Consider the following 230686-nt stretch of genomic DNA (forward strand, 5'->3'; position numbering starts at 1 on the left):
CCTCCTGACCCAGCCAGCAGGTTGAATCAGATTTGCTCGCCTTTGGGAATCCCCTTTCGATTCAGACTCAATTCATCCCGCTCTAAGGTCGCGATCCCACCCAATTGCTGACTTTCGTGAGCCATTTGCATTAGCATCCGGCGAACCGCCAATCACCCTTTACGCCCCGGGGATGCTTGCATTTTTTCAAAGCATTCAGGCGGATAATTGGACGGGGGCCGGCTCAGGCTGATGCCCACGACTCTACAACCTCAAGAGCCAGGCCTCTACTTTCCCTTTGCCCTTGACTTCTATAGCGCCGCGCGGCTCGAAAACGAACTGGTCCTTAAGTCGCTCGTAGACGGCCCGCGTCACCTGAACCGCGTCGGGAATGCTACCTGATTCCATGCGGCTCGCGAGATTCACCGTGTCACCCCACAGGTCGTAGATGTACTTGCTTTTGCCGATGACGCCGGCCACCACCGGCCCGCTGTTGACGCCAACCCTGAGCTTCATCGGGACGTTGTGCTCCATGGCGTGCTCGCGGGTAATGTGGACCATGCGGATGGCCATGCGCACCATGCGCTCGGCGTGGTTGGCGACCGGCACGGGCAGGCCGCACACCGCCATATAGGCGTCGCCCACAGTCTTGATCTTCTCGATGCCGAGATCGTTGGCCGCGGCATCGAAGCGCGTGAACAGCCCGTTGAGAAACGTCACGACCTCCTGCGGCGGCATTTCCGATGTGAGAGCTGTGAAACCGACAAGATCGGCGAAGGCCACCGTGACCTCCGCGAAGCCGTCGGCGATCTTGTCCTCGCCGGCCCGCAGCCGGTTGGCGATCGGCGCCGGCAGGACGTTCAGCAGCAGCTCCTCATTCTCGCGGTTCTTGTTCTCGATGACGACATTCTTTTCACGCAGTTCCTCGACCATTCCGTTGAAAGCTGCGCACAGCTGGCCGATCTCGTCGCGCGTGCGCACTGGCACGCTGGCCCCGTAGTCGCCGGCAGCGAAGCGTTTTACTCCGGCAGTGAGCTCGCGCAGCGGTCCGAGCAGCGCGCGCGACAGCCACGCGGCGGTGGCGGCCACCACCAGCAGCGCCAGTCCCCCTACGAGCAGCAGATCCTGGCGGAGCCGGGCGATCGGCGCGAAGGCCTCGGCGCTGTCGATCTTGGCGACGAGGGCCCACTTGACGCCGGGAATCGCCAGCGGCCCCCACGAAGCGAGCGTCGGGACGCCACGGTATCCGATGATCTCGCCGGTACCCTCGACACCGGCCAGTGCCGCCTGGGTAGCCTTGGTGTCGATGCGCTGATGCAGCACCGGAGTCCCGTAACGCTGAATTGCGTCGAGCTCCTCGTCGTCGGCGCCGACGGACTTTAGTTCGGCGAAGTAGCCGTCTCGATTCTCGTAAAACGCCCGCGGGCCGGAGCGCACCAGATAATCGGGACCGACGAGATAGGCCTCACCCGTGTGGCCGAATCCTTCCTGCCGCCAGCGGCGACCGCCGGTCACGACGTCGTCGATCTCCTCGTTCGACAATTGCGCGATCAGCACGCCGATGACGATCCCCTGGTCGATCACCGGTGCTCCCATGAAGGCAATCGGCGCGCCGCCAGAGGGCGCATAAGGAGCGAAATCCTCGAGACAGACGGCCGATCGGTCGGCGCTCTCCGCGCAGCGGGCGACGACGGCGGCGGCGTTGGAGCGGCGGTACGGACCGAACTGGAGGGACGTGGTGAAGTCGGCCTCCTTCTGGACGGTGTAGATCAGGCGACCGGATTTGGGATCGGCGATCATGAAATCGAAAAAGCCGACGGTCGTAGCCGCGGCGCGCATCAATGGATGATACACGGCGTGCAGCCTGCTGTAGTCGCTCCCGTCGCCGGCATCGTCCAGAAGCTTGCGCCGCTCCGCCGGGTTCGGATTTTCCACAATGTAGTGATACTGCAGATGGTAGGGGGCGCCACCGACTGGCAGGTAGTCCGACAGGGCTGGTTCCCTGCCCAGGATGCGCGTCATTTGGGGAATGAAGTTCGCGACGTACCAGTCGCCGACCTTCTTCTGCAGTTCGGGCGGCACACCCGCCCGGTCGAGCTGGTCGACTGCGATCCGGAACTCGCGCGTCGCATCGACCACCATCTTGGAGGTGGCGAGCAGGCGCAGATCGGCCTGTATCGTGCGGAAGTAGGTTTCAACCTGGCGCGTCTTGGTCTGGCGGGCGGCCGTGAGCTGGTCGAAGACTGCCTTTTCGAGAGCATTCTGTGCGCGGAAGTAACCGAGCACCCCGGTCACCAGCACCGCGATAGCGCCGAGCAGGACGAGGGTTGTAAACAGCTTCGCGGCCAAGCCCCAGCGTGCGGGTCGAGATGAGCCGGTCACATCTGTAGAAGACATGACTCAACTCTGACTCGCAGAAGACCGCTGCCGCCTGGACCGATCACGCATGTGTTCATGCCTCCCTCATAGAAACATCGCGTCCAGCCGCTCGATGCTCCAGAACGCCGCGACGGTTCCGATCACATAGGCCGAAGCGACGATAGCTCGCCGCGGTATCGTGATGATGCGCCGTATCGAATGAACGGCGAGCAGGATCGCCGCGATGAATAGGAGCTGCCCGATTTCAACGCCGATATTGAACGACAGCAAAGCGAGCGGAATATCGCCGCGCGGCAGCCCAAGATCAACCAGGGCGCCGGCGAAGCCGAAGCCGTGCAGCAGGCCGAAAGCGAAGGCGACGACCCAAGGCCATTGGATGGTCAGGCTCGACTGCCCGCGCTCCATCCTAACGATTTCGGTCGCGACAAGCAGGATGCTGAGGGCGATCATTGCCTCCACCGGCGCCGACGGCAAAGTGACCCAGCCGATGGTGGCGAGAGTCAGCGTGATCGAATGGGCGACGGTGAACGCAGTGATCGACTCGACTATCTGTCGCCAGCCGCGCACGATCAACATCAGCGCGGCGACGAACAGGAGGTGGTCGATGCCGGAGGCGATGTGCTCGATGCCGTGGCGAAAATAGGTCGCGGCCACCTCCCAAGGGTTCTGCGTCGCGGGGAGCGCCACGTCGGGCGCGCTAGGGGTGAGCCGCTCGACCCATGTGCCGCCATCGGCGAACTCGATGCGCACCAGCGCGTCGGTCATGGTCTGCGATAGGCCCTCGATGCTCACTTTCTGGCCGGCGAGCGGTTCGATCGCTGCAATCCGCCACGTCTGAACCATGGCGTCGCCCGTCGCGCGCGACACCACCGGCGTCAGATTCTCGACCGCGCCAGAAAAGCGCGGCGAAAGTGCGAGCCTGAAGTCGCCCTGCATCGGTGTCTTGAAGGTTACGCTGAACTCACCCGGTTTTTCCTCTCGAAGGTCTAGAAACGCCGGGCGCATCTCGTGTGTCAGGGCCGGGGAGGCCCCAACGCATGCCGCAACCAAAAGCAATGCAGCGCGCCCGAACCGCAGGAGTAAGGCTAGGAAACGGACCGGACTCATCGCGACGCCACATCGGCTTTCGGGCCAGGAGAAAGCAGCTTCGCCACCTCGTCACCATAGACGACACCGTATTTCTCGCGCAGCCGTGCAATGTAGTCGCGGCTGACTTCGTCCTGGCGATCTCTGAGCCATTCGGCTGACACGGCCTCACGTGCCTCTTCGAAAGGACGCGAACCCTGTTCGTTCCGCTCGGAAACATTGATCAGGTGGTAGCCATAGCCGGACTTGAACGGGCCGGCCCAGCTTCCCGTTCTCGCGGCGTAGATCTCGCGCGAAAGCTCCTCGCCGAGCATCCCGGTCGCCTCCTGTTCCCCGAGGTTCTTGAACTCGGTGCCGAGCAGAAATCTGTCGCCGAATTCCGCCACGTCGCCGGCATTGCCGGCCTGGAGCCGTTCGAGCATATCGGCCGCATCGGCGGCAGCGTCCTTGCGGCCGTCCGGATTGAAATAGACCTGTCGGAAACTTGCCTTGCTTGCGACGCGGAACAGGTCGAGATTGGCTTCATAGTATTTTCTAAGATCGGCTACCGTCGGCTCGACGACCTTGGCAGTGTCCTTGAGCAGGAACTCCAGTTTCTGGGCCAGCCGGCGCCTGACAATCGTGTCGTGCTCTTCGAGACCCATTTCCCGCGCCTCGCGAGCGAATAGTTCCTCTTTTATCAGTTCAGCAATCAAGGCTTGCAGCTCCTGGCCATCCGGGGGACGCTGCCACTGGCCCTTGAAAGTTTCGGTGAGCCACTTCAGCTCGCCGTCGCCGACACGCACCGGCTCGATGCTTTTCGTCTGCTCTTCGCTGTCGCCAAGCCATGCAAAGGCAGCGAACAGCACGGTGCCCGCCACGACAAAATGCAGCAAGGGTTCATGAAAAAGTTTCATTGGGCGGCGTCCTTGCTAGCTAGGCGGTGTCGATGAGTTGGTGCCGCCTTGGCGAGCGGTAGGCAGACGCCTCTGGGCGTCTGCCTTGTCTTGATGCGTCGCTTCCTTCTTCAAGTGCCTGGCGTGCACCAGATCGGCGAGGTGTAGGCCCGTTCGGTGATGGTCATCGCCGTGCCTGGCAAGGCCTTTACGCCGAACCGCTTGACGTCGTAGGCGGTCCAGCGCGGGGTCGGGATCTCGATCACCCGTCCATAGTAGAAGGCCGGCTGGCTCGCGTCGAAATCCGGGTCCTCCCACACCGCGCTGAGCTCCGGGGAGCCGATCGTATTGGTCCAGCCGGCGTTCGCGGCATCCACAGTGTCGCCGACCGATGGCAGCTTGCCGGTACCCGCGTCGGGCTTCCGGTCGCCGGACCACGCCACGTCATAGACCTTCTCGTTCAGTTTGCCGTCCGCCTCCAGCCAGCCCTTGACGATCTGGTAGCGGTCGAGGTTGGCGCCGAGCGGATCTTTCAAGGCGGCGACCAGGAAGGTCGGTTTCTTGCCTTCAGGGGCTGCGCGAAGATCGCCGCCCATCGGCACGCCTTTGGTGTAGCCGATCTGCCCCGGCAGCCGACTTTGCGCATCCTCACTTGCAAACTCCCAACCGCCGAAGAACCGAACCGCCATGCGCGGGCCGGTGGTGGCGTAAGTTTCCTTGCGCTGCATGGCATCCCAGATCGATTCGCGGGTGTTGTCCTTGGCCCAGACGGCTGCGTAGCCGGAGGCGCCGACCTCCCAGTCCATGATTTTGACACCGGTCTGGGCATTGTTGACAAAGGTTGCGCCGATGCGTTCCGGGCTCGGCTCCTGCGGTGTGGTCTTGCCGAAGAAATTGTCCTCTTCCATCGCGGTCAGACCGGTGTGCGCATCGCTGCTGGCGACGAGGCCGAACTTGTAGGGGTTGGTGCCGAGCTCCCGCTCGAGCTTCAGTCCGTTCTTATAGGCCGAGCGGGCATACTCGAACTCGAGCATCTCCTTGGTCTTGGGAACGCTGCCGTCCAGATTGCCCTTGTCCCAGATCTCGAAACTGGCGAATTCGTCGTTCGGTGAGAGGAACGGATGCGACTCGCCGGTGCCCTTGGTCTGCGAGGTCTCGTAGAGCCGCTCCCATTTCGCCCGCTGCTCGACATATTCGCGGTCGACCGGCTTGCCGAACTGCTCGACGGTGGGGAACATCAGGCCGCTGCTGAGATTGCCGTTATGCGCGATCGCGAGCACATCGCCGCCGGTCTTCACTTCGTAGGCGCCCATCCATTTCCACAAATCGACCGGGTTGTCGCTGCCGTACGGCGGATAGACGGTGAACGGCTCGACCTGGCTCGCCCTGTCGCCATTGTCGCGGAATATGACGTTGCGGTGCAGATTGTTTCCGCCGGTGTTCGACGTCCACTCGAAGCCGATGAAGGCGGTGAAAAGGCCGGGATTGTTGTAATCCTCGGCGGCGGCGATCGTTTCCTGCCACGCGCCCTTGTAGGCGGGCGTGCCCGGGAAATACATGATATCCTTCGGGAACGTCCCGTGCGAGAAGGCGACGATGATCTCGATCGCCGCATCCGCGCCTTTGCCGGACTGTATCATGTCGTACCATTTCTTGCCGGTAGGGTCAGCCAGCACCTCAGGCTTGCCGGCGAACAGATCCGGGAAGAAGCCCATATTGTCGGAGTGATCGGCGACCACGAGAAAGTCGAGCGGGCGGGAAAGCTTCACCGGCTGGCCGGTGGACGAGGTAACCTCCTCGCCCCTGGCGAAGCGGTAAGCGTCCCGCGGTGTCAGCTTGGCGCCGAATGCGCCTGCGTCCATAGAAAACGCGGTGTGCAGATGCGTATCGCCGAAGAATGGGCGCGTCGGGAAGTCGCGCTCCGCGTATGGCGAGTAGGCCGGCGGGTGATGGTGCGCGGCGTCGGCTTTTCCCTTGTCCAGGGCCCCGGCGTCCTGCGCAATCGCCGGAAGCGCGAAGCCCATCAGGCTTGCTAGTGCCGTCCCGTACAGCAATGTCTTCGTCATGGATTCCCTCCTGAAGGTTGAACTGCGTCAATGATGAGCTGGGCGGCAGGCGGCATCGCCGCATGGCTCGCTCCCCACTTGGCAATAGGTTGGCCTCCGGCGTGTCGATAGGTGCCGATGAAGTCCGACTTCTGCTTCTCGGATCCGTAGAAGCGAATGAGGCCGCGCTCGCCGGCCTCGCCGACAGCCAGCCGGCCGAGCGCGATCTCGCTGATGACAGCCTCGCCGGTTACTAGAACCAGATCGCCCGGTTCGGCGGAGGCAACATGGACCTTGGCATGCAAGCCATCGGCGCTCGGCTCGAAGCGGGTCCAAAGCACCGGCTCGACAAGGACAAGGGAAAAGGCTGGCTGCGATGGCTCGGATGAAGCGGCGCGGAGCAATTCGGCGAACCCGGTGAGCGCCGTCCGGGTCACGCGAAATCGCTGCCCGAACAAATCTGTTCCGGCCCGATTGAAATTCGCCAAGGGCAGCCGCCGCGCCGCGACCTCCCGCGATATGGCACCGATGACATGAAGCGAATCCGGATAGGCCCAGTTCAAAACGCCGCGCGAAACCGACTGCGGGCTGTCGTAGCCGCACGCGACCGCTTCCGAAGAGGGAGCCATCACCCCCGCCATCAGGGTTAGCCAGACAACGCCGGACTTTCTCAACGCTAGAACTCTCATAGTGCTCCCACCTAATAGGAAGGTCGCGTCGTCCAGCCGGGCTGGCCGTTCCGAGGGGCTTTGCCTGCCCTTGGTGATGCTCGCGCATTGTTCGGCGGCACGGAACGTAATTAACTGTATCCTACAGGCGGAATTCGTTGGGGTGGGATCTCATGGGCCACACCCTCAGAATTTCCGAAGTGATCCAGGTTGGAAGGAAAACCAGGCGTGAACAAAATGCAGGCCCAGTGCGGCATGGAGAACAACCGTCGGCCACAATAGTTTCCGACCTGGGCACCTTCCGTCCTGAGATAGGCGAGATAGATGGCGGCAAGGACGTTGTAGGTCAGCATTCCCGCCAGCGGCGAGCTCCTTCCCTGATCCTGCCGGCCCATCCAACTACTTACTGCCAGCGCGAGCAGCGCGACGCCGGTGACGCGGGCGACTGTCACTCCAGTTGTCCGCAGACAACTAGAACGCTTTTCTCTCAGTCGGCCACGATCTGCCAGGTGTCATCCGGGTTGAAGCGATCGATGTATTTGACGATCTGCTCGGTGGTTGGGCCGAGGTCGGTCTCGTAGACGACGCCGTGCTGGTTGACGGCGAAGGTTTTTGCGCCTGTCTCGCCGTATTTGGCAGGCCAGGCGATGAGGCCGAAGCCGGCGATCATGTTGCCGTTGATGACGTAGTCGTAGGCGCCGCCGGCGATATGGTCGCCCTGGCCGGTCAGAAGCTTGTACTTGTAGCCGAAATAGCCTTCGCCCTTGGCCGCATCCTCAAGCTCGGCCTGATCGATATTGCCACCGGCCGGGCTCTCGCCGTTGATGTCGTCGGTCGGCCAGTAGAGACCGTCGGTCGCGCCTTCCGAGCTGATCAGTTTCTGCGCGAACTCCTCCACGCCATCCTCGTCGCGGTCCTGCGACGCATAGTCCTCCTGCGCGTCGACATAGGCGCGCATCGTCTCGATCGCGGTGAGCTCGTTCTCGCCGACATACCGGTTCACGATCTCCTCGAGCCCGGCATAGGTGTCGAAAGCCCACTTACCGTCCTCACCCTTGACGATCGGAAAAGGCAGCGGCCACAGCTTGTCGCCGATCTGCAGCGTGCGGCGGTCGTCCTCGCCATCGACGACAAGCTGCTTGGCCACACCCTCCTTGATCGCCGCCAGCGTCTCGTCCGAGTTCTCGTCGGCCTTCAGCTTTTCCGCATCGAGGCCGAGAAGGGCCGCAACCGCACCGTTGCCGGCGTCGCCCAGTGCCTTCTTGAACGCCTCGACAGCCGCTTCCGGCGTGTCGAAGACGGGCGGCTCGGCGGCGGCCGCAAACGCGGTGATCTCCGGCGCCTCCGGCGCATCCTGTGCGGCGGCTGACTGCGGGACAGCGATGCCCACTGCAAGCGCCACGGCGCAGACAGAGCGGAGAAGGATTGTACGCAAAACTCCCCTGTGACGGGTGGTGCTGAACATCTGTGTCATGACCCTGTCCTCGCGTTCCGTTAACGCTGGCGTCCGCCACTGGGGCGCTTGATCTGCTTGTGGCCGCCGCCACGGCTGCCGCCACCCATCGATTGGTGGCCGCGGTTGGAGCTGACCTTGGTCGCCTTGCCGCGATCGACGTTGCCAACCCCCGACGGTTTGTTCGGCCGGTTGTCGACCTTGGCCGCGGGTTTCGGCTTGCCAGCCGGGCGGTCCACCTTGGCCGGCTTCGCCGCCGGGCGATTGGCGGTAGGCTTGGCCGCAGGTTTCTGGATGTTGGCGGGCTTGGCGGGGCGGGTCACGTTGGCGGGCTTGGCCTTCAGCCCGTCCAGCGTGCTCTTGCGGATGTCTCTCGTTGCAGCCGTCTTGCCAGGCACCCTGTTGGCGAGTTTGTCGTTCTTCTTGACGTCGCGGGCGCGGTCGCGGATGGCGTTGTCGCCGTCCTTCTCGATGCGGTTCTTGATGTTGTTCTGGTCGAACTTGTTGAACTGGTTGCGGTCGATGTTGATCTTGTCGCGGTCGATGTTTTTCCAATCCACGTCGTTGAAATTGATCTTGCCGTTGAAGTCGCGGTTGTTGAAGCAGTTGTTGCAGTCGATATCGATGTCGTTGCCGTCCCAGCCACCGCCCCATACGCCCCAGTCGTCCCAGTCGACGGCGGCGGCCCAGATGGCGCCGGTCACCGCCCCGGCGAAAAAGGTCGCTCCCGGATACCAATAATTGGGGTAAGGATCGGGATAATAGCGGATCGGTTCCCACACGTAATCCGGCTCATAAAACATCTGCGGCGGATACTGCGGGACGTAGATCACGTCGGGGCTCGCCGACTTGATGACGAAATTGTCGTTCTCCTTGACCACCTGGATCTTGTCGTCGGTCTTGATGACGCCTTTGGCGACCGCCTCGTCGCGCAGCTGCTGGATGGCAACCAGCACGTCCTTCTGCTGGTAGGCAATGGCGTCGCCGAGCGCCTGCGTCCATTCGAGGTCGTCGCTCATCATCTTGACGATGTCCGGATAGTTGAGCAGTGACACCACGGAGCCGTCCCAACTCTCCTTCGGCTTCAAACTCTTGTCCTTCTCGTACCGCTCGAGGAAGCGCGCCGCCTCGACGATCTCCAGCGGATAAAGCGCAGCCGCCGTAATCACCGCGACCAGCTCGTCCGGATAGAGCGCGATGCGCGCGACCAGCACCTCCATCTCGTCGGCGCTCAACGGCTCCGGCGAGGCCGCCGCATCGCCGGATGGGTCAGCCGCCGCGACCTGTTCTTGTGCAAAGACAGGATGCGCCGAACCAAACCCGGCAAGCAGTAGCGCCAGCGCCGCAGCGCCGACCTTCAACATATCATTGCCCGTCATGCTTCGATCCTCCCTGTCTGTCTCGGCAAAGCCTTAAGGCCGGGCTTTTTGCAATATTGTCACGTTCTGCGTGCAATGCAGCGGAACCCCAGATGGCACGTTGAGGTGTCGACGGGCTGCGCCATTCGGGCGGCCGGACGGTAGCGCCGGCAATAGCTGGGCGCGCAAAGATGCGATCCGCCTTTCATCACCTTGCGTGGGATTCTGATCTGCGGCTGCCGTGGATCGAGGCTGTCGTCCCGTTTGGCACCGCGGGGGTTGTCAACCGTGCAGCACGGGCTGTCGATCTTGCCGTGTTCCTGGTACCAGTCCGTGGTCCACTGCCAGACATTGCCAGCCATGTCGTAGAGGCCGTAGCCGTTGGCGGCAAAGGAGGCGACGGGTGACGTCCCCTCGTAGCCGTCCTCGCAGAGATTCTGCCACGGGAACTCGCCTTGCCAGATATTGGCCATGTGTCGGCCATCGGGCGCCATTTCATCGCCCCAGACAAATTCGGCCGCGTCGAGCCCGCCACGCGCCGCGAATTCCCACTCGGCCTCGGTGGGTAATTCCTTGCCTGCCCACGATGCGTAGGCTTCGGCATCCTCAAAGTTCACATGCACGACCGGATGGTCGGCCAGCCGCTTGATCGAACTCGCCGGCCCGCGCGGATGGCGCCAATTGGCGCCGCGAACGTACACCCACCAATTGTAATGATCGCGAAGATCGACACGCTGTTTGGCCTTGCTGAACACCACCGACGATGGCGCCAGCATATCCGGCTTCGCTCCGGGATAATCGTCGGGATTTACGGGACGTTCGGCCGAGGTGACGTAACCAGTTGCGTCGACGAAGCGAGCGAACTCGCTGTTAGTGACGGTGCAGACGTCCATCCAGAAGCCGCCCACTGTCACCCTATGCGCCGGGGCTTCTTCGGGATAGTGCTTGTCCGATCCCATGAGGAATGTACCGCCAGGAATCCAGACCATGTTCAGGGACGGCTCTTCGACCTGTGTAGATTGGGCCTGGCGTTCCACAACTCGACTCATCGTCTTGCTCCGAATCCTTACTTCTCGAAGGCGAACACCCGGTTCCAATCCTTCTTCATATCGACAACCGTCCAACCAGAATCGGCTGCGGCGTCGAGACCCTTGTCCAGACGGCCGATGCTCGACAGCCGGTCGTAGGCCCATTCGCGCTCCGCGTCTGTATGATGGACATAGAGGCAGAAGCGCGGGGCTGGTCCGGCGCAGGTCCATTGCAGCATCTGCAGATCGCCGTCGGAATTGCCGAAGGCCGCGATCGGCCGCCGCCCAATATGCTTTTGGATGGCCACCGGCTTGCCCGCCTTGTCGTCAATGAAATCGACTTCCGGTAGTTTGTTGAGAACCATCTGGTCCCCTTTCAACTCGAATTTCATTTTGCCGCTGCTGCCGATCACCTGCTCGGGGGGAATGCCGTAAACCCGCTCGCTGAATACTCGCACGAACTCGATACCGCCGCCCGAGGCTATGAATGTCTTGAAACCGTTGGCGCGCAAATAGTCCAGCAGCTCCAACATCGGCTGGTAGATCATCTCCGTGTAGGGTTTGCCTGTCTTCGGATGCTTGGCGCTCGCAAACCAGTCGCGGACGATCTGTTCGAACTCGTCGGTGGTCATGCCCGAATGCGCGGCCATCACGATCTCCAGGATCGCGTGTTCTCCGCCAGCTAGCGCCGCTTTCACATCGCCCTTCAACAGCGAGGCAAAGGGCTCCTGCGTGCTCCATTCGGGATGTTGGGGAGCGAGCACCTTGACCCGGTCGAGCGCGAACAGAAGCTGAAAATACATAGGCTGTTCGCCCCACAGCGTCCCGTCATTGTCGAACACCGCGATGCGTTCGGGGACAGGCACGAAATCCGCCGACTCTCCCTTGGTCACGCTTTCGACGAACCGCACGATGGATTGCTTCGCCTCGCCTTCGTTCCATGACGCGAGTACTTCCGCGCCTTGCGCGGAAGGCGCAATCGCCATCAACAGAACAAGGGGCAGCAAATAGCGCCTGGCGGCGCGAGCGAGAACGGTCATGGCTTGACACCTTTGCTTTCTGTAATTTGAGCGGGACGGTGTTCGATCAGCAGCGTCCAAAGCCTGCCTTCCCCAAGCGCGACGTTGAGTTCCCTGGATGCCAGGTATGGGATCAATATCAGCAGCATGATCAGGCTTGTCGCGAGCGTCTGCGGCAGCTTGTCTCCTCCGAAATCAGCGAGCGAAGCGGCGATCGTTCGCCCGTGAACCAGCCCGACGACGACCTCCTCGACGACCGAGAGAACGAGAAGCAGGATCAGATAGAGTGAGGCCTTGTAGGCTATGACGTAGACTACCCTGCTTCGACGCCGGTCGCCCAATCGGATCATGTGTCCGAGCATTATGAACTTCGCCAGGATCAGTGCCTTGATGGCCGCCAGCCCTGATGGCAGATAGCTGATGCCCTCGTCGCCAAGGATCGCTGTCTTGTAGAGAATGAGCGCACCAAAGCAGACGAATAGATATACTGATAGCAGCGCATACTCTCGCAGCTCCTGTTTCGCCCTCTGGGCAATGGTCTCGGTCGAAGGATTGTTGTTCGCTGTTGCCATCGGCATGTTACTACTGCCTTCAAAGGAACCGGCCGCCTCGTGAGAGGGCCGCAAGCGGAGTGTCGCGGCCTTTCCAATACTCGCGGACAGCATGCTCCGGCCTGCGCTGGTTCGAGCGGCGGGGGGGCGGGGGGCCCCCCCCGCCGCCGCTGACGAGAGCGCCTATTGCCCTGCGCGTTGCTTCATGGCGTCCTCGATCTGTACTTTCACCGCTTCGAGGTTGAAGCTCGCGCCCGCCTGCAGGGGTGGATATTCGATTGCCGTCTTGGCGAGCTTGGCCACTTCCTGCTGGACGAACACGAAACGCCAGAACTCGTACACGAACCAGCCCATGAAACTTCCTTGAGCGCCCTCCAATGTTCCGTTTTCCGGATCGCCAAAACGCTCGAACGGATCGAGGCGCAGGTTTGTCAGGGCCGGCGCGTTAAGCTTGTTCTTGACGCCAATCCAGCCGCTGGGCTGATCGATGAAGCGATACTTGTAGTCATCGATGCGCACCGCGCCGAGCGTGCTTTCGCCGAAATAGAATATTTCGTGACGGGCCGAGGGTCCCTTGCCGGTAATCAGGTCCAACTGGTTGTAACCGTCGAGATGGTTCTTGTAGGTCCGCTCGCCGATCTGCTTTCCTTTCAGTAATTCATCCTTGATGTTCGGATTGCCTGCTGCGGCAACGAAAGTGGGTAGCCAGTCGAGGCCTGAGACGATGCCGTTCTCCACCTTTCCGGCAGGGATTTGGCCGGGCCATCGCATTATTGCCGGCGCGCGGAAGCCACCTTCATAGATGGTGCCCTTCTGACCTTTGAAGGGTGTGTTGCCGCCGTCGGGCCAGGTGAACGTCTCGGTGCCGTTGTCGGTCGTGAACAGGAAGATGGTGTTGTCGCCGACGCCCAGATCCTCGAGCTTCTGCATGGTCGCGCCCACGATGTCATCGAGTTGGGCCATGCCCGCTTCTTGCAATGACCACCCATTCTCCGAATTGCGCATCGCCTCGTACTTCGGGGATAGGTGCGTGACGATGTGCATGCGGGTCGGGTTGAGCCACAGCAGGAACGGCTTGTTTTCGGTCTTGGCGTTGTCCAGGAACTTGAAGGCGAGGTCGCGAATTTCGTCGTCCACGGTTTCCATCCGGTCGGGATAGAGCGTCCCGACGTCCTCGATCCTCTGCTTGCCGACCTTGCCCCAGCGCGTATCCACAGTCGCATCGTCTGTGTCGGTCGCCCAGCTGTGAACCATGTTGCGGGGGCCGACCGTATTCAGCAGCTCCTGCGGATAGCCGGGGTGAGCCGGGTCCTCCATCGCATCGAGATGATAGAGGTAGCCGAAGAATTCGTCGAAACCGTGCACCGTCGGCAGGAACTCGTTGAGGTCACCGAGGTGGTTCTTGCCGAACTGACCCGTGGCATAGCCCATTTGCTTTAGGGCCGTCGCGATCGTCATTGCTGCGGCTGGCAGGCCGACCGGGGAACCGGCTTGGCCGACCGTGGTCATGCCGGTACGGATCGGAAGCTGGCCCGTAACAAAGGCCGCCCGGCCCGCCGTGCAGCTCGCTTCGGCATAATAGTCGGTGAAGAGCATGCCTTCGGCGGCAAGCTTGTCCAGGTTCGGCGTGCGTCCTGCCATCATGCCGCGATGATAGGCGCCGATGTTCCAGATGCCGATGTCATCCCCCATGATGACGACGATGTTGGGCTTCGCGCCGGCTGCTTGAGCTTTCGCGCTAGTGGATATTCCGGATGCGACCGCCGAAATGGCGAGCACAGATCCTCCGGTCAGCAAAATGTCGCGCCGGTTCGGTTGTCGGTCTGGATTCGCTTGCTTGTCACTCACCTGACGTCCTCCTTTGATTGTACCGCTTTTCCAGGATGAGCCGAGTTTTCGGTTCCCCGGCATGCTCCGCGTTCTGTCGACGAGACGAACTCGGAGCAGGACGCTTCAGCCATGCCTTCGACAAAATCGTCCTTCGTGAGGTTTGCCTATTGCCGCTCGGGGCGGAAGGTAATTAACAGTAACCTACAGGCAGAATCCGCCCGGTTCCATCGAAAGCGGGGCTATCCAGGATACGGTCTAGCTCGACGGGACAAATGACCGTAGGGAGATCCAATTCCCGGCGCCGATATATCGCGCAATAGCCTTGGCTTGGATCGGCAAGACATTGCGGGTTCTTTGAGGACCGCTGCCACAAGCGTGTCAATCTCGGCCATCGCCGGATACAAGCTGCACCGAGCAACAGTCCGACTACGTAACTTACATACTGATACTGGCACCATCAAAAAGACTATGCGCATTCTCGCGCATAAGGGAGGGCGGTATGGCAGCAAACGGCAAACCTCCTGGCGGGGAGCAGTGATATTCGGCGGCAAGCGACGCCTGCCGCATGCCGAATTTGCGATCCGCAAATTAGCGGCAGCCTTCTCAACGGTTGTCTCGCGAAGCGACGGCAACCTGGGTGGATGCCAGGCCGGTCTTCGCGGAAACCATTCAGTCACGCCCAAGGTCTATCTGACCTATGGGGCTCGTCGGCGCCGGCGAAGCCGACATCGACTGGGATGTCGCCGGGGCGATCGGCTACCGTTTCAACGACCGCATCTCATCGGTCATCCGGTACCGGGCACTGGGCGTCGACTACAGCAACGACGACGGTTATCGATGTCCTGCAGCAGGTCCGATTCTGGGACTCGTGGTCCGGTTTCAACGGCACAAGGAATCCGATGGATTTTGACTGCGCCCTTACCTTGCAGCCACGCTCCCCGGAGACGTAGCATGCGGGCAGAACAGTTGCCCATAAAAGGGCGAGGAGCCAACATGTGCAGTTGCGGCATTCAAAACTCGAGGCACTCATGAAGAACAAGCTACGGCTCAGGTTCTTGCCGGTTGTCGTCGTGCTCTTGCTAGCGCTCTTGCAGGGAACTTCGCTAGCGCAACAGCCTTCCCCCGATCTTCCGCCCGAAAAGGCAAAGCAGTTCCTCGAGCTTTTGTCCGATCCGCAACTAAAGGCATGGCTCGAGAGAAAGATTCCAGCGGCCACGGACAAGCCCGGCCTGTCCATTTCCGAGGACATCTTGAGCCTGGAGGCGGGTATTCGTGCCCGTATCGGTGCGCTCGGCGCCGCGGTCCCGCGCCTTCCGGAAGAACTGTCGCGCGCCGCCGAAATTGTCTCGCGTGACGTGAACTCCGGCAGGCCAGGGCTGGTTATGGGCATCTTGGCGGCCTTGATCGCGGTCGGATTCGGAGCCGAGTGGGCGGTCCGACGAGCGCTCGCCAAGACGAGGAGCGCGGTTGCTCAGGAAGACGCCGGACAAGCGATCCTCTTCGAGACTGTCGCCCTGCTGACTTTTGCGCTCGCCAGCGCCGGTTCGTTCTTGGCATTCGGATGGCCACCTTTACTCCGCAGGATCATTCTGACCCTGCTTCTTGCGTTCATCGCGTTCCGTATCGTTCGCGCGGCAGCCCGATTGCTGTTTGCGTTCGGCGGTCCGACGAGCGACCCCTCGGACAGGCCGGTTCCGCTTTTCGAAAGCGAAGCTTCGACCCGTTTCTGGCGGTGGCGAGTCAGCCTTGTGGCCGGGTTCCTGTTGTTCGGCTGGGCGATCGCCAGCCTCATGCCTGGCCTGGGCTTCCCTCAAGAGGTCGCGGAGCTCGCCGCCTTCCTGTTCGGGCTTGGCATTCTGGCGACCGCAATCGAGGTCGTCTGGCAACGGCCCGACGGGCGAGGCTCTCTGGTCAAGCAATCGTTTCTCACCTTGTTCCTGATCGTGCTCTGGGTGGCTTGGGTCGCCGGCTTGCTCGGCGTCCTGTGGCTTGGAATTTTCGCCCTGGTGCTGCCGACAGCCTTGCGCGGCGTCGGCGCCGCGGCACAGGCATTCGCCGGCAGGTCGAAGCGCAGCGGCGCGATGGGCGTCGTACTCAACGTGCTCATTGTCAGGGGCGCCAGGGCGGCGGTCATTGCCGCGGCGGTCGCATGGCTCGCCCATATCTGGCGGATCAGGGCCGCGAGCCTCACCTTCAGCGAAACCGACGGCTTCCTGATAACCGGGCTGCTCCACGGCATCATCATTTTGCTGATCGCCGACCTGCTCTGGCAACTGTCGAGGGCGTTGATCGAATATCACACGAACCTCGCGCCGGCGGATGGGAGCAGCGCCGACCAACTGGCCCGCAGCGGCCGGCTGCGCACGCTGTTGCCGATATTCCGCAACGCCCTTGCCGTGTTCATAGCCGCGGTCACCGTGCTGACGATCCTCGCTGGGCTCGGCGTGCATATACTCCCGCTGATTGCCGGCGCCGGCATCTTCGGCATCGCCATCGGCTTCGGCTCGCAGACCCTGGTCAAGGACGTGCTGAGCGGCGTGTTCTACATGATGGACGACGCCTTCCGGGTCGGTGAATACATCCAGAGCGGCAGCTACAAAGGCACGGTCGAATCCTTCAGCCTGCGTTCGGTGCGTCTGCGGCATCATCGCGGCCCCATATATACCGTCCCGTTCGGTGAGCTCGGGGCGGTCCAGAACATGAGCAGGGATTGGGTGATCGACAAGATCACGATTGGCGTGACCTATGATTCCGACGTGGACCTGGCGCGCAAGCTGATCAAGAAGATCGGCCAGGAACTGGCAGCCGATCCTGAATTTGCGGCTGACACGATCGAGCCGCTCAAGATGCAGGGCATCGACAATTTCGGGGACTATGCGATCGTTCTGAGGATAAAGTTGACGACAAAACCCGGGGCCCAATTCGGCATCAAGCGGCGGGCATACATGATGATCAAATCGGCATTCGCGGAAAACGGTATCAAGATCGCGGTTCCCACCGTTCACGTCGAGAGTGGCGGGGAGACTGCGGCCGCTGCTCATCAGGCAAACCAAACCCTGAAAAAGAGCAAGGCCCTCTTGGAGGCGGTGAGCGACTCGCCATAGAGCTGCGCGCTCGAAGGTCCAATTGCGAAAGCAAAACCAAAGGAAGCCGAATTTGGGGCCAATCGATTATGGTTGGTGATGACAAGGGCAGGCATGACTTCTGAAATTCGCCGATCATGACCTGCGGCACAGAGCATGGACCAGTTCCTGCGTAACGGCGCTACCTGCTCAGGTACTTTAGCAGCTTGCCGGCGCTCAGCGTGCGGTGGTCGCCCTCGCCATCGAGGACTAGCTGCTTGGCCACACGGGAAGGCGCAAAAATCTGCCTGTAGGATACTGTAAGTTACGTTTCACGTCGTAAGCCAAATGCGCATAACTTCTCTCAAGAAGGGCGGGTTCATCCCGTGCTCCGGATGTACCGAAGGGAAGTCTCATCAACGACGGAAGCTGGACTGTGCCGCCCGTCAAGAAGGTGAGCTGACCCGGCACGGGCCGTCCCGCACGGATTTCATTTGCCCATCCTAGATGCGCTGTAGTCTGCGACGCCGCTTGCTCTCATCTCTAAGGAGGATTTTCAGTATGAACGCCAATCGCATAACGAGTATGATATTTTTTGCTGGAGGCCTTGCCCTCGCGACTGCGGGTGCAATGGCGCAAGAAGCCGCCAAGAAGCCTCACGTGCCGCTGGAAAAGACCATCGGCCAGGTCAAAGCGACAGGCGCCGTCCCATCCCTCGCCGTCATAAATTCGCAGAGCGCCAAGCTTGACGGCGGCAAGCTCGTCCTGACCGGCGTTTCGAAAAACTCGATCGTATTTGCCGATCGGCCGGTGCGGGCCGCCGGCCATGTCACCACCGAGCAATTCATCATGCAATGGGATGAAGGCAAGGACAGTTTCGCTATCGATCCCCCGAACGCAACGCTCTCAGTCCTTGGGGGAGACGGTTCAGAGGTGAACGATGCCGTGGTTACCCTCAAGGCTCCGAAGCTTGAGGGAACCACGCTCACATTCGACGTTGCCGTCTTGGAAGGTAGTCTGAACAACGCGAGCGGTCCGGCAGCACTTTTCATTGATGCCTTTGCGTTTCGCGGACCGGGCGGCGGCGGCTTCGCCCATGTGGGCGGCTACGGTGGTGCGGTCTGGCATGGTGGTGGATACGGCGGCGGCGCCTACTGGCATGCTCCCGTCTATCATGGAGCTTGGTATGGTGCTGGCGCTGTCGCGGGAGCCGCAGTTGCCGGGGCTGCTATTGGCGCAGCCGCTGCTGCTGCGCCCTATTACCCGCCCCCGGCGTGCGGCTACTATCCCTACCCGCCCTGCTACTGATGCAATTGAAAGCGGTCCAACTCATAAAACCCTGCGCCGTCGCCATCCGTGTCGCCTTCGACACGGATGTCGAACCGATCCGCAAGCTGTTCAAGAAGATCGGTGAGGAGATTGCCGCCGACCCCGAACTGGCGCCCGATCTCATCGCCCGTTCAAGAGCCAGGATCGGGGACGTCGAGTACGGGACGCTGATCATCCAGACGAAATTCACAGCCGAGCCAGGCAAGCAATCGATGATCCGCCTCGCGGCGCTGAAGCCGGTGTCACAAGGCATTCCGCGAAACGGAATTCGGGCCGTGCCCAAGCCCCCTGACCGGCGATGCGGCGGCTCCAGCATGATCGCACAGCAATTGCCAGGAGATGGTTCGCGTGAAAAGTCGCTTTGAACTGCTCGCAGTGATCGCCCTTTGCGCGATGGCGCTGACGGCGTGCGTCGGCGTGTCATCGAAAGAATTGCAGGCGCTGGGATCGACGGTGACGCCCGCCGATGTCGATTTCACAGAGCTTTTCGCTTATGCCGGCAGAGCGAAAACGGCCTATGCGACGGAAGCAGTCATCCGCGCCAAGTATCCGGCCACGGTGCGCGTCGGCTCGCCCGGCGCCACCGATGCCCAGTATTTCGTGGAGCGGGACGACAAGACGCGGACCCAATATATCGCGGTCCGGGGGACAGCCAACAGGAAGAATATTTTCGAAGACATCGAGATCAGGATTCGCCCGGACCTCGAACTCGGCCTGCCGATCCACTCAGGCTTCGACGCCACCTCGCACGCCCTCTACCTCGACATGAAGCCCTCCCTCAAACAGAACTACAAAACGTTCGTGACAGGACACTCGCTTGGCGGCGCGATCGCAGCGATCCTTGCGATATACCTTGCTCGGGATGGCTACGACGTTGCTCGGGTCGTCACCTTTGGCCAGCCGAAATTCACCACGGCGGTCGGCGTCGAGCGAATAGGGTCCCTTTCGATCACACGTGTCGTCGACGAAAACGATATGGTGCCGATGTTGCCGCCTGTGACAGCGCTAATCAACCGCCTCCAAGGATCCTACGAGCATGTCGGGCCGGAAGTGATCTTGCTGGACGGCCCTCATTATGTGTTCCTGCCAAGCCATAATGCCGACCGCATTTCCGTTGGAGAGTTCTGGCGTTCGATCAGCTTTGCTGACCTCGCCGATCACCATATGGACAACTATCTGAACAGGCTCTCGACAAAGGCCACTGGCGCCGTCGCGGTCTCCTACAACGATCGCGAACGGTACATAACGCCAAAGAAGAAGCACGCTTCGAACTGAAGGAGCCCCGTGAATTACTTTCAGCGGTTGCCACGAAGCGGGGGCGAGCATCCACCATGGGTGAGCCTTCGCGTGGGTCGCTGCTCGGATTCCATAGTACCCTTGGGTCCCTCCACGCCCGCTACATGAACATTGAATCAAAGCGCTCAATGGTCCAGAACGCTGCGATCGTCCCGATGACGTAGGCTGAGGCGACAACCGCCTGCCGCGGCAATTCATAAACGCGCCGGACCAGATGGATGGCGAGCAGCGCGACGGCAATGAACATCAGCTGGCCAAGTTCGACGCCGACGTTGAAGCAAAACAGCGCCAGCGGAATGTTCCCTTGGGGCAGGCCGAGATCGACCAAAGCACCGGCGAACCCGAAGCCGTGCGGCAATCCGAACACGAATGCCACGGCCCACGGCCACGCTATCGTGAGACTGGTTCGGCCGCTCCATCCGGATGATCTCGGCGCCGATCAAAACGATGCTTAAGGCGATCATAATCTCGACTGGCCCCGAAGGCAGGGCGACCCACCCGAGCGTGGCGAACGTGAGTGTGATCGAGTGCGCGACGGTGAACGCGGTGATGGTTTTCATCAGGGTTCGCCAGTTGCGCACGATAAGCATCAACGCAGCGACGAACAATCTGAATTGCCGGTTTTGAGCGGCAATCGCTTACCGAAGTCATTGAACCTTCGCCTGAAGATCGAGCGAGCGGATGGAGGACCCGCTCGATTCGACTGTTTTCCCTATTGCGCCAGTTCGAACTCGCCCGGCTTCCAGGTCTTGTCGAACCATGATTCCAGCGGGCCATAGAGGCGAAGAAGAACGTTCCAGCCCTTGCCGGGAACTGTCTGGATCCAGTTGGCCTCATGGCCTTCCGGCGCTGTCGGGCCGAACCAGACATCGACCGAGGAGTCGGCGTTGATCACAATGTTTTTCTTGTCGCTGCCGATGCTGGGGAATTGCTGGTCCGTCTGCAGCATCGAACGCGTCTGGTTGTCATACACAACGAACGACCAGAATTCTTTTGCCGGAATGTTTGGCGGCAGGTGGATCTTATAGGTCTTGCCGCCATCGAACGGCTTGCCGTCCTTGTCGGTCGTGGCGCCGGCGTATTGCGAACCGATGCCGACGCGCTTTATCGCCATGGCCGGCGTGATGCCCGTCGCATATTAGTGGAACAGGACGCGGGCATCCAGGTAGCAAACGCCAGGCTGCAGAAGAAACTCATAGCTGCCGCCGACAAAGCCGGTGAACCAAGCACTGTCCGGATAATAATAGGCGTCCTTCATACGGGTCTTGAAGGTGATGGTGCGCGCTGTCGCGTTGCCGACGGCCACTGCCTCAGTGAGGATCTTCTTCATCCTCTCGTCGGGTGCGAAGGGTTTGCCTTTTACAATGCCGATGGCGGCGAGCTGTCCCAGCACTTCCGGGTGGTAGGCCTCGTTCGGCTCATACTGGACGATGTTGTTCACTTCCTCGTAGAAATGGAAATCATTGGCATGGATGGTGTTGTACTCCTTGTCAGACGTATTGATGATTTTCATTGGCGGCGGATTGCCGACGTCCGAAAGAGGATACACCTTGGCGAATTTCTTGGTGTTTTCGACCGCAATTGCGGTGCTGCCATTTTCGAGGAAGCCACGCCAGAAGAACAGATTTCCGTAGGTCGACGTCCGCAATACGAAATAACCTTCGGGGACCTCGCCCTCGTAGCCCGGCGGCAAGAGCAGGTATTTTCCACCCTTGCCCTTGTCCGGACCGGCATTGCCGACATCGCCGACATATTGGAACCAGTGATTGTCGATCATGCCCAGGATATTGGGCGGCGTCTCGATGACCAGCGGACCGGCCTTGGTGTCCAGCCACATCAGGTTGTAGATGCTTTCGGTGTTGCCGGTCAGGTACAACGAATGCGAGTCCATGAGGTTTTCGAAGATCAGAATGGTCTGGTTGTTGTCGGCGCCCTGACTGGCCAGTCCAACCCGCAGGGCTTCAACCGATGCGCCGGGCATGGCGTTGAGGAAGGCATCGACGCCGCGCATGAAGTCGAGGTTGTCGTAAAGCTTCTCCGAAGTGGCGTCATCCGGGAAGCCGTCGAAAAAGTTCAGCTTGCCAAGCCTGGTGTCCAAACTCTCCGGCGTGATGATCGAATCCGGTATCGGCGTCGTCATCTTCATCTTGGGCGCTTCGGCGGACGCAGTGCCCAAGCCCATCAGTACCACCGCGGCTGTGGCGCAAAGCAGTCTCATCGTACGTATCATTGCTCTCTCCTCGTTGACGGCGCCCTCATCGGCACCACGCGTCAGCCTGGTCGGGATAACTATTGCGCCACTTCGATACCGGGCGGCTGCCACGTCCCTTTGCCAGCCGGCAGAATCGAAGGCGCTTCCGTCTTCGGCCAGTACAGGCGCATCACGAGATAGATCGTGTCGTTGGGTGCAGGCAGCCAGTTAGCTTCCTTGTCCGCGCCGGGGCTGTCTTTCTGGATCAAGAGGGTCAGCGAGCCATCCTCGTTCTTCTTCATGCCGGGCAACATCGGCGAGTTGATGAGGTAGCGGTTGATCGGGTTCTTGATCAGGAGCTGGCTCTTGCCGTCATACATCGTCACCGACCAGAAGGAGTTCACCGGCGGGAGTTGTCCGACGGGAAAGGTGATGGTGTAGTTGTGCTTGCTGGCGTCGAGTGTTTCGCCTTTCGCATCCGTGCGGGTAAGGGGATACATGGCTTCCACGGCATCGTTTCCGTAGAGACCCGCCTTGGCACCGGCGGCGCGTTTTAGCCAATCACCCTTGTAAAAATTGCGGTCGCCAAAGAACGAACCGACGCTCCAGCCGTTGATGATTTCATTCCCGCTGGCTGCAAACTTGGCGACCTTGTCATCGCCATCCTTCATGCCAAGGCCGATTTCCAGCTTGTGAGCGATCGGAAGGTCCTTGAAATCGAATGATTTACCCGGGCCCACACCAATACGTACGAGCTCGGCACGAATGGCCTCGTCCTCTTTCGTGGACGGCACGAACTCGAGGGCAGCATCGAGATAGTCGAAGAAATTCTCTTTGATGCCCTGCTTTGTGGCCGGCAGGAAATCGATCTTCGGGGCGGCTGGGGGTGCAGGCTGCTTGAGGAAGGTCGACAGCGGCTCCGCCTTGTAGCCGGCCTGCACCTTTTCCACGTTCGGCATATCTTCGACGTTGATAAGCTGGGTGCGAAAGTTGGCGAATACGAACGGGGTGGTCGAGGAAAAGACCTGGTTGATGCCGGCGGGCTTCTCGCCTTTCCAGTCGGGTCCGACAACGAGATAGGAGCCCGGATCGTTCCCCGTCGCCCGGCTGCCGATGTAGCCAAAGTTGTAGGTATTGCCGTCAATCAGCTGCACCGAATAATAGCGCTCCTTCTCCACCGCCGGCACCGAGATCACCATCGGCTCGGCGCGCAAATCCAGCCACAGTATGGAGTATGGCGCGTCGCTGTTCGGCGTGACGATCGCCGTGTCTTCTAGGTCGCGACGTGGTGCATGTTGTCGATTTCGTTGAACGGCGCCTTGAACTGGCTGGACTTCGGATCGACTGCGAACTCGTTCATGACTGCATAATTCATCACGAGCGGTAAGCCGTAGATGAAGCCTTCCTCGGCGATGCCCTTGGCCTCAATGATGCCGGGGTAGCTCTGCGCCATCAGCAGGCTTGGGTTCGCAATCGCGGCGCAAGCGGCAATCGCCGCGGCTGAGCGAAGTAGATCTCGCTTTGTCAACATTTGCCGTACTCCTTTATTGTTCGATGAGTTATCGAATTCGTTCGTTTCATAAGTTTCGCGCCGGCAGGCTGCGCCGGTCTTCTCATTTTTTCGGGAACAGAAGTGTAATTCCGGTGCGAAAGCCCCACCCGTCCGGGCCGCTGTCGGGGCTTTCAGCCCAGTAGCGGACGCCGGCGAAGAGGCTGATCGGCTGCTTATCGACGACGACGAGCTTCGAGACCTGGAAATTGACCGGAACGGACCATGTCTCGGCCTCCCAATTGTAGCTGCTCTCGGTGTTCAGCGTGAACGTCCAGGCGTCCTTCGTCGTGTAGGAAACGAAAGGCTGCAGGAAGGTCGAGCTAATGTCGCTGCGGTCGTTGTCGCCGGCGAACGACCAGATGTGGTTGGCCAGCATTCCGACCGTCCATCCGTGGCTCTGCTTCAGCACGACCGCGGTCGGGCCGGCGCCCCATTTTTCGCCGCCGAGAAAATCGTCGGTTGCGGTGGGGAACAGAAAGACCGGACCGGCTCCCCAGATGATGCCGCCTTCGGTCGGGGCCTTCGGCGAGAAAAAAAGGCTCTGGGTGATGTCGCCAAGGCCGAACTGATCACCTGACGGGCCCGCTATGTCCTCCTGCCAGACAATCGGCAGGATGGTGCGGGATATCAGGTTCCAGTCGTCGTTGAGCGTGATCGGGATGACCGGCTGCACATTGACGAAGGCCTTTTCGCCATCGTTCGGCCCGTAGCCGCTGTCGTAATTGAACTGGAACGGCACGCTGATCAGTGACGCGATCGGGTTCGACAGCTTCTTGGCGAGTTCCTGCGTGTCGTCCTGGGCAGACGCCGCGCCTGCAAAGAGCAAGGCTGGGACCAGAAAGGATGACGCTCGCAGGCACCGACTAATCAGCGGTCCGGGCGCGGCTTCACGAGCCGGTCGGTGTCCCGCAATGCGGTTCCGACTTCCTCGCTCAACCTGCTTATCAATTCTTGCCATTCGGCTCCCCTCGTCTCGTGCAATTTCACCGCAACGGTGTAGACCTTCGACAATGCGTCTTCCGTTTCGCAAGTTCTTCGCACATCTCACTAACGGTCTCGTTTCGGTCCATCCAACAGCGGATTGAGAATTCCGACTGCGGAACCGACGCGCTGCCGCTGAAACTGCCTTTTTGTGCCTTTTGCCCGATACTCGCCAGCATTGCGCCACGTTATCAAAGCAACCTAGGCTCGGCATTCGTGACGTGCCAGCCGCAGCATGTAAGTTACGTGGACCAACCCGTAATTGACGAGGAAACCAGGCGCGGCGGCGGGTCGAAAACCTCAACACGAGAGGGTACGGTGATCCGGGCGGATGCCTCCGCAGGAAGGAAGTTCAATCCCCCCTGCGGAATAATGTCGTGCCCAACTCCACCGGATCGCCAGCGGTATACCGGGGGGCCCTCGCTCCCCAGCCAGCGCTGGAGCGTACGTTTGCCTTGGGCTGCGCGGCCAGAGTCTCCGGGGCCTGGGAAGATGTTAGGTGGGAACGCGGGATGCGTCAGCCGCTGAGATCACTCTGCCCGCCATCTCCGACTTCACCAACCGGCAGCGTTTACTGGTGGCCAACCATCGTGCAGAAGTCGCCATGCCCCTGGTCATCAGTGGCTATGTCGCCGCATTCCTGCGTTATCGCGGTGCGATCCTCGTCTTTCAACGCCGTCCACGAGGCCTTGAAGTCGGCTTCCGACTTTAAGGTCTTCATATCGGCAGCAGTGTAGAAGGGCGCCATTTTAGTCGGTTCGTCGAGGGCGCCGCCGTGCTCGGCAAGTGCGGCGCCGGTCATCATCGAAAGCGCCATCGCGCTCGTGCAAAGCATCTTGAGGTTCATGGTCATTTCTCCCGTTTGATTTTTAAGATCGTCCAAGCAGCGATCCATGCAGGAACGCGTCACCCTGGCCGATTGATTTGCTTTAGGGAACGTAACTAACTGTATCCTACAGATAGAATTACAGACTATAGCGATGTCAGGGTTGTTCATATTCGGCTGGACGCGAGCGTCCTGGTAAGCCTCATGACCGATTTCGGCAACTCGAGAATTGCGGGCCGCGTGATCCTTCCATCCGCTATCGGAGAGACGCCGATTGCTGACTTCGTGGGCCTGCCGCGCTTAATTCTCCGAGTAGAATACAGTTAGTTACGTTCCGCCACGTCAATTGATCCGCCAAAGTTCACGGGAGGTGAAGCAAACCCTCGCTGGGACTGCAGGCAAAGGATCGGAAAATGACCAACAGGACGGAGCCCCACCGGCGGCCTCCGATCTCGCTGCGGGCGACACAAGCACCTCCTCGTCCGGCTTACGGGCGCTCACTTTAGCCGCCTGCTATTGAGCTGATCGAAGACCGTTGCGCATTGAAGGATGGAATTGCCCATGCCGCGTCGAACCAAAACACGGACTGCCACAACGGTCGTACTAGCTCTCGCCATCATCTATTTGCTCCTCGCCTATTTTGTCGTGCCGGAAATCTGGGTGTTTCGAGATGCCTCACGCGTAGCGGACTTCGGCAGCATGCTCACGCATACCGAGCAGGATATCCCGGGCGATCCGATCAACGTCGGGCTCGTCGGAACAAAGGAAGAGGTCATTCGTGCATTCGTGGCAGCCGACTGGGACCCCGCCGACCCCATCACGCTCCGTTCTTCCATCGATATCGGTCTCAGCGTCGTGCTCCGTCGACCCGATCTGGATGCCCCTGTCAGTGCCTTGCTTTTTGAGGGGCGGAAGCAAGACCTGGCTTTCGAAAAACCGGTCGGAGACAGCGCGGACCAGCGCAATCATGTGCGTTTCTGGCTGACTAAGAAATTGGGCAGCGATGGCCGTCCGCTTTGGCTGGGTTCGGCCAGTTTCGATCGCGGCGTCGGACTTAGCCATGACACCGGCCAGATCACTCACCACATAGGCCCCGATGTCGACGCGGAACGCAATATGGTTATCGGCGACCTGACGGCGGCCGGACAGCTTTCCTCCAGTTACGAGATCCCTGGTGCCGGCGCCACCAAGGACGGCCGCAACGGCGGTGGCGATCCGTATTACACGGACGGGAAGGCCCTCGTTGGTGTGCTGAACGGAGCTTCGCCTAATTAGCCCGCCAGAGCGGATGCGCAGTCCGCGTTTATGTACATGCTTTTCGCAAGAGCAATGGTCGCAGCCGCGATCGCACCATGATGGCGCAGCGGCTTCGGCTCCGGTCAGATCATCAAACGCTTGGGGATCAAGCTTCGCGTGACATTACCGCGTCAATCGGCTGTTCGCGGATACAGCTTCGCCAGCAACAGCCCCGACTACGTAACTTACATACTGATACTGGCACCATCAACAAGACTATGCGCACTCTAGCGCATAAGGGGCGGCGCTATGGCAGCAAACGGCAAACCTCCTGGCAGGGAGCAGGCCTATCCGGCGACGCCCTTCTGCATGCCGAATTTGCCGAAAATTGCTGAGCCGTAGAGAACTGGCCAAGAACCGGTCGAATCGATCGCCTCAACTTTACGGCGTCGATGATTGTAACCACCGATAGGCCTACGCTGTTGGGCTGAAGTGAATGGATTTTGCTTGAGCACCCGGATCACGCTGCTGTTTCCGAATAAGAATCGCCGGATGCTGGATTGGAGATGAAACATGAGCCAAGTAATAAAGTCCCACGGTAGATCGCGACCGCGATTTATCGGAATAGCGGCAGTCTCAATCGGGCTAGCGCTTTCCGTTTCGCCGTCGTGGAGTCAGAACGTGATCGACGCCGACGCTGACGCTATCCTTGTGGCCATGACGAACCAGCTCAAAGGCTTGCAGGCGTTCACGGTAGACTATGACACCGATCATGAGATCGTCGACCTGGCTGGCCAGAAGTTGCAGTACAGCGCTTCCGGCTCCGTCCAGGCGTCCCGCGGCGACGGCTTTCACATGACCCGCAAAGGCCCTTTTGCCGAAGTAGAACTCACCTTTGACGGCAAGGTAATCTCTGTCCACGGCAAGGGCATGAACGTCTATGCACAGTTGGACAGTCCTGGAGCGTCGATTGATGAGGCGGTCGAGGAATTCAGGGTGTCGACCGGGCTCGACGTCGCGGGCGCCGATTTTCTGGTCACCGATCCTTATGCCGTTTTGACCGAAGGCGTTACGTCGGGGAGATTGGTCGGCGACGCTTTTGTCGGTGGCGTCGAGTGCGATCAACTGGCTTTTCGCAATGACGACGTGGACTGGCAGATCTGGATCAGCAAAGGCGACCAGAAACTGCCTGTCAAATATGTGGTCACGACGAAATGGGTGACGGGCGCGCCGCAATATTCGTTGCGGTTCAGCAACTGGAAAGCCGGTGGGCTCGACGCCAAGCTGTTTTCGTTCAAGCCTCCGGCCAACGCGAAAAAGCTGGAACGGATAGACTCCGATGAGGTCGGCGAACTTGTACTGGAGGGCAGCAAATGAACGCGCAGCGCATGTTCCGCAAACATCTCTTGGTCGCCGCTGTTATGACCGCGTTTCTTGCAACCGATGGCCTGGTGGGCGGTTACTTCATTTCGGCAGGTTCAATCATCTCCAGCGCGGAAGCGCGCGTCGGCAGGCCGCTTACGCCCGGTAGCGTCGCCGGCGTTGCACGGCGCACAACGCGCCGGGTCGTCCGCCGCTCGACGATCTATGTGGCGGCGCTCCCCCCCGCCTGCGTCAGGACTAGCATCAACGGCGCTACGGTTTGGCAGTGCGGCGGGACATACTACCAGCCCTATGGCGGCCGTTACGTCGTCATCTACGTGGATTGACCGTAGCCGCCCAAAGCGAGGAGGGTCTCGAATAGCGCTACGACGAGTGGGGCTGCAGCGACGGTCGGCGGCGTTGCCGGAATGTTGACGACCGCCCCATTGCCGCAGTCGACCTGAACACGCGCGAAACGACGCCGACTATCCGCTTCAACCGAAGAGCGGAAACGAGACGACCGTTCGCAAGGGGCTACACCAGAATTGGCGTTGGGCAGCAAATGGAACGACCATTGTGAGCGACAATCCAATGGCGGACGCGGATATGACATCGCTCACGACAGGTCTCGAGCAACTTGCGGGACACTTTGTAGACGGCTTGCACTTGCGGTTATCTCTCAGAAACGGTCGCCATGGGGTCAAACCGGACATCATGCCCTCGTTGCGGATGTTCTGACGAACATAGTCGCACGGCAAGACGTTGGGCGGCGTTCGTATGTGTGCGTAGGTTACAGTTATTTACGTTCCCGGATGTGAGCCGATCGGCCAAGGTCACTACAGCGCGCAATAGCGTTGCCCCGCAGGATGACAGCTGCCTCTGGAGCATTCGACTAGGTACCATAACCAACGAAAAATTAGCCTGACACAAGGGGAATACCAATGCAGAAATTCATGACACTCATCGCGGCAACGTCAGTAGCACTTTTGTCTACGATGGCAGCCTACGCACAAGATCAAAACCCCCTTCCCAAAGCCAGCGATGTGCTTGTCCGGTACGGGGACGACGTCGAGGGCTGGACCGTCTATGCCAATCAAACGCGCGGAGATTGCTTGATCGTGCACTCAGATGGCCCAAATTCAGTGCAAATGGGCGTTACCGCAAATCACGAGGTCGGGTATCTTGGCGTGTTCACGAAGGAGGATATCGGCCTTCAGAACGGGAACAAGTCGGAAATCTTCGTCTCCATCGGCGGCCGTCTCTACGAGGGTGTGGCCACCAGCACGAGCGGCGAACTCAAGGGCGGATATTCTGGCGGCTACATCTTGACCGACGACCCGAATTTTAAGCGCGACGTAGCGAAAAAATATGAAATGATCGTGTTTCCGGAAACCGAGGGGACCTTTGTCGTCGATCTGAAGGGGACTTTCAAGGCAATGGCAATGGGCCGCAAGTGCCTCACGCAATGACCTCCGCTCTGACCACTCATTTGCCTTTCATGGGTCCGGAACGCGAGGTTGGCGGGTGGAACAGAATTGGCAATTCTGTTCCACCCGACGCCTAGTCGGGCGCCGGGCGCGGTGTTTTCTTGGGTGGCGCGGAGCACCATGGTCCGCCGGGCGCGGTCGGCGCAAGCGTCCTACTTGGCTTAGTCGCGGACTTGTTCGCAATGTGCAGATGGAATACTATTGCATCGCAGCGAAACCGCACGATATCCCACAAGCAACGTGACGTTGTCCTTTTTCCAGGAGCCTTATTGTCACCGATTTGTCGGCGGAGTTCGCTCGGAACGCCACGTAGAAGCAGACAACTCCAGACGGCAAGAAGCGAGTGAACTGCAACCGCGGGCCAAAGCATGACGCCGATCGTCGTTAGGACTGCACCCGCGTAGACGAAGAGAATTGAGACGGCCGTGTTGTAAATCAGAATGCCAATAAAATAAGCGCTCCACCCACGAGGACGCGCGGGACATGGTCAGAGACATCGCCACCGCCACGCGCGCCAGTGCCGCGCGAGCGGCTTCGTTCTAGGGGCGCCCAGCGGAAGTTTCGGGGGCCGATCTGAAAGCGTCGTTTAGTCAGCCGCAATGTCACCCGGATGAACGCTCCCGCCAGTAATCTCATGAGCGCTGAGGGAAAAGGTCCGGTCACGGAAAAATGGCAGGCAACTCTGCCCGCCATCTCCGACTTCACCAAACCGGCAGCGTTTACTGGTGGCCAACCATCGTGCAGAAGTCGCCATGCCCCTGGTCATCAGTGGCTATGTCGCCGCATTCCTGCGTTATCGCGGCGCGATCCTCGTCTTTCAACGCCGTCCACGAGGCCTTGAAGTCGGCTTCCGACTTTAAGGTCTTCATGTCAGCAGCGGTGTAGAAGGGCGCCATTTTCGTCGGCTCGTCGAGGGCGCCGCCGTGCTCGGCAAGTGCGGCGCCGGTCATCATCGAAAGCGCCATCGCGCCCGTGCAAAGCATCTTGAGATTCATGATCATTTCTCCTGGTTGCTTTTAACTTCGTCCAAGCACCGATCCATGCAGGAACGCGTCACCTTGGCCGATTGCTTTGCTTTAAGGAACGTAACTAACTGTATCCTACAGGTGGAATTGCAGGCGGGACAAAGACAGTCAGCCTTGATGACAGTCAGTTCGATGTCCGCGAGATCTTCGAGGCCTCAATCTGCAAGGCGTGTACGATCTTGTAGCGACTACGATCCGGTCAAGCATCGATCCATGCAGGAGCGCGCCAGGGGCGGGTTTACTTAGCTTCTGTCACTTGAGCTGCTTGATCTGGTATCAGAACCACCCGGTAGGTCACGCCCTCGCACTTCAGCAGGTAGACGGTGTGATTGGGGGCGGACTCCGCTTCGATACGCTCAGCCGAGCTTGGATTGTCGCAAGGAAAGGCCTGGCTTCGGACCTGGTCGCCAACGATCCTTACGTCAGCGCTCTGGTCTTGGGCTGTGGCGGTCGCAATAAGACCTCCGAGACTGACCGATAAAAGAACGCGCGTGGCGAGGGATCGAATCCACAACGATCTTGGACGGCTATTCATTGCGCTCTCCTTGGCACGCGGCACGCAGTTTCCCGAAGCGCCGCTGCTCCGTGCCCCCAAACTGATTCAAAAGGCGGCGAAAGCCTAAACTGGCGCACTGCAGCCGAGACTGCTCTTCCTCTATCAGGCGGTTCGTCTTCCATCCTCATGGCGCAATTCGTGTTTTCCCGGGACAGCAGTAGCCTAATAGTATGGAGGCGGTAGCGGAATGTAAGTTACGTGGGTGACAGGGTATTTGCTGAACATCCCGCAGCGAGCGCGGTCGGCATGAACGCCCATAAAAGGCGCACAAGGCAGGGTACACGGCCTTAGGCAAGGCAATCCACGAATGGACGGCAGTAACCGCGACCCACGACAGAGCCAGCCGGACTGAGGAAAGGGCGCTGCTGGCTGTATGCGGTATCCTACGGTCAGGGAAGGTGATCGCCGGCCCAAGGCCCGATATCTTCTAAGATCGGAGGCGCGCGGTGAGCACGATCTGGCAGAGCATATGTGGAAAGGATTGGACCGGCTTCCGCGTCATGTAACTTGGACGGCCGCGCTTAACTCGGTGTCCATGTTTGAGAGGTTCGCATTAAACACCGCTAACGGAGAACAAACGCTGATTTGTTGGGCGATCATTATGATCGCCGCCCGGGTCACTCGCAGTCTACTTTGCCGGCTATGGAACGAGCAGGGAGCGCTTCCCGGCTTTGGCGGTCTTGTGTCGCCCGCCGAAGCCAGGATCGGGCGGCCGCTCACGCCGTTCAGCGTGACTGGCGTAGCGCGGCGCACGGTACGGCGCTGCGCGGTTAGTATGTACTATTGCTAGGCAGAAGCGCGGGTGGACGCAATTCTGGCGTGCGCCCGCCTCGCCCTTGCCGAAGTACTGCAATTCTGCCCGTAGCATACAGTTAGTTACGTTCCGTCGGCTCAAGCAATGGGGCAACGTCATTGGAATGCGCCAACCGGCGCCGTGAAACTGGCGATCGCCGGGTAGGCGAAGTTTTTGAACGACAGCAAGCAAGTGAGATGGGAGTGCCGCATGGCCAACAGACTGAGCGTTCTTAGCGGAACAGTCCTGATTGCCGTTCTTGTCCAAACCGGGGCCGGGCAGACGCAAACCATCAGCTATGCCGACGCCGCAACATTGCTTGCCAAGGAGTGCGGCGCCGACGTCAAGAAATTCTGCAAAGGCCTCAATCTCGGCAACGGGCGAATCAAGAACTGCCTTGAGGAGCATCAGGCGAAGGTCTCACCGGCCTGCACCTCGACCATGGCCGGCGTAATCGCCTCGATCCAGCTACGACTGGCGGCGCAGGCAAGCGTCGACAAGATCTGTGCTCGTGATGCGGCCCGGGCCTGCAGAGGCGTGGTCCCGGGGAAGGCGCACATTCTTGGATGTCTCCTGAAGGCGACGCGTATCGTCGGCGCGAAATGCAGTCAGGCCATCACCGATGCCGGATGGCGGTGACCCATGTTGAGACCGGGAGAAAAGAAAATGTCCATTCGTCGATTTCGCAATACCTTGGCGCTGACCGTTCTACTGGCCGCCGCCGGCGACGCCGGGGCTCAGCAGTTGAGTGAACATCAACTCGTCAACACGTTAGGACAGGTCGCCGAAGCCGCAACAGCGATCGACGTCGCGATGCTTGCGCAAGAATTGGCTGCCAATCCGGGCAAGGGGATTGCCAGTCTGCCCCACTGGAGCCAGTTGGCGACCCTCCCGCAGTTCTTTGTCGAGATCAACTTCGAGAACAACTCCGTCGCAATCGAACCCGGGTCTTATAGGACGCTTGGCTTGATCGCTGACGCGCTCCACCATCCGCTGCTGCTCCGCTACAAATTTCTTGTCGTTGGGCACACCAATGCCACAGGCGATGCCAAGCACAACCTTGACCTCAGCGCACGGCGCGCTGGAGCCATTGCGGAAGCTCTGGGGACGACCTTTTCGGTGGCACCGAATCGCTTGTTCTCAATCGGAGTGGGATCAGAGATGCCGGTCGACCCCGCCAATCCGAAGGCAGCGGACAACCGTCGGGTTCAATTGCTCAATATTGGGTTGGTCAAGTAGCTCCGCGGGGGATCGGGAGGTGCTGTGCTTCCTTCAAGCAATCGAACTCGCATTCATTAGGCTAGAAAGACAACTCGATGGACGAAGGATCAACTCCCAAGCCGGTATTGGAAATTGTTTTCGGCACATTGATAATGATTGTCATTATATTCGTCCATGGCGCGGGAATTCGGACAATCCATCAGCGCTTCAGCGAGTCTTGGGTTCAGGTGAATGACACCACGGCATATTGGCGCCTCAATCTGTTGCTCGCCATCACGATAGGGTCTCTGGCAGCCTTGCATTTCGCCGAAACGCTCCTCTGGGCCATCCCTATATTTTTGGCCGAATCAATCCCGTCAATGCGTGATAGCTATTACTACGTCCTGGAGAGCTATACGACGCTCGGCGAGGGCAGCATTAGTTTGCCTGATCGATGGCGTCTGGTCGGACCGATCATAGCGATGTCTGGGTTGTTCACATTCGGTTGGACGGGGAGCGCCCTGGTAAGCATCATGACCGATTTTGGCAAACTCGACAAAGTGCGGGCCAAGGACTTGAGGGATCGCGGGCTTCCTAAAGGGACTGAGCCAGAACCATGACCACAGGTCAGTGGACGGCATTGTCTCCCTTCCCGAGGCGACGACAAACGGGTTCCACCACTGAACGGATCAATGTTCGGCAGGCGCAAGGGGACGTAGTGTGCTAAGATTTTCAATGAGGAGCGCACCCCGAGCAGACGCGGTGTCGATAACCCATGGAATCCCGCTTTTGATCGCCCTAGCTATGGTGGCTGTGACTTCTGACGCGATGGCCGACAGCAGTTCCATCGGTGTATCGCTTACGTCTGATCGCGATCAGCAAAACCTGGGCGAACCGCAGAGCACCCAATTTGAAGTCAGTGCCTCACACACCTTCGATACCGGAGTCATTTTGGGTGCCTCGGCCCAATATTCCAATAAGGCCTTTAGCGACTCGGCAACCGCCAACCTCGAAGCCACGGTGGGCTACCGTCTTGGCTTCAACGACTTCCTCTCGGTGATCGGCAGCGTGGGAATTGGCGATCGTTTGCAGGTATCCGGCGATGGCAGTGACATTGCCTACTACGTGCTGCGCGCAGCAGCGGACCTGAAGCTCAGTGAGAAAGTAACCTGGAATGCGGTTGCCTTTCGATACCGTGATGCGTTCGAATCCAGTGACGACTATTTGACGCCGCAACTTGCGACCGGCGTTACCTTCAAGGTGGATGATCACAATTCGATCTCGAGCAAGATCCAATACAATTGGAAGGACTGGCATCCCGACACCGTCGGCTTCGCTCTCGGATACTCGCGCTCTTTCTAGAGCGCACACGTGCCAGCTCAAACTGCTTCTGCGTGATCCCTCCATCCGCTATCGGAGACGCCGATTGCTGACTTCGTGGACCTGCCGCGCTTAATTCTCCGAGTAGAATACAGTTAGTTACGTTCCGCCACGTCAATTGATCCGCAAAGTTCACGGAGGTGAAGCAAACCCTCGCTGGGAATGCAAGTTGTGTGTGTGTCAAGTTCTGCAAAAATGGCGTGGCATTCAGCGGGTGACGTTGGCGTGTCCACCGCGCAGCCCCCGTGTTTAGCGGAGCGGCGGACATGGCGGGCCGCGTCTCAGGCGGCCAGTGCCCTCAGGTTCTCCTTCTTGTGCTCGCGCAGGTGATCCATGTTGAGGTAGCGGGTCGCCTCGAGCCAGTTCTCGTGGATCTCCACCGCCAATGCCCGAACCAGCCGCAAACAGCTCTGCGGGTTGGGGAAGATGCGAACGACCAGGGTGCGCCGCTTGATCTCCTGGTTTAGCCGCTCGAGCATGTTCGTCGACTTCATGTGCTTGTGATGCGGCAGCCCCAGCCGGTAGAAGCTCAGCGTCTCCTCGATGTTGGTCTCCACCCAATCCACCAGCTTCGGGTATTTGGCCTGCCATTTGGCGATCCACTGCGCCAGGTCGCGCTTGACCTCGGCTAGGTCGCGCCGGTCATAGAACCATCTGAGCTCCATCAGACAGTCGTCATCGACCTTGCGCGGCACATAATCGAGCGGGTTTCTGAGGAAGTGCACGTAACAGCGCTGCCAGACTGCCTCGGGCAGGACTTCGCGGATCGCCGCCCTGAGCCCCGGATGGTCGTCGGAGACGACGAACTCGACGCCGGCGAGCCCGCGCTGCTTGAGCCCTGTCACGAACGCGCGCCAGCTCGAATGGCTCTCCCGGTTGGCCAGCTCGACACCGAGCACCTGGCGCCGGCCCTCCCAGTCGACGCCGATCGCCACCAAGACCGCCTGGCTGGCGATCACGCCGGCTTCGCGCGCCCGCTCATAGCGCGCGTCCAGAATGAGGTACGGGTAAGGTTCGGCAAGCCGCTGCTCAAACGCCTTAAGAGCTTCATCCAGCCGCGCCGTCGCCTCGCTCACCGTCGAGGCCGAGAAGGAATGGCCACAGTCTGCAAAACTCTGCGGGAAGCCGTCCTCATCCGACAACAGCAACTCTTTCAACTCGCCTCTGCTCAGTCTAACTTCTCGCTTGGTCATAGAACTCCCCTTCCACGGGAATCGGTGATCGAACGTCACCAGCGTGCCATGGCCGCCACTCGCGTCAGAGCAAGGCCGTTCCCTCTCCAAAGCTTTTTGCAGAACCTTCAGGACACTATCTGCCGGGATCATCCACGGCGGCGGTAACTGCGAGCACGGTGAGATGGCCGACGCCGGGGATCGTCATCAGTCGGCCGCAGGTCGCGGAACTTGGCCATTTTCTGGGCATTGATCGCTGCGACGGCCGAGAGCACCGCGGCACGCGCTGCAATGAGGCCCCCTCCATGTCGGCAGACAACCCGGTTATTCCTCGCGGGCCCACAGCATTAGCGGGCAGTTCGAAGCGACATCATTGGGCCACCGGCATTCGCGCCGGTGTCCAGGACTCCTCCGTGACGATTCGCACGCGTTCGCCGGACATGATGCAGATCAATGCGCATTTGGGATGGGAGACGGTACGCCAACACGGATCAATCGCGAAAAATCGGGCGAAAGGCCCGACTCCCGCGCACGGCCGTCAATGTGTGCTGCCTCCCTCAAAACCGACATCGGCAAGCTGACATCGAGCGCACCCCGTGCATACGCATATTCGGGAAGATAGCCGTTAACGATGAGGCGCCAGTCAAGAGGCACCACGTCACCGACCGCTCGCATCATCTTGACGATCGTGGTCGTGCAGTTCGTCGTGATGGAATTATAGAACTCTGGAGTCGTGGAAAGTGCATTTGCGTCCAAGACGTATTCCAGCAAGAGCGCCCGGGCAGCGTCCGGTGACGCTTTTAGCCGATAGATTTGGACATCCTCTCCCCGAATGTTTGACCTGACACCGACGACGTCTCGCTCGTCAGCCGCGATGATGACCAGGGGATTGCTCTTGAACAGGTCTGCCATGGGAGAAAACTTGCCGCCTCCCTGGCGTCGCACCTCAATCGACCAGGCAAGATAGTCACCGCCTGCAAAGCCGAAGCTTATGATGACATGGGCGATTTTGGTCCCGGACCAATAAGACATGAAGAGGTCGACCGTCTGAACGTTGGAGAGGTGGTAGGTCCGCGTTGTCCAGCGTTCGGTGAAATCAGTAGCGCTACGCCATTCGAAGTCGCGCACATCGGTCAGCGTCAACAGGTTCCCGTCGCGGGTGCCGGTCACCTGACGGGCGACCTCGGGCGCCCAGTCCGCGTGATCGAAAGGCCTGATGGTGCTCCACCAAACCAGAACCACAGCAAAAGCAGCTGCAAACAGGACAAACGCCCTGATGCGAAACCGGCTGAAGAGCGCGATGACGGTGGCGAGGCCGAACAAGATGAAAAGGACGCCGGCCAGAGCCCGTCCAAGCTCAGCCATGGGCAGGCGATACCACATGGCAAGTCCGGCCCAGGCAGTCAGGATTGCGACGGCTAGCGAAAGGATAATGGCAAGCGAGATCCGAGCGATGCGACGCATTCATTCCCCTTTTCAGCCCAGACGGGACCGCGGCAACATTCCTGCGGATAGGTTGGCTCTCCCCGTCATCGGCTTCAGTGCTGCCGCTTGGCTTCGACGAATGATTATTTCTTGCAGTCTTTCATACTCGGAGACGAGACAGCGCAATCATTGCCAGCACTCGATTTCCGGCTGGTCTGGGAACCCGTCAAGGCGCCGATGTGATTGCCTAAATTTTCTCTGCTGTTTTGATCGACCGCTGCAACAGGTGCCGCAATCACCAACCCTGCCGCGCTGCCCGCCGCTGCCGCCACGCCGGTCGTTGCGTGGATGATCGTGTCGCCCAGGCCTATTCGGTTGTCGGTCAACGTCTGGCCGCCGGCCATTCGCGCCCCGATCAGTTGCACGACCTGCGGTGACGAGGCGAACTTGCCGTGATGCAAAGGATCGCCGGATTTGACTTTCGTCAGATCGATGACGGTTATATTGTTGCTGGCGAGGTCTTCCTTGTATGGAGCTTGTTCCGGATCAATCGATCCGAGCCGGGGGATATCGCCCCAGACCCGTCGCGAAACTTTGAGCGCGCGATCGTCCTGCGAAACAAAGAGGGTGAACTGCGGGTGCTGTTTGCCCATGTCGGCAATCTGAGTGCGAAAAACATCGACGTCGACGTCAGGCGCGGCCAGCATGACGTTTTTAAACTTCGCCGGAAGGCCGCCATTGCGGATGGCCATCTGGCGCAAGCCTTCCAACGCAAGCCAGTTGCCCATCGAATGGGCGAGGATCGAAACTTCCTTGATTTCGGGATCGCGTGCAAGATACTGGAACAGCAGTTCAAGCGCATTTCGCGTGTAGTTGGTGCTTTCACGATCGTAGCCATACGCCAACGCACTGCCTCGGGAGGGCCATGTGACCAGGATCGGGACGCTCTGCGTGTCCGTATCCTTCGCGATCTGCGCAAAGCGATAGACCGCGTCTTCAAAGCGATTGTTGAATCCGTGGATAAAGACGAGGACACTGTGATCCGGGCTCTTCCTGACAGAGGCGCTAAGCCACCCCTTCGCTGTCTGGAGCGTCAATTCCTGGGCCTGCACGACGGCGAAATCAGTCGCCGGGTTTGATGGCAGCTTCTTGGGCCATGCGACCTCTCCAACCTTGCGGACCGATGGCGGAGGGATCGAAACCGTAATTTCCGCGAACGAGGGGGCCAGTCCGCGCTCGCCCGTATACATTTGTGCCGGATTGGAGGAACGACTGCGTGTCGTTGTGACCAGCATCTTCACCTTGCTGGAGGAAGGGGAGGTATCGGCCACGGGCAGCAGCACATTCGTCGGACGGGACGCGCACCCCCACAGCAGGCCAACCAACGCCGATGCCAACAAAACGTTGCTGATACGCCTGACTTTGGACGGGCTCACGAAACAATTTCCCAAACTCTTCTCCCGTTTCGAAGTCGTCCCAAAGCGATCTCGGGTCGCGAAAGGCGCCCCCCTACCGGGAGCGAAAACGATCGGCACTGCACTGCTGGCGCGAACCTCAGACACGCGGCCGTGATCTATCTAGAATCCCCGGCTCAGATCCGATCAGAACCGAAATCTGGCGCCGATGATTGGTCCCTGCATTGCTATGTCAAACACAAATCCGTCGTCGTCGTAGTCGACGGCAAGGTAGCGATAGCCCGCTTCCAGCGTGACCGAATCACTGTACCGATACTGAAGCGTGCCCTGCACTTGCCAATCGATGTCGGCGCCAAGGCCGAAGCCACCGATATCCGCCTCGCCATGGAGTCCGAATCCGTTACCGAGAGCGACATCGCCGGCCACGCCAATAATGGGGTCGACCCAAGTCTTGCTGCCGCTGGCCTCCCTTACGGCTAGAGGGCCAGTAACGGTCAGATCCGCATCGAGGTACCAAAGCCGTCCGCCGGCCAGAACGTCCAGGGTCGCGGTGCCATTGTCGACGACCCGATAGGAGCCGCCGAAGGTCCACACCACCGTGTTCATGTTCGCTTCGGCCGAAAAAAGAGCCAACGGGCCAGGCGACGTGCCATCGGCCTCGAGTCCCAGATAGATGAAGTCGGTGAACAGCGCGTAACGGCCATTGCGAGCCTCACCGGCAAGCATGACCGGCGGGGGAGACCAATCGATGTGGTCGAAAATCTGGCCGAAATCGACGTCGATATCGACCGGCGACAGGCCCCTGACGCCGACCCTCCCCTTCATGCCTGCCATCCAGAAATAGGGGTCTGCGGTGAAGGTCCAGGCCGGCGCGGCTTCAGCAGGCACGGGTGCGGCTTCAGGAAGTTGCGTCGCAGCGTCCGCAGCGATCGCCGGCACCGCAAACAGCGCTGCCGCTGTTCCCGCCGAAGCCAACACGAGAGCTCGGATGATTCCCATATCGAAGTCCCCTCTAAGTCTGTCTTTACTTCATGTCCGATGCGATCGTCTCGCGCCCGCAGTGACAACAACATATCTGTATTCGCGCCGCTCAGCTAATGGATATCGGATTCCGATCGTTTTTCATATCGACAGCGGTTTATTTCTTCGTTGCCTACTTCTGGGAACCGCAGGCTAATTCCCGTGCGCAATCGAGCCCGTGGGGTCCGCTATCGGGGCTTAGCGTGACGACAAGCAGGGCCGGGAGCATGGCTGCTATAGTTTGGAGAGGTCGATTGCATGACAGAAATTCCAAGCAGCCTCCGCTTAGTTCTGGCGTGGCGGCCAAGGAATGACACGCGATTTGCGGGCAGCGTCCGTGTGCAGAACGGCTCCGACTTCCCCAACCAACCGGTCCACCAGTTCCTGCCATTCGGCTCGTCTGGACTCGCGCAATGCCGGCGGGACCTTATCGATCCTCGACAGTGCGAGCTCCGCTTCTGCAAGTTCCTCGCACATATCCTGAAAGCCCTCACTTCGGTCCATCAGCCGATGGATCGTCAATTCGAATTGCGGGAACCGACGCACCGCCGCTAAGACCGCTCTTTGTCTATCAGCCGGTTCGCCGTCCATCCTCATGGCGCAATTCGTATCCCGAGACCACCGTAGCCTATCCCATGGAGGCGGCTGCGGAATGTAAGTTACGTGGGCAACAGGGTAATTTCTTTGCATCCATAGCGAGTGCGGTCGGGACCAAGCCTACAAAATCGCAAATTCAAATTGCGGTTGCCGGTGAGGCCCGCCTAACAGTTGATCCGTTGTCGTCCGCCGCTGCATTGCACAAATCGTCGCTGTCATCCGAGTGTTATCCGTTCAGATTACCAAGAGTATTGCAAGAATTGGCTCGCGCGTATAAATTGCGCAGCGAGAGGTGACCGGCAAAAATGAAATATAACTGGGAGTAGTCACCCCAAAACGTCAGGAGAGGGAACCAAGGTGATTCGGCCGGAACCAGCCGCAGGGCGGGGGTATAGGCTCGCCCCAGAGGACTGTCGTACCCAGCTTGCCCTGATCCTCAACAGTGCGGACTTCGATGCAACCGGTCGCGAGCGCCGCTTCCTCAGCCATGTGGTGGAGGAGACGCTGGCGGGTCGCGGTGATCGTATCAAGGCCTATTCGATCGCAGTCGAAGTGTTCGGCCGTGACATGTCCTTCGACCCGCAGACGGATCCGATTGTCCGCATCGAGGCTGGCCACCTCCGGCGCGGGCTCGAGCGATACTACCTGACTGCCGGACACGACGATCCTATTCTCATCACGATCCCGAAAGGCGGTTACGTTCCAACGTTCGCGGTGCGATCGCCCCCCGAGACCATTGAGCCGGCCTTGCCGGTCAACCGGGCAGAGGAAGTCCCGACCCCTGCTAGATGGATGAAGGCATCATGGCTGACGGTGGCTCTTGCGGCATTCGTCGCGGCATTGGCTGTTCTGGCAGTGGGATTGGCGAGGAGCGGCGTTCGCCCGACTTCGCCTGAGATCCCGCGACTGCTGGTCGAGACGTTTGACGATCTTTCAGGAACGGAAGCCTCCAGTGCGATTGCGAGTGGATTGACACAGGAAATTGTCGGGCAACTCTCAAAGTTCAAGGACGTCATCGTCGTCCAGTCTCCCGAAGATTCGGTCGTGCCATCGCGCTTTGTTCTTGCGGGAAGCGTTCACCTGTCGGCAGATGCCTTCCGGCTTCGGGTCAGGTTTATCAACCGCGCCGACGGCTCCTGCTGTGGGCGGACAGTTATGATGGAGAGATGAAAGTCGCCGCGCTTCTTGAGACCGAGGCCAACATCGCTCAGAAGGTGGCGACGAGCCTCGCCCAGACATACGGCGTGATTTTTCAGGCTGACTCCTCGCTCAACGTCTCGAATCCTCCCGACGATTGGGCTGCCTATTCCTGCACGCTTTCCTTCTACGCATACCGGGCAAAGCTCGATCAAAGGGCACTTCCAGCAGTGCGTGTCTGCCTGGAGAAGGCCGTTGAGCGTTTCCCGGGCTACGCCACGGCCTGGGGTCTGCTGTCGCAGGCCTATATCGACGAGATTCGGTTCCTCTATCCTTCAGACGAAGGCGCGACGTCGGCCTCGATCACTCGCGCTCTTGCCGCGGCCAAGCGGGCCGTGGAACTAGACCCGCTCAACATCCGCGGCCTGCAGGCGGAAATGTTCGCGCTCTATTTCAGCCAAGAGATCGAGGCGGCGCTGTCCGTGGGCAAACGTGCCTTGACCATCAACCCCAACGATACCGAACTGATGGGCGAGTACGGATATCGGCTGGCGCTTTCAGGAGGCTGGGACGACGGTTGCCCGCTGGTCGAGGAAGCCCGCACACGCAATCCGGGTCCCTTAGCCTATTACGAGACCGCGCTTGCCCTTTGCGCCTATTTTCGCGGCGATTATCCGCAGGCGGCCATGTGGATCAGGAAAGCAACGGTTCCCGGCAATGCCAACTATCATACGATCGCGGCCGCCATTTTTGCCGAGGGCGGATATGAAGCGGAGGCCCGGCGCGAACGTGTTTGGCTTGAAGAAAACGCGCCAGGCTTGATCAAGAACCTCCGGCAGGAGGTAGCGATGCGGATCCATCGACCAGAGGACGTCGATTTCTTCCTCGGTTCGCTCAAAAAGGCCGGGCTCGCATTCAAGGACTTAGGCGGGCAAACGTAACTGCATGAGCAGAATTGCCGAACGAAATTTCACGGCCTCTCCGACAGGCGTAAGAGCAGCCAACATCGAAAGGAGACCAAGTGGGCGCCCCCTCACTCCCACTCGATTGTGCCGGGCGGCTTGCTCGTCACGTCGTAGACGACGCGATTGATGCCGCGCACTTCGTTGATGATGCGGGTGGCAGCGGCGCCTAGGAAGGCCATGTCGTAGTGGTAGAAATCCGCGGTCATGCCGTCTACCGAGGTGACGGCGCGCAGCGCGCAGACAAATTCATAGGTGCGGCCATCGCCCATCACACCAACGGTCTGCACCGGCAGCAGCACGGCGAAGGCCTGCCAGATGGCGTCGTAGAGGCCGGCCTTGCGGATCTCGTCGAGATAGATGGCGTCGGCCTCGCGCAGGATCTCCAGCTTTTCGCGAGAGATGCCGCCCGGGCAGCGGATGGCAAGACCAGGGCCGGGAAACGGATGCCGGCCGATGAAGCTGTCGGGCAGGCCGAGTTCCTTGCCGAGCGCCCTCACCTCGTCCTTGAACAGTTCGCGCAGCGGCTCGACCAGTTGCATGTTCATGCGCTCGGGCAGGCCGCCGACATTGTGGTGAGACTTGATGGTAACCGACGGGCCGCCGGTGAATGACACACTTTCGATGACGTCGGGATAGAGCGTGCCCTGTGCCAGGAAATCGGCGCCGCCGAGTTTCTCGGCCTCTTCCTCGAACACCTCGATGAACAGCCGGCCGATGGTCTTGCGCTTCTTTTCCGGATCCGACTCGCCCTCGAGCGCGCCGATAAAACGGTCCGAGGCGTCGACCAGGATGAGCGGCAGATTGTAGTGCTGGCGAAACATCTCCACCACGCCTGATGCCTCGTCCTTGCGCATCAGCCCGTGGTCGACAAGGATGCAGGTGAGCTGGTCGCCGACCGCCTCGTGGATCAGCAGCGCCGCGACCGAGGAATCGACGCCGCCCGAAAGCGCGCAGATGACCTTGCCCTTGCCGACCTGCTTGCGGATCGTCTCGACCGCGTGCTCGCGGTAGGCGCGCATGGTCCAGTCGCCCTCGATGCCGGCGATCTTGTGGACGAAGTTTTGCAGCAGCCGGGCGCCGTCCGGCGTGTGCACCACTTCGGGGTGGAACATGATGCCGTACATCTTGCGCTCGACATTGCCGAAGATGGCGAAGGGCGAGCCTTCCGATTTTCCGAACACCTCAAATCCCTTGGGCAGGGAGATGACGCGGTCACCATGGCTCATCCACACCTGGTGGCGCTGGCCTGGCGCCCAGAGGCCCTCGAACAGCGGGCTGTCCTTCTGGATCTCGACGAAGGCACGGCCGAATTCGCGATGGTCGGAGCTTTCGGCGACGCCGCCCATCTGTACGCACATGGCCATCTGGCCATAGCAGATGCCGAGCACCGGCACACCGGCATCAAAGACGATCTGCGGCGCGCGCGGGCTGCCGATGTCGCCGGTCGAGGCCGGGCCTCCGGAGAGGATCACCGCCTTCGGATTGATGCGCTTGAACGCCGCCTCGGCCGACTGGAACGGCACGATCTCGGAAAACACGCCGGCCTCGCGGATGCGCCTGGCGATGAGCTGCGTGAACTGGCTGCCGAAATCGACAATCAGGACGGTGTCGGGATGATTGGCTATCTTCATGGCGAGCGTTTAGAGAAAGAAACGAGTCGGCGCAATGGGTTGCGAGGTGTCTCCGTCAATCCGATTTCGCGTCTTGATGCGACGGTCCAAACTGCAGGGCGCCGGACCCGATCGCCTGTTCGAGCCGCATCACGGCATCCGCCAACTTCTCGTCGATGACGTGGAGATACTCCTTCCAGTCGCCGACATGCCGGAGATCGGCGGCTCCGTCGGAAATGCCGCGCAGGCCGACAAGCGGCACGCCGAACAATTGGCAGGCTCGCAGGCAGGCGAAAGTCTCCATGTCGACCATGTCCTCGACAATCGCATCATAGGCACTGCCGGAAATGATCGCCGCGCCGGTCGACAGCGTCGCCTCTCTTATGTCGGGAATCCTGAATGGCAGCGGCACGGTCACCGGCAAATCGAGAAACGGCGTCGCGCCCTTCTCGAAGCCCAATGGCGAGGCGTCGATGTCGCGGTAGGCGACCGAAACCGCCTGGTAGATTTCCGTCTGTTCCAATGCCCGGCTGCCGGCCGAGCCGAGCGACACGACGAGGTCCGGCAGCGCCTTTTCAGACTTCAGCCATGACAGTTCCGCGCCCAATCTGACACCCGACTCGACCGGCCCCACCCCTGTCATGACAGGGGTGAACAGCCGCTGCAGATGAGGGCCGTATTCGGCCTGCGCCGCCATCACGAAGAGGACGTCCCTGCCCGCAATTCTGACGGCCTTGCGCATCGGATCAGCCTTCAATGCCATCGCGACCGACCACCGTCATCATCGTTCCAGTCATGGTGGCTATCAGCTTGGCCTCGCCGTCGACAGCGAAAGCATAGGCCTGGCCGTCGGCGACGATGATGGTGCGGCCGGGCTTCGTCACCGAGCCGCGGAACAGGAAGCGTTCGCCCCGGCCCGGCGCCAGCAGATTGACCTTGAACTCGATGGTCAGCACACTGGAGCTTTCCGGCACCAACGAGAACGCCGCATAGCCGCAGGCCGAGTCCAGCGCCGTCGAGATGACCCCAGCATGAAGAAAGCCATGCTGCTGGGTCAGCGCCTCCGAATAGGGCATCTCGATCTCGATGATGCCGGGCGTCACCAGCGTCAACTCGGCGCCGATGGTCGTCATGGCGGCCTGGCGCGCGAAGGACGTCCTGATGCGATCCTCATAGTTGGGGGCGGGTACGATCTCTGCTGCCATGGCTTGTCACGCTCCTGTCAATAAATCTTATTGCAGAGGCATGAGCGGCAGGCAATCGCTATTGCTGCACTGCAGCAATCAGGCCCGCCGGCAAGGTTCAGCCTCCCTTGCGTAGTGCGCAGACATAAAACCCATCGGTACCGCTCAGCGCCGGTGACAGCGAAATGCCGCCTGCTGCGCCGATACGCGCGGCCGTCTCGTGGCCCGGAAAGCGGCTGTCCCAGAGCTGGCGATGATCGACCGGGGCAAAGCCGCTGCTACGATCCAGGAAGGCAGCGACCTGCTCGCCATTCTCCTCGTCGAACACCGAGCAGGTGATGTAGACCAGCAACCCGCCCGGTTTGACGAAGGCTTGGGCCGCGTCGAGGATCGCCGATTGCTCGCCCTTGCGTGCATCGAGCTGCTTCTGGGTCAGCCGCCATTTGGCATCGGGCCGGCGCCGCCAGGTGCCGCTGCCGGTGCACGGCGCGTCGACCAGGACGATGTCCATGTGGCCCGAGAGGGTGCTGAGCTCCGTCGGTTTGGTGACGATTTGCACGTTGCGGTTTTCCGAGCGGCGGATGCGGTCGAAGATCGGCGCCAGCCGCGCCTTTTCGGCATCATGGGCAAACACCTGGCCGCGATTGTCCATCGCCGCCGACAGTGCCAGCGTCTTGCCGCCGGCTCCGGCGCAAAAGTCGAGAACCTGCATTCCGGCCTCCGCGCCAGCCAGCATGGCGGCGATCTGCGAACCTTCGTCCTGAACCTCGAACCAGCCTTTCTGGAAGGCCGGTTCCGCCTGCACGTTCGGGTGCCTGCCGTCGCCAGCGATCGGCGGGATGCGGATGCCGTGCGGTGCGATCCGTGCGGCCCTGGCGCCGATCTCGGCCAACTCGGCGAGCACCTTGCCGCGATCGGCCTGCAGCGTGTTGACCCTGAGGTCGAGCGGCGGGCGGGTCGCGAGAGCGGCACCTTCATCGACCCAGCTGGCACCGCTGGCCTGCTCGAAAAGCGGTTCGCACCAATCCGGAATATCGGCCCGTACAGCGGGCGGCGCATCGTGGAGCTGGCGATCGGCGATCGCCTTCAACTCATCGTCGCTCAGCAGCGGCGGCGCGAACTTGTCGCCGTCGAGCACTTCGTTCAGCGACTGCGCCGTCTGGTCCCATTCGAGCAGCAGCGCGCCGAAAGCGATGGCGCGCGGCGTATCTTCGCCCAGCAAAAAACCAGCCGAGCGCTTCCGGCGCAGCGCGTCGTAGACGATGTTGCCGATCGCGGCGCGATCGCCGCCGCCGGCGAAGCGGTGCGACAGGCCCCAATCCTTCAGCGCATCGGCCACCGGCCGGTGACGCCGGCCGATATCCTCCAGCACTTCGATGGCCGCTGCCAGCCGTCCTCCCAGTCTCATATTTGTCTTCCGTTACTCAGCAAATTATTTCCGGCCCTGCTCTAAAGCGCGCGACTGGCGCACACAAGCGGGGAGAGTCTTGGATATCAGATCGAACGCCTTGTCGGCATCCGAGACTTCAATCGCGCATTGCTTGTGCTTTCAAACTTTTGAAGTTGCGGTAGTCTTCCGCTGCGTGATTCGCCAAGAACAGCAAGCGGATCGGCAGAAAATTACGAGGAGAGGGCAATGAAGACTTATCTGGCGGAAGTTCTAGGCACATTTCTACTGGTGTTCATCGGCACGGCCTCGGTGGTGACGGGCGGCTTCGGCGGCGCGCTGCCGCTCGGCCAGGAAGGCATCGGTCTTGCATTCGGCATCGGCCTGATTGCGGCGGCCTATGCGATCGGCCCGATCTCGGGCGCCCATCTCAACCCGGCGGTGACGCTCGGCGTGTTCCTCGCCGGCCGAATGCAGGCCAAGGACGTCATCCCGTACTGGATCGCACAGGTCATCGGCGCCATCATTGCGTCGCTGGCGCTGTGGATCATCGTCTCCGGACAAGTCGGCGGACACACCGGCGGCTTCGGCGCCAATGGCTGGGATACGACGAAATGGGGCGTCAGCTCGGCGCTCCTGTGGGAGCTGATCGGAACTTTCACCTTTGTCACGGTGATCCTTGGCGTCACCAGCGGCAGCCACGCGACGGCCTTTGCCGGCCTCGTCATCGGCCTGACGCTGGCGGGACTGCACTTCGCCATCATTCCGGTCACCGGCACGTCGCTCAACCCGGCCCGCTCGATCGGCCCGGCGCTGTTTTCGGGCAGTACCGCAATCGGCCAGCTCTGGCTGTTCATCGTCGCACCGCTGATCGGCGGCGCCATTGCCGGCGTGGTTGCCAAGACCCGCATCTTCGAGAAGGACTGAAAGTCGAAGCTTCAATACAAAAAAGGCGCGGGTCAAGGCCCGCGCCTTTTTTGTTAAATTAGAGAATCACTTGCCGCCTCAGCCCCGGGCAAGATCGAAGCGGTCGGCGTTCATCACCTTGGTCCAGGCCGCGACGAAATCCCTAACGAACTTCTGCCCGGCGTCCGCCGACCCGTAGACCTCGGCAAGCGCACGCAACTGCGCGTGCGAGCCGAAGATCAGATCTGCGCGGGTGCCGGTCCACTTGACCGCCTTGGTCTTGCGGTCGCGCGCTTCGTAGACTTCATCGGAGCCGGCGGCCGGATCCCAGACCGTGTTCATGCTGAGCAGGTTGACGAAGAAATCGTTGGTCAACGTGCCCGGCCTGTCGGTGAACACCCCGTGCTTCGACTTGCCGGTGTTGGCGCCAAGCACACGCAACCCGCCGACGAGCACCGTCATCTCCGGCGCCGTCAAGGTCAGCAGCTGCGCCCGATCGACCAGCATCGCTTCGACTGACATCGGCTGCTTGCCCCTGACATAATTGCGGAAGCCATCGACTTTTGGCTCGATCGCGGCAAAGGACTGGACGTCCGTCTGTTCTTGCGAGGCGTCCATGCGGCCTGGCGTGAAAGGCACCTCCACGTCATGGCCGCCGTCCTTGGCGGCCTTCTCGATCGCGGCGACGCCGCCGAGAACGATCAGGTCGGCAAGCGAGACCTTCTTGTCGCCTGTCTGCCCGGCGTTGAACTCGCTCTGGACGCCTTCGAGCTGCGCAAGCACCTTCGATAGTTCGGTAGGCTGATTGACGTCCCAGTCCTTCTGCGGCGCCAGGCGGATGCGTGCGCCGTTGGCGCCGCCGCGCTTGTCAGAGCCGCGGAACGTCGAAGCCGAGGCCCAGGCGGTCGAGACCAGTTCGGAAACGGACAGGCCAGAGGCCAGTATCTTCGCCTTCAGCGAGGCGATGTCCTGCTCGCTGATCAGTTCGTGATCGACGGCCGGGATAGGGTCCTGCCAGATCAGCTCTTCCTTCGGCACGAGCGGGCCGAGATAGCGGACAACCGGCCCCATGTCGCGATGGGTCAGCTTGAACCAGGCGCGCGCGAAGGCATCGGCGAAGTGATCCGGATTCTCATGGAAACGCCGCGAGATTTTCTCATAGGCCGGATCGACTCGCAGCGCGAGGTCGGTGGTCAGCATCGCCGGCGCGCGGCGCTTCGACGGATCGTGCGCGTCCGGAACCGAGCCTGCGCCGGCGCCGCCCTTCGGGGTCCACTGATGGGCGCCGGCCGGGCTCTTGGTCAGCTCCCATTCGTAGTTGAACAGATTATCGAAGAAGTTGTTGCTCCACTTGGTCGGCGTCGTGGTCCAGGTCACTTCGAGGCCCGATGTGATGGCGTCGCCGGCAATGCCGGTGGCATGCTTGCTCGACCAGCCGAGGCCCTGCGCCTCGATGCCGGCGCCTTCCGGCTCCGCCCCCACCAGCGATGCGTCACCAGCGCCGTGGGTCTTGCCGAAGGTGTGACCGCCGGCGATGAGCGCCACGGTTTCCTCGTCGTTCATGGCCATACGTGCGAAGGTTTCACGGATGTCGCGTGCCGAGACCAACGGATCGGGCGTGCCATTCGGTCCTTCCGGGTTGACGTAGATCAGCCCCATCTGCACGGCGCCGAGATGGCCCCGAAGTTCGCGGTCGCCGGAATAACGCTCGTCGCCGAGCCACTTGGTTTCCGACCCCCAGTCCACGTCCTGCTCGGGCTCCCAGACATCGGCGCGCCCGCCGGCGAAGCCGAACGTCTTGAAGCCCATCGATTCCAGCGCGACGTTGCCGGTGAGGATCAACAGATCGGCCCAGGAGATCTTCCTGCCGTATTTCTGCTTGATCGGCCACAGCAGCCGGCGTGCCTTGTCGAGATTGGCGTTGTCCGGCCAGCTGTTGAGCGGTGCGAAACGCTGCTGGCCGGCGCCGGCGCCGCCACGGCCATCGCCGATGCGATAGGTGCCGGCGCTGTGCCAGGCCATGCGGATGAAGAGCGGGCCGTAATGGCCGAAATCGGCCGGCCACCAATCTTGCGAATCGGTCATCACCTGGTGCAGGTCCTTGATCACCGCATCGAGATCGAGGCTCTTGAATTCCTCGGCGTAGTCGAAGTTCTCGCCCATCGGATTCGAGAGGCTCGACTGCTGGTGGAGAACGGCAAGGTCAAGCTGGTTTGGCCACCAGTCACGGTTGGTCCTGCCGGCCGATCCATGCGCGACCGGGCATTTTCCCACGCTATTGTCATCGGTCTTTGCGTCCATCGTTCTCTCCGATTTGTTGATTTTTTCGGGATTTGTTGATTTTCCCGACGGGCCTTGAGCCACGTCATTCTGGAATGGTTCCAGACTAGGCCGCATTGCCGATAAAAACAAATTGCCTTTCCTGTTTGTTGCGATAGGCTTTCCTTATGATTGGTCTGACCGTCCGGCAGATGCAATATTTCGAGGCACTGGCGCAGACGCTGCATTTCGGCCGCGCCGCGAAGCTGGCCGGCGTCAGCCAGCCGGCGCTGTCCTCGCAGATCGCGGAGATGGAGCTACGGCTCAACTGCCGGCTATTCGAGCGCGGCGGCAAATCGGTGCGGATGACCGACGAGGCACTGGCCATGCTGCCGCGGATCGAGCGCATTCTTGCCGACATCCGCGAGATCGAGACCACGGCCCGGCGCGGCCGCCCGGCCATGGAGGGACGCTTCCGGCTCGGCATCATTCCGACGGTGGCGCCCTACCTTCTGCCGCATGTACTGCCAGAGCTGAAACGGCATTTTCCGGCCTTGCAGCTCGAATTGCGCGAAGCGGTAACCGCGTCGCTGGTCGAGGACACCGCCCTGGGAAAGCTCGACGCCTTCATCGCGGCCCTTCCCCTCGACCAGCCCGGGCTGATCACCGAGGCGCTTTTCTCCGACCGGTTCTTCCTTGCCGTGCCGGCCGGCGATCCCGCCTTCGCCTCGCCGCCGGTTCCGCCGGAAAGCCCGGCGCTGGAAAGGCTGATGCTGCTGGAGGAAGGCCATTGCCTGCGCGAACAGGCGCTTGCCGTCTGCGGCAGCGTGCGGCCGGTGGCAATGGCGAGTTATGGCGCGACCAGCCTGACGACGCTGCTGCAGATGGTGGCGCACGGGCTCGGCGTCACGCTCATCCCGGAAATGGCGGCTGGACCGGCCAGCGCCATGCGCGATCTGAAGATCGTGCCGTTCCAGGAGCCGATGCCGCAGCGCACGATCTGCCTCGCCTGGCGACGCAACAAGGTCCGGCATGACGAATGCGTTGAACTGGCGAAGATCATCCGGGGCCTGGATGAGGCGGTGCTGGCGGCGTGAGGTCGAGGATGTTGGTCAGAGGGTCTGAATGTGACCTCAATCTCGTTTCCAAGCTGCGAGCAAGGGCCAATGCCACCACAAACAGGGGTCTGCCGCGGCCTGCCAACCCCGGGGATCGTTACGACCGCCTTGGCATGCTGCGCAGCAGTCCTACATTCGTCATGTGAGCCAGATGAACGATTTGCGCCGACTGCTAAAAAGTCGGATGCGGAAACAGTGGCGAGGTCAGATGTCACCGGCAGCGAAACTGGTTGCGTGAAGGGCGAGTTCGCATATTCTGGTTGTGGCAGAAGAGTTTACAACAGTGGGAGGAGTAAATGTCCGACAGCAAAATCTCGCGTCGCGGGTTCCTGGAAAAATCAACCGCCATCACGGCCGGTGCGGCTGCAGCAACGACGCTCTCGGCCCCGGCCGTACTGGCGCAGGCGCCGGTGACCATCAAGATGCAGACCTCCTGGCCTGCGTCGGACATCTGGATGGATTTCGCGCGGCTATACATAGAGCGCGTCGAAAAGATGTCGGGCGGCCGGCTGAAGTTCGAGCTCCTGCCCGCGGGTGCGGTCGTGGGCGCGTTCCAGGTGCTGGATGGCGTCAATGACGGCGTCATCGACGCCGCGCATACCGTCCCCGTCTACTGGTACGGCAAGCACAAGGCCGCATCGCTTTTCGGAACCGGCCCTGTGTTTGGCGGCAGCGCCACAACCATGCTCGCCTGGTTCCACCAGGGCGGCGGCAAGGATCTCTACCGCGAGCTGACGCAGGACATCATGGGCCTCAACGTCGTCGGCTTCTACGGCTTCCCAATGCCGGCGCAGCCGTTCGGCTGGTTCAAGAATCCTGTCACGACCCCCGCCGAACTGCAGGGATTCAAGTATCGGACGGTGGGTCTTGCCGCCGATCTCATGCAGAACCTCGGCCTCAGCGTGGCGCAGCTGCCCGGCGGTGAAATCGTGCCGGCCATGGAGCGCGGGGTTATCGACGCCTTCGAATTCAACAATCCGTCGTCCGACCTTCGCTTCGGTTCGCAGGACGTCGCCAAGAACTATATCTTGTCGTCCTACCATCAGGCGAGCGAGTCGTTCGAATACCTGTTCAACAAGGACGTATTCGACGATCTCGACGACGATCTGAAGGCCATTCTCGAATATGGCGTGGAGGCGGCCAGCACCGCGACCACCGCAGTCGCCCTCGACAACTATTCGGCCGACCTGCAGAAACTGCAGAGCGAGCACGGTGTCACCGTGCACCGCACCTCCAAGGAGATTCTCGACGCACAACTCCAGGCCTGGGACAAGATCATCCCGACGCTGGAGGCGGATGCGTTCATGAAGCGGGTGCTCGATAGCCAGCGCCAATGGGTCGAACGCGTTGTCTACTACGAGCTTATGAATTCAGCCGACCTGACACTGGCATACGAACATTACTTCCCCGGCAAGCTGAAGCTCTAATTCGCGCCTCCGCTTCGGCAAATCCGGCGGTCTTGCGGACCGCCGGATTGTATCTGACGGAACCCAGTAGATGCTCCGTTACATTGCGTTCGCCGATGAACTTTCGGCATGGTTTGGAAAGGTGTTCGCCTGGAGCGTCGTCGTCATGACGCTCGGCGTGAGCTATGAGGTTGTCGTGCGATACCTGTTCAGCGCGCCGACTGCGTGGGCATTCGACCTCAGCTACATGCTCTACGGCACAATGTTCATGATGGCCGGCGCTTACACCTTGTCGCGAGACGGGCATGTGCGCGGCGATTTCATCTACCGTCTGTGGAGGCCGCGCGTGCAAGCGGCGGTCGAACTTGTCCTCTACTTCATTTTCTTCTTCCCAGGCGTCACGGCGCTGATTCTGGCCGGCTGGAAGTATGCCGCACGCAGCTTTGGCTATCTCGAAGTAAGCTCGAACAGCCCAGCCGGGATTCCGATCTTTCAGTTCAAGGCCGTCATCGTGGCGGCAGGCATCCTGCTCTTCGTGCAGGGGATTGCTCAGGTGTTCCGCTGCGTCGTCTGTCTACGAATCGGAACATGGCCGCGCGCAGCTGAAGATGTGGAAGAGACCGAAAAGGTGCTGATGGAAGCCAAGACGCTCGATGTTCTGCATCACGGTTCGGAAGCAGTCGACCTCCCATTCCTCCACCCCGACAATGAACCCGACCGCGACGGAGAAGACAGATGAGCGATCCTCAGGTCGCCGTCGCGATGCTGCTCATTCTGGTTCTGGCGATCTTCCTTGGCTTCCCGGTTGCGTTCACTTTGATGGCGCTCGGGGTCGCCTTTGGCTACTACGCTTATTTAAATCCGGGACGGATGTGGCGCGCCTACGAACGGGCGGTTGAGGATGGCGCCGACGGCTGGACGCTTACGGAGCATTGGATCGGCGGCTTCTTCAACAACCGCATTTTCGATCTGTTCGTGAATCAGACCTATTCTGTGATCTCGAACGACGTGCTGACCGCCATCCCGCTGTTCCTGTTCATGGGCTACATCGTCGAGCGGTCCAATATCATCGAGCGTCTTTTCGGCACCCTCTATATCGCCACCCGGCGCGTTCCCGGCTCCATGGCAGTCGCCGCCCTCATCACCTGCACCCTTTTCGCAACGGCTACAGGCATTGTCGGCGCGGTCGTCACACTCATGGGCCTGCTGGCGTTTCCCGCCATGCTGAAGGCGCGGTACGACATCAGCTATGCCTCGGGAGTGATCTGCGCGGGCGGAACCCTCGGCATCCTCATTCCGCCGTCCATTCTGCTCATCGTCTATGGCGCGACGGCGGGTGTTTCGGTGGTCCGCATGTATGCGGCGGCCCTGCTTCCAGGACTGCTGCTTGCCGGCCTCTATCTGATCTATGTGGTGGCGAAGGCGGTGCTGCAGCCGCAGTTGGCGCCGAAGCCGACCCGAGACGAGGTAGGGCACTATTCGGTCCTGCAAATCAGCTGGATGCTGCTGACTTCCTTCGTCCCCCTGGCGGTCCTGATCCTCGCGGTGCTCGGCGCTATTCTCTTCGGCCTCGCCACGCCTTCGGAGGCTGCCGCCATCGGCGCGCTCGGCGGCGTCGTGCTGGCCGCCGCCTACCGGGCCCTGACGTGGCAACGCCTGAAGGAATCCGTCTATCTGACAGCGCGCACGACCGCGATGGTGTGCTGGCTGTTCGTCGGCTCCGCGACCTTCGCCTCGGTCTTTGCCTATCTGGGAGGCCAGCAACTGATCAGCGATTTCGTCACCGGCCTCGACATGTCGCCGCTGATGTTTCTGATCGTCGCCCAGATCATCATCTTCATCCTGGGCTGGCCGCTGGAATGGACGGAGATTATCGTGATCTTCGTTCCGATCTTCCTGCCGCTGTTGGCTCATTTCGAGATCGATCCGCTGTTTTTCGGCGTGCTCGTCGCGGTCAACCTTCAGACGGCCTTTCTGTCGCCGCCCATGGCGATGTCGGCCTACTACCTCAAGGGCATTGCGCCGCCGCATGTTCAGCTTTCGGATATTTTCCGCGGAATGATGCCTTATATGCTGATCGTCATCCTGTGCATGGTCATCATCTACATCTTCCCGCAGATCGTGTACGGGCTGCCCAACCTGATCTACGGGGGCTGAGGACGGGGATGCCGCGGCGAATGGAGGACAATAGATGAATTTGAGCCGCTTCCTGGCCGTATTGGCGTTTGTTGTCTTTCTGGCGTTTTTCGGCGTCGTAATCCGGTTCGTCCCGCATCCCGATCTAGGCGTTGCGGTCGGCATCGGCGTCCTCCTTGCGGGCTACGATCTATGGAGCCAACTGAGGTCTCGCGCGAGGTAATCGCCGGATTGGGCGGTCGCGGGGAAGCTGCTTGGCTGCAGCGTCGATGCGGGCAAAGGGCCGAACCGTCCGCTCGGCCTGAGAACCATCAATTTCAATCAAATCCTCGTGAATTGCACCGAATGCCCGGAACCGCCGACGCCTTCCCGGCTTTGATTTTCCGGAGGAATCTGCGTCCAGAATAGGGAGCAGTGTTATGGCTTACCGTGATTACATCCATACGCCAGTGACGCCGCGCGACATCCGATGGGGACTCCAGCAGGGTGCCGTTGCGGGTATTGTCGCAGGCCTCGTCTTTGCGGCGTTCGAAATGACGGCGAGTGCGTTCATGATGGGGGCGGAAGCTTTCTTCATGCCCCTGCGCATGATCGGCGCCATCGCGCTTGGACCGGAAGCTCTCGATCCCGGCTACCCGCTCCTGACGGCCAGCATCGCTGGCGTGATCGTGCATTTGATCCTGGCCATCGCCTATGGGATCGTGTTCGGAGAGATTGCCGCAATGCTGCGTGGGCGAGCAGCCTTCATTGGTCTCGGCAGCGTCTTTGGCCTCGTCTTGTGGCTCGTCAATTTCTATGTGATCGCGCCGATCGCATTCCCCTGGTTCCTGCAAGCAAGCCCGGTCGTGCAGTTCATTGCCCATACATTCTTCTTCGGTACCGTCCTCGGCTGGTACCTGTGGAAATCGCACGAGAGAAGCGGGCTCGAAGGACCGGCGGTTTAGCCTTGCCAGCACCGACCTGGCGCAGTCGGATTGAAGCGGAAAAGACAGAGGTGATCAGCGGCGCTTCTGCTGGCATCGGGCGTGCGCTCCGCACAAGTGTACGAAGGTCGCTTTGATCGCCCGCGACCCGACGCTGCTGCGGATGGTGGCGCACGGGCTCGGCGTCACGCTCATCCCGGAAATAGCGGCAAGACCAGCCAGCGCCATTGCGCGATCTGGAGCATCGAAGTGGCAAAGATCATCCGCGCATTGGCTGAGGCGGTGTGCAATTAATCCGGTAGGGTCGAAGAAAAACTGAGCAATCAATCGACAATACGTCGCGGGCCGTCCGCGAGCAGACGCTCGGCTTGTCCCACCATGTCCTCGATCACGCGTCCAGCCGACTCCACGCTTTGGATAACTCCGGCCACTTCCCCCATCAACACGCCGGTGTTCTCAGCATCGCCAGCGTAAAAAGCGTCCCAATAGTCGCTGCTCTGGATGGCCAGCGTCGGCGCTTCAGCCAACTGACCTTCGCGGCCATGCCAGGCGGCGACAAATCGAGTCCTCAGCACGCGCGCGACGAATTCGTCTGTCGGCCAACGATAGTTGCGGGCAATGTCGACGGTTGTGGTCTTGATCGTCTTATCGCCATCGGCGGCGATGATAGCCTCCTGGATCCCGCGTGGCGCAGCGGATTCTGCAGTCGCAATGAACCGCGTGCCGACAAGCACGCCGTCGGCGCCGAGCAGCAATGCCGCGGCAAGCGCTCGACCGTCGCCAACGCCACCCGCCGCCACGAGAAGCGTCTCCGGCGCCTGTTTCGCCAGAAGATCGGCAACCTCGGGAACGAGCGTGAACGTCGAGCGGTGACCGCTGTGGCCGCCGGCTTCTTTGCCCTGCGCCACAATGACATCTGCGCCGACGTCGAGCGCCTCACGGGCGTGCAACATCGACTGAACCTGGCAGATGATAGGCACTCGCGCTTCTCTGATATGCGCGGCGAAGGGTGCAGGCGAGCCGAATGAAAGCATGAGCGCCGCGGGTTGCCGCTCCAACACGCGATCGAGCAGATGCGGCCTGGTTGCCAGCGACCAAGTGATAAAGCCGCATCCGACACGGGCGTTGCCTGCGGCGGCAAATTCCTTGTCCAGCCAAGCTTCATCGCCATAGCCGCCGCCGATCAGACCAAGCCCGCCAGCATGCGACACCGCAGCAGCAAGCCGCCCGCCTGCCATCACGCCCATCGGAGCAAGGAGGATGGGATGCCTGATCGCAAAACGCTCGGTCAGTCGGGTTTTGAGGGGCACGGCTCGCGCTCGTCAAATCATCGAAGGGATACCGAAGATGCAGCATACGCGATGCACAATAGCAGGATAGTGGTCCCGCTTGAGCCTCGAACCGAGAAATCAGACCTTTTTTAGTCGTAAGCGACTAATGGTCGCCGCAACGCAAAGCTGGCGGCTGGACGGAGCACTTGGGTGGCGAGCGACACGCTCTGGCAGCAATTTGGCCGCAAGACCCGATGGAGCGTCAACCGCGCCGCGCCGCCTCGATCGCGGCGACGTCGATTTTCACCATGGTCATCATGGCGTCAAACGCGCGCTTTGCCTCGTCGCCGCCAGCCGCCATGGCGTCAGTCAGTACGCGTGGAATGATTTGCCAGGAAATCCCCCATTTGTCTTTGCACCAGCCGCACACGCTCTCCTGGCCGCCGTTGCCGATGATGGCATTCCAGTAGCGGTCGGTCTCCTCCTGATCGTCGGTGGCGATCTGGAACGAGAAGGCTTCGTTGTGCTTGAACTCGGGACCCCCGTTGAGGCCGATACAAGGAAGGCCCGCAACTGTGAATTCGACCGTCAACACATCGCCCTCTTTGCCGGCTGGGTAGTCACTGGGTGCACGGTGCACGGCACTCACCACGCTGTCAGGAAAGATCTCGGAATAGAAGCGGGCGGCAGCCTCGGCGTCCTTATCGTACCAGAGGCAAATCGTGTTCTTTGCCATTGCGGGTTCCTTTCGCTTTGGGGCCGAGATTTCGGCCTTGTTTCCCCATCCGCTCTCTTCCGAAATAGTTAGCCAACCGCTTTTCTCCACCCCGGAAGCGTCCGTCTCGCCCGGGCGAACGCAAAGAGCAGCTTACCCTAACGTCGCTGTCGCTTTGGCCCGGGTTCCGGACGATAAGCGAAGGCCCCCCCCTGAAATACGTCGGGAATGTCTGGAAAATCCGCAAAGCAGACCAACTTTCCGACCCCTAACCAGACGACAGGCCACGATCCGGCGCCCGCAGACCTCGCCCACCGGCGCTCCAGTCCGACACGTCATGTTCATCTGCGGCTCGGAAAGGCACAGTGGTGCTATCCAGGCGTGTTCGCCTTGACGACCTTTTGGCATTCGGGCGTCAGCTCGCTCATGTGATCGGCCAGGCATTTGATGACGTGGCCGCCGCCCGGCAACACGCCCTTGCAGAACTTCTGGTAATCTGCCTGGCAGGCCTCACGCTCGGCTGCCGTCTGCGCCAGCGCCACGGTGGTTGCCATCTGAGTTGCCAAGAAAAGCACGCGCAACGCAATCCGCATGACAAACTCCCCTCAAACATGTAGATTAGCTCACTTTTATATAATGCGATATACACCTGGAAGTATATAGAGGGGGGAAATGCTTTTCCTATCGGGTAGAATCGCGCAGGCGGCAGGCTTGTTCGCCGTTACACTACTATTGTCCGCTTGCAGCGAGGAAAACACATACGTACCGCCACCTCCGCCCAAGGTCGACGTGGCGCTCCCGATGAAGCAGAGCGTGACCCCTTATCTCGAGGCCACCGGCGTTGCCGCGGCGGTGAACACGACGCCCCTGGTTGCGCGCGTCTCGGGCTTCATCCAGGAAATCGATTACAAGGACGGCGACGAGGTCAAGGCCGGCGCCCGGCTGTTCCTGATCGAGCCCGATTCCTACCAGCTGGCGCTCGAGCAAGCCGAGGCTGGCCAAGGTTCAGCCGATGCCGCCGCGAAGCAGTCCGGTGCCGACCTGAAACGGCAGCAGGAGCTGCTGTCCCAGAAAATCATCTCGCAATCGACTTTGGACCAGTCCTCCGCGGCGGCCCAAGTCGACATCGCCAAGCAGAAGCAGAGCGCGGTCGACGTCAAGCAGGCTCAACTCAATCTGAGCTACACCGAGGTCAAAGCGCCGTTCGCGGGCACCGTCACGTCCCGGGAGGTTTCGATGGGGCAGCTGGTCGGCACCGGCAGCGCCACCACGCTGGCGACCATCGTTCAGATCGCCCCCATCTACGTCAATTTCAACATCTCGGAGCAGGATGTGCTGCGCATTCGCGCCGCCATGGCGAAGCGTGGAATAACCGCGCAGGATCTCAAGAAAATCCCGGTCGAGGTTGGCTTGCAGAGCGAGACGGGTTACCCCCACGTGGGAACGCTGGACTACGCCGCGCCAGAGGTTACCGCTGCCACCGGCACGCTAGCGGTCCGCGCAGTGCTCCCCAATGAAGGCCGGGAACTGCTGCCTGGCTATTTCGTGCGTGTGCGCGTGCCGTTGGGCGTAGAGCCGGACATGCTGCTCATTCCCGACCGGGCGATCGGTAGCGACCAGAAGGGTCGCTACGTGCTCGTCGCCGGAAAGGACGACGTGGTCGAACAGCGTCCGGTTGAGATCGGCCAACTCGTCGGCGCGCTGCGAGTGATCACCAAAGGCGTCGCACCGGATGACCGTGTCCTTGTCTCCGGCCTGCTGACGGCCGTGCCCGGCCAGAAGATCGAACCGCAAGAGAAGAAACTGGAAGCGGCTGCCACGGATGGCGCGGCAAAATGATCTCCAAATTCTTCATCGAGCGGCCGGTTCTGGCCAATGCCATCGCCATCCTCATGGTCGTCATCGGCGTCATCTCGCTCTTTGCGCTGCCGGTGGCGCAGTATCCCGACGTGGTGCCGCCTACCGTTTCGGTGACGACGCGCTATCCGGGAGCGAGCGCGCGTGCGGTGATCGACACGGTGGCGTTGCCGATCGAGCAGCAGGTCAACGGCGTCGAGGGCATGATCTACATGCAGTCATTTGCTGCATCGGATGGCACCTATAACCTGACCGTCACGTTCGCGATCGGCACCGATCTCGACCAGGCGCAAGTGCGTGTGCAGAACCGTGCGTCCTCAGCCCTGGCAGCGCTGCCGCAAGCGGTGCAGGTGCAAGGCGTCACCGTTCAGCAGAAGTCGACCTCGATCCTCGAGATCGTCACGCTGACTTCGCCTGATAGGCAATATGACAGCCTTTATCTCGCCAATTACGCGACCATCCGGCTGAAGGATGAGCTCTCCCGAATACCGGGGGTCGGCAATGTCAATGTGTTCGGCGCCGGCCAGTATTCCATGCGTGTCTGGCTTGATCCCGAGAAGATGCAGGCGCGCGGCCTTACCACGCAGGACGTCGTCCAGGCGCTGGGGCAGCAGAGCGAACAGGTCACCGCAGGCCAGATTGGCGCGCCGCCGACGCCCGCGAGCCAGTCCTTCCAGTACACGATCGAGGTGTCCAGCCGCCTTGACGATCCCGATCAGTTCGGCGCCGTGATCGTCAAGACCGGAGCGAACGGCGACATGACGCGCGTGCGCGACGTCGGCCGGGTCGAGCTCGGCGCCCAGACCTATGGGCAGCTCTTCAATCTCGATGGCCAGGAGGCGGCGGGTCTGGCTGTTTTCCTGTCGCCGGGCGCCAACGCGCTCGATGTGGCCGGCAAGGTCGAGACAAGGATGAAGGAGCTGTCGCGCGAGTTCCCGCAAGACCTGGCATACTCGATCCCCTTCGACACCACGATTTTCGTCAGCCAGGCGATCCACGAGGTCTACAAGACGCTGATCGAAGCTGCCGTCCTGGTGCTCATCGTCATCCTCCTCTTCCTGCAGGATTGGCGGGCGATGCTGGTGCCGGCCACGACTGTGCCGGTGACGATCATCGGGGCGTTTGCGGCGATGGCGGCGCTCGGCTTCACGGTGAATCTGTCGACCCTGTTTGCTATCGTGCTCGCCATTGGCATCGTCGTCGACGACGCCATCGTCGTGGTCGAGGGAGCCGCTCACAATATGGAGCGCGGCATGTCGGGCCACGATGCGGCGATAGCCGCCATGAACGCGCTGTTCGGGCCTATGATCGGCATCACGCTGGTGCTGATGGCGGTGTTCCTGCCGGCTGCGTTTCTGCCCGGCCTCACAGGGAAAATGTATGCGCAATTCGCTCTGGTGATTGCAGCAACTGCCGTTATCAGCGCCATCAACGCGGCAACGCTCAAGCCAACGCAGTGTGCGACCTGGCTGAGGCGCCCGGTGCCGCCAGACCAGCGCAATGTCTTCTTCCGCGGCTTCAACACGATCTACCAGCGCATGGAGAACCGTTATGCCGGCCTGATCGGCTCCATGGTGCGTCACAGTGCGGTGATGGGCGTCATTGCGCTGCTGATCATCGGTGCGGCGGGCTATGGCATATCGCGCGTGGCCACCGGCTTCATTCCAATCGAGGATCAGGGCTACCTGCTCGCTTCGGTCCAACTGCCCGACGGCGCCGCACTTGGCCGCACGCAGGAGACGCTGCAACAGGTTTCGAAGATCGCCAAGGCCACGCCTGGCGTCGATCAGGTCGTGACCATCGCGGGCGTCTCGGCACTCGACAATAACTCGACGCTGGCGAACGCCGGCGTTGCCTACATCATCCTCAAGGACTGGGGTCTGCGCGGCAAGGACGAGGATCTTGCCTCGCTTTACGCAACGCTCAACAAAAACCTGTCCGACATGGATGACGGACGTGTGCTGGTGCTGCCGCCGCCGCCGATCCAGGGCATCGGCAACGCCGCCGGCTTCACCATGCAGGTCGGGCTGCGTGACGGCAGTTTCGACCTCGCCAAGCTGCAAGGAGCAGTCGAGGCGATAACTAGGACCGCTCAGACGCAGTCGGGCATCCAGCGCGTGGCGGCGCCGTTCCGCGCCAATGTCCCGCAATACACGGTCGAGCTCGACCGGGAGAAGGTGCAAACCCTGGGGCTGACCACGGACGAGGTCTTTCAGACGCTCGCCGGTTATCTCGGCTCGACTTATGTCAGTCAGTTCAACAAGTTCGGGCGGGTGTTCCAGATCTATGTGCAGGGCGATGCGCAATTCCGCCTGACGCCCGAGAATATCGCCCGCCTGAGCGTGCGCAACCAGAGCGGCGACATGATCCCGCTCGGCACGTTGCTGACGATCACACCAAGCGTCGGCCCCTCGCTGATCAGCCTCTATAACCTCTATCCCTCGGCATCGATTATCGGCGTGCAGGCACAAGGCTTCTCGTCCGGCGACGCGATCAAGCTGATGGAAGGGGTCGCGGCCGACACATTGCCGCCCGGCACCGGCTACGACTGGACGGCGCTGTCCTTCCAGGAAAAGCTCGTCGGCAGCCAGATCTATCTGGTGTTCGGCCTGGCGCTGCTCTTGGTCTATCTGGTGCTGGCAGGCCAATATGAGAGCTGGCTGGCCCCGATCTCGATCTTGCTGGCCGCGCCGCTGTCGCTGGTGGGTCCGGTCCTGGTCCTCAACGGCCTCGGCATCGACAATAATCTCTACGTGCAGATCGGCCTGATCCTGCTGATCGCGCTGTCCGCCAAGAACGCGATCCTGATCGTCGAGGTCGCGCGCGAGCTACGCGCCGCCGGCAGACCGATCGTCGAAGCGGCGATCGAGGCGGCGCGAGCGCGCTTCCGGCCCATCCTGATGACGTCCTTCGCCTTTATCCTTGGTGTCGCGCCGCTGGTGTTGGCGACAGGCGCCGGGGCCAGCGCGCGCAAGTCGATCGGCATCACGGTCTTTTCCGGTATGATCGCCTCGACCTGTCTCGCCGTTCTCTTCGTACCGTCCTTCTTCGTCATCCTGCAACGGTTCGAGGAATGGCGCGCCGCGCGCAAGACGAAGCGGGAGGTCACGTCCACGCTTCCCGGGTAGCAGTACGATCTTATCGCGGTCTGTCACTGGTGCAGGCTCGGATCCGTTGTCGCAGATCTCAGCGGGGAGGCCGCGTTCGACCGGGTCATTGTCGCCCGACATTGAAACAACGCCTCTGTTCTTCAAACGCGTAAGTACGAACGGGAGCCCGTTGCCCGCTCAGGCGGTCTTCGGCGCCACCAGCCCCAGTTCGTCCATCATCGCCTCGCGCATGAGAAACTTCTGCGGCTTACCGGTCACCGTCATCGGCAATTCCGTGCGAAAGCGGATGTGGCGCGGGATCTTGTAATGGGCGATCTGGCCGGCGCAAAAGGCCTTGATCTCCTGCTCGGTGGCGATCTGGTTGGGCTTGAGCACGATCCAGGCGCAAAGCTCCTCGCCGTATTTCGGGTCGGGAATGCCGAACACCTGCACTTCCCTGACCTTGGGATGGCGATAGAGGAACTCCTCGACCTCGCGCGGATAGACGTTCTCGCCGCCGCGGATGACCATATCCTTGACCCGGCCGACGATGTTGCAATAGCCCTCCGCATCGAGGGTGGCGAGATCGCCGGTGTGCATCCAGCCGTCGAGATCGATCGCCTCGCGGGTCTTTTCCTCGTCGCCCCAATAGCCCTCCATCACCGAATAGCCGCGCGTGCAGAGCTCGCCCGGCGTGCCGACCGCAACGGTCGCGCCATCGGCGTCGATGGCCTTGACCTCGACATGGGGGTGGACACGGCCGACGGTCGAGACGCGCTTTTCCAGCGGGTCGTCGACGCTGCTCTGGAACGAGACCGGGCTGGTCTCGGTCATGCCATAGGCGATGGTCACCTCCGCCATATGCATCAGCGACACCACCTTCTTCATCACCTCGATCGGGCACGGCGAGCCGGCCATGATGCCGGTACGCAGACTGGTGAGATCGAAGGACTGGAAATCTGGATGGTCGAGCAGGCCGACGAACATGGTCGGCACACCGTAGAGAGCGGTGCAGCGCTCTGCTGCCACCGCTTTCAGCGTAGCGCCGGCATCGAACCCCTCGCCCGGGAAAACCATGGTCGCGCCCTTGGTGACGCAGCCGATCGTGCCCATCGACATGCCGAAGCAGTGATAGAGCGGCACCGGGATGCACAACCGGTCGTCGACGGTCAGCCTGATCGCCGAGGTGACGAAATTGCCGTTGTTGACGATGTTGTTGTGGGTCAGCGTCGCGCCCTTTGGCGCGCCTGTCGTACCTGAGGTGAACTGGATGTTGATGGCGTCGCCGGGCTTCAGCCCTTCGGAGATCCGGTCGAGGCTGTCATGCTCGTCGCGCCCGGCCATCGCCAGCACGTCGGCGAAATTGAACATGCCGGGCGAGTTCTCCTCGCCCATGCGGATGACGATCTTCAGCGCCGGCAATTTTCTCGCCTCAAGTTTGCCCGGCGTCGCAGTCACGATCTCCGGCGCCAGCGTCTCGATCATCCCGAGATAGTCGGAGCTCTTGAATCTGACCGCCGTGACCAGCGCTCGGCAGCCGACCTTGTTCAGCGCATAGTCCAGCTCGGTCAGCCGGTAGGCCGGGTTGATGTTGACCAGGATCAGGCCGATGCGCGCGGTGGCGAATTGCGTCACCAGCCATTCCCAGCGGTTCGGCGACCAGATGCCGACGCGGTCGCCTTTTGCCAGGCCAAGCGCCAGGAAGCCTGCGGCCAGGGCATCCGCCGTGTCTGAAAGTTCGCTCCAGGTGAAGCGCTTGTCCTGTTCGAGGAAGACGGCGGCATCGAGCGTACCGTATTTGCTGACGGTGTCCGAAAGCAGCGCCGGGATGGTCTGCTGCAGCAATGGAATGGTGCGCTCGCCCGACACATGCGCCCGGCCGTCGACCGGCGCGATAAACGTGGCGCCATTGCGCGGGCGGCGGCCGCGCAGGTTGGTGGCATTCTTCAACTCGTCGAGATTGATCGGCATCGCCGTCTCCTCCGCAGACGAGGCCGAGTCTATCAGCCTGCCGGGGTGGTGGAAATCCCGTTGATGGTACTGGAGCGCGGCGATCCTCCCCCTTGAAGGGACGGTGGACAGCCGCCGAAGGCGGATGGACGGGTGGGGTCGTTGCGGCAGAGCTCGACGTGAGACGACCCCACCCGCCTCGCTCCGCGAGGCACCCTCCCCTCAAGGGGGAGGGATTGCGCCTGCCATCTTCGCCGCAATCTCGCGCAAGATTACCTCGTCGGCCGCCGCACGCGTCTTCCTCGATGCAACCAGGCAGGCCTGCGAGCGCAGGATGACGCCGTCGGCCAGCACCTTCAGGTGATTGGCCCGGAGGGTCGAGCCTGACGTGGTAATGTCGACGACGACATCGGCCAATCCCGCCGCCGGCGCGCCTTCGGTGGCGCCCAAGCTCTCGACGATCCGATAGACCTGGATACCGTGCTTTTGCGAAAAGAACTGCTGGGTCAGCCGCCAGTATTTTGTGGCGATCCTGAGCCGCCTGCCGTGGCGCTGGCGGAAATCGGCGGCGACATCGTCGAGATCGGCCATCGTATCGACATCGAGCCAGATGTCGGGCACCGCCACCACCACATCGGCGTTGCCGAAACCGAGACGGGCGACGATCTCCGCGCGCGCCTCCCAGTCGGCGAGGCTTTCGCGCAACAGATCCTCACCGGTGATGCCGAGGTCGACCGAGCCCTGGCCGATCTCGCCTGATATTTCGGACGCCGACAGGAACGCCACCTCGACGCTCTCCATGCCTTCGATGCGGGCGCGGTATTTGCGCTCGTCGCCGGGCAGGCTGACGGCAAGCCCGGCCTTGGCCAGAACCTCCAGCGCCTGCTCCTTGAGCCGGCCTTTTGAAGGGATCGCCAGCGTGATCATTGCGCCTTCTCCCGCAACGCCTCGATGCGGTCGAGCCAGACGGAGAAGCCGACGCCGGGGATCGGCGTTTTCGCGCCGAGCAGCGTCAGCAGCCGGTCATAGCGGCCGCCGCCGGCCAGCGGCCGATCGCTGTTTTGCGCCGCGATCTCGAAGACCAGGCCGGTGTAGTAATCGAGGGGACGGCCGAAGGCGGCATCGTAGCGAATTTTTTTGACTGGCAGGCCATGCCCTTCGATCGCCTTGGCACGGGCCGCGAAACTGTCCAGCGCGGTGCCCAGCGAGAGGCCAGAACCGGCGGCGAAGGTTTCGAGCGCTTTTGCTGCGCCGTCGAGCGGCACGTCGATCGCCAGAAAAGTCTTCAGCGCCGAAAACGCCTCGTTCGACAGCCGCACGCTGCGCAGCTCGGCCTTTTCGATCAAGCGCCGCGCAATGTCGGACGGCGAACGTCCGGCCGACGCCGACAGACCCGCCTGCTCCATGCCGCCGGCGATGTGCGACGAAAGCCCTTCCAGATCGCCATCGAGGACAAGGGCAGCGACCGGGCCGGAGAGCTGGCCATTGCGCGGCGGGTTGGCGAGGTCGGCAAGCGCTGCCTCCAGCATCGCCGCCGAACCGAAGGCCCGCGCCAGCCGCATCCGCCAGCCGCGCGGCAGGCCGAGCGCGGGCAGCACCGCTTCGAATATCGTCTGGTCGCCGAGCGTGACCGTTAGTGCCTGGCCCGGCAGCACCAGCGAAAGCAGCGCATGCGCATCGGCCAGCGAACGGGCATCGGCGGCGGCCGTGTCGCCGTCGCCGAGATCCTCGATGCCGGCCTGGAAGAACTCATTGCCGCCCTCGCGGCGCTGGCGAAACACCTCGCCGAGATAGGAATAACGGCGCGGCGTGCCGGCCTGACTGGCGATGTGGTCGAGACAGACCGGAATGGTGAACTCGGGCCGCAGGCAAAGTGTGAGGCCGGTCTCGCTTTCGGTGAGGAAAATGCGACGGCGCAGATCCTCGCCGGCCATGTCGAGGAACGGGTCGGCCGGCTGCAGCACCGCAACCTCGACCGCATGCGTGTTTCGCGCGGCGAAGAGATTTGCGATATCTGCGGCGATGGCCGGATAGCGGGAGGTCATGGGAACGCGAGGCGCGAGGCACCCCCCTCTGGCCTGCCGGCCATCTCCCCCTCAAGGGGGGAGATTACTTTCGTCACTGCTTTCACCCTATTTTCAAGGTTGAAAGCTAGGTGCCGGCGGTGCGGCTGCCAATCTCCCCCCTTGAGGGGGAGATGGCCGGCAGGCCAGAGGGGGGTGTTCACGCGCCACCTTTTGCTCGGTCGGCCGCCTGCGCCGCCAAAATCTTCTTCACCTCGCCAACCAGCTCGCTTTCCGCCACTGTCACCTGCGCCGGCCGGGCCGCGCGCCATTCGGCGTTGTCGGCGATCTCCGCCGACAAACGCGCGCCTTCGATCAGGTCCTTGATCTGCACCTCGCCCTTGGCGCGCTCGTCGCCGCCCTGGATGATGGCGACCGGGCTGCCGCGGCGGTCGGCATATTTGAGCTGCGCCTTCATGCCGGCGCCGCCGAGATACATTTCGGAGCGGATGCCGGCGGCGCGCAGCTCGGCCACCATCTTTTGGTAGCGGCCGAGGCTTTCCGTGTCCTTGTCCATGGTGAGCACGACGACCGGCGCGATCACGTCAGATGTGTCGAGCTTGCCGAGGTTCTTCAGCGCCGTCATCAGCCTGGAGACGCCGATGGAAAAGCCGGTCGCCGGCACCGGCTCGCCACGAAAGCGCGAGACGAGCCCGTCATAGCGACCACCGCCGCCGACCGAGCCGAAGCGCACGATCTGGCCGTCCTCATTGGGGATTTCGGCCAGAAGCTCGGCTTCGTAGACCGGGCCGGTGTAATATTCGAGCCCGCGGACAACGGATCCGTCTATTCTTATCCGGTTCGGGCCATAACCTGCCGCATCCACGAGAGCCGCAATTTCATTCAATTCATAAATCCCGGCGACCGACATTCCGTTCTCTTCCGCAGCAGCCATCATGTCGCGGCAAAGTTGCCTATTGGAGTAATAGTTCGCACTGCCTGGAAATGGCCCAGCTTCTAACTCAGCGGGAGAGGCCTCATCTTTTGAGATGAGTATCCCCGCGTTTCCACTCTGGAGCATCAGAGCACGGAGCTTGTCTGTCTGTTGTACGCTCAGGCCCGCGCCTCTAGTGAAGTCGCCCTCGCCTTCCTTGCCGCCATCCCAACGACCCGATCCCAGGAGCTGGTCGATCTCTTCTCGTGGAAACTTGTCGGCCTTATCGATCGCCCTCAGCACCTGCAGACGGCGGCCAGCATTTTCATGGCCACCAAGGCCGATCGCCTCCAGCACGCCGTCGAGCACCTTCCGGTTGTTCACCCTAATGACGTAGTCCCCGCGCTTGATGCCCAGCGCTTCCATGACGTCGGCCATCATCATCGCCATCTCGGCGTCCGCCGCCACACCCGGCGTGCCGACCGTGTCGGCGTCGAATTGCATGAACTGGCGGAAGCGGCCTGGGCCGGGCTTCTCGTTACGAAACACCCAGCCGGAGCGGTAGCTGCGATATGGTTTCGGCAGGCGCTCAAAGTTCTCGGCGACGAAGCGCGCCATCGGCGCAGTCAAGTCGTAGCGCAGCGACAGCCACTGGTCGTCGTCGTCCTGGAACGAAAACACGCCTTCGTTCGGCCGGTCCTGGTCGGGCAGGAATTTGCCCAGCGCATCGGTGTATTCGATCAGCGGCTGGTCGACCGGCTCGAAGCCGTAAAGCTCATAGACCGACCGGATCGTCGCCATCATCTTCTCGACGGCGCGGATATCATCGGCGCCGCGGTCAACAAGCCCGCGCGGCAGCCGCGCTTTCATCTTTTCCGATCTGTCGGCCATGGCATGGGTCTTTTTTTGCTAAGTAATCGATGACTTATTTCAAGTGGGCGTGTCCTAACCGAACCTGTCCGGACCGGCAAGGGTTTGCACCTTTCCTGAAACAAACCACGCGATAAACGAAACAATTCCGCCATAAGCGCGGCATCGTGCCGACACAATCGCAGCCGATAAACCCCGCCGAAACAAGGGGTTCGGGCCATGACCACGGCACGGCAATTCGACATCATCGACAGCGGCGCCCGCGATCTGCCCCGGCTGCGGCGGGCCGATAGTCATGCACCGAGGCCGGCAGGCCAAACGGCGGGACCATTCGAGGTCGCCGCGGACGAGCGCAAAGGACCGACCATGCGCGATGCGCTGATGACCGGCCTGCTGGTGATCTATCCGGCTTTTGCCACTGTGGCGGCCATCGTTGCCGCGCTTTTTCTGGCCGGCGCCGGCGCTTGAGTTTATCGCCCGTTTCGGCGGTGAGGGAGCTCACTTCGGCCGCTTGAACGCCTTGCGCTCCGCCTCGACCTGCCCGCGGCAGACACATCCCTCGAGATGGTCATTGACCAGCCCCATGGCCTGCATGAAGGCGTAGACGGTGGTCGGGCCGACAAAGCTCCAGCCGCGCTTCTTCAGCTCCTTGGAAATCCGCACCGAGACCGCCGTGGTCGGGTTGGCGCGCAGATGGGCGAGATCGACGATCTCGGGCCGTTCGTCCGGGCCGGGTTCGAACTTCCAGAACCAGGCCGCCAGCGAGCCGGCCTCGTCCGCCAATTCACGCGCGCGCTTGGCGTTGTTGATGGTCGAGACGATCTTGCCGCGGTGGCGAATGATGCCGGCATTGCCGAGCAGGCGCTCGACATCCTCGTCGGTGAAGGCGGCGATCTTATCGACATCGAAGCCGGCGAACGCCTCGCGGAAATTCTCGCGCTTGCGCAAGATGGTCAGCCAGGACAGGCCCGACTGAAAGCCTTCGAGGCAGATCTTTTCGAACAGCCTGCGATCGTCGGTGATCGGCCGGCCCCATTCATAATCGTGGTAGTGCAGATAATCCGGAAGATTGCCGTGCCAGACGCAGCGCGCGTTACCATCGGGGCCGGCGAGCAGGCCTGTCTTCTCATCCATGGCAGAATTCCATTCGTTAACGCGCCTCAGCGCTGCCTTTACCGTGGCTTTACCAGATTCCTGAACCGGCCGGTAACCACACCGAAAGGTTTACTGACAATGGAGCATTTTACGCATTCCGATTCATGTTTCGGTTGCTGCTCCGCGCCCAATGTCCGCAAACCGGGGACGTTTTGCGCCCGGCGTGTTCGACGATCAAGGTGCGTTCCGATGAAGACATTTTTGTTCCCGCTGCTCGGCGCCGCGGCCGTACTGGCCGCTGCCGCTACATCTTCCAGCGCCAATGACCGCTATGCCGACAGGCCGCCGGTGATGGTGAGCCCCGACCTTTCGGCGCCCTGGGTGCTGCAGCTTGGCCGTGCGCCGGGCATCGTCCGCCAGAACGGGCAAGAGATGCAAAAGCCGCAGCGCCGTTCTCAACGGCAGGCGCAACCGGCTCAACTGCACACGGCGGCGATGCAGGCGCCGGCAAAGAAGCGCCTGCTCGCACGCCCGCAGATCAACCCGATCTACCTGCCGCAGCAAGTCGCCTATGACGGTCCGGAGAAGCCGAGCACGATCGTCATCGATACAAGGGAGAATTTTCTCTATCTGGTCGAGAACAACGGCAAGGCGCGGCGCTATGGCGTCGGCACCGGCAAGCCGGGCTTCGAATGGGCCGGCAAGCACAAGATCTCGCAGAAGAAGATCTGGCCCGAATGGCGACCGCCGGCGCAGATGATCTCGCGCGAGGCCGCTAACGGCCGTTATCTGCCGAACTATGTCGCCGGCGGCGTCGAGAATCCGCTCGGCGCGCGCGCGCTTTATCTCGGCTCGACGCTCTACCGCATCCACGGCACCAACCAGCCCTGGACGATCGGCGGTGCCGTATCGTCGGGCTGCATCCGCATGCGCAACGAGGACGTCGTCGACCTCTATGAGCGGGTCGATGTTGGCACGACGGTTGTAGTGATGTAATCTGCAGTTGATTTTGTTGCCGATTCTGTCCAGAAGACTCTGGATCATCGGAATACGGGGGACGGGCCGTGTTGGGATACGGTCAGTCACGAAAGGGCAGCGCGATTTGCCGCGCTGCCCTTTTTGTTTCTGGGACACGATAGATTTGGCAGGGTCGGGTTTGACCGGTGCGTCGCGCCAGAGGTATGGCGGTTCGCATTCTCGCTGCCATTCTTCTCGTTATTTTGCTACGTCGGCTGCAACGCTTCCAGACAAAGGCCTATCTCCATGTCCCTGTCCGATGACAGCCGCTATCTCAAAGGCGGTCCGGTCGCCCAGCGCATCATCGCCTCGGTGCGCGAGGATGCAGCGATCGCCACCGCAGAAGGTTTTCCGCCCAAACTGATATCGATCACCGTCGGCGACACCGCTGCAGTCGATGTCTATGTCCGCAACCAGCGCGCCAAGGCGGCATTGGCCGGTATCGGCTTCGAGGAAAGGCGGTTTGCCGCCGACATCACCGCCGGCGAACTCGAAGCAGCGATCCACGGTCTTAATGCCGATCCGCGCGTCACCGGTATCATCATCCAGCGGCCGGTGCCGGTGCATATCCCGATCAAGACGCTTCAGGCGGCGGTGCATCCGCTCAAGGATGTCGAGGGCATGCATCCGGCTTCGATCGGCAACATCGTTTACAATCAGCTAGACCTTGCACCGTGCACGGCCGCCGCTTCGGTCGAACTGCTCAAGGAGACCGGTCTCGATCTCAAGGGGCTTGAGGTCGTCATCGTCGGTCACTCCGAGATCGTCGGCAAGCCGATCGCCTTCCTGCTGATGAGCGAGGGCGCGACAGTGACGGTCTGCCATCACATGACGCGTTCGGTGGCAGCACACGCGCGGCGTGCCGATGCGCTGTTCGTCGCCGTCGGCAAGCCGCGGCTGATCAAGGCCGACATGGTAAAGCCGGGTGCGGCCGTCATCGACATCGGTATCAATGCCGAGATCGGACCGGACGGGGAGAGCCGCATCGTCGGCGACGTCGACGCCGAGAGCGTCAAGGAAGTGGCGTCCTGGATCACGCCGGTGCCGGGCGGCGTCGGCCCGATCACCGTGGCGATTCTTTTGCGCAACACGATGGTGGCGCTGAGCCGCCAGCGCGCACGTTATCAGGCGACCTACGGGGCTGCGGACAAGTTGGCGGCGGAATAGGCACGTAGCGGACGGCCCACTCACCCAGCCTCCGCTTCGCTCGCCTGACCTCTCCCCGAGGGGAGAGGAGGTTTGCCAGCGCCAACCTCTTCTCCCCAGCGGGGAGAAGGTGGCCGCGAAGCGGCCGGATGAGGGGGCTCGCCTCAGAACTGTCCCATCACTCCGCTGCCACGACCGACCTGTCTATCGGAACGCCCTCGGGCTTCGGTCCGCCATAGGCCCAGTCGAGCAGTTTTATCGTATGCATCACCGGCAGCTTGGCGACAGAGGCGAGCTGGGTGATGCAGCCGATGTTGCCGGTGGCGACGATTTCAGCATCCGTCGCCTCGATATTCCTGACTTTGCGGTCACGCAGCTGAGCCGAAATCTCCGATTGCAGGATATTGTAGGTCCCGGCCGAGCCGCAGCACAGATGCCCTTCGCGCGGCTCGCGCACGACGAAGCCGGCTCTGGCGAGAAGCTCCTTGGGCTGACGGGTGATTTTTTGGCCGTGCTGCATCGAGCAGGCGGAGTGATAGGCGACGATGGTGCCGGGCTTGCGCACCGGCTCGGGCAGATCGAGGCTTGCCAGATATTCGGTGATGTCCTTGGCCAGCGCCGACACGCGCGCTGCCTTTTCGGCATAGTCCGGATCGAGGCGTAGCATGAAACCGTAGTCCTTGATCGTGGTGCCGCAGCCGGACGCGGTGATGACGATGGCATCCAGCCCGCCCTGGTCGATCGCGCGTGTCCAGGCATCGACATTGCGCCTGGCCGAGGCAAGGGCTGCCTCCTCGCGGCCCATGTGATGCACCAGCGCGCCGCAGCAGCCCTCACCCTCGGGAACCACGACCTCGACGCCCAACCGCGTCAGCAGCGCGATCGTCGTGTCGTTGATGCCGGGATCGAGCACGGACTGTGCGCAGCCGGTGAGAATGGCGACGCGGCCGTTTTTTGCTGCGCCCTGCCCGGCATGGATGCCCGGCGAAGCCATTGGCGAGGCCGCAGAAACCGACGCGGGGGCGAGCTTGAGCATCGCGCCCAGCGGCTTCAGCGCCGGGATCTTTTCGAACAGACCGGCGAATGGCTGCGCGAGCCTCGCCAGCTTGAGCGCAGCGCGAAAGCGCGAGGGGTAAGGCAGGACGAAGGCCAGCATGGTGCGCGTCAGGCGATCGGGCAGCGGGCGCTTGTAGGTTTCCTCGATATGGGCACGGGCGTGGTCGACCAGATGCATGTAGTTGACGCCCGACGGGCAGGTGGTCATGCAGGCGAGGCAGGACAGGCAGCGGTCGATATGGGTGACGATCTCCTTGTCGGCGGGACGACCGTTCTCCAGCATGTCCTTGATCAGGTAAATCCGCCCACGCGGCGAATCCAGCTCGTTGCCGAGCGTCACGTAGGTCGGGCAGGTGGCCGTGCAGAAGCCGCAATGCACGCATTTGCGCAGGATCTTCTCCGATTCCGCGACATGCGGATCGGCAAGCTGAGCAAGTGAAAAATTGGTCTGCACGCAAAAATCCTATAATCCCAAGAACCAGCTTTCCGGGTCTTTGACCGGCTCGCCGCGCTGCAGCGCCTGCAGGCCGAGAATGCAGCGGGCAATGAACCAGACGGCGACGGCGAACATCAGCACGACGCCTATCGCCACCATCATCAGCACAACCGAAATCAGGGCATAAAGCAGGCCGATCCAGAAGGTACGGATCAGGAAGGTGTAGTGGCTCTCGACGAAGCCGCCAGCCTTGCCGCGATTGATATAGGCCAGAACGATGCCGACAATTCCGGTGACGCCGATGACGAGGCTGGCGAGATAAAGGATGTAGATGACCAGTGCGTTGGTCGAACCCGGCTTCAGCCAGCGGTCGGTCTGGCGCGGTGCGGGCTTATTGGACTCAGCCGGGCCTGAATCAGTGGGGCCTGGATTGATGTCGCTCATGATGCTGCTCCCTCGGTTGCCGGGCCAAGAGTAGCAGAGCCTGCAGCCGGCGCCATACGGCCAGGATTGAGTATATTCTTGGGATCGAATTCGGCTTTGAGCCTGGCCGACAACGCTGCCAGTTGCGGCGCCTGTGGCTCGAACACCGGCAAAGCGGCGCGATGCGAAGGCGCGGCGCGCACCAGCGTCGCGTGGCCGCCGCCATACTGTCTCACCAGTCCGCGCAGAAGATCGGCTTCGGGATCGCCATGCTCCATGCGCAGCCAGATCAGTCCGCCCTGCCAGTCATAGAAGGCATCGACGGCCGCCTGCATGCGCAGCGCCAGCACCATCTGGTGGCCTTGCGCCGGCGCCATCGACACGCGCCACACCGGCTTTTCCAGGCCGTCGAAAGGCGCGCAGTCTCTGATGTCGCGCCAGACGGAATGCGAGATCTCGCCCGAGATTTCCTCGAGCGGGCCGGCATTTCGGAGCAGGTCTTTCAGCGCGGCAATGCGGTAGGCGACCGACGGCCCGAACCCCTCGACGCGCAGCAATGTCGCCGCGTCGCTGCCGAGACTGCCGCCCGCGACCCGCGCGGCGACGCGTTCGGGAAGATGGGCGGCGCTCGATACTTCCGCACTGGAGCCGAGCGCCAGCGCCATGGCGGCTGCGGCACGGTCGTCGAGCAGGCCGCGCACAGCCAGCGTGACTTCGGTCTCGGCCGATGGCAGCACCTTGAAGGTGACATCGGTGAGGACGGCAAGCGTGCCCCAGCTGTTGGCCATGAGCTTGGAGAGGTCATAGCCGGTGACGTTCTTGACCACGCGGCCGCCGGACTTGAAGGCTTCGCCGCGACCGGAAACCGCTGCTATGCCGAGAATATGGTCGCGCGCCGCCCCGGCCTTCAGCCGGCGCGGGCCGCAAAGGTTCGCGGCCAGCACGCCGCCGATCGTGCCTTTTCCCCATTCGCCGCCGAGCAGCGGGCCATAGTCCAGCGGCTCGAAGGCAAGCTGCTGGCCGTTTTCGGCAAGCAGGCTTTCGATGTCGGCGAGCGGCGTGCCGGCTTTGGCCGACAGCACCAGTTCGGCCGGCTCATAGAGCGTCACGCCGGACAGCTTCGACAAGTCGAGCGTGTGCTCGGTCTGCAGCGGACGGCCGATACCGCGCTTGGAACCGTGGCCGAGGATTTCCAGCGGCGAGTCTTCGGCGGCGGCCCAGGCAACGGTGGAGAGGACTTCTGCGGCGGTGGCGGGGGTGAAGGTGGTCATGGCTATTTCCTCGCCGCCGCCAAGCGGGGGAGAGCAGATCGGCCGAGTTCCTTCGCGCCCCCCTCTGTCCTGCCGGACATCTCCCCCACAAGGGGAGAGATTGGCAGCTTCGTGGACGGCACTCTTCCTGCAACGTTGGCGATTGCCGAAAGCGAAAATGACGGCCAATCTCCCTCCCTGTGGGGGAGATGTCCGGCAGGACAGAGGGGGGCGCGAAGGAACGCCGACATGGCGAGGCGAGACCCCATCACTTCAAAACCTCGGAATGTCCGGAAACGCCGTCTGGCCGCGATGCACGTGCATGCGTCCGAGCTCGGCGCAGCGGCGCAGCTGCGGAAACACCTTGCCCGGGTTGAGCAGATGGTTGGGGTCGAAAGCGCATTTGACCCGCATCTGCTGGTCGAGGTCGATCTGGTTGAACATTTCCGGCATCAGGTCGCGCTTCTCCACCCCTACCCCGTGCTCGCCGGTCAGCACGCCGCCGACCTTGACGCAGAGCCGCAGGATGTCGGCGCCGAAGCTTTCCGCCTTGTCGAGCTCGCCCGGCATATTGGCGTCATAGAGGATGAGCGGATGCAGATTGCCGTCGCCGGCATGGAAGACATTGGCGACGCCGAGCCCGTATTTCTCGGAGAGCTCGCGCATGCCGGCGAGCACGCGCGGCAGTTCCTTGCGCGGGATGGTGCCGTCCATGCAGTAATAGTCGGGTGAGATGCGGCCGACCGCCGGGAAGGCTGCCTTGCGGCCGGCCCAGAAGCTCAGCCGCTCCTGCTCCGACTGCGAAATGCGGCAGGTGGTCGAGCCATTCCTGTAGGCGATGGCTTCGACAAGGCCGATCAAATGATCGACCTCGACCCCCGGCCCGTCGAGCTCGACGATCAACAGCGCCTCGACGTCGAGGGGATAGCCGGCATGGACGAAATCCTCGGCCGCGTGGATCGCCGGACGGTCCATCATCTCCATGCCACCCGGGATGATGCCGGCGCCAATGATGTCGGCGACGCATTGGCCGCCCTGCTCGCTGGTCGGGAAGCCGATCAAAAGCGCGCGCGCCGTTTCCGGCTTCTTCAGGATGCGCACGGTGACCTCGGTGACGACGCCGAGAAGGCCCTCGGAACCGGTCATGACCCCGAGCAGGTCATAACCTTCCGCGTCGAGATGCTTGCCGCCGAGCCGTACCACCTCGCCATTCATCAGCACCATCTCGATGCCGAGCACGTTGTTGGCGGTGAGGCCGTATTTCAGGCAATGCACGCCGCCTGAATTCTCCGCGACATTGCCGCCGATCGAGCAGGCGATCTGGGAGGATGGATCGGGGGCGTAGTAAAAGCCGTCCTGCTCGACGGCGGTGGTGATGCCGAGATTGGTGACGCCCGGCTGAGCGACGACGATGCGGTTGGGAAAATCGATCTCGAGAATGCGGCTGAAGCGGCTCATGACCAGCAACACGGCATCTTCGAGCGGCAGCGCCCCGCCGGACAAAGACGTGCCTGAACCGCGCGGCACGACGCGGATGTTGCGGTCGTTGCAATATTTCAGGACGCGCGAGACCTGCGCCACCGTTTCGGGCAGCACCACGACCAGCGGCAATTGCCGATAGGCGGTGAGGCCATCGCTCTCGAAGGCGCGCATTGAATTGGCAGCGTCGACGACGCCTTCGCCCGGCACGATGATGCGCATATCGGCGACGATCTCGTCGCGCCGGCGCATCGTGGCGTCGTCTGGCTTCGGCATCAGCAGGCCGGACATCAGCAGCCTCCTTCGATTGACTGGTAAAAATGTTTTACCAGCGGCGGGTGCGTGTTGCAAATCCTGCTTTGGCCGAAAATCGAGCGCCGACACCTGCACCGCCTTCCGTTGGCATCTGCCGCTGCAGTTTACCCTCTCCCTTGTTTGGACCAGGACATCGCGAACAGGTGTGCGAGGACATCGCGAACAGTTTGCGCGCTTTGCACCGGGAGGTTCGAGATGCCATTCGAGGACGCGAGCGCGATGTCCCCGGTCCAAACACCCCCTTGTAGGGAGGGTCGCGAACGAAGTGAGCGGGTGGGGGTCGGCGAGAGGGACGCGCTTTATGAGCACCCCCACCCCGTTTCGCAAACTTCGCTTCGCTCAGCTTGCTCGCCGACCCTCCCCACAAGGGGGAGGATAAGGCTTTTACTCCGCCGCCTGCTTGGCGGGTTCGGAGTGCAGGCGGCGGACACGGCGCACGCCCCACCAGACGAGCAGGATGGCAAGCGGCACCGAGGCAGCGGTGACGACCTCCGGCGCGAAGGCATGGCCGAAGATCGAGGCGCCCTTGGCGACGTAGCCGATGAGACCGACGACGTAGTAGGAGACGGCGGCCACCGAGAGCCCTTCCACCGTCTGCTGCAGGCGCAGTTGCAGGCGGGCGCGGTTGTTCATCGACGCCAGCAGATCGCGGTTCTGCTTCTCGACTTCGACGTCGACCCAGGTGCGCAGCAGCGTGGTGGCGCGGGTGAGCTTCGTCGACAGATTGGCCTGACGCTCCTCGACCGAACGGCAGGTGCGCATGGCGGGGGCGACGCGACGCTGCAGGAACCCGCCCCAGGTGTCGTAGCCGGGCACCGCCTCCTCCTCCAGCGCCTCCAGCCGTTCGCGGACGATGCCGTCATAAGCGCGGCTGGCGCCGAAGCGATAGAGGCTGGAGGCTGCATCGGCCTCCAGCTCGGCGGCAAGCTCGGTGAGGTCGGCAAGCAGCGTCTGGCTGTCGCGGGTTTCGGCGACTTTCATTTCCAGTGTGGTCTGCGCCAGTCTGTCCTCAATGCGGCGCGCGCGACCGGACAGCATTAGCGCCAGCGGCAGGCCAAGCATCGCCAGCGTGCGGTAGGTTTCGATATCGATCAGCCGCTGCGCCAGCGCGCCGGTGCGTGCCGGCGTCAGGCCGCGGTCGAGCACCAGCATGCGGGTCATGCCGTCACCGTCCTGGCGGAAATCGGTGACGATGGCGGCGTTGCCGCGCTCGACCAGCGAATAGCACAGGCTGGTCGGGTCGAAGCTGGCGATCAGCTTTTCGCTCGCCTGCGTCCATTTGCGGATTTCGAGCCTGATGCCGGAAATCACCGTTCCCGGCGGCGAAAAGCCGTGGCCGAAAGGCGAATCTTCCTGGCGCTGGCCCCTCTCGGATAGCGGTCCTTCCCACAGATAGGTGGAGAATTCCGTGTGCCGTTCCCAGCGCAGCGAGCCCTTGCCCCACTTCATCGCGTGGTGGCGGGCATGAGGGTCGGGCGCGGCGATGCCGAGGCGCCGCGACAGTTCGGAAAGCGCGGCGTGATCGACGCTAGACCCAGCTTCGGTCATGAAGGAAAGCTGCACCAGAACGCGCGGTTTTTCGACCAGCGGATGCGGACGGGCGTGAACCTCGCCGAGCGCGCCAGGCCGTCCCTCATGCGCGGGAAAGCCCATGACGCTGCCCTCAACGCGGGGCTGAAATTTGAGATTGGACGGATCATTTGCCACGGCTGGTCCCCCGGGCCTGGTGCTATCGCGTCCCTCTAGAGCCAATTGCCAAGGGACGCAAACGACAAGTTAGCCGAAAGCGATATGCCGCGGCGACGTTAAACCCGGCCAAACCGACGAATTGGATAAATAATTTGACCAGTTGGTGACACTGGCTTTATCCTGCGCGACACCGGTTCAATCCCCAGGCCATCCCCGTTGAGCGACATTTTCTCCAGGATCGAGCATTCCCGCACCGCCCACGAGGTGGTGCAGCAGATCGAGAGCCTGATCCTCGAAGGCGTTCTGCGCACCAGCGACAGGCTGCCGGGCGAGCGCGAGCTGGCACGCCGGTTCGAGGTGTCGCGGCCGATCCTGCGCGACGCGCTAAAGGCGCTGGAAGGACGCGGACTTTTGACGACGCGGCCCGGCGGCGGCACCCATGTCGCCGACGTCATCGGCCAGCTGTTCACCAAGCCGGTGACGGACCTGATCTCGATGCACCCCAAGGCGGCGACCGACTATCTGGAATACCGCCGCGAGATCGAAGCGGTGGCGGCCGAATACGCGGCGCGGCGAGCCACATCCGACGATCTGGCGTTGCTCGACCGCATCATGGCGCGTATGGACGAGGCGCATCGGACCGGCAACTTCGACGACGAGGCGGAAATCGACGTCGAGTTCCACCACGCGATCTGCGAATGCGCGCACAACATCATCCTCCTGCACACGCTGCGCTCGTGCTACCGGCTGCTGTCGGAGGGCGTCTTCCAGAACCGGCTCTTGGTGTTCAACGTGCCGGGCGCGCGCGAAGCGCTGCTTTCGCAGCACCGGGCGATCTACGCGGCGGTCAAGGCCGGCGATCCGGCGGCCGCACGGCAGGCGGCGATGGACCACATCACCCATGTCGAACGCACCATGGCCGAGGCCGAGCGTAGCGGCGACTGGCAGCGTGTGTCGCGGCTGAGACTGATGCAGCGCTCAGAGGCCGGCGACAGCGAGCCGGCAAGAAAACGCTCGTGAGCGCTGGCTAAGAAAAATCAACAACGACGAATTAGCGAACAACCAGCGGGAAGCCCATGAGCATGATCCTCACCATCGCCGATCTCAAGGACTTGGCGCGCCGCCGCGTGCCGAAGATGTTCTTCGACTATGTCGATTCCGGTGGATGGACCGAAAGCACCTACCGGGCCAATGAGGAGGATTTCCAAAAGTTCAAATTCCGCCAGCGCGTGCTGGTCGACATGAGTAACCGCTCGCTGGAATCGACCATGATCGGCGAGAAGGTGGCGATGCCGGTGGCGCTGGCGCCGACCGGCATGACCGGCATGCAGCACCCCGACGGCGAGATGCTGGCGGCGCAGGCGGCGGAGGAATTCGGCGTTCCGTTCACGCTGTCGACGATGAGCATCTGCTCGATCGAGGATGTCGCATCGGTGACCAAGAAGCCGTTCTGGTTCCAGCTCTATGTGCTCCGCGATAAGGATTTCGTCCTGAATCTCATCGACAGAGCGAAGGCGGCGAAATGCTCGGCGCTGGTGCTGACGCTCGATCTGCAGATCCTCGGCCAGCGCCATAAGGATATCCGCAACGGGCTGTCGGCGCCGCCGCGCTTCACGCCGAAACACATCTGGCAGATGGCGACCAGGCCGGGCTGGTGCGTCGGCATGGCCGGTACCCAGCGCCGGACGTTCCGCAACATCGTCGGCCACGCCAAGGGCGTCGGCGACCTCACCTCGCTGTCCTCATGGACGACGGAGCAATTCGATCCGCATCTGTCGTGGAAGGACGTTGCCTGGATCAAGGAACGCTGGGGCGGCAAGCTGATCCTGAAGGGCATCCTCGACAAGGAAGACGCGCTGATGGCGGCCAAGACCGGCGCCGACGCGATCATCGTCTCCAATCATGGCGGACGCCAGCTCGACGGTGCGCCGTCGTCGATCGAGGTGTTGGAAGAGATCGCCGACGCGGTCGGCGACACGATCGAAGTGCATATGGATGGCGGCATCCGCTCGGGCCAGGACGTTCTGAAGGCGCTGTGCCTCGGCGCCAAGGGCACCTATATCGGCCGGCCTTTCCTTTACGGCCTCGGCGCACTCGGCAAGGATGGCGTTACCAAAACCTTGGAAATCATTCGCAAAGAGATGGACATAACGCTGGCACTGTGCGGAAAGCGTCTGGTAACCGACATGGGCAAGGATCAGCTTCGGCGTTAGACTCCCGTGACGGCATGATCACGGAGATGGACGCATTGACTGCCCCCGGCATCCACTTTCTCGACGCGCGCGGACCGGAAGGCATGCGCATCTATGCGGTCGGCGACGTGCATGGCCGGCTCGACCTGCTCGCCGCCATGTACCGCCGGATTGCGGCCGAGATCAGCGAGGCGCGGCCGGCCGACTGGCGCGTCGTCCATCTCGGCGACTATGTCGACCGCGGCCCGGACTCCAAGGGCGTCCTCGATTTCCTGATCGAAGTGCGAAAGCGCGACCCGCGCCACCTGATGCTCACCGGCAACCACGACATCGGCTTTCTCGACTTTCTCGATAGCCCTGATCCGGACGGGCTTTTCATACGCTATGGCGGTATCCAGACCGCGCAATCCTATGGCGTGGCGATCAATGAAGGCGGCGGCGCGTGGTTTGGCAGATCCGAGGCGGCGCTGCGGCAAGGCCATGCGGCGCTGGTCGAGGCCGTGCCGAAAAGCCATGTCGACTTCCTGCAGTCGCTGCCGTTTTCACTGACGTTCGGTGACTTCTTCTTCTGCCATGCCGGCATCCGGCCAGGCATTGCGCTGGAAAGTCAGAGCACCCAGGACCTGATCTGGATCCGCGATGTCTTCCACAACCATTCCGGCCTCCATCCGAAGATCGTGGTGCATGGCCACACGCCGGTGCCGGAGGCGGAGGTGATGGTCAACCGCGTCAATATCGACACGCTCGCCTACCAGACTGGGAATCTCAGCGCGCTCGTCGTCGACGGCGCCGACAAGCGTATCCTGGTCGTGTCAGGTGAGAAGGCTTAAAGCGCGTCGCGCTTCAAGTCTTTGTTTTAGCGAAGCGCGGCGGTGACGCCGTAGCCGTCGACAGCGTTGTGGTTGTTGGCTGCGTCGCCGGCGTAGGTGCCGAAGCCGCACAACACGATGGCCGACAACATGACAAAGGACAGAAGCGCTGCTTTCACGGACGTCATCTCTTGTTGAGCTTTCTGCATCTGTGCACGAGGCGGGTTACGAATGGGTTGAAACGGAAAATGCGTCTCAAGGTTTCGACGATTTCGCGCTTCTAGGCGGTTTCTGTATCGGCGGTGTGTCGCGCGAGTGACACAAAAGGTTCATCGCGTTGCACGGACGATGCAGAGCGCGTGCCTTCTAGGGTGGCGGGCGGTCACAAGCCAAGGAGGAAACATGCCGTCCACAGCGGATTTTTACCGGCGTGCCAAAAATGCAACGTCGGGTACTGACAAGCCGTCAGATCGTCCCCACCCAGGCGCGGGCGATGGCCAGCCCGGCGGCATCGGCATCCGCTCCGTGATCGGCCATTTCGTCGTCCAGCCGGTCGCTCCAGTCAGGGTGTCGTTCGGCAATGAGCGATGCGAAGGATGTGCTCCAGTCGCGGACCATCGGCCGGTCCGCCTCGAAATGGAACTGAAAGCCATACACGGCGCGGCCGATGCGAAACGCCTGGTTCTCGGCGATTTCGTTGCCGGCGAGCCGCACGGCATGTTCAGGCAAGACAAAGGTGTCGTCGTGCCATTCGAAGATGGGAAAATTTTCGGGCAGCGCGGCGAGCACCGGATCGGCCTTCGCCGCCGGGGTAAGCGAGACCTTGTGCCAGCCGAATTCGGAGGCGCCGCCAATCCGGTTCTCGCCGCCGAAGGCACGCGCGACCAGTTGGCTGCCAAGGCAGATACCGAGCACGGCGCGATCCTTGTTCGCAAAATCGCGCGTCAGGTCGAGCAGTTCAGGGAAATACGGGCAAATCTCGTCGTCCAGCGCATTCTGGGCGCCGCCGAGCACGACCATGGCGTCGTGCGCATCGCTGTCCTGCGGCAGCGTCTCGCCACAATAGGGCCGGCGCAGGTCGATATCGGCGCCCGCCTCGACCAGCGCTGCGCCGATCTGGCCAAGGCCCTCACTGTCGAAATTCTGGACCACCAGCACCCGCATCGAAAAACCTGCTGACACGAAAATGATGTGACGAGCGATATCATGCCATCATCATTCCAGCCAAGATGCGCATTCGAGGAGAAACCTATGCCACTGCAGAATCGGGTCGACCCGTTCGGCGTCCTCCACGCCGTGCCGGAGCGCGGCCTGTTCATGGGCAATCGCGGCATCATCCATGACCCCGAAACGAAGACGCTGCTGAGAAAGCGTTGGGCGCTGCATGCCTGGATCATCTGCGTCTGCGAATTCCGCGACGTGCGGCGCGAGCCGATGGGCCGAAACAGGCAAAGCGACGACCAGTTCGGTGGCAAGGCTGGCTGGACCGAATTGTTTTTCCTGGACGAAGTGACCGCGCTCTCGGCCGGGCATCGGCCTTGCTTCTTCTGCCGGCGCGAGCGGGCGAGCGAATTCGTCCAGCGCTTCGGCGTGGCCTTCGGCATTGCCGAGCCGCGCGCACCGCAGGTCGACAAGCGGCTGCATAAGGAGCGGCTGGCGTCGGGTGGGCGGGCACCGGTCATATCCGCAGAAGATCTTGCCCGGCTGCCGGACGGCGCCATGGTGGCGGACGGCGGCAACGCCTATGCGATGCGCGGCGGCCAGGTATTGCGCTGGTCGTTCGCCGGCTATGGCGAGCCGGTGGGGTTCGGCGGTTTTGCCGACCGTCCAATCCGCCTGCTCACGCCGGCAACCACTGTTTCCGTGCTGAGGCAAGGCTACAAACCGGTCTGGCATCCCTCGGCCGAGGCTTGACGCCAAGAGCCGGCTCGCCCATTCCTCGGCGATGCGCTCCAATTACAAGATGCAGCGGCTGTTCGTGCCGGACGACCTCGGACCGGATGCCGAGTTCGAGGCGAGACTGCAGCAGGGCCACTACCTGATGCATGTGCTGCGGCTCGGCGAAGGGGCCGAAGTCCTGTTGTTCAACGGCCGCGACGGCGAATGGTCGGCGGCAATCGCCGCGAAATCCAAAAAGACGGTACGCCTGAAGGTGCTGGCCTTACAGCGGCCGCAGCCGCCGCTGCCCGATCTCGTCTACTGCTTTGCGCCGATAAAGCAGGGTCGGCTCGATTATCTGGTGCAGAAGGCGGTCGAGATGGGCGCCGGCATCCTGCAACCGGTCATCACCCAGCACACGCAAGTGGCAAAGCCCGGCATCGAACGCCTGCGCGCCAATGTCGTCGAGGCCGCCGAACAATGCGGCATCCTGGCGGTGCCGGACCTGCGCGAAGCGGAAAAATTCGAACCCCTGCTGGCCGGCTGGGACAAGGAGCGGCGGTTGATCTTCTGCGACGAGGATGCCTCCACCAACAATCCCCTGCCCGCGCTGCAAGCGGTACGGGAGAAGAAGTTCGGGCTGCTGGTCGGGCCCGAGGGTGGATTTTCCGACGAGGAACGAAGGATACTGAGGGCGCTGCCTTTCGTAACCGCCATTCCGCTCGGGCCGCGCATCCTGCGCGCCGACACGGCTGCGGTGGCGGCACTGGCGGTGATGCAGGCGACAATCGGGGATTGGTGATCAATCCGGTTGACCTGTGGCTCAGGATTTTTCGCTTGATCGCCTACTGACATTTCGTCCATCTAGCGCCGGCGGTCGTCCGACCGCTACAGAGGACTTGTAATGGCGCGCGACACAACCGATTTCCGGCCGATCGAAGGCGTCGACGAGCTTGTCGAGCATCTGGCTGAAGGCAACAAGCCGCGCGACAAATGGCGCATCGGCACCGAACACGAGAAATTCCCGTTCTATGTCGACGGCAACGCGCCGGTGCCCTATGGCGGTGATCACGGCATCCGCGCCATTCTCGAAGGGATGCAGGAAAAACTCGGTTGGGATCCGATCATGGATGCCGGTCGCATCATCGGCCTGGTCGAGCCGACCGGCCAGGGCGCGATTTCGCTGGAGCCCGGCGGCCAGTTCGAACTGTCCGGCGCGCCGCTGGAGACGATCCACCAGACCTGCCGCGAAGGCAATGCGCATCTGGCGCAGGTGCGCGAGATCGCCGAGCCGATGGGCATACGCTTCCTCGGCCTCGGCGGCAGCCCGAAATGGTTATTGGCCGAGACGCCGAAAATGCCTAAGTCGCGCTACGAGATCATGACGCGCTACATGCCCAAGGTCGGCACCAAGGGCCTCGACATGATGTACCGCACCTGCACCATCCAGGTGAATCTCGATTTTGAGAGCGAGGCCGACATGCGCCGCAAGATGCAGGTGTCGCTGAAGCTGCAGCCGCTGTCGACGGCGCTGTTCGCCAACTCGCCCTTCACCGAGGGCCGGCCCAACGGATTTCAGAGTTGGCGCGGCGACATCTGGCGCGACACCGACAACCAGCGCTCGGGCCTGCTCGAATTCTGCTTCTCGCCCGACTTCGGCTTCGCCGACTATGTCGAATGGGCGCTCGACGTGCCGATGTACTTCGTCATCCGCGACGGCCAATACCACGACATGACACACGTCACCTTCCGCCAGTTCATGGCAGGTGCGGCCCGCAATGAGATACCCGACGGGCTGCCGACGATGGGCGATTGGGCGAACCATCTGTCGACGCTGTTCCCCGACGTGCGATTGAAGCGTTTCCTTGAAATGCGCGGCGCCGATGGCGGACCGTGGCGGCGCATCTGCGCGCTGCCGGCCTTCTGGGTCGGCCTTCTCTATGACGCGACGGCGCTCGACGCGGCCGAGGCGCTGACCTCGAGCTGGAGCTATGAAGAGGTGCTGGCGATGCGCAACGCCGTGCCGGAACAGGGCATTTCGGCGCCGTTCCGCAACACGACACTGCGCGAGATCGCCCGCGACGTGCTCGTCGTCTCGCGCATGGGCCTAAAGAACCGCGGCCGCAAGAACCGCGACGGCTACGACGAAACGTCGTTCCTCAGCACGCTGGACGAAGTCGTCGCGCGCGGCACGACAAGCGCCGAGGAGCTGCTCTCAGCCTATCATACGCGCTGGGGCGGCTCGATCGAGCCGGTGTTCATGGAGTATGCGTATTAACCATTTGCTATCCGCTTGGCCGACAGCTCCGGAAATGGCGCTTCAATCAGTGATGGAAACGAATAGAGCGCCGCGCATCCTATTGGACGCGCAAAGGACGCTCTAACTCCCTTTAACCTACCGCTTCGTGCTTTCCGAAAATCGATTCCGATTTCCGGGCCGATGCGGTAGGCTCTCCTACGAGGATTTTCCCGAGGAGAGAACCAATGCCTTCCTTGTTCGACATTCTGACGCAGGCTCAGAACGGCAACGGCATGCAGGTCCTGGCCCAACAGTTCGGGCTTTCGCAGCAGCAAACGCAATCGGCAGTCGAGGCGCTGCTGCCGGCTTTTTCACAGGGGCTGAAGCGCAGCACGTCCGACCCTTACGGGCTCGGCGCGTTCATGACGGCAATGGCCAGCGGCCAGCACGCCAAATATTTCGAGGACGCAAGCCGGGCTTTCTCGCCGCAGGGCGTCGATGAAGGCAACGGCATTCTTGACCATCTGTTCGGCTCAAAAGACCTGTCCCGCGCCGTTGCCAGCCAGGCTGCGCAGGCGAGCGGCGTCAGCCAGCAGGTCCTGCAGCAGATGCTGCCGGTCGTGGCTTCGATGGTGATGGGCGGCCTGTTCAAGCAGACTACAAATCAGATGCAGGCAGCAGGCGGATTCGGCGGCGGCAGCAATCCGCTCGGCGAGATTATCGAGCAGATGATGCGGCAGGCCGGTGGAGGCGCACAGGCGCCGGCACCACAGCAGCGCCAGGCGCCGCAGCCCGGCCCGAAGGACAATCCATTCGGCAAGGTGCTGCAGGACATGTTCGGCGGCGCGCAGCATCCGCGAAACCAGCCGCAGCAGGCGCCCAATCCCTACGGCGACAATCCGCTCGGCAAGGTGCTGCAGGATATGTTCGGCGGCGGCGCGCAACAGCCGCAGCGCGAAGCGCCGCAGCAGCGCGAAGCGCCGCAGCCACAGGCCAATCCGAGCGGCAGGCCACGCAATCCGTTCGATGATTTGTTCGGCAAGATGTTCGAGGCGGGCGCGCAGCAGCGTGACGATTACCAGAAGGGCGTGGAATCGATTTTCGATCAGTTCAAGCGAGGCATGGATCGACAGTAGAGTGGCAAGCACCCGAGTCGAGATCCTGTGAGCAGAAGATTGGAGCAGATGCGCCGCAACCCTCGCGGTGACTGGTCAATATCGGATGTAAAGGCAGTTTGTGACGAGGCAGGCGTCCATTGTGTGCCGCCAAGATCCGGTGGTTCGCATTACAAGGTCTATCATTCAGCAATGCCCGACATTCTGACCGTGCCTTTCAAACGCCCCATCAAACCCGTATATATTCGAAAACTCGTGGCATTCATCGACGAGGCAAAGAGACATGACAGGCAAACTTGAATATCCGGTCGTCATCGCACCGCTGGCTACAGAAGACGGGGGCGGATTTTCGGCGCTGGTACCTGACCTGCCCGGCTGTATGAGCGATGGCGATACTCCTGAAGAGGCCATCGCGAACGTCCAGGACGCCATATCATCCTGGATAGAAGCCGCGCACGAAGTTGGTAGATCGATACCGCGGCCGTCGCGAAAGCTGGCCTTCGCCTGATTTCAAAAAGAAAAATGCCCGGTCCTTGTGAGAACCGGGCAGTGTGCAGGCGGGCCGGCGGGGAACCGGCAGGGAGTGGGAGCCTGCGAAGTCCTTTGACGCCGTGCCCCAAAGGGCAGGCAAACCGACGCGATCAGGCCACCTTGCGGGCGACATCCTCGATCGTTTCTGTGCGATCGGCTGCGATGATGCGAAGCCTCTCGGTTGGATCGCGGCCGAACGGAACCTCGATGGCGACGTGGAGATCGGCGCGCGTCAAGCCGATGTCGGCAAGTTCGGCGTCCGACATCTCGCCAAGGCGATAGAAGGCGCGGCGGTTTTTCCAGGCGCGATAGACGTTGGAGATGGTGTTGACCACGCGCGTCGCAATAGCCGGACGCGACGTGATGCGCGAAGTCTCGGTGGCGAAATCAAACGTAGCCATGTCAGTCTCCTTCATTCGAACGGACGAAGACGGGCATCGGCGCTGGCAACAGCAGCCGTTCCGGTCCCGATTCACATGCCGTCATGTGGACAGTCGTAAATTTGCCATCGTTCGATTGATTAATCCAACGAATGTTTCTAATCTTTAGCATCAACAGCAGTGATGGATTGGACCGATGAAAGCGCCACTCGATCTCGATCAGTTGCAGACCTTCGTCACGATTGTCGACACCGGCAGCTTCACCCGCGCGGCGGAAGCGGTGCATCGGACCCAGTCGGCGGTATCCATGCAGATGCGCCGGCTGGAGGAACGGATCGGCAAGCCGCTGTTCGAAAAGGACGGCCGCACCAATAGGCTGACCGAGGAGGGCGACAGGCTGCTTTCCTACGCAAGACGGCTCCTGTTCCTCAATCGGGAAACGCTGGCCGCCTTCGACGACCGGCGGCTTGAAGGCACGATCCGCATCGGCACGCCGGACGACTATGCCGATCGCTTCCTGCCCGAGATCATGGCCCGCTTCGCCCGTTCCAATCCACGTGTCGAGCTGACCGTCATCTGCGAGCCGACGCCAGGGCTGGTCGAGCATATCAAGCGCGGCAATCTCGATCTGGCGCTGGTGACGCACAATGACGCGCACGGCCAGTCGGAAGTGGTGCGGCGCGAACCGCTGCTGTGGGTCACTTCGGCCAACCACGCGACACATGAGCAGGACACGTTGCCGATGGCTTTCGGCCGGCCGAACTGCATCTGGCGGCGGGCTGCCGTCGACGTGCTCGACCGGCAGAACCGCGACTACCGCATCCTGTTCACCAGCTTCTCGGCAACCGTCATCACCGCCGCGGTGCTTTCCGGCCTGGCCATCTCGGTGCTGCCGGAATGCGCGCTGCGGCCCGGCATGCGGGTGCTGGGCGATGCCGACGGGTTCGGCGCCCTGCCCGATTGCCGCATCGGCATCATGCGCGGCCAGACGTCGCGGCCGGAGATAGTCGACGCGCTGGCCCGCCACATTTCGGAAAGCCTCGACAATATTTCCGTGCCGCTCGGCGAAGAGACGGGGAGCTTCGACTTCGCAGCACTCGCTTTTTCGAAGATGAAGCGGACCAAGCCGAACCAGATCTCGCCTGGCTGGTGAAAAACCTCCGCAATTGGCGGGCACCGGACACAGTCGTCTTGACGCGGACGGACAACCGCCCCCCAATCGGCCAATGAGCGACGCAGTGTCCGAATCACGCACCAACGCCACCGAATACACGGTGAGCGAGATTTCCGGCGCGCTGAAGCGCACGGTCGAGGACGTCTTCGGCAATGTGCGGGTGCGTGGCGAAATATCGGGCTATCGTGGGCCGCATTCCTCCGGCCATGCCTATTTCTGCCTGAAGGACGATCGCGCGCGGCTCGACGCCGTGGTCTGGAAGACCACGATGAGCCGGCTGAAGTTCCGCCCCGAAGAAGGAATGGAGGTGATCGCCACCGGCCGGCTCACTACCTATCCCGGAAAGTCCACATACCAGATCGTCATCGACAATCTGGAGCCGGCTGGCGCCGGGGCGCTAATGGCGCTGCTGGACGAGCGCAAGCGCCGGCTGCAGGCCGAAGGCCTGTTCGATGCCGGCCGCAAGCGCCTGCTGCCGTTCATGCCGCGCGTCATCGGCGTCGTCACCTCGCCGACAGGTTCCGTCATTCGCGACATCATCCACCGGATCAAGGACCGGTTTCCGCTGCATGTGCTTGTCTGGCCGGTGCGGGTGCAGGGCGAGACGGCAGGCGCGGAAGTGACCGCCGCCGTCAACGGCTTCAACGCACTGGCGCAGGATGGCATTATCCCGCACCCCGACCTGTTGATCGTGGCGCGCGGCGGCGGCAGCCTCGAGGACCTTTGGGGGTTCAATGACGAGGCGCTGGCCCGCGCCGTCGCCGCCTCACGCATTCCGGTGATCTCCGCTGTCGGCCATGAAACGGACTGGACGCTGATCGACCTGGCGGCGGATGTGCGGGCGCCGACGCCGACGGGTGCCGCCGAAATCGCCGTGCCCGTGCGCGCCGACCTCGAAGTGACGCTTGCCGGCCTTGGTGCGCGGCTCAAGACCGCAGTATCGCGCAATTTCGAGCGCAAGCGCCAGGCGGTCCGTGCCGCCGCCCGGGCTCTGCCCTCGCCCGACCAGTTGCTGGCACTGCCGCGCCGGCGTTTCGACGAGGCGACGAGCCGGCTTGGCCGGGCGCTGTCCGTCAGCGTCCAACGCAAGCGGGCCAGGCTTCAGGCGCAGCGACTGACGCCGGCCACCCTGTCGCGGCGCATGAACGAAGCCCGCACGCTGGCCGGCCGCGACCTCGCCCGCGCGCAAGCGGCGTTCTTCGCCATCGTGCGCGAGCGGCGAACCCGGTTTTCGCGCACCGCCGCGCGGCTGTCGCCCGCGCCGATCGCAAGGCGGCAGAAATCGCAGGCAGATACCCTGGCGGCTTTGTCACGATGGCAGGACCGGGTGATTTCGGTGCGGCTCGAACGGTTGCGCGGGAAACTGACCCAGGCCGACCGGCTGCTGGCGACGCTGTCGCACAAGGCGGTGCTGGCGCGGGGCTTTGCCTTGGTGAAAGACGCCGACGGCGCAGTGGTCAAGCAAGCGGCAGAAGTGGTGTCGGGGATGGCACTTTCGCTGGAGTTCGCCGACGGAACCGCCGATGCGGTTGCGACCAGCGGTCCCGTAAGACCGAAAACAGTTGCAAAATCGGCCGCCAAAGCCAAGGAGCCTGGCAATCAAGGCTCCCTGTTTTGAGCAGACATGATTTCCGAGTGCCTATGAGTTCTGAGCCCGCATGACTTCTAAATGCCCATGACTTCTGAATGCCCACGACTTCTGAATGGCAATGACCGGCAATCCCCATCACCAGACGCCTTCCGGCAAGCCGCGCGCGAGAGCCTTCGGCATAAGTTTTGACGGCACGCCCGGACCGTTCAACGCCATCACCGATGTGGCTGGCGTTGCGGTTGGTTATTCGACGCTGATTTCGGGCGAAGGTGCGCCGGTGGTCGGCAAAGGGCCCATACGCACCGGCGTGACCGCTATCCTGCCCAGACCGCGCGCCGATCTGGCTACGCCGATTTTTTGCCGGCATCTTCAGCCAGAACGGCAACGGCGAATTGACCGGCTCGCACATCATTCAGGAGACCGGTGCCTTCAATTTGCCGATCACCATCACCAACAAGCATTCCTGCGGCGTTTCACGCGACGGGACGCTGCGCTGGATGCGGCGCGTGCTGCCGGCCGCGCTGGACAGCGGCTGGGGCCTGCCGGTTGCGGCGGAAACGTATGACGGCTTCCTGAACGACATCAACGGCCACCATCTCAGATCAGAGCATGTCGCCGCGGCGCTCGACGGCGCGACCAGCGGATCGATCGAGGAAGGCAGCATCGGTGGCGGCACCGGCATGATCGCCTTCGGTTTCAAGGCAGGCTCCGGCACGGCATCGCGCATCGTCGAATGGCACGGCCGGCGCTACACAGTCGGCGCGTTCGTCCAGGCGAATTTCGGCAAGCGAAGCAATTTCACCATTCGCGGCTTGCGTGCCGGGCCCGATCTCGTGGAACCGGCGATCCGCGAAAGCACGTCGCGCGCCGAAAAGGGCTCGATCATCGGGATCGTCGCCACCGACGCGCCGTTCCTGCCGCATCAGATGAAGCGGCTGGCTCGGCGGGTGCCGCTCGGCGTCGCCATGACCGGTGGGGTCGGCTATCATAGCTCGGGCGATATTTTTCTGGCCTTTTCAATCGCCAATAGCGAGGCGGCACTGGCGCCGCCAGGGCGCATCGCCAGCGCCGATTTTATCCCGGATACCGACATCGATCCGTTCTTCGACGCCGTGATCGGAATCGGTCCTCAATGCGCTGGTCGCCAATGACGACATGACCGGGCGCGACGGCAATTTCGTGCCGGCGCTGCCGAAGGCTTGGCTCCAGGGCAAATTCGGTACGAATCAGCGGACGTAAGGCTGGGTGGCGCGTCTCACGCGTCGCATAGGTCTTGCAAATGCCTGGTAAACAGGTGCCTCCCGGCCGTCGGCCGGGTTCGGCATATCACTGGGCAGACTTGCCCGAATTCGTTTCTTCCTCAGCCGCCTCTTCCAGCCTCGACGCGATAAGTTCCTGAATGTCGCCGACCTCTTCCTGGATATCCTCCAGCGGTATGCCGGCCTCAGCCGCCTTCGCCGCGCATTCCTTGGCGAGGGTCTCGGCCTGCTCCTCGATCCTGTCCAGCGGGGACTGGCAGTGGACCTTTTCGCCGATCCACTCCTGCAAGAACTCGATCGCGTGTTCGCTCATGCTGCTGTTCCCTGGCGCCTGCGCCGGTTAGTAATCATAAACGCCGGTATCCCCGGAAAGATGCACGCTCCCATTCCAACCGAGTCGTCGTCATCCGGCAAGCCGACCTTGCCCAAGCTCCACAGAGCTGACGTGAATCGAAGGTTCAAGGAGCGCATTTCTAATTCTTGAGGAGATTCTATTTTCTTGAGGAGACTGGCACCGTTGGCTGGAATCATGTCCCGGATCGCACCATTGTTTCTACTTGCTTTTTTCCGGTATTCCAGTCAATTTGTATGACAATTGGTGTCATAATACGTGGCACATTTGCGGCGCACCCCCTGGGGCACGCGGCCAAGCCGCCGTTATATAGTGACATCGTCAGGCAATGTCGACTCTGCTCGCCATCCTGCTTCTTCCGCTGCGCCGAGCGTATCTGGATGGCGTACGCTCATCATCGGGGCGAGCATACTTCGCCGGGAATCGACCGAGCGCATTGAGGTGCTGAGCAGCGGCTGAGCTGTGCCAGCAATCCTGTCGCGGTCGCTCCTCGCCGGAGAATTGCCGTGGCGGCCCACTTTGCCGGCTCGCCACGCGGGAGGCTGATTTCCTCGGCAAGTGCGTTGTTTCAATAATCGAAAAGCTCGGCCTATCCGCCAACCATGAGCTTGACGACTTCGTCATGGTTGGTCTCTGAGATCTTGCGCTCGCCGGCCTGAATGCCTCGGCGCAGCACGACGATGCGGTCGGAAACGGCGAAAATATCCTGCAGATTGTGCGAGATGAAGATCACGCCCCGCCCTTGTGCCTTGAGTTGGTGGATGAGCGAAATGACCTTGCGCTGCTCCGGTACGCCGAGGGCCGCGGTCGGTTCGTCCATGATCAGGATCTGCGCGTCCCAATAGACGGCCCGGCCGATTGCGACAGCCTGCCGTTGACCGCCGGAGAAATTGCTGACCGGGGCGTCGAGCCGGCTGACATGGAAGTCTAGCCGTCCCATGGTCTGCTTGGCGGCGACGGCCATGGCCTTGCGATCGAGCACCGGCAAAAAGCCGAAGGCCTTGCGCATGGGTTCACGGCCGAGGAAGATATTGGCGCCGATGGACAAATTGTCGGCGAGGGCGAGATCCTGGTAAATGGTCTCGATGCCTTTTTCGCGCGCCTCCTGCGGCGTCGCGAACGTCACCGGCTGCCCTCTCAGGTGAATTTCACCGCCGGTCGGCTGAAAGACGCCCGATATTGCCTTGATCAGCGTCGTCTTGCCGGCGCCGTTGTCGCCCGCCAGGGCCACCACTTCGCCCGGCCGCACGGCCATGGAGAAATCATTCAGCGCCTGCACCGCACCGAAATGCTTGGAAAGGTGTCGGACTTCGAGAAGGGGGGTGGTTTGTTCGGAACTATTCATCCTGGCGAGCTCCACTGAACCGGCGCTGCGCCTGGTCGATAAGGACGGAGATAATGATGACGAGGCCGACGGCGATGAACTGCCAGAACGGCTCGACATTGACGAAAACCAGCCCGTATTGAATGACCGCGATCACTAAGGCGCCGGCGACCGTCCCGAAGATGGTGCCGGAGCCACCGAACAGGCTGGCGCCGCCGATCACCACGGCTGCGACGCTGTCGAGCAGCAAGGGTTCGCCGGCCTGGGCGGCGCCCGCGGTGAAGCGCGCTGCATAGAGCGCGCCACCGAGGCCCGCGCACATCGCCGAAAGCACGTAGAGGCGCAGGATATGGCCTTTGATGTCGATGCCGGCGCGACGCGCCGCCTGCACATTGGCGCCGATAGCGTAGTTGTGCTGACCGAATCGGGTCTGGCTCAAGATGTAGTGCATCACGACGACGAAAACGGCGGCGATGATGACGAGATAAGGCACACCGTAGAGCCTGCCGTTGCCGAGCAGCGCGAACCAGGAATTCTGGACCGGCACCGTCGTGCCGCCGGCCAGCAGGAAAGCAACGCCACGCGCAACGCCGAACATGCCAAGCGTGCCGATAAAAGGCGGAACTCTCAGGCGCGAGATCAGCAAGCCGTTGATGACGCCAGGCACCCCTGCGACAATCACGGCGGCTAAAATACCCGCCAGCATGGCCAGTGGCAGTGGGATTGCGGCTCCCGCCATATTCGTGGCGTGTGCCGCCACGACAGCCGCGAGCCCCATGATGAAGCCCAGCGAGAGGTCGATGCCTCCCGAAATGATGACGAAAGTCTGCCCGGTCGCCAGCAGCAACGGCGCCACGGCAAATATCGCAATGGACTGCACGTTGAACGGGTTGAGCACGAAGGTCGCGCCGAAGGAGAGCCTCGACCAGACCTCGAAACAGATGATCAGGCCCGCGAGGAACAGCCAGGCGCGTCCTTCTGCGATGCGTGCGAGCCAGCTCCTGGCCGGGTCACCGTGATCCGCCTGAGGAGCGACATGCGTTTCGATTGGTGATGTTGAGGTCATGAATGGTTCCGATCCGCCGCGCGGCCTCCGTCAAACAGGGTCAAAGGGACCCGGCGCAGTCTCCTTCCGGCAGGCCGGAAGGAGACTGCCTGGACTTATTCGGAATAGAGGTACTTCGAGATGTTGGGGTCGGCGATGTTGGACTTGTCCATGATCGTAAAGCCGGTGCCGATCGCAACCGGGATCGACTGGCCGGTCAGATGGGCATAGGCCGACATGACACCGAAATAGCCGATTTCCGCGGGATGCTGGGCAATCGCTACGTCGACAAGGCCAGTGTTGATGTTGTCGACAATGCTGGTCGGCGCGTCGAACGCCACGACCTTGACGGTGCCGGTCTGCCCAGCCTGCTGGACGCCATTCGCCGCGCCAAGCGCGGAGAAAAGGTTTGCGCCGAACACGCCAACGAGATCGGGATTGCGCGCGAACACAGCCTGCAGCTGCGAGGCGGCCTTGTTGGCGTCGTTGTCGTTGAACTGGGTTTCGAGAACGGTGATGCCGGGATGGTTGGCTGCCATCTCCTTCTTGAAGCCCTCTTCACGCTGGTCGGTGGTCGAAATGCCAGGCTTGACGTTCGAAACGTAAACCTTGCCCTTGTCGCCTATGGCCTTGGCCAATGCTCGCGCGGCGATCTCGCCGCCCAGAATGTTGTCCGAGGCAATATAGGACAGTGGGAAATCCGCCTCGCCGGCGCCGGTCTGATAGACTCCGCTGCCGATGAAAGTGTCGACCGTGATCACCGGAATGCCGGCATCATTGGCCTTGCGCAGCGGCTCGACCAATTGAACCTTGTCGGCCGGCGCGATCAGGATGGCGTCCGGCTTCTTGGCGATGACCGCATCGAGCACGGGGACTTGCGTGACCGGATTGAAATCCGGGGCACCCTGGAAAACCAGGGTCACACCAAGGGCATCGGCTGCCGCCTGGGCTCCCTTGCGCATGGTGATATAAAAGCCGTCGGTGGTAAGACCCGGAATGAGCGCAATGGTGAACTTCTTGTCCTGCGCCAACGCCGGCGTGACCAGCGCCGTTGCGCAGATGGCGAGAGCCGCCAGGGCGGCAACAATCTTCTTCATAACATCCTCCTCATAATGTTGGCAGATTTGCCGTTGCGATCGACATTGAAATGGCTGTCAATTTGTTCCGGCTATGTGAAGTGCTGGCGGCGAGAGACGGGTTCGCCTGCTTGCTGTTATGGGCAGCTTTCCTCCCGAGCGCCCCCCCAGTCGTTAGATCAGCCAGTCGAAACCAACCAGCCTGATGCGCAGTCCGTTCCTAGCCTCCGCAAGGTGCGGGGAACAGCGCCGCTAGGCGCGCGGTGCCTAGCCGCAAGGTTGTAACACTTTGCTGAAAGAAATTGCAACTTGGTATTTCCGGGATCGAAACGCTTTCAAACCGGACAACATTTGTCTGCTCCGCAGAACCCCCTCACGCGCAGACTATTGCCCCAACTCTTTGACGACACAACTGATGATTTCGCGGCGGCAGGCTCGCGAGCCGGGTTTGGTGTCGATCAGTTTGGGATCGATCAGGCGTGCCGATGTCACGCATCGGCACGCGCCCGCCACTATCGGGGCAAGAGAGCCTCGAGGATGGCCTGGGCCGTCTTCGTGTCCGTTACCAGGGCATTGATAAGCTTGGCGCGGACGGCACCGATGATGGCCGTCGCCTTCTCCGGCGAGGCGGCAACACCGATCACCAAGGGGACGGCTCGAAGCTGGGCCGGCGACATTGCGATCATCCGGCCCTCCCCTTCCCATGGAATGAGATTACCTTCGGCGTCGAAATAATGGCGAATGACGTCTCCAGCCGCATGAAACAGGGCCTGTTCGCTCAGCGTGGCCGCGCTCGCCTCGGGCGGATTGATGGCATGGGGCAGACCGATGCCGACGATCGCAACGTCGGTCCGGTCCCAAAGCGCGACGCTGTCACGGATGGCTGCATCGCCGAGGAAGACCTCACGCAACTCGGTGGACGGAAGATAGGGCGCATGGATGAAATGCGGCGTCCCGCCGAACTCTTCGGCGGCGAGCCGCACAAACTCGTTGATCTGAAAATGCGGCGCCTGCTGCTGCATGCCGCCGGTGGCAGCGACGGTAAGAACGCCGGGAATGCGCGGCAGGCCTGCCTGGATCACCTCGCGAACGGCTCGCCCCCAGCCAATGGCGACCACCGAGCCGGCCGTCAGTTCCGCTTGCTTAAGCAAGGCGCCGAGCGGCGCAGCGAGGGCCGTCAGCGCACCGGCTGCCGGCGTTTCGATGACCGCCGCGTCGCGAAGTCCGAGTCCCTCGACCAACTGCGTGGTGATGCCTTCGGGGGTTGCAAGATCGAGAACCTCAATCCGCACGATGCCCTCTGCTCTCGCCCGCTGAAGGAGACGCGATATGGTCGCGGTGGAGACGCCAAGCCGCCGCGCGATATCGACCTGCGACATGTCAGCCTCATAGTGCAGTTTGGCGACCGTGTGCAGCATCGTCCGCGATGCGGCTGCATCTTGTGCGGGAGGGACAGGCAGCTTGCAATTCCTTTCAGCAATGTGTTACAGACCCAGCGACCGATGGGAGTTATCGCGCAAATTCGGCTGACTCGCAACGTGGGCTCGTTTCCACGACAGATTGCGGGCCAAGGCCAAATTTCTCGGTTCGATAGCGCATCAAAGCGGCAAAACCTCCTGCCGACAGGCAGGTAAAAACTAAACCTTTCTTGTTCCACGGAGCAGCGCCCCGGTGAATGGGCGCCAACATCGGACAGAAGACCATGACAAAGATGACAACCGCAGAGTTGCGCGGCTACCAGCAGATATGCGGCACGGACGGGGCCATCATGGCCATCGCCTGTGACCAGCGCGGCGGCATGCGGACCTTGCTTGCGGCGGACCCTGCAGAACAGGCCAAGATCACCAACGACATGCTCGGCGACACCAAGTCGGACATCACGCGATACCTGGCCAGCCAGGCGTCCTGCGTGCTGCTCGACCCGCTCTGCGCGGTGCCGCGGGTTGTCGATGAAGGGGTGCTGAGCCGCGATACAGCTCTGCTCATCGGCCTCGATGCCTCGGGCTTCGACGTCTCGCCCGCCGGCTACCGCCTGTCGCGCCTCGTTCCCGGCATCGGCGCGCGCCGCGTCCGCGAGCTCGGCGGCACCGGCGGCAAGATCATGGTGTATCTCAGGGCTGATAGGCCTGAGGCGAATGAGCACAATGTCGCCATTCTGCGCCAATGCATCGCCGACTTCGCGCAAGAGGACCTCCTGCTGGTCGTCGAGTTCCTGACCTACCAGGTCAAAGGGGAAAGCCTTGAAGACTATACGGCCATGATCCCCTGGCTTGTCGAAGAAGGCACCCGGATTTCGCTGGAATGCGGGGCAAAGGTGCTCAAGCTTCCTTATCCCGGAACGCCGGAAGCCTGCGCCAGGATCAGCAGCATGGCTGGCGAGGTGCCATGGGCGGTCCTCTCCGCCGGCGTCAATCACGCAACGTTCCTGGGCCAGGTCGAGATCGCGATGAGGAACGGCGCGTCAGGCGTCATCGCCGGCCGGTCGCTGTGGAAGGACTGCATCTCGCTTGACCGTGACATTCAGCGGGAAAGGCTTAAGTCCATCGCAGTGTCGAGATTGCGCGAGCTTCAGGCGGTGATCGGAAACTACAGGCAGAAAGCCGCTTAGCCATTCGGCGTTCACACCAGGCACTTATGGGACGTCATGCCTCTTAGTTCGATCGCCATAGGAATCGATATCGGCGGCACCAATCTGCGCGCCGCCCGTATTTCCGGTACAGGTGAAATCCTCGACCGCATTTCCGAGAAGAGCGCGCCTGACCCGGCGCTCGTGCTCTCCCGGATCGCCGAAATGGTGCGCCGGCTCGATTCTCCCGAAGTTGCGGCCATCGGTATCGGCATTCCCGGACGCGTCGATGCGCGGCTTGGCGCGGTCTTGTCCGGAGGCTATGTCAACCTCGCTTCGATCTCCCTGGCGCAACGACTGGAAAGCCTGGCGGGCAAGCCCGTGGTGATCGACAATGATTGCAACATGGCACTGATGGCGGAGATGGCTCTCGGCGCCGCCAGAGACCATGAAAGCATCGTCATGTTCACGATCGGGACCGGCATTGGCGGTGCCGTGGCCCAAGACCGGCGAATCGTCCGCGGCAAGGGGACGGCGGGGCAGCTCGGCCACATCACCGTCGACATATCAGGCGAAGCGTGCGTCTGCGGCCGGCGCGGCTGCGTTGAAACCACCAGCTCAGGCACAGCGCTTGGCCGTCACGTCGCGCGGGCAGGCCTCGGTCCGGATGTTTCGGTCGATCAGCTTTTTGCCCGGGATGCGGGCGGCGATCCGTTGGCGCGCGGCATACTGGAAGCCTGGGCCGGGCCGCTGCGTGCGGCAATCGATACGACCGTGGCCATGTTCGACCCTGACCTGGTCCTGCTCGGCGGCGGACTCGGCTTGGCGGCCCACCGGGCGCTTGCCAGGGCTCCCGCCCCGGCTCCGTGGTACCAATGCCCGGTGGAACCGGCGCAACTGGGCGACGACGCCGGCGTCATAGGCGCCGGTCTGAAAGCGCTCGCGAGGAAGGCTGCAGTCGCGCCCGTGTCCTTACCATCTGCCCGGCTCAACCCCGGCCGGCGTGCTGTGCCCAGCCGGCGCGCCGTGCTCGTCAACGGCATTCCCGCGAGCGGCAAAAGCACGGTCTCGCGCGGTATCGCCGAGCGAATGGGTTGGCCATTGCTCGCGCTCGATACGATCAAGAACCCGTTCCTCGAAGTGCTCGGCGGCGGCGATCGCGAATTCAACCGCACGCTCGGCCGCGCCAGCTACGAAGCCATCTGGTCGGTCGTCGGCGAGGCTCCGGCGGGCACCATATTTGTCGTCGACGCCTGGTTCGGTTTCCAGCCGCGCCAGGTGCTCGAGGACCACTTGCGAAGGGCCGGCGTCGAGCAGACCGCCGAAATCTGGTGCCATGCTCCCGGCGAGATCCTGGCCGAGCGCTATCGCGCACGGCTCGACCGGCGTCCCGCCGGCCATCCCGGCGCGGCCTACATCCCCGAACTGATCGAACTGGCCAAGCGCGCCGAGCCGCTGCGGCGCGGACCGCTGTTTGACGTCGACACGACCAAAGCGATCGCTTTCGATGCCATCACACAATGGTTGCAGGCGACGATTGCGGCTGACACATAGGCAGCGCGGCCGGCGAATAAATTCAGTGCAAATAAACCAGTGGCACCGTTGGCTAACCAGCGACCTCCGGATCCTCAATCCGAGTCCAGCCAGTGATTATATTGGCTTTTTTGCCATCATGTTGCGACGCGCGCCCTGCCCGTCCACAGTGTCCGATAGTGGTCGGCAAGCAGGTTCAACATGCCGATCGAGATTCGCGTTTCGGCCTGTTTGGCGATCAGCACTGCGACGATAGCCTCCCCGCGGGAAAATCGCCTATGGACTTCGGTGCCACCAGTCAGGATAGCTCGCCGCCTTGAGCGGGCGCGTTTTGTAAACGGATTCGCTCACTCCACTGGAACAAGAATGGCTCCGCACCGTTCAAGTTAAGCAAACCCGTCGCGGCAGCAATGAAGCGCTGCAGGGGAGTTTGCTTGGAGGTAATATGAGAAAGCAATTTTCCTCGGCCGCGGCAGGAGTCCTTCTGCTCGTCGGTGTGAGCGCCGCCGCCGCCCAGGACGTCGTCGTTATTCAACCCGAGCAGGACACTGTGATCCGGGAATACGTGAAAAAGAAACCGATGGCATCCGTCAGCCTTCTCGGCGTGGAGCTCAACATCGGCACAGCTCTGCCCGATACAGTCGAGCTTTACGAGGTGCCGGACGTTCAGTACCGCTATGTAGTCGTCGATGGCCGAACCGTTCTGGTCGACCCATCTACCCGCAAGATCGTGAAGGTCTACGACTGACACGAACGCTTCAGACTGACGCCCGCCGTGCCGAAAGGTGCGGCGGGCATGTTTTGTTTGGAACAAAGGCTTTAGACGACAGTCTGGACTCGCAGCATGTTCTCGCAGACCGATGCTGTGCGATCGGATTGCCCGATCAGCCCGCGCCCTCCGGAGGTCGCGGACTTTCATTTTCGGCCTGGCGCTAAGTGCGACCAGCTCCTGGTATCTGGTCGAGGAGATCTGGACTGTTGCTCACAGGCATCTGGCCGTCGGGAGTGAGCTTGTCCACCGCGTCGGGCAGTTCTCTTGTGAGCCGGTCGATAAGTTCGTCGCGGGACAATCCGGTTTGCTCCGCGAGATCGCTCAATGTTTGCGGGTCGATCGCTTTCTCAACCTGGTCACGCTGAACGGGGCGATTTGATCCTGTACCGACCCAAGAATCAACCTGATCGCCCGCACCCGCATTCCTGAGACGGTCCAGGATATCGCCGAGACCGCCGGGGGAGCCAGCGCTTTTGGGACCCGTCGAGTTCCTACCGGCGATTAGCTCGCCGATCTTGTCCCTATTCTTGTAGGCAAGCAGGCCAAGCAAGGCTATGGCGACCTTTCCTATGTCAAGGCTCATTTCGCGTCTCCTTCCATGAAGAAGGGACAAGCCATGCGGCTTTGAAAGGTTCCACGGCAGTCGCTGCTGGTCTGTTGTCGAGAGCGTCTGGCGTCATCGGGGGCTGGACTCAAGTGTCCAATGGTCTCATTCTGCCCTGGGGAAAGGGGTAGCGGTACAAAACAGCTGGCCGCGGCAACGCCGCGTGGCAACGCTAATGTTCCGCTTGGTAACTTAACGTGGGAGAAGTAGAGAGACTGTGACACAGGGGCGAAAAAGCAACGCAAATACAGCTGATTAGTTACGACGTAGATACTCTCGCAGATATGGTGTTGGCCGTTACGGGATTCCTGTACACGGTCCCGTGGTGAAACTATGCGGCAAGTAAGGGTAACCACCATCTACCCTGAACCGCACCGAGGACCGCGGCAATCAGAACCACTGCAACACTTAAATTTTCGTGTGCGGTCAATCTTGTCTTCGTACCAATCGTGGGCGTTAGCGGCTGTTGCGGTGGCGAGACACATTGCCATGAAGATCAATCTTCGCATCGCAGTCCTCGAGTATTTGGCAGGCGCTGCTCGATCAGGCGGCCGGCTCGCATCTTGCGGAGGGTGACGCGCCAACATTTGCGGTCGAGCGTTCGCAGTCGTTCGCCGGCGCCGGGACCCGCTTAACCGCGCGTTTTGGCTTTCGGGTCTGGCGCGCTTTCCGCCGGATTAGCGGCCAATTTGGCGGATCGCCGATCCGTTCCCAACAGGGATTTCTTTTTTCTCGCCGGCAACTCATCGCGATCGCCTTCAGAATCTGCCCGGCCATGCTTTGCGGCAATCGCATAGTCGGCTCTGTTTGTTCGATAGTCTTTTTTCTGCACAGTTATCTCCCGATTCAGAAGATTAACGCGGCATAGCGCCAGGCAGTTCCGGAGGTTGCTAATATGCGAGACAGCGCGCTTCGCTCTAGCGGGGGCGGCTCAGCGGCTTGGTTGCGTTGGGGGGACTGGCAGCTAGAGGCCGCTGGGCCTGACCAGCGAGCGTTGGGGGTGGTCGCCTGGCTAGCAAATACATGTGCTCAAGCTAATGGAATCGAAACATGCAAACGAAGTACGTGGCGGAGTGCTTCGGCCGATGTCACAACGACGACGCGCTTTTCCCCATCAAAGGCTTCAAGCAACAACTCGAACTCCCCACCGGTTCCCTCTTTGCCAGTCCCCATGTTGCTTCCGTGTCGCATGGACCCTAGCGGTAGTCGCCGGAACCCTTGGAAATCAACGGCGGTCAGTTGCAACATGACCCGACATGAAATCCTCAGACGCGCACATTGCGTTTGCATAAGGAATTGACTTTACTTGGAAAACCGATGGTACCGTTGGCTGGGATCGAACCAGCGACCTCCGGATCCACAATCCGGCGCTCTAACCATCTGAGCTACAACGGCACGTTTGCCCGAGCGGGAGCGAGATGGAACGTTCATTCTCCGGGCCCGCTGTGTCGTTCGGCGATGCGTCCATACGGGCTATCGGAGTTTAATTCAAGGCTTTTGGCCGCGCATGACCCCGAAAATCAGAATCGATTTTCGGAAAGGATCATGCGCAAAATCCAAAGTTCTACAGCGTCCTTTGCGCGTCCAAGAGGACGCGCGGCGCTGTAAGCAAAGAGCGCTCCGGCATCGACATCAGATTTCGCCGGGCAAAGAAAAAGGCCGGCGGGAGGAGGTGCCGGCCTTTTCCTGTTACGAGCCAGCGGGAGGAGGTGCTGGCTGGTCACCCCGGAGAGCAGAGGGAGGAGGTTCCACCCGCCGGGTATTCGCTTGACCACTATATCTCACATGATCCTGTTCGAAGAAATGCGACCTTTTGTTGCATCTTCGAGATATGCGCAAATATTAGGCGGCCTTGATTTCGCTCATCGCCTTCTCGAAGGCGGTCTTGATCGGCTTGGAGACATCCTCGGCCGCCTTCGAGGCGACGGTCTGGAAATCCTTTGCCTGCTCGACGGTCATCTCGACGCGCTTGCGCAGGAATGCGGTCTGCAGTTCAACGACCTCCGACAGCGACTTGGCGCCGATCAGCGCTTCGAAATGCAAAAGGCCGGCTTCGGTATTGGCGCGCAGAGCGGCGATGGTTTTGAGCGACAGGTCGTTGGAAACGGTCTTGGCGGTCTCAAAGGTCGACTCCAGGGCCTTCTGGGTCTCTTCGGCGCCGGTCTTCAGCTTGGCATAAGCCTCTTTCGACTGCTCGACGCCCTTTTCGGCGAAAGCGCGGATCTGGTCGGTGGCTTTGGAAGCGTCGAAGCTAGGGAATTCGACACTTTCAGCGGTCTTGGTCCTGGACATTTTCCATCCTTTGCAGCGGCAGCGGCTTCGACAGAAAGCCGTCTCGTTCATGTATGATGGCAATATAAAGGCAAATTTTGTGCATTGCAACATCTTTGTTGCAGCGCACCATACAATTTCTCTCCCAGCGTTAACCACGAGCCCAGAGATTCCGGCGGTTGCACGCTATGGCTTGTGGACCTTCGCGCCGTCGGCTTTTATTAACAAAGCGTTAACCGCAAACTGCCGCTCTGTGAGGGTTCCCAAAGCGCATGCCGTCCGAAAACTACTCCTTCCTCGACGTCGCCGTGCTCGACGCGGTCCGCCAGCGCTTTGCCGCCGGCGATGCGATCGCCCTTCTGTCGGCAGACCTCGAACAGGTGATCTGGGCCAATGGACCAGGGGCAGCGGTGTTCGGCTACCCCGACATCGAGGCCATCATCGGCCCCTCGACAGGCTTGCCGCTGATCGCCAGGCGCCAGATCATGGCGACAAGCGGTTTTCCGCAGATCGGCCGCGACCGCGCCATCACGGTGCGGCTGGCAACCGGCCTGACCAGCCGCGCGGTTGGCTTTCTGGCCAGCGCGGTGACAATGCCTGACGGCGAAAACGCGATCATGCTGGCTGTGCCGGCGGCGCAGACCGGCTCGCGCAGCGCTGCCGAGATTGCCGCACGGGCCATCAGCGGCTTTACCGAAGACGGTCATTACATCGCCTTCGTCGACGCCAAGGGCAACATCGAGGCCGCTTCCGACGGTTTTTCGGCGCTCGGCATCCTGCCCGAAACGCTGGCAGCGCTTGTGGCCGATGTGGCGCACGAGAGCGACCGCATCGTCAAACGCCTCGTTCCAGGCGGCACCACTTCCTATCCGGCCGGCCTCGCCCGGCTGACGGACGAGCGGCACCTGCTGGTGGTGATCGACGAGGACCAGCTTGACTCCGAAGAAGCCCCTGCTGGCGAGCGCAGCGCGGGGATGGAAACCGCTACCGGTGCGGCGGCGGCTGATGCCGCAGTTCGGCCAAAAGCAGGACAGGACAACGCGCCGGCAACAGTCGCGAAGACGGATGCGGCAGCGCAGACAATCCCGGCAGCCGGCGAAGACACATCGGTGTCGGCGGAGCACGAGATTCCTGGTTCGACTGGGCCCGATTCGACCGGACCTGATTCAACCGAGCAGGGTCCGGAAGCGGCCGGCGGAATGCCTCCACAGCATGACCATTGGTACTTCAGCGCCAGCGAGGATGAGGCGCAAAAGCAGGGACCGGATGCGTCCGGACATGTCGAGGCGGATGCTTCGGCGGAAAGTTCCGCACAGGATGCCATCAGGGCCACCTCCCCGACTGAGCGTGCCATCCCCTCGATCGACCGCGCGGCGGCGCCCCTGCGTTTCGTCTGGCGCACCGACGCCGAAGGCAGGTTTAGTGCGCTGTCGCCGGAATTCGCGGAACTCGTCGGCAAGCCTGCCGCCGATGTGATCGGCCGGCGCTTCAGGGACGTCGCGGCCACCTTCGATCTCGATGCGTCCGGCGAGATCGCCGGCCTGCTCGACCGACGCGACACCTGGTCCGGCCGCTCCGTCCTGTGGCCGGTTGCCGGCACCGATTTCAAGATACCCGTCGACCTGGCGGCGCTGCCCGTCTACGGCCGCAGCCGTGCCTTCGAGGGTTTTCGCGGCTTCGGCGTTGCCCGCACCAGCGATGCAGTGGCCGATCCCGAAGCGATCGGCATGGCGCTTGTCCCCAATGCCGAGGCCACCGCAGCCGTCGAGCCGGATGTCGCCGAAACGCCTGACGAAACCGACCCGTTCCAGGGCGAGGTGCCGGCACTGACCATCGTGCCGAAGCCGGAGCGGCGCTTTGCCGACAAGGTGATCCGGTTGGCGGAGCACAGGCAGCCGGCCAACGACAAAGGCCTGTCGACGCTGGAACGCAGTGCATTCCGTGAGATCGGCGAGCGGCTCAAGAAGGACAATCCCCCGACCGAACAGCCCGATGCTGCAATACCGGCTGCGGCGGAACCGACCGAAACCGATGTCGAAGACGAGAAGGATGTCGCAAGGCTCGACGGCGAGCAGCCGGAAGCAACCGTGTCCGACAAGTCAGGCTCGTTGCTCGACTATGCCGACCGGGATTATGTCGCCGATAATAGTGACGGTGTGCCGGTTTCGGAGCCGGACAAGGCGGCGCAGGAAATCACTGGACCCACCGACACGGGCAGTCGATCGACCGCCGCCGAAGACGACGACAGCATGACGGCTGCCGATTTCCGTGACGCAGAAGACAACGAGGATTGGGCGTCGTTCGATGACGACGAAACCCGTTCGTCAACCGATCACATCGGCGATGCCGGCGACTTGGAGCCGGCGCCGATCGAGCTGCCGCGCCTGCAGGTGCCGCCGCTCAAGCTCGAAGGCTTCGTGCCATCGGCTTTTTCGGCCGCAGATGACAGCAAGGCTCCGGATATCTCGATCCTCGGCAAGCTGCCGGTGCCCCTGCTCATCCATTCCGGCGACGATCTTCACTATGCGAATGAGGAATTCCTCAGCCTGACCGGCTATGACACGCTCGACGATCTGGAGGATGCCGGTGGCCTCGGCGCGTTGTTTGCCGATCCTTACGACGACAGCGCCTCCGACGGAACCGATCACGCGCTGCGGTTGAAGACGCATGACGGTCAGGAGTTCCCGATCGAGGCCATTCTGCGTTCGGTTCCGTGGCGTGGCGGCAAGGCGCTGATGCTGGTCGTGCGCCGTTCCGGCGACGAGGCAGCAGCCATTCTGCATGGCGCCGCCGACGACCAGACGCAGCCGGACACTTCCGAGCTCAAGGCACGCATCGCCGAGATGCGCACCATCATCGACACCGCGACTGACGGCGTCGTGCTGATCGGCCGAGACGGAACGATCCGCTCGATCAGCCGCCCGGCGGAAGCGCTGTTCGGTTTCGACAGCGACGAGGTGACCGGCAAGCCCTTCGTCTCGCTGTTCGCGATCGAAAGCCAGCGCGCCGCGCGAGACTATCTCGACGGACTGTCCGAGCCCGGCGTGGCGAGCGTGCTCAACGACGGCCGCGAGGTGATCGGACGCGAGGCGCAGGGGCGTTTCATTCCGCTGTTCATGACCATCGGCAGCCTGCCCAACGACAGCGGCTTCTGCGCGGTGGTGCGCGACATCACCCAGTGGAAGCGGGCCGAAGAGGACCTGACCCAGGCGCGCGCCGTGGCCGAGCGCGCCTCCTCGCAGAAGACCGACTTCCTCGCCCGCATCAGCCACGAGATCCGCACCCCGCTCAACGCCATCATCGGGTTTTCCGAGCTGATGGTCGACGAGAAATTCGGGCCGGTCGCCAATGACCGCTACCGCGACTATCTGCGCGACATCAACCGGTCGGGCAACCATGTGCTCGACCTGGTCAACGACCTGCTCGACATTTCGAAGATCGAGGCCGGCCAGCAGGAGATGGCCTATGAGGCGGTGTCGCTCAACGACACGCTGGCCGAGACGGTGGCGATGATGCAGCCGCAAGCCAACCGCGAACGTGTCATCATCCGCTCCAGCTTCGCCTCACGGCTGCCGGAAGTGGTGGCCGATCTGCGCAGCGTGCGCCAGATCGCGCTGAACATCCTGTCGAATGCCATCCGCTACACGCAGGCCGGCGGCCAGGTGATCGTATCGACAGCTTACGAGATCTCCGGCGACGTCGTGATGCGCGTGCGCGACACCGGCATCGGCATGAGCCAGCCCGAGATCGAGCAGGCGCTCAAGCCGTTCAAGCAGATCAACGCGCTGAAGCGCGGGCGCGGCGACGGCACCGGCCTCGGGCTGCCGCTGACCAAGGCCATGGTCGAGGCGAACCGGGCCCGGTTCACCATCAACTCGACGCCCGGCGAGGGCACTCTGGTCGAAGTCGCTTTCCCGTCGACCCGCGTGCTCGCGGATTAGAGCTGCGGACTCTCAGTCGTCCGTATCGCCGCTCTATCTTTTGTTTGAGCATCGGATTTTCCCAAAACCGGTCCCCACTTTTGGGTCCGATGCTCCAAAAGAAAAGGCGTCCAACAGGACGCCTTGAATGATTGGATTGCTGTTACAACGGGGCTTGAGCGAATTCAGATCCTCTGGGGATTTCGAGGAACGGGATTTCTCCCTCAAGTTACGCACGACTATCGATGCCGGCCCTTAACAAAACCTTACCGGCGCCGCGAAAAATTTACCAATGTGTACCACTCATGAAATCTAGGTAAATTCGAGCGAGATATTTCGTTAACCATGCTTGGCCGGGCCTATCAAGTCGAATAGCGCTGCCGGCCTGTTGGCTCAGTCGGCCAGTTCCGGCAGGTCGCGGAACAGCTCGAGCGCTTCGGGATTGGCCAGCGCCTCCTTGTTCTTGACAGCGCGGCCATGCACCATGTCGCGCACCGCGAGTTCGGTGATCTTGCCCGATTTGGTGCGTGGAATGTCGGCGACGGCGACGATTTTAGCCGGCACGTGGCGGGGGCTCGCGCCGCTGCGGATTTTCGCGCGGATGTGTTTTTCCAGCTCCGCGTCGAGCTGCACCCCCGCAGCCAGCCGCACGAACAGCACGACCCGCACGTCGTTGTCGAAATCCTGGCCGATGCACAGCGCTTCCAGGATTTCCGGCATCTGCTCGACCTGATTGTAGATCTCCGCCGTGCCGATCCGCACTCCGCCCGGGTTGAGCGTCGCGTCGGAGCGGCCATGGATGATCAGGCCGCCATGGGCGGTCCATTCGGCGAAGTCGCCGTGGCACCAGACATTGTCGAAGCGCTCGAAATAGGCGGCGTGGTATTTATTGCCTTCGGGATCGTTCCAGAAGCCGATCGGCATCGCCGGAAACGCCTTGGTGCAGACGAGCTCACCCTTCTGCTGCCGGAGCGGGTGACCGTCGTCATCCCAGACATCGACGGCGAGGCCGAGGCCAGGCCCCTGTATCTCTCCGGTCCATACCGGTTCGGTCGGTACGCCGAGCACGAAGCAGGAGACGATATCGGTGCCGCCGGAGATCGAGGCGAGATGCACGTCCTTCTTGATGCCGTCATAGACGAAGCGGAAGTCCTCGGGCGACAGTGGCGAGCCGGTGGAGGAGATCGTGCGCACGCTGGAAAGGTCATGCGTTTTGATCGGTCTGAGGCCGGCCTTGCGCACGGAATCGATGAATTTGGCCGAGGTGCCGAAATAGGTCATCTTCTCAGCGTCGGCAAAATCGAACAGCACGTTGCCGTCGGGATAGAAGGGCGACCCGTCATAAAGCAGAAGGGTTGCGCCCGACGCCAGGCCGGACACCAGCCAGTTCCACATCATCCAGCCGCAAGTGGTGAAATAAAAGAAGCGATCTCCGTCGAGCAGGCCGGCGTGGAGCCGTTCCTCCTTGACATGCTGGATCAGCGTTCCGCCGGCCGAATGGACGATGCATTTGGGGATGCCGGTCGTTCCGGAAGAAAACAGGATGTAGAGCGGATGCGCGAACGGCAACCGTTCGAAGTTAACAGGCTTGGCGGCCAAGGATGAGAGCGCCTCGTCCAGCGCAATCGCCTTCTCGATAGTCGCCGCCACATCGGTCGACGTGCCGAGATAGTCGACGATCAGGATCTTGCCGACGGTGGGGAGCTTTGCCGCAACGGCCGCGATCTTGTCGGCAACCTCGATCGCCTTGCCATTGTACCAGTAACCGTCGGGCGCGATGAAGACGACAGGCTCGATCTGGCCGAACCGGTCCAGCACGCCCTGTTCGCCGAAATCAGGAGAGCAGGACGACCAGACGGCGCCGATTGAGGCTGTCGCCAGCATTGCCGCAACCGTCTCCGGCATGTTGGGCATCATGGCGGCGATGCGGTCGCCCTCTTTCACCCCGAGCGACAGGAAAAACTGCTGCAGCCGCGAGGTCAGCGCATGCAGCTCATTCCAGGAGAGCCGGCGCTCGACCTTGTCCTCGCCGCGAAAGACGATGGCGTCACCGAGCCCGGTTTTCTTCAACAGGTTTTCCGCGAAGTTCAGCTTCGCGTCGGGAAAAAAAACGGCGCCCGGCATCTTCTCGCCATCGACAAGCACGCGCTCGCCGCCACTGATCCCGCCATCGGCGCCCTTGTCGCCCACAATCCCGCAAAAGTCCCACACCAGGCTCCAGAATGCCTCGCGATCGTCGATCGACCAACGATGTAGATCGGCGTAGGAGGAGAAATCCTTACCGGTTGCGGCCGCGGCGGCCTGCATGAAGGCAGTCATCGGCGCGGCGTCGACCTGGTCTTTCGTCGGTGCCCAGAGCGGTGCCATGATCGTTCCTCCTTAACGCACGTCACGTTTGAAGAGTTCACGCGACGCGCCTTAGACTTTTGTTTTTATGCCTGTCGTTATCCCAAAAGGTTGCGCATTTTGGCGACGGATCGCTTATGCATATCGCGGCGCAGCAGAGCAAGATTTTGTTCGGCCGAGCGACGCGGATGTGCGCAAATGCCATCGCCGGGCCATAAAGACTTGAAATGCGTCAGCCCTAAGTCGTAGTGACGACTGGGGTTACACCCGTCGGGCGATTTTGGTCGGAACGGAAGCAAACGGGCGACATGTCATCACCTTTGATCCGGCGCGGAATATGGGCGATCGGCGTTGCCGTGCTCGTCATCGCGCTGGCCGTTGCGGCCCTGCCGCTCGTCGCCTCCACCCGTATCGTGCGCGACCGCATCGCCTGGGAAATGAGTGCATGGAGCGGTTTCAGGGTCACCATCGACGGCGCCCCGCGGATCGAGGTCTGGCCGAATTTCCGGGCCATCCTGACCGACGTGACGCTTTCGCAATGGACAGAAACCGACGCGCCGCCTGTGATCGAGGCCGAACGGGTCGAGGTCAATCTCTCAGCTATGGCGGCGTTGCGTGGCGATGTGGTGTTCTCGACGGCGCGGCTGATCCGGCCGACGATCAGGGTTCAACGCGCAGCACATGGGCTTTTCCTGCCCGCCCTGCCTTCAGGCGGGCGCATCACGCGTTCCATCGACATCGCCCGCGCCGTCGTCAGCGCCAATCCAGCCAAGCCGGACCTGAGCAAGCTGCCGGCTGATCCGTTCGGCACCGTAGAGTTCAGGAACGGCCGCGTGGTGACCTCGGTCGATGGCAAGGACGCCGAGGTACTGAGCAGCCTGAGTGGACAGGCGAACTGGGCCGCAATGAACAGCAATGCGACGCTGTCGGCGACCGGGATCTGGCGTGGCGAAAGCGTCGCCGTGGATGCCGCATCGTCGAACCCGCTGGTGCTGTTTGGGGGCGGTGCGGCGCCGATGACGCTTTCCTTCAAGGCGGCCCCTGCCAGTTTTTCCTTCGACGGCGTGGCCAGCATGTCCGAGAACGCCTATTTCGACGGCCAGGCGAAATTCGCCGCACCTTCACTCAGGCGCGTGCTCGAATGGTCGCGGGCCGGCATCGCGCCGGGCGCGGCAATCGGCTCGGTTTCCGTTTCCAGCAAGGTCACGGCGACCTCCGGCCGCATTAAGTTCGAAAACACCGAGATCGCTCTGGACGACAATCCGGGAATGGGTGCGCTGGACTTCTCCTTTGGCGAGGCGCGGCCGGTGATCGCCGGTACGCTCGCCTTCGAGACGCTCGACTTGCGGTCGTTTCTCTCCGCCTTCACACCCCTGGCGCCTACGGACGGCGCTGGCCCAGGCGAAATCGACATTAGCGTCGCCGACCGGATCGATCTCGATCTCAGACTGTCGGCAGCGCAGGCCACCGCAGGCACCATCCAGCTTGCCGACGTCGCCGCCGCCGCCCAGGTCAAGAACGGTCTTGCCGTCTTCGATATTTCCGATGCATCGGCCTTTGGCGGCAACATCCAGAGCAGTCTTCGTTTCGACCGCAAGCCGGGAGGCACGCAGGTCGAGATCAGGCTGCTCGCCTCCGACATCGATGGCGGGGCTTTTGGCACCGCAGCCGGAATGACGCGACTGGTGCCGATCGGCACGGGAACCGTTTCGGTCATCCTCAAGGGGCCGGGCAGAACCTGGGATTCCATTTTCGAAAACGCCGACGGCTCGGTTTCGGCGAAATTCGGCCAGGGCGCGTTGAGCCGGTTCAACCTGGAGGCGTTTTTCAAACACAACGAACAGGGCGGGTTCTTCGCGCTCGACGATGTCTCCGACGGAACGCTGCCGATCGACGGGGCCGAACTCAAGGCGAGCATCTCGAACGGTGTGGCGAAGATCGACAAGGCCGAAGCGAATTCGGCGAAGTACAAGATCTGGCTTTCCGGCATCGCCTCCTATGCCGGGCGCGGGCTAGCGCTGTCCGGCGGCATCATTCAGGCGGACCAGCCAGCCACGCAGACAAATAACCAGGGTCCCAACCAGTCTTCGTTCTTCGTCGGCGGAACGTGGAGCACGCCGTTCATTTCGCCGATAAGCCGCGGGGTTTCCGGCGAGTAGGCCACGAGGCTGCTGCGGTCCGTCGTCGGAAGTGCTTCCTGCCGGCTTTTGCTGCTGCCGCCCCTTTCGTCACCCGCGCTGCGCGGCCTGCTCGTCGCGCTGGCGCTGCACCTCGCGACGCTTGTTGGCGAGCGACGCGATGATGACCCCGACCGCCACGACCGCGATCAGGATGGTGCAGGCGGCGTTGATCTCCGGCGTCACGCCGAGACGAACCTGGCTGTAGATCTTCATCGGCAGCGTGGTGGCGCCGGGCCCTGAGGTGAAGCTGGCGATGACCAGATCGTCGAGCGACAATGTGAACGCCAGCATCCAGCCAGATACGATCGCCGGCATGATGACCGGCAATGTGATCTGGAAGAAGGTCTTCACCGGCGGCGCGCCAAGGTCCATCGCGGCCTCTTCCAGCGAGCGGTCGAACGTGATCAGGCGCGACTGCACGACGACGGCGACGAAGCACATGGTCAGGGTGATGTGGGCAAGCGTGACGGTGAGAAAGCCGCGGTCGAGCCCGACGGCGACGAAGAGCAGCAGCAGCGACAGGCCGGTGATGACTTCCGGCATGACCAGCGGCGCAAAGACCATGCCGGAAAACAGCATTCGGCCCTTGAAGCGCGTGTAGCGCGTCAAGGTGAGAGCCGCCAGCGTGCCGAGCACGGTCGCCACTGTGGCCGAGATGACGGCGACGCGGGCCGTTACCCAGGTGGCGTCCATGAGGCCCTGGTTGTGGAACAGCGAGACGTACCATTTGGTCGAGAAGCCGCCCCAGACGGTGACCAGTTTCGATTCGTTGAAGGAGAAGACGACGAGCAGGACGATCGGCAGGTAAAGAAAGGCAAAGCCGAGCACGATCGAAATGATGTTGAAGCGGCTCCAGGTGACGTTCATGGGTTACCGATCCTGTTCCTGGGCGCGGGCCTGGGCCCGCTGGAAGAGCATGATCGGCACGATCAGCAGCAACAGCAGGATGACGGCGACGGCCGACGACACCGGCCAGTCGCGATTGGCAAAGAACTCGTTCCACAGCGTCTTACCGATCATCAGCGTCTGCGAGCCGCCGAGCAGGTCGGGAATGACGAACTCGCCGACGGCGGGAATAAACACCAGAAGGCAGCCGGCGATGACGCCGGGCAGCGATAGCGGAAAGGTGATCTTCCAGAAGGCGCTGGTCGGCGGGCAGCCGAGGTCCTTGGCCGCCTCGATCAGCGAATAATCCATTTTCTCGAGGGCGGAATAAAGCGGCAGCACCATGAATGGCAGATAGGAATAAACGATGCCGATGAAGATCGCCGTGTAGGTGTTGAGGATGATCAGCGGCTGGCTGATGACGCCGGTGGCGAGCAGCAGCTGGTTGAGCAGCCCCTCAGGCTTGAGGATGCCGATCCAGGCGTAGACGCGGATCAGGAATGAGGTCCAGAACGGCAGGATCACCAGCATCAGCAAAGTCGGGCGCAGCGTCGCCGGCGCGCGGGCCATGCCATAGGCGATCGGGTAGCCGACAAGCAATGTCAGCACCGTCGAAATGGCGGCGACGATGACGCTCGTCACATAGGCGTTGACGTAGAGCGCGTCCTGCGTCAGCCACGTGTAGTTATCGATGCTGAGCTGTTTCAGCTGGGCGAAAAAACCGGAAAGGCCATCACCGAAGCCAAGAACCGGCGTGTAGGGCGGTATAGCGATCGCCGTCTGCGACAGCGAAATCTTGAAGACGATGACGAACGGAATGAGGAAGAAGAAGACCAGCCAGAGATACGGAATGATGATGACAAGACGGCCAACGAGGGCCTCTCCCAGTCTGGTCAGGGCGGATTTTCCCGCAGCGGCGGCCCGAGAGCTTGCTGCGGCGGTGACAGCGGCATTCGACATGACTGCCCCTATCGCGTCAGCACGACGCCGGCGTCCGGCCTGAACGACACCCAGGCACGGTCGTTCCAGCTCAGCGGATCCTCGGTGATGCGGGCCGCGTTCATCGTGCTGGCCCGCACCACGTGGCCGTCGTCCAGCCTGACGTGATAGACGGTCATGTCGCCGAGATAGGCGATATCGTAGACCTCGCCCTCGATGGCGTTGACGGCACCGGCCGGTCTCCTCGACGATATCTTGATCTTCTCGGGCCTGATGGCGAAGGCGACTGCCTCGCCGGTAGCCGCATCGCCGGTATTGTCCGTCCGGATGGTGATGCCGTTGCCCGCGTCGATGCTTGCAGCGCCGGCCTCGCCATGCGCAATCTTGCCTTCGAACATGTTGACGTTGCCGACAAAGCCGGCGACGAAACGGGAGCCTGGCGCCTCGTAGACTTCCGCCGGCGTCGCTACCTGCATCACCTCGCCCTTGTCGATAATGGCGATACGGTCGGCCATGGTCATCGCCTCTTCCTGGTCGTGGGTGACGACGACGAAGGTAAGGCCGAGTGACTGCTGCAGATCCATCAACTCGAACTGCGTTTCCTCGCGCAGCTTCTTGTCCAGCGCGCCAAGCGGCTCGTCGAGCAGCAGGACCTTCGGCCTTTTGGCGACCGAGCGGGCGAGCGCGACGCGCTGGCGCTGACCTCCGGACAATTGGTGCGGCTTGCGCTTGGCGAACTGCTCGAGCTTGACCAGCTTCAGCATCTCTCCAACGCGCGCTGCAATGTGGGGCTTCGGCATGCCGTCCTGCTTGAGGCCGAAGGCGATGTTGTTCTCGACCGTCATATGCGGGAACAACGCGTAGGACTGGAACATCATGTTGACCGGCCGCCGGTATGGCGGGATGCCGCGCAAATCCTGGCCATCGAGCAGGATGCGGCCGGCGGTCGGCTCCTCGAAGCCGGCGAGCATCCGCAAAAGCGTCGATTTTCCACAGCCCGACGCCCCGAGCAGGGCAAAAAACTCGCGCTCGAATATGGTCAGCGACAAATTGTTGACGGCGATGAAGTCACCGAACTTCTTGGTGACCTTGTCGAACCGGATGTACGGCTTGGCGCTCGGGTCATTCCACGGCGCGAAATCCCTGCGGATGCTGCCAAGCGATTTCATATCCCACTCCGTCCTGCGTTCTATCCCCAGAAGACCTGACCCCGGCAGCACCTGCCGGGGTCGTCGATTGTCGCTTACTGCCCGGTGACGATCTTGGTCCAGGTGCGGGTGACGACACGCTGGGTCTTGGAATCGTAGGGGGCGATGGTGAACAACTTCGCCAGCGTCGCCTCGTCCGGGTAGATCGCCGGATCCTCGAGTATCTCCTTGTCGATGAACTGCTGCGATGCCTTGTTGCCGTTGGCGTAGAAGACGTAGTTGCTCGACTTGGCGATCACGTCCGGCTTCATCATGTAATTCAGGAATTCATGCGCCTCGGCGACATGCGGCGCGTCGGCCGGGATCGCCATCTGGTCGAACCACATTTCGGCACCTTCCTTCGGCACGGAATAGCTGATCTCGACGCCACGGTTGGCCTCCGTCGCACGGTCGCGCGCCTGGAACACGTCGCCCGACCAGCCGACGGCCAGGCAGATGTCGCCATTGGCCAGGGCGTTGATATATTCCGACGAGTGGAACTTGCGGATGTAAGGCCTGATCTTCAGCATCAGTTCTTCCGCCTTGGCGAAATCGTCCGGCGACGTGGTTTCGGGATCGATGCCCAGATATTTGAAGGCGTTCGGGAGGATGTCGCTCGGAGAATCGAGGACATAGACGCCGCAATCCTTCAGCTTGGCCAGCTTTTCCGGGTTGAAGAACACGTCCCAGCTATCGATCTTGTCGGTGCCGAGCGCTTCCTGCACTTTCTTGACGTTGTAGCCGAGGCCGACCGTGCCCCACATGTAGTTGATCGAATATTCGTTGCCGGGATCGTACTTGGCTGTGCGCTCCGAAACGATGTCCCACATGTTGGAAATGTTGGGCAGCTTAGACTTGTCGAGCTTCTGGAACACACCTGCCTGGATCTGGCGTGCGAGGAAATTGGCTGTCGGCACGACGACGTCGTAGCCGCTGCCGCCGGCAAGCAGTTTTGTCTCCAGGAGCTCGTTGGAATCGAAGGTATCATAGGTGACCTTGATGCCCGTTTCCTTGGTGAAATCCTCGATGATCGAGCTGTCGATGTAATCCGACCAGTTATAGACGTTGACGACGCGATCCTGGGCATGAGCGCCGAGGGTGAAAAGCGTCAGAAATGCCGAGGTCGCCGAAAGCCAGAACGCTTTGCGGGTCATGCGTGTCTCCTTTGATGAGTGTTCCATCGCCAGCTCGTCGCGGGGCTGCGCGGCTGGGCGTTTGCTTCAGATTATTGGGCTTTCCGACAAGCGACAAGCGCGAACCGCCGACACCTTGGTGGTTCGATGTGCAGTGGCCGAGCTCCCCATTCCCATGTCGTGATTCAGGTGGCATTCCGGCGCCGTCAAAGGCTCTCGCCACGGCGCGGGCAGGGATACGACGATGTTGTCCGGTCTCGGTCGGGCCGGAGGGGAGACTTGGCAAGATGAGCCTGTCTTGTTGTTGCCGTATTGGCAGCCTGCCCGCGCGGCTGCGCCATTGTCAATGGCTCATCTCGCTTTGGCGTGCGCTGCAATCAATTAGGCGACGGCGTGCCGGTGACACCCGGCCGCACAGGCCGCGCATGACGCTTGAATTCGAGCCCGATATGGACGAGCAGCGCCGTGACCACGACTGTGCCGCCAATGATGGTGCGAACCGACGGCACCTCGGAATGGATGAGCCAGACCCAGATCGGGCCGAGGATCGGCTCGAAAGTGCCGAGCAGTGCTGCGACCGCCGCCGGAACAAGTCGGGCGCCGGTCGCGAAGAAGGCAAGGCCGAGACCCAGATTGACCACGCCGAATGCAAACAGGAAGCCCATGTCGCTGCTGGAAACGTCGAATTGCGATGCCTGGGACGCCGCGAATGCGGCGGCAAGCATCGTGCCGAGGCAGGTCGCCGGCGTCATGCGCACATGGGCAAGGCGCCGCGTGATGACGGTGGCGATCGAAAACATCACGGCGATGAGCAGCGCCAAGCCGTCGCCGATGGGCGACACGGCGCCATCGAGCGATTCCGATACCATGATGGCAACGCCGGCAATGACGGCGGCAATCGCCACCCAGGTCGCCAAGGCGACCCGTTCGCGAAACAGCACCCAGGCAAACAGCGCCGCCAGGAGCGGCACGCCGGCCTGCATCAAAAGGATGTTGGCGACGGTGGTGTAGGCGAGCGCCACGACGAATGAGGTCGATGCGGTGGCGAAGCAGAACGCCACGGCAAGGCCGGGCAGGCCCATGCCGCGAAACAACCTCACCGTGCCGTGCCAGCCGTCGCGCCAGACCATGAAGCAGATCAGGAAGGCGGCGGCCCAGACCGAGCGCCAGAACACCACCGTCCAGCTGTCGCCGGCGTCGATGAAGCGGGCGATGGCGCCGCCGAAACTCCACATCAGCGCCGACAGGAATATCAGCAGGAAGCCGACACGCTCCTCACGCAGCGAGACGGCAGGCGAAACGGCTGTCGGTGATGATGATGTATCGGTCATGATTGCGACTGTCGGCGATTTCAGGGCGGCACGATACACAGCGGACGACAGAAACGTGCCGCATTCGCCTAGCGCAAAGGCAATGCCGGGGCGTGATCCACCGAACGGCGACAGTTGTGGCAAAGACGGCAGGTCGCGGTCTCACTGGAAATCGAATGCGCTTAATCCAGTCACCATTTCGTCGAGGCCGAGCGGGCGCGTCACCGGCGGCTCGGCGCGCGCGAGGCAGCCGATGCGTTCGCACAGCCGGCAGGCCGGGCCTATCGGCGTGGCCGGATTGATGCCCTGTCCGGCTTTTCCGGTCGCTGCGGCAGCCGGCCCCGGCAGTGCCGCGCCGTAGACGATCTCGTCACGAAAGCCGATGTCGCAGCCCAGCAGAAGTGCAGTACGGCGCGGGCGCTCCGAAAACGAGCCTTGCGGCCCTTCGAGCGTGCGGGCGACGCAGAGGAACTCGGCGCCGTCGGGCATTTCCACCGCCTCGACGAAAATCTGGCCGGGCTGGGTAAAGGCGGCATGCACGGGAAGCTTCGGACAGCCGCCGCCGAAGCGGCTTTGCGGAAAACCCTGGCTGCCCGCCTTGCGGAAGCGGTTGCCAGCATTGTCGACCTCAAGCAAGAAGAACGGCACGCCCGGGATGCCCGGCCGCTGCAGCATGGTCAGGCGGTTCGCCGCCTGCTCGAAAGAGACGCCGAAACGCGAGCGCAGCACGTCGATGTCGTAACGGGCGCGTATCGCCGCCGCGTGAAAAGATTGATAGGGCATCATCAGCGCATGGGCGGCGTAGCGGCCAAGCTCGAAGCGGGCGAGCCGGCGGGCCTCATCCGTGGTCAGCTTCAGCGCCTGGATCTCGCCTGCCACCGCCACCGTCATGCGGATCAGGCAGGCCTCCATCGCCACCTCGCGCAACTGGTCGAACGGCGACAGGCGCTCGGACAGAAACAGACGTTGCGAGTGGCGGTCGTAGCGGCGGCGCCAGTTCGGCATGGTGGCGACCGGCAGCACCTTGACGACGATGCCGTATTCGCGCTTAAGCCAGGTCTTCAGCGCACCGAGCAGATCGTCGCCGGGATCGAGCACCGACGTGAATGCCTCGGCCTCCTCTTCGAGCGCGGCAAAGTGGTTCGGCCGGCGCTCGAAAATCTCGTGCACCTCGTCAATCGGCAAGCGGGCGCCGGAGAGTGCCGTCGCTTTGCCCTCACGCGCGAGAAGCTCGTTGAGGTCGGAAAGGCGCTCGGCCTGCTCGCGATAGGCGCGAAACAGTTTTATCACCGCGGCGGAAGCGTTGGGCGCCGCCTCGGCAAGCTCGATCAGCTCCTGGTCACCAGGCAATTCGCCGACCAGCAGCGGATCTGAAAACACTTCCTTCAAGGCGCCGACCGACCCCCTCGCCTCGCCCTGCAATTCATGCGGGTCGACCTTGTAGACAGATGCCAGCTTCAGGATCAGCTGGACCGTCAGGGGCCGCTGGTTTCGCTCGATGAGATTGAGGTAGGACGGCGAGATGCCGAGCCCTTCGGCCATCGCAGTCTGGGTCAGGCCCTTGGCGCTGCGGATGCGGCGAATGCGCGGCCCGGCGAAGATCTTCTGATCGGCCACTCGACTGTCCTTGACAGAAATTTACATGACTTCTGCACGGCGATGCATGCCGGCGTTTTACAATCGTGACAAATTTACAGCGCCTGGCTGTCAAACGCAACACAGGTTTTCTCTTATTTCCTCGGCAATCCTCTGGTTTTCCTCGCCTGTTTCGCGCCGAAATGTAAATGCTGTCACACCAAAACGGCACGGAATTCTCCCTAAGGCGGCGTTTCCATCCAAGCAGCTATTTACCCGGAGTGACCAAATGACCGATTTTTACAACCTCGTCCCCTCGGCGCCGGAAGGCCGCTTCGACGGCGTCGAGCGGCCCTATTCGCCGGGCGACGTGAAGCGGCTGCGCGGTTCGGTCCAGATCCGGCAGAGCCTCGCCGAAATGGGCGCCAACCGGCTCTGGAAGCTCATCCACGAGGAGGACTTCGTCAACGCGCTCGGCGCCATGTCGGGCAACCAGGCGATGCAGCAGGTCCGGGCCGGGCTGAAGGCGATCTACCTGTCTGGATGGCAGGTCGCCGCCGACGCCAACACCGCATCCGCCATGTATCCGGACCAGTCGCTTTATCCCGCCAATGCGGCGCCCGAACTGGTCAAGCGCATCAACCGTACCCTGCAGCGCGCCGACCAGATCGAGACCTCCGAAGGCAAGGGGCTTTCGGTCGACACCTGGTTCGCGCCTGTAGTCGCCGATGCGGAAGCCGGCTTCGGCGGACCGCTCAATGCCTTCGAGATCATGAAGGCCTTCATCGAGGCGGGTGCCGCCGGCGTCCACTACGAGGACCAGCTGGCGTCGGAGAAGAAATGCGGCCATCTCGGCGGCAAGGTGCTGATCCCGACCGCCGCACACATCCGCAACCTCAACGCCGCGCGACTTGCTGCCGACGTCATGGGCACGCCGACGCTGGTCGTCGCGCGCACCGACGCGGAAGCGGCAAAACTGCTCACCTCCGACATCGACGAGCGCGACCAGCCCTTCGTCGACTATGGAGCCGGCCGCACGGTGGAGGGTTTCTATCACGTCAGGAACGGCATCGAACCTTGCATCGCGCGGGCCATCGCCTACGCGCCGTACGCCGACCTGATCTGGTGCGAAACCTCCAAGCCCGATCTGGCGCAGGCCAAGAAGTTCGCCGAGGGCGTGCACAGGCACCATCCCGGGAAGCTTCTCGCCTATAATTGCTCGCCGTCGTTCAACTGGAAGAAGAACCTCGACGATGCCACGATCGCCAGGTTCCAGAAGGAACTCGGCGCCATGGGCTACAAGTTCCAGTTCATCACGCTGGCCGGTTTCCACCAGCTCAATTTCGGCATGTTCGAACTCGCCCGCGGCTACAAGGCGCGGCAGATGGCTGCTTATTCCGAACTGCAGGAGGCTGAATTCGCGGCGGAAGCCCACGGCTACACCGCGACCAAGCACCAGCGCGAAGTCGGCACCGGCTATTTCGACGCCGTGTCGATGGCGATCACCGGTGGCCGATCTTCGACCACGGCCATGCATGAATCGACCGAGCACGCCCAGTTCAAACCGGCGGCGGAATAGCAGCAACGCAACAAAATAGAGGAACGCCCCCAAAGGGGGATAAAATACGCTGAAGGAGAAGACCAATGGCATCGATAAGCCGCGTCAAGGAACGGGCCGAAGAACAGGCCACCACCATGAACGTCGACCAGCAAGCGACCATCCGCATGCTGGCGAATGACCTGCACAGGCTCAACCAGTCGGTGATGAAGGCTGTCGAGGCCGGTGTGTCAGTGGAGCTCGTGCGCTCGGCACGGCACCATGGCGGCGACGGAAACTGGGGCGATCTGCTGATCCCGGTGATCGTTACGCAGCGGAGCCTCGGCTGACCGAAATCCGACCAAAGCCTGTCGGTGGATCCGGCATTACCTGCGCAGTCTCTGCGCAGGTAATCTGCATTTGCATGACCAGTTTGCATATGGGCCCAAAACAGAACTTGCTTTAAATTTTAACGTTTATTGCGATATTCTGGATATCCGCCATTTCAGCTTGACATAGGCAGCGATCTCACTGCAATTGTCTCTAAAGTTTCAACCCTGCATTGAAACCAGACGAGTGCCCGTCCCGCTCATGCGCCCCGTGAACCGCGATACCAAGACCGTAAACCAGCTGACTTTGGGGAGCCGCAATGTGGACCCCGAGATGCTCACGGACTTCACCCGCGTGCTCGTCGTCGGGAAATCGCCGGTCAACCGGGTGGTGGTTTCGAAAATCGTCGAACGATCCGGGCTCAAACCGATCTCGGAATCGCCCGAAACGGCAGCAACGACGTTGCGATCGCTCATTCCCGGAGCTGTCGTCCTCGATGGCGGAGCGGACAACAAGGACTGCGACGCGCTGATGTCCGGTATCGACGCGCTGCGACGCACCTCGGGCAGGTCGCTTCCCTCGGTGATCCTGCTTTCGACCAAGACCGGCACACCGGAGAGCCTCGGCCTGTCGAGCGTCGTCGATGCGGTGGTCGTCAAACCGATCACGACCGAACGGCTGCAGCCGGTGATCGACCACCTGATCGGGCTCGGACGTAACTAGCCAGCATCCGATCCGGCTGACACGCCCTTCCTCGCTTCTCGCGATCGGATCTGGATATCTTTATGTCAGTATGTGACCGCCTCACGGCGAACCCAGTCCGATGTCCTTTTGCAATTGCGACGCATCTGGGATAGCACATTCGAACAAATCCGCAGGCATGTTCCGACTTCGCGACATGGCTGTCGATATTGGCGGATCATGACATGTCCTCAGAACAGACCATCGCCGCGCTTTGCAGGAAACTCGGACTGCGTATCACCGGTCCGCGCCGCGTCATCATGCGCGTTCTATCCGAATCCAGCGACCATCCGGATGCGGTGGAACTCCATCGCCGTGTTGTCGCCATCGAGCCGACGATCGCGCTCGCCACTGTCTATCGCACCCTCAGCCTTCTGCGCGAAAAGGGCATTCTGGAGCGGCACACCTTTGGCGATGGGCGCGCCAGATACGAAACCGTCCCCCGTGAGCATCACGATCATCTCATCAACATCGAGACGGGAGACGTCGTCGAATTCCAGTCGGCGGAGATCGAGCGGCTCCAAGAGGAAATCGCTCGACAGCACGGGTTCACGATCATCAGCCACAGACTGGAGATCTACGTGAAACCGATCCAGAAAACGCGACGCTCTCGTCAATCCGGAGAATGACCGCCCGTTTCTAGCGTTCCTCACCGATCTCCATTCGGCCCACTTTAAGTGTGGTGACGGCGAAGGCCGCGATGAAGGCGGCGGACAGCATGAGAACGATGGTCGGCGCCGGTGCGCTATCGATGAAGAAGGACAGATAGACGCCGAGAAACGACGCGGCGACCGCAATCGCCACCGACAGGATCAGCATGGCGCTGAACTTCCTTGTCAGCAGGAAGGCGATGGCGCCAGGCGCGATCAGCATGGCGATGGCCATGATGATGCCGACCGCCTTCAGCGCGCCGACGATGGTGAGCGAGATCAGGCAAAGCAGGCCGTAGTGGAGCAGGTTGACCCGAAGACCAACCGCGCGAGCCTGAGCCGGGTCGAAGGCGTGCAGCAGGAAGTCGCGCCACTTGATCCCGATGATGCCGGCCGTAATCGCAGCAATGAGCCCCGTTTCGACGATGTCGCGCAAGCCGATGCCCAGCACGTCGCCGAACAATATGTGGTCGAGATGCACCTCGGACTGGATTTTTACATAGAGCACCAGGCCGAAACCGAACATGCCGGAGAAGACGATGCCCATTATCGTGTCCTGCTTGATGCGGCTGTTATCCTTGAGGAAGCCGGTGGCGAGAGCGCAGACCATCCCGGCGGCGAAGGCACCGACCGAATAAGGAAACCCAACGATGTAGGCAATGACCACGCCGGGAAAGACGGCGTGGCTGATGGCGTCGCCCATCAGGGACCAGCCCTTGAGAACGAGGAAGCAGGAGAGCAGCGCCGTTGGCACAGCAACCAGAACCGAAACAATCAGGGCATTGACCATGAAGCCGAACTGGAAAGGGGCAAGCAGCGAATCGAGGATGCTCATGGGCTGACCTCCAAGACCCTCGCCGCGCGGCGGCGGGCTGCCAGCATTCCATGCTTGGGAGCGAAGAAGAAGGCAGCGAGAAAGATCAGCGTCTGCAGGACGACGATGATGCCGCCGGTGGCGCCGTCGAGGAAATAGCTGGCATAGGCGCCGCTGAAACTCGTGGCCGCGCCGATGACAACCGCGATGACGAGCAGGCGCGGAAAGCGGTCCGTCAGAAGATAGGCGGTCGCGCCGGGGGTCACCACCATGCAGATGACGAGAAAGGCGCCGACGGTCTGAAGCGCGGCGACCGTGGAGGCCGATAGCAGCATGAAGAACATGATCTTGAGCGCGCTCGGGTTGAGGCCGATCGAGCGGGCATGGCTCTCGTCGAAGAAAACCACCATCAGATCCTTCCATTTCACCAGGAGGATGGCGAGCGAGACAAAGCCTATGATGGCGAGCTGAAGCGTGTCTTCCGGGGTGATCGCCAAGATGTTGCCGAGCACGATCGTCTGGATATTCACGGAGGTCGGCGACAGCGACACCATGAATAAGCCGAGGCCGAAGAAGGAGGAGAAGATCAGGCCGATGATGGCGTCTTCCTTCAGCTTGGTGCGCTGGTTGAGGAAGAGCATCGCCGCAGCGGCGAGCCCGCCGGAGAAGAAGGCACCGATCGAGAAGGGAAGGCCCAGCATATAGGCGCCGGCGACGCCCGGCACGATCGAATGCGAGAGCGCGTCACCGATCAGCGACCAGCCTTTCAGCATCAGATAGCAGGACAGGAAGGCGCAAACACCACCGACCAAGGCGGACACCCACATGGCATTGAGCATGTATTCGTAGCCGAACGGCTCGAGCAGGACACTCATTCGTCCGGTTCCCGCATCTTGTGCTGCATGGCTCCGTTCTCTCCGTAGAAGACCAGTGGCCGTTCGTCGTCGGTGATGACGGCAAGGCGGCGCTTGTCGTCGTCCTCGTGCAGCCCGGCGCCGCCCAGCACGAAATGACGCAAGACGCCGCCAAAAGCCTTTTCCAGGTTCGCCTGCGTGAAGGTCTGGCCTGTCGGCCCGTAGGCAAGGACCGTGTTCCGGAGCAGCACGGCACGGTCGCAGAACTCCGGCACGCTACCCAGATTGTGCGTCGAGACCAGCATCACCCGGCCTTCGCGCCGGAGCGCGCGCAGCAGTTCGACGATAGCGTCCTCGGTCCTGACGTCGACGCCGGTGAAGGGCTCGTCGAGCAGGATGACGCGCCCGTCCTGCGCCAGCGCCCTAGCGAGAAAGACGCGCTTCTTCTGCCCGCCCGAAAGCTCGCCGATCTGGCGCTTGCGGAAATCGCTCATGCCGACACGCGCAAGCGCGGCCGCAACTGCCTCGCGATCAGCCGCCTTCGGAAGGCGCATCATACCCATATGGCCGTAGCGACCCATCATGACGACGTCCTCGACCAATACTGGAAAGTTCCAGTCGACCTCCTCGGCCTGCGGCACATAGGCGACGACGTTCTTCCTCAGAGCGGCCGCGGCCGGCTGTCCGAGAACAAAAATCTCTCCCTTTGCCAGCCGCACGAAGCCCATGATGGCTTTGAACAGCGTCGACTTGCCCGAGCCGTTGACACCGACAAGTGCCGTGATCGTGCCTGTCGGAATTTCAAAGCTCGCATCCCGCAGCGCCGTGTGGCCGTTGCGGTAGGTGACGGTAGCGCCGCGGACGGCGAGACCGCCTCCCGCATCCTCGGACGCGGGGGCAAGAGGCGGAACGGCTTCGTTCATTGCGACAGCCCTGCGGCGAGGCCTTTCTGAACCGTATCCGATGTCACCCGCAGCAGGTCGATATAGGTCGGCACCGGGCCGTCCGCCTCGCTAAGAGAATCGACGTAGAGGACGCCACCGTAATGCACCCCTGTCTCGCGCGCGACCTGCCGGGCCGGCTTGTCCGACACGGTGCTTTCGCTGAAGACGGCGACGATCTTGTTTTCCCTGATGGCGTCGATCACCTTGCGAACCTGCTGTGGGGTGCCTTGCTGGTCAGCGTTGATCGGCCACAAATAAAGCTCCTTCAGCTCGAAATCGCGTGCGAGGTAGGAGAAAGCGCCTTCGCTCGACACCAGCCAGCGCCTGTCCTGAGGGATCGAGGCTAGCTTATCGCGGATCGGCGCGACGGCGGCCTCTATCTTTGCCTTGTAGGCTTCTGCATTGGCCTTGTAGGTCTCGGCATGCGCCGGATCGTGCTCGACGAAGGCGTTGCGGATGTTGTCGACGTAGATCAGCGCGTTTGTCGGCGACATCCAAGCATGCGGGTTCGGTTTGCCCGTATAGGGTCCCTCGGCGATGCTCATCGGCTGGACGCCCTCGGAGACGATAGCGCCGGGTACGTCGCTAAGGTTCTGGAAGAATTTTTCGAACCAGAGTTCGAGGTTGAGGCCGTTCCACAGAATGAGCTTTGCGCCCTGCGCCCGCTGAATGTCGCCCGGCGTCGGCGCGTAATTGTGGATCTCCGCTCCCGGTTTGGTGATCGATTCCACGATTGCTGCGTCGCCCGCCACGTTCTTCGCCATGTCGGCGATGACGGTGAAGGTCGTCACGGCCTTGAATTTTTCCTGCGCTTTCGCTGGGCTTGAAGCCACCGCCGCAGCGAAAACCGCAGCCATCAACCCGACGACAACCCGTCGTCCGTATCTCTCGATCATCAATTTCTCCTGTCGCGATTCTTATGTCTCGCCGGTGGCCGCCATTATGCGATTGCGACGCTCGCTTCTCGCGTATTCCGCAATTGCGACTGATTTGCAAGTAGAAAACGGCTTGACGTCGTAGATTGTATGCGGCCGCGCGATTTGGCGTCGGCTACAGAGCAGCCCTATGGCGGAGCGGACAACAAGGACTGCGACACGCTGGCGTCCGGCATCGATGCGCTGCGGCGCACGTCCGGTTCGACGCCGAGCCCCGCGATCAGCCGGCTTTCCCGATGCTTTCGACCAGCCGGGGCAGTTCCGAGAGATCGGCTATCTGGCGGAAGCGAGGCGCGGTGACCGGCGGCTCGACATGTTCCAGCACCCAGGTCAGCTCGTGCGGCACGTGGATGCCCCAACTGCCGGCCTCGATGGCCGGCACCACGTCCGATTTGAGCGAATTGCCGACCATCATGCTTTTTTCGGCGCCATCACCGTGGCGGCTGAAGACCCTGACATAAGTGGCGGGGCTCTTGTCGCTGACGATCTCGACGGCATCGAACAGGTCGCCGAGGCCCGATTGCGCCAGCTTGCGTTCCTGATCGAAGAGGTCGCCCTTGGTGATCAGCACAAGGCGATATGCATCCGCCAGCTTTTCAACGGTTTCGCGCGCATGGGGCAGCGCCTCGATCGGATGGCCAAGCATCTCGCGGCCCGCGGCAAGAATTTCGGCGATGACCGAGGCCGGCGCGCGGCCCTCAGTAATCTCGATCGCCGTTTCGATCATCGACAGGGTAAAACCCTTGATGCCGAAGCCGTAGACGGCGAGGTTGCGCTTTTCCGCCTCCAGCAATCTTGCCGAGATATGTTCCTCCTCGGCATGATCGGCGAGCAGCGCGGCAAAGCGCTTTTCGGTTATGCGGAAGAACTGCTCGTTCTGCCAGAGCGTGTCATCGGCATCGAAGCCGATCGTAGTCAATTCATGATTGTTCTGCATTCGACGTCTTCAACCGAGGCCATTGAACTTGCGTCGAACCTAAGCCGCCCGGAGCAGTTTTCAACTGGGCAGGCGTACGCAGGGCTGGCTCCCCTTCCCTTCCATCACCGGCCACGGCTATACTCTAGAATCCGCAACCCAATCTGGTGAATGATGCCGCCTGCAAAAAAGGAAGTCCGTCCGTCGAGCCGCGGAGGACGTATCCGCACGCCTGCTTTCGTGAAAAATCAACGTGGTGTGAAAAACTGGAAGGAAGTCGGCGCCTGGCTGGCGTGGCGCGGCATCGAGGATATCGAATGCATCACGCCCGACCAGGCGGGTGTTGCGCGCGGCAAAATGATGCCGTCGAAGAAATTCACCTCCAACACCTCGCTGGCGCTGCCTTCGGCGGTGTTCATGACGACGATCTCCGGCGGCTATCCGGAGGACGGCAACGGCTTCCACTATCCGGAGGACGACGGCGACCTCAAGCTGATGCCGGACCTGTCGACACTGACCGTGGTGCCGTGGGAAGAGGACCCGACGGCGGCGGTCATCTGCGATCTCGTCCACCAGGACGGCCGCTCGGTCGAGTTCACGCCGCGCAACGTGCTGAAGCGTGTGCTTGCCGCCTACGACAAGCGCGGGCTGAAGCCGGTGGTGGCACCCGAGATCGAGTTCTACCTCGTGCGCAAGAATCCCGATCCGGACTACCCGCTGACCCCCCCGGTCGGGCGTTCGGGACGGGCGATCGGCGGTGGCGCTGGCTATTCGATCGCCGGCGTCAACGAGTTCGACGAACTGATCGATGACATCTACCATTTCTCCGAAAGCCAGGGCCTGGAGATCGATACGCTGATCCACGAGGAAGGCGCCGGCCAGCTCGAGATCAATCTGCGCCATGGCGATCCGATCGAGCTAGCCGACCAGGTGTTCATGTTCAAGCGCACCATCCGCGAGGCGGCGCTGAAGCATGAGATCTACGCCACCTTCATGGCCAAGCCCATCCAGGGGCAGCCCGGGTCGGCCATGCATATCCACCAGTCGATCATCGACAAGAAGACCGGCAAGAACGTCTTTTCCGCCGAGGACGGCTCGGAAACCGAAGCCTTCTTCCATTTCCTCGGCGGCATGCAGAAACATGTGCCGAACGCGCTGGTGATGTTCGCGCCGTACGTCAATTCCTATCGCCGGCTGACGCAGTCGGCTTCGGCGCCGGTCAACAACAAATGGGGCTACGACAACCGCACCACCGCCTTCCGCGTCCCGCGCTCCGACCCGGCAGCCAGGCGCGTCGAGAACCGCATCCCTTCCTCCGACGCCAATCCCTATCTGGCGATGGCCGCATCGCTCGCCTGCGGGCTAATTGGCATGACCAACAAGATCAAAGCCGAACCACCGGTTCTCACCACCGCCAACGAGGCAGAGATCGACCTGCCGCGGAGCCTGCTCGAAGCCGTCGACCTGTTCGAAGCAGACGAGGAACTCTGCGCGCTGCTCGGCAAGTCGTTTGCCGCGACTTATGCGGCGATCAAGCGGGCGGAATTCGAGACCTTCATGGAAGTGATCAGTCCGTGGGAGCGGGAGTATCTGTTGTTGAATGTTTAGGGGAGTAGGGGAGTAGGCAGTACGGCAGTAGGGCAGTAGGGCAGTAGGGGGCACGTAATGGCGAAGATCGAGTCCTACAGGGATCTGATCGTCTGGCAGCAGGCAATGGACCTGGCAGTATCAATCTATGAAGTGACACGAGCTTGGCCGAAAGACGAGCTCTATGGAATGACAGGTCAGGCGTGTCGGGCAGCTACCTCCGTGCCTGCCAACATCGCTGAGGGTTACGGCCGAGAGAGCCGAGCTTCCTATCAGCAATTTCTCAGGATCGCCCAAGGATCCCTAAAGGAACTGGAGACGCATCGTATGATTGCGCACCGTATCGGAATCGCCTCGCACGAGGCGGTCGAACCTTTGATGAACCGCAGCGAGAGCGTAGGGACGTTATTGCGCCTTCTGATCCGCAAATTGTCACCTGAATAACTTCTACTCCCCTACTCCCCTACTCCCCTACTCCCCTAACCGAGCATCATGCCCTACCAATCCCCGATCTCCCCCGGCCGCTCCTGGTATGAGGACACGGCCGGCCCCCGGCCCGAATACCTGGCGCTCGACGGCGACCGGACATGCGACGTCGTCATCGTCGGCGGCGGCTTTACCGGCCTGTCGGCGGCGGCGCACCTTGCCAAGGCCGGCAGCAATGTCGTGCTGATCGAAGCGCATCGTTTCGGCGACGGCGCATCGGGCCGCAATGGCGGCCAGCTCGGCACCGGCCAGCGCGCCTGGGTCGAGGAGCTCGAAGCGGAATACGGCTTTTCCCGTGCCAAGGCGCTGTTCGAACTCGCCGAAGAGGCCAAGGCGCATCTCCTCGAATTCGCCGCCGCCAACAAGATCGAGATCGACTATATGCCCGGCCAGATGTCGGTGGCGCACAAGCAGCGCTATGTCAACGATTACAAGGCGCATGCCGAGATCATGGCTAACCGCTTCGGCTATCCGCACATCACCTTCATGGACGCCAAGGTGACGGCCGAGCGGTTGGGCTCGGCGCGCTACTTCGGCGGCACCCGCGACACCGGCACCGGGCATATCCATCCGCTGAAGCTGGTGATCGGCACGGCAAAGGTGGCGGCGCAGGCGGGCGCGCAGCTGTTCGAGCAGACGCCGGCGACCGGCATCGCGTCGGTTGGCGGCAAGGTCAGGGTTACGACGCCGAAAGGCACGATATCAGCCGAGAAATGTCTGATCGGCGTCAACGCTCATGGCGGCACGCTCGAGCCGATCAGCGCTGCGCATATCATGCCGATCGGCTCCTTCATCGGCGCAACGGCGCCGCTGGGAGCTGACACAAACGTGCTGCCGGGCGGTGAGGCGGTCGATGATTCCCGCTTCGTCGTGCGCTACTTCCGCAAATCAACGGATGGACGGCTGCTGTTCGGCGGGCGCGAGATCTACGCGGTCAACGATCCGAAAGATATCCATGTCCACATCCGCCGGCAGATCGCCGAGCTTTACCCTGACCTCAGGGATGTCGAGATCAGCCATGGCTGGGGCGGCTATGTCGGCATCACGATGCCGAGAAAACCCTTCGTGCGCGAGGTGATGCCCAATGTGATCTCGGTCGGCGGCTATTCCGGTCACGGCGTCATGCTGTCGAACTTTTTCGGCAAGCTCTATGCCGAAACCGTTGCCGGCAACCGGGACCGGCTGAGGCTGATCGAGGACCTGAAAATCCCGACCTTTCCCGGTGGTCGACGCTTCCGCGCGCCTCTGCTCTTTCTTGCGCTCAACTGGTATGCCTTGAGGGACAGGATATAACCATAGATTGCAAAATCCCTTGCAAGTTGCAGAATCTATCGCAAAGGTGCAGAATCCGCCCGGCAAGGGCGCAGTGATGCCACAATCGCCGGCAAAGGATGCCCGCTCAGGGCAGTTGAGCGGGGATTTTGCGGGCCTGTCCGCGTTGGTTTGGGACCGATGCCGACCAAACGCCGGTTGTCCCGGCGCAGGTCGTAAGAACGTCGGCCCGCAAATGGAGGTGCAAGAGTGAGAGAGCCCTTCAGTTTCGGCGCGCCGGAACGACGGCGCTTTGCGATGCAGTTTGGCTACGACATGCGGCCCAGGTTCTGGCAGCAAATCCGGTCGAACTTGCATCTGGTCATCGCCGCGTTTGGCACAGCAGCGCTGCTTGGCGTGGCTGCGGTAGCGCTATGGCTGGCATTGCCGGCCGACGAGAGACAAGCGGTCGCGAGTCCCGATCAGATCGTTTCAAGCATTCCGGTAAAAACAACAAGGATCGTGCCGGCCGCGGCCTCGAAGATCGCCGCGGTGCAGCAGGCTGCGAGCAAGACCGATGCGGTTTCGCCGGCGGTGGTTGCGGCGAAGGCCGAGATACCGGCGCTGGCGCCCAATGATCCTCGCTGGACAGGATCGGGACCGAAGACAACATCCGGCCAGATGGCAGGCCAGGCTGAAAAAACGGCAGACAAACCGTCCACTGCGGCGGCATTCGCCGATCCGGCAGCGAAAACCAAAGTGGCAGCATTGCTTGCCAAAGTTGCTGCTCCCGACAAGACGGCGACGGACGGCGCGCAAACCGCCGCCATTCCCAACCCGAAGCCGGGAGAGCCGGCGGCGACACAGAACGATGGCACCCAAGCCAAAGTCGAGGCCAAGAAAGCGAGCGCGGCAGAAACCGGACGCATCCTTAGGGGCGTCACCATGCGCACCGGACCGAAGAACAGTGCGGCCGCCATAGTCACCGTTCCCGCCAAGACCTCTGTTCAGGTGATGGGCTGCAAGAAATGGTGCCAGATCGTCTACAACGGCAAGCGCGGCTGGATCTACAAGAGCTTTGTCAAGACCGGCGCCTAAAGCGCGTCGCGTTTGAATGGATTCATGCGACGCGCTTTAGGTTCTTGTTTTTTGTGCATGTCGTTATCGCAAAACCGCTGCGCACTTTGCGCGACATGCATTAAGGCTGGTCAGGCGATCCCTTGACGTCGCACCACGGCTCGGATGGCTTCTGTAATACAGTCGGCCGCCGCGTCCGGCGAGTGCGATGAACCGTCAAGTCGAACTTGAAACCGACTGGGTCGGACGGCTCAGATGCAACGTCCGCCGTCGACTTCCAGCGCCACGCCAGTGATGAAAGCCGCCTCGTCCGAAGCCAGCCAGAGCGCCGCGTTGGCTATGTCGAGCGGCGTCGAAAGCCGGCCAAGCGGGATCGACGCGCGGAATTTCTCGCGGATTTCGGGTGTGTCGGCGCCCATGAATTTTTCCAGCATGCCGGTCTCGCCGGCGACCGGGCAGAGGCAGTTGACGCGGATGTTCTTCGGCGCGAGTTCCACCGCCATGGACTTGGTCGCGGTGATCGCCCAGCCCTTCGATGCATTGTACCAGGTGAGGCCGGGCCGCGGCCTGATGCCGGCGGTCGAGGCCGTGGTCAGGATAACGCCGCCGCCCTGCCTATCCATGACCGGCACAACCGCCAGGGCGGCGTGGTAGATCGCCTTCATGTTGACGGCCGTGATCAGGTCGAAGGTCGTCTCGTCGACCTCGAGCATATCGCCGTTACGATGGGTGTAGCCGGCATTGTTGACCATGATGTCGATGCGACCGAAGGCACTCTTTGCGGCATCGACCATCTCGTCGAATTCGGAACGCAACGAGACGTCCGTCTGGGTCCAGATCGCCGCCTGACCGATCTCGTTGGCGACGCGTTCGGCGCCCCTGGCGTTGAGGTCGGCGACAACGACCTTGGCGCCCTCCTCGGCAAAGCGCTTGGCGATACCCTCGCCGAAACCTGACGCGGCACCGGTAATGATGGCAACTTTGTTTTCCAGGCGCATGACTTTCTCACTCAAGATTGAAGACGATCGCTCGGGCAGCCGCCGGCGATGACCGCCGAACGATCAGTATACACGCTCGATTTCTCCTTTGGCTTTCGCTTCGATCCCGCTCTATGCTGCATTTGCGAAGGCCACCCGGAACACCTCGCCGACAAGCCGCCGGGTTGCGCCAGTGTCAAGGGCATCAAGGCCAACCGGGCAAACCCATTGGCCTTGGGATGTGACGTCGTGGCACTGGAAAACCTAAATCGATTAGATTATATCCACCGCGTCACAGCGACCGGGGTTAAAGCGGACAGACCATGACCAGCCAGATCATTCCCGTCGAGCCTTTCGACTTCATCATTTTCGGTGGCACCGGCGATCTGTCGGAACGCAAGCTTTTGCCGTCGCTCTATCATCGCCAGCGCGGCCATCAGTTTTCCGAACCGACGCGCATCATCGGCACGTCGCGCTCGAAAATGACCGATGAGGAATTCCAGGCTTTCGCCAGGCAGGCGATTTCCGACCATGTGAAACCGGCCGATATCGACGCCACGGAGCTGAAGACGTTTCTTGCCCGGCTTTCCTATGTCTCGGCCGACGCGACCAATGGCGCGGGCTTCGACAAATTGAAGACGGCGATCGGCGACAGCGAATGCATCCGCGCCTTCTACCTGGCGGTGGCGCCGGCGCTGTTCGGCGACATCTCGCATAAGCTGAGAGAAAATGGGCTGATCACGCCGAACTCGCGCATCGTGCTGGAGAAGCCGATCGGGCGCGATCTCGCCTCGGCACGCGAGCTCAACGATCTGGTCGGCGATGATTTCCATGAAAGCCAGATTTTCCGGATCGACCACTATCTCGGCAAGGAGACGGTGCAGAACCTGATGGCGTTGCGCTTTGCCAACGCGCTCTACGAGCCGCTGTGGAATTCCGCCAATGTCGATCATGTTCAGATCACCGTGGCCGAGACTGTCGGCCTCGAAGACCGCGTCACCTACTACGACAAGGCCGGCGCGCTGCGCGACATGGTGCAGAACCACATGCTGCAGCTCCTCTGCCTCGTCGCGATGGAGGCGCCGTCATCGATGGATGCCGACGCCGTTCGCGACGAAAAGCTGAAGGTGCTGCGGGCGCTGAAACGCATCAACGGCAACGAAGCCCCCAAGCACACGGTGCGCGGCCAATACCGTGCCGGGGCCTCGGCCGGCGGGCCGGTGAAAGGCTATGTCGAGGAGCTCGGCAAGAACAGCAACACCGAAACCTTCGTTGCGCTCAAGGCCGAGATCGGCAACTGGCGCTGGGCGGGCGTGCCGTTCTACCTCAGGACGGGCAAGCGGCTGGCGACCCGCGTCTCGGAGATCGTCATCGAGTTCAAGCCAATCCCGCACTCGATCTTCGGCGACAGCGCCGGGCCGATCTCCGCCAACCAGCTGGTCATCAGGCTGCAGCCCGACGAGGGCGTCAAGCAGTTCATCATGATCAAGGATCCGGGGCCGGGCGGCATGCGGCTGCGCCAGATACCGCTCGATATGAGCTTCGCGCAATCCTTCGACGGCCGCGCACCCGACGCCTATGAACGGCTGATCATGGACGTCATCCGTGGCAACCAGACGCTGTTTATGCGCCGCGATGAGGTCGAGGCAGCGTGGAAGTGGATCGACCCGATTCAGGACGCCTGGGAAAGCGGAAGGCAAGAGGCGCAGGGCTATACGGCCGGCACATGGGGCCCCTCGGCCTCGATTGCGCTGATCGAACGCGACGGGCGGACATGGCACGAGAGCAATTGAACGGCACCGCCTACAGCTGGCACGCGTTTGCCGAACGCCCGGACCTGGCGGCAGCACTTGCCGGCCACGTCGCAGGCCGCCTGACCAATGCAATCGCCGAGCGCGGCACGGCACTGCTCGCCGTTTCCGGCGGCACGACGCCGGCGAGATTTTTCGCATCGCTTTCGAATATCCCGATCGCCTGGAACAAGGTCACTGTGACGCTGGTCGATGAGCGTTGCGTGCCGGCCTCCTCTCCGCGCTCCAACGCCGGGCTGGTCGCCGCCAATCTTTTGCAAAACGCGGCCGCAGCCGCACGTTTTGTGCCGCTCTACCAAGAGGCGGAAAGCATCGAGGATATGTCTGAGGCCGATAGCAGGATGTTGCGGTCGCTGCCCTGGCCGCTCGACGTGGTCGTGCTTGGCATGGGAACCGACGGCCATACCGCATCGTTCTTTCCTGACGCCGATAATCTGCAAAAACTGCTCGACCCGTCCTCGGAAGGGGTCGTGCTCCCGGTTCACGCGGCAAGCGCCGGCGAGCCGCGCCTGACGCTGTCGCTGGCGCGGATCGTCAGGGCCGGCTTCGTCGCACTGCACATCGAAGGTGAAGACAAGCGCAAGGCATTCGAGAGCGCGATGGCATCGGGAACGCGAAAGCCCATTCGTGCCGTGCTCGACGCCGCCGAGAGGCCCGTAGAGGTTTTCTGGGCACCCTGATTTCAACTTGCCAAGGGTCCCGGCAGACAGCCGGAAGGTGTTTGCGGGACCTCGCCTGAAAGGACCGACACCATGACCGCGAGACGCGACATCGAAGCCATCACCGACCGCATCCGCCAACGCTCCAGACCAGGGCGCGAGGCCTATCTCGGCCGCATCGCCGAGGCCTCGAACCGCACCGCCAACCGGGCCGTGCTTTCCTGCGGCAACCTCGCCCATGGCTTTGCCGTCTGCAGCCCTTCGGAAAAGGTGGCGCTGGGCGGCGACAAGGTGCCGAACCTCGGCATCATCACCTCTTACAACGACATGCTGTCGGCGCATCAGCCTTTCGAGACGTTTCCAGCGCTGATCAAGGACGCGGCGCGCGAGGCCGGCGGCATTGCCCAGGTCGCCGGCGGCGTGCCGGCGATGTGCGACGGCGTCACGCAAGGCCAGCCCGGCATGGAGCTGTCGCTGTTCTCGCGCGACGTGATCGCCATGGCCGCGGCGATCGGGCTGTCGCACAATATGTTCGACGCGGCGGTCTATCTTGGCGTCTGCGACAAGATCGTGCCGGGGCTGGTGATCGCGGCGCTGACCTTCGGCCATCTACCGGCGGTGTTCATCCCGGCCGGGCCGATGACGACGGGCCTGCCCAACGACGAGAAGGCCAAGGTCCGCCAGCTCTATGCCGAAGGCAAGGCAGGAAGGGCCGAACTGCTCGAAGCCGAGTCCAAATCCTATCACGGGCCGGGAACCTGCACCTTCTATGGCACGGCGAACTCCAACCAGATGCTGATGGAGATCATGGGCCTGCACACGCCAGGCGCCTCCTTCGTCAACCCCGGCACGCCATTGCGCGACGCGCTGACCCGGGAGGCGACGAAGCGGGCGCTGGCGATCACCGCGCTCGGCAACGCCTACACGCCGGTCGGCCGGATGATCGACGAGCGTTCGATCGTCAACGGCATCGTCGGCCTGCACGCCACCGGCGGATCGACCAATCACACCATCCATCTGATCGCCATGGCGGCCGCGGGCGGCATCGCCATTACCTGGCAGGATATTTCGGACCTTTCGGAAGCCGTGCCGCTGCTGGCGCGGGTCTATCCAAACGGCCTTGCCGACGTGAACCATTTCCATGCGGCAGGCGGGCTCGGCTTCCTGATCCGCGAACTGCTCGACGAAGGCATCCTGCACGAGGACGTCCAGACGGTTTGGGGCGAAGGGCTGCGGCCTTATGCGGTCGAAGCCAAGCTCGGCGCCGATGGCGGCGTGGTGCGCGAGGCCTCGCCTCGCGAAAGCGGCGACGCGAAGGTGCTGGCGCCGTTCAAGAAGGCGTTTCAGCCGACCGGCGGGCTGAAAATGCTTTCAGGCAATCTCGGCCACGCCGTCATCAAGACTTCCGCCGTGAAACCGGAGCGGCGCATCATCGAGGCGCCGGCAAAGGTGTTCGACAGCCAGCAAGGGCTCAACGAGGCGTTCAAGGCCGGCACATTGACCGGCGACTTCATCGCCGTCATCCGCTTCCAGGGGCCGAAAGCCAACGGCATGCCGGAGCTGCACAGGCTGACCACGGTGCTCGGCGTCCTGCAGGATCGCGGCCAGCATGTGGCGCTGGTCACTGACGGCCGCATGTCGGGCGCCAGCGGCAAGGTGCCGGCAGCGATCCATGTGACGCCGGAGGCGGTCGAGGACGGGCCGATTGCCAGGATCCATGACGGCGACATCATCAGGCTCGACGCCGACGCCGGAACGCTGGAAGTGCTGGTGCCGGCAGGCGATTTCGCGCTGCGGCGAGCAGCGGACAGCGATCTTGTCGGCAATGAATTCGGCTTCGGCCGCGAGCTTTTCGCTGGGTTCCGGCAAATGGTCGGGCGTGCCGACCACGGCGCCAGCGCATTCGGAAACAATGCAGCGGAATTTGCACTGCGGTGAAAAAGGGCGGCTGGCTGTCGATTTCCACCCAATTTTGCCCTTTTGGGCACTATGTTACCTTTAAGTCATTATTGACCTATCACTCGTGAACGGTCATTCGTAGCCGATGCAGCGGGGAGCGGGATCGAGCGCTTCTGCATCTTCCAGAAACGGCAAAGTCCCACCCTAAGCGGAAGCTCGTTCGCCCCGGGCCGAATTCACGCACTCGACCCAAAGGCGACTTATGCCTGTCCCACCGCGAATGGCCGCTTAGCGCCGCATTTCGGACCTATTGTCGACTGACGCCAAAGCCCAAGAGCGGAAATTGGCGAGGGACAGTTGCGATTGCCCCAAAAGCGGACAACGGCTAATCCACGAACAGTTGCACGACAATCCTAGATCATCAAAGCCGGATCAAATGGGCATTTTGTCAGGTTTTCAAAACCGTTGTCCGTGATCAAAACCTGCTCTTCGAGCTTTACGCCTTCACGGCCACCAACGGCACCGATATAGGCCTCAACGCACAACGTCATCCCCGGCTCGAGAACATAGTCGAATGCTCCCGGGACAAAGTTTTGAGGATAGAGGATCGCGGGATATTCGTCGCATAGACCGATGCCATGCATCATGACGCCATATCGCTGATCCACGAACTCGGCAGGGAGCTTGTGGCCGTGCTCGGTTAGTTCGTTGAATGATACTCCAGCTTTGAGCATGGCCATGTTGGTTATCACGTGTTCGTACGCGATTGCGTGTAGCCTTCGCTGTTCGTCGGTCGGCCTGCCGTCGCCGCAATACCAAGTGCGCGAAAAATCCGCACACATGCCATAAGGCCCGACCATGTCGGTGTCGAAGGCGACCAGATCCCCTGGCATTATGCGTCGAGGGCCGGCTTCTTGCATCCACGGGTTCGTGCGCGGGCCGGAAGTCAAAATGCGCGTTTCGATCCACTCGCCGCCGCGGGCGATGCTTTCGGCATGAAGAACCGACCACAATTCAGTTTCCGCTATGCCGGGTCGCAAACGCTCGCGCATTTTGCCAACAGCGATTTCGCATGTGGCTAGCGAGCAGCGCATTGCGTTGATCTCGTCGACACCCTTGATGGCCCTCGCGTGCTCCATGAGTTGCATGCCGTTGCAGACCTCGATACCGACTGCTTCCATCGCGCGCAGGCCGGGAATTTCGATCTTGTCGACGGTAAGACGTCGGTTCTTGCCAGCGCAGCGTCGCATTAATTCATCGATCTGCCCCGCGAACTGTTTGGCGATTGCTTCCTCTGCATCTCCGGCAACGAAATAGTAGAAGCCCGCCCCACCGTCGCGGATTTCGTTGATGAGCGGCAGGTAGGTCGAGAGATGACTGCAGCGGTGAAAGTCCCACAGAACGACATAACCGTCCGCTGACACGAACACGGCTCGCGACGGGTTGTGCATGGTCCAGATATGCATGTTCGAGGAATCGGTCGCATATCGAATGTTCAGCGGATCGAAACAAAGCACGCCGGCGTAATCCCGTTGGCGCAGTTGTTGCACGAGGCGGTCCAGCCGAGTTTTCCTCATCCGTTCCAGATTGGGGGCAGTGAGTCCTAACTGCTCCCATTCAGCAAATGCCACATCAGTCGGGCCGATTTCCACACGATCGTTGTTGTCGATGCTCCCGTCCGCCTTCAGTGCCGTTGCGCCTCGCGTAGGATCAATCTTGTGCTTCACGATCGAAAACGAAGACAAATGATGGTTCCTACTGCCGAATATGCGTGTCGGTGGTCCCGCCGCATTCACTGTCACCGCTGAAGATCACGATCGACAAGCGCTCGGATTCGCGCCGAAGGCTTGGCGGAAGCATTTCGAAAAATGCGAGGCCGACACGAAACCGCATGCGATTGCGATATCGACCACCGGCAATTCTGTCTGTTCAATGAGACGCTTTGCGCGACTAAGTCTCAAATGCAGGTAGAAGCGCATGGGAGACGACGTAATCGACTGCTGGAAAAGCCGTTCGATCTGACGCTGCGAGCGGCCGACGCATTTTGCGACGTAGCGGGGCGGCAGTGGGTCCTCAATATGCTCCTCCATGATCCGAATGACGTCTGCCAGCGACTTGCAGATGCCGGTTTCACCAGCATTGATGGACGATTGTCTATCTGAAGCAGGGCGCCAATGCCCGGCAGTCGTATGTCGGCAGACAGCTAACGCGATGTCTCTGCCAAGGCGCTCGCTGATCAGCTCCATAACGAGGTCGAAGGACGCGAATTCTCCTGCGCAGGTCAGGAGGTGAGGATCGCGAACGAACAGTTGGTCGGTAACCTGGAGGCGGCCAAACTTTTCCGAGAGGGCGGCCCTCTTGTCCCAATGGATTGTGCAAGCGGTATCGTCGAGTAATCCACTTTCCGCCAGCAGCCATGTTGCAGTACCCAACGCCGCGATTGGAACCCCGTGCCGCTTGCAAAGCCGAAGAATCTTCGTGAGGGAAGTCGACATCTGCTTTTGGACCGGCTCGCCCGCGCAGACGATGACCATGCTTGGTCCCTTGGCGGACTGAATGCATTCTCCAGTGCCTAAAAAATTGCTGCCGACCGAAAGGATGAACCCGCAGGCGCATTCAACCGGCTGGCCATCCGGGCTCGCAATCGTCCACTCGAAGGAGGATCTGCCGGAGATGGAATTCGCAAGGCGAAGGGGATCCACGAAGGATGAAAGGCCTAGCTGGGAAAATCCCGGTAGTGCAAGAATAACCAGTCGGAACACGTCTTGGATGTCGATCACCTGCCGGCTGGGATTCCATCCCACAATCCGCGAACGGTCTCCCGCTGAAAATGGCGCATTCATAAGGTCATACATCCTCGTTGACGGTCATCAACATCGAGCGGGGCGTTGGCACCAGCGTCTTGCAGGATGGACACCGCCGCCATCAGCCGCGGACGTTGTGCTTGCGCTTCATGAAGTCCTTGGCGGTCTCGACCGCCACCGCGGCGTCGCGGCAATAGGCATCGGCGCCGACGGCCTTGCCGAACTCCTCATTGAGCGGCGCGCCGCCGACCAGCACGACATAGTCGTCGCGGATGCCTTTTTCCTTCATCGTATCGATGACGACCTTCATGTAGGGCATGGTCGTGGTTAAAAGCGCCGACATGCCGATGATGTCGGGCTGATGCTCTTCAATCGCTGCCATGTATTTTTCGACGGCATTGTTGATGCCGAGATCGATGACGTCGAAGCCGGCGCCTTCCATCACCATGCCGACGAGATTCTTGCCGATGTCGTGGATGTCGCCTTTGACGGTGCCGATGACCATCTTGCCCTGCTTGGGCGCGCCGGTGGCGGCGAGCAGCGGGCGCAGGATGAACATGCCGGCCTTCATCGCGTTGGCGGACAAAAGCACTTCCGGCACGAACAGGATGCCGTCGCGGAAATCCTCGCCGACGATGCGCATGCCTTCGACAGCGCCTCGGTCAGCACCTTGTAGGGCGCCCAACCGCGCTCGAGGAGGATCTGTGTGCCTTCCTCGATCTCGTCCTTCAGCCCGTCATAAAGATCGTCGTGCATCTGCTGCACCAACTCGTCGTCGGAAAGGTCGGAAAGGATGATCTCGCCGTCGGACATGTCGGGTCGCCTCACGCATAGTTCAAGGAGGTCGGTACCCCATGCGAAATGGGGCACCGACCAGGCTTCCGGTTGGAGCCTTGCGAGTCTGCTAGGCTGCCAGCCAGACTTTCTGCAAATCCATCTGGAAAGTCTGGTGGATTGCATAGTCCTGAACTTTTTTGTTCATGTGACCAAAGAGGCTTTGCCAGAACGGCTGGATGATGACCCCAGAATCCTGCAGCACATCTTCGATGTCCTGCATCAATTCCTTCCGCTTGGCGGCATCGCTGACCGAGAACGCCTTCTTGAGCTTGGCGTCGAAGTCGGGATTTGCGTAAGCAGTCTCATTCCAAGCCTCGCCAGTGCGATAAGCCAGCGCTAGGACCTGAACCCCGAGCGGTCGCATGTACCAAACGGTCAGCGAATAGGGATACTTCGCCCAGTCGTTCCAGAAAGTCGAACCCGGAAGCACCGTGCGCTTGACCTTGATGCCGGCCTCTCGAAGCTGCGCCGCAATGGCGTCACCGGTGTTCTTCTGCCAGTCTTCGTCGATCGAAATCAGCTCATGCTCGAAGTCGGCATTTCCGGATTCAGCAATGAGTTTCTTCGCGCCCTCGACGTCCCGGCTTTTCTTAGGCAGGGCAAAATATTCCGGGTGGATCGGGCTGACGTGATGGTTTTCGCCGACCATTCCCCGTCCTGCATAGCCGAGTTGAAGGACAGTGTTGTTGTCGACCGCCATCTGCAAGCGCGTTACGGACCTTCTTGTTGTCATATGGTTTGTTGGTCGTGTTGGTGCGGCACACCAGCGTCGTTGCGGTGGCGACTTCCGATTTGACCACGTCCATCTTGTCCAGGATGTCGATGAAGTCAGCCGGCGTCTCCATATTGACGTCGATCTCCCCGGAGTCGAAGGCAGCCACCGTTGCCTGGAAGTCGGTTCCATAGTCGACGAATTGCACGCCATCCAGCAGAGCTTCGCCGCCCCACCATTTGCCATACTCGCGGCGTTTGACTTCAGCCTTGCTGCCGACCGCGTAGGATACCAGTTCGAATGCCCCCGTTCCGATCGGCTTTGCGACCGGGTCGGCGCCGCCGGCATCGAAACTGCGATGGACGATCAGTCCGGGGTAGTCGGTGAAATTCGCGATGATGGCGATGTCCGGGTCGCTAAGCTTGAGCTTGACGGTATGGTCATCGACCTTGACGATAGCTCCATCTCTCGCCTTGCCGGTCTTGGCGTCAATCAGTCCCCCGACGCGCGCGGCCATCGAATTGCCGGAGACGCCCTTCTCGCACCAGCGGGTGATGTTGAGGACTACGTCATCGGCGTCGAAAGCGTCGCCATTGTTCCAGGTAACACCCTTTCGGACATGGAAGACATATTCGGTGGCATCGTCATTGACCTCCCAGCTTTCCAGCAGGACAGGTTCAAATGTGAATTCGTGTGTGTAGCGAACCAGCGGCTCAAGCCAGCAGCGAGAAATGTTGGCAAGCTCAACCCAGTCATAGTAGGTACGCGGGTCTTTTTGCGCCTTGACGGGCATGGACACACGCAGGGTTCCGCCCTTCTTTGGCTCGGCGGCGCGTGCGGGCTGGGGCAATGCTACGCCAATCAGGCCGTAGGCCATTGCCGCCGAGGCGCCGAACGTGCTCGCAAGCGCGAGAAACTCGCGCCGGTCCATTTGTCCGGCTTTGACGTCGCTAGCCATCTTTTCGATGGCAGCCGGAACGTGATTCCCATTGCTTCTGAACAGTCCCATTTTCTTCTCCCTTGTTGGTGTTCCCGGATATTGATCGCATGGGCTCTTGGGCGGATGCCTAGGCAAGGCTTGGCGAGATTTCCTCCTGGCGTTGCGCCACGAATGCATCGAGTTCCTCGCGCACGGCCGGATCCATCGGCGGCTGCTCGTAACTCGCGATGATCGATTTCGCCTTCTCACGGCAGCGCTGCGCCATGTCCTTGGAGCCTTTGACCTTCCACTGCTCATAGCTGAGGTAATCGAGGATCTCCGGCGCGAAGAATGCGTCCTTGAAGTTGAGCGTGAAGGAATCTCCGAGATAGTGGCCGCCGGGGCCGATGCGCCGCACTGCTTCGAGAGCGTCGTCGAAATGCTCGAACGAAATCCCCTGCGCGTATTTTTCGATCAGCAGGTTCTGTTCGGCATCGGCGACAAACTTCGACATGCAGCATACGAGGCCGGCCTCATCCCAGCCGCCCGCATGCATCATCAGGTTCGCGCCTGCACTCGCTCCCGACATGTAGGCGATCGCCGATTCGTATCCGGACTGAGCATCGAAGGTCTTTGCGGACGACTGGGATGCCGTCGTTCGCCACGGCAAACCATACCGCCTTGCCATCTGGCCGATGACGGCGTTGATCAGAGTGACTTCGGGCATGCCGGACATCGGGGCGCCGCTGCGCATCGACACCGAGACTGAATATTGCCCGTAGATCATTTTGGCGCCGGGCCTGACCAACTGGGTGTAGGCGAGCGCTGCGAGTGCCTCGGCATTCAACTGCGCGATTGTGGCCGGGATGTCGGCGGGAGTGTTTGCCGCGCCGAGCACAAAAGGCGACAGCAGGACGACCTGGTTCGCCTCGACGAAAGCGCGGAGCCCATCCAGCATGGTCGAATCCCAGACCAGAGGTGAGTTTCCCGATACGTGACCGAGCATCACTGCGTTCTGATCCATAAAGGCCTTGCCGTGGACGATCTGCCCCATGGCGATCGAGTCCTCGGCTCGCTGCTTCCCGGTCGTCAGACCGAAGAAGGGCATGTTCGTTTCCACCAGGCTCGAATGGTTGATGTGCAGATGGCGCCATGGAACAGCGATGTCGGTCGGCTCACAGGTGAACCCGCCGGCGATATGGAACCCCGGCAGCATCTGGGTCAGCCGGTTCATGTTCCGTAGATCCTCGATCGTGGATGCGCGTCGCACACCCTCAAGGTCCCGGACGTTTGGCGCGCCTTGCATGGCGCCGAAGGTCATTGTGTCTGGCGCGATTTCGAAACGCTGTGACGGATCGCGAGACGTCATCTCAAAACGGGATGGGGCCTTGGAGATGAGATGCATCAGCATCTCGCCATCGAGGCGCACACGTTGGCCTTGGACATCGGCGCCAGCCTCCTTCCATTGCCGGATCGCCGTCTCATCACGGAATTCGATTCCGATCTCGCGCAGGATCGCCAACGAAGCCTGGTGAATGCGCTCAAGCTGCTCAGCGGTGACGGCCTCCACAGGCCGAATGCCGTACTTGATGGTCGAGACGCGAGGCCTCTTCTCGGATTCCCGGGCAGCTACGACCGACGCGCGTCCTCCGCGGCGCCGGATTACGGGAGCATCAGAGTCCATCATCGCGTTTTCCCGGAGGGGCGCTAAGGTCCCCGTCAACAGAACTTTCTTCGGTCCGCGTACGGAACGCGGCCCTGCTCATTGACGTTGATAATAGGGGCCAACGATCATCCTGAGAATGCGCAAAAGGTTTCGCTGGTGTTAAACTCAGTTTATCTCTGGGTTGACAGCGCAGGCACTCGTTACCTGGAAAGACAGCCCGAAAAGCGACGCGGAGGTGGGTATGAGAACCGAGGGAGCGTTGACCGGTAGCCGTCTAGTCTAAGGGCGTAATTCCTTCGACTGAGCGAGGAACCAGTCCACCAGAACCTTGCACCTCTTGTTTTTGCCTGCGTCATCATTGGACAAGAGGAAGAAGGCGCGGTCGGTCTTGATCTCAGTCGCGATGGGCCGAACCAGCAGGCGGTTGTTAAGCAGGTGTTGGGCGGTCAAGGACCATCCCAGCGAGATTCCTTCGCCTGCAAGAGCTGCCTGGAGCGCCAGTTGATAGTCATTGAATACAATGTTCGGTTTGGTCTCGCTGGCATCTCCGCCTGCAAGCTCGACCCATTCGGGCCAGCTCATTCGCTTGCGAAAGGCATCGGACGAATGAATGAGCTGGTGTCGAACCAACTCATCGACGCTCTTTGGAGCGGGGTGCGCCAGAAGATATGCGGGGGAGCAGACGGGAAAAATGATCTCGTCGCATACGAACCGGCTGTTGGTCCGGTCAAAATCCCGTGGCCGCACCCATACGGTGACGTCTACTTCGTGATCAGGCTCGATATCCCGATCGGTGGCGACAACCTTGATCTTAACGTCCGGATGCTCTTCCTGGAAATGATAGAGCTGGGGCGCAAGCCAATGTGCCGCGAGAGATGTCGACGCAGCAAAAGTGACGTACTTCGTTCCGCGATCGGAAATAGTCTCAAGCCGCTGTTCCAGACGGCGGAAGCAAGTGCGCACCTCATCGTAGAGCTGCCTCCCTGCCTCCGTTAGCTGCACTCCTCGATTGTCACGGGCAAAGAGCGCGGTCCCGCAATGCTTCTCGAACATCTTGATCGAGTGCGAGACGCTCGGTTGCGTCACACTGAGCTCGCTGGCTGCGCTTTTGAAACTTTGGGTCCGGGCAGCCGCTTCGAAGACAAAAAGCGAATGCGTCGAGGGCACCAGGCTGCGAAGCTTTGACATGAAGCAGATCTATATCAGACGCTATCTTTTCCGTCTACGAGACTCCCGCCAAGTGGTCTATTCAAACAGGAAACCAACGCGACCGCGGATCGTAGCATCGTCACCGGCAGCCTTAACTCAGCGAGTTGGCAGTGAATTCGTTCAACCAAACAACGACCAAAGCGCGCAAAGTCGTTCAGCCGCCCCACCCCGAACCGACTATGTCCGGCTGGTACACTACGGCAGGGCCGGAGTTGGCGCTGGTGCCGCAAGAAGGCGACGTTGCGTGTGACTGCCTGGTGATTGGCGGCGGCTGGATGGGGCTGCACGCGGTCCGTCGATTTGCCGAACTCAACCCGCAGTCCTCGGTTGTCCTCGTAGACGCCGGCCGCATTGGGAACAATGCATCCGGACGGTGCATGGGTTTCGTCATCGATCTCGCGCACAATCCTCGGAAGCGCGATTTCGTCGAAGACATCAAGGGGAACAAGGAAGAGCTGTTCGTTAACCTGGACGGCATCGCCTACATCCGAAGCGCTGTCGAAGAGCATGGGGTCGATTGCGACTGGGACGCGCAGGGAAAATACCACAGCGCGGCCACCGTTCACGGTGTGGAGGATCTGCACCGCTTTTCGGAGGCGCTGGATAAGCTTGGGCAGAACTACAGCTGGGTCGAGACCCCCGAAATCCAGGCGATCACCGGCAGCAAGCACTACATCAAAGCCTTGCATCATCCCGGCACCGTCTTGGTCCAGCCTGCGAAGTATCTCAAGAATGCGACAAGAAGCCTGCCCGCGAACGTCACCGTTCACGAAAACACCCCCATCGTGGCGGTGCAGTTCGGGGCGCCGAAGCACATCTGCGAGACGCCCGCCGGAACAATCAGAGCTTCGAAGGTCATCATCTGCGCGTCAGGCTATCTGACGAGGTTCGGTTTCTTCGACAACCGCGCCATACCGCTGTACACGTTTGCGAGCATGACACGACAGCTCACCGAGAGCGAGCTTTCGCGGGTGGGGAACAAGAGAGCCTACGGACTCATACCAGCCAACAGCTTCGGCACGACGGTTCGTCGCACGATCGACAACCGGCTTTTCCTTCGCAACGTCTATTCCTATGCGACGGACTTCAAGACCACCACGCAGGATGTGATGAGGGCTCGGGTGCAGCAGCAGATCGCGTTCGATCGGCGGTGGCCGGAGATCTCCTCGATCGGCTTCGAGGCCAGCTGGGGTGGCCTTCTTACCCTCGCGCAAAATGGCGGAATGGTCTTCGGCGAGTTGGCGGAGAAGGTCTACGGCGCCGCTTTCTGCAATGGAACAGGCGTGGCGCGAGGAGCTGCCTTCGGCAAGGCTGTAGCGGATCTGGCGTCAGGGCGATCATCGCCGGTGGTCGACATCCTGAAGACGCGCGCAAGTCCCAGCAAGCCCTATCCCAAGCCTGTCACAGCGATGGGCGTTCGCATCGTAACCGCGGTCCGTTTCCGACAGGCCGGCGCTGAAGTCTAGATACAACGAGAGAGATCATGGCGGACCTGAAGGGCATAAATCTAGCAATGCAGACACCGTTCGATGAGAATGGTGCGATCAACTACTCGATTTTCGAAGATCTGATCGAGAAGTACGTCGCCGCGGGTGTTCACGGGCTGGTGCTTGGCGCAGGGACCGGGCAACACCCCTATCTTACCGAGGCCGAGTGCAACCGCCTCTACGAAGTAGGCGCAAAGCGAATAGCTGGTCGCTGCAGCGTCATTTGCCAGACCTCTGCTTTGAATATGGACGAAGTCATCAGAAGGTCGCGTCATGCGGAGTCCGTCGGCGCCGACGCATTGATGGTTCTGCCACCCTACCTGGAGGGTCCGAGTGATGAGCAGGGAATCTTCGACTTTTACAAGGCAATCGATGCTGAATTAGGCGTCGACCTGGTCGGCTACAACATCCCACAGGCCACCGGCATTTCGGTTTCACCACAGCTGTTTGAGCGCCTGAGCCAGTTGAAGAACTTTAACTACATCAAGGACAGCGCAGGGGACTTTACTGTCCATCAGGAGTACCTGCAGACAAGCGGAACGGTGCTCAATGGCTGCGACACCACCACGCTCTACGCTTTGATGGCCGGGGCCCGCGGCGTCATATGGGGTGGTGCGAATTACATGCCTTCTGAAGCGGTCGAGCTATATAGATTGGTGGACCGCAAGGAATACGAACAGGCGCTAACGCTCTGGCAGCGGATGTTGCCCTCGTTGCTCTTTATCTGGAGGTCTCCCTATACGCCGTCGGTACTTCGAGCGGCGCAACTGCGCGGCTACGGAACAGGTAATGTTCGCAGCCCCTTGAGAAAGCTCTCCGAAGATCAGGAAGCGCAGCTTCGCCGTTCGCTTGAACCGTTGGGCGTGTAGACAGGGCCGTCGCGACGAACGACGTGGTGCTTGGTTACGTCAAAAGTGTCGAAGGCAGGCAAACAGGATTCGCACTGCAGTGAAAAGGGCGGCTCGTGGCCGCCCTTTCGCCGTCGTCGAGCTGCGTCCCTACTGCACCCTCAGTTCAGCTCGCTCGCCGGCTTTGATGGTCACCGTGCTTTCCTTCGAGCTGTTGTCCAACATCTGCGAGACGACCGCGTAGTCGCCGGCCGGCAGCGCCGCCTGATATTTCTCGTCATAGGCGTAGCCGAGCGATTTGCGGTTGCCGTTTATGTCCTTCTTCGGATCGAAAATCTCGATCTTCGAGGCCCCTGGCGCGGTGATCGCCAGCACGCCGGCATTGATGGCGATCTTCAGATCCTGATTCTCACCGGCCTTGACGCTGAACGGCTGCTCGGCGACGGCAAGGTCGACCGTCGCCGTCAGCACATAGTCATCAGGCGGCAGATCGAACTTGCTGTCGGGACCATAAGCATGAGCCACCTCTTGCCTCGTCCCGTCGATCTTCTTTTTTGCCTTGAACACCTTGAAGCCGATGCCCGAACCGTCGGCCTTGTCGCCACCGGCGGTATAGTAGGCGTTGGCAACGACATGGCCGACGCCGACGATCATATCCTTGTCGACGACTCTGCCGGCAGTGAGCGGGATAGTTTCGGTGACTTCGCCCTGCCCGATCCTGACCGTCACTTTCTGATCGCCGGCCGGTAACACGACCTTCGTGTCGCCATAATAGGTCGCGGGTGTATCGACGCCCGGATAGGCGATCACGACAGCCGCGCCATCGGCCACGTCAGCGCCCTCACTTGGCCGCGGATGAATGATGAGCGTGGCGGCATTTAGCGTGAAGAGGGGTTTGTAGACCTGGCCCGCCTCGACCATGATCTTCTGTTCGGTCCTGGCCTCGCCATAGCGTGCGGCAATTATGTAGCCGCCCGGCTCCAGATTGCCCTTGTAGGCTCCGTATTCGGTGGTGACGTAGTCGCCGCGCGTGCCGTCGGACTTTGCCTTGTAGATCTCCCACGAATTGTCGTCGGTGACGGGATCGCCGCCCTCGGCAAGCACCACGACGGGCATGAAGTTGAACTCCGGCTTTTCCGGCTCGGGGGCCGGTTGCGGCGCAGGGGCTGGTTCGGGTGCAGGTGCGGCGGCGATGGTTTCGACCAGCGCGTCCTGCAGCGCCTTCTCATCGGACGCCTGGATGTATTTGCCGCCGGTGTTGTCGGCGAGGCAAGCAACCTGCTTGCCCTCGTCCGCGGTCAGGCCGAAGCCGACGACGTTTACGGTGAAGTCGACACCGGCAGCCCCCAGTTCCTTGCCGAGCGCGCAAGGGTCGCCTTTGCAGGTCTCGAGCCCATCGGTGATCAGGATGACGGTGGCCTTGTCCTCGGTGTATTTCAGCGCCTCGGCCGCCTGTTTGACGGCTGATGTCAGCGGCGTCTTGCCGATGAATTTCAGGCTGTCGGCGGCAGCGGAAACAGCAGCTGCCGCGCCGGCTTGCGGCGGCACGATGAGCTCGATGTCCTCGCAACTGCCCTTCTCGCGATGGCCATAGGCCATGAAGCCGATTTCCCTATCGGCGGGGACCGATTGCAGCACGGTTCGCAGCGATTCGCGGGCGATCTCGAGCTTGGGCTTGCCGTCGATCTGCGCCCACATCGAGCCGGAGGCGTCGAGAACGATGACGACGCGGTCGGCGGCAAGGCCGAGCGTCGTCATCCACAACAGGAGAGCCGCCGCAGCGACGCTCCGCGCAAGTCCCGCCATGAAAATTCTCCCCCAGTCAGTGGCCGCGAGTCCGGGGAAGCTATTTGACGCCGCGTCAGGACACAAGCCCGGACGCCGGGCGTTGGTAGGGTCGGCCACAAGCCTTGAGCCAATCACTCAATACGTCGTGCGACGCTCTTCGGAAGGCGGCCGGCCGAACTGCAGCCGATAGCTCTGGGCAAAATAGGAGTGTGAGGTGAAGCCGGTGGCGATCGCCACGTCGAGGATCGGCATGTTGGTCTGGCGCAGCAATTCGCGCGCCCGCTCGAGCCTGAGCCGCATGTAATAGCGGCCGGGCGTCACCGTGAGGTGACGCAGGAACAGGCGCTCGACCTGACGCACCGACAGGCCGGCCGATTTGGCGAGCTGCACCGCCGACAGCGGCTCGTCGAGATGATCGGCCATCAGCTCGACGATGCGCCGCAGCTTCTCCGATTTGCCGGTCAGGTCGCGCTCAGGGCCGACGCGCTGGCGGTCTCCGGCGGAGCGGATGCGCTCGTGCTGGAACTGGTTGGCGACGCCGTTGGCAAGGCTCGAGCCGAAATCGCCGCGCACGATCTCCAGCATCAGGTCGATCGAGGTGGTGCCGCCGGCGCAGGTGTAGCGCTTGCGGTCGATCTCGAAGACATTGCCGGTGCAGTTGATGTCGGGAAACCGCTCGACGAAGCCGGCGCGGTTTTCCCAGTGGATCGTGCAGCGATAGCCTTCGAGCTGGCCTGCCTCGGCGAGCAGATAGGAGCCGACCGACAGTGCGCCGAGCGCGTTGCCGCGCCGGCCCCAGCTGCGCAGCGCCGCCAGCACCTTGCTCTTGCCGGGAAACTCGGTCGTCAGCCCGACCGAGACGAAAAGTATATCGACCGGCGGCAGATCGGCGACGGCATAGTCGATCTTGAGCGGCAGACCGTTGGAGGCCATGACGGCATCGCCGTCGGCCGACACCGTCGTCCAGCCATAGAAGTCGTGGCCGAGCAGCCGGTTGGCCGACCGGAACGTGTCGATTGCGGCGGCCAGCGAGAACATGGAAAACTTGTCGACCAGCAGGAACCCGAACTGCCGGCCGCCTTGAATGGGATCGTTCGTGACCGGCCGCTCTGAGGGAACAGTGGGGTTCGGCAAAGCTGAGGCTTTCCAGGTTCAGAAAGACGGCCGTTTCAATCCAGCCGCGAGATAGGCGGAAGCTAGCGTGTTGGCCATCAGCATGGCAATGGTCATCGGTCCGACGCCGCCAGGCACCGGCGTGATGGCGCCGGCCGTCTTCGCCGCTTCCGCATAGGCGACGTCACCGACGAGGCGGGTCTTGCCTTCGCCCTTTTCGGGCGCCGCGATGCGGTTGATGCCGACGTCGATGACAGTGGCGCCTGATTTGACCCAGTCACCCCTGATCATTTCGGGTCTGCCGACAGCGGCAACGAGAATGTCGGCGGTACGCGCCAGTGCGGCCAAGTCCTTCGTGCGGCTGTGTGCGATGGTCACGGTGCAGTTGGCGGCAAGCAGAAGATTGGCCATCGGTTTGCCGACAATATTGGAGCGGCCGACGACCACCGCATTGAGCCCGGAAAGATCCTTGCCGCGCACACGCTCGATGAGCAGCATCGAGCCGGCCGGCGTACAAGGCACGAACGCCGTCTCCAGTTCGCCAGTGCCGAGCTTGCCGACATTGATGAAGTGGAAGCCGTCGACGTCCTTTTGCGGGGCTATTGTCTGGATGACCTTGCCCGCATCGATATGGCCAGGCAGCGGAAGCTGCACCAGGATGCCGTTGATGCCGGGATCGGCGTTGAGTTCGCCGATGATATCAAGCAGTTCCTGTTCGGAGGTCTCGGCCGGCAGCGTGTGCTGGACCGAATGAAAGCCGCATTCCTTGGCGGTGCGGGATTTGGAGGCGACATAAACCTGGCTCGCCGGATCCTCGCCGACGATGACCACGGCAAGACCGGGCTTGTGCGCGCGCTTTTCCATCAGTTCGATCGTCAAGGCCTTGACGCGCCGCACCACGTCTTCGGCGACGCTCTTTCCGTCAATCAACTCGGCCATGAACCACCCTCAACATCGTTCTGCTTCGGGCGGCATTCTCACGAAAATCCGACCGGGCAATCCCGTCAAAGCGCCGTCTTATGCCGCTAACTCGAAACCGGTGGCTTTTATTCTGTTCGGCGCTCAGAAATAGCGCCGCGATCGGCTTTCGGTGAGTTCGCGAACCGCTTCGCGGAATTCGCGCAAGCTGGCTCGGATTTCCTCGATGGAGGCTTGCTGTTCGGCGGCTTCCGAAGCCTGATTTGCCTCGTCCGACGAGGCTCGGGGATAGACCGACTGCTGCTGCGGATAAGGCCCTTGTCCGGCATGGGGCGTTATGGCCGGCGGATAGCCGGCCGCCGGCGGCTGCATCTGCCAGGGATAGCCCATCGGCGGTTGGGCATGGGGGTACGCGGGCATAGGCGGGGCTGGGTACATCCCCTGCTGCTTGACCGGATCCCGCTTTGCGCCTCCGGCAACTGCCGATGCGCCACTGGCCGGTGAGCCACTGGAAGGCGTAGTGGTAGCGTCTTCCCTGCGCGCCTTGCGCGGCACGATCCTGCTCACCGCCGACAGCAGCGCACTGATCGGACCTGACCGCCTGGTGGCCTCGACCGACGGAACGCGCGGTGCCGCCGCCTGGTATGCCGGGTCTTCAAACCGGCGTTCCCTGCGGCGCGGCCGCGAATTGGCGGTTTCGCGCAGGCTCGCATAAGCGCCGCGCGTGGCGCCCAGACCGACACCAGAGGCGAGGCCCGCCAACAGGCCGGCAAGCACCGTCACGGCGCGCGACGGTCCGTTCGGCTCGAGCGGGGCGAAGGCCTTGGAGATCACGTTGATATTGGCGGTGTTGATGTCCTTCTGCTCGCCGGTTTCCTTGGCGCGCAGAAGATATTGCTCATAGACGGAGCGTTTGGCGGCGGCCTCGCGCTCCAGTTCGCGCAGGGTAACCAGGTCGCTGTTGACGTCGCCGCTGCGGACCTTCAACTGCGCCAGTCGGGAGGCCAGATCCTGTTCGAGCTGCACGGCGCGCCTCAGGTCGACCTGCAGCGACGAGGCGATGCGGCGCAGTTCCCCGGCAATACGCTCGCGCGAGCCGGCAAGCTGGGCATTGAGCGCCTGGAGCTCGGGATGGCGCGGCCCGAACCGGATCGCAGCGCGGTCGGCCTCCTGCTTGAGCGTCGCATATTGCGAGCGCAATTCGCTCATGGTGTTGGAGTTGATCTCCTCCGGCAATGTGCCGCTCAGAACCGAATTCACGTCGATCGAGCGCGCCGACGCCGCGCGGGCGTTGAGTTCCAGCGTGCGCGCGCGGGCGATCGCAAGCTGCTGGTTGAGCTTGAGCATCTCGTCGTCGCTGATGAGATGGCCCTGCGCGTCGACAAGGTCGTGCGCGGCCCTGAAATCCTCGACCTTGCGCTCGGCCGCTTCCACGCCCTTGCGCAGCTCGTCGAGCCTGCCCGTCAGTTCGTTGGTCGCGCGGCCAGCGGTGTCGGACTGGATCTGACCGAAGGTCTGCAGGAAAACGTCCGTCATCGTATTGGCGATGAGCGCCGACTTCTCGCCATTTTGCGTGGTGGCGCTAACGGAGATGACGAAGGTCTTGCCGCCGCGCTCGACCGAAAGGCTCTCCGCCAGATTGGCGACGGCCAGCGCACGGCGGCGGCCCTCATCGGCACCCGGCCCGTCATTGCGCGACAGGATCGACCGGATGAGCGTCATCACGCCCAGACCATCAGAACCTTGCCCGTTGAACTCCGGATCGTTGATGAGATTGAGCTTGTCCACGACCTTGTTGAGAACAGTACCGGAGGTGAGCACGCGAACCTGGTTTTCGACGATGGCCAGCGTGGCGTCGGACGCAACCACCGATTGGGTGAGGTCGCGGTCGGTGAGCTTCAGGTCGCGCGGGTCGACGATCAGCTCTGCGGTGGCTTCGTATTTCTTCGGCGTCGACAGCGCGATCGCGACGCCAAGGGTGGTGCCCAATATCGTCATGGCGACAATCAGCAGCTTCGACCGGGCAACGCCGCGGACCACCTGCATCGGATCGATCAACGGCTTCCATCCGTCGTCCTCACGGAAAGACCGCTGCTCGTCACCGGCGTATTGAAGCTCGGACGCGGCGTATCGTGGGTCGAACGCGGCGTATCGGGGATCGAGCGCGGCATGTCGAGGATCGGCATCGGCACGGCGGTCTTCGGAGGTGCTGGCAGCAACCGGCTCCTCCCGCGGCCTGGCTTCGGCATAGTCCGCTTCAACGGCCTCGTCCGCCTCTGGCGGCATCCGGGCGGCCGAAGCGGATGCATGATTGGCTTGAAACTGGCTTGTTTCATCGTTTGCCGATAACTCCGGAGTCATCCAGCGTTCCGGGGTCGCCGAGGGGTCCGAAAGTTCCGGATGCGCTCGCCCCTCGCGGCGTAGGCGCGCCAGACGATGGCGCGTCGCGGCATCTTCGCGCCATGACGGGTCTGCCCGGTCCCCGATCGAAACCAGCGATGGTTTAGCTTCTTCTTCGCCGCGCATCGCCTGGCCGAGCGCCAGCAAGGACCGCTCGCGCTTCCAATCTTCACGGTTTTGCCTGTCGACCATTGTCGTGGAGCTTGCCCTTGGCGGCTTGGACGCGCGGTCAGCCATTCGTTAAGCCACGCTAAACAGGCATAGGAAACAAAAGGTTAATTTCCCTGCCCTGAAGACAAGAATTCCCTCTTCGGTTGTGTCCTTCTTGAACGCCACAAAAGCACTCAGAACCGCGCGTTAAACTTTCCAGCCTATGCTGTCTCCGATACATGACCCAGGCTGGCAACATCCCGCAAAGGCGGCCCCTCGCCCGGATCGGCGCTTTCGTGGTCGAGCGACGGGGGCTGGTTCGCGACTATCTTTCAGCGATCAGCGGCGCGGGCGGGCGGCTGGTGTTTTCGCTCGCCTATTTCATCGCGCTGGCCAACACGCTGTCCATCGCCGAGTTCGGCATGTTCGCCACCGCTTCGGCTGCCGGCGTGATGCTGTCACGCATCCTGGCCTTCGGCTTCATCTCGGCGCTTTACCGAACCGCGACCATCCGCCCTAATCTGATCGGCACCTTCACGGCCGGCTTCCTGCTGCTCGGCGCGATATCGCTGCCGTTGCTGACTGCCGCCTCTTACGGCGTCTACCGGGTCTTCTTTGCCGGCACCGTGCCGCTGTCGGTCTTTGCGGCGATCGTGTTTGCCGAGGCGTTGCTGTGGCGGCCGGTCGAAGTGGCGCTGATCGTCAACAACGGTCTCGGCAAATTCGGCCGCGCCGCCTTGCTAACGATCCTGGCGACGGCTCTGCGGGCGCTCGGCGCCGTGCTGTTCATGTTCGCGGCGCAGCCGACCATAGGGGTCTGGTCCTGGTATTATATCGGCGCCAACGCCGCCTCGCTGCTCATCGCCTTCGGGTTATTCTATCCGCGCCAGAGACTGCGGCTGCGGCTGGCGCTCTATCTGCGGCGGCTCGCCGATTCCGTCTACGTGGCCGGCGCAGAGGTGCTGTTCTACCTGCAGATGGAATTCGACAAGCTGCTGGTGCTGGCGATCGGCGGGCCGCACCTCGCCGGCATCTATGCCATCATCATGCGGCTGGTCGACCTGACCGCGATCCCGATCCGCACCTTCTCGATGATGCTGGTGCAGCGCATGATGCGGGCGCCGGACCTGCTGTCGCGCCTTTCGGTCAAGAGCGGCATCGAAGGCGGCGTGTTCCTGGTCTCGACGCTGGCGCTGGCGGCACTCGGCATCGTGCTGCATTTCTTCCCCAACGCGCTCGGCAGGAATGTAGCGGAGGCCGCCCCATTGGTGGCGCTGGCGATCTGCGTGCCGGGCCTGCGCAATCTCGTCGAATACCAGGCCGAGCTTCTGTTCGCGCGCGGCCAGACGCTGGTGCGGGCGATCAACCTCGCGTTGCTTGCCGGGCTGAAGGCGGTGCTGCTGAGCTACGTGCTAACCACGATCCTGGACACGCCTGATCTGGTGCTGTCGCTCAATGTCGTCTTCCTGCTGCTCTATCTCGCCTCGACGCTGCTCACCTATTCGGCGATGCGCAAACCGGCCAAGCCGGTCTAGGGGCAAACGCAATCGGCCGGCTGCCGCCAATGGCCAAGACGGGATGGAAAGTTGCCCTTTCGACATGCAATATCGGTGCATGACCGAGTTATCTTTCCGCCACCTCAACCCTGACTGGAACGCCGGGCCTAATGCTCCTGACGTAGAGCTAATCGTCGAGGGCGACACAGTTCAGCTTTCCCTTCTTTTAAAACCATGGGCCTACGACGCCAGAGAGGGAGAGGTGCCAACGCTGCGCTTCGGTGGCTGTAGTCGCTGACGGTTGGGACGCCACAAATGATCACGCGTGGTTTGCAGGTGAAGGCCGTTATAGCAATCAAGCTCCAAAATGGAGGGCGTTCTACGAAGTGATCGGCGACGGCCGGGCAGTCGACGATTGGGAGGTTCTTTCGCCAGACAGTCCGAATTCACGGCATTTCTTGTTCTATTTTCGAGACGAGACCATCGAGGTTGTCGCCAGAGCCTCTCGAAAAAATGCCTGATGTCGGGTAAGGTGCAATGCTGCCGTATGGCGTGGCCGTTGGTACGGCTTGGTTGCGCCAATCCCGGTCATTCCTGGCGCAATCCGAACCGGACATTCCCGTTGCTGGCTCGTACGGCGGGCAACGCGATAGCGCCATGTCGCGGACCACCGTCCCCCTGCCGAACTTGTACGCCATCCCCGCGCGTGATATCAGTAGGGATGCGTGGGCTGTTGACATTTTGTGTGTTGGCGTTTGTCGCGACACCGGCAGACGCAGGTGATGTGCTGTTCGACGCCATCGCCGCCGGCAACAAAGCCGCCGTCGAGCAAGCATTGACTGACGGTGCCGACGTCGACAGCCGGGCACGCGACCAGGCCACCCCTCTCATCGCTGCTGCTCTCGACGATCAGCTTGCCATTGCGGAATTCCTGCTGAGCAAGGGCGCCGACGTCATGGCGCGCAATTCCGGTGGGTTTACCCCTCTCCACGCGGCTGCCTTTTCTGGAAGCCTTCCAATCGCCAAGCTGTTGCTCGAACAGGGGGCGGTGCTCGAAGATTCGGCTAACAAGTCTGGGGTCACACCCTTGGTGATAGCGGGTGAGGAAAACCATGTCGAACTGGCAGAATTCCTCATTGCGCAAGGTGCGGATGTGAACCGTGCCGAGGGTCATGGCTACATGCCGATTACCCGCGCGTTCTGGAAGGGCAATATCGCCATAATAAAACTATTCAAACGGCATGGCGCCACGTGCCAGGCGAAAGTCCTGGGCGAAGCGAACGCTGCGAAGTGCGAAGCTATCCACGATTGAACGGAGAACGCAGATGAACATATCGATCAGACTGGTTCGCAATTCGTCGGCAGTCGTATGTGCGCTCACCTTGATGGCCGGTGCAGGCTCTGCCTTCGCCGAGTCGGTGAATACCGGCTACTTCGGCGGAGTGGCGATCATGGGCTACGACACGGTCGCTTATTTCACCGATGGCAAGGCTGTGAAGGGTTCCGAAGAATTTTCCTATGAGTGGCTTGGCACGCCGTGGCATTTCGCCAGCAAGGAACACAAGGAAATGTTCATGAGCGAACCTGCCAAATACGCTCCTCAATATGGTGGTTACTGCGCGGGCGAGGTCGCACTCAATGAATCCGTCACCGTCAATGTCGATCCGGAAGCGTTCAAGATCATCGATGGCAAGCTCTACCTGATCTACGATGAAGGGAACGCGGCCGCCTTTGCGGACAATGCCGATGATCTTGTTCCGAAGGGCGATGCAAAATGGCCGGTCGTCGAAGCAAAGTTGGCAGTCGATGACCCGGATTGGGACTCGATCAATAACCCTTGAAAGTCACGAGCTCAATTCACCGTCACGAAGTGAAACACCTTACCTGAATTGACGTAGGAATATTCCTCACCGGGAACATCTCTGCGTTTGTAAACGGGACCACACTCGGGGCGTCCAAACGAATTCTCGCTCTGCTCACATAAGACGTCATGATCGACGTAGACTCTTAGCGTGAGCATTCGCGTCATCGTGCGGAAGCCCGCTGTGCCGTCCTGTGCGACCTGCATGATGGCAGGTTGACGATCGGGCTCGAGCTGACCCTGCAGTGTATGGCCCAGGACGAGAGAAGCGATCTCTGCGCCGTTCAACCGGTTCTGTTCGTCGGCGGTGAAGTTGAAGGGCCACTCGGGCAAGCCTGCTTGGCGCATGGCGTCGAGGATCAGAGCTAAATCCTCAGCGTTGCGCAAATTGGCATAAAAATGTCGCCATGCAGCTAAGGACCGCCGCCGAGCAGGGGATTCGGACGTCGAAGTTACGCGGAGGCCCTCGGCGATTGCCTCTTTTGCATCCTGCAAACGGCCGGCGCGAGCGTATGCCGCTGCGAGCAGAATCCGAAAACCACCATCCGTCGGGGCATCGTCGCGGGTACGCTCGAGAGTCTCGATGGCCTTCGCGGTGTCGCCCTGAAGGAGAAAGACGAGACCAGCGATTTCCCGGTCCATGGGGGGCAGATTGGGATCGAGCTTCAATGCGGCCTCGACGGCATTGGCCGCCTCGGCGTGATTGCCAGCGAACAACTGCACATATCCGAGGGCTATATGAGACCCAGCGTCTCGCGGGCCGATTGCAACGGCCCGCTTCGCCGAGGCGATCGCTTCATCGTAATGGCGATCGATGACCTGCATGATGCCTAGAAGGGCATAAGGCGATGAAAGGTCCGGATCGAGTTCCAACGCCTTGCCTGCCTTTTCATAAGCTCTCTTTCTCGCAAGCGCGCTCTGGGTGATGTCATCGAAGCCAGCCCGCCAAACATAGACACTCGTGCGTGCGTCGGCCGCGAAGGCTTCAGCGAAAGCGGTGTCGACTTCCTCCGCCTTTTCATAGAGCGCAAGTGCCTTCCTCAGACCTGAGCCCCCACCGGAGCGAGCCGCCTGCTCAGCGCGCAGGTAGTAATCGTAGGCTTCAAGATTGGAAGTAGGCGGGCGTGCCATCCGCTCGCTCTCCGTAGCAGAAGGTTGCACGCCGAGTGCTTTGGCAACTTCCCGGCTCATCTCGTCCTGGACGGCAAACACGTCCGCGATGCCGCGATCGAACCGATTAGCCCATAGATTGTCGCCAGTTGCGATATCGATGAGCTGCGCGTTGAGGCGGATTTGATCGCCGGTGCGCCTCACGCTGCCGTCAACGACAAAGCGCACGCCAAGGTCACGCCCAACATCTGCCAAAACCAGGGGCTTTCCCTTGTACGCGAAGACGGAGTTGCGGGCGATCACATCGAGGCCGGAAAGCTTCGCAAGGTCGGTGATCAAATCTTCGGTGATGCCGTCAGCAAAATAGTCCTGGCCAGGATCGCCGCTCAGGTTCGTAAACGGCAGTACCGCAATGGATGGCTTTCCGAGCGCGGAGGGCTTTTGCCATTGCCATGCAAAAATGCCTGCAAGCAAGGCGATGAGCAGCGCTGCTACTCCTGCCAAAACCATGATGCGCGAACCTGGCCGGCGTGGTGCCGCCAGGATCTTCCCCGCTTCTCCGGGATCGAGCAGAACCCTATAGGCGCGAACCGGATCGGCGATATTCTTGAGGCGCTGCCCTCCGAGATCCGCAAAGCCGACATCCACTTTGTGCACCGCGTGATCGAACGCCGTCCCGGAGATGCAAATTCCGCCGGGCTCTGCGATCTCCTGCAGACGGGCGGCGATGTTTACCCCGTCGCCGTAGATATCGTCACCCTCAACGATTATATCTCCAAGATTGACACCAATGCGAAACCGGATTTGCCGGGCTTCGGCGGTGCCCTTGTTGCGGTCGGCCATCCGGCGCTGGATCGCAGCAGCACACTGGACGGCATCGACGACGCTGGCGAACTCGACGAGCGCCGTCGCCCATGAGCTTGATCATGCGGCCGTGGTGCTTCTTGATCTCGGGGTCGATCAGTTTGCGACGGCAGCTCTTCAGTCCCTCGAGGGTGCCTACCTCGTCCTCGCCCATGAGGCGGCTGTAGCCAACCACGTCGGCAGCAAGTATTGCGGTAAGCCGTCGGTCCATAGTGCCGTGCGCTTTCCCTGATCGGTCGTAGCGGCTTTGCCTTTCACCCTATTCTAGTCCTGCTTCGGACGCGAGTGTGCGCGACTGCGCTCCATCCACGAGTTCTGAACGGAATGCTCTTTCGACAAGATGTCCGCTTTAGGTCATCAGCGCCGGCTTGGCTGTGTGTCCGCTTTGGAGACGCGGAGATGCGGTGGGAATGACCGGATTGGGTCATGCGGCGCCCCAACTAAACATCCGCAAGGGATCGAACCCGGTCGTTCAGAGTGATCGGGTTTTCCCCAAGGATCAAGCCGGCCGGCGCCGAAATGACCGGCGATGGCGGCGACATCGTCAACCAGCTCGGCTTCGGCTCGCTCGGCGCGATCTCGATCTTCTCGCTGCTGGCTTTCGCCGACCCGCGCGTGGTGCGCTCGCTGCTCAGCCCGTCCTGGCTGCTGATGCTGGGCTTCTTCATGCTGTCGGTGGTGATGGCAACCGACCCGCCGTCGGCCATGCGCACCGCTTCCTTCACGCTGATCGGCATCTTGACGATGGCGACAATCCTGGCGCTTCCGCGCGACGCCGAGGCTTTCTCGAAAGTCATCATCTTCACCATCTTCGTCGTCATGGGCCTGTCCTGGCTCATCGTCTTTCCAAACGAGGCGCTGCACACCACCGATTCGCTGGAGCCGGAACATGCCGGCCTGTGGCGCGGCGTGTTCACCCACAAGAACATCGCCGGCCCTGTCATGGCCTGCTTCAGCTTTGCCGGGCTGTACCTCTACCGGCGCGGACAGCGGCTATGGGGCGCAACAATCTTTTGCGCGGCGATGATCTTCATGCTGCACACCGGTTCCAAGACGACGGCCGGACTGGTGCCGTTTTCGATCCTGATCGTCGTGCTGCCGAGCCTGATCGGCATGCGGTTCGGCACGCCAATCCTGTTCGCGCTGGCGATCATCGCCGCGGCGATCGGCACGCTGGGCATCGTCTTCCTGCCGCCGGTGAAGCATCTGGCTGCACTCTATTTCCCCGACCTGACCTACACCGGGCGCACGACGCTGTGGGAGTTCGCCGGCGAGATGCTGGCCAAGCGGCCGTGGACCGGCTACGGCTTCGAGAGCTTCTGGGGCACGCCGCTGCTGTTGAACCAGGACCAGCCCTTCGACCGGGCCTGGGACATCAGAACCATCGTGCACGGCCATAACGGCTATCTCGACATCGCGGTGCTGATGGGCATCCCGGCGCTCTGCGTGGCGGTCTACACGTTCCTGATCGCGCCGCTGCGCGATTACATGCGTATCCCCTTGCGCAAGGAAAATATCTATCTCGGCGACTTCTTCATGATGGTGGTGCTGTTCGCAGCGCTCAACGCCTTCCTCGAAAGCTTCTTCTTCCATCGCGCCGACCCGGTCTGGCTGTTCTTCGTGTTCGGCATGTTCGGTCTCAGGCAGGTGTCGCTGCGGCCGATGGCGGTCCGTGGTCCGTCCTGACCCCATCCCAAGAGGGCTTTCCCGCCTGGCCGCGAGCGTCTATGGGAAGTCATCTTTTTGTTTGAGCATCGGATTTTCCCAAAACCGGTATCCACTTTTGGGTCCGATGCTCTAGCGGAGGTTTTCCATGACGATCAGGCTTGTTCTCGCCGGTTGCGGCAATATGGGCTACGCCATGCTCTCGGGCTGGCTGAAATCCGGCAAGCTCCCCCCGGCGGCGGTTTTCGTGATCGAGCCCAATGCCGATCTGCGCAAGCGCGCCGAAGCGCTGGGTTGCAGTGCTGCGGCCGACGCCGGCGGCTTTCCGGCAGATGCCGTGCCGGCCCTCGTGGTCATTGCGGTGAAGCCGCAAATGATCCGCGACGTGACTGCCGCCTACAAGCGCTTCAATGATGGGCGCACCACCTTCCTCAGCATAGCCGCCGGAACGCCGGTCGCCACTTTCGAGGCCATTCTGGGCGATCGCGCGCCGATCGTGCGCTGCATGCCCAACACGCCGGCGGCGATCGGCAAGGGCATGATGGTGGTGTTTTCCAACCGGCTGGTCTCCATCGACACGAAGCGTTTCGTTGCCGATCTGCTTTCGGCGAGCGGCGAAGTGACCGATATCGACGACGAAGGTCTGATGGACGCGGTGACGGCGGTGTCAGGGTCTGGGCCCGCCTATATCTTCCATTTCATCGAAGCGCTGACCGTGGCTGCCGAGAAGGCCGGCCTGCCGACAAAGACCGCCAGGCTGCTGGCCATGCAGACGGTCTATGGCGCCGCCTCGCTCGCCGCCGAAAGCGGTGAAGATCCGGGCGTGCTGCGCCAGCAGGTGACCAGCCCCAACGGCACCACGGCCGCCGCTCTTGCCGTACTGATGGGCGAGGACCGGCTGACCCATCTGCTCACCGAAGCGGTGGAAGCGGCACGGCTAAGGTCGATCGAGTTGGGGAAGTAGTAGCGGCTTTGCGGGCCAGGTGTTGACATTCAGCCGGCCTGCGAACGAGGGTCGGTTGACTGGATGAGGTGCTGCCCTGCTGTTCCACGCAGCAGCGCTCGAAGGGTGCAGGGATCTTAGTCTTCAAACGCTGCGACGCTCAGAGGTAACGGCGTGGATCCTAGGGTCTCCGCGACGTCGCTTCGCTCCTGCTCCGCCCTAGGATGACGAACGGAGGGTCATTTTGGCTCATCCGAAGGTTTGCGATTTTGCCGTTAGCCGCGAATCTTCAGATTATCCGCCACGGCACTGCCAATCTCCAACATCCGCGATTGGCCTTAAGCCACCATGCCTTCGTCATCCTAGGGCGGAGCAAGGAGCGAAGCGACGCGGCGCAGACCCTAGGATCCATGCCGTTACGGTGGTCTAGAAGTGCAGCGATCCAGTGGTCTCAACCCACCGAGCCGCACCATCAGGGTGTCCCCACAGGTCATCGATCTCATCCTTGTTCACAGGCCGGCCGTCCTTGCCCGCTCTGGCTTTGAGATCGCGGGCAATGGCTGCGAGTCGTTCGGCCAGAGGAATGCGTCCACTCTCCCGCTTCAATTCGGATTCGCGCATCTCGATCATTATCCTAGTCTCCGTACAGCATCTCGTCCTGCAGCCGGCGCAAGGCGAACAGCCTGGTCGTCGGGTCTGGCGCGGCATTGCCTGATGTCAGCAGCTCGCCCTTGCTGACCGGTCTCAGCACCTTGCCGCCTTCGAGCAGGCCGACCGGCACGGCGCGGTTGGCGCGGGCCTCTTCGACAGTCATGGTCCAGGAGCGGTAGCAGGTCTCGCCGATGGCATCGAAAATCTCGCCGGCGGCGAGATCGCGCTTGGCCACGGCGCAGACCTCGGCGACGGGTCTCGGCAGCGGCACCATGTCCGGCTTGCCATAGAGCGCGATGCGCGCGGCGGTGAGCGGCACTTCCAGCGAGGTCAGATGATACGGCCGGAAGAAGCTGTAGTAGGGTCCGTGGCCGATATGCAGATCGTCCATGCGCTCGATGATGCGCGGATGGGTCGCCTCGACGATGACGAAGACGCCGGGCGCCACGCCCTTGCCGATGGTGTAGTCGACGACGCCCTTCTTCGACAGGATGCCGCCATCGGCGCGCGGGATGAGCACCTTGGCCAAATCATCGCGATCGGCCTTAGGGCCATGCATGCCGGCAATGTCAGGCACCAGCCCGGTGGCGTTGGCGATGGCGCACATCTCGACCATGGTTTTGGATCCGTCGACGAATTCGACCAGCATGCGCGGGTTCATGTTGCGGCGCAGCGCTTCCGCGCGATAGTCGTCGGGCACGGCGTCATGGTTGAGCGGGTTGTTCTTGCCTTTGCCGGCCGAGACGATGGTGTAGCCGAGCGCCGAAGCGAATTCGATCAGCTCCATGCAGCTCGACGGCTCGTCGCCGGCGCCGACCGAATAGACGACGCCGAGCCGGTCGGCCTGCTGCTTCAGATAGCAGCCGATGGTAACGTCGGCCTCGACGTTCATCATCACCAGATGCTTGCCGTGCTCCATCGCCATCAGGTCGAAATCGGCGGCGACGCCGGGCTTGCCGGTCGCGTCGATGACGACGTCGATGAGCGGATTGGTGACCAGCATCTCGTTCGAGGTGATGGCGATTTTTCCGCTCTCGATCGCCTCGCTGACCTTCGACGGCGTATCGGCCTCCCTTGCCATCGCCTCATCGCCATAGGCGATACGGACAGCATCACGCGCCGTGTGCGGGCGGCGGGTCGAGACGGCGCACACCGAAATGCCCGGCATCAGCATGCCTTGCGTCACCAGGTCGGTGCCCATCTCGCCGGAGCCGATGACGCCGATGCGCACCGGACGGCCTTCCGCGGCGCGCTTGGCGAGATCGCTGGCAAGCCCGGTCAGGGCGACATTGGTCATGCGCAAGTCCACTGCTTTTGATTTGTGGGGGCAATAGCAGGGAATGGTAACCTTTTGCCAACGAAACCGGCCGCCGTCGGCAGTTTCTTGCGCGTGACCCGGGGGACTGAAAGAAGCTGGTTCAGCGCCGGCGGATGGCGAGGAGCGTAGCTAACAAATCGAGTGAAATTCTTAGTCATTCCTTCATGCATCGCTGCTTGAATAGGCAAATGGGATGGGGTGGCGGTACCTTCAGGCATTTTTTCAGCTGTCTGCGACGAATCGGCGAGAGCGGCAACGTTGCTACTATTTTTGCCCTGTCTTTGCCGATTGTTGTCGGCGGAGCGGGGCTCGGTGTCGAGACTTCCTACTGGTATTATAGCGGCCTGAAGCTACAGGCGGTGGCGGATGCGGCAGCCTATGCTGGCGCTTTGGAAAAAGTTTCGGGATCCGACAAGCCAGCGATTGTCTCGGCCGCGACGCTGTCAGCGACCACGAACGGCTGGGGACCATCGACAGGCACAATCGAGGTCTTCACGCCTCCATCGTCCGGACCGAATGTCGCAAAAAAGGCGGTCGAGGTCATCGTCCATCAGACGCTCGATCGATTTTTCACATCGATATTCAGTCAAAGCGCGGTCGGCGCGCAGGCAAGGGCGGTGGCTCTTATCACGGACGCGTCAAAAGCCTGCGTTCTGGCGCTCAATCCTTCCGCTTCGAGAGCGGCGCTCTTTTCCGGCAGTTCGAACCTCAAGCTGACCGGCTGCTCCGTCATGTCGGATTCAATCGCCGCGGACGCCCTCAAGCTTCAAGGGTCGGCATATCTGGAGGCCGATTGCCTGATATCGGCAGGCGGTGTTTCATTGAGCAACGTTGTAAAAACCGTTTGCGCGAACCCGCTTACCCAGGCGCTGCCCGCTGCGGATCCTTTTGCCGACTTGCCGGCGCCGCCAGCCACGAACCCCTGTCAAAAGGACAATCAGTCGACCTTGAAACCTGGAACATACTGCAAGGGGCTCAGCTTGAGCGGCAGTGTAACGCTCTCGCCCGGGGTATATGTCGTTGAGGGGGGCGATTTCAAAGCAAGCGCGAACGCAAACATATCCGGCGACGGAGTCATCATCTATCTGGCCGGCAGCTCCGGCGTCAGCATGAACGGCACGGCCACCGTCAAGCTTAGCGCACCGACGTCAGGCACCTATTCGGGTGTGCTGTTTTACGGCGACAGAGCAAACCTGGCGGGATCGAACTCGTTTAATGGCACGGCGGATTCGCTTTTGACCGGTGCTCTGTATTTTCCAACGCAGGAGGTTAAATATCTCGGCAATTTCTCGGGCCAAGGTGGTTGCACACAGGTCGTTGCCGATACGGTAGAGTGGTCCGGCGCTACAAGCATCAAGCAGGATTGCACGAGCCTCGGAATGCGAGAGATTCCGGCCGCGCAATCCGTTCAGCTTGTCGAGTAACCGTTATGGAACGGCGGTCAGGTCGGATTTTCCGGAACGATTCGGGTGTTGCTGCGGTGGAGTTTGCGCTGATTGTGCCGATCCTTTGCCTGGTGGTTCTCGGCATCATTGACGGCTGGTCTTTCGTATCGAGCTCGTTGTCGATGCGCGCAAGCGTCAAGACGGCGGCAAATCTTGTGATGGAGGGAGCAACCGACGATGCGGCCACCCAAGCCGTTGCCCTTTCGAGTTGGGAAAACCATCCCGAAGGCGCACAGGTTACACTGGGCCGGAAATACACGTGCGGAAGCACCGTGGTCGATGCATCGAGCCTGTGCAACGGGGGGACGAAAGCTCCCTCGGTCTTCGTGGAAATAAAAGCGACGGCGACCTGGTCCCCGCCCTTCATTTTTGGCGCGTTTTCTCTTTCTCGCGAGATCGGCCATCAAGAGGTGATCCGTGTCCGCTAAGCGGATCGCGAGAGCGTTCAGCCGTGATGCATCAGGTGGGACTGGGCTGGAATTCGCGCTGATCGCACCTTTTCTGATAATACTTTTGTTCGGTATCTTCGCATTCGGCTGGGCTCTGAATGCCATGTCCAGCGTTCGCTACACGCTGGAAACGTCCTCACGTGCGCTGCAACTGAAGAACTCGCTGACCGAGGCCGAAATAGAGGCCATAGCCACAGAAAAATTGCTGAGTTTGGGATTGAAAGATGTCGATGTGACGATAGCAATCGACCCTCCCAGCGGCGGCTTCCGCATGGCGCATCTCACGGCCAGATATGCTTTCGTGATCGAGTTGCCGTACTTCGACCAATATCCGATCAATTATGCGACAACTGTCACAGTTCCGTTGGTCGGATCGTGAGAGCGTCCAACAGCGCCTTTACGCAACAGGCGGTGGGGCGCCGATTGATTCGTTAACACCGCGGTAGCGGGATGGCGGCGATCGGTGGCGTGAGTGAACGGGTCGGCGTCGCTACAAAGACACGTTTCTGGACAGGACAGCCAACACCGCACTAGGCCGGACAGGCTCGCCACGCTTACGGAGTGATGCCGTCAGAGCGCCGGCAAGCGGCCGGGCATACGGAGCGGCAACTTGACGAGGCCCAGCCTTTCAAATTGAGTGAAATCACGATCAGCAGAGAGTCGGCACGGGACAGATGGGCGAGACAAATATGGCGTGGAGCGAAAGAAAGACCGGTTACGGCAAAGGCCACTATTTCAATCAAATGGGCCTCGCCCTGCTGGTGCTCGTCTTTCTCATCGCCTTGCCGCTCGCTTTCTTTCCCGAAGACATACGGAAGTTTTACCTCAGCGAGGGCGGTCCAATTGAAGTCTTCTCGGCGGCCGGCTACCTGATCGTCGTGGCAACGCTTGTCCGGGAAATGTCATATCGGGACCTGCTCAAGCGGTGGTATCTCGTTGCCATACTGATCGCGATGTGCCTGCGCGAGCTGGACTTCCATGCGCATTTCACCACCCACAACATCACCAAGACCACCCTCTATATCTCGCCTGACGTTCCGCTGTTGGAAAAGCTAATCGGCGCGACGGTCGTGATTGCCCTCGCCGTTGCATTCTATTTGCTCCTGAAGAACGGCTTCCGTAGCTTTGTGCACGGGCTTCGCCACGGCGAGGCGACTGCCGTTGCCATTGCCGCGGCTATCGGTTGCGCCGTCCTATCCAAGGTCATCGACGGGGCGCCATCAAATCTCACATTTCTCGACATCCACCTCACCCGGATCCATACCTCCACAGTGTTCGAGGAAATTTTCGAATTGGGGATTCCCATTTTCCTGGCCATCGCGGCGTTCTCGGCCTTCCCGACGCAGGATGGTCTCGCAAAGAGGGCCTCGGGACAGGTCACGCCAGACAACCCAAGATCCGTCACCTGAACGCCGGATCCAAACGGACCAGGACTTCTCGAACTTGATGCTCTGGTCCGCCGCCATATTGCCTCTACTTGCTTGAGAAGCAGGTGAGGCTCGTATGTGGAATGTGGCGAAAGAGAGCTGGGTTCTCCTTAAGGAGAGCATTGTCGGCTTCATCAATGACAATGCCTTGAGTCACGGCGCAGCGATGGCGTTTTATGCCACGACCTCGCTTGCTCCGATTTTGCTCATCGTTGTCGCCATCGCAGGCATGGCCTTCGGAAACGATGCCGCACAACTGGCGCTTTCGGCCCAGCTGGCGGGCCTGATGGGTTCGCAGAGCGCCGAGCTTTTGCAAGCGACAATCGAGAACGCGTCACAAAAAGAGGCGGGAACTCTTGCCAGCATTTTGGGGCTCGTCACGCTGCTTGTTGCCGCATCTGGCGTGTTCGGCGAAATGCAGGTTGCCCTGAACGAGATCTGGAAAGTCAAACCGGCTGGCACATCGATTTCACGGCTCGTCCGGGGGCGCGCTGCCAGCCTGGGTCTCGTCGCGGCGCTTGGCTTTCTGCTGCTGGTGTCTCTGGTCGTAAGCGCTGCAATTTCGGCGCTTGGCGATATTATCAACGCATATCTGCCCTTTGGTACCCTCATCCTGAGCGCAATCAATGGGATCGTGTCGTTTGCCCTGATCGCTCTGTTGTTTGCGGCAATCTACAAGGTCCTGCCCGACCGCGCGCTGCAATGGCGCGACGTTGGCGTCGGCGCCGTAGCGACGGCGTTTCTCTTCACGATCGGCAAGTCGCTGATCGGCTGGTATATCGGAACCAGCGCCATCGCGTCGTCATACGGAGCAGCCGGTGCACTGCTCGTCGTGCTGCTGTGGGTCTTTTATTCGTCCGAGGTCTTTCTGTTGGGGGCCGAATTTACACGAGCCTACTCGGTTCGATATGGCAGCCGGTCCGACCTGGAGTCGACCATTGAAGCAAGCAAATCGCAAACAGAAGCCGGCCACGGCGGCCAGGATCGAAAAGTCTAAAACGAAGTCGTCGGCTGGATTTTCCGCAGGCCGCTCACTGCGTCCCTAAGCCATTTCCAGCATCAACACTGGCGTTGAGTCGCCCGGCGCGGCGCCCTGAGGCGAGCATGGCCTTGGGGACATCCGGCCGGAGCGACGCGCGAAGCTCCTTCGCCGCAGCCACCAGCCTGTCGCGGTTGCTTCCATATCTCTTGATCAACTGATGGACTTGCGCTGGGGTGATGCCGTTTTGCCGGGCAAAATGCCTTACTACATAGGCCTCGCTGCCGGAGATCCGATCCCGGTGGCGAGGATAGAGCTTCGACGCGTCGGCTGTCATGCTTACTCTCCTTTGGTCACGTTTGCTCACAATGTATGATTGGGCAACGCAAAACGGGCGAATTCGTTGCCGCATGCGAAACCAACGCAGTTCGCTTTTTCGCCGCAGGCCCGAGCGCCCGGCAAAGCAATCGGGTCGAAGCACGTCTCTGGTTAAGTCCATACGTCGATTTTTCGAGACTCAGCCCTCTGGCACGCGCATGATATGGGCAGGGAGGAAAAGCCATGCGCGAATTGCCAAAGAGCATTGACGCAGACGTTGTAATCGAAATCAGCAGGTTGCTCGACGACCGTGCGAAGTCGGCACCGGTGCCAGTCCACAAGCTTGCCTCGATGATCTCGAATAGTGTCGAGACCGATCTGCCGACAGCTTCCATCGAAGAGTTGATCGTTGAAATGGCCATGACCCGCCAACTTCCGATGCTGTTCGATCTGCCGGGGGCGGATGCAGACAACGTCATATCGATCGCCTTGGCGCGCGCCAGCTGATCCGGCTGAGGACCTTCCCGTCGAGTGTGATTTCAAGACGCGGATCGTTCCCGTCCTGCTCAAATTCGCCCCGCTGGCTCCGGCCGGCGGCGTGTTTGCCGCGTCGCCAATGACAATCGTCGTCGGCAATAATCGTCATCGGCGATCCGCTGTTCGGGAACAAGTGGTGTCCAGTTGCATTTCCTCTAGACAACAAAGGAGGAATTAATGAACTGGGATCAAATCAAGGGAAAATGGATGCAGTTCAAAGGCCAGGCCAAGGAGCAATGGGGTGACCTTACCGACGATGACCTTGATCGCATTGAAGGCAATCGTGACCAACTCGCAGGCCGCATTCAGGAGCGGTATGGAATCGCCAAGGAAGAAGCAGAGCGCCAGATAGACGACTGGTCCAGAAGTCTCACCTGAGCGTTCAGTATAAAAGGCTGCGCCGTCGATCGGCGCAGCCTCGACAGTCTTGGGGCGGGATGTGTTCCAATTGAACTGGACATCCCGCTCTATCTATTTGGTTAGCCGCATTTCTGCGACGCCAAGTGATTCCACTGGGTGCAAAATGCTCTAAGCCTGCCGCTCCGAAACGAGCGGCGGGCGACGTGTATGCGACGGTGACGGGTGATCTGCGCCACCCGTCGCTCCAGGATTTTCGGAACGAGAGCTAGCGCGCCGATTGTCCCTTGGCTTGTGCGGCGACGGCGGTGAGGAAAGCCGCTGCGGCAGTGTCGCACGCCGCTCGGGACGGGCTATAGGCGAAAAGGATCAGCTCGGCAGCGCTTATCGTAAGGCCATGCTTTTTAGCGAAAGCAGCTATTTCGTAAGGCTTGTCGTGGTCTATGGCCGGACCGTAGTCTTCGTTCATTGCTTCCTCCCGTTTGCGACGTTCCTCGCCTTGGCCCCTCCTTGGCGCAAAGATTAACTTAAGGGGCGTTGAGAGAGTCTACCAATTGGAGATTGCAAAAGGCCTACGGTGGACGACCGCCTGATACGGCCCGTCGAGGCGAAAGCCCCTATTTTGTCCGCTGCACGCCGAAAAAGATTATATGATTGCGCTGATATCGCAGGTGGTCGACGCAAGCCAATGCCGATCTTTTCAGTCAAGCACAGGACCGTCTATCGCTACACGCAACCGGTGACGTTTGGCGAGCACCGGCTGATGTTCAGGCCGCGCGATAGTTTCGATCAGCGACTTCTGGATCACGCCCTGTTTGTCGACCCCGAGCCGAATGAGGTTGGCTGGATCCATGACGTTTTCGGAAACTGCGTTGCGGTAATCGACTTCAAGGGCTCCGGCGACGAACTGCGTTTCGTGACGGACATTCGGCTCGATCACACGCCGCAGCATGCGCCTGATTTCCGTATCGATGAAGCAGCGCTCAGCTATCCATTTTCCTATGATCCCGACGAGGCAACCGACCTCACCCAAACCATCGAGCGCCATCATCTCGATGATGGCGACGAGATCGGTAAATGGGCACAACAGTTCGTGAGTGCCGGAGGGCACACCGAGACGGGCAAATTGCTGATGACGCTTTGCTACGCCATCCACGAGAGCTTTGTGTATTCCCGTCGAACTGAATCAGGGACGCAACCGCCTCTCATGACCTTGCACCTGCGTCGAGGCACATGCCGAGACTTTGCGCTGTTCATGATGGAAGCGGTTCGTTCGCTCGGTTTTGCCGCGCGTTTTGTGACTGGCTATGTCTATGTGCCGAGCCGCGACAGCGCTTCTGTCCTCGGCGGCGGTTCGACGCATGCCTGGTGCCAGGTCTATCTGCCTGGCGCGGGTTGGGTCGAGTTCGACCCCACCAATGGCATTGTCGGCAACCGGGATCTGATCAGAGTGGCTGTGGCCAGGCATCCTGGGCAAGCCATACCTCTTTCCGGAAGCTACCGCGGCAGCGCGTCGAGCTTTCTCGGCATGACGGTAGAGGTCAAGGTGGTCAAGGAAGCCGGCATAACCAGCATCAATAAAAAGTAGCATCTTCTAATGTGCTCGGAACTGTTCGCGGCAATCCGGAGTTTGCTTAAATCAGCGCATTGGAGCTTCGATGCGTATCCGCGCAGGTTTCAAGATTGCCTACGAATGTCCGCAGCCGACACCGATGCTGCTCGTCCTTGAGATCCATCCTTCACGGCGCGTCGATCTTTTGACAGAACAGATCATCGGCTTCGATCGCCTGGTCCATGCCCGCGGCTATATCGACGTTTTCGGCAATTTGTGCACCAGAATAGAGGCGCCCGCCGGGCTCACGACGATATCAACGAACTTCGAAATCTATGACACCGGCAAGCCGGAAATTGTGGCCGCGGGCGCCGTCCAGCACGACATCAAAGAGCTGCCCGACTACGTGCTCAGGTTTCTTCTCGGCAGTCGCTATTGCGATACCGATCGGCTTGGCGACTTCGCTTGGGCGAATTTTGGCAATACCGCACCCGGATGGGCGCGCGTCCAGGCGATTTGCGATTTCGTTCACGAACACATCACCTTCAACTACCAGGCCGCGGACACGCTGCGGACCGCCTACGGCGCGCTAACCGATCGGGCCGGCGTGTGTCGTGATTTTGCGCATCTGGCAATCACGCTGTGCCGTTGCATGCACATTCCGGCGCGATACTGCACCGGCTATCTCGGCGATATCGGCATACCGCCGATGCCGTATCCAATGGATTTCAATGCATGGTTCCAAGCCTATCTCAGCGGCCATTGGTTCACCTTCGATGCACGGCATAATCAGCCTCGCATAGGCAGGATCCTGATGGCGACGGGATATGATGCGAATGACGTCGCCATCTCAACGAGCTTCGGTCTTTCCCGGCTCACCCGCTTCGAAGTCATCACAGAGGAAATCCAGGCCGAGCCTGAGAAGGCGCCAGCCCGCCGCACCTTTCGGCATGACGGGCTTCAGCGTGAGGGGTCAAGTCAGTCGTAGACCTTGACAATTTTGCGGGTACCGGGATCGACCAGGACGGTTCGGCCGTCAACGACGACATAGCGGTACTGAACGTCCGGCACCTCGTAAAGCTCGACTGTTTCGGGCAGAGGTGTGCCGATGTTGAGCTCCACGCCGGGAAGGCTGAGGGATGCCACCGGTTTCTTTTTCACGTATTCGCGGATCACAGTGTCCTGCTCGGGTTGAATAATGACGTCCTGAGCGGCGGCGGCGCTGACGCCAACGAACAGAAGGATACCTGCCGCAGCCAATGTAAGTTGCTTACCCATAATAGCCTCCAAGCAACCTTCAGCTGCGGTGCTTGATTGCTGCCGCGACGGGTTGCATAGTTATCTGAACGATGCGGAGCAATTCTTGTTCCATTTTGCAGTGCGCAAACCCGCTGCCGCGGCAAGAGGCCGCCCGCGAATGCGCTCCCCTCAAGGCTTAGGTTCTTCCGGAGGGGGCGCGTTTGGGGCCGGACAATCAGGGTGTGGCCATTTTTCACACGGAGAGGGCTTGTCGCTAGCGTCGCCATAACGTTCCACGAGTTTTGCGAATCCGTAGGCGAAGGCGGCAAGAAGCGCCAGGACAACCACTATTCGAGCGGCCATAGGGGATTGTAGCAGGATCCCACTTAGGTTTGACCCAGCATCAGCTTGCGCTCGGCAGGCTGCAGCCAGATTTGTGGCGAGGTTCGCAAGACCTGAACGCATCTCGTGACCTTCCACACCGTTGCCACAGCTGGGCAACGTGAATGCGTCGGCACGCCGGCATAGGTTGGGCGATCTCGCTGGCCACGGCCGTTGGAAGGACGAAAAGTCAGTAGCTCGATATGCGCATGTCATCGTTTCGGAAGGCTGCTTGCTCCCGACTCGTAACCGCAAAGTGACCAGGCGAAGCGCACAATTGAACAGCTTCTGGAAAACTGGTGCTGCGAGAGAGGATTGAACTCTCGACCTCTCCCTTACCAAGGGAGTGCTCTACCACTGAGCTACCGCAGCCGCCGATGGCGGGGCTTCTGCCATATCGAACCGGCAAGCGCAAGGCCAAGCGCAAGTCATCCGTGAAAGCCCGCTCCGACGGGTTTTGCGGACATGGCGGCGCCACAATGTTGGCTATCCCTTGATAGCGGGCTGGCCGGGACAGGACCATGGACGACAAAACAATCCCACCTGACAAGGGCGGTCCACCTGACAAAGGTGGCCCACTGAAAAAGATCGATCGCAAGACCCGGCTTGCAGAGCAATTGCGCGCCAATCTGCAGAAGCGCAAGGCGCAGTCGCGCTCGCGGCGCACCGGCGAGGCCGACCAGCGGCCGGAAGGGCTCGGCGCCTTAAGGGAAACGCAAAAGGATTGACCTATATCAACAGGCCGGCCAGGGCGCGGGAATCCTGTTTCTTGAACCAAGCCGGCCAATAGTCTAGACCGGCCACAACAGACTCAACCGATTGAAAACCGGCCTTTCGGCCGAGAGGACGTTCTTCCATGGATCGCATCAGAATTGTCGGCGGCAACGAGCTTGCCGGAAGCATCCCGATCTCGGGCGCGAAAAATGCCGCGCTGCCGCTGATGATCGCCTCGCTTCTAACCGACGACACGCTGACCCTGGAAAACGTGCCGCACCTGGCCGATGTCGAGCAGCTTATCCGCATCCTCGGCAATCATGGCGTCGACTATTCGGTCAACGGCCGCCGCGAAAAGCAGCAGGAGGGCTATTCGCGCACCATCACTTTCTCCGCCCGCAACATCGTTGATACCACGGCACCCTACGAGCTGGTGTCGAAGATGCGTGCCTCCTTCTGGGTGATCGGCCCGCTGCTTGCCCGCATGGGCGAGGCCAAGGTGTCGCTGCCGGGCGGCTGCGCCATCGGCACGCGCCCGGTCGACCTTTTCCTGGAAGGCCTTCAGGTGCTGGGCGCCGATATCGACGTCGACACCGGCTATGTCATCGCCAAGACCAGGAACGGCCGTCTTGTCGGTAACCGCTATGTTTTCCCGAAAGTGTCGGTCGGCGCCACCCACGTTCTGATGATGGCGGCGTCGCTGGCCAAGGGCGAGACGGTGCTCGAAAACGCCGCCCGCGAGCCCGAGATCGTCAACCTCGCCGAATGCCTCAACGCCATGGGCGCCAGGATTTATGGCGCCGGCACCGAGACCATCACCATCGACGGCGTCGAAGCGCTGTCGGGCGCCCGCGTCCGGGTGATACCCGATCGCATCGAGACCGGCACCTATGCGATGGCCGTCGCCATGACCGGCGGCGACGTCATGCTCGAAGGCGCGCGGGCGGACCTGTTGCAGACCGCGCTCGACGTGATTTCCCAGACCGGCGCCGAGATCACGCAGACCAATTCCGGCATCCGCGTCAGGCGCAACGGCGCCGGCATTGCGCCGGTCGACGTGACGACAGCGCCGTTCCCGGCGTTCCCGACCGACCTGCAGGCGCAGTTCATGGGCCTGATGACGATGGCCAAGGGCAAGTCGCGCATCACCGAGACGATCTTCGAAAACCGCTTCATGCACGTCCAGGAGCTTGCCCGGCTCGGCGCCCACATAACACTGTCCGGCCAGACGGCGATCGTCGATGGCGTTTCGAAGCTGAAAGGCGCGCCGGTCATGGCGACCGATCTTCGCGCTTCGGTGTCGCTGGTCATTGCCGGCCTGGCGGCCGAAGGCGAGACCACGGTCAACCGCGTCTACCATCTCGACCGCGGTTTTGAGCGGCTGGAAGAAAAGCTGTCCGGCTGCGGCGCGGTGATCGAGCGGATTTCGGGGTAGGTAATTTCGCAGAGCCGCAGGGCCTCAGACCAATTATCGATCTCGGCGCCGCCCCTCATCTGCCTGCCGGCATCTTCTCCCCGTATAGTCACGGGGAGAAGGGGCTGACCGCAACCTCGGCTCCCTTTTCTGCAACTCTGGAGATTAGCGAAATCCTTTGCGAAGGCGTCCTTCTCCCCGTCACTATACGGGGAGAAGTGCCCGGCAGGGCGATGAGGGGCAGCGCAAACCTGAAGCGACTGCCCTGGTTAGAATCCGTGGCGCGGTTGCACGGATCGCCAAGACCGCCTAACAGAACGACGATTGTAAACCTTTCGCAGGGTGCGATATACGCATGAACGCTCTCAAGCTTGTCGCGCTCGACGATCAGGATCTGAGCATCGTCTCGGCCCATGTCCAGGACGCCGTGCTGAAGGTCGGCGACCTCGAATACATGCCGGCGGCCAAGCGCTTCGTAATGACCATGAACCGCTTCGTCTGGGAGGCGAAATCGGGCCTGTTCCGCCAGCACAATGAGCGGCGGCAAAGCGTGCTGCATTTCGACCGGGTGCTGGGCGCCAAGACCAGCGGCATTGCCCGCGACAAGCCCGACGAAGTGCTATCGCTGCTTGCGATCAGCTTTCTCGTCCTCGACAAGCCGGCCGGCATCGTCGAGCTGATCTTTTCAGGCGGCGGCGCGATCATGCTCGATGTCGAGTGCATCGAGGCGCGGCTGGCTGACATTGGCGGCGCCTGGGAAGCGACGTCGCGCCCCTTCCACAGAGCCTGAGCGGCACAAGATGGCCATCACCCTTCGTCTGTCCGATGCCGATTTCGAGCAGCGTTTTGCCGCGTTCCTTTTGACCAAGCGCGAGGTCTCGGCGGACGTCGACGCCGTGGTGCGCGCGATCATCGCGCGGGTGCGCGCCGAGGGTGACGCGGCGCTCATCGACTACACGCAGAAATTCGAACAGACCGATCTGAAAGGCCTCGGCATAGCCGTGTCGCAAGACGACATTGCCCGGGCCTACGACGACGCCGACCCGCAAACGATCGAGGCGCTAAAATTCGCCCGTGACCGGATCCGTTCCCATCACGAGCGGCAGCGGCCGCAGGACGACCGATATACGGACGCTGCCGGCGTCGAGCTCGGCTCGCGCTGGACGGCGATCGAGGCGGTCGGGCTCTATGTGCCGGGCGGCACGGCAAGTTATCCTAGCTCGGTGCTGATGAGCGCCGTGCCGGCCAAGGTCGCCGGCGTCGAGCGCATCGTCATGGCGGTGCCAGCGCCCGGCGGCATCATCAATCCGTTGGTGCTGGTGGCGGCGGATCTGACCGGCATATCCGAAATCTACCGCGTCGGCGGCGCGCAGGCGATCGCGGCGCTGGCCTATGGCACCGAGACGATAAAGCCGGTCGCCAAGATCGTCGGCCCCGGCAACGCTTATGTCGCCGCCGCCAAGCGTCAGGTGTTCGGCACGGTCGGCATCGACATGATCGCCGGGCCTTCGGAAGTGCTCGTCGTGGCCGACGGCAGCAACGATCCGGACTGGATCGCCGCCGACCTGCTGGCCCAGGCCGAGCATGACGTGTCGGCGCAGTCGATCCTGATCACCGACGATCCCGTCTTCGGCGCCGCGGTCGAACAGGCGATCGAACGCCAGCTGAAAAATCTGTCGCGCGCCGAGACGGCGGCGGCGAGTTGGCGCGACTTCGGCGCCGTCATCCTCGTTCCCCGAATCCAGGCAGCACTGCCGCTGGTCGACCGCATCGCGGCCGAACATGTCGAGCTTGCCATCGACGAGCCGGAAAGCTTCCTGGTGCGGATGCGCAATGCCGGTGCCGTCTTTCTCGGCCGCCACACGCCGGAAGCCATCGGCGACTATGTCGGCGGCTCCAATCACGTGCTGCCGACGGCGCGCTCGGCGCGCTTCTCGTCCGGGCTTTCGGTGCTCGATTTCGTCAAGCGCACCTCGATCCTGAAGCTCGGGCCGGAACAGCTGCGGGCGCTGGCGCCGGCGGCCATGGCGCTGGCCAAGGCGGAAGGCCTCGACGCGCATGGACGATCCGTCGCCATCCGGCTGAACATGTAGACTGACATGTCGGACTACGATCGAACCCATGCCAGGCTGATCGATGTCGAACTCGACGAATCGATCGGCCGTTCGACGCCCGATGTCGAGCATGAGCGGGCGGTGGCGATATTCGACCTGATCGAGGAAAACAGCTTCCAGCCAGTCAATGACGACGGCGCCGGGCCTTATCGGCTAAAACTGTCGCTGGCCGAATCCCGCCTGGTCTTCGCAGTGACCCGCGAGGACGGCGCGGCCGTGGTCACCCACATCCTGTCGCTGACGCCGCTGCGGCGCATCGTCAAGGACTATTACATGATCTGCGAAAGCTATTACGACGCCATCCGCACCTCGACGCCCAGCCAGATCGAGGCGATCGACATGGGCCGGCGCGGCCTGCACAATGAGGGCTCGCAGACATTGATGGACCGGCTGGCCGGCAAGATCGAGATCGATTTCGACACGGCGCGCCGGCTATTCACGCTGGTCTGCGTGCTGCACTGGCGAGGCTGAACTGCCAGCCCCTCTGCCCCGCTCGATCCTGCCCCGCTCGATCCTGTTTGTCTGCGGCATGAACGCGGTGCGCTCGCCGATGGCCGAACTGCTGGCGCGCCAGGTGCTTCCGGCCACCACCTTCGTCGCGTCGGCCGGGGTGCGGGGCGGCGAACGCGACCCGTTCGTCGACGCCGTGCTGGCCGAGGACGGGCTTTCGCTGGGTGAACGGCACCCGAGGACACTGGACGATCTCGAGGACGACTATTTCGACCTGATCGTCACGCTGTCCCCGGAAGCCCATCACACCGCGCTCGAGCTCACCCGCTCGCTTGCCGTCGACGTCGAATATTGGCCGACGCCGGACCCGACTGGCGTCAGCGGCACGCGTGAGCAGATCATGGCCGCTTATCGCGAGGTGCGCGAACGGCTAAGGGCGCGAATCGGCCGCCGTTTTCTGGCGCCGGAAGCAAAAAAACCGCGCTGATTAAGCGTGTTCACAAGCGCACGATTATCATATAGGTTCCGCCCAAATTCCGGCTAGAGTCGGATGATTTCAGGTCTGTTCGACCTGAAATCATCCGACTCTAAATCAAAGAAGTAGAGCATGATGTCGTCCGAAAACCGCTTCACACTTTTCGGCATCATGCTCTAGGCGCTGGGAATCCCATCCAAGCAAAGGTATCGAATGCCGAAGGAAGAAGTCCTCGAGTTTCCGGGTGTCGTCACGGAATTGTTGCCCAACGCGATGTTCAGGGTGAAGCTCGAAAACGAACACGAAATCATCGCCCACACGGCCGGCCGTATGCGCAAGAACCGCATCCGTGTGCTGACCGGCGACAAGGTCCTGGTCGAGATGACACCCTACGACCTGACCAAGGGTCGCATCACCTACCGTTTCAAGTAAGATCGTCAGAGTTCGGCCGGGATCGCGATGAGCATTTTGCAGAAGCTCGTGCTTGCCTCGGGTTCGCCGCGCCGGATCGAACTGTTGCAGCAGGCCGGCATCGAGCCGGACCGCGTGCTGCCGGCCGGTGTCGACGAGACGCCGCTGCGCGCCGAGCATCCGCGCTCGCTGGCCAAGCGCCTGTCGAAGGAAAAGGCCGAGAAGGCGCTGGCATCGCTGCAGACGGAAGAGGACTATGTGCCGAGCTTCGTGTTGGCCGCCGACACGGTGGTCGCCGTCGGCCGGCGCATCTTGCCCAAGGCCGAAACGTTCGACGACGTCGCCAATTGCCTCGGCCTGCTGTCCGGCCGTTCGCACCGGGTCTATTCCGGCCTCTGCCTGATCACGCCGGCCGGCAAGCTGCGCCAGCGGCTGGTCGAGACCAGGGTGCGTTTCAAGCGGCTGCCGCGCGCCGAGATCGACGCCTATGTCGCCTCGGGAGAATGGCGCGGCAAGGCCGGCGGCTATGCCGTCCAGGGGCTGGCCGGCGCCTTTGTCGTCAAGCTTGTCGGCTCCTACACCAACGTCGTCGGCCTGCCGCTCTATGAGACGGTGGCGCTGCTGACCGGCGACGGCTTCAAGGTGCATGCCAACTGGCAGTCAGCTCGGCCATGAGCTCGGGGCGGTCATGAGCTCGGACGACAAGGTCACGCCGCTGCGCCCCAAGCGACCCTGCCCCGAATGTGGCAAGCCGTCGGCGCGCGAGACCTACCCGTTCTGCTCCGTGCGCTGCAAGGAGATCGACCTTAACCGCTGGCTCAAGGGCGCCTACGTCATTCCGGCCCGCGACGACGAGGACGAACCGGACAACGACCCTCCCAAATGAGGCTGTTCAGAGCGGCCTGCTGGTCTCGACCGCGCCCGATGAATCGCCTGTCGAGCAACTGCTGGTTTCCCGCTTGAAATCAGCGCTTAAGCGCTGGACAGGCCGGATTCCCGTGCTATAACCCACCCGCTTTCAAGGGGCGCCTGCGGCGCTTTCAAGAAATCCGGCGTGCAGAACTGCCCGTGTGCCGGAACAGGCCCAGATAGCTCAGTTGGTAGAGCAGCGGACTGAAAATCCGCGTGTCGGTGGTTCGAATCCGCCTCTGGGCACCATTTCCATGGCAATTGCTTAACCGTCCGACAGACGTTTCGTTGGACTTTGCCGGAAAATGCTGGCGAGCGCAGATAAAATTCGACTTTGGCCCAGGACACGGAAGGATAGTCGTGCCTTTTTGGAAATCGCACAAGAAATATAGCGCAGGAACGTGGGACGATCGGCTCGACGGACTATTTTCATGCGGAGTAAACTACGCCGGTAAGACGATCCTTGATGTTGGCTGCAATATGGGCATCGTCGCTTATGAAATCGCCAAACGCAGACCGGCCTACATCCACGGCATTGACGTTCTAAAGCCACACACCCGCGTGGCGCGTTCCATCTTTCTAGGATCGAACGTAGAAAGTCGATTCGACACCATGAGCCTTGGGAGTCGAAAGCTTCAATCTGTTCTAAATGACAGGTACGATATCGTTCTTCTTCTCGCTGTATACCAGCATGTCCGCACGGGGTTGGGTCAGGAGGAGGCCGATCGCGTCTTTATCGACATCATTAGCCGCGCACAGACCATTGTGGCTCGCGTTCCCGACGAAGACGACGTCCGGCTTCAGTCTTTAATCGAGGATGTTGGGTTCACCTTATCTCATCGCCACAAGTCGCCACGCGGCAGTACCGTCCTGGCTTATCATCGCCACTAGGCCGGGCGGATGGCGATTGTCGCGCGACCCCAGACGCATTTCCTGCGCCTATCGGCAAAATCACGCGACCTGAGCGCATAATGGCGGCTTGGCCCGTCGAAACATCTTTGCTCGCATTGGGCGGATGACGGATTTGATTTGCTTGGAGATCCCTTATCCTTAGGGCAAACTGGCTGCTGGGGCTCTAGGAGGCGAAATGAGAGCACGCGCAGCAACGGTTGGAGATCTGGAAGCTCTTTTCCGTGATCTGTCCAAGCGGATATCGGATGAATACGCCGCGGCCGGCAAGGACAGCAAGATCGCCTACGACAATCTGATGATGAACTTGAAAGAAGGCCGTGCTCACGCGCTTGTCCAGGGCGAAAAGACCGTGGCGATCATCGCGTGGCACGAGCATAGCGACGCTGCTGATACGCTGTTCGCCGCACAGGAGGATTTCTTCAGCGCCGCGACCGTTCGCTTCTGCAAGCGGCACATTCGCCATATCCAGGCGCTCGCCGGCAACCTCCCCATTCACTCGCGCAGCTGGCTTCGGAGACCGGACGTCGCAAAATGGTTCCGGATAATCGGCTATGTCGAGCGGGGCCAGGAGAATGGCGCCAATTTGTTCGAACTGCCGCCGGCCCCCGCCGCATAAGAAATCCAGGCGTGCTGCAAAACGCCGCGACAACCGGTACCCACTTTTGGGTCCGACGCTCTAGCCAAAAAGGCCCGCCGCTCCATTTGTGAAGCGGCGAGGCCCCATATTTGGGGACAACTTCCGGGCTGTTGCCCGGCATTGCTTACGTGCAATTCAGATGCCAGACGGCTGACCCATAATGGGCCACCGCCCCCGGGAAGCGCGAACCATCTTCCGCGATCGCACCACTGCCATAGCTCGCCATTCCTGCTATAGTTCCTTGCGGCGGACCTGATTTCCGCCTAGCCGGCGCCCATCAGGCAATCTACCCCAACGCCCCCCAAAGTGGCGCCGGCCAATCTTCGCCACCGACACAGTCATGCACGCCCTGCGAGGGCGAAGCGCGCGATGGTCGTCAGGCCCGATAGTCAGCGGCAGCGGTTCGACCCCCTCCAGAGCGGCGGACTTTCAACTCGAAACGCCCGGCTGGCGATTCCAATCCGGCAGATCGCCTGGAACGGCAGGACGATCCGACATAAATCCAAAAAACCGCTAGCAAGCCGCGGCCAGAAAGTGTTGAAGACCGTGCCGATCGCATTGAACGCGGCGCGATCCAGTTGCGCTCGGCGAGGCTTGATGATTTGTTGCCGCTTCAAGGAGAATAAATGATGCGCGAGCCTGTCGGTCAAGACGAATATGGGTCGGCCAACCCCTTCGACCCGGACGACCTGACGACGTTGAACGTGATGGGTCCGGGGGTGGCCAGCAACGATTTCGAGAAATACGCGGTCGCCGTGATCATCGTGTTCGGCGCTCTCATCATTGGCGGATTGATGGCCGCAACCCTGGCCTTGGGGCACCGCAACGGCTTCCTGTACGCGCTTGGCGGCGCCACCGCGGCGTGGATATCCGGAAATGCGCTTCTACTCGATCGGCCGCGTATCTATGCCTTGTTCGTCGGCATCGCCGCGGTGATGCTGATTGCGTCCACCATCACGCTGGTCATCTGACGGGCCTGCCGATATTCAGGTGATGCCGGCCTGCGAATGGTGGTCTCCTGCGCTTCCGGTACTCACGTACCGAAAGTACGCTCCGTTCCGGTTCTCGGAAATCACGCAGTCTGGTCGCTTCCCGCCCGTCTTCGACTCCGGCTCGGCCTGACCTGAATCTGAACAGACCCAGCGCACGAATTCTAATATCCGATCGCCTCGCCGGATGCGGCGCGGCTGTCGATGGCGCCATTGTAGCGAGCGCCGCCGCCCTTTTCGATGTCCGCCAGGCTCTTGCCGCCGACCAGGATGCCGGCCGCCTGACCCCAGGTCGCATCGGTGACATCGAGGTGGTAGCCCATGCCGGCAAGCAGTTTTTCGGTATCGGGCGACAGGCCGAACGGTTCGATATAGACCGTGTCGGGCAGCCACTGGTGGTGGATGCGCGGCGCGTCGATCGCCTCCTGGATGTTCATGCCGTGGTCGACGACGTTGACGATCGCTTCAAGCGTGATGGTGATGATGCGCGAGCCGCCGGGGCTGCCGATGACCATGAACGGCTTGCCATCTTTGGCGACGATGGTCGGGCTCATCGACGACAGCGGCGTCTTCCTCGGCTCGATCGCATTCGCCTCCCCCTGGACCAGGCCGTAGAGATTGGGCACGCCCGGCTTCTGGGTGAAATCGTCCATCTCGTTGTTGAGCAGGATGCCGGTGCCGTCGGCGACGACGCCGGCGCCGAACGAGCCGTTCAGTGTGTAGGTCACCGCGACGGCGTTGCCGTCATTGTCGACGATCGAATAATGCGTCGTCTCCTGGCTCTCGCCAAAACCCTTCGGCATTAATTCCTGCGACACGCCGGCCCGGAACGGATCGATCTTTTCGCGGATTTCTTTTGCATACGCCTTGTCGAGCAGCTTTTCGACCGGATTGTCGACGAAGTCGGGATCGCCGAGCGCAGAATTGCGGTCGACATAGGCATGGCGCATTGCCTCGACCATGACTTTGACGGTTTCGGCAGAACCGGCGCCGAGATAGGACAGTGGGTAGAATTCCAGCACGTTGAGGATCTCGCAGATGATGACGCCGCCCGAGCTCGGCGGCGGCGAGGAGGTGATCTCATAGCCGCGGTAGTTGCAGGTCACCGGCTCGAGCTCGCGGACCGCGTAGGTCTCGAAATCCGCCTTGGCCAGAATGCCGCCCTTCTGCGCGCTCGCCTTGACGATGCCGTCGGCGATCGGTCCTTTGTAGAAGGCATCGCGACCTCGCTCCGAAATCGCTGAGAGCGAGGCGGCGAGATCGGCCTGAACAAGGCGCTCGCCGACCGCATAAGGCTTGCCGTCCGGCTTCAGGAAGATGGCGGCCGCGGCCGGGTCCTTCGCCAGCCGTTCGGCGCCGCCTTCGAGCGAGGCGACATCGCCCTGCTCCAGCACGAAGCCGTCCTTGGCATAGCGGATTGCCGGCGCCATCAAGTCCTGTCGCGTCAGCGTGCCGTATTTTTCCCGTGCGGTCTCGAAGCCGGCCACCGACCCCGGCACGCCGACCGCGAGATAGCCGTCCAGGCTGGCGCCCTTCACCGGCTTGCCGTCCTTGTCGAGATACATGGTCTTCGTCGAGGCGAGCGGCGCCCGCTCGCGGAAATCGAGGAACGTCGAGCGGCCGTCCTTGAAGCGGATGGTCATGAAGCCGCCACCGCCGATATTGCCGGCGTTCGGATAGACCACAGCCAGCGCATAGCCGACGGCAACCGCCGCATCGACAGCATTGCCGCCCTTCTTCAGCACCTCGACGCCGACTTCCGACGCCAGATGCTGGGCCGTCACCACCATGCCGTGCTCACCCTTCGCCGGCTGCGGCGAGGCGGCGAAGATGGCCGTCAGCGGCGCAAGGGTCAAGGTAAGCGAAAGACTGAGGGCGATTAGGGTGCGGCGGTGCATGGCCGTTCTCCGAAGCGTGGGGATGCGCCTAGAAAAGCCGGTTGGTGAGGTTGAGTCCATGGCAATAGGACGGAAAAGGATTGGTGCACCCGTCACCGGCCGCCTCGTAACCACCGTTGCGATCTTCGGCTGATGTAACGGCATGGATCCTAGGGCTCCGCGACGTCGCTTCGCTCCTGCTCCGCCCTAGGATGACGAAGGCGTGTTGGCTTATAAATGCATGTCGCGCAAAAGTGTGCAGCGGTTTTGCGATAACGACATGCATAAAACAACCTAAAGCGCGTCGCGTGAGGCCGGTCAAACGCGACGCGCTTTTTAGCTCATCGCAGATGGCGGGAGATTTGGCAGTTGCGTCGCAGCGTAGGGAGGCTGATGACAAGCGAAGGCGTTCGAAATTAGCCGATGCCTCTCTCCCTTCGTCATCCTAGGGCGGAGCAGGAGCGAAGCGACGTCGCGGAGACCCTAGGATCCATGCCGTGACCTGTCAGCGTCGCCGCGTTGACGGCAAGCCCTATGCTTCCGTTTTGTTCTTGCTTTGTGCCGGCATTTATGATATTGATTTACTTGTGGTACTGATTTTGCGCCGCGACCCGCCTCAGGCGGGTTTTTTCGTTTCAGGCCGACATCAAACAATCCCGCCGCCGCCGCCCGCAACCGCCGGCCGTTCCGCCCCGACCTTGGCCCGGTAGCCGGCGGCGCGGTAGGCGGCGACCGGATCGATGGCGCCGCCCGTGTTCAGCCGCGCCATGGCGAGGATCGGCTCGACGTCGGTGCGATAGGCGGCTTTCAGCGTCTGCATCGCCATCAGCGCGTCATTGGTGTCCTGGAAGCCTTCCAGCGCCTTGCGGTCGACCAGCAGCGCCTGCGCATAGGCGCGCTGCACCTCGACTGCCGACAGCATCAGGCTTTCGATCGGGTCGGTGACGTTGTGGCTCTGGTCGAGCATGTGAGCCGGATCAAAACCTTCGGCGCCGGAAAGCTCGGCATCGGCCAGCTCGTTGAAGACGAGGAACAGCCGGTAGGGATCGATCGAGCCGGCGTCGAGATCGTCGTCGCCATATTTCGAATCGTTGAAATGGAAGCCGCCTAGTTTCTTGAACTGGATCAGCCGCGACACGATCATCTCGATGTTGACGTTTGGCGCATGATGGCCGAGGTCGACCAGGCAGAACGCCTTGTCGCCCAATTCGGTGGCGATCATGTAGTTGGTGCCCCAATCCTGCACGACCGTCGAATAGAAAGCCGGTTCGTACATCTTGTGCTCGGTGAACAGCTTCCAGTCATCCGGCAGTCCGGCGTAGATCTCCTTCATCGCGTCGAGATAGCGCTCGAACGCCTTGGCGAAATTGACCTGACCGGGAAAGTTCGAGCCATCGCCGATCCATACCGTCAGTGCCTTGGAACCCAACGTCTTGCCGATCTCGATGCATTCGAGATTGTGCTCGACCGCCTGCCGGCGCGTTGCGGCATCGGCATGCGATAGCGAGCCGAACTTATAGGAAAGCTCCTGGTCCGTGGCGTCGGAGAACGTGTTCGAATTCATGGCGTCGAAGCCGAGGCCGAAGCGGGAGGCCGCCTGTTTCAGCCGGCTCGGATCGGCCTTGTCCCACGGAATGTGCAGCGAGACGGTGGGTGTGGCCTGCGTCAACTGCTGGATGACGGCGCAGTCCTCAATCTTGTCGAAAATGTCGCGCGGCTCGCCGGCGCCAGGAAAACGGGCAAAGCGGGTGCCGCCGGTGCCGACGCCCCAGGACGGGATTGCCACGGCAAATTTTTCGACCTTGTCGCGGATAGCGTCGATGGCGATGCCTCGACGGTCGAGGCGTTCGCCGAGCGAATCGTAATCGCGCTTGAGGTCGGCCGCGCGCGCGGCATTGTCCTTGTCGACGACGTCGGCGGAGATAATGGTTTCGGACATGGTTCCTCCCAAAATGCGTTGGCGCTGCCCCTCATCCCCCTGCCGGCACCTTCTCCCCGTATAGAGACGGGGAGAAGGGAAGCGCTCCGGCATTGACGACCCCTCTCCCCGTTCTTCACGGGGAGGGTAAGGGTGAGGGGCAGCGCCGCTTTCAACTATTATCGCGTAAAACTCTGGGCGTTGCCCGCGTCGACATTGACGATGTTGCCGGTCGACTTGGCCGACATGTCGGAGGCGAAGAAATAGATCGCCTCGGCGATGTCCTCGGGGAACACCGAACGCTTCAGCATCGAACGCGAGCGGTAATGCTCCTCCAGATCGTCAGTCGACATCTTATAGGCGGCGGCGCGCTGTTCCTTCCACTCGCCGGTCCAAATCTTCGAGCCGCGCAGCACGGCGTCGGGATTGACGACATTGACCCTGATTTGCGCTTCCGCGCCTTCCAGCGCCAAGCAGCGCGCCAGATGGATCTCGGCGGCTTTGGCCGTGCAATAGGCGGCGGCGTTGGGCGATGCAGCAAGCCCGTTCTTGGAGGCGACGAAGACGACGTTGCCGCCGATCTTCTGCGCGCGGAACAACCGGAATGCTTCCCGCGAAACGAGGAAATAGCCGGTCGACAAGATGTCCATGTTCTTATTCCACAGCGCCAGCGTCGTCTCCTCGATCGGCGCCGAGGTAGCCAGGCCGGCATTCGACACCAGAATATCGATGCCGCCGAACTCGACCGCGGTCTCGGCGAAGCCAGAGATCACCTGGTCTTCGGCGGTGACATTGATGACCAGCGGTCGCACGAAATCCTTGCCATAGGCCTTGGCCAGCTCGTCATTGGCGCTGGCAAGTGCGGCCTCGTCGATGTCGGCCAGCACGACGCAGGCGCCTTCGCGCAGCAGCCGGTTGGCCGTCGCCCAGCCGATGCCGCCGGCACCGCCCGTGACCAGTGCGATCTGGCCGGCAAGAGCTTTCGGCTTCGGCAGGCGCTGCAGCTTTGCCTCTTCGAGCAGCCAGTACTCGATGTCGAAGGCTTCCTGCTCGGGCAGCCCGACATAGGTCGACACCGTCGAGGCGCCGCGCATGACGTTGATGGCGTTGACGTAGAATTCGCCTGAGATGCGCGCCGTTGCCTTGTCGCCGGCGAAGGTGAACATGCCAACGCCGGGCATCAGATAGACCACGGCGTTCGGATCACGCACCGGTGGCGAATCCACATGCCTGCACCTGTCGTAATAGGCTTGATAGCCAACGCGATATTCCGCCACGTCGTCGGCGAGACGGGCGATGACGGCATCGACATCGGGGGCCTTGGGATCGAACTCGATGACCAGCGGCCGGATCTTGGTGCGCAGGAAATGGTCCGGGCAGGAGGTGCCGAGTGCCGCCAGCGGGCGCAAATCCTTGGAATTGACGAATTCCAGCACGGCGGGCGAATCGTCGAAATGGCCAAGCTTGTGGCTTTTCTCCGAGATCAGGCCGCGGATCCTCGGCATCAGCTTTGCCGCCACGGCGCGACGCGCCGGTGCGTCGAGCGATTTGACGACTGCGCCACCGAAGATCGGCTTGCCTTCAGACTTGCGCTCGAACCATTCGATCGCCTGGTTGATCACCGAGATCGTCGTCTCGTAGCACTCCTGAGGCGTGTCGCCCCAGGTGAACAGGCCATGGCTTGCCAGCACAACACCCTTGGCCTCAGGGTTCTCGACGCAGAATTTTTCCAGCCACAGGCCGAGTTCGAAGCCCGGACGCTTCCATGGCAGCCAGCCGATCGCGTCGCCGAAGATCTCCTTGGTCAGTGCCTTCGAATCCTTGGCGGCGGCAATGGCGATGATGGCGTCGGGATGCATGTGGTCGACATGGGGCTTCGGCACGAAGGCGTGCAGCGGCGTGTCGATCGAGGCCGCGCGCGGATTGAGGTTGAAGGTGCAGTGAGGCAGATAGCCGACCATCTCGTCTTCATGCTCGAGGCCGCGATAGAGACCCTTCAGCGCGCGCAGCTTGTCCATGTAGAGCGTGGCGAAGCCGTCGAGCTTGATCGAGGCGCTGTCGCCGCCCGAGCCCTTGACCCACAGCACTTCCACGCTTTCACCGGTGAGGGGATCCTTTTGCCAGATCTTGGAAGAGGTATTGCCGCCGCCATAGTTGGTGACGCGCTTGTCGGAGCCGAGAACATTCGAGCGATAGACGAGACGTTCCGGCTCGCTCATTCCCAGGGCTTTCGCCTCATCCCAAAGATTGGCGAGGCGCGTGCCGGAGCGCTTGTCGAGCATAGGTAATCCTCCCGTGACGTGAGACGCGCAAACGGTGCGGTCAATTGCCACCGCTTCGCGGGCCAGATGCCACCGCATAGCGGGTCTGCTTTGGTCGAATGTCCACGGAAGCGACGACATTGTCAATCATAAACGATCAAGTTTGATCATATTGCACTGCACAATGGAATTATATGATCGGAAATGATTGACACTGCGCGTTTTGGGTGCCTAGATGCTGAGGCAGGGAGGAACCATGCACGAGAAAGAGCGCCACCGGATCATCTTGTCCGCCGTCCAGGAAAAGCCTGTGGTGACGGTGCAGGAGATGGTCGACCTGACGGACTCGTCCGAGGCGACGATCCGGCGCGACATTGCGGCGCTGCATGTACAAAAGCGCCTGCGCCGCGTGCGTGGCGGCGCCGAAGCGATCACCCCACCGCAGTTCATCGGCCTTGCCGGCCGGCCCTTTTCCGTCAACGAGACGATCAACGCTTCGCAGAAGCGGGCGATCGCGCGTGACGCCGTGGAACTCTGCAAGGACGGCGAGCCGATCATCATCAATGGCGGCACCACCACCTTCCAGATGGTGCATTTCCTGACTGGCCGCCGCATGCCGATCTTCACCAATTCCTTTCCGATCGCCGAGCACCTGCTCAAGCACTCCAAGAACACGGTGATGCTGTCGGGCGGCACCATCTACCGCGAGCAGAACATCATCCTGTCGCCCTTCGACAATGACGTGACGCGCAATTTCTATGCGCGCCGCATGTTCATGGGCGCGCAAGGGCTCGGGCCACTCGGCCTGATGGAAGGCGATCCGCTACTGATCCAGGCCGAGCAGAAACTGATCGATCAAGCCGACGAATTGGTGGTGCTGGTCGACTCGTCGAAATTCCGCAAACGCTCGAGCCTGATCCTGTGTGGCCTGTCGCGCATCGCCACCGTCATCACCGACGACGGCATCGAGGATCGCGAGGCCAAGATGTTGGAGGCCGCTGGTGTGACGCTGGTCGTCGCCCGCACAACGCTAGGCAATAAGGAAGAATCTTCGCTGCAGGCCTGAAACCAACTCACGCCCGCAGCGGCGATGGAATGCAACGCTCAAGGGAGGATATTCGATGAGCTTTCTTAGGAAATTGATGGTTACGGCGGCGTTCTCCGCCGCCATGTTCGTGAATGCCGCCTATGCCGAGAACGTCAAGATCGCGCTGGTGGTGAAGTCGCTCGGCAACGGCTTCTTCGATGCCGCCAACAAAGGTGCCGAAGAGGCGGCCAAGGAACTCGGCGGCGTCGACATCATCTACACCGGCCCGACCAAGGCCACCGCCGAAGCCCAGATCGAGGTGATCAATTCGCTGATCGCCCAGAAGGTCGATGCCATCGCCATTTCGGCCAATGACGCCGACGCGCTGGTGCCGGCGCTGAAGAAGGCGATGGATCGCGGCATCACCGTCATCTCGTGGGATTCGGGCGTCGCTCCGGAAGGCCGCCAGCTCCACCTCAACCCCTCGGACACCAACCTGATCGGCGAGACCATCATCAAGCTTGCCGCCGACTATCTGCCGGAAGGCGGCGACGTCGCCATCCTGTCGGCTTCGTCCACCGCGACCAACCAGAACGCCTGGATCGACGCCGCCAAGAAGATGCTGCCGGAGAAATTCCCCAAGATCAAGCTCGTCGCCACCGTCTATGGCGACGACGACTCGGCCAAGAGCACGGACGAGGCCAAGGGCCTGCTGAAGTCCTATCCGAACCTCAAAGCGATCATCGCACCGACCACCGTCGGCGTCGTGGCCGCCGCCCAGGTGGTGAGCGACCAAGGCCTGATCGGCAAGGTCAACGTCACCGGGCTGGCGCTGCCGTCGGAGTTCAAGAAGTTCATCGACAATGGCGCCAGCCAAGCGGTCGCGCTGTGGAACCCGATCGATCTCGGCTATTCGGCCGTCTACCTCGCCCATGACCTGGCGGTGAAGAAGGAAGAAGCCAAGCCTGGTGCGACGCTGTCGATCGGCCGTGTCGGCAAGGTCACGCTCGACGACACCAACTCGGCTGCGATGGCTCCGCCTTTCAAGTTCGACAAGTCGAACATCGAAGAGTTCTCCAAGATCTATTGATCCTGGAGCCCTTCAAGCCGGCGCGGCGGGGCTCAGGTTCCGCCGCACCTTCAAACGAACCTTGCTTCAGGGCTTGATACGACTATGGACACGACAGCCCAACTCAATCTGACGACCGAGCAGCCTTTGGCTCCGGCTCCGCGCCTGACCCTGTCCGGCATTTCGAAGAGTTTTCCCGGCGTGCGCGCGCTGCACGATGTCAGCCTGTCGCTCTACCCCGGCCAGGTCACCGCGCTGATCGGCGAGAACGGCGCCGGCAAGTCGACGCTGGTCAAGATCATGACCGGCATCTACCAGCCCGATGCGGGCGCTATCAGCATCGACGGCCAGGCCGTCACACTGCCCAGCGCGCATGCCGCCTTCGGGCACGGCATCACCGCCATCCATCAGGAAACCGTGCTGTTCGACGATCTGACGGTGGCCGAGAATATCTTTCTCGGCCATGCGCCGCGGTCGCGCTTCGGCACCATCGACTGGCGCACCATGCGCAAGAACGCCCGCGAGGTGCTGGACACGATGGGTGCCGGGCACATCGACGCCGACGCGCGGCTGAAGGATCTCGGCATCGCCAACAAGCACCTCGTGGCAGTCGCCCGCGCCATGTCGATCGATGCGCAGATCGTGATTATGGACGAGCCCACCGCAGCGCTTTCGCTGAAGGAGATCGAGGAGCTCTTCTTGCTGGTCGAGTTCCTGAAGAGCGAAGGCAAAGCGATCCTGTTCATCAGCCACAAGTTCGACGAGATCTACCGCATTGCCGACCGCTATACGGTGTTCCGCGACGGCGAGATGGTTGGCGAAGGCCTGATCAGGGACGCCGGCCAGAGCCAGATCGTGCGCATGATGGTAGGCCGCGCCGTCGATCATATCTTTCCGCAGCGCAAGGCCGAGATCGGCGCGCCGGTGCTCACTGTCTCCGGCCTGTCGCATCCGACCGAGTTCGACGACATCGGTTTCGAGCTGCACAGAGGCGAAATCCTCGGCTTCTACGGCCTTGTCGGTGCCGGCCGCAGCGAAGTGATGCAGGCAATATCAGGCATCACCCGCACTAGCAGCGGCACGATCACGCTGGAAGGCAAGACAATCGTGCCGAAATCGGCGGCGGATTCGATCGATGCCGGCATCGTCTACGTGCCGGAAGAACGCGGCAAGCAAGGCGTGGTGATCGGCCTGCCGATCTTCCAGAATATCTCGCTGCCCTCACTCAAGCGCACATCCAAATCGGGCATGCTGCGGCTGGCGGAGGAGTTCGCGCTAGCCCGCTCCTACACCGAGCGGCTCGATTTGCGCGCCTCTTCGCTGAGCCAGGACGTCGGCACGCTGTCGGGCGGCAACCAGCAGAAGATCGTCATCGCCAAATGGCTGGCGACCGCGCCGAAGGTGATCATCCTCGACGAGCCGACCAAAGGCATCGACATCGGCTCGAAGGCGGCCGTGCACGGCTTCATGGCCGAGCTCGTCGCGCAAGGCCTGTCGGTGATCATGGTCTCGTCCGAACTGCCCGAAGTCCTCGGCATGTCCGACCGGGTCGTCGTCATGCGCGAGGGGCGCATCGCTTCGGTCTACGACAATAAGGGGCTCGACGCGGAAACGCTGGTCAAGACGGCAGCGGGGATCGCGGCATGAAGGCGCTTCTGAAGTTTCGCGAAGTCTGGCTGCTCGCGGCCATCGTCTTGCTGATCGGGCTGATCTCGATGCGCTTTCCGGGCTTTGCCGCCCCCGGCAATCTGCGCCAGGTGTTCAACGACACCTCGATCCTGATGATCCTGGCGCTGGGTCAGATGGTGGTGATCCTGACCCGCTCGATCGACCTGTCGATGGCCTCGAACCTCTGCTTCACCGGCATGGTGGTGGCGATGCTGAACGCCGCGCATCCGGCAATCCCGATCCCGCTGCTGATCGTCATTGCACTGCTGGTCGGCCTGGTGCTGGGCGCCATCAACGGCCTGCTGGTATGGCGGCTGAACATTCCCTCGATCGTGGTGACGCTCGGGACGCTCACCATCTATCGCGGGGCCACCTTCGTCATTTCAGGCGGCGCCTGGGTCAATGCCGATCAGATGAGCCCTGATTTCATCGGCCTGCAGCGCGCGGCTTTCCTCGGCATTCCCGTCCTGTCGTGGATCGCCATACTGGTCATTGCCCTGTTCTTTCTCTTGATGACGCGCACCGCGCTCGGCCGCTCGATCTACGCCATCGGCGTCAACCCGACGGCATCGGTCTATGCCGGCATCGATGTCGGCCGGACCAAGTTCATCGTCTTCTGTATCTCGGGAATGGTCGGCGGTCTCTGCGGTTATCTCTGGATCTCGCGTTACGTCATCGCCTCGGTCGAGGTCGCCAATGGCTACGAGCTCAACATCATCGCCGCCTGCGTCATCGGCGGCATCTCGATCGCCGGCGGCATCGGCTCGGTCGGCGGCGCGGTTCTCGGTGCGCTGTTCCTCGGCATCATCTCCAACGCATTGCCGGTCATCAACATCTCGCCCTTCTGGCAGATGGCTATTTCGGGCAGCGCCATCATCCTGGCCGTGGTGCTCAATGCGCGCGGTGAACGCCGGCAAGGCCGCATCATCCTCAAAAAGGCGGAAGCGGCATGACCGACACTCCTGCTCCACGCCACATTCCCGACCGGCTCGACAAGCCATTCACTTCGGCGATCTTCTCCTGGGAGGCGCTGCTGGTCGCGGTGGCGGTCGCCATCTTTGCCGTCAACAGCTTCGCCTCACCCTATTTCCTCGACGCGTGGTCGCTGTCGGACCTGACCTTCAACTTCACCGAAAAGGCGCTGATCGCGCTCGCCATGGCGCTGCTGATCATTTCAGGCGAGATCGACCTGTCGGTCGCCGCCATCATTGCATTGGCTTCGACGATGATGGGCATGGCGGTGCAGGCCGGCGCCGGTACGCCGGTGCTGGTGGCGATCGGTATCCTGGTCGGGCTCGGCTGCGGCGCTTTCAACGGGCTTCTCGTCACTAGGCTCGGCCTGCCATCGATCGTCGTCACCATCGGCACGATGAGCCTGTTTCGCGGCATCGCCTTCATCATCCTCGGCGACCAGGCCTACAAGGGCTATCCCCCGAGCTTCGCCTTCTTCGGCCAGGGCTATGTCTGGTGGGTGGGGTCGTTTGAACTGACGCTGTTCCTCGTCGCGGCCGTCATCTACTGGTTCGTGCTGCACCGGACGAGCTTCGGCCGCCGCGTCTTCGCCATCGGCAACAACCCGGTCGCGGCGCAGTTTTCCGGCGTGCGCGTCGGCCGCATCAAATTCATCCTGTTCTGCCTGACCGGCCTGATGGCGGGCATCGCCTCGGTGCTGATCACCTCGCGGCTCGGCTCGACCCGGCCGTCGATCGCGCAAGGCTATGAATTGGAAGTCATCACCATGGTGGTGCTCGGCGGCGTCAGCATCCTGGGCGGCGCCGGCAGCATTGTGGGCGTGGTGCTCGCCGCCTTCATCATGGGGCTGGTCACCTTCGGCCTCGGTCTGCTCAATGTGCCCGGAATCGTCATGTCGATCTTCATCGGGCTGCTGCTGATCATCGTCATCGCGCTGCCGATCGTCTGGCGGCGAGTGCGTCGGGAGCGCTTCACCTGATGGCCGAGAAATACGCGTTCAAGATGAAGCTCAATCCGGGGATGAAGGCCGAATACAAAAGGCGCCATGACGACATCCGGCCGTCGCTGGTCGCGCTGCTCAAACAGGCCGGCGTCTCCGACTATTCGATCCATCTCGACGAGGAGACCAACATACTGTTCGGCGTGCTGTGGCGAAGCGATAGCCATGGGATGGACGAATTGCCGAAGCACCCAGTGATGCAGCGCTGGTGGGCCGAGATGGCCGACATCATGGAGACCAAGCCTGATAACGAGCCGGTGGCAGTGCCGCTGGAAACAATGTTCCATATGGAATGACCCGCCACATCGCCGTTATCGATATCGGCAAGACCAACGCTAAGGTGGCGCTGGTCGATCTTGCCGATATGCATGAAATCGCGCTGCGCCGCATGGCGAACGCGCCCGTTGCCGACGGCCCCTACCCGCACCACGATGTCGAGCTTCTGTGGTCCTTTATCCTCGACAGTCTCGCCGGGATCAATCGCGAACAGCGCATCGATGCGATATCGATCACCACCCATGGCGCGACGGGTGTGCTGGTGGACGCTGCCGGTGAGCTGGCGCTGCCGGTGCTCGACTATGAATTCACTGGGCCCGACGCCCTCGCCGAGGGCTATGAGGCGATCCGTCCGGCCTTCGCCGAGACGGGCACGCCGCGCCTGCCGGTCGGCCTCAATCTCGGCGCGCAGTTCTTCTGGCAGCAGAGGAAGTTTCCGGCGGAGTTCGCCGAGACCGCCGCAATGCTGATGTACCCGCAGTACTGGGCCTTACGTTTGACCGGCGTCGCCGCCAATGAAGTGACCTCGCTCGGCTGCCACACGGATCTGTGGAACCCGTGGAAGGCGGATTTTTCGTCGCTGGTTGACAGGATGGAATGGCGACGCCTGATGGCGCCGGTGCGGCCGGCGAAGCACCGCCTTGGCCCGATCCTGCCCGCCCTTGCGACACGGACCGGGCTCGACGCGCAAACGCCGGTGTTTTGCGGCCTGCATGATTCCAATGCCTCGCTGCTGCCGCATCTCCTGTCCGACAGACCGCCTTTCTCGGTCGTCTCGACCGGCACCTGGGTGGTGTCGATGGCCGTCGGCGGCAACATGATCGTGCTAGATCCGGCCCGCGATACATTGGTCAATGTCAATGCGCTCGGCGATCCGGTTCCCTCGGCGCGTTTCATGGGCGGCCGCGAGTTTTCGCTGCTGACGGAAGGCCATTCGGAAGACTGGACCGAAACGGATGTCGCCACAGTGCTCTCTGGGAAAACGTCCCTGCTGCCTTCGACGCAACAGGGTTCGGGGCCGTTTCCCCATCACACCGCCGCATGGCTCAACGCCGACGGCATCAACAACGGCCAGCGCTTTGCCGCCGTCTCTTTCTACCTGGCGCTGATGACCGCGACCTGCCTCGATCTGATCGGCGCCGATGGCTCGACCATCGTCGAGGGCCCGTTCGCCCGCGACCGGGCTTTCACGAGCATGCTGGCTGCGGCGACGGCGCGTGCCGTCATAGCGTCCGAGGCAGCGACCGGCACCAGCATCGGCGCTGCCTTGCTGGCGTCGGATCAAAGAATGGTCCAAGGCAACGGCGAAAGGATCGAACCGCCGGCCGACCCAGCCTGGGCGGATTACGCACGCTCATGGCGCGCGGCGGTCGAGGCGCGAGGCTGATCACAAAATCCGCTTGCCGAAAGCCGACATGACGAAGTTGACGGTGTCTGTCGCAATCCGCGGGTCAAGATCGGCGGTCAGGCCGGAGACGTCCATCGACGACAGCCCGCCGGACAGCGCGATCGCCTCCATCGCCTGATGCGTTTCGCGCACCGTGATGCCGCCGGAGCCAGCCGCCCAACCGGCGAATTCGGTCACCTCAGGCGAATAGCTGACATGGAAGCCCTGCGTGCCGGAGGTGGCGATGCGGATCGCCTCGTGCATCAGGTCGCGCATGCCCATAGCGTCGATATCGGTCATGGTGAAGGCGGAGACCCGCGAATCCTTCAGCACCCGGGCCTCGGCCGGATCGGCATGGCGCAAACCGACGATGACGACGTTTTCCGGCGACAGCTGCGGCTGCAGCGCGCCGGGCTTGTGATCGAGGCTGAGCGCCCGCGCCAGCACCGAACGTTCCGGCAGGTCGATGCCGTCCTCGTCCTCCGGCATCAGCGCGGCGATGGAATCGATCCAGATCAAACCGAAGGAGTGCGTCGCCCGCGCCGTCGTCGTCAGCGCCTTGTGGGCGATGCGCCGGTCACTGCCGGCGGTGAGGCGGATCAGGCCGGACGGTGGCCGCTCGATATCGGCCAGTTCGACGACATCGAAATTCATCGCCTCCAGCCGGGCGCCGGTCGCTTCCCTGGCGAGGATGCCGGCGGCGACCGGTTCGGCTGATATCGACATCATTTTGCGGCCGGAAAAATTCTCGACGTCGTGCATCGGGGCCTTTTCGACATATTCCGAGGTCATCGCCAGCAGCATGGCGCCATAGCTCATGCGGAAGGCCACACGGTCGCCGACGGCGGGCGGCGGGTCGGCGTCGGTCACGTCGAGCAGCAGATGATCGCTGGAGGCGCCGAGCACCCGCACACCCTTGGCGATCGGGGTGAGCCCCTCGATCAACACGTCCTCGCGGCCGATATTGGCGATGGCACGCAACCTGTCGCCCTCGTCGGGAAAGACCGGCTGGTTGCCGAAAGCGTCGTAGCCGGATTGGCCGATCGGCCGCGACGGCTTCAGCTTGACCTCGATGATGTCGCTGGTCAGGCGGCAGGCATCGGGTTCCAGTTCGGCCCACGGCATCTCGCGGAAGGTTTCGACGCCACCCTGGAGGATAGCCTCCCCGACCCGCAGATTGTTGATGCCGGCGGGCAGCCTGCCTTCGAGCAGCAGGGTCAGCGACGATGACGCGCCGCCCGAGATCCAGTCCAGCCTTGCGCCGGACAGGCGCTCGGTCTTGTAGGCATGGGCGACAAGTTGCCCGAGATTTTCCTCCGTCGGCATGATGGCGCCGAAGCAGCCGAGATTGGTGCCGATGCCGGCGATGCGAACGCCCCCGAGCGCCAGTATCTGCTCGACTGTCGGGATGAGATCGTTCGGCCAGATGCCTTCCCTGAGATCGCCAAGATCGATCATCAGCATGATGTCGTGGACGCGGCCCATGCGCTCGGCGATGCGCGATAGCTCGCGAATGGTGGCGAGCTCGGATTGCAGGCTGATGTCGACGGTGCGAACCACCTCCTCGATGCGCGCCATCGGCGGGCTGCGCAGCAGCATGATCGGCGCATTGATGCCGCTGTCGCGCAGCCGGCGGATGTTTTCGAAGCGCGATTCGGCGATGCCGGCGACGCCGCCGCGCAGCATGGCGCGCGCTACCTGCGGCATGCCGCAAGTGCCCTTGGTGACGCCGAAGATCTTGATGCCGGAAAGGGCGCAGCGGTCGACGATCGTACGTGCATTGCGTTCGATGCGGCCAAGGTCGATGGCGACTTGCGGTCCCGACATTGCTTAGTTCCTGTAGACCAGTCCTTGCGGGTCGATCTCCGGCTTGCGGCCGGCGACCAGATCGGCAAGGAATTTTCCGGAACCGCAGGCCATGGTCCAGCCGACATGGCCGTGGCCGGTGTCGAGGTAGAGATTCTTGTAACGAGCCTGCCCGATCACAGGTACTGAATTCGGCATCATCGGCCGCAGACCGGCCCAAAGCTCGGCCTTGTTCTCGTCGAAGGCGCCGGGAAAAAGCTCCTTGCCGGTCCTGAACATGGCGGCGAAATCGCTTGGCTTGTGAGTCCGATCGAAGCCGGTGAACTCGGCGGTCGAGGCGAGCCGCAGCCTGTTGCCGAGCCTGGAATAGGCGATGAGCTGATCCTCATCGGCGCCGCCCATGGTCGGCCCCTTGCTCTCGTCCTCCAGCGGCACGGTCGCGGTGTAGCCCTTGACCGGATAGATCGGCAGATCGATGCCATAGCGGCGACCGAGCAGGCCGCTTTCAGGTCCCATCGAGATGACCACGGCGTCGCCGGTTATAGGGCCGGCGGAGGTCATCACCGCGCGCACCCGATCGCCTTCGATGTCGAGGCCTTCGACCGTCGTGCCATAGCGAAACTGGACGCCGAGTTTCTCGGCGGCATAGGCAGCGAGGTTCCGGGTGAACTGGCTGGAGTCGCCGGTCTGGTCGATCGGCGAATAGACGCCGCCGGCGATCTTATCCTTGGCTCCGGCAAGCCCGGGCTCTAGCTCGACCAGCCGATCGCGGCCGACAATCTCGATCGGCAGACCATGCTTAGCGAGATAGCGGTAATTGTCGGTGCCGGCATCAAAACTCTGCTGCGAGCGGAAGAAATAGAGAATGCCGTTCTTGCGCTCGTCGTAGTGAATGCCGGCGTCCGCGGAGATGGCATTGATGCACTCGCGCGAATAGAGCGCCAGGCGCAGCTTGATATCGGTGTTGGCGCGCAGGCGCGCATGCGTGCACTGGCGCAGGAAGCGCAGGCTCCAGGCGAAGAAATAAGGATCGAAGCGCAGCCGCACCTTGATGCCGAGATCGTGGTTGTAGAGCGCGCGCAGGAACGTCTTCAGCGCAGCGGGCGAGGCCCAGGCGGTGGCGTCGCCGGGCGACACCAGCCCGGCATTCGATTGGCTGGTGCCGCGCGCCGCTGCCGGATGGCGCTCGATGACAGTCACGTCGTGGCCGTCGCTCGCCAGATAATAGGCGGCGGCCGTACCGACAACGCCAGCCCCAAGGACCAATACCTTCATGCCGCCCCCAAGGATCAATTACGGCCGAAACGCCTCCACGCTTCGCCGTGCGCTCCTTCAATAGCGCTTCTGCGTGGAGCTTTCGAGCTAAGAACTTGGTCTCAGCCCCGCGACGAATTCTTGCCGGTCAGAATGCGCTCCCAGGCAAGCGCGTCGGCGACGATCAGGTCGAGGTCGTCGCGCTGCGGGGTCCAGCCGAGTTCGCGGCGCGCCAGCTCCGAATTGGCAACCACAGCCGCGGCGTCGCCCGGACGGCGCTCGCCCATCCGCACCTCGAAATCATAACCGAAGACCCGGCGCACGCTGTCGATCACCTCGAGCACCGAATAGCCGTGACTGTAGCCGCAATTGGCGACGAGGCTTGTCCCGCCGGCGCGCAGCCGTTCCAGCGCCAGCCGATGCGCCGCCGCCAGATCGGTGACATGGATATAGTCGCGCATGCAGGTGCCGTCGGGTGTCGGATAGTCGGTGCCGAACACCTGCATGAACGGTCGCTTGCCGAGCGCCGTCTCGGCGGCGACCTTGATCAGATGCGTGGCGCCCGGCGTCGACTGGCCGGTGCGGCCCTTCGGATCGGCGCCGGCGACGTTGAAGTAGCGCAGCGCCGTATAGCGCAAACCATAGGCGATTGCCGCGTCGCGCAGCATCCATTCGCTCATCAGCTTTGACAGGCCGTAGGGCGATTCCGGTGCAAGGCGGGCATCCTCGCGCACCGGCTCCAGCCCGGCGCCGCCATAGACGGCGGCGGTCGAGGAAAAGATGAAATTGGGCACGCCTTCGCGCACCGCGGTCTCGATCAGCGTGCGCGTTTTGCAGGTGTTGTTCTCGTAATAGCCGAGCGGGTCGGCGACCGATTCGGGAACCACGATGGAGCCGGCGAAATGGATGATCGCATCGACCTTGTTGTCGCGGATGATCGAACCGACCAGCTCCTTGTCGGCGACATCGCCGACGACCAGCTTTGCCTCGGGCGCCACCGCCCACTCGAAGCCGGTCGAAAGCCGGTCGAGGACGACGACGCTGTTGCCCGCGTCCAGCAGCTCCCAGACCATATGGCTGCCGATATAGCCGGCGCCGCCTGTCACCAAAACCGTCATCCGCGTCCTCGCTGCTCAAGATTTATCGGAAACTGTCTCAACGCCCGCCTTACTGGCAAAGCCTGCCATTAGATCATTAGTACCATTCGTGCCTGCGGTAACCAGTCTCGCCGGCGCGTGGCATCGTCTTGAAACAAAATTCATGCACATCAAGGGAATAGGCCATGATCCGTGGTCGTTAGGAACAGGCTTGGGGCGTGGCATTTTGACCAAAAAGGCCAAGTAGACGTCGAATAGGGCAATGATTATGATCCCACGCAAAAATTGGGAAGCCGAAATGAACTATCAGCGGTTCTTCGAAGACGCGATCGACCAGCTCCACGCCGAGCGTCGCTATCGCATCTTCGCCGACCTCGAGCGCATCGTGGGGAAATTCCCACGCGCCATCTGGCGCGCCAACGGCCGCGCCCAGGAAATCACCGTCTGGTGCTCCAACGACTACCTCGGCATGGGCCAGCATCCAGACGTCATCGCGGCGATGCAGAACGCCGCCGGCAAGATGGGATCTGGCGCCGGTGGCACCCGCAACATCTCCGGCACCAGCAATCCGCTGGTCGAGCTCGAACTCGAACTGGCCGACCTGCACGACAAGGAAGCCGCACTCGTCTTCACCTCCGGCTTCGTCTCCAACGAAGCCTCGATTTCGACCATTGCGCGGCTTCTGCCCAACTGTCTGATCGTTTCGGACGAGTTGAACCACGCCTCGATGATCGAAGGCGTGCGGCGTTCGGGTGCCGAGAAGAAGATCTTCCGCCACAACGACGTTGCACATCTCGAAAGCCTGCTGCAGGCGGCGGGCCGCGAACGCGCCAAGCTGATCGTTTTCGAGAGCGTCTATTCGATGGACGGCGACATCGCGCCGATCAAGCAGATCGTCGATCTTGCCGAGCGCTACAACGCCATGACCTATATCGATGAGGTCCATGCCGTCGGCATGTACGGACCTCGCGGTGGCGGCATCACCGAGCGCGAAGGGCTGGCCGACCGTATCGACATCATCGAAGGCACGCTGGCCAAGGCGTTCGGCACGCTCGGCGGCTATATCACCGGCACAAGTGCCGTGATCGATGCCGTGCGCTCCTATGCGCCGGGCTTCATTTTCACCACGGCGCTGCCGCCGGCCATCGCCGCCGCGGCGACCACGTCGATCCGGCATCTGAAGCGCTCTCAGGCCGAACGCGACGCGCAGCAGCGGCAGGCGACGCGGACCAAGCAGGTTCTTACCGCCGCCGGCCTGCCGGTGATGGACTCCGCTACCCACATCGTGCCGCTGCTCGTCGGCGATCCCGAGCTCTGCAAGATGGCCAGCGACCGCCTGCTCGGCATCCACGGCATCTACATCCAGCCGATCAACTACCCGACCGTGCCGCGCGGCACCGAACGGCTGCGCATCACGCCGACGCCGTTCCATTCGGATCAATTGATCGCGGAACTTCAGGACGCGCTGGTCGAGACCTGGGATGCTTTGGGTATCTCGTACGGTTCTGCGGGCCGGCCGGCCGTGAGGGAAAGCGACCGCGTCATTCCGCTGCTGGTGCCGAAGTCCGGCGGCTGAGCTTCAGCCGAGGGCATGATGGCGGTCTCCGCTCCCGGTGCCGTCTTCTTCTTCGACCCGCGGCATTCGAAGGTCACGGCATGGATCCTAGGGTCTCCGTGACGTCGCTTCGCTCCTGCTCCGCCCTAGGATGACGAACGCGTGATGGCATAAGGCAAATCGCGGACGTCGGAGATTGGCTGGAAACCTCCCCTCGCTTCATCATCCTAGGGCGGAGCGAACGCGAAGCGGAGCGCAGACCCTAGGATCCATGCCGTTATAGTGGCCGAGGAATGCACCGATCCAGGTTGCTTGCACTTGTATCCGGCTCGAGCGGACCCTGAACCTCACACGCTCGTCATCCATTTCGCCAGCCGGTGCGCGGCTTCCTCGAGCTGGTCGAGGCGGCGGTGGAAGCATAGCCTGAGGAAGGCTTCGCCGCCGGGACCGAATGCGGTTCCGGGCGCCAGACCGACATTGGCGCGGTCGACGATATTGAAGGCGGCGGCGCGTGAATCGGTGACGCCGTGGACCGCGAAGAACAGATAGAACGCGCCCTGCGGCACGGTGAAGCGTGCCCTCCCGGTCGCAGCCAGGATGCCGCAGACCAGGTCACGCGCCGCCCTCGCCCGCTCCACCTGCTCGACGATGAAGGCATCGCCTTCATCGAGCGCGACGACCGCGCCGCGCTGCATGAACTGGGCAACGCCGGAGGTCGAATACTGGACCAGGTTCTCGAACACCTGCTGCAGCGAAGGATGGGTCTTGATCCAGCCGACCCGCCAGCCGGTCATCGCCCAGTTCTTGGAAAAGCTGTTGACGAACAGAATGCGATCCTCGTCGGCCATGATATCGATGAAAGACGGCGCGCGGCTATCGCCGTAGTGGAACAGGGAATAGATCTCGTCGGCGATGATCCACTGGCCCCTTTCGCGGGCAAGATCGAGGATCGCCTGCAGCGTCTCCCTGTCGGCGGTCCAGCCGGTCGGGTTGGACGGTGTATTGACGAACAGCGCCTTTGTCCTTGGCGTGATCGCCGCCTCGATCTTGCCGACGTCGCAGGACCAGCCATTGCCGGACTGGTCGAGCGTGACAGCGACCGGGACGGCGCCCGCCACGCCGGCTGCTGCGGCGAAATTCGGCCAGGCCGGCGATAGATAGACGAGTTCGTCCCCCTGCCCGGCGACGGCATCGATCGCCAACTGGATGGCATGCATGCCCGAGCCGGTGACGATGAATTCTTCCTCGGCGAAGCTCTTGCCGAAATGCCTGATGTAGTAGCGGGCGAGCGCCTGCCGCAGCTCGGGGATGCCTTTCTGCCAGGTATAGAAGGTCTCGCCGCCGGCCAGCGCCCGGGCAGAGGCATCGGTGATGAAGGCGGGCGTCGGCAGGTCGCCCTCGCCGGCCCAGAGCGGGATCATGCCGTCGCGGTCGCGGCCGCGGTTCATGACGGCGACAATGCCGCTTTCCGGCGCGGCCCGGGCCTCGGCGCGCAAATTCTCGATCAAGGTCATGGATAGATCCGTTTTCGTCTTCTGGACTGCTAGCGTGTTTTGCGACAGGCGAAAATAGGAAACCCCGGCCGAAAACGACCGGGGTTTTGGTCCAGGGAATGTGCCTTCGGACTATTTCCTGGCGAGGAGATCGCGAATTTCGGTGAGCAGCGCAACGTCGGCGGGCGGCGGGGCAGCAGGCGCAGCTGGCTTCTCACGTTCCAGCCGCTGGCGCAGATTGTTCACGGCCTTGATCATCAGGAAGATAATAAAGGCGAGAATGATGAAGTTCAGCGCGACGGTGATGAAACTGCCATAGGCGAAGACTGCGCCCTGCTTCTTGGCGTCCGCCAGCGACGTGGCGTTGACGGCTGAGGACAAGGGCAGGAAATAATTGTTGAAGTCGAGTCCGCCGAAAATCGCCCCGATTATCGGCATGATGATGTCGTTGACCAGTGAATCGACGATCTTGCTGAAGGCCGCGCCGATGATGACGGCGACGGCCAGGTCCATGACATTGCCCCGGGAAATGAATTCCTGGAATTCTTTCAGCATTCGACCCTCCTTGTCCTGGCGGCCAGGCCGCCGCCTCTGCCCGCTTCGTTCGGCCCCACTGCCACGATAGCAAAAACCTGCGGTTGCAGCATTGGCAAGAGACCGATTTCCACCGGCCAATTTCCCGAAGCCGAGCCATCCTGCGCCGAAAGCCGCGATGGACTTGATCGCCAAGCTGTGATTGCGTCTCAGCAGGCCGGACGCAAATCGGCAAGGGAGGATTATCGGGCCGTGCAGGGCTGGTTCATTGTCATCATCGCGATCGCCTATGTGACGTTGTTGTTCGTTATCGCCAGTCTCGGCGACCGGCGCTCAACGACATCCGGGCCTGACCGGGCCCGGCCCTTCATCTATGCGCTCAGCCTGGCGATCTACTGCACCTCCTGGACCTTCTTCGGTTCGGTCGGCCTTTCCTCCGAGCGCGGCCTTGAATTCCTCGGCATCTATATCGGCCCGGTGCTGGTGTTCGTGTTCGGCTTTCCGCTGCTTCGGCGCATCGTCAGGTTGGCCAAGACAGAGAAGATCACTTCGATTGCCGACTTCCTGGGCGCCCGCTACGGCAAGAGTTTTGCCGTAGCAGCCATCGCCACGCTGATCGCGACGATCGGCGCGGTACCTTACATGGCGCTGCAGTTGAAGGCGATTTCCGGTTCGGTCAGCCTGATGGTCGAGCATTACACCGGCTCGCCACCTTCGTTCGATCCCTTCGTCAGCGACATCTCGCTGGTCGTCGCCATGCTGCTTGCGCTGTTTGCGGTTCTGTTCGGCACGCGCCATGCCGACGCCACCGAACACCAGGATGGGCTGGTGCTGGCGGTAGCGGTGGAAACCGTGGTCAAGCTCGCCGCCTTCCTGGCTATCGGCCTGATGGTGACGTTTCTGACCTTCGGCGGCCCGGGCGATATGGTCGACAAGCTCGCCGAGAATACGCAAGTGCAGCAGGCGATGGGCTACAGTACATCGCTCGCCACATGGCTAGTGCTGACATGTTTGAGCGGTTTCGCCATCATCATGCTGCCGCGCCAGTTCTACGTCACGATCGTCGAGAACCGCAGCGAGGCCGAACTGCGCACCGCGACATGGGTGTTTCCGCTCTATCTGGTGGCGATCAACCTTTTCGTGCTGCCGATCGCGCTCGCCGGCCTGGCGCTGGTCGGCACCAGAACCAGCAGCGACCTCTATGTCCTGTCGCTGCCGCTGCTCAGCGGTCACGATGTTTTGGCCATGGCCGCCTTCATCGGCGGCCTGTCGGCGGCGACCGCGATGGTGATCGTCGAAAGCGTCGCGCTGTCGATCATGATCTCCAACGACCTCGTCATTCCGTTGTTTGTGCGTCGCCTGCTCAAGACCACGACGTCCGAGAACGAGGACTGGTCAGCGCTTATCCTCAACGTGCGACGTGCGGCGATCTTCATCATGCTGTTCATCGCCTTCCTCTACTATCGCGAGAGCACCGACAGCGCGCGGCTCTCTTCTATCGGCCTGATGTCCTTCGCCGCCATCGCGCAGTTCGCGCCGGCCTTGATCGGTGGACTGATCTGGCGCGGCGCCAACGGCAGGGGGGCGGCACTCGGCATGGTCGCCGGCATCGTAGTCTGGAGCTATACGCTGCTGCTTCCTTCGCTCGCCGCGTCCGATACCGGCATCGTCGTCCACGGCCTGTTCGGTTTCGAAGCATTGCGCCCGCAAGCGCTGTTCGGCACCGTCGCCGAGCCGCTGAACCACGGTGTCCTGTGGAGCCTGTCGGTCAACACGCTGTTCTTCGTCTTCGGCTCGCTGTCGCGCGCGTCGGTGCCGCTGGAGCGCATCCAGGCGTCGATCTTCGTGCCGCGCGAGGCGAGCCCGATGCCGAGCCTGCGCCGCTTCCGCACCACCGTCACCGTCAACGACCTCAAGGACACCATCGCGCGCTACCTCGGCGTCGAACGCACTGAACGGTCCTTTCAGTCGTTCGAAAAGAGTAACGGCGCTTCGCTGCACGGCAACGAGCAGGCCAGCATGGACGTCATCCGCTTCTCCGAGCAGCTTCTGGCAAGTGCCGTCGGCTCCTCCTCGGCGCGGCTGATCCTGTCGCTGCTGCTGCGCCGCAACGATCGCGAATCCAAGGACGCCTTCCGCCTGCTCGACGACGCCACCGAGGCGCTGCAGCACAACCGCGACCTGCTGCAGATCGCGCTCGACCAGATGGAACAGGGCATCACCGTCTTCGACAGGGATTTCCGGCTGATCTGCTGGAATCGCCAATATCGGGCGCTGTTCGACCTGCCCGACGATATGGGACAGGTGGGCGTCTCGCTCGACCGGATCCTGCGTCATCTGGCCGAGCGCGGCGACATTCCAGCCGACCAGCGGGTGGCGATGCTCAACCGCCTCACCAGCTTCGTCAGCCCCTGGCAGATGGAGCTGAAGACCAGCGGCCGCATCCTGGAGTTGCGCTCCAACCCGATGCCGGACGGCGGCATCGTCGCCACCTATGCCGACATTTCCGGACGCGTCGAGCAGGACCTGGCGCTGAAGCGCGCCAATGAAACGCTCGAACAGCGCGTCAAGAACCGCACCGTCGAACTAACGCGCGTCAACGAGGAGCTGGCACAGGCGCAGATGCTGGCGGAGGAGGCCAATCTCGGCAAGACGCGCTTCCTCGCTGCCGCCGGCCATGACATCCTGCAACCGCTGAACGCTGCTCGTCTTTATTGCTCATCGCTGATCGAAAAGGCCGGCAAGGGACCTGCGGGCAAGGCTGCGATCAACATCGAATCCTCGCTGGAATCGGTCGAGACCATTCTCGGTGCGGTGCTCGACATTTCCCGCCTCGATGCCGGTGCGATGAAGCCGGACGATACGGCCTTCAGCCTGGACGAACTGTTGCGCCAGATCGGCAACGACTTTCAGCCGCTTGCCGCCGAGAAGAAACTCAGCCTGACGATCATGCCATCGTCGCTCAGCGTGACCACTGACCGCAATCTGCTGCGCCGCCTGATCCAAAATCTCGTATCCAATGCCATCAAATACACCCGCCATGGCCGCATCCTGGTCGGCGTGCGGCGTCGCGGCGAACTGGCCGAGATCCAGGTGATCGATACCGGCATCGGCATTGCCGCCGACAAGCTGAACACGGTCTTTCACGAATTCACCCGGCTCGACGAGGGTGCGCGCGAAGCTGACGGCCTCGGGCTCGGCCTTTCCATCGTCGACCGCATCGCTCGCGTCTTGCGCCTCGAACTTCGGATCTTTTCAAGCCCGGGCAAGGGCACGCGCTTTTCCGTCATCCTGCCGGTCGCGGCAGTGCAGCAGCCGCGGCGCGAGGTCGAGGCGAAGGCGCCGGTCCGCACTGCTGCTTCGCTTGCCGGGCTCCGCGTGCTCTGCATCGACAACGACGCCCGCATTCTCGACGGCATGCGGCTGCTGCTCGAAGGCTGGGGCTGCAGCGTCGACACGTTTGCCGGCTCGGGGGATATCGAGGGGTCCGGCATGCATCGCCCCGACATCGTGCTTGCCGACTACCATCTCGACGGCGAGACCGGCCTTGACGCGATCGTTAAACTGCGCGCGACCCACGGCCAGGACATGCCGGCCGTGCTGGTCACCGCCGACCGCTCGAGCGAGGTGCGCGCCACCGCCGGCAGGCTCGACGTGCCGGTGATCAACAAGCCGCTCAAACCAGCGGTGCTGCGCTCGATGATGGCCAGGGTCAGGCCGCTGGCGTCGGCGGCCGAGTAGCGGTCATAATCTTCCTGTTGACACTGAGCCAAAGGTTCAGCTGGCTGCCGGCAGCGGGTCGCTGCCGATCTTGGACAGCAGGATCACCGCCTGGGTGCGACTGTCGACGCCAAGCTTCTGCAGAATGGCCGAGACATGCGCCTTGATGGTCGCTTCGGAGACACCGAGTTCATAGGCGATCTGCTTGTTGAGCAGCCCTTCGCCCAGCATACCGAGCACGCGCGTCTGCTGCGGCGTCAGTGTCTGCAGCCGCTTGATCAGATCGGATATCTCGGGATCGCGCTCGACGCCGAGATCGATGCCGGTGGGCGCGGCGATATCGCCGGCAAGCACCGACTGCACGGCGCTGCGGATCTCCTCCATGCTGGCCGATTTGGAGATGAAACCCGAAGCGCCTAGATCGAGTGCGCGCCGGATGGTCACCGGGTCGTCATGCGCCGACACCACCACCAGTGGCACCGTCGGATGGATGCCGCGCAGCGAGATCAGACCGGAAAGGCCACTCGCGCCCGGCATAGACAGGTCGAGCAGCACCAGATCGACGTCCTCATTGGCCACGACCAGCGCCTTGGCGCTTTCGAAATCGCCGGCCTCGTGAATGCCGGCGAGGTTGCCGATGCCGGCAAGCGCCTCTCTCAGCGCGCCGCGAAAAAGCGGATGGTCGTCAGCGATGACGAAAGTGTAGCCCGACGGCACATGTTCCTCCCCGAATCCCATTGATGATTGTCTGTTTCTTACGGGATCAGTCGAACGATTATGCGGCGATATCAGCCGTTTTCAAGCGGCAAAGGCTATGCGCCGGTGTTCCCCCCGGTTGAATCGTGCTCAGGTTTTTTGTGAATTGGGCTTGGCGCCATCCTCGCCGCTGTCCTTTTCCATGTCCTTGACGATACCCATGAAGCTGCGCAGGAAGCGCTCCATGTAGCTCATCGTCCTGTTGAAATCCTCCTCGCTGGGTATCGTCGACTCAAAGCGGGCAGCAAGCGAGTTCTCGAGCTTGACGACCCGCTGGTCGAGCGCGTTCACCGAATTTTGCAGCCGGTCGATCTCGTCCTGGAAGGCGGCGCGTTCATCGGCCGCCATCTTGCAGACGAGCTGGCCGGAACGCTCCTCACAGATCGACATAGCACCGGTCTGCGTGTCCATGCGGATATAGCCGTTGGCCGACTTTTCCAGCCGGTAGCGGTCTGCTTCCTCGGAAAAGGCCGATGCCGCGACGAGCGAGACGAGCGCTGCGGGGATTAAGACGTGCTGCGGACGCATATTGTCCTCCATGGGCCAGTAAGCGCAATTTATCGCATGTTTGCGCCGGAAATGGGGAAGAACTCTGGCGCACCCTTCCCCGCATGGTTGGTTCGGACTATAGCGCAATCATGTCTCAGATTATCTACAAGATAGTACCTGAACCGCTGTGGCGCGAGGCTGAAAGAAATGGCCGCTTCACCGGCGCGCCGATCGACCTCGCCGACGGCTTCATCCATTTTTCCACCGCCGACCAGGCCGAGGAAACGGCGGCAAAACACTTTGCCGGGCAGACCGGGCTGCTGCTGGTCGCCGTCGATGGCGCCAGACTGCGTGATGCGCTGAAATACGAGGTCTCGCGCGGCGGTGCGCTGTTCCCGCATCTTTACGGTCCGCTCGACCTCAGGGCCGTCGTCTGGGTGCAACCATTGCCGCTCGGCACCGATGGCCTGCACCAATTCCCGACGCTGGAGGCCGAATGAGCGTGCTCGATCGGCTCGGCCAGAGGTTCCTGTTCGCATTCGATCCGGAAGCCGCCCACGGCCTGTCGATCGCCGCGCTGAAATGCGGGCTGCCGGTCGCCCGACGCCCCGTGCGCGACGACAGGCTGAAAGTCAGCGTCTGCGGCATCGATTTCCCCAATCCGCTCGGCATGGCTGCCGGCTACGACAAGAACGCCGAGGTTCCCGATGCGCTGCTTGGCCTCGGCTTCGGCTTTGCCGAGGTCGGCACGATCACGCCGCTGCCGCAGGCCGGCAACCCGAAGCCGCGCATCTTCCGGCTGACATCGGACGAAGCGGTGATCAACCGACTGGGCTTCAACAATGAGGGCCACGAGGCCGCCGAAGAACGGCTTGCCGCCCGCAAGGGCCGCGCCGGCATCGTCGGAGTCAATATCGGTGCCAACAAGGACAGCACCGACCGCGTCAGTGACTATGAACGAGGCGTTGTCAAGTTTGCGCCATACGCCAACTATCTGACGGTCAACATCTCCTCGCCGAACACGCCGGGTCTGCGCAACATGCAGGCCCGTGAACAGCTTGGCGAGCTCCTATCGCGCGTCATGGCCGCACGTACGGCAGCTGCAGCGCAGCCGCCCGTTTTCCTCAAGATCGCGCCGGACCTGGTCGAGGCCGAACTGGAGGATATCGCCGCCGAGGTCACCGAGAAGGCAATAGACGGTGTCATCGTCTCCAACACCACCATCGCGCGGCCGGGGCTGCGCAGCGCCGGTCTTGCCGGCGAGACCGGCGGGCTTTCGGGAAAACCGTTGTTCGAGCGCTCGACCATCGCGCTGGCAAAGATGCGGAAACTGCTTGGCCCGGACCGCGCCATCATCGGCGTTGGCGGCGTCGATTCTGTTGATACGGCACTGGAAAAGATCCGCGCCGGCGCCGATCTCGTCCAGCTCTACACCGGCATGATCTATGCCGGGCCTGCACTGCCGGGCCGCATTCTTGCCGGGATGGTCCGGTTCGCGGACAAGCAACGGCTCAAGTCGCTGCGCGAGTTGCGCGATAGCAGCCTCAATCAATGGGCGTCCAAGCCGCTCTAACCCGAAGTCGCTCTAAAACGCCGTCCGCATCCGCACGCGCAAAATGCCAAGCAGGCTGAAGCCGCGCACCAGCAGGAAGACGTGCAGCGCCGCCCACAGGCCGTGATTGCCGAAGGCCGGCGCCAGGATGAGCAAGGCCGCGCTGAAGACAAGGAACGACAAGAGCATCATGTTGCGCATGTCGCGCGACCAGGTCGCGCCGATGAAGACGCCATCCATCTGAAACGCCAGCACGCCGCTGAGCGCGGTGAACGCCGCCCAGGGCAGATAGATGTCGGCAACGGCGCGAACGTCTTGTGACGTCGTGATCAGCGCGACCAGATCAGTACCGCCCAGCAAAAGGACAAGCGTCGCCGTGGCCGCCAGCCCGAAGCCCCAGAACAGGGTCAGCCGCACCGCCTGCCGGAATTGCACCGCGGCACGCGCGCCCACGGCACGCCCGGCGAGCTGTTCGGCTGCCGTGGCGAAACCGTCGAGGAAATAGCCGGCGATGAGGAAGAAATTCATCAGCACTGCGTTGGCGGCCAGCGTCACCGTGCCGAATTGTGCGCCCTGGCGGGTGAACAGCGCGAAGGCGGCGAGCAGCGAAAACGACCGGATCATGATGTCGCGGTTGAGCGACATCATGCGCAGGAATGCCGACAGGTCGAGGATGCGATGGCGCGGCAGCCGGGGCGCTGCCCAGAAACGCCGGCCGATGATCGCCAGGCCAAGCAGCATGGCGACGAATTCACCGGTGACGGTCGCCCAGGCGACGCCGGCGACGCCCCAGCCGAGTTCCAGCCCCAGCAGGATGCAGAGCGCGATGTTGATGCCGTTCAGCACCAATTGCAGCATCAGTCCCAGCCCGCCCTCGCCGCGGCCCAGCACATAGCCGAGGATGGCGTAGTTGATCAGCGAGAACGGTGCGGCGAGCAATCTGATGCGGATATAGACGGCCATCGCCTCGCTGACGCGCGGCTCAGCAGCCATGAACCATTGTCCGGCGATGGCGACCAGTGGCGCAAGTGCGGCAAGCACGATGCCGGCGACGACCGCGATCAGCACGGCGCGCCAGAACACCGCCTGTTCCTCGAGCTCGTCGCCACGGCCGAGAGCCTGGGCGACAAGGCCTGTGGTGCCGGAGCGCAGGAAATTGAAGGAGGTGAAGACGACGTCAAAGACCAGGGCGCCCGCCGCCAAGCCACCGAGAACTGCAGCGTCGCCCAACTGCCCGACCACCGCGGTGTCGACGATGCCGAGCAGCGGCGTCGTCAGATAGGCGAGCGTCATCGGCACCGCGATGGCGAGCACCGAGCGGTTGGTGACGACGAAAGACCGGCCGTTGGCCGCTGCTGACACCTGATCCAGGACCCGCTTCCCCATCGTAGCTTGATCGAACAGCCGATGTGGCCCAGTTTCCGGACGCCGCGCAACCACTCATCCCGCCACGGCCAACCGAAACCCGCCTCTGGCGCACCTGCCGAAAACCACCCTCATGCCCCTGCAGATCGTTCATCATCCCGACTACGACGCCGGCTTCGCCGTGAACCATCGCTTCCCGATGAGCAAATACAAGCTGCTGATGGAAGCCTTGGGCGCGCGCGGACTGACCGGCCCCGCCGCTCTCAACGTGCCCGAACCGGCGCCGGCATCATGGTTGAAGCTTGCCCATGACGCCGGCTATGTCGACCAGGTGCTGGCCTGCGAAGTGCCTGAAAACATCGAGCGCGAGATCGGTTTTCCGGTGAGCCCGCGGGTCTCGCTCAGGGCGCAGCTCGCAACGGGCGGCACCGTGCTGGCAGCGCGGCTGGCGTTGCTGAACGGCATCGCCTGCAATACCGCCGGCGGCAGCCATCATGCGCGGCGCGCGCAAGGCGCCGGCTTCTGCACCTTTAACGATGTTGCCGTGGCTTCACTGGTGCTGCTTACCGAAGCTGCCGCCGGCAACATCCTGATCGTCGATCTCGACGTGCATCAGGGCGACGGCACGGCGGACATTGTTGGCGAGGAGCGGCGCGTGTTCACCTTTTCCATGCATGGCGACCGCAACTATCCAATGCGCAAGATCTCTTCCGACCTCGACATCGCCCTGCCCGATGGCACCGGCGATGCGGCCTATCTCGAAAGGTTGGGCGGCGTCCTGCCGGAACTCACCGCCAAGGCGCGCTGGGACATCGTTTTCTACAATGCCGGGGTCGACGTTCATGCCGAGGACCGGCTTGGCAGGTTGTCGCTGTCGAGCGAGGGGCTGCGCGCCCGCGACGACATGGTGATCCGCCATTTCCGCGCGCGCGGCATCCCGGTCTGCGGCGTTATCGGCGGCGGCTATTCGACTGATGTGGCGGCCCTCGCCGCGCGCCATTCCATCCTGTTCGAAGTGGCGTCAGGCTTCGCCTGACGGCCTTCTAGGATTTCCCTGCCGAACCACAGGTCAGCGGAGCAAAAGCCGGTCCACTTTTGATACACTGACCTTCGGCTCGGGGTCATGCTCTATTTCCGATAGTTGGCGATCCTGAGCAGGATGAACGCAGGAATGACGATCGCCGCGCCCAGCAGGATGTAGCCGAGGAAACGGTCAATAGCGCGGAAGCCCAGGTTCCAGAGATCGACGAAGAAATTGCGGATGCCGTATAGCACATCCACCGGCGACCAGCCGAAAGCGCTCATGACAAGGCCGACCAGGAACGATACCACCAGCAGCTTCAGGAACACCCGGAGCGGCGAATCCCCGAGAAAGCGCGTCAGTGCGGACAAGGCGTATCTCCAGATTCGGTTACCCCGATTCGGTACAGGTCAGAAATACGCACTTGCCGCGCTGGCATCAAGGCAGTCGCCGAATCCAGTTGTCGCGGATGGCGGGTTGGCCGGATTGTCTGCTCGCCAACTTATGTTGCAACGCCGGAGGCACGAGTGCACGCTTAACGGTTGCCCGAACGCCGGCTTGCGTGGTAACGAGGCTGCCGCGCGGGTATGATGTAATGGTAGCTTGTCAGCTTCCCAAGCTGAACGCGCGGGTTCGATTCCCGCTACCCGCTCCAGCTTACCCTGAAAGGGATTGAGGTTGACGACGAGCTGCGAGCGTAGCCGTCGAACTTGGCCTCGTAAATCCAGTCGTCACCTTGGGGCGGCTTGGCTACCAAGGTAGGCATCATCGGCGGAATGAAGTCGAGCCGGCGTCGGCAGGCACAGGTTGCCCACCCGATTGGGTCTAGGTCGGCGGCGCATAGCCAGATAGAACATAACGTAATTCTAATGAGAGGCGGCAACAAAAGATGCTGATCCGCGTTGCTGGTCAAAAGGCGCCGCGATGATCGGCAAAGACCTCCTGGTTCGCATGCTCGACCGCCGCGACACGCTGCCGCCAGGCGAAATCGCGCTTATCGAGGCTCTTCCGGTCCGACCGGTAACTTTCGGACCCGATGAGGAGATCGTCAGGGAGGGTTCCCGCCCCGCCGAAAGCTGTCTTGTCGCCAATGGTTTCGCAGTTCGAAACCAGGCTATTCGGGAAGGAAAGCGTCAAATAACGGCAATTCACGTGCCGGGAGACTTTGTCGACCTGCATAGTTTACTGCTAAAAGTGATGGATCACAGCGTCAGCGCCCTGGGTTCGTGCGATGTAGCTTTCATTCGACACAAAGACCTGCTCACAGCAATGGATGGCAGTCCACACCTCACCCGGATGCTCTGGCTTTCGACGACTATCGATGCCTCGATCCAAAGAACTTGGATAACCTGCCTCGGGCGTCGCTCCGCCAAACAGCATCTCGCACATATAATTTGTGAGTTGTATGTCCGGTTAGAAATAGTTGGGTTGGCCTCTGACCAGACGTTCGCGATTCCACTGACCCAGGCGGAATTGGGCGACGTGCTTGGTCTATCAGTGGTTCACGTGAACCGGACGCTGCAGGAACTTCGAGCGAAGGACCTGGTTAGCTGGAAAGACAGGAGGATTGTTATCCTGGATTTCCAGCGATTGGCCTTACTGGCCGACTTTGATGCGACCTACCTAAATCTCTTCCATGAACCGCGGTGACCGCCTCGGCCAGGACGCGACAGCGCTGATGCGATCAAGATTTCTCGTCAACTAAACAATGTGAATGAGCCCTCGCTCCGGATCGATTACAGCTGGATTCAATTGACACGGTTGACGTCAAAGAAGGATTGAACATGCGTGAACTCGAAAATCTCATTGAACATTATGTAAATATTCGCAGGCGGCGCCATAGTTTCATCTCGACGGGGCTCGCCGTTAAGGCGCTCAAACAGATTGTTCCGGCATGTTCGGTCTCTGATTCCGACCTAGCGAACATGATTGCTAATCGTGCAATAGACTATAGCCTTCCGGTCAGCTTTGACCTTAATGAGAGCTAGGCGTGGTGCCTCATTAACTAACCTTAAACCCTGAGGCGAATGCGCAGAGGCGCGGACCAATGTCCGCACGGCCTAAGTCCGCGTCTTTGGCACACGGCGCGTGCGAATTTGCAAGAGAGTTCACCGGGTTCGCCGGTTGCTTCACTATCGCTAATTTAGCTGGAAGTGATGGAACCTGTTTGCCCCCCGCAAGTTCGTTAGGCAATGGAGGAGATTGCCACCATGAACAGTGTCATTTATCTCATCGGCCTTGTCGTCGTCGTGCTTGCGATCCTCTCCTTCCTCGGATTCCATTAGGAGAATACAATGCAGCGCAAAGACGATCAGGGCCGTAAGCCGGCCGATTTCGAAACAGCCAAAAGCGAACTGTCCGAGCGGTTCGAGCAGGAAACGCAGACCGCGACAGAGGCGCTACAGGACGCTCGCGACGAACTCACCAGGAAGGCGGGCGACTACGCAGCTGAAGCCAAGCAGGCGTTGTTCGACAAGGCCGAGGGAACACAGCGCGATATCAGCTCCAACCTAAAAGCCTTTAGCGGAGCCTTGCGAGCAGCAAGCGAGCATCTGGCCAATAATGATCAACGGACCGCTTCGAAGTTCACCCTCGATGCCGCCGGCTCACTTGAGCGCCTTTCATCTTCGTTGAAGGACAAACCATTCGAAGATGTTCTTGGCGAGATGCGGTCGTTCGGCCGCGAAAATTCAGGGGCGCTGATCGCCGGTTCAGTATTGGCAGGCTTGGCGCTGGGGCGGTTTATCAAGAGCTCGCCACCATCTGCTCGGGCCGAGACACAGAGTCGATCGGGAACTAATCGGGCTTCCGAAATGGCTTCGAAATCGGATGAGTCCGTGTGGCGATCGGCAGAGGCCTCCGAGCCGACGCCGGCCCGTTCCAACCAGCGCGACGATGACTTGGCCAGCGATGATCTGGCCGGCGATGACTGGGCCGGCGCAAGCCTGGAGCAGAACCCATGACCAACAATCAGGAAAGTCGCGGCCTCGCAACCCTCGTCAGCGATCTGGCACAGCAGGTCACAACCCTGCTTCAAACCGAAAGTAGGCTGTTGCGGGCCGAAATGTCGGAAAAACTTAGCAAGGCGGGCGCAGGCGCCGCCGAGATTCTGGCCGGCGCCATATGCCTTCTCGCGGCCTTGATGGTGCTTTTGCAAGCACTCGTAATCGCCCTGGCGAGTGCCGGTCTGGGGGCGGGATGGTCCTCGCTGCTGGTCGGGATCGTCGTCGCGATACTGGGAATCATTCTCTTGCGCTCTGGCACGAAAAGCATGGCTCCTTCCGAGCTGACGCCCGATCGCACACAAGACCAACTCAAGCGCGACGCGCGCGTGATCAAGGATCAAATAAGATGAGCGACAAATCCGCAGCCGAGCTCGAACGCGATGCCGACATCGCCCGGGCGAAAGTAGCAGACACGGCCGATTCGATCCGCAGCAAGATGACACCGGGTCAATTGATCGACGAATTTACCGGAATGTTCGCCGGCGGCGAGGGGTCCGCCATGCTTGGCAACCTCAAATCGCAAGTCAGGGACAACCCGTTGCCACTGACGTTGATTGGAGCCGGCCTAGCCTGGCTGATGCTCGGCAACGGCGGGTCGGCAACCAACTCAGCTGCCGCCGCTTATCGGACAGGCACGGCTTCTGACGCTTTCTCCGACCTGCGCGGCGATGATTTCAGCCAGGGCAACGAAGGGTCGGGAATTGGGGCGATGCTCTCAGATACCGCCGGTTCGGTTACATCAGCAGCAAGCGGCGCGGCCGAAGCTGCAGCAAACGCTGCAACGGGCGCCAAGGAGAGCATGACAAAAACCGCCGGACAGCTCGGCTCAAGCGCCAGCGAGATAGCGGCTCGGACGCGCCAATCGGCACAAGAGATCTTCGAGCGCGAACCGCTGGCTATCGCCGCAGTCGGACTTGCGCTGGGCACTGCCATCGGGGTGATGCTGCCCCACACAGCCACAGAGGACGAGCACCTTGGCGCCTACCGCGACAAAATTCGCGACAGTGCGGAGGAGGTTTTCGAAACGGGTCTGGAGCAAGCAAAGCAAGTTGCCGCCGAGGCCTACGAAACGGTCAAGGAAGAGGCCGACCGGCAAGGCTCGGGTGGAGATGGCGAGACGCTGGCAGGCAAGGTCGGCAAAGTTGTGGAATCGACCGCAAAGCGAACCGAGGAAGCCATTCGCGATCGTTTGCCGGGCTCGTCGGACGGGTCTTCTACCACCTGATAGCGTAGCCACCTACCGAGCAAGCTCGTCGGAGGGATCGGCGATTCCGTTCTTGAATTCGACTTTCGTGCCCGGCTGCACCATGGAACCAATATCTTCGGCATCCCAATTGGTCAGTCGGATGCAGCCGTGCGAGAAGGTCGTGCCGATCTTGCCCGGTTCGGGCGTGCCGTGGATGCCGTAGCTTTCGATGGAGAGATCGATCCAGACCGATCCCACCGGATTGTTCGGCCCGGCAGCGATGGTGAAGGGCCGCTTGGTCTTGACTCCCTTGAAAGCGAAGTCCGGATCATAGTGATAGGTCGGGTTGCGCACCACGCGCCTGACCTCCGCCATGCCGCTTGGCGCCGGGTTTTCATCGCTCCCAATCGAGGCGGGGTAGACTGCGAGCCATTTGCCGGAAGGATCGAGCACGCGAACCAGGCGAGCGCCCTTGTCGACCTCGATGCGGGCAACGCCAGCGGGAGGATCGCCCCGGCCAATATCAGGCACCACCAAGGTCCTGCCGGCCTTCCTGAAGCCGATGCCCGGATTGAGCATCCTGAGCAACTGTTCGCTGATATGGAAGCGCTCCGCCAGCTTCTCTGCCGCGCTGCGATAGCCGAGCCGCCGCAGCCGGGCCATCCTCTCCATGCGAGCCGGAATACGCCTGGTGAAGGGTCCGCGCACATCCTTGCGCGTCAGCTCATAGGTGACCAGCACCGGGTTGGCCGAGGTTGTCATTAACTTGTCCCAGGTCTCCCGAGTGAGCTTGCCGTCGGGATGGAGGCCGTTCGCCGTCTGAAAGGCGCTAACCGCCTTGGTGAAGTTCTGTGAAAGGCGGCCGTCGATCAGACCCGGCGAGAAGCGGGCGCGATCCAAAAGAATCTGCGCCTTCAGCACGGTCGGATCGACACCCTTCGGTTCGCCGGCGGCGAACTGGGCCTGATTGACGGTGGCTAGGTCCAGTTTGGCCGAGCGCGCCCCGCCGCATGCCAAGGCAAGCATCGCGGCCAACACGAGGAGGAGCCTGATCATCGAGAGCCTCGCTGGGACTGCAACAAGAGCCCGCCTCTATGACGCGGCACGGCCCCGTGTGGTTCCTTCGCTCGAGCGATATTCTGAATTGAAGCGACATGACCGAAGAGCCGTGTAGCTGCGATAGCTGTCCAACGGATTGGCAATGGATTGCTTGATCTAACGCCGTCAGCCTACCTCTCTCAAAATGAAGTCGTGCAGCATCTTGGCCGCCGGCGACAGCACGCGATTTTTTACGGTGATCAGGCTGTAAGGCCTGACCTCGATATCGAACTCGGTCTGGACGACGTCGATGGCGCCGGCCAGACCGTCGGGGTTCTGGATGAATTTCGCCACCTGGACCGACACCGGCGCGATAGCGTCCGACTGCGCGACCATGACCAGGGTGAGCAGCAGCGAGCTGGTGTTGAGGATGCGGTCCGGCAGCGCGATGTTGCGGTTCAGGAAATTGCTTTCCATCGCCTGGCGCAACGGCGAGCCGCCCGACTGGAAAACCCAGTCGTAGGCGGCGGTCTCCTCCAGCCGCACCGCCTTGCCCTTGGCAAGCGGGTGGCCGCGGCGCACGATCAGGCAGGCTTTTTCGACGCCGATGACCCGGGCTTCGAACAGCCGTGGATTAAGGTCGTCGGGGATGCGCGCGATGATGAAATCGTGACGTGTGGCGATCAGCTCGCGCGCCAGCACATTGGAAGTCTCGACCTGCATGGTGATCTCGATACGCGGATAGATGCGCCGGATTTCACGGATCGCCGGCACGGCGAGCTCGATCGCAGGGGCGGTCACCGCGCCGAGGAATACCGAGCCGCCCTTGCCCGCCTTGAGCTCGGATATCTCGCGGTCGACTTCACGCATCTCGAGCAGGATCGAACGCGCGCGCCTCGCCAACGCCTTGCCATAGGGCGTCAGCGTGATGCCGCGCGGCAGCCTTTCGCACAACTTGACATCGAGCACCGCCTCCATCTCAGCGATCATGCGCGAGGCGGCGGGCTGGGAAATGTTCATGACCTGGGCTGCCGCGCTGACCCGGCCATGGTCATCGAGGGCTGCGATCATACGCATGTGGCGCAGGCTGAGGCCGCTGCGCAGCAGGGTCTCTCCGTCGCCGGGGGGTTCTTCGTAACTGGCTGAAAGTCCATTAGGATTCCGCAGCGCTGCCATGATCTTTGTTTGCTCCCCACTTGTCGCCGGCCGGCAACAGGCCAGGTCTTCGTCGGCTTTCAATATATCAGTTTCGGTATAGCAACCACCAAAGATCGCATTTGACAGTTATGGCAAAGAGCCACACCCTTCGCACGTCCTGAGGCTTGACCGTCGCCAGCGAGAAAAATCGCATCGACTGGAACCGGAGTCTCAGGGCCGATTGGGAGGATACCGGAGATCGATATGACGGCAGCGGCGCGTTTTGGCGCTCCTGCACGATCGCGCGGCCCACGAAACCCAGGGTGCGCGTCCATCAACCAGGGAGAGTTAATGTGAAGATCATCAAGACACTGGCCGCCGTCGCGGCCCTTAGCATCGCGGCCATGACGGTCCCGGCGAAGGCAGGCGAAGGCCTCATCGGCGTGCTGATGCCCACCAAGACCTCGCAGCGCTGGATCAACGACGGCGACGCCGTCAAGTCCCAGCTCGAGGCGCTGGGCTACACTGTCGACCTGCAATATGCGCAGGACGATATCCCCAATCAGCTCAGCCAGCTGGAAAACGAAATCACCAAGGGCCCGAAGGCGCTGATCATCGCCTCGATCGACGGCACCACGTTGTCGGACGCGCTGCAGAAGGCGGCTGACGCCGGCGTCGTCGTCGTCGCTTATGACCGGCTGATCAAGAAGACCCCGAATGTCGACTACTATACCACGTTCGACAATTTCGGCGTCGGCGTCATCCAGGCCAAATCGCTGCTCAAGGGCCTCGGCTATCCGGAAAACAAGGGTCCGTTCAACATCGAGCTGTTCGGCGGTTCGCCGGACGACAACAACGCCTTCTTCTTCTACGACGGCGCGATGTCCGTTCTCCAGCCGCTGATCGACGACAAGACCCTCGTCGTGAAGTCCGGCCAGATGGGCATGGACAAGGTCGGCACGCTCCGCTGGCTGGCAGCGACGGCGCAGGCCCGCATGGACAATCTGCTCTCCGCCAATTATTCGGATGGCAGCCGCGTCGATGGCGTACTTTCGCCGTATGACGGTCTGTCGCGCGGCATCATCGCCTCGTTGCGCGCCGTCGGTTACGGCACGGCCGATCAGCCCTGGCCGATCGTCACCGGCCAGGACGCCGAAACCGCTTCGGTCAAGGCGATCATCGCCGGCGAGCAGTACTCGACCGTGTTCAAGGACACCCGCGAACTCGCCAAGGCGACGGTTGAGCTTATCGACAAAGTGCTCTCGGGCGGCAAGCCGGAAGGCCTCGATACCAAGACCTACAACAACGACGTCAAGGTCGTCCCCTCGATCCTGCTGACGCCGCATGAGGTCGACAAGTCAAACTACCAGGCGCTGGTGGTCGATTCCGGCTACATCAAGGCCGAAGAACTGAAGTAACCGCAGTTGTAAAACCCGGGGTCCTGCGTAACGCAGGACCCCTTTTCGTTAGCGAGCGACCCCGGTATTGTTACCGGACCTCGGAGGAGTGGTATTCCTGATGGCCTCGACGATTTTGGAGATGCGTGACATCACCAAGACGTTTCCCGGCGTCAAGGCGCTGTCGAATGTCAACCTCAGCGTCGAGGAAGGCGAGATTCACGCCGTTGTCGGCGAGAACGGCGCCGGCAAGTCGACGCTGATGAAGGTGCTGTCGGGCGTGTATCCATCCGGCACTTATGACGGCGAGATCGTTTATCGCGGCGATGAGTGCCATTTCAAGGGCATCCACGACAGCGAGCGCCGCGGCATCGTCATCATCCACCAGGAACTCGCGCTGGTTCCGATGCTGTCGATCGCCGAAAACATCTTTCTCGGCAACGAGCACGCCAGATACGGTGTCATCGACTGGGACGCCAACGAGGCGCGCACCAGCGCTCTGCTCAAAAAGGTCGGCCTTAAGGAAGACCCGAAGACGCTGATTACCAATATCGGCGTCGGCAAGCAGCAACTGGTCGAGATCGCCAAGGCGCTCAGCAAGGAAGTGCAGCTGCTGATCCTCGACGAACCGACGGCGAGCCTGTCCGAAAAGGACAGCCAGGCGCTGCTCGACCTGCTGCTCGAATTCAAGCGGCAGGGCATCACCTCGATCCTGATCTCGCACAAGCTCAACGAGATCAACCGGGTCGCCGACAAGGTCACGATCATCCGCGACGGGCGGACCATCGAGACGCTGCCTAAGAAAGACATTTCGGAAGACCGCATCATCACCTCGATGGTCGGCCGTTCGCTGGACGACCGTTATCCGTCGCGCGAGCCCGAGATCGGTGAGATCGTGCTCCAGGTGAGGAATTGGTCGGTCTATCACCCGATCCACGCCGAGCGGCAAGTGATCAAGGGCATCGACATCGACGTCCGCAAGGGCGAGGTGGTGGGGATCGCCGGGCTGATGGGCGCCGGACGCACCGAATTCGCGATGAGCCTGTTCGGCCGCTCCTATGGCCGCCGCATCACGGGCGAGGTGCTGCTCAAGGGCAAACCCATCGATGTCTCCTCTGTCAGCAAGGCAGTGGAACACGGCATTGCTTACGTCACCGAAGACCGCAAGACCTACGGTCTCAACCTGATCGATCACATCAAGCACAACATCACGCTGGCCAATCTTCCCGGCGTGTCGCGCCACAGCGTGATCGACGACATGCGCGAGCTCGCCGTCGCCAACGACTACAAGGCCAAGACCAACATCCGCTCCTCCAGCGTCTATCAGATGACCGGCAATCTATCGGGCGGCAATCAACAGAAGGTGGTGCTGTCGAAGTGGCTGTTCGCCAATCCGGAGGTGCTGATCCTCGACGAGCCGACCCGCGGCATCGACGTTGGCGCCAAGTATGAAATCTATACGATCGTCGCGCGTCTCGCCTCGGAGGGTAAGGCGATCATCGTCATCTCGTCAGAGATGCCCGAACTGCTCGGCATCACCGACCGCATCTATGTCATGAACGAAGGACGTATCGTCGGCGAAATGGCGGCGAGCGATGCCAGCCAGGAAAAGATTATGCGCGCCATCGTTCGCGGAGAAGGAAAAGCATCATGAGCACCGAAAGCGCTCCCGTCCCGAAAAGCGGCGTCGCCGAAGATGTGCAGCAGGGGCCGCGCGTTGCCGTCTCGGCGCTGGTCACCAACCTGCGCGAATACGGCCTGATCCTGGCGCTGATCGCCATCATGGTGTTCTTCCAGTACACGACATCCGGAACGCTGTTCAAGCCGGTGAACTTGAGTAACCTGGTGCAGCAGAACAGCTTCATCATCGTGATGGCGCTGGGCATGCTGCTGGTGATCGTCTCCGGCCATATCGATCTCAGCGTCGGGTCCGTCGCCGGTTTCATCGGTGCGCTGGCGGCGATGATGATGGTCATCTGGCCTCTCGGCCCTTTCAGCAATCCGCTGGTGGTGTCGATCATCTGCCTGATCGTCGGCGGCGCAATCGGCGCGGCACAAGGCTACTGGATCGCCTATCATCGAATACCGAGCTTCATCGTCACGCTGGCGGGGATGTTGATCTTCCGCGGCATCTGCCAGGCGCTGCTGGGTGGCGGGTCTTCCGTGGGGCCGCTTCCAGCCGGCTTCAAGGCGCTCAGCTCCGGCTTCATTCCCGACGTGATCGGCTCGTTGACGCTGATCCCGCCGGTCGTGAACGCCGCCGGCAAGACCATCGTCGGCAGCGGCCTGACGCTGCACATGACGACGATCGTGATCGGGCTCGTCGCCGTGCTCGCCTATGCCTATTTCGGGCTCAGGGCACGGCGCAGCCGCGAGCGGCATGGCTACGAAGCCGAACCCTTCACGCTGTTCGTCGTCAAGACCCTGGTGACCAGCGCTCTGGCGCTGTTTCTGGTCTACCAATTCGCCACCTACAGAGGGCTGCCAATCGTTCTCGTAGTGATGGGCGTGCTGATCGCGCTGTTCGTCTTCGTCACCAAACGCATGACGGTCGGCCGCCGTATCTACGCAATGGGCGGCAATGCCAAGGCGGCGCAGCTATCGGGTATCAAGACCGAGCGGCTGACCCTGATGGTGTTCATCAATATGGGCGTGCTCTCGGCGCTCGGCGGGCTGATCATAGCGGCGCGCCTTGGCCAAGCGGTTCCGGCGGCCGGCCTCGGCAGCGAGCTCGACGTCATCGCCGCCGTGTTCATCGGCGGCGCTTCGGCGATGGGCGGCGTCGGTCAGGTTATTGGCGCGGTGGTCGGCGGTTTCATCATGGGCGTCATGAATAACGGCATGTCGATCATGGGCGTCAACGTCGATTGGCAACAGGTGGTCAAAGGCCTGGTGCTGCTCGGCGCCGTGGTCTTCGACGTCTACAACAAGAACAAGGCTTGAGGGCGAGGGAACTCATGCATGTCGCCAAACGTGTGCAGCGTGTTGGGACAACGGCATGCATAAAAACTAGGGATTAAAGCAGGCCGCCTTTCAAACGCGGCGCGCTTTGAGGAGGCACGGGTCACATCGCGGCGCTGCCGGGCGGCGCAAAGAAGTCCCCAAGGGGACCGGGCCCGCGAGCGCAATCCGGACGAAGAGTTCACCAGTGGCGCGGATACCATCCGAGCCGCGCTGGTCAAGGTTTGCCAACCCGGCAGCCAGGCCAAAGGCAATTGAGAGAGGGTACATCATGCTGATCTCCCAGATCCTCGACGACGCAGAGACCATCCGCGTCGTTGCCCGCAACGGCGGCAAGACCCGGATCATCAACGGCGCCCGCAGCGTCTATTCGCTGGCGATGGAGGCCGCGCGCACCGGCACCGGACTTGTCGCCCTCATCGAGCGCAAGGGCTTCGGTGAAGCGGTCGACCTCGATGCCGCATACAAGAAGGGGCGGCTATCGTCGCCGATCAACCATCCCGACCCGGCGCATCTCCATCTCACCGGCACCGGGCTGACGCATCTCGGCTCCGCCGCGACCCGCGATGCCATGCACAAGAAACTCGATGCCGATCGCGAAGAGCAGCTCACCGATTCCATGAAGATGTTCCGCATGGGGCTGGAGGGCGGCAAGCCGGCCAAGGGCCAGACGGGCGTGCAGCCGGAATGGTTCTACAAGGGCAACGGCACCATGGCGGTGGCGCCCGGTGCGGCGCTTCTGTCGCCCGCCTTCGCCCAGGATGCCGGCGAGGAGCCGGAAGTCGCCGGCATCTATGTCATCGGCGACGACGGCGCCCCGTTCCGCGTCGGCTTCACGCTGTCAAACGAGTTTTCCGACCATGTCACCGAGCGCGTGAACTATCTCTTCCTCGCGCATTCCAAGCTGCGCAACGCTTCGTTCGGGCCGGAGATCCTGATCGGCGAACTCCCGTCCGACGTCCGGGGCTCCTCGCGCATCATCCGCGACGGCAAGCTGCTATGGGAAAAGCCATTCCTGTCGGGCGAGGCGAACATGTCGCACACCATTGCCAATCTCGAACATCACCACTTCAAATACTCGGCCTTCCGCCAGCCGGGCGACGTTCATGTGCACATGTTCGGCACGGCAACACTGTCCTTCGCCGACGGCATCAGGACCGAAGCCGGCGACGTCTTCGAGATCGAGGCCAAGGATTTCGGCCTGCCGCTGCGCAACCCGCTTGAGATCGAGCAACCGGTGACGGTGGCGGTGAAGGCGCTTTGAACGGGTTACAACAGCTCGATCTCCCCACAACGGGGAGATCGGCAGCTTAGACCTCAATAAATATCGAAGTCGAAATATTTGGCCTGGATCTTCTTGTAGGTGCCGTCGGCGACAATCGCATCGATCGCGGCGTTGAGCTTTTCGCGCAGCGCATTGTCTTCCTTGCGCACGGCGATACCGGCTTCGGTTTCAGTGCTCTTGACGTCGCCGACCATCTTGCAGCAGCCGTCGCTCGACTTCTTCATCCAGTCCATCAGCACGAATTTGTCTGAAAGGACGGCGTCTAGACGGCCGTTCATCAGGTCGGCGACCGCCTCCTCCTGGGTCGGATAGAGCTTCGCCTCGGCGCCGGCCTTGCTATAGACGTCCTGGGCATAGTCGGCCTGGGTGGTCGAAGCCTGGGCGCCGACTGTCTTGCCGGCGAGTGCGGCGGGTTCGGTCGAGGCAATATCGCTGTCCTTCAAGGCCACCAGCGAAAGCGGCGTCGTATAGTATTTGTTGGTGAAAGAGACCTGCTTCTTGCGCTCCTCGGTAATGCTCATGGATGCGATGACGGCGTCGAACTTTCTGGCCTGAAGCGCCGGGATCATGCCGTCCCAGTCCTGCGTGACAAGTTCGCATTCGACCTTCATCTGAGCGCAAAGCGCATTGGCGATGTCGATGTCGAAGCCGACGAGCTTGCCATCCGCGGTGATGGTGTTGAACGGCGGATAGGCGCCTTCCGTGGCGATCTTCAACTTTTCCTGTGCTTGCGCCGACAAGGACCCGGCTGATATCACCAGCATGGCGGCTGTTGCTGCCGATGCGATCCATCTTGAAATCTGCACTTTTTTGTTCCCTTGGTTCAGAGCCACGCTGACGGCTGGGCACAGCCAAGCACGACGCGCAGGGTTCAGGCAAGCGCGGTCTGATCGTGATAGGCGATCAGCGCGCGGCGCGGAAATGCTTGGACAGTTTCAGGCCCTGTGCCTGATAGTTCGAGCCGAGATCTGTGCCGTAGAGCGCCTGCGGCCGCTTCAGCATGTGCTCGTAGACCAGCCGTCCGACGATCTGGCCGTGGTCGAGGATGAACGGCACTTCGTGGCTGCGCACTTCGAGCACCGCCCGGCTGCCGGTGCCGCCAGCCGCCGAATGGCCGAAGCCCGGATCAAAAAAACCGGCATAGTGGACACGGAACTCGCCGACCAGCGGATCGAATGGCGTCATTTCGGCGGCATAGAGCGGCGGCACATGCACCGCCTCCTGGCTGACGAGGATGTAGAATTCGTCGGGATCAAGCACCAATTCGCCGGCACCGCTCTTGTAGAGCGGCTCCCAAAAATCAACGACGTCCTGTGCGGCGCGCTTGTCGACATCGACCAGGCCGGTGTGGTGCTTGCCGCGGTAGCCGACCAGCCCGTCCTTGTCGCCATCGAGGTCGATCGACAGCGCGATGCCGCCGCCCGAAATATTCGGTGGCTCGGTGGCGACGAGCGTCTCGGCACGGTGCAATTCGTGCAGCTCGCTTTCCGACAAAAGCGCATTGCCGGTGCGGAACCTGATCTGCGACAGCCGCGAGCCGGCGCGGACGACGATTGGAAAGGTGCGCGGGCTGACTTCCAGATAGAGCGGGCCGTTGTAGCCGGCAGCGATCTTGTCGAACTCGTGGCCGCGATCGGTCATCACGCGGGTGAAGATGTCGAGCCGCCCGGTCGAGCTCTTTGGATTAGCCGAGGCGGAAATGTTTGCCGGAAGCGCCAGGCTCTCGAACAGCGGCACGATGTAGACGCAGCCCGTTTCCAGCACCGCACCATCGGCGAGATTGATTTCGTGCAGCTTCAGGCGGTCGAGTTTTTCGGCGACCCTGTGGTTCGGGCCGGGCAGGAACGAGGCGCGCACGCGCCAGGCCTTGTCGCCAAGCCTGAGGTCGAGGCTGGCCGGCTGGACCTGGTCGGCATCAAGCGCGCGCGGCGACTTCAGCGCGCCCGACTGGAACAGCGCGGAAATATCCTGATCGGGAAGAATGCCTGTCTGCCGCAAAGTCTGGCTCCGCTCGAAGGCCGGGCGTGGTCTCGTTTTGTCGCAGGTTCCTGCCGCGGAACCCGCTGGTACAAACCTCTTAATCATGCCGGCAATTGACGCAAGCGCGGTGCGGGTCTAAAGGGTCGTTATCCCGTGGTGATTTGGCCGGTCGGCTTGCAGCCACGTTAAACAAGTCGCTAAAGGACCGTCGGGCCGAAAGGCCGTATGGACCGGTTGCGACTTTCGCGGCCGGTTTTTTTGTGTTTGGACCTTTTTGGTGTTTGGAACAAGGTAATGACGAGCAACAAGCGCAACTGGAAGCCTCAGACCGCACTCGTGCATGCGGGAACGCTGCGTTCCGGCTTCGGCGAGACCTCCGAGGCGATGTATCTCACGCAAGGCTATGTCTATGACACGGCGCAGGCGGCGGAAGCCCGCTTCAAGGGCGAGGAACCGGGCTTCATCTATTCGCGCTATGCCAATCCGACGGTCGACATGTTCGAGAAGCGCATGTGTGCGCTGGAAGGCGCCGAAGATGCCCGCGCCACCGCATCCGGCATGGCGGCGGTGACGGCGGCGTTGCTGTGCAGTGCCCGGGCGGGCGACCATATCGTGGCGGCGCGCGCGCTGTTCGGCTCCTGCCGCTGGGTGGTCGAAACGCTGGCGCCGAAATACGGCATCGAGGCGACGCTGGTCGACGGCACCGAAATCGCCAATTGGGAAAAGGCGGTCAAGCCCAACACAAAGCTGTTCTTCCTTGAAAGCCCGACCAATCCGACGCTGGAAGTCGTCGACATCGCAGCCGTTGCCTCGCTTGCCAATTCGATCGGCGCGCGGCTGATCGTCGACAACGTCTTTGCCACGCCCTTGCAGCAGAAGCCGTTGCAGCTCGGCGCCCATATCGTCGTCTATTCGGCGACCAAGCACATCGACGGCCAGGGGCGCTGCCTCGGCGGCGTCATCCTGTCGGACAAGAAGTGGATCGACGAGAACCTGCACGATTATTTCCGCCACACCGGTCCCAGCCTGTCGCCGTTCAATGCCTGGACGCTGCTGAAGGGCCTGGAAACGCTGCCGCTGCGCGTGCGCCAGCAAACGGAAAGTGCCGGCCGGATCGCGGACTTCCTCGCCGAGCAGCCGGAGATCGCCCGCGTCATCTATCCCGGCCGAGCCGATCACCCGCAGGCGGCGGTCGTCAAGAAGCAGATGTCGGGCGGCTCGACGCTGATTTGCCTTGACGTCAAGGGCGGCAAACAGACGGCCTTCGCCTTCCAGAACGCGCTCGATATCGTGCTGATCTCCAACAATCTCGGCGATGCCAAGAGCCTGATCACCCATCCGGCGACGACGACACACAAAAATCTGAGCGATGAGGCGCGCGCCGAACTCGGCATCGGGCCGGGCACGCTCAGGCTGTCTGTCGGCCTGGAGGACACCGACGACCTGCTCGAAGACATCGAGCAGGCCTTGAAAGCCGCCAGATAGGGATACGCGCTGAACGGCTTCGCTCGAATCGTCAAAGCAGGCGCTGTCAGGCGCCCGACGGGGTCTCTTCCAATTCCGCAACGGCGCTGGTGTGGATGGTCATGGTGTTGCCGCGCCAGTCGATGGCACCGCTGAGCCAGCCGCGCACCCAGATGGCGGGAAGCATCACGTCCCGCGCAACCATCGCCGGGATAATGCGCAGCGACAGGTGCCAGCCCTTGGCCGAGGCGAGAGCGCATTCCGGAAGATAGGCGACTACCAGCACGGCAACGGCGGTTGCCGACAGGCTGAAGCCGGCGCCTGCCGCAGCAACCAGCGCAAGCGCCAGCGGCACCGCCGCGCCAACCAGTATTTCGGGCGCAAAGAACAGGGGGAAGGTGACGCGGCGCAGGCATGCCCAGCGGGCTTGGCGCGACCAGATTTCGCCAAATGTGCGCAAACCGAGCGGCTGCTCGAAAGGCGAGGCGACGAGATTGACGCGCAGTCCGAGCCCGTTGACTAGCTTGGTCGCAGCGGCATCCTCGGCAATCTCGGCAGCAAGCGCACGGATGCCGCCATTGGCGTCGAGCAATGGCTTGTTCCACAGCATGCTCTTGCCCTGGGCAAAACCGAGGCCGAGCGCCTCGCCGGTATATTGCCAGCGCGCCTGCAGCGTGTTGAGGAAAGCGCATTCGACCTCCGCCCAGAACCCGTCCGGCCGCGAGCCGATTGGCGTCGAGCAGACAAGGCCAGTGTCCTGCCGCCATGCCGCCATCAGATGCTGGACATAGTCCCTCGGCATCAGGACGTTGGAATCGGCAAGGATGACCCAGTGGTGGCGCGCGGCCTCCCAGCCCTTCACGCAATTGTTGAGTTTCGGATTGCCGCTGATGCGATCGTCGCCGACGAGCAGCCGGGCCGGCACGGCCGGAAAGCGGGCGATCGCATCGGTAATCGGCCCGACCACCGGGTCGTCGGCATGGGCGACGCAGAAGATGAGCTCGTAGCACGGCCAGTCGAGAGAGAAGGCGCGCTCGAGCGTTTCCTCGGCAAACGGCTCAACGCCGCGCGACGGCACGATGATCGACACCGGCGGCGCCTTGCCGGCTGGCGGCGCCATCCTGCCAGGCCGCTTCAGCTTCAACGAAGCGAGCAGGATGCTGGTGAGATTGACAAGAAGCAGAGCTGTGGAAAGCAAGGCGCTTGTGACTGTCAATTCCATCCATATCGGGTCACTCCAGAAAAAACCGGCCGCATGGAAGCCGTTTTCAACAGTTCGACAGAATGCTGAGTCGCCCGGCCCTGCACACCATCATTGTCATGTGTCACTTAAATGACATTGTTCTTCGCCACCTGCGCGCAAAGGAGTCGGGCAATGACGGGAAGCACCCCGTTGACCAAACTGCGGAGAGCGTCGAATGTTCCGTCTGCATATTGTGGAGTAATTTATGTACAGCGCCGTCACGCGCAACATCGAAGTACAGGTCAGGCCGTTCTATCTGGAAGATCGCTCCGACCCGTCGGAGAACCGCTATGTCTGGGGCTACCAAGTGACCATCGACAACCAGTCAGATGAATTGGTGCAGCTTCTGTCACGCTATTGGCACATCACCGACGGCACCGGCCGGGTCGAGGAGGTGCGCGGCGCCGGCGTTGTCGGCGACCAGCCCGAACTCAACCCCGGCGACAGTTATCAATATACGTCTGGGTGCCCGCTCTCGACGCCGTCCGGCATCATGGTCGGCCACTACACGATGCGCAACAAGCGGGGCGAGACGTTCGACGTCGCCATCCCCGCCTTCTCGCTCGACCTGCCGGGCACGCGGCGCACCGTCAACTGACGCTCACCTGGGTTCCTCTCCCCACTCCGTGGGACGAGGAACCCAAGTTCTGCGAAGGCACCGTACTCCGCGTTTGGCGATTCCTTCTTCCATTGGAAGAATGCCAGCGGGCAGATAGGCAGCACTGACGCTCGTTATTGAGCCGCGGCAAACTCCGCCGGGTCGAAGTCATACTGCTTCGAGCAGAATTCGCAGGCGACGTGAATGCCGCCATCCTCGGTACTGTCCCTGATCTCGTCGGCGGAGAAGCCTTCGAGAATGCCGCGGATCTTCTCCCTGGAGCATGAGCACTGGTCGGCTACCGGTACGCCGCCGAAGACGCGGACGCCGTGCTCGTGGAACAGTCGGTAAAGCAACCGCTCGGCGCCGATTGTCGGGTCGATCAGTTCCGTCGGCTCGATGGTGCCAAACAACGCCAGCAGTTCCTGCCAGGAATTGTCGGCCGGATCATGGATCTCCTCCCGCGGATCGCCGTCGCCGCCCGGAAGGTCGGGCACGCGCATGCGGTCCGGCGATTGCGGCAGGAACTGCGCCAAGATGCCACCGGCGCGCCATTGCTCGCGGGCACCGCCGACGCCGGGCGTCAAAAGCTTGGCCACCGAAAGTTTGAGATCGGTCGGGATCTGTTCCGACTGGCGGAAATAGGTGCGCGCGGCCTCCTCCAGCGTCTCGCCGTCGAGCTGGACGATGCCCTGATAGCGCTGCGTGTGGGCGCCCTGGTCGATGGTCAGCGCCAGGACGCCGCTGCCGAGCAGCGTCTGCTGCGACGTCTCGCCGGCAGATGCCAGTGCCTCCAGCCGGTCGGCGTCGAAGCGCGCGTAGGCGCGCAGCGCCTGCGGCGTGGAAAAATCCGCCACCAGCATGTCGACCGGTCCGTCCGTGCGGGTCTGCAGGATGAACTTGCCTTCGAACTTGAGCGAGGTGCCGAGCAGCACCGTCAGCACGCAGGCTTCCGCCAGCAGGCGCGCGACCGGCTCGGGGTAGTCATGACGGCTGAGGATCGCGTCGAGCATCGGCCCGAGTTGGACGGTGCGGCCGCGCACGTCGAGCGGGCCGACCTCGAAGGGCACGACATGATCGTCGCCGGCGTAGCCGAATTCGCCGAGTTTGGGTTGTTGTTCAGCCAATTGATGAGTTTCCAACATGACAAAGCTCCAGGGCGCGGCCATGCCGCCCTCCGGGGCGCATGCGTCGAAACGCGCTCGATTTGCGTGATGCGCCTGAGATAGGCACCACGCAGTGCCGGATCAAGGCGGCCCGGATCAAGCGCCCAAACACCAGGCCAAAACCGCCTTCTGGGCGTGGAGCCGGTTCTCGGCCTCGTCGAACACTACCGAATGCGGCCCGTCGATGACTTCGTCGGTGACCTCCTCGCCGCGATGCGCCGGCAGGCAGTGCATGAACAATGCGTCAGGCTTTGCCTTCGCCATCAGCGCCGCATTGACCTGGTAGGGTGAGAAGACATTGTGACCGCGAGCACGGTGCTCCTGGCCCATCGACACCCAGCAGTCGGTGACGACGCAGTCGGCCCCGTGGACCGCCTCCTCGGGCGAGCGGGTGAAGTGCAACTTGCCGCCATGCGCCGTCGACCAATCGACATGCTTCTGTGCCGGCTCGCTGCCTTCCGGCACGGCGACGTTGAGATTGAAGCGGAACCGCGCCGAGGCCTCCAGCAGCGAATGCAGCACGTTGTTGCCGTCGCCGGTCCAGGCGATGGTCTTGCCGGCGACCGGACCGCGATGCTCCTCGAAGGTCATGATGTCGGCCATCAGCTGGCAGGGGTGGGTGTCGTCGGTCAGCCCGTTGATGACGGGAACGGTGGCGTTCTCGGTTAGCTCCAGCAGCCGGTCATGCGATGTGGTTCGGATCATGATCGCATCGACATAGCGCGACAGCACCTTGGCCGTGTCGGCAATGGTTTCGGAGCGGCCGAGCTGCATCTCCGTGCCGGTCAGCATGATGGTTTCGCCGCCGAGCTGGCGCATGCCGACGTCGAAGGACACGCGCGTGCGCGTCGACGGCTTGTCGAAGATCATCGCCAGCACTTTGCCTTCGAGCGGTTTTGTCCGCTCGCCAGCCTTGAGCCTTGCCTTTCGCACCACGGCATCGTCCAGCATGAAGCGCAGATCGCCCTCGGAAACGGCGGAAAGATCGGTGAAATGGCGAAGGCTCATTTGGGGTCTTTCGACTGTTACTTCGCGGCAGCCGCGGCGATGGCATCGGCCAGGCCCCGAGCGCCGGCACGGATGCGATCGAGCGCCTCATGGATCTCGGCGTCGGTGACGGTGAGCGGCGGCAGCAGGCGAAGGACGTTGTCGCCGGCCGGAACCGCCAGCAGATGCTGGTCGCGCAACGCCAAATTCACCTTGGTGTTGGGTGCGGCGCATTTCAGGCCGAGCATCAGGCCGGTGCCCCTGATGTCTTCGATGATATCAGGAAATTCGTCGGCGACACCCGCCAGCCCCTGCTTCAGCAGCAACGCCTTGCGCTGGACATCCTCCAGGAAGCCGTCTTCCAGCACTACGTCGAGCACGGCGTTGCCGACCGCCATCGCCAGCGGATTGCCGCCGAAAGTGGTGCCGTGCACGCCGGCGGTCATGCCGACGGCCGCCTCGTCGGTGGCGAGGCAGGCGCCTACCGGGAAGCCGCCGCCGATGCCCTTGGCGACCGCCATGATGTCCGGCGTGACACCAGCCCACTCATGCGCGAACAGCTTTCCGGTGCGGCCGATGCCGCACTGGACCTCGTCGAAGATCAGGAGCAGGCCATGCTGCTCGCAGAGCTGCCTCAGCCGCTTCAGCGACTGCGTCGGCACCGGGCGGATACCGCCCTCGCCCTGCACCGGCTCGATCAGGATCGCGGCGGTCTCTGATGTGATCGCCTTTTCGGCGGCGTCGATGTCGTCGAAGCCGACCTGGTCGAAACCTTCGACCTTGGGGCCGAAGCCTTCCAGGTACTTATACTGGCCGCCGGCGGCGATGGTCGCCAGCGTGCGGCCATGAAAGGCGCCTTCGAAGGTGATGATGCGAAAGCGCTCGGGATGGTCCTTGACGAAATGGTAGCGCCGCGCCGTCTTGATCGCGCATTCCAGCGCCTCGGCGCCGGAATTGGTGAAGAACACCTTGTCGGCGAAGGTAGCATCGGCCAACCGCTCGCCCAGACGGCTCTGCCCCGGTATCTCGTAGAGGTTGGAGACATGCCAGAGCTTGGCCGCCTGCTCGGTGAGTGCCGAGACCAGAAGCGGATGGCTGTGGCCCAGCGAATTCACGGCAACGCCGCCGCCAAAATCGAGATATCGCTCGCCCTTGTCGGTGACCAGCCAAGTGCCTTCCCCATGGTCGAAGGCCAGGGGTGCGCGGGTAAAGGTCTCG

At 61.8% G+C, this 230686-nt stretch carries 199 protein-coding genes, 4 tRNA genes, 9 pseudogenes and 1 riboswitch (1 of these 213 cut by a window edge); of the genes and pseudogenes, 108 read left to right on the top strand and 104 right to left on the bottom strand.

The window, feature by feature from the left end:
* Nucleotides 1-243: 243 nt before the first annotated feature.
* The 12 genes from NKH36_RS09610 to NKH36_RS09665 all read right to left on the bottom strand — a co-directional run bounded on the left by NKH36_RS09610 (nt 244) and on the right by NKH36_RS09665 (nt 14289).
* Nucleotides 244-2376, bottom strand: a complete 2133-nt coding sequence (locus tag NKH36_RS09610; RefSeq protein ID WP_352961539.1) for an adenylate/guanylate cyclase domain-containing protein — start codon at nt 2374-2376, stop codon at nt 244-246.
* Nucleotides 2377-2442: 66 nt separating this feature from the next.
* Complete coding sequence (locus NKH36_RS09615) at nt 2443-3363, bottom strand: HupE/UreJ family protein (RefSeq protein ID WP_352961542.1); 921 nt, start codon at nt 3361-3363, stop codon at nt 2443-2445.
* A 98-nt stretch (nt 3364-3461) separates the two neighbouring features.
* On the bottom strand, nt 3462-4340 hold the full coding sequence (locus NKH36_RS09620; RefSeq protein ID WP_352961545.1) for a peptidylprolyl isomerase: 879 nt from the start codon (nt 4338-4340) through the stop codon (nt 3462-3464).
* A 110-nt stretch (nt 4341-4450) separates the two neighbouring features.
* Nucleotides 4451-6385: a DUF3604 domain-containing protein gene (locus NKH36_RS09625; protein ID WP_352961547.1), complete on the bottom strand. Its 1935-nt coding sequence runs from the start codon at nt 6383-6385 to the stop codon at nt 4451-4453.
* Nucleotides 6382-7053, bottom strand: coding sequence for a hypothetical protein (locus NKH36_RS09630; protein WP_352961550.1), 672 nt, complete (start codon nt 7051-7053; stop codon nt 6382-6384). Before NKH36_RS09630 ends, NKH36_RS09625 begins: the two co-directional genes overlap by 4 nt.
* A gap of 110 nt (nt 7054-7163) precedes the next feature.
* Nucleotides 7164-7484 carry a hypothetical protein gene (locus tag NKH36_RS09635; RefSeq protein WP_352961553.1) on the bottom strand — a complete coding sequence of 107 codons (321 nt, stop codon included), beginning with the start codon at nt 7482-7484 and terminating at the stop codon, nt 7164-7166.
* Nucleotides 7485-7519: 35 nt separating this feature from the next.
* Nucleotides 7520-8497, bottom strand: a complete 978-nt coding sequence (locus tag NKH36_RS09640; RefSeq protein ID WP_502912008.1) for a DUF2950 domain-containing protein — start codon at nt 8495-8497, stop codon at nt 7520-7522.
* A 29-nt stretch (nt 8498-8526) separates the two neighbouring features.
* On the bottom strand, nt 8527-9849 hold the full coding sequence (locus NKH36_RS09645; RefSeq protein WP_502912009.1) for a DUF3300 domain-containing protein: 1323 nt from the start codon (nt 9847-9849) through the stop codon (nt 8527-8529).
* A gap of 74 nt (nt 9850-9923) precedes the next feature.
* Complete coding sequence (locus NKH36_RS09650) at nt 9924-10892, bottom strand: formylglycine-generating enzyme family protein (RefSeq protein WP_352961562.1); 969 nt, start codon at nt 10890-10892, stop codon at nt 9924-9926.
* A 17-nt stretch (nt 10893-10909) separates the two neighbouring features.
* Nucleotides 10910-11911, bottom strand: a complete 1002-nt coding sequence (locus NKH36_RS09655; protein ID WP_352961565.1) for an HAD family hydrolase — start codon at nt 11909-11911, stop codon at nt 10910-10912.
* On the bottom strand, nt 11908-12462 hold the full coding sequence (locus NKH36_RS09660; protein ID WP_352961763.1) for a hypothetical protein: 555 nt from the start codon (nt 12460-12462) through the stop codon (nt 11908-11910). Before NKH36_RS09660 ends, NKH36_RS09655 begins: the two co-directional genes overlap by 4 nt.
* Before the next feature lie 162 nt (nt 12463-12624).
* Nucleotides 12625-14289, bottom strand: a complete 1665-nt coding sequence (locus NKH36_RS09665) for an arylsulfatase (protein ID WP_352957612.1) — start codon at nt 14287-14289, stop codon at nt 12625-12627.
* Nucleotides 14290-14968: 679 nt separating this feature from the next.
* Here NKH36_RS09665 and NKH36_RS09670 point away from each other — a divergent pair.
* From NKH36_RS09670 to NKH36_RS09690, 5 genes are all read left to right on the top strand, one after another.
* The gene (locus NKH36_RS09670; protein WP_502912000.1) at nt 14969-15181 is read left to right on the top strand and encodes a hypothetical protein; all 213 of its coding nucleotides are present in this window, start codon (nt 14969-14971) and stop codon (nt 15179-15181) included.
* 118 nt (nt 15182-15299) lie between these two features.
* Nucleotides 15300-17375 carry a mechanosensitive ion channel family protein gene (locus NKH36_RS09675; RefSeq protein WP_352957614.1) on the top strand — a complete coding sequence of 692 codons (2076 nt, stop codon included), beginning with the start codon at nt 15300-15302 and terminating at the stop codon, nt 17373-17375.
* Nucleotides 17376-17894: 519 nt separating this feature from the next.
* On the top strand, nt 17895-18641 hold the full coding sequence (locus NKH36_RS09680) for a hypothetical protein (protein WP_352957616.1): 747 nt from the start codon (nt 17895-17897) through the stop codon (nt 18639-18641).
* Nucleotides 18641-19027, top strand: coding sequence for a hypothetical protein (locus tag NKH36_RS09685; protein WP_352957618.1), 387 nt, complete (start codon nt 18641-18643; stop codon nt 19025-19027). Before NKH36_RS09680 ends, NKH36_RS09685 begins: the two co-directional genes overlap by 1 nt.
* A complete protein-coding gene (locus tag NKH36_RS09690; protein ID WP_352957620.1) occupies nt 19011-19937 on the top strand; it encodes a lipase family protein in 927 nt (308 codons plus the stop codon). The genes NKH36_RS09685 and NKH36_RS09690 overlap by 17 nt, the downstream gene beginning before the upstream one ends.
* Nucleotides 19938-20058: 121 nt before the next feature.
* On the opposite strand, the pseudogene NKH36_RS34810 reads toward NKH36_RS09690, so the two are convergent.
* The 5 genes and pseudogenes from NKH36_RS34810 to NKH36_RS09720 all read right to left on the bottom strand — a co-directional run.
* A pseudogene (locus tag NKH36_RS34810) lies at nt 20059-20566 on the bottom strand (HupE/UreJ family protein); the annotation flags it as partial.
* Nucleotides 20567-20670: 104 nt separating this feature from the next.
* A pseudogene (locus tag NKH36_RS09705) lies at nt 20671-22188 on the bottom strand (DUF1254 domain-containing protein).
* A gap of 59 nt (nt 22189-22247) precedes the next feature.
* A pseudogene (locus NKH36_RS09710) lies at nt 22248-23680 on the bottom strand (DUF1254 domain-containing protein).
* An 82-nt stretch (nt 23681-23762) separates the two neighbouring features.
* A complete protein-coding gene (locus NKH36_RS09715) occupies nt 23763-24527 on the bottom strand; it encodes a transporter (protein ID WP_352957624.1) in 765 nt (254 codons plus the stop codon).
* A gap of 726 nt (nt 24528-25253) precedes the next feature.
* A complete protein-coding gene (locus tag NKH36_RS09720; protein ID WP_292717214.1) occupies nt 25254-25529 on the bottom strand; it encodes a hypothetical protein in 276 nt (91 codons plus the stop codon).
* A gap of 540 nt (nt 25530-26069) precedes the next feature.
* Between NKH36_RS09720 and NKH36_RS09725 the strand changes: the two genes are divergently transcribed.
* Complete coding sequence (locus NKH36_RS09725; RefSeq protein WP_352957626.1) at nt 26070-26783, top strand: LssY C-terminal domain-containing protein; 714 nt, start codon at nt 26070-26072, stop codon at nt 26781-26783.
* Nucleotides 26784-27091: 308 nt separating this feature from the next.
* Here the strand turns inward: NKH36_RS09725 and NKH36_RS09730 are convergent, their stop codons facing one another.
* Nucleotides 27092-27268, bottom strand: a complete 177-nt coding sequence (locus tag NKH36_RS09730) for a hypothetical protein (protein WP_352957628.1) — start codon at nt 27266-27268, stop codon at nt 27092-27094.
* Nucleotides 27269-27425: 157 nt separating this feature from the next.
* Between NKH36_RS09730 and NKH36_RS09735 the strand changes: the two genes are divergently transcribed.
* From NKH36_RS09735 to NKH36_RS09745, 3 genes are all read left to right on the top strand, one after another.
* A complete protein-coding gene (locus tag NKH36_RS09735; RefSeq protein WP_352957629.1) occupies nt 27426-28121 on the top strand; it encodes a DUF2092 domain-containing protein in 696 nt (231 codons plus the stop codon).
* Nucleotides 28118-28453: a hypothetical protein gene (locus tag NKH36_RS09740; RefSeq protein ID WP_352957631.1), complete on the top strand. Its 336-nt coding sequence runs from the start codon at nt 28118-28120 to the stop codon at nt 28451-28453. Before NKH36_RS09735 ends, NKH36_RS09740 begins: the two co-directional genes overlap by 4 nt.
* A gap of 594 nt (nt 28454-29047) precedes the next feature.
* Nucleotides 29048-29575 carry a hypothetical protein gene (locus NKH36_RS09745; protein WP_352957633.1) on the top strand — a complete coding sequence of 176 codons (528 nt, stop codon included), beginning with the start codon at nt 29048-29050 and terminating at the stop codon, nt 29573-29575.
* Between the two features lie 737 nt (nt 29576-30312).
* Here NKH36_RS09745 and NKH36_RS09750 read toward each other — a convergent pair.
* On the bottom strand, nt 30313-30588 hold the full coding sequence (locus tag NKH36_RS09750; protein WP_352957635.1) for a hypothetical protein: 276 nt from the start codon (nt 30586-30588) through the stop codon (nt 30313-30315).
* A gap of 1187 nt (nt 30589-31775) precedes the next feature.
* Between NKH36_RS09750 and NKH36_RS09755 the strand changes: the two genes are divergently transcribed.
* The 5 genes from NKH36_RS09755 to NKH36_RS09775 all read left to right on the top strand — a co-directional run bounded on the left by NKH36_RS09755 (nt 31776) and on the right by NKH36_RS09775 (nt 34529).
* Nucleotides 31776-31964, top strand: coding sequence for a hypothetical protein (locus NKH36_RS09755; protein ID WP_352957637.1), 189 nt, complete (start codon nt 31776-31778; stop codon nt 31962-31964).
* Nucleotides 31965-32177: 213 nt separating this feature from the next.
* Nucleotides 32178-32606: a cysteine rich repeat-containing protein gene (locus NKH36_RS09760; RefSeq protein WP_352957639.1), complete on the top strand. Its 429-nt coding sequence runs from the start codon at nt 32178-32180 to the stop codon at nt 32604-32606.
* 27 nt (nt 32607-32633) lie between these two features.
* Complete coding sequence (locus NKH36_RS09765) at nt 32634-33206, top strand: OmpA family protein (RefSeq protein WP_352957641.1); 573 nt, start codon at nt 32634-32636, stop codon at nt 33204-33206.
* A 77-nt stretch (nt 33207-33283) separates the two neighbouring features.
* Entirely contained in the window at nt 33284-33787 is a 504-nt protein-coding gene (locus NKH36_RS09770; RefSeq protein WP_352957643.1) for an ion channel, read from the top strand.
* A 169-nt stretch (nt 33788-33956) separates the two neighbouring features.
* On the top strand, nt 33957-34529 hold the full coding sequence (locus NKH36_RS09775) for an outer membrane beta-barrel protein (RefSeq protein ID WP_352957645.1): 573 nt from the start codon (nt 33957-33959) through the stop codon (nt 34527-34529).
* 299 nt (nt 34530-34828) lie between these two features.
* On the opposite strand, the pseudogene NKH36_RS09780 reads toward NKH36_RS09775, so the two are convergent.
* The 5 genes and pseudogenes from NKH36_RS09780 to NKH36_RS09800 form a co-directional block, all read right to left on the bottom strand.
* Nucleotides 34829-35650 (bottom strand): annotated as a pseudogene (locus NKH36_RS09780) (IS256 family transposase); the annotation flags it as partial.
* Between the two features lie 208 nt (nt 35651-35858).
* Nucleotides 35859-36050: pseudogene (locus tag NKH36_RS09785) on the bottom strand (IS110 family transposase); the annotation flags it as partial.
* A gap of 119 nt (nt 36051-36169) precedes the next feature.
* Nucleotides 36170-37183: an Lnb N-terminal periplasmic domain-containing protein gene (locus NKH36_RS09790; RefSeq protein WP_352957647.1), complete on the bottom strand. Its 1014-nt coding sequence runs from the start codon at nt 37181-37183 to the stop codon at nt 36170-36172.
* Nucleotides 37184-37287: 104 nt separating this feature from the next.
* Nucleotides 37288-38580 carry an alpha/beta hydrolase gene (locus NKH36_RS09795; RefSeq protein WP_502912001.1) on the bottom strand — a complete coding sequence of 431 codons (1293 nt, stop codon included), beginning with the start codon at nt 38578-38580 and terminating at the stop codon, nt 37288-37290.
* A 165-nt stretch (nt 38581-38745) separates the two neighbouring features.
* Nucleotides 38746-39558 (bottom strand): porin family protein, encoded by an 813-nt coding sequence (locus tag NKH36_RS09800; protein WP_352957648.1) that lies wholly within the window; start codon nt 39556-39558, stop codon nt 38746-38748.
* 975 nt (nt 39559-40533) lie between these two features.
* Between NKH36_RS09800 and NKH36_RS09805 the strand changes: the two genes are divergently transcribed.
* The gene (locus NKH36_RS09805) at nt 40534-41346 is read left to right on the top strand and encodes a hypothetical protein (RefSeq protein WP_352957650.1); all 813 of its coding nucleotides are present in this window, start codon (nt 40534-40536) and stop codon (nt 41344-41346) included.
* The gene (locus tag NKH36_RS09810; RefSeq protein WP_352957651.1) at nt 41343-42254 is read left to right on the top strand and encodes a tetratricopeptide repeat protein; all 912 of its coding nucleotides are present in this window, start codon (nt 41343-41345) and stop codon (nt 42252-42254) included. The genes NKH36_RS09805 and NKH36_RS09810 overlap by 4 nt, the downstream gene beginning before the upstream one ends.
* Before the next feature lie 92 nt (nt 42255-42346).
* Here NKH36_RS09810 and guaA read toward each other — a convergent pair whose 3' ends face one another.
* The 4 genes from guaA to NKH36_RS09830 form a co-directional block, all read right to left on the bottom strand.
* Nucleotides 42347-43909, bottom strand: a complete 1563-nt coding sequence (gene guaA, locus NKH36_RS09815) for a glutamine-hydrolyzing GMP synthase (RefSeq protein ID WP_287087246.1) — start codon at nt 43907-43909, stop codon at nt 42347-42349.
* 55 nt (nt 43910-43964) lie between these two features.
* Nucleotides 43965-44630, bottom strand: coding sequence for a 5'-methylthioadenosine/S-adenosylhomocysteine nucleosidase (locus tag NKH36_RS09820; RefSeq protein WP_352957843.1), 666 nt, complete (start codon nt 44628-44630; stop codon nt 43965-43967).
* A 4-nt stretch (nt 44631-44634) separates the two neighbouring features.
* A complete protein-coding gene (locus tag NKH36_RS09825) occupies nt 44635-45093 on the bottom strand; it encodes a PaaI family thioesterase (protein WP_352957654.1) in 459 nt (152 codons plus the stop codon).
* Between the two features lie 97 nt (nt 45094-45190).
* Entirely contained in the window at nt 45191-46480 is a 1290-nt protein-coding gene (locus NKH36_RS09830) for an RsmB/NOP family class I SAM-dependent RNA methyltransferase (protein WP_352961580.1), read from the bottom strand.
* Between the two features lie 228 nt (nt 46481-46708).
* Between NKH36_RS09830 and NKH36_RS09835 the strand changes: the two genes are divergently transcribed.
* Entirely contained in the window at nt 46709-47386 is a 678-nt protein-coding gene (locus NKH36_RS09835) for an MIP/aquaporin family protein (protein ID WP_352957656.1), read from the top strand.
* A 78-nt stretch (nt 47387-47464) separates the two neighbouring features.
* On the opposite strand, the gene katG is transcribed toward NKH36_RS09835, so the two are convergent.
* Complete coding sequence (gene katG / locus NKH36_RS09840; protein WP_352957658.1) at nt 47465-49666, bottom strand: catalase/peroxidase HPI; 2202 nt, start codon at nt 49664-49666, stop codon at nt 47465-47467.
* A gap of 146 nt (nt 49667-49812) precedes the next feature.
* Here katG and NKH36_RS09845 point away from each other — a divergent pair, with 146 nt between their 5' ends.
* The 5 genes from NKH36_RS09845 to NKH36_RS09865 all read left to right on the top strand — a co-directional run bounded on the left by NKH36_RS09845 (nt 49813) and on the right by NKH36_RS09865 (nt 55228).
* On the top strand, nt 49813-50721 hold the full coding sequence (locus NKH36_RS09845; RefSeq protein WP_352957659.1) for a hydrogen peroxide-inducible genes activator: 909 nt from the start codon (nt 49813-49815) through the stop codon (nt 50719-50721).
* 317 nt (nt 50722-51038) lie between these two features.
* Complete coding sequence (locus tag NKH36_RS09850) at nt 51039-52169, top strand: TRAP transporter substrate-binding protein (protein ID WP_352957661.1); 1131 nt, start codon at nt 51039-51041, stop codon at nt 52167-52169.
* Between the two features lie 70 nt (nt 52170-52239).
* Complete coding sequence (locus tag NKH36_RS09855) at nt 52240-52887, top strand: TRAP transporter small permease subunit (protein ID WP_352957662.1); 648 nt, start codon at nt 52240-52242, stop codon at nt 52885-52887.
* On the top strand, nt 52884-54305 hold the full coding sequence (locus NKH36_RS09860) for a TRAP transporter large permease (protein ID WP_352957664.1): 1422 nt from the start codon (nt 52884-52886) through the stop codon (nt 54303-54305). The genes NKH36_RS09855 and NKH36_RS09860 overlap by 4 nt, the downstream gene beginning before the upstream one ends.
* Before the next feature lie 398 nt (nt 54306-54703).
* Entirely contained in the window at nt 54704-55228 is a 525-nt protein-coding gene (locus tag NKH36_RS09865; protein WP_352957666.1) for a hypothetical protein, read from the top strand.
* Nucleotides 55229-55530: 302 nt separating this feature from the next.
* On the opposite strand, the gene NKH36_RS09870 is transcribed toward NKH36_RS09865, so the two are convergent.
* From NKH36_RS09870 to NKH36_RS09880, 3 genes are all read right to left on the bottom strand, one after another.
* On the bottom strand, nt 55531-56517 hold the full coding sequence (locus NKH36_RS09870) for an NAD(P)H-dependent flavin oxidoreductase (protein ID WP_352957668.1): 987 nt from the start codon (nt 56515-56517) through the stop codon (nt 55531-55533).
* A gap of 223 nt (nt 56518-56740) precedes the next feature.
* Nucleotides 56741-57214 (bottom strand): VOC family protein, encoded by a 474-nt coding sequence (locus tag NKH36_RS09875; RefSeq protein ID WP_352957670.1) that lies wholly within the window; start codon nt 57212-57214, stop codon nt 56741-56743.
* 350 nt (nt 57215-57564) lie between these two features.
* Nucleotides 57565-57747 (bottom strand): cysteine rich repeat-containing protein, encoded by a 183-nt coding sequence (locus tag NKH36_RS09880; protein ID WP_473639057.1) that lies wholly within the window; start codon nt 57745-57747, stop codon nt 57565-57567.
* Nucleotides 57748-57865: 118 nt separating this feature from the next.
* On the opposite strand from NKH36_RS09880, the gene NKH36_RS09885 reads away from it, so the two are divergent.
* Together NKH36_RS09885 and NKH36_RS09890 are read left to right on the top strand one after the other, a co-directional pair.
* Nucleotides 57866-59032, top strand: a complete 1167-nt coding sequence (locus NKH36_RS09885) for an efflux RND transporter periplasmic adaptor subunit (protein ID WP_352957672.1) — start codon at nt 57866-57868, stop codon at nt 59030-59032.
* A complete protein-coding gene (locus tag NKH36_RS09890) occupies nt 59029-62178 on the top strand; it encodes an efflux RND transporter permease subunit (RefSeq protein WP_352957674.1) in 3150 nt (1049 codons plus the stop codon). Before NKH36_RS09885 ends, NKH36_RS09890 begins: the two co-directional genes overlap by 4 nt.
* Nucleotides 62179-62337: 159 nt before the next feature.
* On the opposite strand, the gene NKH36_RS09895 is transcribed toward NKH36_RS09890, so the two are convergent.
* The 4 genes from NKH36_RS09895 to hisS form a co-directional block, all read right to left on the bottom strand.
* The gene (locus NKH36_RS09895) at nt 62338-64110 is read right to left on the bottom strand and encodes an AMP-binding protein (RefSeq protein WP_352957676.1); all 1773 of its coding nucleotides are present in this window, start codon (nt 64108-64110) and stop codon (nt 62338-62340) included.
* A 201-nt stretch (nt 64111-64311) separates the two neighbouring features.
* Nucleotides 64312-65016, bottom strand: coding sequence for an ATP phosphoribosyltransferase (hisG, locus tag NKH36_RS09900; protein WP_352957678.1), 705 nt, complete (start codon nt 65014-65016; stop codon nt 64312-64314).
* Nucleotides 65013-66134 (bottom strand): ATP phosphoribosyltransferase regulatory subunit, encoded by a 1122-nt coding sequence (locus NKH36_RS09905; protein WP_352957680.1) that lies wholly within the window; start codon nt 66132-66134, stop codon nt 65013-65015. The genes hisG and NKH36_RS09905 overlap by 4 nt, the downstream gene beginning before the upstream one ends.
* Nucleotides 66135-66312: 178 nt before the next feature.
* The gene (hisS, locus tag NKH36_RS09910; protein ID WP_352957682.1) at nt 66313-67917 is read right to left on the bottom strand and encodes a histidine--tRNA ligase; all 1605 of its coding nucleotides are present in this window, start codon (nt 67915-67917) and stop codon (nt 66313-66315) included.
* A 198-nt stretch (nt 67918-68115) separates the two neighbouring features.
* Here hisS and NKH36_RS09915 point away from each other — a divergent pair, with 198 nt between their 5' ends.
* Entirely contained in the window at nt 68116-68364 is a 249-nt protein-coding gene (locus NKH36_RS09915; RefSeq protein ID WP_352957684.1) for a hypothetical protein, read from the top strand.
* Nucleotides 68365-68394: 30 nt separating this feature from the next.
* Here the strand turns inward: NKH36_RS09915 and NKH36_RS09920 are convergent, their stop codons facing one another.
* Nucleotides 68395-69030, bottom strand: coding sequence for a DNA-3-methyladenine glycosylase I (locus NKH36_RS09920; protein ID WP_352957686.1), 636 nt, complete (start codon nt 69028-69030; stop codon nt 68395-68397).
* 210 nt (nt 69031-69240) lie between these two features.
* On the opposite strand from NKH36_RS09920, the gene NKH36_RS09925 reads away from it, so the two are divergent.
* The gene (locus NKH36_RS09925; RefSeq protein WP_352957688.1) at nt 69241-69987 is read left to right on the top strand and encodes a L,D-transpeptidase; all 747 of its coding nucleotides are present in this window, start codon (nt 69241-69243) and stop codon (nt 69985-69987) included.
* 267 nt (nt 69988-70254) lie between these two features.
* Nucleotides 70255-71175, top strand: a complete 921-nt coding sequence (locus tag NKH36_RS09930; RefSeq protein ID WP_352957690.1) for a bifunctional 5,10-methylenetetrahydrofolate dehydrogenase/5,10-methenyltetrahydrofolate cyclohydrolase — start codon at nt 70255-70257, stop codon at nt 71173-71175.
* A 157-nt stretch (nt 71176-71332) separates the two neighbouring features.
* On the opposite strand, the gene glcF is transcribed toward NKH36_RS09930, so the two are convergent.
* The 5 genes from glcF to NKH36_RS09955 all read right to left on the bottom strand — a co-directional run bounded on the left by glcF (nt 71333) and on the right by NKH36_RS09955 (nt 77820).
* Entirely contained in the window at nt 71333-72664 is a 1332-nt protein-coding gene (glcF, locus tag NKH36_RS09935; protein ID WP_352957692.1) for a glycolate oxidase subunit GlcF, read from the bottom strand.
* Between the two features lie 9 nt (nt 72665-72673).
* On the bottom strand, nt 72674-73090 hold the full coding sequence (locus NKH36_RS09940) for a DUF4870 family protein (protein ID WP_352957694.1): 417 nt from the start codon (nt 73088-73090) through the stop codon (nt 72674-72676).
* Nucleotides 73087-74340: an FAD-binding protein gene (locus NKH36_RS09945; RefSeq protein WP_352957696.1), complete on the bottom strand. Its 1254-nt coding sequence runs from the start codon at nt 74338-74340 to the stop codon at nt 73087-73089. Before NKH36_RS09945 ends, NKH36_RS09940 begins: the two co-directional genes overlap by 4 nt.
* Before the next feature lie 252 nt (nt 74341-74592).
* Entirely contained in the window at nt 74593-76089 is a 1497-nt protein-coding gene (locus NKH36_RS09950; protein ID WP_352957698.1) for an FAD-linked oxidase C-terminal domain-containing protein, read from the bottom strand.
* 408 nt (nt 76090-76497) lie between these two features.
* Nucleotides 76498-77820, bottom strand: a complete 1323-nt coding sequence (locus NKH36_RS09955; protein ID WP_352957700.1) for a DUF3422 family protein — start codon at nt 77818-77820, stop codon at nt 76498-76500.
* 198 nt (nt 77821-78018) lie between these two features.
* On the opposite strand from NKH36_RS09955, the gene NKH36_RS09960 reads away from it, so the two are divergent.
* From NKH36_RS09960 to NKH36_RS09970, 3 genes are read left to right on the top strand one after another with little or no spacing between them, the layout of a single operon-like run.
* On the top strand, nt 78019-78822 hold the full coding sequence (locus tag NKH36_RS09960) for a FadR/GntR family transcriptional regulator (protein WP_352957702.1): 804 nt from the start codon (nt 78019-78021) through the stop codon (nt 78820-78822).
* Between the two features lie 56 nt (nt 78823-78878).
* Nucleotides 78879-80015 carry an alpha-hydroxy acid oxidase gene (locus tag NKH36_RS09965; RefSeq protein WP_352957704.1) on the top strand — a complete coding sequence of 379 codons (1137 nt, stop codon included), beginning with the start codon at nt 78879-78881 and terminating at the stop codon, nt 80013-80015.
* Between the two features lie 35 nt (nt 80016-80050).
* The gene (locus NKH36_RS09970) at nt 80051-80824 is read left to right on the top strand and encodes a metallophosphoesterase (RefSeq protein ID WP_352957844.1); all 774 of its coding nucleotides are present in this window, start codon (nt 80051-80053) and stop codon (nt 80822-80824) included.
* 26 nt (nt 80825-80850) lie between these two features.
* Here NKH36_RS09970 and NKH36_RS09975 read toward each other — a convergent pair whose 3' ends face one another.
* Both NKH36_RS09975 and NKH36_RS09980 read right to left on the bottom strand, forming a co-directional pair.
* Nucleotides 80851-80982, bottom strand: a complete 132-nt coding sequence (locus NKH36_RS09975; RefSeq protein WP_258124092.1) for a hypothetical protein — start codon at nt 80980-80982, stop codon at nt 80851-80853.
* Between the two features lie 286 nt (nt 80983-81268).
* The gene (locus tag NKH36_RS09980; RefSeq protein WP_352957706.1) at nt 81269-81967 is read right to left on the bottom strand and encodes a type 1 glutamine amidotransferase; all 699 of its coding nucleotides are present in this window, start codon (nt 81965-81967) and stop codon (nt 81269-81271) included.
* Nucleotides 81968-82054: 87 nt separating this feature from the next.
* On the opposite strand from NKH36_RS09980, the gene NKH36_RS09985 reads away from it, so the two are divergent.
* From NKH36_RS09985 to NKH36_RS10005, 5 genes are all read left to right on the top strand, one after another.
* Nucleotides 82055-82717 (top strand): hypothetical protein, encoded by a 663-nt coding sequence (locus NKH36_RS09985; RefSeq protein WP_352957708.1) that lies wholly within the window; start codon nt 82055-82057, stop codon nt 82715-82717.
* 31 nt (nt 82718-82748) lie between these two features.
* A complete protein-coding gene (locus NKH36_RS09990; RefSeq protein ID WP_352957710.1) occupies nt 82749-83483 on the top strand; it encodes a 16S rRNA (uracil(1498)-N(3))-methyltransferase in 735 nt (244 codons plus the stop codon).
* 102 nt (nt 83484-83585) lie between these two features.
* Nucleotides 83586-84959, top strand: a complete 1374-nt coding sequence (locus NKH36_RS09995) for a glutamate--cysteine ligase (protein ID WP_352957712.1) — start codon at nt 83586-83588, stop codon at nt 84957-84959.
* A 206-nt stretch (nt 84960-85165) separates the two neighbouring features.
* Nucleotides 85166-86056 carry a DUF937 domain-containing protein gene (locus NKH36_RS10000; protein WP_352957714.1) on the top strand — a complete coding sequence of 297 codons (891 nt, stop codon included), beginning with the start codon at nt 85166-85168 and terminating at the stop codon, nt 86054-86056.
* 262 nt (nt 86057-86318) lie between these two features.
* Entirely contained in the window at nt 86319-86543 is a 225-nt protein-coding gene (locus NKH36_RS10005) for a type II toxin-antitoxin system HicB family antitoxin (protein WP_352957715.1), read from the top strand.
* A 133-nt stretch (nt 86544-86676) separates the two neighbouring features.
* Here NKH36_RS10005 and NKH36_RS10010 read toward each other — a convergent pair whose 3' ends face one another.
* A complete protein-coding gene (locus NKH36_RS10010) occupies nt 86677-86967 on the bottom strand; it encodes a DUF1127 domain-containing protein (RefSeq protein ID WP_352957717.1) in 291 nt (96 codons plus the stop codon).
* Nucleotides 86968-87142: 175 nt separating this feature from the next.
* On the opposite strand from NKH36_RS10010, the gene NKH36_RS10015 reads away from it, so the two are divergent.
* The 3 genes and pseudogenes from NKH36_RS10015 to NKH36_RS10025 all read left to right on the top strand — a co-directional run bounded on the left by NKH36_RS10015 (nt 87143) and on the right by NKH36_RS10025 (nt 90950).
* Nucleotides 87143-88099 carry a LysR substrate-binding domain-containing protein gene (locus tag NKH36_RS10015; RefSeq protein WP_352957719.1) on the top strand — a complete coding sequence of 319 codons (957 nt, stop codon included), beginning with the start codon at nt 87143-87145 and terminating at the stop codon, nt 88097-88099.
* Between the two features lie 73 nt (nt 88100-88172).
* A complete protein-coding gene (xseA, locus tag NKH36_RS10020; protein WP_352957721.1) occupies nt 88173-89738 on the top strand; it encodes an exodeoxyribonuclease VII large subunit in 1566 nt (521 codons plus the stop codon).
* 91 nt (nt 89739-89829) lie between these two features.
* Nucleotides 89830-90950: pseudogene (locus NKH36_RS10025) on the top strand (DmpA family aminopeptidase).
* Nucleotides 90951-91037: 87 nt separating this feature from the next.
* Here the strand turns inward: NKH36_RS10025 and NKH36_RS10030 are convergent.
* The 5 genes from NKH36_RS10030 to NKH36_RS10050 all read right to left on the bottom strand — a co-directional run bounded on the left by NKH36_RS10030 (nt 91038) and on the right by NKH36_RS10050 (nt 96185).
* A complete protein-coding gene (locus NKH36_RS10030; RefSeq protein WP_352957723.1) occupies nt 91038-91283 on the bottom strand; it encodes a hypothetical protein in 246 nt (81 codons plus the stop codon).
* A gap of 628 nt (nt 91284-91911) precedes the next feature.
* A complete protein-coding gene (locus tag NKH36_RS10035) occupies nt 91912-92667 on the bottom strand; it encodes an ATP-binding cassette domain-containing protein (protein ID WP_352957724.1) in 756 nt (251 codons plus the stop codon).
* A complete protein-coding gene (locus tag NKH36_RS10040) occupies nt 92660-93712 on the bottom strand; it encodes an ABC transporter permease subunit (protein WP_352957726.1) in 1053 nt (350 codons plus the stop codon). Before NKH36_RS10040 ends, NKH36_RS10035 begins: the two co-directional genes overlap by 8 nt.
* 95 nt (nt 93713-93807) lie before the next feature.
* Complete coding sequence (locus tag NKH36_RS10045) at nt 93808-94788, bottom strand: ABC transporter substrate-binding protein (protein WP_352957727.1); 981 nt, start codon at nt 94786-94788, stop codon at nt 93808-93810.
* Between the two features lie 491 nt (nt 94789-95279).
* Nucleotides 95280-96185, bottom strand: a complete 906-nt coding sequence (locus NKH36_RS10050) for a sugar-binding transcriptional regulator (protein WP_352957728.1) — start codon at nt 96183-96185, stop codon at nt 95280-95282.
* 284 nt (nt 96186-96469) lie between these two features.
* Here NKH36_RS10050 and NKH36_RS10055 point away from each other — a divergent pair, with 284 nt between their 5' ends.
* The 3 genes from NKH36_RS10055 to NKH36_RS10065 all read left to right on the top strand — a co-directional run bounded on the left by NKH36_RS10055 (nt 96470) and on the right by NKH36_RS10065 (nt 99614).
* A complete protein-coding gene (locus NKH36_RS10055) occupies nt 96470-97375 on the top strand; it encodes a tagatose-bisphosphate aldolase (RefSeq protein WP_352957729.1) in 906 nt (301 codons plus the stop codon).
* Between the two features lie 36 nt (nt 97376-97411).
* Complete coding sequence (locus tag NKH36_RS10060; RefSeq protein WP_352957731.1) at nt 97412-98887, top strand: ROK family protein; 1476 nt, start codon at nt 97412-97414, stop codon at nt 98885-98887.
* Between the two features lie 424 nt (nt 98888-99311).
* On the top strand, nt 99312-99614 hold the full coding sequence (locus tag NKH36_RS10065) for a DUF1236 domain-containing protein (RefSeq protein ID WP_095519021.1): 303 nt from the start codon (nt 99312-99314) through the stop codon (nt 99612-99614).
* 184 nt (nt 99615-99798) lie between these two features.
* On the opposite strand, the gene NKH36_RS10070 is transcribed toward NKH36_RS10065, so the two are convergent.
* The 4 genes from NKH36_RS10070 to NKH36_RS10085 form a co-directional block, all read right to left on the bottom strand.
* A complete protein-coding gene (locus NKH36_RS10070) occupies nt 99799-100221 on the bottom strand; it encodes a YidB family protein (RefSeq protein WP_352957733.1) in 423 nt (140 codons plus the stop codon).
* Nucleotides 100222-100873: 652 nt separating this feature from the next.
* Nucleotides 100874-101074 (bottom strand): hypothetical protein, encoded by a 201-nt coding sequence (locus tag NKH36_RS10075; protein ID WP_352957735.1) that lies wholly within the window; start codon nt 101072-101074, stop codon nt 100874-100876.
* Between the two features lie 486 nt (nt 101075-101560).
* Nucleotides 101561-101637 (bottom strand) — tRNA-His (locus NKH36_RS10080).
* A gap of 447 nt (nt 101638-102084) precedes the next feature.
* Nucleotides 102085-102534: a phasin gene (locus NKH36_RS10085; protein WP_352957737.1), complete on the bottom strand. Its 450-nt coding sequence runs from the start codon at nt 102532-102534 to the stop codon at nt 102085-102087.
* Nucleotides 102535-102785: 251 nt separating this feature from the next.
* On the opposite strand from NKH36_RS10085, the gene NKH36_RS10090 reads away from it, so the two are divergent.
* Nucleotides 102786-106454, top strand: coding sequence for a PAS domain S-box protein (locus tag NKH36_RS10090; protein WP_352957738.1), 3669 nt, complete (start codon nt 102786-102788; stop codon nt 106452-106454).
* Nucleotides 106455-106826: 372 nt separating this feature from the next.
* Here NKH36_RS10090 and NKH36_RS10095 read toward each other — a convergent pair whose 3' ends face one another.
* Nucleotides 106827-108800 carry an acetoacetate--CoA ligase gene (locus NKH36_RS10095; protein WP_352957740.1) on the bottom strand — a complete coding sequence of 658 codons (1974 nt, stop codon included), beginning with the start codon at nt 108798-108800 and terminating at the stop codon, nt 106827-106829.
* 287 nt (nt 108801-109087) lie between these two features.
* Between NKH36_RS10095 and NKH36_RS10100 the strand changes: the two genes are divergently transcribed.
* Nucleotides 109088-110938 (top strand): AsmA family protein, encoded by a 1851-nt coding sequence (locus tag NKH36_RS10100; RefSeq protein WP_352957742.1) that lies wholly within the window; start codon nt 109088-109090, stop codon nt 110936-110938.
* A 69-nt stretch (nt 110939-111007) separates the two neighbouring features.
* Here the strand turns inward: NKH36_RS10100 and NKH36_RS10105 are convergent, their stop codons facing one another.
* From NKH36_RS10105 to NKH36_RS10130, 6 genes are all read right to left on the bottom strand, one after another.
* Complete coding sequence (locus NKH36_RS10105; protein WP_352957744.1) at nt 111008-111826, bottom strand: ABC transporter permease; 819 nt, start codon at nt 111824-111826, stop codon at nt 111008-111010.
* Nucleotides 111827-111829: 3 nt separating this feature from the next.
* Entirely contained in the window at nt 111830-112804 is a 975-nt protein-coding gene (locus NKH36_RS10110; RefSeq protein ID WP_352957746.1) for an ABC transporter permease subunit, read from the bottom strand.
* Nucleotides 112805-112812: 8 nt separating this feature from the next.
* Nucleotides 112813-113952 carry an ABC transporter ATP-binding protein gene (locus NKH36_RS10115; RefSeq protein WP_352957748.1) on the bottom strand — a complete coding sequence of 380 codons (1140 nt, stop codon included), beginning with the start codon at nt 113950-113952 and terminating at the stop codon, nt 112813-112815.
* A 74-nt stretch (nt 113953-114026) separates the two neighbouring features.
* Nucleotides 114027-115124, bottom strand: a complete 1098-nt coding sequence (locus tag NKH36_RS10120) for a polyamine ABC transporter substrate-binding protein (protein WP_352957750.1) — start codon at nt 115122-115124, stop codon at nt 114027-114029.
* 356 nt (nt 115125-115480) lie between these two features.
* Nucleotides 115481-116434 (bottom strand): DMT family transporter, encoded by a 954-nt coding sequence (locus tag NKH36_RS10125; protein WP_352957752.1) that lies wholly within the window; start codon nt 116432-116434, stop codon nt 115481-115483.
* A 141-nt stretch (nt 116435-116575) separates the two neighbouring features.
* Nucleotides 116576-118030: a helix-turn-helix domain-containing protein gene (locus NKH36_RS10130; protein WP_352957754.1), complete on the bottom strand. Its 1455-nt coding sequence runs from the start codon at nt 118028-118030 to the stop codon at nt 116576-116578.
* Nucleotides 118031-118277: 247 nt separating this feature from the next.
* On the opposite strand from NKH36_RS10130, the gene aceA reads away from it, so the two are divergent.
* From aceA to NKH36_RS10150, 4 genes are all read left to right on the top strand, one after another.
* Nucleotides 118278-119567, top strand: coding sequence for an isocitrate lyase (gene aceA / locus NKH36_RS10135; RefSeq protein ID WP_352961610.1), 1290 nt, complete (start codon nt 118278-118280; stop codon nt 119565-119567).
* A gap of 65 nt (nt 119568-119632) precedes the next feature.
* Nucleotides 119633-119875 carry an SMc00767 family acetate metabolism repressor gene (locus tag NKH36_RS10140; protein WP_126043653.1) on the top strand — a complete coding sequence of 81 codons (243 nt, stop codon included), beginning with the start codon at nt 119633-119635 and terminating at the stop codon, nt 119873-119875.
* Nucleotides 119876-120116: 241 nt separating this feature from the next.
* Nucleotides 120117-120578 carry a response regulator gene (locus NKH36_RS10145; RefSeq protein ID WP_352957846.1) on the top strand — a complete coding sequence of 154 codons (462 nt, stop codon included), beginning with the start codon at nt 120117-120119 and terminating at the stop codon, nt 120576-120578.
* Nucleotides 120579-120781: 203 nt separating this feature from the next.
* On the top strand, nt 120782-121225 hold the full coding sequence (locus NKH36_RS10150) for a Fur family transcriptional regulator (protein WP_352957758.1): 444 nt from the start codon (nt 120782-120784) through the stop codon (nt 121223-121225).
* Nucleotides 121226-121235: 10 nt separating this feature from the next.
* Here NKH36_RS10150 and NKH36_RS10155 read toward each other — a convergent pair whose 3' ends face one another.
* The 5 genes from NKH36_RS10155 to NKH36_RS10175 form a co-directional block, all read right to left on the bottom strand.
* Nucleotides 121236-122081 carry a metal ABC transporter permease gene (locus NKH36_RS10155; protein ID WP_352957760.1) on the bottom strand — a complete coding sequence of 282 codons (846 nt, stop codon included), beginning with the start codon at nt 122079-122081 and terminating at the stop codon, nt 121236-121238.
* Complete coding sequence (gene sitC, locus NKH36_RS10160) at nt 122078-122935, bottom strand: iron/manganese ABC transporter permease subunit SitC (RefSeq protein ID WP_352957762.1); 858 nt, start codon at nt 122933-122935, stop codon at nt 122078-122080. Before sitC ends, NKH36_RS10155 begins: the two co-directional genes overlap by 4 nt.
* Nucleotides 122932-123837: a manganese/iron ABC transporter ATP-binding protein gene (locus tag NKH36_RS10165; protein WP_352957764.1), complete on the bottom strand. Its 906-nt coding sequence runs from the start codon at nt 123835-123837 to the stop codon at nt 122932-122934. The genes sitC and NKH36_RS10165 overlap by 4 nt, the downstream gene beginning before the upstream one ends.
* A complete protein-coding gene (locus NKH36_RS10170) occupies nt 123834-124715 on the bottom strand; it encodes a metal ABC transporter substrate-binding protein (protein WP_502912010.1) in 882 nt (293 codons plus the stop codon). The genes NKH36_RS10165 and NKH36_RS10170 overlap by 4 nt, the downstream gene beginning before the upstream one ends.
* A 298-nt stretch (nt 124716-125013) precedes the next feature.
* Nucleotides 125014-125730, bottom strand: a complete 717-nt coding sequence (locus tag NKH36_RS10175) for an HAD family hydrolase (protein ID WP_352957768.1) — start codon at nt 125728-125730, stop codon at nt 125014-125016.
* Between the two features lie 150 nt (nt 125731-125880).
* On the opposite strand from NKH36_RS10175, the gene NKH36_RS10180 reads away from it, so the two are divergent.
* The 4 genes from NKH36_RS10180 to NKH36_RS10195 all read left to right on the top strand — a co-directional run bounded on the left by NKH36_RS10180 (nt 125881) and on the right by NKH36_RS10195 (nt 130131).
* On the top strand, nt 125881-127317 hold the full coding sequence (locus tag NKH36_RS10180; RefSeq protein ID WP_352957770.1) for a glutamine synthetase family protein: 1437 nt from the start codon (nt 125881-125883) through the stop codon (nt 127315-127317).
* Nucleotides 127318-127374: 57 nt separating this feature from the next.
* Nucleotides 127375-127740 (top strand): four helix bundle protein, encoded by a 366-nt coding sequence (locus NKH36_RS10185; protein ID WP_352957772.1) that lies wholly within the window; start codon nt 127375-127377, stop codon nt 127738-127740.
* 48 nt (nt 127741-127788) lie between these two features.
* On the top strand, nt 127789-129075 hold the full coding sequence (locus tag NKH36_RS10190; protein ID WP_352957774.1) for an NAD(P)/FAD-dependent oxidoreductase: 1287 nt from the start codon (nt 127789-127791) through the stop codon (nt 129073-129075).
* Between the two features lie 228 nt (nt 129076-129303).
* A complete protein-coding gene (locus NKH36_RS10195) occupies nt 129304-130131 on the top strand; it encodes an SH3 domain-containing protein (RefSeq protein ID WP_352957776.1) in 828 nt (275 codons plus the stop codon).
* A 230-nt stretch (nt 130132-130361) separates the two neighbouring features.
* On the opposite strand, the gene NKH36_RS10200 is transcribed toward NKH36_RS10195, so the two are convergent.
* Nucleotides 130362-131108: an SDR family oxidoreductase gene (locus tag NKH36_RS10200; protein ID WP_352957778.1), complete on the bottom strand. Its 747-nt coding sequence runs from the start codon at nt 131106-131108 to the stop codon at nt 130362-130364.
* A 48-nt stretch (nt 131109-131156) separates the two neighbouring features.
* On the opposite strand from NKH36_RS10200, the gene NKH36_RS10205 reads away from it, so the two are divergent.
* The 4 genes from NKH36_RS10205 (at nt 131157) to edd (ending at nt 135495) form a co-directional block, all read left to right on the top strand.
* Nucleotides 131157-131414 (top strand): hypothetical protein, encoded by a 258-nt coding sequence (locus NKH36_RS10205; protein ID WP_352957780.1) that lies wholly within the window; start codon nt 131157-131159, stop codon nt 131412-131414.
* On the top strand, nt 131411-132880 hold the full coding sequence (zwf, locus tag NKH36_RS10210; RefSeq protein WP_352957782.1) for a glucose-6-phosphate dehydrogenase: 1470 nt from the start codon (nt 131411-131413) through the stop codon (nt 132878-132880). Before NKH36_RS10205 ends, zwf begins: the two co-directional genes overlap by 4 nt.
* Nucleotides 132862-133578: a 6-phosphogluconolactonase gene (gene pgl, locus NKH36_RS10215; RefSeq protein ID WP_352961621.1), complete on the top strand. Its 717-nt coding sequence runs from the start codon at nt 132862-132864 to the stop codon at nt 133576-133578. Before zwf ends, pgl begins: the two co-directional genes overlap by 19 nt.
* A 72-nt stretch (nt 133579-133650) precedes the next feature.
* Nucleotides 133651-135495 (top strand): phosphogluconate dehydratase, encoded by a 1845-nt coding sequence (gene edd, locus NKH36_RS10220; RefSeq protein WP_352957784.1) that lies wholly within the window; start codon nt 133651-133653, stop codon nt 135493-135495.
* A 374-nt stretch (nt 135496-135869) separates the two neighbouring features.
* Here edd and dddP read toward each other — a convergent pair whose 3' ends face one another.
* The 6 genes and pseudogenes from dddP to NKH36_RS10250 form a co-directional block, all read right to left on the bottom strand.
* Complete coding sequence (gene dddP, locus NKH36_RS10225; RefSeq protein WP_352957786.1) at nt 135870-137201, bottom strand: dimethylsulfonioproprionate lyase DddP; 1332 nt, start codon at nt 137199-137201, stop codon at nt 135870-135872.
* Between the two features lie 66 nt (nt 137202-137267).
* Nucleotides 137268-138299: a GlxA family transcriptional regulator gene (locus NKH36_RS10230; RefSeq protein ID WP_352957788.1), complete on the bottom strand. Its 1032-nt coding sequence runs from the start codon at nt 138297-138299 to the stop codon at nt 137268-137270.
* An 82-nt stretch (nt 138300-138381) separates the two neighbouring features.
* A pseudogene (locus NKH36_RS10235) lies at nt 138382-139073 on the bottom strand (cobalamin B12-binding domain-containing protein).
* Nucleotides 139074-139164: 91 nt separating this feature from the next.
* A pseudogene (locus NKH36_RS10240) lies at nt 139165-140818 on the bottom strand (ABC transporter substrate-binding protein).
* A gap of 58 nt (nt 140819-140876) precedes the next feature.
* Entirely contained in the window at nt 140877-142415 is a 1539-nt protein-coding gene (locus NKH36_RS10245) for a trimethylamine methyltransferase family protein (RefSeq protein WP_352957790.1), read from the bottom strand.
* 258 nt (nt 142416-142673) lie between these two features.
* Nucleotides 142674-143582 carry a LysR substrate-binding domain-containing protein gene (locus NKH36_RS10250; RefSeq protein WP_352957792.1) on the bottom strand — a complete coding sequence of 303 codons (909 nt, stop codon included), beginning with the start codon at nt 143580-143582 and terminating at the stop codon, nt 142674-142676.
* 242 nt (nt 143583-143824) lie between these two features.
* Here NKH36_RS10250 and NKH36_RS10255 point away from each other — a divergent pair, with 242 nt between their 5' ends.
* Together NKH36_RS10255 and NKH36_RS10260 are read left to right on the top strand one after the other, a co-directional pair.
* Complete coding sequence (locus tag NKH36_RS10255) at nt 143825-145069, top strand: NAD(P)/FAD-dependent oxidoreductase (protein WP_352957848.1); 1245 nt, start codon at nt 143825-143827, stop codon at nt 145067-145069.
* 17 nt (nt 145070-145086) lie between these two features.
* Nucleotides 145087-145959: a dihydrodipicolinate synthase family protein gene (locus tag NKH36_RS10260; protein WP_352957794.1), complete on the top strand. Its 873-nt coding sequence runs from the start codon at nt 145087-145089 to the stop codon at nt 145957-145959.
* Nucleotides 145960-146088: 129 nt separating this feature from the next.
* On the opposite strand, the gene NKH36_RS10265 is transcribed toward NKH36_RS10260, so the two are convergent.
* From NKH36_RS10265 to NKH36_RS10280, 4 genes are all read right to left on the bottom strand, one after another.
* Nucleotides 146089-147744, bottom strand: a complete 1656-nt coding sequence (locus NKH36_RS10265) for a vWA domain-containing protein (RefSeq protein ID WP_352957796.1) — start codon at nt 147742-147744, stop codon at nt 146089-146091.
* A gap of 117 nt (nt 147745-147861) precedes the next feature.
* Nucleotides 147862-148860, bottom strand: coding sequence for a GlxA family transcriptional regulator (locus tag NKH36_RS10270; protein WP_352957798.1), 999 nt, complete (start codon nt 148858-148860; stop codon nt 147862-147864).
* A gap of 18 nt (nt 148861-148878) precedes the next feature.
* Complete coding sequence (folD, locus tag NKH36_RS10275) at nt 148879-149778, bottom strand: bifunctional methylenetetrahydrofolate dehydrogenase/methenyltetrahydrofolate cyclohydrolase FolD (protein ID WP_352957800.1); 900 nt, start codon at nt 149776-149778, stop codon at nt 148879-148881.
* A 123-nt stretch (nt 149779-149901) separates the two neighbouring features.
* The gene (locus NKH36_RS10280) at nt 149902-152349 is read right to left on the bottom strand and encodes a Wzz/FepE/Etk N-terminal domain-containing protein (RefSeq protein ID WP_352957849.1); all 2448 of its coding nucleotides are present in this window, start codon (nt 152347-152349) and stop codon (nt 149902-149904) included.
* Between the two features lie 197 nt (nt 152350-152546).
* Here NKH36_RS10280 and NKH36_RS10285 point away from each other — a divergent pair, with 197 nt between their 5' ends.
* The 3 genes from NKH36_RS10285 to NKH36_RS10295 all read left to right on the top strand — a co-directional run bounded on the left by NKH36_RS10285 (nt 152547) and on the right by NKH36_RS10295 (nt 155644).
* Nucleotides 152547-153842, top strand: coding sequence for a lipopolysaccharide biosynthesis protein (locus tag NKH36_RS10285; RefSeq protein WP_352957802.1), 1296 nt, complete (start codon nt 152547-152549; stop codon nt 153840-153842).
* 682 nt (nt 153843-154524) lie between these two features.
* Nucleotides 154525-155115 carry an ankyrin repeat domain-containing protein gene (locus NKH36_RS10290; RefSeq protein WP_352957804.1) on the top strand — a complete coding sequence of 197 codons (591 nt, stop codon included), beginning with the start codon at nt 154525-154527 and terminating at the stop codon, nt 155113-155115.
* A 73-nt stretch (nt 155116-155188) separates the two neighbouring features.
* Nucleotides 155189-155644 carry a YHS domain-containing (seleno)protein gene (locus NKH36_RS10295; protein WP_352957851.1) on the top strand — a complete coding sequence of 152 codons (456 nt, stop codon included), beginning with the start codon at nt 155189-155191 and terminating at the stop codon, nt 155642-155644.
* 11 nt (nt 155645-155655) lie between these two features.
* Here NKH36_RS10295 and NKH36_RS10300 read toward each other — a convergent pair.
* A pseudogene (locus NKH36_RS10300) lies at nt 155656-157849 on the bottom strand (adenylate/guanylate cyclase domain-containing protein).
* Between the two features lie 308 nt (nt 157850-158157).
* Between NKH36_RS10300 and NKH36_RS10305 the strand changes: the two are divergent.
* The gene (locus NKH36_RS10305) at nt 158158-159324 is read left to right on the top strand and encodes an O-antigen ligase family protein (RefSeq protein WP_352957853.1); all 1167 of its coding nucleotides are present in this window, start codon (nt 158158-158160) and stop codon (nt 159322-159324) included.
* A 127-nt stretch (nt 159325-159451) separates the two neighbouring features.
* Nucleotides 159452-160267 (top strand): pyrroline-5-carboxylate reductase, encoded by an 816-nt coding sequence (gene proC / locus NKH36_RS10310; protein ID WP_352957806.1) that lies wholly within the window; start codon nt 159452-159454, stop codon nt 160265-160267.
* Between the two features lie 405 nt (nt 160268-160672).
* Here the strand turns inward: proC and NKH36_RS10315 are convergent, their stop codons facing one another.
* Together NKH36_RS10315 and NKH36_RS10320 are read right to left on the bottom strand one after the other, a co-directional pair.
* Nucleotides 160673-160876, bottom strand: coding sequence for a hypothetical protein (locus NKH36_RS10315; RefSeq protein ID WP_352957808.1), 204 nt, complete (start codon nt 160874-160876; stop codon nt 160673-160675).
* Between the two features lie 4 nt (nt 160877-160880).
* The gene (locus NKH36_RS10320; RefSeq protein ID WP_352957810.1) at nt 160881-162194 is read right to left on the bottom strand and encodes an NAD(P)H-dependent oxidoreductase; all 1314 of its coding nucleotides are present in this window, start codon (nt 162192-162194) and stop codon (nt 160881-160883) included.
* A gap of 134 nt (nt 162195-162328) precedes the next feature.
* Here NKH36_RS10320 and NKH36_RS10325 point away from each other — a divergent pair, with 134 nt between their 5' ends.
* The 5 genes from NKH36_RS10325 to NKH36_RS10345 all read left to right on the top strand — a co-directional run bounded on the left by NKH36_RS10325 (nt 162329) and on the right by NKH36_RS10345 (nt 166533).
* Nucleotides 162329-163639, top strand: coding sequence for a pilus assembly protein TadG-related protein (locus NKH36_RS10325; protein WP_352957812.1), 1311 nt, complete (start codon nt 162329-162331; stop codon nt 163637-163639).
* A 5-nt stretch (nt 163640-163644) separates the two neighbouring features.
* Nucleotides 163645-164088, top strand: a complete 444-nt coding sequence (locus NKH36_RS10330) for a TadE/TadG family type IV pilus assembly protein (RefSeq protein ID WP_352957814.1) — start codon at nt 163645-163647, stop codon at nt 164086-164088.
* Complete coding sequence (locus tag NKH36_RS10335; protein WP_352957816.1) at nt 164078-164488, top strand: TadE/TadG family type IV pilus assembly protein; 411 nt, start codon at nt 164078-164080, stop codon at nt 164486-164488. Before NKH36_RS10330 ends, NKH36_RS10335 begins: the two co-directional genes overlap by 11 nt.
* A gap of 310 nt (nt 164489-164798) precedes the next feature.
* On the top strand, nt 164799-165518 hold the full coding sequence (locus tag NKH36_RS10340; protein ID WP_352961631.1) for a hypothetical protein: 720 nt from the start codon (nt 164799-164801) through the stop codon (nt 165516-165518).
* Between the two features lie 94 nt (nt 165519-165612).
* Nucleotides 165613-166533 (top strand): YihY/virulence factor BrkB family protein, encoded by a 921-nt coding sequence (locus tag NKH36_RS10345; RefSeq protein WP_352957820.1) that lies wholly within the window; start codon nt 165613-165615, stop codon nt 166531-166533.
* A gap of 34 nt (nt 166534-166567) precedes the next feature.
* Here NKH36_RS10345 and NKH36_RS10350 read toward each other — a convergent pair whose 3' ends face one another.
* The gene (locus NKH36_RS10350; RefSeq protein WP_352957822.1) at nt 166568-166852 is read right to left on the bottom strand and encodes a DUF3606 domain-containing protein; all 285 of its coding nucleotides are present in this window, start codon (nt 166850-166852) and stop codon (nt 166568-166570) included.
* 224 nt (nt 166853-167076) lie between these two features.
* Here NKH36_RS10350 and NKH36_RS10355 point away from each other — a divergent pair, with 224 nt between their 5' ends.
* A complete protein-coding gene (locus NKH36_RS10355) occupies nt 167077-167340 on the top strand; it encodes a hypothetical protein (protein ID WP_029348484.1) in 264 nt (87 codons plus the stop codon).
* A 207-nt stretch (nt 167341-167547) separates the two neighbouring features.
* Entirely contained in the window at nt 167548-167748 is a 201-nt protein-coding gene (locus NKH36_RS10360) for a CsbD family protein (RefSeq protein WP_095519089.1), read from the top strand.
* Nucleotides 167749-167995: 247 nt separating this feature from the next.
* Here the strand turns inward: NKH36_RS10360 and NKH36_RS10365 are convergent, their stop codons facing one another.
* Entirely contained in the window at nt 167996-168196 is a 201-nt protein-coding gene (locus NKH36_RS10365) for a hypothetical protein (RefSeq protein WP_352957825.1), read from the bottom strand.
* Nucleotides 168197-168415: 219 nt separating this feature from the next.
* Between NKH36_RS10365 and NKH36_RS10370 the strand changes: the two genes are divergently transcribed.
* A complete protein-coding gene (locus NKH36_RS10370; RefSeq protein WP_352957855.1) occupies nt 168416-169315 on the top strand; it encodes a transglutaminase family protein in 900 nt (299 codons plus the stop codon).
* Between the two features lie 70 nt (nt 169316-169385).
* The gene (locus NKH36_RS10375) at nt 169386-170267 is read left to right on the top strand and encodes a transglutaminase-like domain-containing protein (RefSeq protein ID WP_352957827.1); all 882 of its coding nucleotides are present in this window, start codon (nt 169386-169388) and stop codon (nt 170265-170267) included.
* Here NKH36_RS10375 and NKH36_RS10380 read toward each other — a convergent pair.
* Both NKH36_RS10380 and NKH36_RS10385 read right to left on the bottom strand, forming a co-directional pair.
* The gene (locus NKH36_RS10380; RefSeq protein WP_352957829.1) at nt 170258-170557 is read right to left on the bottom strand and encodes a DUF1236 domain-containing protein; all 300 of its coding nucleotides are present in this window, start codon (nt 170555-170557) and stop codon (nt 170258-170260) included. The two genes, NKH36_RS10375 and NKH36_RS10380, sit on opposite strands and share 10 nt — an antisense overlap.
* A gap of 639 nt (nt 170558-171196) precedes the next feature.
* Nucleotides 171197-171271, bottom strand: a tRNA-Thr gene (locus NKH36_RS10385).
* A gap of 149 nt (nt 171272-171420) precedes the next feature.
* Between NKH36_RS10385 and NKH36_RS10390 the strand changes: the two genes are divergently transcribed.
* From NKH36_RS10390 to NKH36_RS10450, 13 genes are all read left to right on the top strand, one after another.
* Nucleotides 171421-171627 (top strand): hypothetical protein, encoded by a 207-nt coding sequence (locus tag NKH36_RS10390; protein ID WP_352957831.1) that lies wholly within the window; start codon nt 171421-171423, stop codon nt 171625-171627.
* 128 nt (nt 171628-171755) lie between these two features.
* A complete protein-coding gene (gene murA, locus NKH36_RS10395; RefSeq protein WP_352957833.1) occupies nt 171756-173048 on the top strand; it encodes a UDP-N-acetylglucosamine 1-carboxyvinyltransferase in 1293 nt (430 codons plus the stop codon).
* A 334-nt stretch (nt 173049-173382) separates the two neighbouring features.
* Nucleotides 173383-173817: a DUF2948 family protein gene (locus tag NKH36_RS10400; protein WP_352957835.1), complete on the top strand. Its 435-nt coding sequence runs from the start codon at nt 173383-173385 to the stop codon at nt 173815-173817.
* A gap of 10 nt (nt 173818-173827) precedes the next feature.
* On the top strand, nt 173828-175120 hold the full coding sequence (gene hisD / locus NKH36_RS10405) for a histidinol dehydrogenase (protein WP_352961638.1): 1293 nt from the start codon (nt 173828-173830) through the stop codon (nt 175118-175120).
* Nucleotides 175121-175126: 6 nt separating this feature from the next.
* A complete protein-coding gene (locus NKH36_RS10410; protein WP_352957839.1) occupies nt 175127-175612 on the top strand; it encodes a UPF0262 family protein in 486 nt (161 codons plus the stop codon).
* Between the two features lies 1 nt (nt 175613).
* Nucleotides 175614-176078 (top strand): arsenate-mycothiol transferase ArsC, encoded by a 465-nt coding sequence (locus NKH36_RS10415; RefSeq protein ID WP_352957857.1) that lies wholly within the window; start codon nt 175614-175616, stop codon nt 176076-176078.
* A 201-nt stretch (nt 176079-176279) separates the two neighbouring features.
* Nucleotides 176280-176498, top strand: a complete 219-nt coding sequence (gene infA, locus NKH36_RS10420; protein ID WP_006200926.1) for a translation initiation factor IF-1 — start codon at nt 176280-176282, stop codon at nt 176496-176498.
* Nucleotides 176499-176525: 27 nt separating this feature from the next.
* Nucleotides 176526-177152: a Maf-like protein gene (locus NKH36_RS10425; protein ID WP_352961641.1), complete on the top strand. Its 627-nt coding sequence runs from the start codon at nt 176526-176528 to the stop codon at nt 177150-177152.
* A 13-nt stretch (nt 177153-177165) separates the two neighbouring features.
* Entirely contained in the window at nt 177166-177363 is a 198-nt protein-coding gene (gene yacG / locus NKH36_RS10430) for a DNA gyrase inhibitor YacG (protein WP_352961644.1), read from the top strand.
* Between the two features lie 196 nt (nt 177364-177559).
* Nucleotides 177560-177635, top strand: a tRNA-Phe gene (locus tag NKH36_RS10435).
* 111 nt (nt 177636-177746) lie between these two features.
* Nucleotides 177747-178277 carry a class I SAM-dependent methyltransferase gene (locus NKH36_RS10440; RefSeq protein WP_352961647.1) on the top strand — a complete coding sequence of 177 codons (531 nt, stop codon included), beginning with the start codon at nt 177747-177749 and terminating at the stop codon, nt 178275-178277.
* 196 nt (nt 178278-178473) lie between these two features.
* Nucleotides 178474-178914 carry a hypothetical protein gene (locus NKH36_RS10445; protein ID WP_352961650.1) on the top strand — a complete coding sequence of 147 codons (441 nt, stop codon included), beginning with the start codon at nt 178474-178476 and terminating at the stop codon, nt 178912-178914.
* A gap of 647 nt (nt 178915-179561) precedes the next feature.
* Nucleotides 179562-179906 (top strand): hypothetical protein, encoded by a 345-nt coding sequence (locus NKH36_RS10450; RefSeq protein WP_036267505.1) that lies wholly within the window; start codon nt 179562-179564, stop codon nt 179904-179906.
* Between the two features lie 182 nt (nt 179907-180088).
* Here the strand turns inward: NKH36_RS10450 and ggt are convergent, their stop codons facing one another.
* The 3 genes from ggt to NKH36_RS10465 all read right to left on the bottom strand — a co-directional run bounded on the left by ggt (nt 180089) and on the right by NKH36_RS10465 (nt 186001).
* Complete coding sequence (gene ggt, locus NKH36_RS10455) at nt 180089-181822, bottom strand: gamma-glutamyltransferase (protein ID WP_352961653.1); 1734 nt, start codon at nt 181820-181822, stop codon at nt 180089-180091.
* Between the two features lie 625 nt (nt 181823-182447).
* Nucleotides 182448-183740 (bottom strand): L-rhamnose catabolism isomerase, encoded by a 1293-nt coding sequence (gene rhaI, locus NKH36_RS10460; protein ID WP_352961656.1) that lies wholly within the window; start codon nt 183738-183740, stop codon nt 182448-182450.
* A 158-nt stretch (nt 183741-183898) separates the two neighbouring features.
* Nucleotides 183899-186001: a bifunctional rhamnulose-1-phosphate aldolase/short-chain dehydrogenase gene (locus NKH36_RS10465; RefSeq protein ID WP_352961659.1), complete on the bottom strand. Its 2103-nt coding sequence runs from the start codon at nt 185999-186001 to the stop codon at nt 183899-183901.
* Between the two features lie 235 nt (nt 186002-186236).
* Between NKH36_RS10465 and NKH36_RS10470 the strand changes: the two genes are divergently transcribed.
* The 7 genes from NKH36_RS10470 to NKH36_RS10500 all read left to right on the top strand — a co-directional run bounded on the left by NKH36_RS10470 (nt 186237) and on the right by NKH36_RS10500 (nt 193379).
* A complete protein-coding gene (locus NKH36_RS10470; protein ID WP_123146601.1) occupies nt 186237-187046 on the top strand; it encodes a DeoR/GlpR family DNA-binding transcription regulator in 810 nt (269 codons plus the stop codon).
* Nucleotides 187047-187101: 55 nt separating this feature from the next.
* A complete protein-coding gene (gene rhaS, locus NKH36_RS10475) occupies nt 187102-188097 on the top strand; it encodes a rhamnose ABC transporter substrate-binding protein (protein ID WP_352961662.1) in 996 nt (331 codons plus the stop codon).
* Between the two features lie 84 nt (nt 188098-188181).
* On the top strand, nt 188182-189723 hold the full coding sequence (locus NKH36_RS10480) for a sugar ABC transporter ATP-binding protein (protein ID WP_352961665.1): 1542 nt from the start codon (nt 188182-188184) through the stop codon (nt 189721-189723).
* Nucleotides 189720-190697 (top strand): ABC transporter permease, encoded by a 978-nt coding sequence (locus NKH36_RS10485; protein WP_352961668.1) that lies wholly within the window; start codon nt 189720-189722, stop codon nt 190695-190697. Before NKH36_RS10480 ends, NKH36_RS10485 begins: the two co-directional genes overlap by 4 nt.
* Nucleotides 190694-191695 (top strand): ABC transporter permease, encoded by a 1002-nt coding sequence (locus NKH36_RS10490; RefSeq protein ID WP_352961670.1) that lies wholly within the window; start codon nt 190694-190696, stop codon nt 191693-191695. The genes NKH36_RS10485 and NKH36_RS10490 overlap by 4 nt, the downstream gene beginning before the upstream one ends.
* Nucleotides 191695-192012 carry an L-rhamnose mutarotase gene (locus NKH36_RS10495; RefSeq protein ID WP_352961673.1) on the top strand — a complete coding sequence of 106 codons (318 nt, stop codon included), beginning with the start codon at nt 191695-191697 and terminating at the stop codon, nt 192010-192012. The genes NKH36_RS10490 and NKH36_RS10495 overlap by 1 nt, the downstream gene beginning before the upstream one ends.
* Nucleotides 192009-193379 carry an FGGY-family carbohydrate kinase gene (locus tag NKH36_RS10500; RefSeq protein WP_352961676.1) on the top strand — a complete coding sequence of 457 codons (1371 nt, stop codon included), beginning with the start codon at nt 192009-192011 and terminating at the stop codon, nt 193377-193379. The genes NKH36_RS10495 and NKH36_RS10500 overlap by 4 nt, the downstream gene beginning before the upstream one ends.
* On the opposite strand, the gene NKH36_RS10505 is transcribed toward NKH36_RS10500, so the two are convergent.
* The 3 genes from NKH36_RS10505 to galE all read right to left on the bottom strand — a co-directional run bounded on the left by NKH36_RS10505 (nt 193380) and on the right by galE (nt 197557).
* Nucleotides 193380-195206, bottom strand: coding sequence for an alanine racemase (locus NKH36_RS10505; RefSeq protein WP_352961678.1), 1827 nt, complete (start codon nt 195204-195206; stop codon nt 193380-193382). It lies immediately after the preceding gene.
* A gap of 3 nt (nt 195207-195209) precedes the next feature.
* Entirely contained in the window at nt 195210-196460 is a 1251-nt protein-coding gene (locus NKH36_RS10510; RefSeq protein ID WP_352961681.1) for a D-amino acid dehydrogenase, read from the bottom strand.
* 101 nt (nt 196461-196561) lie between these two features.
* Complete coding sequence (gene galE / locus NKH36_RS10515; protein WP_352961683.1) at nt 196562-197557, bottom strand: UDP-glucose 4-epimerase GalE; 996 nt, start codon at nt 197555-197557, stop codon at nt 196562-196564.
* Nucleotides 197558-197834: 277 nt separating this feature from the next.
* On the opposite strand from galE, the gene hemA reads away from it, so the two are divergent.
* Nucleotides 197835-199112: a 5-aminolevulinate synthase gene (gene hemA / locus NKH36_RS10520; RefSeq protein WP_352961685.1), complete on the top strand. Its 1278-nt coding sequence runs from the start codon at nt 197835-197837 to the stop codon at nt 199110-199112.
* A 326-nt stretch (nt 199113-199438) separates the two neighbouring features.
* Here hemA and NKH36_RS10525 read toward each other — a convergent pair whose 3' ends face one another.
* Nucleotides 199439-200605 carry a pyridoxal phosphate-dependent aminotransferase gene (locus tag NKH36_RS10525; protein WP_352961687.1) on the bottom strand — a complete coding sequence of 389 codons (1167 nt, stop codon included), beginning with the start codon at nt 200603-200605 and terminating at the stop codon, nt 199439-199441.
* A gap of 111 nt (nt 200606-200716) precedes the next feature.
* Entirely contained in the window at nt 200717-201139 is a 423-nt protein-coding gene (mscL, locus tag NKH36_RS10530) for a large conductance mechanosensitive channel protein MscL (protein WP_352961690.1), read from the bottom strand.
* Between the two features lie 231 nt (nt 201140-201370).
* Between mscL and NKH36_RS10535 the strand changes: the two genes are divergently transcribed.
* Entirely contained in the window at nt 201371-204859 is a 3489-nt protein-coding gene (locus tag NKH36_RS10535) for a hybrid sensor histidine kinase/response regulator (protein WP_352961693.1), read from the top strand.
* Nucleotides 204860-204895: 36 nt separating this feature from the next.
* Here the strand turns inward: NKH36_RS10535 and NKH36_RS10540 are convergent, their stop codons facing one another.
* Both NKH36_RS10540 and NKH36_RS10545 read right to left on the bottom strand, forming a co-directional pair.
* Complete coding sequence (locus NKH36_RS10540) at nt 204896-205555, bottom strand: response regulator transcription factor (protein WP_352961769.1); 660 nt, start codon at nt 205553-205555, stop codon at nt 204896-204898.
* 129 nt (nt 205556-205684) lie between these two features.
* Nucleotides 205685-206122 carry a hypothetical protein gene (locus NKH36_RS10545; protein ID WP_352961696.1) on the bottom strand — a complete coding sequence of 146 codons (438 nt, stop codon included), beginning with the start codon at nt 206120-206122 and terminating at the stop codon, nt 205685-205687.
* A gap of 110 nt (nt 206123-206232) precedes the next feature.
* On the opposite strand from NKH36_RS10545, the gene NKH36_RS10550 reads away from it, so the two are divergent.
* Together NKH36_RS10550 and NKH36_RS10555 are read left to right on the top strand one after the other, a co-directional pair.
* The gene (locus NKH36_RS10550; protein ID WP_352961699.1) at nt 206233-206583 is read left to right on the top strand and encodes a DUF952 domain-containing protein; all 351 of its coding nucleotides are present in this window, start codon (nt 206233-206235) and stop codon (nt 206581-206583) included.
* Nucleotides 206580-207656: a quinone-dependent dihydroorotate dehydrogenase gene (locus NKH36_RS10555; protein WP_352961701.1), complete on the top strand. Its 1077-nt coding sequence runs from the start codon at nt 206580-206582 to the stop codon at nt 207654-207656. The genes NKH36_RS10550 and NKH36_RS10555 overlap by 4 nt, the downstream gene beginning before the upstream one ends.
* A gap of 12 nt (nt 207657-207668) precedes the next feature.
* Here NKH36_RS10555 and NKH36_RS10560 read toward each other — a convergent pair whose 3' ends face one another.
* Nucleotides 207669-209021 carry an MATE family efflux transporter gene (locus tag NKH36_RS10560; RefSeq protein WP_352961704.1) on the bottom strand — a complete coding sequence of 451 codons (1353 nt, stop codon included), beginning with the start codon at nt 209019-209021 and terminating at the stop codon, nt 207669-207671.
* 112 nt (nt 209022-209133) lie between these two features.
* Here NKH36_RS10560 and NKH36_RS10565 point away from each other — a divergent pair, with 112 nt between their 5' ends.
* Nucleotides 209134-210036, top strand: a complete 903-nt coding sequence (locus tag NKH36_RS10565) for a histone deacetylase family protein (RefSeq protein WP_352961706.1) — start codon at nt 209134-209136, stop codon at nt 210034-210036.
* Nucleotides 210037-210128: 92 nt separating this feature from the next.
* Here the strand turns inward: NKH36_RS10565 and NKH36_RS10570 are convergent, their stop codons facing one another.
* Nucleotides 210129-210392, bottom strand: coding sequence for a DUF6460 domain-containing protein (locus tag NKH36_RS10570; protein WP_352961709.1), 264 nt, complete (start codon nt 210390-210392; stop codon nt 210129-210131).
* A 210-nt stretch (nt 210393-210602) separates the two neighbouring features.
* Here NKH36_RS10570 and NKH36_RS10575 point away from each other — a divergent pair.
* The 6 genes from NKH36_RS10575 (at nt 210603) to NKH36_RS10600 (ending at nt 214251) form a co-directional block, all read left to right on the top strand.
* Nucleotides 210603-210676 (top strand) — tRNA-Gly (locus NKH36_RS10575).
* 269 nt (nt 210677-210945) lie between these two features.
* Nucleotides 210946-211671 carry a Crp/Fnr family transcriptional regulator gene (locus NKH36_RS10580; RefSeq protein WP_352961712.1) on the top strand — a complete coding sequence of 242 codons (726 nt, stop codon included), beginning with the start codon at nt 210946-210948 and terminating at the stop codon, nt 211669-211671.
* 134 nt (nt 211672-211805) lie between these two features.
* Entirely contained in the window at nt 211806-212009 is a 204-nt protein-coding gene (locus NKH36_RS10585; protein ID WP_352961715.1) for a hypothetical protein, read from the top strand.
* A 306-nt stretch (nt 212010-212315) separates the two neighbouring features.
* On the top strand, nt 212316-212984 hold the full coding sequence (locus NKH36_RS10590; protein ID WP_352961718.1) for a hypothetical protein: 669 nt from the start codon (nt 212316-212318) through the stop codon (nt 212982-212984).
* On the top strand, nt 212981-213376 hold the full coding sequence (locus NKH36_RS10595) for a phage holin family protein (protein WP_352961720.1): 396 nt from the start codon (nt 212981-212983) through the stop codon (nt 213374-213376). The genes NKH36_RS10590 and NKH36_RS10595 overlap by 4 nt, the downstream gene beginning before the upstream one ends.
* Nucleotides 213373-214251, top strand: a complete 879-nt coding sequence (locus NKH36_RS10600) for a hypothetical protein (protein ID WP_352961723.1) — start codon at nt 213373-213375, stop codon at nt 214249-214251. The genes NKH36_RS10595 and NKH36_RS10600 overlap by 4 nt, the downstream gene beginning before the upstream one ends.
* 12 nt (nt 214252-214263) lie before the next feature.
* Here NKH36_RS10600 and NKH36_RS10605 read toward each other — a convergent pair whose 3' ends face one another.
* Together NKH36_RS10605 and NKH36_RS10610 are read right to left on the bottom strand one after the other, a co-directional pair.
* Nucleotides 214264-215268 (bottom strand): L,D-transpeptidase family protein, encoded by a 1005-nt coding sequence (locus tag NKH36_RS10605; protein ID WP_352961726.1) that lies wholly within the window; start codon nt 215266-215268, stop codon nt 214264-214266.
* A 168-nt stretch (nt 215269-215436) separates the two neighbouring features.
* Nucleotides 215437-216426 (bottom strand): LysR family transcriptional regulator, encoded by a 990-nt coding sequence (locus NKH36_RS10610; RefSeq protein WP_352961728.1) that lies wholly within the window; start codon nt 216424-216426, stop codon nt 215437-215439.
* A gap of 314 nt (nt 216427-216740) precedes the next feature.
* Between NKH36_RS10610 and chvE the strand changes: the two genes are divergently transcribed.
* From chvE to araD1, 4 genes are all read left to right on the top strand, one after another.
* On the top strand, nt 216741-217805 hold the full coding sequence (chvE, locus tag NKH36_RS10615; protein WP_352961731.1) for a multiple monosaccharide ABC transporter substrate-binding protein: 1065 nt from the start codon (nt 216741-216743) through the stop codon (nt 217803-217805).
* 100 nt (nt 217806-217905) lie between these two features.
* Nucleotides 217906-219438 (top strand): multiple monosaccharide ABC transporter ATP-binding protein, encoded by a 1533-nt coding sequence (mmsA, locus tag NKH36_RS10620; protein WP_352961734.1) that lies wholly within the window; start codon nt 217906-217908, stop codon nt 219436-219438.
* Nucleotides 219435-220727 carry a multiple monosaccharide ABC transporter permease gene (gene mmsB, locus NKH36_RS10625; RefSeq protein ID WP_352951334.1) on the top strand — a complete coding sequence of 431 codons (1293 nt, stop codon included), beginning with the start codon at nt 219435-219437 and terminating at the stop codon, nt 220725-220727. Before mmsA ends, mmsB begins: the two co-directional genes overlap by 4 nt.
* Before the next feature lie 289 nt (nt 220728-221016).
* On the top strand, nt 221017-222009 hold the full coding sequence (gene araD1, locus NKH36_RS10630; RefSeq protein ID WP_352961737.1) for an AraD1 family protein: 993 nt from the start codon (nt 221017-221019) through the stop codon (nt 222007-222009).
* A 53-nt stretch (nt 222010-222062) separates the two neighbouring features.
* Here the strand turns inward: araD1 and NKH36_RS10635 are convergent, their stop codons facing one another.
* Nucleotides 222063-222836 (bottom strand): ABC transporter substrate-binding protein, encoded by a 774-nt coding sequence (locus NKH36_RS10635; protein WP_352961740.1) that lies wholly within the window; start codon nt 222834-222836, stop codon nt 222063-222065.
* A 97-nt stretch (nt 222837-222933) separates the two neighbouring features.
* Complete coding sequence (locus NKH36_RS10640; protein ID WP_095493537.1) at nt 222934-224028, bottom strand: 2'-deoxycytidine 5'-triphosphate deaminase; 1095 nt, start codon at nt 224026-224028, stop codon at nt 222934-222936.
* 125 nt (nt 224029-224153) lie between these two features.
* Nucleotides 224154-224231, top strand: a riboswitch (SAM riboswitch).
* 73 nt (nt 224232-224304) lie between these two features.
* Between NKH36_RS10640 and NKH36_RS10645 the strand changes: the two genes are divergently transcribed.
* The gene (locus tag NKH36_RS10645) at nt 224305-225495 is read left to right on the top strand and encodes an O-succinylhomoserine sulfhydrylase (RefSeq protein WP_352961744.1); all 1191 of its coding nucleotides are present in this window, start codon (nt 224305-224307) and stop codon (nt 225493-225495) included.
* Nucleotides 225496-225541: 46 nt separating this feature from the next.
* On the opposite strand, the gene NKH36_RS10650 is transcribed toward NKH36_RS10645, so the two are convergent.
* Nucleotides 225542-226696: a glycosyltransferase gene (locus NKH36_RS10650; RefSeq protein ID WP_352961747.1), complete on the bottom strand. Its 1155-nt coding sequence runs from the start codon at nt 226694-226696 to the stop codon at nt 225542-225544.
* A 226-nt stretch (nt 226697-226922) separates the two neighbouring features.
* Between NKH36_RS10650 and apaG the strand changes: the two genes are divergently transcribed.
* Nucleotides 226923-227315 (top strand): Co2+/Mg2+ efflux facilitator ApaG/CorD, encoded by a 393-nt coding sequence (gene apaG, locus NKH36_RS10655; RefSeq protein WP_352961749.1) that lies wholly within the window; start codon nt 226923-226925, stop codon nt 227313-227315.
* A gap of 134 nt (nt 227316-227449) precedes the next feature.
* Here apaG and NKH36_RS10660 read toward each other — a convergent pair whose 3' ends face one another.
* The 3 genes from NKH36_RS10660 to NKH36_RS10670 all read right to left on the bottom strand — a co-directional run.
* Nucleotides 227450-228484 (bottom strand): Hsp33 family molecular chaperone, encoded by a 1035-nt coding sequence (locus NKH36_RS10660; protein WP_352961752.1) that lies wholly within the window; start codon nt 228482-228484, stop codon nt 227450-227452.
* A 93-nt stretch (nt 228485-228577) separates the two neighbouring features.
* The gene (argF, locus tag NKH36_RS10665) at nt 228578-229489 is read right to left on the bottom strand and encodes an ornithine carbamoyltransferase (protein WP_352961755.1); all 912 of its coding nucleotides are present in this window, start codon (nt 229487-229489) and stop codon (nt 228578-228580) included.
* Nucleotides 229490-229506: 17 nt separating this feature from the next.
* Nucleotides 229507-230686, bottom strand: partial view of an aspartate aminotransferase family protein gene (locus NKH36_RS10670; RefSeq protein WP_352961757.1) — the 3' portion only. It continues 20 nt past the right edge of the window; only the last 1180 of its 1200 coding nucleotides appear in the window; the start codon falls outside the window, past its right edge; its stop codon occupies nt 229507-229509.

The organism is Mesorhizobium sp. M1312 (genome assembly GCF_040318115.1).
Taxonomy (GTDB): Bacteria; Pseudomonadota; Alphaproteobacteria; order Rhizobiales; family Rhizobiaceae; genus Mesorhizobium.

Coding starts and splice junctions, on each gene's coding strand:
- NKH36_RS09610 (WP_352961539.1), bottom strand. CDS start 2,376: ATGTCTTCTACAGATGTGACCGGCTCATCTCGACCCGCACGCTGGGGC.
- NKH36_RS09615 (WP_352961542.1), bottom strand. CDS start 3,363: ATGCGCCCGGCGTTTCTAGACCTTCGAGAGGAAAAACCGGGTGAGTTC.
- NKH36_RS09620 (WP_352961545.1), bottom strand. CDS start 4,340: ATGAAACTTTTTCATGAACCCTTGCTGCATTTTGTCGTGGCGGGCACC.
- NKH36_RS09625 (WP_352961547.1), bottom strand. CDS start 6,385: ATGACGAAGACATTGCTGTACGGGACGGCACTAGCAAGCCTGATGGGC.
- NKH36_RS09630 (WP_352961550.1), bottom strand. CDS start 7,053: ATGAGAGTTCTAGCGTTGAGAAAGTCCGGCGTTGTCTGGCTAACCCTG.
- NKH36_RS09640 (WP_502912008.1), bottom strand. CDS start 8,497: ATGTTCAGCACCACCCGTCACAGGGGAGTTTTGCGTACAATCCTTCTC.
- NKH36_RS09645 (WP_502912009.1), bottom strand. CDS start 9,849: ATGTTGAAGGTCGGCGCTGCGGCGCTGGCGCTACTGCTTGCCGGGTTT.
- NKH36_RS09650 (WP_352961562.1), bottom strand. CDS start 10,892: ATGAGTCGAGTTGTGGAACGCCAGGCCCAATCTACACAGGTCGAAGAG.
- NKH36_RS09655 (WP_352961565.1), bottom strand. CDS start 11,911: ATGACCGTTCTCGCTCGCGCCGCCAGGCGCTATTTGCTGCCCCTTGTT.
- NKH36_RS09660 (WP_352961763.1), bottom strand. CDS start 12,462: ATGGCAACAGCGAACAACAATCCTTCGACCGAGACCATTGCCCAGAGG.
- NKH36_RS09670 (WP_502912000.1), top strand. CDS start 14,969: ATGGGGCTCGTCGGCGCCGGCGAAGCCGACATCGACTGGGATGTCGCC.
- NKH36_RS09675 (WP_352957614.1), top strand. CDS start 15,300: ATGAAGAACAAGCTACGGCTCAGGTTCTTGCCGGTTGTCGTCGTGCTC.
- NKH36_RS09680 (WP_352957616.1), top strand. CDS start 17,895: ATGAACGCCAATCGCATAACGAGTATGATATTTTTTGCTGGAGGCCTT.
- NKH36_RS09685 (WP_352957618.1), top strand. CDS start 18,641: ATGCAATTGAAAGCGGTCCAACTCATAAAACCCTGCGCCGTCGCCATC.
- NKH36_RS09720 (WP_292717214.1), bottom strand. CDS start 25,529: ATGAACCTCAAGATGCTTTGCACGAGCGCGATGGCGCTTTCGATGATG.
- NKH36_RS09725 (WP_352957626.1), top strand. CDS start 26,070: ATGCCGCGTCGAACCAAAACACGGACTGCCACAACGGTCGTACTAGCT.
- NKH36_RS09740 (WP_352957631.1), top strand. CDS start 28,118: ATGAACGCGCAGCGCATGTTCCGCAAACATCTCTTGGTCGCCGCTGTT.
- NKH36_RS09745 (WP_352957633.1), top strand. CDS start 29,048: ATGCAGAAATTCATGACACTCATCGCGGCAACGTCAGTAGCACTTTTG.
- NKH36_RS09750 (WP_352957635.1), bottom strand. CDS start 30,588: ATGAATCTCAAGATGCTTTGCACGGGCGCGATGGCGCTTTCGATGATG.
- NKH36_RS09755 (WP_352957637.1), top strand. CDS start 31,776: ATGATCGCCGCCCGGGTCACTCGCAGTCTACTTTGCCGGCTATGGAAC.
- NKH36_RS09760 (WP_352957639.1), top strand. CDS start 32,178: ATGGCCAACAGACTGAGCGTTCTTAGCGGAACAGTCCTGATTGCCGTT.
- NKH36_RS09765 (WP_352957641.1), top strand. CDS start 32,634: ATGTCCATTCGTCGATTTCGCAATACCTTGGCGCTGACCGTTCTACTG.
- NKH36_RS09770 (WP_352957643.1), top strand. CDS start 33,284: ATGGACGAAGGATCAACTCCCAAGCCGGTATTGGAAATTGTTTTCGGC.
- NKH36_RS09790 (WP_352957647.1), bottom strand. CDS start 37,183: ATGCGTCGCATCGCTCGGATCTCGCTTGCCATTATCCTTTCGCTAGCC.
- NKH36_RS09800 (WP_352957648.1), bottom strand. CDS start 39,558: ATGGGAATCATCCGAGCTCTCGTGTTGGCTTCGGCGGGAACAGCGGCA.
- NKH36_RS09810 (WP_352957651.1), top strand. CDS start 41,343: ATGAAAGTCGCCGCGCTTCTTGAGACCGAGGCCAACATCGCTCAGAAG.
- guaA (WP_287087246.1), bottom strand. CDS start 43,909: ATGAAGATAGCCAATCATCCCGACACCGTCCTGATTGTCGATTTCGGC.
- NKH36_RS09820 (WP_352957843.1), bottom strand. CDS start 44,630: ATGCGCAAGGCCGTCAGAATTGCGGGCAGGGACGTCCTCTTCGTGATG.
- NKH36_RS09825 (WP_352957654.1), bottom strand. CDS start 45,093: ATGGCAGCAGAGATCGTACCCGCCCCCAACTATGAGGATCGCATCAGG.
- NKH36_RS09830 (WP_352961580.1), bottom strand. CDS start 46,480: ATGAGACTGGGAGGACGGCTGGCAGCGGCCATCGAAGTGCTGGAGGAT.
- NKH36_RS09835 (WP_352957656.1), top strand. CDS start 46,709: ATGAAGACTTATCTGGCGGAAGTTCTAGGCACATTTCTACTGGTGTTC.
- katG (WP_352957658.1), bottom strand. CDS start 49,666: ATGGACGCAAAGACCGATGACAATAGCGTGGGAAAATGCCCGGTCGCG.
- NKH36_RS09845 (WP_352957659.1), top strand. CDS start 49,813: ATGATTGGTCTGACCGTCCGGCAGATGCAATATTTCGAGGCACTGGCG.
- NKH36_RS09850 (WP_352957661.1), top strand. CDS start 51,039: ATGTCCGACAGCAAAATCTCGCGTCGCGGGTTCCTGGAAAAATCAACC.
- NKH36_RS09855 (WP_352957662.1), top strand. CDS start 52,240: ATGCTCCGTTACATTGCGTTCGCCGATGAACTTTCGGCATGGTTTGGA.
- NKH36_RS09860 (WP_352957664.1), top strand. CDS start 52,884: ATGAGCGATCCTCAGGTCGCCGTCGCGATGCTGCTCATTCTGGTTCTG.
- NKH36_RS09865 (WP_352957666.1), top strand. CDS start 54,704: ATGGCTTACCGTGATTACATCCATACGCCAGTGACGCCGCGCGACATC.
- NKH36_RS09875 (WP_352957670.1), bottom strand. CDS start 57,214: ATGGCAAAGAACACGATTTGCCTCTGGTACGATAAGGACGCCGAGGCT.
- NKH36_RS09880 (WP_473639057.1), bottom strand. CDS start 57,747: ATGGCAACCACCGTGGCGCTGGCGCAGACGGCAGCCGAGCGTGAGGCC.
- NKH36_RS09885 (WP_352957672.1), top strand. CDS start 57,866: ATGCTTTTCCTATCGGGTAGAATCGCGCAGGCGGCAGGCTTGTTCGCC.
- NKH36_RS09890 (WP_352957674.1), top strand. CDS start 59,029: ATGATCTCCAAATTCTTCATCGAGCGGCCGGTTCTGGCCAATGCCATC.
- NKH36_RS09895 (WP_352957676.1), bottom strand. CDS start 64,110: ATGCCGATCAATCTCGACGAGTTGAAGAATGCCACCAACCTGCGCGGC.
- hisG (WP_352957678.1), bottom strand. CDS start 65,016: ATGATCACGCTGGCGATCCCTTCAAAAGGCCGGCTCAAGGAGCAGGCG.
- NKH36_RS09905 (WP_352957680.1), bottom strand. CDS start 66,134: ATGACCTCCCGCTATCCGGCCATCGCCGCAGATATCGCAAATCTCTTC.
- hisS (WP_352957682.1), bottom strand. CDS start 67,917: ATGGCCGACAGATCGGAAAAGATGAAAGCGCGGCTGCCGCGCGGGCTT.
- NKH36_RS09915 (WP_352957684.1), top strand. CDS start 68,116: ATGACCACGGCACGGCAATTCGACATCATCGACAGCGGCGCCCGCGAT.
- NKH36_RS09920 (WP_352957686.1), bottom strand. CDS start 69,030: ATGGATGAGAAGACAGGCCTGCTCGCCGGCCCCGATGGTAACGCGCGC.
- NKH36_RS09925 (WP_352957688.1), top strand. CDS start 69,241: ATGAAGACATTTTTGTTCCCGCTGCTCGGCGCCGCGGCCGTACTGGCC.
- NKH36_RS09930 (WP_352957690.1), top strand. CDS start 70,255: ATGTCCCTGTCCGATGACAGCCGCTATCTCAAAGGCGGTCCGGTCGCC.
- NKH36_RS09940 (WP_352957694.1), bottom strand. CDS start 73,090: ATGAGCGACATCAATCCAGGCCCCACTGATTCAGGCCCGGCTGAGTCC.
- NKH36_RS09945 (WP_352957696.1), bottom strand. CDS start 74,340: ATGACCACCTTCACCCCCGCCACCGCCGCAGAAGTCCTCTCCACCGTT.
- NKH36_RS09950 (WP_352957698.1), bottom strand. CDS start 76,089: ATGTCCGGCCTGCTGATGCCGAAGCCAGACGACGCCACGATGCGCCGG.
- NKH36_RS09965 (WP_352957704.1), top strand. CDS start 78,879: ATGAGCATGATCCTCACCATCGCCGATCTCAAGGACTTGGCGCGCCGC.
- NKH36_RS09980 (WP_352957706.1), bottom strand. CDS start 81,967: ATGCGGGTGCTGGTGGTCCAGAATTTCGACAGTGAGGGCCTTGGCCAG.
- NKH36_RS09985 (WP_352957708.1), top strand. CDS start 82,055: ATGCCACTGCAGAATCGGGTCGACCCGTTCGGCGTCCTCCACGCCGTG.
- NKH36_RS09990 (WP_352957710.1), top strand. CDS start 82,749: ATGCGCTCCAATTACAAGATGCAGCGGCTGTTCGTGCCGGACGACCTC.
- NKH36_RS09995 (WP_352957712.1), top strand. CDS start 83,586: ATGGCGCGCGACACAACCGATTTCCGGCCGATCGAAGGCGTCGACGAG.
- NKH36_RS10000 (WP_352957714.1), top strand. CDS start 85,166: ATGCCTTCCTTGTTCGACATTCTGACGCAGGCTCAGAACGGCAACGGC.
- NKH36_RS10005 (WP_352957715.1), top strand. CDS start 86,319: ATGACAGGCAAACTTGAATATCCGGTCGTCATCGCACCGCTGGCTACA.
- NKH36_RS10010 (WP_352957717.1), bottom strand. CDS start 86,967: ATGGCTACGTTTGATTTCGCCACCGAGACTTCGCGCATCACGTCGCGT.
- NKH36_RS10015 (WP_352957719.1), top strand. CDS start 87,143: ATGAAAGCGCCACTCGATCTCGATCAGTTGCAGACCTTCGTCACGATT.
- xseA (WP_352957721.1), top strand. CDS start 88,173: ATGAGCGACGCAGTGTCCGAATCACGCACCAACGCCACCGAATACACG.
- NKH36_RS10030 (WP_352957723.1), bottom strand. CDS start 91,283: ATGAGCGAACACGCGATCGAGTTCTTGCAGGAGTGGATCGGCGAAAAG.
- NKH36_RS10035 (WP_352957724.1), bottom strand. CDS start 92,667: ATGAATAGTTCCGAACAAACCACCCCCCTTCTCGAAGTCCGACACCTT.
- NKH36_RS10040 (WP_352957726.1), bottom strand. CDS start 93,712: ATGACCTCAACATCACCAATCGAAACGCATGTCGCTCCTCAGGCGGAT.
- NKH36_RS10045 (WP_352957727.1), bottom strand. CDS start 94,788: ATGAAGAAGATTGTTGCCGCCCTGGCGGCTCTCGCCATCTGCGCAACG.
- NKH36_RS10050 (WP_352957728.1), bottom strand. CDS start 96,185: ATGCTGCACACGGTCGCCAAACTGCACTATGAGGCTGACATGTCGCAG.
- NKH36_RS10055 (WP_352957729.1), top strand. CDS start 96,470: ATGACAAAGATGACAACCGCAGAGTTGCGCGGCTACCAGCAGATATGC.
- NKH36_RS10060 (WP_352957731.1), top strand. CDS start 97,412: ATGCCTCTTAGTTCGATCGCCATAGGAATCGATATCGGCGGCACCAAT.
- NKH36_RS10065 (WP_095519021.1), top strand. CDS start 99,312: ATGAGAAAGCAATTTTCCTCGGCCGCGGCAGGAGTCCTTCTGCTCGTC.
- NKH36_RS10070 (WP_352957733.1), bottom strand. CDS start 100,221: ATGAGCCTTGACATAGGAAAGGTCGCCATAGCCTTGCTTGGCCTGCTT.
- NKH36_RS10085 (WP_352957737.1), bottom strand. CDS start 102,534: ATGTCCAGGACCAAGACCGCTGAAAGTGTCGAATTCCCTAGCTTCGAC.
- NKH36_RS10090 (WP_352957738.1), top strand. CDS start 102,786: ATGCCGTCCGAAAACTACTCCTTCCTCGACGTCGCCGTGCTCGACGCG.
- NKH36_RS10095 (WP_352957740.1), bottom strand. CDS start 108,800: ATGGCACCGCTCTGGGCACCGACGAAAGACCAGGTCGACGCCGCGCCG.
- NKH36_RS10100 (WP_352957742.1), top strand. CDS start 109,088: ATGTCATCACCTTTGATCCGGCGCGGAATATGGGCGATCGGCGTTGCC.
- NKH36_RS10105 (WP_352957744.1), bottom strand. CDS start 111,826: ATGAACGTCACCTGGAGCCGCTTCAACATCATTTCGATCGTGCTCGGC.
- NKH36_RS10110 (WP_352957746.1), bottom strand. CDS start 112,804: ATGTCGAATGCCGCTGTCACCGCCGCAGCAAGCTCTCGGGCCGCCGCT.
- NKH36_RS10115 (WP_352957748.1), bottom strand. CDS start 113,952: ATGAAATCGCTTGGCAGCATCCGCAGGGATTTCGCGCCGTGGAATGAC.
- NKH36_RS10120 (WP_352957750.1), bottom strand. CDS start 115,124: ATGACCCGCAAAGCGTTCTGGCTTTCGGCGACCTCGGCATTTCTGACG.
- NKH36_RS10125 (WP_352957752.1), bottom strand. CDS start 116,434: ATGACCGATACATCATCATCACCGACAGCCGTTTCGCCTGCCGTCTCG.
- aceA (WP_352961610.1), top strand. CDS start 118,278: ATGACCGATTTTTACAACCTCGTCCCCTCGGCGCCGGAAGGCCGCTTC.
- NKH36_RS10140 (WP_126043653.1), top strand. CDS start 119,633: ATGGCATCGATAAGCCGCGTCAAGGAACGGGCCGAAGAACAGGCCACC.
- NKH36_RS10145 (WP_352957846.1), top strand. CDS start 120,117: ATGCGCCCCGTGAACCGCGATACCAAGACCGTAAACCAGCTGACTTTG.
- NKH36_RS10150 (WP_352957758.1), top strand. CDS start 120,782: ATGTCCTCAGAACAGACCATCGCCGCGCTTTGCAGGAAACTCGGACTG.
- NKH36_RS10155 (WP_352957760.1), bottom strand. CDS start 122,081: ATGAGCATCCTCGATTCGCTGCTTGCCCCTTTCCAGTTCGGCTTCATG.
- sitC (WP_352957762.1), bottom strand. CDS start 122,935: ATGAGTGTCCTGCTCGAGCCGTTCGGCTACGAATACATGCTCAATGCC.
- NKH36_RS10165 (WP_352957764.1), bottom strand. CDS start 123,837: ATGAACGAAGCCGTTCCGCCTCTTGCCCCCGCGTCCGAGGATGCGGGA.
- NKH36_RS10170 (WP_502912010.1), bottom strand. CDS start 124,715: ATGGCTGCGGTTTTCGCTGCGGCGGTGGCTTCAAGCCCAGCGAAAGCG.
- NKH36_RS10175 (WP_352957768.1), bottom strand. CDS start 125,730: ATGCAGAACAATCATGAATTGACTACGATCGGCTTCGATGCCGATGAC.
- NKH36_RS10180 (WP_352957770.1), top strand. CDS start 125,881: ATGATGCCGCCTGCAAAAAAGGAAGTCCGTCCGTCGAGCCGCGGAGGA.
- NKH36_RS10185 (WP_352957772.1), top strand. CDS start 127,375: ATGGCGAAGATCGAGTCCTACAGGGATCTGATCGTCTGGCAGCAGGCA.
- NKH36_RS10190 (WP_352957774.1), top strand. CDS start 127,789: ATGCCCTACCAATCCCCGATCTCCCCCGGCCGCTCCTGGTATGAGGAC.
- NKH36_RS10200 (WP_352957778.1), bottom strand. CDS start 131,108: ATGCGCCTGGAAAACAAAGTTGCCATCATTACCGGTGCCGCGTCAGGT.
- NKH36_RS10205 (WP_352957780.1), top strand. CDS start 131,157: ATGACCGCCGAACGATCAGTATACACGCTCGATTTCTCCTTTGGCTTT.
- zwf (WP_352957782.1), top strand. CDS start 131,411: ATGACCAGCCAGATCATTCCCGTCGAGCCTTTCGACTTCATCATTTTC.
- pgl (WP_352961621.1), top strand. CDS start 132,862: ATGGCACGAGAGCAATTGAACGGCACCGCCTACAGCTGGCACGCGTTT.
- edd (WP_352957784.1), top strand. CDS start 133,651: ATGACCGCGAGACGCGACATCGAAGCCATCACCGACCGCATCCGCCAA.
- NKH36_RS10230 (WP_352957788.1), bottom strand. CDS start 138,299: ATGAATGCGCCATTTTCAGCGGGAGACCGTTCGCGGATTGTGGGATGG.
- NKH36_RS10245 (WP_352957790.1), bottom strand. CDS start 142,415: ATGATGGACTCTGATGCTCCCGTAATCCGGCGCCGCGGAGGACGCGCG.
- NKH36_RS10250 (WP_352957792.1), bottom strand. CDS start 143,582: ATGTCAAAGCTTCGCAGCCTGGTGCCCTCGACGCATTCGCTTTTTGTC.
- NKH36_RS10260 (WP_352957794.1), top strand. CDS start 145,087: ATGGCGGACCTGAAGGGCATAAATCTAGCAATGCAGACACCGTTCGAT.
- NKH36_RS10265 (WP_352957796.1), bottom strand. CDS start 147,744: ATGGCGGGACTTGCGCGGAGCGTCGCTGCGGCGGCTCTCCTGTTGTGG.
- folD (WP_352957800.1), bottom strand. CDS start 149,778: ATGGCCGAGTTGATTGACGGAAAGAGCGTCGCCGAAGACGTGGTGCGG.
- NKH36_RS10280 (WP_352957849.1), bottom strand. CDS start 152,349: ATGGTCGACAGGCAAAACCGTGAAGATTGGAAGCGCGAGCGGTCCTTG.
- NKH36_RS10285 (WP_352957802.1), top strand. CDS start 152,547: ATGACCCAGGCTGGCAACATCCCGCAAAGGCGGCCCCTCGCCCGGATC.
- NKH36_RS10290 (WP_352957804.1), top strand. CDS start 154,525: ATGCGTGGGCTGTTGACATTTTGTGTGTTGGCGTTTGTCGCGACACCG.
- NKH36_RS10295 (WP_352957851.1), top strand. CDS start 155,189: ATGGCCGGTGCAGGCTCTGCCTTCGCCGAGTCGGTGAATACCGGCTAC.
- NKH36_RS10305 (WP_352957853.1), top strand. CDS start 158,158: ATGACCGGCGATGGCGGCGACATCGTCAACCAGCTCGGCTTCGGCTCG.
- proC (WP_352957806.1), top strand. CDS start 159,452: ATGACGATCAGGCTTGTTCTCGCCGGTTGCGGCAATATGGGCTACGCC.
- NKH36_RS10315 (WP_352957808.1), bottom strand. CDS start 160,876: ATGATCGAGATGCGCGAATCCGAATTGAAGCGGGAGAGTGGACGCATT.
- NKH36_RS10320 (WP_352957810.1), bottom strand. CDS start 162,194: ATGACCAATGTCGCCCTGACCGGGCTTGCCAGCGATCTCGCCAAGCGC.
- NKH36_RS10325 (WP_352957812.1), top strand. CDS start 162,329: ATGGCGAGGAGCGTAGCTAACAAATCGAGTGAAATTCTTAGTCATTCC.
- NKH36_RS10330 (WP_352957814.1), top strand. CDS start 163,645: ATGGAACGGCGGTCAGGTCGGATTTTCCGGAACGATTCGGGTGTTGCT.
- NKH36_RS10340 (WP_352961631.1), top strand. CDS start 164,799: ATGGCGTGGAGCGAAAGAAAGACCGGTTACGGCAAAGGCCACTATTTC.
- NKH36_RS10345 (WP_352957820.1), top strand. CDS start 165,613: ATGTGGAATGTGGCGAAAGAGAGCTGGGTTCTCCTTAAGGAGAGCATT.
- NKH36_RS10350 (WP_352957822.1), bottom strand. CDS start 166,852: ATGACAGCCGACGCGTCGAAGCTCTATCCTCGCCACCGGGATCGGATC.
- NKH36_RS10355 (WP_029348484.1), top strand. CDS start 167,077: ATGCGCGAATTGCCAAAGAGCATTGACGCAGACGTTGTAATCGAAATC.
- NKH36_RS10360 (WP_095519089.1), top strand. CDS start 167,548: ATGAACTGGGATCAAATCAAGGGAAAATGGATGCAGTTCAAAGGCCAG.
- NKH36_RS10365 (WP_352957825.1), bottom strand. CDS start 168,196: ATGAACGAAGACTACGGTCCGGCCATAGACCACGACAAGCCTTACGAA.
- NKH36_RS10370 (WP_352957855.1), top strand. CDS start 168,416: ATGCCGATCTTTTCAGTCAAGCACAGGACCGTCTATCGCTACACGCAA.
- NKH36_RS10375 (WP_352957827.1), top strand. CDS start 169,386: ATGCGTATCCGCGCAGGTTTCAAGATTGCCTACGAATGTCCGCAGCCG.
- NKH36_RS10380 (WP_352957829.1), bottom strand. CDS start 170,557: ATGGGTAAGCAACTTACATTGGCTGCGGCAGGTATCCTTCTGTTCGTT.
- NKH36_RS10390 (WP_352957831.1), top strand. CDS start 171,421: ATGGACGACAAAACAATCCCACCTGACAAGGGCGGTCCACCTGACAAA.
- murA (WP_352957833.1), top strand. CDS start 171,756: ATGGATCGCATCAGAATTGTCGGCGGCAACGAGCTTGCCGGAAGCATC.
- NKH36_RS10400 (WP_352957835.1), top strand. CDS start 173,383: ATGAACGCTCTCAAGCTTGTCGCGCTCGACGATCAGGATCTGAGCATC.
- hisD (WP_352961638.1), top strand. CDS start 173,828: ATGGCCATCACCCTTCGTCTGTCCGATGCCGATTTCGAGCAGCGTTTT.
- NKH36_RS10410 (WP_352957839.1), top strand. CDS start 175,127: ATGTCGGACTACGATCGAACCCATGCCAGGCTGATCGATGTCGAACTC.
- infA (WP_006200926.1), top strand. CDS start 176,280: ATGCCGAAGGAAGAAGTCCTCGAGTTTCCGGGTGTCGTCACGGAATTG.
- NKH36_RS10425 (WP_352961641.1), top strand. CDS start 176,526: ATGAGCATTTTGCAGAAGCTCGTGCTTGCCTCGGGTTCGCCGCGCCGG.
- yacG (WP_352961644.1), top strand. CDS start 177,166: ATGAGCTCGGACGACAAGGTCACGCCGCTGCGCCCCAAGCGACCCTGC.
- NKH36_RS10445 (WP_352961650.1), top strand. CDS start 178,474: ATGAGAGCACGCGCAGCAACGGTTGGAGATCTGGAAGCTCTTTTCCGT.
- NKH36_RS10450 (WP_036267505.1), top strand. CDS start 179,562: ATGATGCGCGAGCCTGTCGGTCAAGACGAATATGGGTCGGCCAACCCC.
- ggt (WP_352961653.1), bottom strand. CDS start 181,822: ATGCACCGCCGCACCCTAATCGCCCTCAGTCTTTCGCTTACCTTGACC.
- rhaI (WP_352961656.1), bottom strand. CDS start 183,740: ATGTCCGAAACCATTATCTCCGCCGACGTCGTCGACAAGGACAATGCC.
- NKH36_RS10465 (WP_352961659.1), bottom strand. CDS start 186,001: ATGCTCGACAAGCGCTCCGGCACGCGCCTCGCCAATCTTTGGGATGAG.
- NKH36_RS10470 (WP_123146601.1), top strand. CDS start 186,237: ATGCACGAGAAAGAGCGCCACCGGATCATCTTGTCCGCCGTCCAGGAA.
- rhaS (WP_352961662.1), top strand. CDS start 187,102: ATGAGCTTTCTTAGGAAATTGATGGTTACGGCGGCGTTCTCCGCCGCC.
- NKH36_RS10480 (WP_352961665.1), top strand. CDS start 188,182: ATGGACACGACAGCCCAACTCAATCTGACGACCGAGCAGCCTTTGGCT.
- NKH36_RS10485 (WP_352961668.1), top strand. CDS start 189,720: ATGAAGGCGCTTCTGAAGTTTCGCGAAGTCTGGCTGCTCGCGGCCATC.
- NKH36_RS10490 (WP_352961670.1), top strand. CDS start 190,694: ATGACCGACACTCCTGCTCCACGCCACATTCCCGACCGGCTCGACAAG.
- NKH36_RS10495 (WP_352961673.1), top strand. CDS start 191,695: ATGGCCGAGAAATACGCGTTCAAGATGAAGCTCAATCCGGGGATGAAG.
- NKH36_RS10500 (WP_352961676.1), top strand. CDS start 192,009: ATGACCCGCCACATCGCCGTTATCGATATCGGCAAGACCAACGCTAAG.
- NKH36_RS10505 (WP_352961678.1), bottom strand. CDS start 195,206: ATGTCGGGACCGCAAGTCGCCATCGACCTTGGCCGCATCGAACGCAAT.
- NKH36_RS10510 (WP_352961681.1), bottom strand. CDS start 196,460: ATGAAGGTATTGGTCCTTGGGGCTGGCGTTGTCGGTACGGCCGCCGCC.
- galE (WP_352961683.1), bottom strand. CDS start 197,557: ATGACGGTTTTGGTGACAGGCGGCGCCGGCTATATCGGCAGCCATATG.
- hemA (WP_352961685.1), top strand. CDS start 197,835: ATGAACTATCAGCGGTTCTTCGAAGACGCGATCGACCAGCTCCACGCC.
- NKH36_RS10525 (WP_352961687.1), bottom strand. CDS start 200,605: ATGACCTTGATCGAGAATTTGCGCGCCGAGGCCCGGGCCGCGCCGGAA.
- mscL (WP_352961690.1), bottom strand. CDS start 201,139: ATGCTGAAAGAATTCCAGGAATTCATTTCCCGGGGCAATGTCATGGAC.
- NKH36_RS10545 (WP_352961696.1), bottom strand. CDS start 206,122: ATGCGTCCGCAGCACGTCTTAATCCCCGCAGCGCTCGTCTCGCTCGTC.
- NKH36_RS10550 (WP_352961699.1), top strand. CDS start 206,233: ATGTCTCAGATTATCTACAAGATAGTACCTGAACCGCTGTGGCGCGAG.
- NKH36_RS10555 (WP_352961701.1), top strand. CDS start 206,580: ATGAGCGTGCTCGATCGGCTCGGCCAGAGGTTCCTGTTCGCATTCGAT.
- NKH36_RS10560 (WP_352961704.1), bottom strand. CDS start 209,021: ATGGGGAAGCGGGTCCTGGATCAGGTGTCAGCAGCGGCCAACGGCCGG.
- NKH36_RS10565 (WP_352961706.1), top strand. CDS start 209,134: ATGCCCCTGCAGATCGTTCATCATCCCGACTACGACGCCGGCTTCGCC.
- NKH36_RS10580 (WP_352961712.1), top strand. CDS start 210,946: ATGATCGGCAAAGACCTCCTGGTTCGCATGCTCGACCGCCGCGACACG.
- NKH36_RS10585 (WP_352961715.1), top strand. CDS start 211,806: ATGCGTGAACTCGAAAATCTCATTGAACATTATGTAAATATTCGCAGG.
- NKH36_RS10590 (WP_352961718.1), top strand. CDS start 212,316: ATGCAGCGCAAAGACGATCAGGGCCGTAAGCCGGCCGATTTCGAAACA.
- NKH36_RS10595 (WP_352961720.1), top strand. CDS start 212,981: ATGACCAACAATCAGGAAAGTCGCGGCCTCGCAACCCTCGTCAGCGAT.
- NKH36_RS10600 (WP_352961723.1), top strand. CDS start 213,373: ATGAGCGACAAATCCGCAGCCGAGCTCGAACGCGATGCCGACATCGCC.
- NKH36_RS10605 (WP_352961726.1), bottom strand. CDS start 215,268: ATGATCAGGCTCCTCCTCGTGTTGGCCGCGATGCTTGCCTTGGCATGC.
- NKH36_RS10610 (WP_352961728.1), bottom strand. CDS start 216,426: ATGGCAGCGCTGCGGAATCCTAATGGACTTTCAGCCAGTTACGAAGAA.
- mmsA (WP_352961734.1), top strand. CDS start 217,906: ATGGCCTCGACGATTTTGGAGATGCGTGACATCACCAAGACGTTTCCC.
- mmsB (WP_352951334.1), top strand. CDS start 219,435: ATGAGCACCGAAAGCGCTCCCGTCCCGAAAAGCGGCGTCGCCGAAGAT.
- araD1 (WP_352961737.1), top strand. CDS start 221,017: ATGCTGATCTCCCAGATCCTCGACGACGCAGAGACCATCCGCGTCGTT.
- NKH36_RS10645 (WP_352961744.1), top strand. CDS start 224,305: ATGACGAGCAACAAGCGCAACTGGAAGCCTCAGACCGCACTCGTGCAT.
- NKH36_RS10650 (WP_352961747.1), bottom strand. CDS start 226,696: ATGGAATTGACAGTCACAAGCGCCTTGCTTTCCACAGCTCTGCTTCTT.
- apaG (WP_352961749.1), top strand. CDS start 226,923: ATGTACAGCGCCGTCACGCGCAACATCGAAGTACAGGTCAGGCCGTTC.
- NKH36_RS10660 (WP_352961752.1), bottom strand. CDS start 228,484: ATGGCCGCGCCCTGGAGCTTTGTCATGTTGGAAACTCATCAATTGGCT.
- argF (WP_352961755.1), bottom strand. CDS start 229,489: ATGAGCCTTCGCCATTTCACCGATCTTTCCGCCGTTTCCGAGGGCGAT.